The organism is Streptomyces sp. CB02056 (assembly GCF_001905545.1).
Lineage (GTDB): Bacteria > Actinomycetota > Actinomycetes > Streptomycetales > Streptomycetaceae > Kitasatospora.
This window is the reverse complement of sequence record NZ_LIPD01000001.1, coordinates 339,582-519,537: the sequence shown is the minus strand read 5'-3', so window position 1 is coordinate 519,537 and position 179,956 is coordinate 339,582. Positions and strand designations below refer to the sequence as shown.

Genomic DNA, 179,956 nt, shown 5'->3' with positions numbered 1-179,956 from the left:
CCCGGGGCCCTTCGGCGTACCCGCGTCAGCCGGCCAGCAGCGAGGTCAGCCGCCCGGCCAGCAGGTCCCAGCGCCAGGAGCGCTCCACCCAGCGCCGCCCGGCCTCGCCCATCCGCCGCCGCAGCTCCTCGTCGCGCAGCAGCCGTACGATCCGCTCGGCCGCCGCCGGGGCCGAGCCGCCGGGTACCACGTACCCGGTCTCGCCCTCCAGCACCGCGTCCGGCGCGCCGCCGGAGTCCCCCGCGACCACCGGCAGGCCGGTCGCCGAGGCCTCCAGGTAGACGATGCCCAGGCCCTCGACGTCCAGCCCCCCGCGCCGGGTGCGGCACGGCATCGCGAAGACGTCCCCGGCCCCGTAGTGGGCGGGCAGCTCCTCCCACGGCACCGAGCCGGTGAACCGCACCGAGTCCCGTACGCCCGTGGCGTCCGCGAGCTTCTCCAGGTCCGCCCGGTACGGGCCGCCGCCGACGATCAGCAGCACCGCGTCCGGCACGTCGGCGAGGATCTGCGGCATCGCCTCGATCAGGGTGTCCTGGCCCTTGCGGGGCACCAGCCGGGAGACGCAGACCACCACCGGCCGGTCCGCCAGCCCGAGCCGGCGGCGCACCTCGGCGCCCCCGGAGCCCGGGTGGAAGGTCGTCTCGTCCACGCCCGGCGGCAGCTGGACCATCCGGGCCGCGGCCTGCGGCCCGACCGCGGCGGCGATCCGGGAGCGGGTGTACTCGCCCAGGTAGGTCAGCACGTCGGTGCCCGCGCCGATCCGGCGCAGCAGCTGCCGGGAGACCGGCAGCTGGGCCCAGGCGGCCTCGTGCCCGTGGGTCATGCCGAGCAGCCGCCCGGCGCCGGCCCGGCGCAGCGCGGGCGCCATCAGCCCGAGCGGGGCGGCGGCGCCGAACCAGACCGAGTCGCACTTCTCCGCGCGCAGGATCTCGGCGGCCCGCCGGGTGACCCGCGGTGTGGGAACCATCACCTTCGTCCGGTCCCGGATCACCGGGAACGGCTGCTCGGCGTCGAACCGGGCCACCTCGGTGCCGTCCCGCCAGGTCGAGGCGTAGACCACGACACTGCCTGCGGGCTGACGCACGGCCATGTTGTGCACGAAGGCCTGGATGCCACCGGGGCGGGGCGGGAAGTCGTTGGTGACGATCAAGGTTCTGTGCATCAGGCCACGGCTCGCTCGGTCGGGGGGTGCGCGGTGTACCGCTGGGTGATCCGTACGATAGGTCAACACCATGACCCACCGGGAACGGAACCGCGCACGGCAACCGTTTGACCCCCGGGTCAGTCCTAGTACCTAGGCCGTCGTCCAGCACGCGGCCCGGGCGTCCGTCGGTACGACGCCTCCGGTGGGGACGTCCGAGACGAACGAGGGAGCGCAGTGGAATTGGCCCCGGCCACCGAGCCCGGTTCTTCGCGCGGCCGCCTCGGCCGCCCGCTCGGGGCGCTCGCCGCGCTCGGCGCGACCTGGGTCGCCACCCGCGCCCTGCTGGTGCTGCTGGCGACGGGTGTGCTGAAGGCGCCCGGCGGCGACGTCACGGCGGACGTCTGGATGATCTACCACGCCTGGTACGGCGTGCTCCAGACCGGCACCTTCCCGTTCGACGACGTGACCTGGCAGTACCCGCCGGGCGCCGCCCTGGTGATCCTGCTGCCGGGCCTGCTGCCCTGGTCGTACCTGGTCTCGTTCTGGGTGATCTGCGGGATCGCCGACGCCGCCGCGGCCGCGCTGCTGGTGCGCACCGGCCTGCGCCGGGGCCGGGCGCTGACCGGCGCCTGGATGTGGGTGGTGGGTGTCCCGCTGCTCGGCCCGATGATCTACAACCGCTTCGACGTCATCGTCACCGCGGTCGCCCTGGCCGGCCTGCTGGCGCTGATCCGCCGCCCGGCGGTCGGCGGGCTGCTGCTGGGCCTGGGCGGCATCGTCAAGATCTGGCCGCTGATCGGCCTGATCGGCACCCCTTCCGGCCGCCGCACCCGCCGCTCCTGGACGCTGGCGGCGGCCACCGCCGTCTCGATCGGCTTCCTGCTGACGGCCGGGATGAACGGCGCCTTCGAGTTCCTGGCGTTCCAGAAGGACCGCGGCATCGAGGTGGAGTCGCTCGGCGCGCTGCCGCTGCACTTCGCCCGGATCGCCGACGCCTGGGACGGCAAGGTCACCATGAACTACGGCTCCCCTGAGATGCTCGGGCCGTGGGTCGACGTGATCAGCAAGGTCATGCTGGCCGGCACCCTGCTGGGCTTCGCCTGGCTGCTGCTGTGGCGCTACACCTCCAAGCGCCGCAGCGCGGCCACCATGTACGACGCCGCGCTGTGCGCGCTGCTGATCTTCGTGGTGACCAGCCGGGTGATCAGCCCGCAGTACCTGGTCTGGCTGGTCGGCGTCGCGGCGGTCTGCCTGACCGTGCGCAACAGCAGCCAGCGGCCGGTGGCGGTGCTGATCCTGCTCGCCTGCCCACTGACCCTGGTCGAGTTCCCGACCATGTTCACCCAGGTCCTGGCCAGCGAGCCGGCGGCGGTCGCCGTCCTGGCCGCGCGCAACCTGCTGCTGCTGGCCGCCGCCGTGCTCTCCTGCGTGCGGCTCTGGCGCTCCACCCGCGGCGAGGCGCCGCTGCCGCCGACCGTGGTGCTGGACCGCGAGCCCGCCGCGCTGCCGTCCGCCGGCTACCCGGTGCGCCCGGGCATCGCCTACGAGCAGGACCTGCTGGACGGCATCGACCACCCGGGCACCCCGGCCGAACAGCGCCGCTGACCGGCCCTCCGCGGCCGGTCAACCCTTCAGTGCCGCCACCTGCTCCAGCCAGAGCCGGGTGAACTCCGCCAGGCCGACGCCCAGTTCGCGGCGCATCAGCCGGTCGGTGCGGCGCTCCCGGTCCTCGCCCTGCCCGTCGGCCGCGCCGATCGCCCGGTAGAAGGCGACCAGCCGCTGCGGCCCGTGGGTGCGGCCGATCAGCTCGCAGGCCAGCCAGGACTGCTCGTAGGCCTGGGCGATGCCGGTGGCCCCGGCGGCGAAGTCCCGGTCGGCGGGCAGCGCGGCGGGCAGCTTCCCGGCGGCCACGTCCCGGGCCAGCTCGGGCGCGATCTGCTGCGGGCCGCGGCCCGAGTCCCGGTACGCCGTCCAGTCGGCGACGCCCTCGGAGAGCCACAGCGGGGTCCAGGCCCGGGTGTCGTCCCTGGTCGCGACGTGGGTGGCCTCGTGGGTGACCACCACCTGGCGGCCGAAGCCGCTGAGCCGCCCGTACGCCTCCGGGTTGACCAGCACCCGGTCCGCCGGGGTGTGCCAGGGCGCGCCGGGGGCGGCCACGGTGACCGCCGCCATGCCCGTCCAGCCGGCCGGGTCACCCTCCAGCAGCCGGGCGAACTGCTCCTCGGTGGCCGGCCGCTCCAGCAGCAGCCGCTCCGGCCAGGCACCGCCCCAGACCTCGGTGACGGCTGGCACCGCCCGGTCCCCCACCGCGACCAGCTCGGCCTGGTCGGGTCCCGCGGCCGGCCCGACCACCAGGCAGTGGGCGCCCGGCGAGGACCGGAGCGGCCCGAAGTCCCACGGCGCGGGCGGCCCGGACGCGCTCTCCTCGCGCTCGACCCGCCAGCCGTCCCCGGCCCGTACCAGCCCGATCCGGCGCGGGTACACCACCGGGTGCTCGTCGTACCCGGCGATCCGCACCGCCAGGTCGGCGGCGGCGGTCACCCGCTCCCCGCCGGCGGCGCCGAGCACCAGGTTGCGGTACCCGGCCTCGGCCACCGGCAGCCCGGCCCAGGGCGGGGCCGAGCGCGCCCGCTCCGCCAGCGCGGCGGCCACCTCGGCGCGCCGGTCCACCGGCCGCGCCGCGGGCGCCGGCGGGGCGGCCGGCGGCAGCGACAGCTGGGCCAGCCCGCCGGCCGCGAGCAGCAGCGCGCCCCGCCGGGACAGCACGCGGCGGGGGCGACGTATGGCGGCGGGTCCGGCGGGGCCGGACGGCGGGGCGCTCAGAGCCGGACCACCCCGGAGACCGGCATGGCGGTGACGCTCTCGTAGCGGACCCTGGCGCCCGGGCGTGGGGCGTGCACGATCACGCCGCCGCCGGCGTACATGCCGACGTGGTGCATGTCCCGGTAGAAGATCACCAGGTCTCCCGGTCGCGCTTCGGACAGGCTGATCCGCTGCCCAGCGTACGCCTGGGCCTGCGAGGTGCGCGGCAGGGTCACTCCGGCCTGCCGCCAGCTGTAGTACATCAGACCGGAGCAGTCGAACGCGTGCGGGCCGGTGGCCCCGTAGACGTACGGGGAGCCGATCATCCGCACCGCGGCGGCCAGCGCGGCCGCCCCGCGCTCGGAGGCGGGCGGGGCGGTGCCGAGGTCCAGCCGGTCGGTGCCCCGGGTGGCGCGCTGCTCGGCGTCCCGGGCGTCCTGGACCGCCAGCCGGGCCCGCTCGACGGCGCCCAGGCCGTTCAGCAGCTTCTGCGCCCCGGCCAGCCGCTGCTGGACCTGCTGTTTGCTGTCGGCGAGCGAACGCCGGGTCCGGTCCAGCTCGGCGAGCTTGTCGGCCGCCTCGGTGCGGCGCTGGTCGAGCCGGCGCTGGCGGGTGATCAGCTCGTGCAGGGTCTCCTGCTTGCGCACGGCGGCCTGGCCCTGGGTGCGGGCGCGGGCCAGGTAGCCCTCCGGGTCGGGCGAGAGGATGAGCTGGGCGGTCTGGGTCATCCCGCCGCCGCGGTACTCGGCCCCGGCCACCATCGCCAGGTCGCCGCGCAGCCCGTTGAGCTGGTCCTGGGCGAGGGCGATCTCGCCCTGGAGGATCGTGGTCTCGCCCTGGAGCCGCCGCTGGGCCTCCTGCGCGGCGTTGAACCTCTCGGACGCCTGCTCGGCCTCGTCGTACAGCTGCTCGACCTGCGTCTTGACGTCCTGATGGTCGCCCGGGTCGGGGCTGGCGGGGGCCGCCTGGGCGCTGCCTCCGGTGGCCGCGCCCAACGCGGTGGCGGCGGCCGCGGTCAGCACCAGCGCCCGGGTGAGCAGTTGGGAACGGCGGTGCACGGGCATGGCGGCAGCGGCTCCAATCCTGCGGCGCGGCCCCCGCCGCCGCACCGGGACGGGCGGCCGTCGAGCGGGAGTCCGGTGGCAGACGTTAGCGAGTCCGGGCAAGCGAGTCCAAACCCCTCCCAACCCGAATATTCACTCCCTAATCGGACATCAGATCGAGCCGCCGGAAAAGCCGCAGGCCCGGCCTCCCCTGGGGGAGACCGGGCCTGGAGACGTCCGAGCGGGGATCAGACCCGCACGATGCCGGTCAGCGGCATGTTGGTGACCGCCTCGTAGCGCACCGACGCGCCCGGCTTGGGAGCGTGCAGCACCTGGCCGTTGCCGGCGTAGATGCCGACGTGGTGGGCGTCGGTGTAGAAGATCAGCAGGTCGCCGGGCTGGGCCTTGGAGAGGTCCGTCCCGAGCCGGGTGCCGGCCGAGGCCTGCGCCTGCGAGGTGCGCGGCAGCGACACGCCGGCCTGGTTGTACGCCCAGACCATCAGACCGGAGCAGTCGAAGGAGCCCGGGCCGGTGGCGCCCCAGACGTACGGGCTGCCGATCTTGGAGGCGGCGGCGGACAGCGCGGCGGCACCGCGCGAACTGCCGGGGGCCACGTTCACCGGAGCGGTGGTCGTGGGGGCCGAGAGGCTGCTGCGGCTGTTGTCGCGGGAGGCGCGGTCGGCCTGCTGCTGCTGGGCCTGGGCGGCGTCGGCCTTGGCCTTGGCCTCGGCGGCGGCCTTCTCCTCGGCCTGGCGCAGCGCCTGGCGGTCCTGCTCGGTCAGCGTGTTGAGCAGGTCCTGGGCCGCCTTCAGCTTGCCCTGGACCTCGTCCTTGGAGGCCTTCAGCTGCTGGGTGGTCGACTCCAGCTCGGCGAGCTTGCCCTGGGCCTCGTTGCGGTCCTGGTCGAGCTTGCGCTGCTGCTCCTGGAGCTCCTTCAGCTGACCCTTCTGGGTGCTGCCGGCCTGGTTCAGCGCGTCGGCCTGGCTGAGGAAGCTGTCCGGGCTGGAGGAGAACATCAGCTGGACGGTGGGGGATATCCCCCCGTTGCGGTACTGCTCGCCGGCGATCTCGGCGAGGCCGCCCTGGAGCTCGGTGACCTGGGCCTGCTGACGGGCCACCTGGTCCTGCAGGCCGGAGACCTGCTTCTCCAGGTCCTGCTGCTTGGCCTGGGCGGCGTTGTAGTTCTCGGTCGCGACCTCGGCCTGCTCGTTGAGCTGGTCGACCTGCCCCTTGACCTGTTCCTTGGTCGGCTGCGGGTCCGCGTGGGCACCCTGCGCGGAGAGGACGACGGCTGCGGCGGCGACGCCGGTCAGGATCGAGACCCGGGCGCGGCCGGCGGGCTTGGGACGACGATGGGACGCCACGAAGGCGGACTCCTTCTTCCTACGGCCGCCTACCGGGTGAGCTGACGGGTTCGGGCCGGAAGCATGCCCTACGACGCCTCACGGCCGTTCCACCGGCCGACCTGGCGCCGATTCACCCCGGAGGAACGTGGTTCCCCGGCTCCGCTCCGCAGCGCCCCCTACCACTGGGCTCCCCTGTCGGACAGTCGCTTCGACCTGTCCCGCTGCCTTGCGAACTCGACGGTAACCACCGCCGCCACCCTGGCTGGGCGATCGACAGTGCGGTGGTTCGGAGCATGACCCTAGTAACTGAACCGTGATCGGTTCAAATCCTTGTCAGAAAAAAGACAGAAGATTACCCAAGTTCCTTTGTGAAAATGACCGATGGTGACCATTGACGCACACAAGGCTGATCGGTTCTCACCATGTGGTCGTCGAAGGGCCGGAAACCCGAAACGCCACCCCGAACGGGGGTGGCGCTTTTCACAGGCCCCCGCGGGAGCCCCCGGGCGTGTCGGTCCGTCAGACCCGGCGGATGGTGTTGATCGACATCGCGTCGGCCTTCATCACCTTCACCACGTCGCCGGTGTGCGGCGCGTGGACCACCATGCCGTTGCCGATGTACATCCCGACGTGGTGCATGTCGGGGCCGTAGATCACCAGGTCGCCCGGCTGGGCCTGGTCCAGCGAGGGGATCCGGGTGCCGTAGTGGCCCTGCTCCTGCGAGGTGCGCGGCAGCGAGACGCCCGCCTGCCCGTACGCCCAGACCATCAGGCCCGAGCAGTCGAAGGTGGTCGACCCGGTGGCGCCCCACACGTACGGCGAGCCCTGCTTGCTCATCGCCTTGGCCAGCGCCGTGGCCGCGTAGCCGCTGGCCGGCGGCAGGCTGCCGAGGTCGACCCGGTCGCTGCCGCGCGAGGCGCGGTCGTCCTGCGCCTGCTGGGCCCGCAGCGCCGCGCGGTCGGCGGAGCTCAGCGAGTTCAGCAGGTCCTGGGCGGCCTTCAGCTTGGTGTTGACGTCCGACTTGGCCTGGTTCAGGTCCTTGGTGGTGGTGTCCAGCGAGGCGAGCACGGCGGCCGCCTCGGTCTTCTCCTGGTCCAGCCGGCGCTGCTGGTCCAGCAGCCCCTTGAGCGCCTCGGCCTGACTGGTGCTGGCCTGCTGGACGGTGGAGGCCTTGTCCAGGTAGCCGGACGGGTCCGAGGAGAGCATCAGCTGGACGGACGGGTCGATGCCGCCGCTGCGGTACTGCTCGCCCGCCACCTCGGCGAGGCCGCCCTGGAGCTGGGTCATCTGCTCCTGGCCGCGGGCCACCTGGTCCTGCAGCTGGTCGGCCTGCTTGCGCAGCTGGTCGGCCCGCTCCTTGGCGCCGTTGTACTTCTCGGCCGCCTGCTCCTGCTCCTCCTGGAGCTGGTCGATCTGCGCCTTGACGTCCGTCTTGTTCGGCTGCGGCGCGGCGTGCGCGGCCACCTGGGCGGAGAGGGCGACCGCGGTCGCAGCGGCCGCGGTGAGCACGGAGATCCGTGCGCGGCTCGGCTGCTTGGGACGGCGGTGGGAGGCCAAGGGACCGGCTCCTTCTTCCAACGGGCTCACCTGATGGGATGAGATTCCGGAAAATAGGTTTGACGCCAGACCCTAGTGAAGATCTATCCGTTTTGCCACTCCCCCGAAGGCGTGAACTCCGGTCCCCACACTGACTTCACCGGACTCGCACAATGCTCCGAAACAGGCCCTGACCAGGCATCATGCGAACCTCCCCGGGTTCAGGGCCGGGCCAGCCGGTTCAGCAGCAGCACCGACGCCACGGGGCGCGCGCCCGCCTTCCGCACGCCCTCCGCGACCTCCCGGTCGGTGGACACCACCACCACCGGACGGCCCTGCGGCTCGGCCCGCACCAGACGGCGGATCAGCTCGTCGGCCGTCTCCCCGGTCCGGCTGAACCGCACCCGGACCCCGCGCGGCGGCGCCATGATCACCGGGACGTCCAGGTCCTGCCCGTCGAACACGCAGGTGACCTCGGCCTGGGTCCGCTGGGCCAGCATCGCCAGCCCGCCCAGCAGCCGGATCCGCTGCTGCTCCAGCGGCAGCGTCGGATAACCGGTCTTGGTCACGTTGTAGCCGTCCACCACCAGGTGCACCTGGGGGATCGCCAGCAGCTGGTCCAGCAGCGCCGGATCGTCCTCGGCCAGCCCGCGCCGGGCCACGTCGTGCGGCGAGGCCGCCCCCGGCACCACCGCCTCCACCAGGTCCGCCGGGCGGATCTGGGCGACCGGCAGCGCCAGCTCCCGCTGGAGCCCCTGGGCCGACTGCAGCACGGTGTCCAGCAGCAGCCGCAGCCGCATGTCCTCGACGCTGCGCCCCTCGCGGGCCGAACGGCGGCCCTGCTCGGCCGCGTTCTCCAGCTCCAGGACCCGGTGCCGGAGCCGGCGCGCCTCGCTCTCGGCCGCGCCGCGCTCGGCCGCGGCCTGCGCCTTCAGCGCGTCCAGCTCGCCGGCCACCCGGCGGGTCTCGGCCTGCGCCCGGCGGGTGTCGCTCTCCAGCGACCGCACCCTCTTGCGCAGCGACTCGGCCTCTCTGCGGACGCCGTCGGACTCGGCCCGCTGCCGGTCCGCGTCCGCCCGCGCGGAGGCCCGCACCTCGGCCAGCTCGGCCTGCAGCTTCTCCACCAGCCGGACCGCCTCCGCGGCCGCGTCCTCGGCACCGGCCCGCTCGGCCTCCTCGCCGGCCTCGGCCACCAGCCGGCTCCAGCCCGTCGAACGCACCAGGTAGGCGGCGGCCGCGACGTCCATCGGATCGGCCGCGCTCGGGACGGTGCCCGACTCCAGCGCCTTCACCAGGTCCGGCTGCCCGAGGCGCAGCCGCTCCGCTATCCGCACCCGGAAGGCCGGCTCCGCCTCCAGCGCCGCCGCCAGCGCGGTGGCCGCGTACTTGGCCCGCCGCGCCGGGGTGAACTTGACGTACTGACGCAGGCTCTGCGGGAGCTCGGCCGGCGGCACCCCGCCGAGCGCGTCCGAGGCCAGGCCGACCACCCGACGGCGCACGCCCTCGGGCAGCGGCCGGTCGAGCTTCTCGACGGCACGCTCCGCCGCGGACCCGGAGGCGCCGTCCGCCGTCCCGGCAGCCTCGGCCGGGGCCTCGGCCGCAGCGGGCTGAAGCCCCTGGGCTGCGCCGGGCTCCTTCGCTGCGTCCACCACGTCCTCGGCTCCGATCCTGGTCCAGCGGGGCACGGCCGCGGCCGCCCCCGTCGGCACGCTCCGTGCGTCCTGTTCTGTATTGTCCCGTGCGGCGCGGGCGGGTGCGCCGCGCACCCACCCCGCCGCCGCGGCGGGGATCAGCCCTGGTCGGCGGGGGCCTGCGTCTCCTCGGCGCCCGGACGGGCCACCAGCTCGACCTGGTCCACCGCGTTGCACCAGCGGCAGCGCACCGACTCGACGGTCTCGCTCAGCACCTCGGTCTCCTCGACCTTGGACTCGCCGGCCAGGTCGAAGTGCAGGAACTCGGTCACCCGCGCGGTGCGGGTCACGTCGAAGCGGGTGAGGTTGCCGCACAGGGTGCAGCGCCAGCGCGTCTCGGCGGTCAGAGCGGGGACGGTCATCGGGGGTCCTCTCGGGTGGTCCCTGGGTGGGGCAGGCGCTCCCCCCGGAGCCCCGGCGTCGGCGGCGGGAGGCGGGAATGCCCGCCCCAAGCCTATTGCCTGGGGCAACCGTCGCGACCACCGGTTGCCTGAACACCCGGGCTAGTCCACCTGCCGTAAACCGCCGTGTCACCTGCGGCGCCCGGAGGGATGCTTGGCCGCATGGCGCTCGCGGTCCCCGACCACACCGCCGCCCGGGGCGGCCGCCCGGCGGCGACCGCCCCCGTGGTCAGCTACGCCCTGATCGCCCTCAACACCCTGGTCTTCCTGCTCGGCCCGGCCGCGGGGCTCAACCCGCTGTACGGCACGGGCCAGGCCCGGGTCTGCGCGGAGCAGCGGTACGAGCAGCGCTGGGGCGCCGTCCCGGCCGAGGTGCTGGCCGGACGGCCGCTGACCGCCGGACAGCTCGCCGAGGCCCCCGACCCGGTCCCCGGCTGCCCGGCCGCCCCGACCCCGGGCAAGCGCCCGGCGCTGTCCGTCCTCACCGGGCTCTTCCTGCACGCCGGCTGGCTGCACCTGCTCGGGAACCTGCTCTTCCTCCAGGTCTTCGGCCCCACCGTCGAACGGCGGCTGGGCCGGGCCCGGTACGCCGTCTTCTACCTGGCCGCCGGCAGCCTGACCACGTACGGCTTCGCGCTCGCCGAGGCGCACTCGCCGAACTCCACCCGGGTGCTCATCGGGGCCTCCGGGGCGATCGCCGCCGCCCTCGGGGCCTACCTGCGCCTCCACCCCCGGGCCCGGGTGACCACCCTCGTCCCGCTGCTGTTCTTCCTGCCGCTGCGCTTCCCGGCCTGGCTGGTGCTCGGCCTCTGGTTCGTCCTGCAGTGGTGGTCGGTGCACGCGGCCGGCCCCGGGGTGGCGTACCTGGTCCACGTGATCGGCTTCTCGGCCGGGTTCCTCTACGCCTGCACCGTGGTCCGCCACCCCCCGCGACGACCGGGCTGACGCCCGATACGCTGGCGGCACCCCACAAAGGAGCCCGAACTGTGATCACCGCCATCGTCCTGATCAAGACCAGTGTCGACCGCATCCCGGAGATCGCCGAATCCATCGCCGCCATCGACGGCGTGAGCGAGGTCTACTCGGTGACGGGGGGCTACAACCTGGTGGCGATGGTGCGGGTGCGCCGGCACGACGACCTGGCCGAGGTCATCCCGGGCCGGCTCAACAAGGTCCCGGGCGTGGCCCACACCGAGACCCAGATCGCCTTCCGCACCTACTCCCAGCACGACCTGGAGGCCGCCTTCGCCCTCGGCCTGGACGAGTAGCGGTCAGCCCTCGGCGCGCCGGCCCCGCTCGACCTGCACGGTGGCGACGCAGCGCCCGCCCTCGTTGCGGTAGTTCCACGCCGCGCCCTCCGTGACCAGCTCCCGGACGGCGGTCAGGAAGCGGTCGACGTGCTCGTCCGGCGTCCCGGCGCCGAAGCTCACCCGGATCGCGTTCAGGCTGCGCTCGCCCGGCAGCGACGGCTCGGGCGCACCACACTCGGACGGTGCCTCGTCCTCGTCGCCCAGCAGCGTGCGCACCAGCGGGTGGGCGCAGAACAGGCCGTCGCGCACCCCGATGCCGTACTCGGCGGACAGCGCGGCGGAGAAGTGCGAGCTGTTCCAGTCCCGGACGACGAAGGACAGCACGCCCACCCGGGCGGAGCCCTCGCCGAACAGGTTCAGCACCTTGACCTGCGGGATCTCGGCCAGCCCGGCCGTCAGCCGGGCGATCAGCTGCTGCTCGCGGGCCTCCAGCCCGTCGAAGCCGGCCTCGGTCAGCGCCCGGCAGGCCGAGGCGATCGCGTAGGCGCCGATGACGTTCGGCGAGCCGGCCTCGTGCCGGGCCGGGCCGGTGTGCCACTGCACGGCCACCGAGCCGTCGGCCTCCCGGGCCACCGTCCGGGTCGCCCCGCCGCCGGCCAGGTACGGCTCGGCCGCGTCCAGCCAGTCCGCCCGGCCGGCCAGCACCCCGGCGCCGAACGGCGCGTAGATCTTGTGGCCGGAGAAGGCGATCCAGTCGACGTCCAGCTCGCGCACCGAGACCCGGTGGTGCGGCGCCAGCTGGGCGGCGTCCAGCACCACCCGGGCGCCGTGCCGGTGCGCGGTCGCGGTCAGCTCGGCGACCGGCCACAGCTCGCCGGTCACGTTGGAGGCGCCGGTGACGCAGAGCAGCTTGGGGCCCTCGGGCGCCTCGGCGAGCGCGGCGTCCAGCGCGGCCACCGCCTCGGCCCGCGAGCGCGGCGCCCGCAGGTAGGTGACGTCCAGTCCGGCGTGCGCCCAGGGCAGCAGCGAGGCGTGGTGCTCGGTCTCGAAGGCGAACACCCGGGTGCCGGCCGGGACGGCGGAGGCCAGCAGGTTGAGCGAGTCGGTGGTGGCCCGGGTGAAGACCACCTGGTCGCCCTCGCGCAGGTCGAGGAACTCGCCGACGGTGCGGCGGCTCTGCTCGAACAGGTCGGTGGACAGCTGGGAGAGGTACCCGGCCCCGCGGTGGACGCTGCCGTAGTACGGCGCGTAGGCGGCGACGTCGTCCCACACCCGCTGGAGCGCCGGCGAGCTCGCCGCGTAGTCGAGCGCCGCGTAGCCGACCTTCTCACCGCTGGCGAGCGGGACCTGGACGTCGGCGCCGAGGACGGCGAGCGGGGTGCGGATTTCGGTGGCCAGAGACATGGGGATGCACTCCTTCTGGGGCAAGGGACCCCGGGAGTGCTAGTCGTCGGGCGTCCGCGCTTGTCGCACGGACGGCTTGCCGTGACGACCCGGTCCTCACCCAGGGCACCCCGCCACGGACGGAGGGTTGCCGGACAGCCAGCTGGGGCTTCGCGCTGTCACTCATGACCTGGCGAAGACTCTAGGCCGGGTCCACCGGGTGGTCAAACGGGCATCCAGCATCCGGACAGCACGGGAGCCCGCACCGGCGTACCGGCACGGGCTCCCCAACTACCGCCTCAGGCCCGGCTGGTGGCCTCCGACCAGCGCCGCAGCAGGTCCTGCGCGGCACCGGAGTCGATCGCCTTCGCGGCCCGCTCCATGCCGGCCGCCAGCTGCTCGGTGAGCGGCGCGTCGCCCAGTTCCAGCGCGACCAGCGCCGCCGCCGTGTTCAGCAGGACGGCGTCCCGCACCGGCCCGTGCTCGCCGGCCAGCAGCCGCCGCGCGACCTCGGCGTTGTACGAGGCGTCCGCCCCGCGCAACGCCTCGATGCCGACCAGCTCGATGCCCACGTCCCGCGGGTCGAAGGTGGACTCGGTGACGACCCCGTCGCGCACCAGCCAGACCTGCGAGGTGGTGGTGATGGTCAGCTCGTCCAGCCCGTCGTCGCCGCGGAAGACCAGCGCGGTGGCGCCCCGCCGGGCCAGCACCCCGGCGATCAGCCCGGACAGCCGGGTGTCGAAGCAGCCGATGGCGTGCGCGGTGACCTTGGCCGGGTTGGTCAGCGGACCGAGGATGTTGAAGGCGGTCGGCACCCCGAGGTCGCGCCGCGCGGTGGCGGCGTGCCGCATCGAGGGGTGGAACTTCGCCGCGAAGCAGAAGGTCAGCCCGACCTCCTCGGCCACCTCGGCGACCCGCCGGGGGGAGAGGTCCAGCGCCACCCCGAGCTTCTCCAGCACGTCCGAGGAGCCGCTGGTCGAGGAGGCCGACCGGTTGCCGTGCTTGACCACCTTGGCGCCGGCGGCCGCCGCGACGATCGCCGACATGGTGGAGATGTTGACGGTCTTCGCCCGGTCCCCGCCGGTGCCGACGATGTCCACCGCCGGGCCGGGGATCTCCAGCGGCTCGGCGTGCGCGTACATCGCGTCGACCAGGCCGGCGATCTCCTCGACCGACTCGCCCTTGGCCCGCAGCGCGATCATGAACCCGGCCACCTGGACGGGGGACGCCTCGCCGCTCATGATCCGGTCCATCGCCCACGCGGTGGACGAGCGGTCGAGGTCCTCCCCCTGCAACAGTGCCGCCAGGAGGTCCGGCCAGGTGCGGACCACCTGCGCGGGGTCGCTACCGCCGTTCGCAGGGTTCACGTTCACCATGGCTGACTCCAGCTGTTGTCGGTTCCCCGCTCCGGGGACGTCCGTACGGATGGAGCCAGCCTATCGAGCGGAGCGCCCGCTTCTACCCCTGTCTTTCCTACTCCTGGCGCGGATTTCAGCGGACTGCCGGAGTCCGCTTCGCCAGCCGGTCCCGCAGCAGGGTGGCGACCGCCCCGGCCAGCGCCACCGGCTCCACCGGACGGGAGATCGCGGCGTCGGCCCGGCTCCAGGCGGCCAGCCAGGAGTCCTGCGGCCGGCCGATCAGCACCAGGACCGGCGGGCAGCCGTAGATCTCGTCCTTGAGCTGGCGCCCGAGGCCCAGCCCGCCGGCCGGAACGGCCTCGCCGTCCAGCACGCAGAGGTCCACTCCCCCCTTCTCCAGTGCCTTGAGCACCGCGGGGGTGGTCGCGCACTCCAGGTAGGACAGTTCCGGAAGGTCCTCGGCAGGGCGGCGGCCGAGCGCCGTCAGCACCTGCTCGCGGGTGTTGCGGTCGTCGCTGTAGACGAGGACGGTGAGCGTCTCATCGGTCGTGTACGCCATGGGCCCTGCTCCCTCAAGTGTGATCCGGACCACGTTCGCCTGATCCGGATGCTACTCCCGATCACCCTCCGCCGAGTCCCCCTCGCGCACGTTCCTCCTCAAGCCGCCGCGCCCTGGACTCACCCGCCTGGAGGACGGCCCGTCACCCGACCCCGCCCGGTCCACCCGTACGGCTCACCCGGGCGCCTTCCCCCCTACCTCCCTCGGCTACTCCGACCGTGCACCGGCGCGCCGGGCAACGGGGTCCAAGCTCCTCCGAGGAACCATCAGAAAAGGGACACGCCGCTGCTCACCCCCCGTACGGGCACCCCGTCGCCCCCCAAGCGGGCATACCGCACGCACCGGACACTCCGAGGGACACCCCCCGACGTGAAGACGGAATAAGGGACCGACATAATGTCCGTCGTGGCGACAGCAACAGCAGTAGAAACCGGGCACGCGCACGGATCGGTCAACCGGCCGAACATGGTCAGCGTCGGAACGATCGTCTGGCTCAGTTCCGAGTTGATGTTCTTCGCGGCCCTCTTCGCGATGTACTTCACGCTCCGCTCCGTCAAGGGGCCGGAGTTCTGGACCGAGAAGGCCCACGCCCTCAACGTGCCCTTCTCCTCGGTCAACACCACGATCCTGGTGCTCTCCTCGCTGACCTGTCAGCTCGGCGTGTTCGCCGCCGAGCGCGGAGACGTGAAGAAGCTCCGGGCGTGGTTCATCCTCACGTTCGCCATGGGCGCGGTCTTCATCGGCGGCCAGGTCTTCGAGTACACCGAGCTGGTCAAGAAGGACGGCCTGTCGCTGTCCTCCGACCCGTACGGCACGGTGTTCTACCTGACCACCGGCTTCCACGGGCTGCACGTGACGGGTGGTCTGATCGCCTTCCTGCTGGTCCTGGGACGGACGTACGCAGCCAAGCGCTTCACGCACGAGCAGGCCACCGCCGCGATCGTCGTGTCGTACTACTGGCACTTCGTCGACGTCGTGTGGATCGGCCTGTTCGCGACCATCTACCTGATCAAGTAACCAGCTGATCAGGTCGCTGGCCACCGGCTGCGGCCCCCGCCCTCACCGGCGACGGGCCGCTTCTGCCGGTGCCGACGCTCCCACCGACCGACCGCGCGCGCAGCCCTAGACAGGCAGCCTCGTGCCGGCCAGACCGGCCGCCGGGTGCACCCACCAGTCGACCAGATCCTGACACCGGGGTTATTCCGTGAAAAAGCTCTCCGCACGACGGCGCCACCCATTGGCGGCGCTGGTCGTCCTACTTCTCGCCCTGGCGGCAACCGGGGGGCTGTACGCCGCGTTCGCGCCCGCCGACAAGGCGCAGGCCGACGTCGCCGCGCAGTCGCTCGCGATCGATGAGGGCAAGAAGCTCTTCGCCGTGGGCTGCTCCTCCTGCCACGGCCTGAACGGCCAGGGCAGCAGTGACGGTCCGAGCCTGGTCGGCGTCGGCTCCGCCGCTGTCGACTTCCAGGTCGGCACCGGCCGCATGCCGGCCCAGCAGCCCGGCGCCCAGGTCCCGCGCAAGAAGAACATCTACTCGCAGGCGGAGATCGACCAGCTCGCCGCCTTCGTCGCCTCCCTCGGTCCCGGCCCGGTGACCCCGACGGAGGAGCAGTTCACCTCGACCAACCCCGAGGACGTCTCCAAGGGTGGCGAGCTGTTCCGCACCAACTGCGCCCAGTGCCACAACTTCGCCGGCCAGGGTGGTGCCCTGACCAAGGGCAAGTACGCCCCCTCGCTGGAGGGCGTGGACGCCAAGCACATCTACGAGGCCATGCAGACCGGCCCGCAGAACATGCCGTCGTTCCCGGACACCACCATGCCCGAGGAGCAGAAGAAGCAGATCGTGGCCTTCGTCCGCCACACCACCAACGATGAGCCCAACCCCGGCGGTCTCACCCTGGGCAGCCTCGGTCCGGTGACCGAGGGTCTGTTCGGCTGGATCTTCGGCCTCGGCACGCTCATCGCGGTCGCGATCTGGGTCGCCGCCCACACCACCAAGGCCAAGAAGTCATGAGCCACGACATGTCAGAAGAGAAGCTCCCGGAGCCGCACGGCTCCGCCGGCGAGGTGGCCGACCACGGCAGCCCGTTCGCCGACCCGGGCCTGCCGGCCCACGAGCCCCGTCGCACCGACATCGACGAGAAGGCCGCGTCGCGTGCCGAGCGCCAGGTCTCGCTGATGTTCGTGGTCTCGATGCTCGCCACCGTCGGGTTCATCGCCTCGTACGTGGCCATCGACCCGGACAAGATCGTCTACATCTTCCCGCTCGGTCACGTCAGCGCGCTGAACTTCGCGCTCGGCCTGACCCTGGGCGTCGCGCTGTTCATGATCGGCGCGGGTGCGGTCCACTGGGCCCGCACGCTGATGTCGGACGTCGAGCTGCCCGCCGAGCGTCACCCGATCGAGGCCTCCGACGAGGTCCGCAACGACGTCATCGAGCAGTTCAAGACCGGTGCCGCCGAGTCCGGCTTCGGCCGCCGCAAGATGATCCGCAACACCCTGATCGGCTCCATGGCGCTGGTCCCGCTCTCCGGCGTGGTCCTGCTCCGTGACCTTGGCCCGCTTCCCGAGAAGAAGCTCAAGGAGACCGGTTGGAAGGAGGCGACCGAGACCAAGCCGCTGCAGCTCATCAACATGAACACCATGCAGCCGATGAAGCCCGAGGACATCATCGTCGGCTCGCTCACGTTCGCCATGCCGGAGGGCCTGTCCACGCACAGCGAGGACTTCCAGCAGCGGATCGCCAAGGACGCCCTGATGCTGGTCCGCATCGCGCCCGAGGACATCAAGGACGACAAGTCCAAGGAGCTGGGTTTCGAGGGCATCCTCGCCTACTCCAAGATCTGCACCCACGTCGGCTGCCCGATCAGCCTGTACGAGCAGCAGACCCACCACGCGCTCTGCCCCTGCCACCAGTCGACCTTCGACCTGGCGGACGGCGCCCGCGTGATCTTCGGCCCGGCCGGCCACCCGCTGCCGCAGCTGAAGATCATCACTGACGAGAAGGGCAACCTGGTCGCCACCGGCGACTTCGCGGAGCCCGTCGGCCCGAGCTACTGGGAGCGTGCTCGATGAGTAGCGCGAGCAGCACCACGACCGGTGCCGCCAAGCCCTCCAGCACGCGTGAAAAGCCCGCCAACAAGTGGGAAGCCGCGGCTGACTGGACTGACGGCCGGCTGGGGATCTACTCCCTCGCCAAGGCCAACCTGCGGAAGATCTTCCCGGACCACTGGTCCTTCATGCTGGGCGAGATCTGCCTCTACACCTTCGTCATCATCATCCTGACCGGTGTCTACCTGACGCTGTTCTTCAAGCCCTCGATGGCCGAGGTCGTCTACGACGGCTCGTACGTGCCGCTCAAGGGCATCCCGATGTCGGAGGCCTACGCCTCCACGGTGGACATCAGCTTCGAGGTCCGCGGCGGTCTGCTGATCCGGCAGATCCACCACTGGGCCGCCCTGGTCTTCGTGGCCGCGATGCTCGTCCACATGATGCGCGTGTTCTTCACCGGCGCGTTCCGCAAGCCGCGTGAGATCAACTGGGTCTTCGGCTTCCTGCTGCTGATCCTGGGCATGTTCGACGGCTTCTTCGGCTACTCCCTGCCGGACGACCTGCTGTCGGGCACCGGTATCCGCTTCATGGAAGGCGCGATCCTCGCCGTCCCGCTGATCGGCACCTACGTCCAGATGTTCCTGTTCGGGGGCGAGTTCCCCGGCCACGACATCGTGCCGCGGTTCTTCACCATCCACGTGCTGCTGATCCCGGGCATCATGCTCGGCCTGCTGGTGGCCCACCTGATCCTGGTCTTCTACCACAAGCACACCCAGTGGGCGGGCCCGGGCAAGACCGAGAAGAACGTCGTCGGCATGCCGCTGATGCCGGTCTACATGGCCAAGGCCGGTGGCTTCTTCTTCCTGGTGTTCGGCCTCATCGCCGTCATCTCGGCGATCGCCACGATCAACCCGATCTGGGCGTACGGCCCGTACCGTCCCGACCAGGTGTCCACGGACGCCCAGCCCGACTGGTACATGGGCTTCTCCGAGGGCCTGATCCGGATCATGCCCGGCTGGGAGATCAGCGTCTGGGGCGGCCACACCCTCAACCTGGGTGTCATGGTCCCGCTGGCGATCTTCCCGCTGGTCCTGGTCTCGATCGCGGCCTACCCGTTCATCGAGGGCTGGATCACCGGCGACAAGCGCGAGCACCACATCCTGGACCGCCCGCGCAACGCCCCGGTCCGCACCGCCCTGGGCGCCGCCTGGATCAGCCTCTACCTGATCCTGCTGATGGCCGGTGGCAACGACCTGTTCGCCACCCACCTGCACCTGTCGATCAACTCGGTCACCTACTTCGTCCGCGTCGGCTTCTTCGTCGTCCCGGTCGTCGTCTTCATCATCACCAAGCGCTGGTGCCTCGGCCTCCAGCGCCGTGACAAGGAGAAGGTGCTGCACGGCCGCGAGTCGGGCGTCATCAAGCGCCTGCCGCACGGCGAGTTCGTCGAGGTGCACACCCAGCTGCCGCAGAAGGACCTGTACAAGCTCACCGCGCACGACCAGAACCAGCCGGTCGAGCTGCCGGCCCAGACGGACGAGAACGGCGTGGCCCGCAAGGCCGGCGTCGTCACCCGCACCCGGGCCAAGCTCTCCCGCGGCTTCTACGGCGAGGGCAGCCAGATCCCCAAGCCGACCGCCGAGGAGCACCACGAGATCACCAGCGGCCACGGCCACCACTGATCCCGTAGGCACCACCGCGTCACCCCGAGGGCCGCTGACCAGAGTTCTGGTCGGCGGCCCTCGGGCTTTCCCGTACCCGCCGCCCGCGTCCTCAGGAGCCCCCGTGCAGCTGTCCGTCGACCCCGCCTCGGCCACTCCCCCGTACGAGCAGATCCGCGCCCAGATCGCCGACCGGGCCCGCTCCGGCGAGCTGCCGACCGGGCTGCGGCTGCCCACCGTCCGCGCCCTGGCCGAGGAGCTGGGGCTGGCGGCCGGCACCGTCGCCCGGGCCTACCGCGAGCTGGAGGCGGACGGCGTGGTGGAGACCCACGGCCGGCGCGGCACGCTGATCGCCGCCACCGGGGACGCCGCGCACCGGCTGGCCGCCGAGGCCGCCGCCGAGTACGCCGCCCGGGCGAGCCGCCTGGGCGTCTCTCGCGCGGAGGCCCTGGCCGCCGTGGACACCGCCCTGCGGCTGGCCTACCCGCAGGGCTGAGCGCCCCCCGGAGGGGGCCTCAGGGGGTCTCAGAGCTCGGGGCGGACCATCCCGGCGGCGGGGGCCTGGGAGGCCGGTGCGGTGGTGCTGACGGGCTGTCCGGAGGCGCTGTGCTTGACCCAGTCCGTCCAGGCGATGTTCCAGTCCCCGAAGCCGTTGCCGAAGGGCTCCATCCGGCCGCCGCGGCTGTTCACCACCGTCACCAGGTCCCCCACCCGGGTGTGCTGGAAGAACCACTCGGCGTTGCCGGTGCTCATGCCGGTACAGCCGTGGCTGACGTTCTCGACGCCCTGCGAGCCGACCGACCAGGGCGCCGCGTGGACGTACTCGCCGCTCCAGGTCACCCGGGTGGCCCAGAGCACGTCGAGGTCGTAGGACTCCGTGCTGCCCGGCGCTATCCCGATCGTCTCGCCGTTCATCCGGACCGACCGCTCCTGGCCGAGCACCACCTTGACGCCGTTGCGGGTGTCGAAGCCGGGCTTGCCGGTGGTGACCGGGATGGTCCGCAGCGCCTCGCCGTCACGCTTCAGGGTGAGCTCGTGGGCGGCCGCGTCGATCACCGACTCCACCCGCTCGCCGATCCGCAGCTTCAGCGAGCTGCGGTCACCGCCGTACAGGCCGTCGGCGATCCGGCTGCCGGTGCCGTCGAAGGCCAGTGAGACGGTCGTCCCGGCCGGCCAGTAGTCCTCCGGACGGAAGTGCAGGTTCTTGTCGTCCACCCAGTACCAGGCGCCGGTGACGGCGGGCTGGGAGCCGACGGTCAGGGCGCGCTCGACCTCCTGGCGGGCCTGGGGGTCCTTCACCGCCTCGGAGAGCTCCACGGTGAGCGGCTGGCCCACCCCGTAGACGCCGCTGCCGGAGGAGTCCGGGCCGAGCTTGGCGGTGAGCAGGCGTTCGGCGGCGAGGGTGCTGAAGCTCGCGGTGGTGTCGCCGCGGCCGCCCTTGCCGTCGTCGGCGGAGATCCGCACCGTGTACGCGGTGGCGGCCTTCAGCCGGCCGGTGGTCTGCCAGCTGCGCTGGTCCTCGGCGAGCTTCCCGGCGACCACCCGGCCGTCCGGGCCGACCACGGTGACGTCGGTGAGCCGGCTGTCCTGGACGGCCGTCACGGTGACCGGCTGGGAGGGGTCGGCCTTGGCGTCCGCCGAGAGGTGGACCAGCGGGGCCGCGTCGACCCGGTGCGGTCCGACCGGCTCCTCGTCCCGGGCCGTGCAGCCGGCCAGCGGGGCCAGCACGGCGAGGGCCAGCGAGATGCCGCCGAGAGCTGCGATTCCGCGCCTGTCGGCCATGGCCGCCTCCGAAGGTTTCGCACGATTGATCAGATCGTAGGAACGCCCCCGGTGAAGCGACATCCGAGGGACATCCGGTTCACCCAGCTGAGTGAGGCCGTCATCCCGGGGACGCAGCGGCGTCCGGGAACGCGGCAGGGCCGGTCCCCCCGTACGGGAGGACCGGCCCTGGTGCACGAGCGCGAACCCTACTGGTTCTGGTTCTCGCCGCGGTAGAACTCGAAGACCCATCCGAAGATGCCGATCATGATGATCGGGGCGGCCCAGAACATCAGCCACCAGCCGAAGATCACGCCCAGGAAGGCGAGCGCGCCACCGAGCGCCAGCGAGAGCGGCTGCCAGCTGTGCGGGGCGAAGAAGCCCAGCTCGCCGGAGTCGTCCGCGACCTCGGCCTCGGGGTTGTCACCCGCGCCGCTGTCCACCCGGCGGGCGGTGAAGGCGAGGTAGTACCCGATGAAGGCGCACAGCGCGAAGGCCAGGAACAGCGCCGTGGTACCGGCGGCCTCCAGACCCGGGCCGTTGGTGTCGGAGTTGGTCCACAGGCCGTAGGTGATGGCCATGGCCAGCACGAAGACCGACAGGCCCAGGAAGATCTTTCCCTGTTCCTTCATCAGGCGTCGCCCTCCTTGTTGCCCTTGCCCAGCTTCGGGGCGTCGTACTTCGCCGGGGTCACGCCGGCGAGGTGCTTGGCCGGCTCACCGTGGTTCTCCAGGTAGTCCAGCGCGGCGATCTCCGGGTGGTGGAGGTCGAAGGCCGGGGATTCGGAGCGGATCCGCGGGAGGGTGAGGAAGTTGTGCCGCGGCGGCGGGCAGGAGGTCGCCCACTCCAGCGAGCGGCCGAAGCCCCACGGGTCGTCCACGGTGACCTTCTCGCCGTACTTGGCGGTCTTCCAGACGTTGTAGAGGAACGGCAGGATCGACAGGCCGAGCACGAAGGAGCCGATGGTCGAGACGGTGTTCAGGGTGGTGAAGCCGTCCGAGGCCAGGTAGTCGGCGTAGCGGCGGGGCATGCCCTCCGCGCCGAGCCAGTGCTGCACCAGGAAGGTGGTGTGGAAGCCGAAGAACAGCGTCCAGAAGGTGATCTTGCCGAGGCGCTCGTCCAGCATCTTGCCGGTCATCTTCGGCCACCAGAAGTGGAAGCCGGCGAACATCGCGAACACGACGGTGCCGAAGACCACGTAGTGGAAGTGGGCGACGACGAAGTACGAGTCCGAGACGTGGAAGTCGATCGGCGGGGAGGCCAGCAGGACACCGGTCAGACCACCGAAGAGGAAGGTGACCAGGAAGCCGACCGTCCAGAGCATCGGGGTCTCGAAGCTCAGCGAGCCCTTCCACATGGTGCCGACCCAGTTGAAGAACTTCACACCGGTCGGGACCGCGATCAGGAAGGTCATGAACGAGAAGAACGGCAGCAGTACCTGTCCGGTGACGTACATGTGGTGCGCCCACACCGTCACGGACAGACCGGCGATCGCGATGGTGGCCGCGATCAGGCCGGAGTAGCCGAACATCGGCTTGCGGCTGAAGACCGGGATGATCTCCGACACGATGCCGAAGAACGGCAGCGCGATGATGTACACCTCGGGGTGGCCGAAGAACCAGAACAGGTGCTGCCAGAGCATCGCCCCGCCGTTGGCCGGGTCGAAGACGTGGGCACCGAACTTGCGGTCCGCCTCCAGGGCGAACAGCGCGGCGGCCAGCACCGGGAAGGCCAGCAGGACCAGCACCGAGGTCAGCAGGACGTTCCAGACGAAGATCGACATCCGGAACATCGTCATGCCCGGAGCGCGCATGCAGATGATCGTGGTGATGAAGTTGACCGCACCGAGGATCGTGCCGAAGCCGGAGAAGGCCAGACCCATGATCCACATGTCGCCGCCGACGCCGGGCGAGTGCACCGCGTCGGACAGCGGGGAGTAGGCGAACCAACCGAAGTCGGCGGCGCCGTTCGGGGTCACGAAGCCGGCCACCGCGATGGTCGAGCCGAAGAGGTACAGCCAGTACGCGAACATGTTCAGACGCGGGAACGCCACGTCCGGTGCGCCGATCTGGAGCGGCATGATCCAGTTCGCGAAGCCGGCGAAGAGCGGCGTCGCGAACATCAGCAGCATGATCGTGCCGTGCATCGTGAACGCCTGGTTGAACTGCTCGTTCGACAGGATCTGGGTCCCGGGACGAGCCAGCTCGGCACGCATGACCAGGGCGAGGATGCCACCGATCAGGAAGAAGGCGAACGACGTGCCCAGGTACAGGGTGCCGATCGTCTTGTGGTCGGTGGTGGTCAGCCACTTGATGATGGTGGAACCCGGCTTCCGGGTCCGCTGCGCCCCGACCGTGACGGCATCGGCGCCCCCGCCGGCCGCGGCGGGCTCGTTGAGGATGGTCACTTCTCTTCACTTCCCATGCCGATGAGGCCGGAGGGCACCCAGCCGTTCTGGCCCTTGGCGCGAAGCTCGGCCAGGTGCTTGTCGTAGTCGGCGCGGTCGACGACCTTGACGTTGAACAGCATGCGCGAGTGGTCGACGCCGCAGAGCTCGGCGCACTTGCCCATGTACTCGCCCTTGACGGTCGGCGTGACCTCGAACTTGTTCACCACGCCCGGCACGACGTCCATCTTCATCATGAAGTTGACGGGCCAGAAGTCGTGGATGACGTCACGCGAGGTGAGGCGGAACTGCACCGACTCGTTGACCGGCAGCCACAGCGTCGGAACCTCCTTGGGGGTTCCGACGTCGTACGCGGCGTCCTTGTTGGCCGGGTCGGGGGTCTCGGTGTTCTCGTAGTTGAACGCCCAGCTCCACTGGAAGCCCACCACGTTGACGTAGTGCTGCGGCTTCTCGGAGGTGGCCGTCAGCTTCGACTCGTCGCGGGCGACGAAGTAGAAGAGGACCGAGACGATGATGATGGGGACCGCGGTGTAGAGCGCCTCGATGGGCACGTTGTACCGGGTCTGCGGGGGGACCTCCACACCGGTGCGCTTGCGCCGGTGGAAGATCACGCTCCAGATGATCAGACCCCACATCAGTACGCCGACCACCAGCGCCGCGATCCAGGAGCCCTGCCACATCTGGAGGACCATGGGCCCTTCCTTGGTGACGGGGCTCGGGAGGCCAAGCCTGGGGAGGTCGTTGGCCGAGCAGCCGGTGGCGGTCGCGATGACGAGGCCCAGTGCCAGCGCCTGAGGCAGCTTCCGCCGCATCGTGCGCCGCGGCGAGCGGTCGGAGCCGTTGGGACTCACGTAGCGCCTTCCCGAAGTCTCGCCCGCCTTCGCGTCGCCCCGGGGAGGAGTGTGAGCCTCCCCGGCGACCCGTCCACGGGCACGGTTTGAATGCTTATGCGGGCCAAACCCTACTCCAGCCTTATGCGCTCCTGACGGGCAGCCCCCGGTAACGCGCCGCCCGCTAGCCCGATCAGGCCCGGTGGGGGCTGCGCCGCAGGTCATCGTAGGCATTCGAGGTCCGTACGCCCGATCGGGGGATGACCTCGGGCGACGCCCGTGACGGCCCGTCGGGCGCGGACGAAGCGGACATTCGGGATGATCGACTGACGGCGGGTGAGCCGCGCGACCGACCGGGGACGCGGCCGGGTGTGTCGTTAAATGTGACCGTGTACTTCGACGCGGCCTCGACGGCCCCTCTGCACCCCGTCGCCCGGCAGGCGCTGACCGCCGCCCTGGACGAGGGCTGGGCCGATCCGGCCCGGCTGTACCGCTCCGGCCGGCAGGCCCGGATGCTGCTGGACGCCGCCCGCGAGACGGTGGCCGCGGTGCTGGGCACCCGGGCGGACGAGATCTCCTTCACCGCGAGCGGCACCCAGGCCGTCCAGCTCGGCCTGCTGGGCGCGCTGGCCGGGAACCGGCGGCGCGGCGGCCACTTCGTGCACTCCTCGGTGGAGCACTCCAGCGTGCTGCACGTCGCCGAACGCCACGAAAGCGCCGGGGGCGAGGTGTCGGTGGCGCCGGTCGACCGGGGCGGCCGGGCCGACCCGGCGGCCTTCGCCGCGCTGCTGCGACCGGACACCGCGCTGGCCGCGCTGCAGAGCGCCAACCACGAGGTCGGGACGGTGCAGCCGGTCGGCGAGGTCGCCGCGCTGTGCGCCGGGGCCGGCGTCCCGCTGCTGGTGGACGCGGCGCAGAGCGCCGGTCGGGCGGACGTCCCGGCGGGCTGGTCGCTGCTGACCGCGAGCGCCCACAAGTGGGGCGGCCCGCCCGGGGTCGGGGTGCTGGCGGTCCGCAAGGGCGTCCGGTACGCCTCGCCGCTGCCGGCCGACGAGCGCGAGGGCGGCCGGGTGCCCGGCTACGTCAACGTCCCGGCGATCGTGGCCGCGGCCGCCTCGCTGCGCGCCGTACGGGCCGAGGCCGAGCGGGAGAACGCCCGGCTGCACGCGCTGGTGGAGCGGATCCGCACCCGGGTGCCGAGGCTGGTGCCCGAGGTCGAGGTGGTCGGCGACCCGGTGCGGCGGCTGCCGCACATCGTCACCTTCTCCTGTCTGTACGTCGACGGGGAGGTGCTGCTGACCGAGCTGGACCGGGCCGGCTTCGCGGTCTCCTCCGGCTCCTCCTGCACCTCGTCCACGCTGACGCCCAGCCATGTGCTGGCGGCGATGGGGGTGCTCACCGAGGGGAACGTCCGGGTCTCGCTGCCGTACGGGACGGCCGAGGCCGACGTGGAGCGCTTCCTCGCGGTGCTGCCGGACCTGGTGGCCGGCGTCCGGGCGCCGCTCGGGCTGGACCTGCCGGCTCCCGGGCCGGCGCCCGCCGCGATCGGGGCTGCGCCCCGAGCCGAAGGGCGCGCCGGTGCCGAAAGCGAGGAGCGACAAGCGGCCGACGAAGGAGGGAGTGCCGGAGCGAGGAGCGTCGGCGCCGGGTCAGAGCGCCCGGAGGCGAGCGGGCGGGTCACAGTGATCGACGCGCTGGGCAAGCGCTGCCCGCTGCCGGTGATCGAGCTGGCGAAGCGGATCGGCGAGGTGCCGCCGGGTGGCACGGTCGTCGTGCTGGCGGACGACGAGGCGGCCCGGCTGGACATCCCGGCCTGGTGCGGGATGCGCGGACAGGAGTACGCGGGCGAGGCCCCGGCCGCCGAGTACGGCGGCGACCGGGGCTCGGCCTACCTCGTCGTCCGGCGGACTACTTGACCAGGCGGGCGCTGATCTCGGTGGCCGCCTCGGCGCCGTAGGCCTCCTCGAAGCGCTTCAGGAAGGCGGCCGGGCGCAGCTCGTACTCCTGGGTGCCGACGGTCTCGATCACCAGGGTGGCGAGCATGCAGCCGATCTGGGCGGAGCGCTCCAGGTCGAGGTCCCAGGACAGGCCGGCCAGGAAGCCCGCGCGGAAGGCGTCGCCGACGCCGGTCGGGTCGACCTTGGCCTCCTCCTTGGCGCAGCCGACCACGATCGGCGCCTCGCCCTTGCGCTCGATCCGGACGCCCTTGCTGCCCAGGGTGGTGATCCGGGTGCCGACGCGGGTGAGCAGCTCCTCGGCGCCCCAGCCGGTCTTGGTCTCGATCAGCGCGGCCTCGTACTCGTTGGTGAAGAGGTACGCGGCGCCGTCCACGATCTCGCGGATGTCCTCGCCCTCCAGGCGGGCCAGCTGCTGGGAGGGGTCGGCGGCGAAGGCGTAGCCGCGGGTGCGGCACTCCTGGGTGTGGCGGACCATGCCCTGCGGGTCGTCGGCGCCGACCAGGACGAGGTCCAGGCCGCCGACGCGGTCGGCGATCGGCTTCAGCTCGATGTTGCGGGCCTCGGCCATGGCACCGGTGTAGAACGAGGCGATCTGGTTGTGGTCCTCGTCCGTGGTGCACATGAAGCGCGCGGTGTGCCGGGTCTCGGAGATGTGGACGGAGTCGCAGTCCACGTTGTTGCGCTCCAGCCAGCTGCGGTACTCGGCGAAGTCCGCACCGGCGGCGCCGACCAGGACCGGGCGCAGGCCGAGCACACCCATGCCGAAGGCGATGTTCGGCGCGACGCCGCCGCGGCGGATGTCCAGGGTGTCGACCAGGAAGGACAGCGACACGGTGTGCAGCTGCTCGGCGACGAGCTGGTCGGCGAACCGGCCGGGGAACGTCATCAGGTGGTCGGTGGCGATCGAGCCGGCGACGGCGATACGCACGGGGGGTCTCCTCAGGGTGGCTGCGGGGCCAGCGGGCAGGCGGGGACGAACCCGCCTACGGTACCCGGCCCCGGGGAGCGCCCGGCAAGAGTGCCGCAAGTTGCCGCCCCACGGCCATGGTGGCACCCGTCGCCCTCCTCCGTGTACTACCTCCCGGTAGCACTGGTGGGCGGCCGGGCCCCTGCCTAGGGTCGGCCGTGGGGGGCCCGTCGTGCGGGCCCCGTCGTCGACCGCGGCAGCGTGGCCGCGGCCCTGGATCGGAGCGATACCGGATGATGACCGACCACTGTGCCCTGCCCGTCCTGCGGACCGAGGACGGCGAGACGCTCGACGCCCTGCTGGACTCCTCCCGGCGGCTGCGCCGGTTCTGGCCGCAGCTCGCGGCCGGCCCGGAGCCCGTCGCCCCCGCCTCGACCGGCTTCCGGGTGTCCTCCGGGGCCCAGCGGGTGGTCGCCGGGATGGCCGAGTACGGCTTCTGAGCCCGCGCCGGACCGGATCGGCCCCGCGTGGAACCGCCGCGGAACCGGTGCGGAACCGGATCCGACCGGAGCACGTCACATCCGCGCGGAGCGGCGAGGAGGCGGCACCGCTGAACCCTCGGGAGGATGTGCAGATGGATCTGGAGACGATGCCCCGGCGCGGTCGGCGAGCGGTGGCCCTGACGGGTCTGGTGCTGGCGGCGGTGGTGACGGTGGCCGGCTGCGGCAGCGGCGGCGGCAAGCCCGCCTCGGACGCGGCGACGAGCGGCTCGGCCGCCGCGTCCGCCTCGGCCAGTGCCTCGCCGCCGGCCCCGGCGGACTCCGCGAGCCCGTCCTCGGCGGCTCCGACCGGGAGTTCCTCCGGGGCCGCGCAGCCGGCCCAGCCGCCGACCGGCTTCACACCCAGCCCGGCCTCGCCCCCGCCCGGGCAGCCGGCCCCGGCCACTCCCCCGGGCAACGGGATCGCGGTGGGCGAGCCGAACCCGAACGGTTCGGACGCGCCCGTCCGTCCGCCGGTCGCCTACCGGGTGGACGGCACCACCAAGCTGACCGTCTACTTCTTCGGCGGGGTCTGCACCACGTACGCGCTGAAGGCGGACGAGTCGCAGCCGGGCCGGGTGGACGTGCTGGTCGTGCCGGGCCCGCCCACCGTCCAGCCGGGGCAGGTCTGCAACGCGCTGGCCAAGCGGCAGTCGGTCGCGGCCGACCTGCGCTCGCCGCTGGCCGGGCGGACGGTGGTCGACAGGACGAGCGGTCAGGAGCTGCCGCTGGAGGGCGACCCGCACATGGGGCCGGACCCGGTCACCCCGGACGTCGCGGGGCGGTAGGCGCCGCGGCGCCCGCGGGCGGAAACGGAAAGGCGGCCCCGGGGATCACCCCGGGGCCGCCTTCCGCAGCGGGCTTAGCTGAACGAGTCGCCGCAGGCGCAGGAGCCGGTGGCGTTCGGGTTGTCGATGGTGAAGCCCTGCTTCTCGATGGTGTCGACGAAGTCGACGGTGGCGCCGCCCAGGTACGGGGCGCTCATCCGGTCGGTGACGACCTTGACGCCGTCGAAGTCCTTGATCACGTCACCGTCGAGCGAGCGCTCGTCGAAGAACAGCTGGTAACGCAGGCCGGAGCAGCCACCGGGCTGGACGGCGACGCGCAGCGCGAGGTCCTCGCGGCCTTCCTGCTCCAGCAGGGCCTTGACCTTGGCCGCGGCGGCATCGGTGAGGAGGATGCCACTCTCGACGGTGGTCTCGTCCTGGACGGTCATCTGCTTTCTCCCGGTCTTGACGACGGTCTGCCGCCAGTGCCAACCAACGGCCGTCCGGTTTCATTTCCCGGGCGGCGATCGATTTCTGCGGCCTGTTCGCGGCTGGTTGTCCGTAGGCCGGGTGTGCCACCCGCGTCCCCTACGCTCCCCATGCTCGCACACCCCCGGAGGGCCGGTCACCGCCCGAGGCACGGATCCGGGTGAACGGGCCCCACGGCCGCCCGTCGGACGCCAGGATGGTCGGCATGATCCTTCGCCAGGTCAGGGACACCGCAGCGGACGCGGAGGTCGTCCGGGAACTGTCCTTCGCCGCGTTCGCCGCACCGTCCGACGACCCCGCGCGGCCACCGCGGCCGACGCCGCTGCAGCTGGCCCGGACCAGGCACCTGGCGCGCACCGATCCCGGGGGCTGCTGGCTGGCGGAGAGCGGCGGGCAGGCGGTCGGGGTGGTGCTGTCGATGCGCCGCGAGGGCCTGTGGACGCCCTCGCTGTTCGCCGTCCGGCCGTCCGCGCAGGGCCGGGGGGTGGGGCGGCTGCTGTTCGAACGGGCGATGGCGCACGCCCGGGGCTGCCTGCGCGGGATGGTCTGCGCCTCCGGCTCCCCGGCGGCGGCCCGCCGCTACCGGCTGGCCGGGTTCACCCTGCACCCGGCGATGCGGCTGACCGGGACGGTGGACCGGCAGGGGCTGATCGATCCGGGCGACATACCGGTGCACCGCGGCAACGCCACCCACCTGCACCTGCTGGACTCGGTGGACCGCCGGCTGCGCGGGTCCGCGCACGGGCCGGACCACGAGCTGATGCTCGGGCACTTCGAGGAGCTGCTGGTCGCGGACGCGCTGGCCGGCAGCGGCTACTGCTACCGGGACGGCGGCACGGTGCGGCTGCTGGCGGCCACCAGCAAGCGGATCGGGGCCCGGCTGCTGCGCGAGGCGCTGGCCCGGGTGCCGGACGGGGCCGAGGCGCGGGTGGAGTACCTGACCGCCGAGCAGGAGTGGGCGCTGGACGTCGGGCTGGAGGTCGGGCTGACGCCGGAGACCGGCGGCTTCGTCGGGGTGCGCGGGATGCGGCCGCCGGCGCCGTACCTGCCGAACGGGGCGTTCCTGTAGGCGGGCACGCGTACGGCCCCCTCCGGAGCGCTCCGGAGGGGGCCGTACGGACGTCAGGGTGCTCAGACCATGGTGTCCAGGATCTCCTTGACCATCTCCATGGTGGTGCCCGGGTGCAGGAAGGCGAAGCGGGCGACCGTCTCGCCGTCCCAGCCGGTGGGGGTGACGAAGCCGATCTGGTCCGCGAGCAGCTGCTGCGACCAGCGGTAGTAGTCGTCGTTGGTCCAGCCCCTGCGCTTGAAGCAGACCGCCGAGAGCTGCGGGTCGAACAGCAGCTCCAGGTGCTCGCTCTCGCGGATCAGCTGGGCCGTCTCCCGGGCCAGGGTGAGGCCGGCCTCGATGGCGTCGGTGTAGGCCTGGACGCCGTGGACGGCCAGCGAGAACCAGAGCGGCAGGCCGCGGGCGCGCCGGGTCAGGTGGTAGGCGTAGTCGGTGGGGTTCCACTCGTCGCCCTCGGTGTGCAGGACGTCCAGGTAGGAGGCGTCCTGGGTGTGCACGGCGCGGGCGAGCTGGGGGTTGCGGTAGATCAGCGCGGCGCAGTCGAAGGGGGCGAACAGCCACTTGTGCGGGTCGACCACGAAGGAGTCGGCGTGCTCGATGCCGCTGTAGCGCTCACGCACCGAGGGGGCGAACAGGCCCGCGCCGCCGTAGGCGCCGTCCACGTGGAACCAGAGGTCGCGCTCGCGGGCGACCTCGGCCAGGCCGGCCAGGTCGTCGACGATGCCCTCGTTGGTGGTGCCGGCGGTGCCGACGACGGCGATCACCGTCTCCGGGTTCGGGTCGGCGGCCAGGGCGGCGCGCAGCGCCTCGCCGGTGAAGCGCCGGTTGACGGTCGGGACCTTGAAGGCCTCGACGCCGATGATGTTGAAGGTGTTCTTGACCGAGGAGTGCACCTGGTCGGCGACGGCTATCCGCAGCCGGGCCTCCGGGCCGACACCCAGCTTGCGGCGGGCGGTGTCGCGGGCGACCACCAGGGCGGAGAGGTTGCCCGCCGAGCCGCCGGACACGAAGCAGCCGCCGGCCGACTGGGGCAGGCCCGCGCGGTCGGCGATCAGGCGCAGCACCTGGTTCTCGGCGGCGATCGCGCCGGCCGCCTCCAGCCAGGAGATGCCCTGGAGGGAGGCGCAGGAGACGACCATGTCGAACAGCAGCGCGGCCTTGGTCGGGGCGCACGGGATGAAGGACAGGTAGCGGGGGCTGTCGGCGGAGATGACCGCCCGGGACAGCTCGTGGTCGTAGAGCTTGAGCACGTCGACCGGGTTGTTGCCGTCCTGGTTCAGCAGGCCGGCCAGCTGGGTGCGCAGGTGCTCGCCGTCACCGGGGTGGTCGAGCGGGACGGGGTCGTACTGCAGCCGCTCCCGCATGTAGTCGAAAACCAGGTCGACCAGCTCGTTGTCGGGCCGGTGCATGCGGTCGGGTGCTGCGGACACGGCGGTCCCTCTCGGCGTGGGGGTGTCGGGGGGCGTCCGGTCGGCGGGACGCTTCACCGCGACGACCGGACGTGATCAGCGTAGGCAGCACCGGGCCCTCCCCGCGCGTCGGAACGCGGCTGGTCAGGCAGGTTTCGGGCGTCTTCGGGCGGGTCCGCGCAGGATTCCTGCGTACGGTCCGGGGGCGGCCGGCGGGCGGTCAGCCGATGAGCTGGGAGAGGACCACCGAGGAGCGGCTGCGCTGCACTCCGGGCTCGCGCCGGATGCGCTCGATGACGGCCTCCAGGTGGCGCATGTCGGCGGCCCGCAGGTGCACCAGGGCGTCCGGGTCGCCGGTGACCGTCCAGGCGGCGACCACCTCGGGGAACTGCCGCAGGCTGGCGAGGATCTCCTCGGGGGCGGTGCGCTCGCGGCAGTAGACCTCGACGAAGGCCTCGGTCTGCCAGCCCAGCACGGACGGGTCGAGCACCACGGTGAAGCCCCGCACCACGCCGCGCGCCCGCAGCCGGTCGATCCGCCGGCGCACGGCGGTGGCGGAGAGGTTCACCTGCAGCCCGATCTCGGCGTACGAGGCGCGGCCGTCGCTGCCGAGCCGGGCGAGCAGGAGCCGGTCGGTCTCGTCCAGGTCGGCCCCGACCACCTCGTGCGCTCGGCTGCTGGTCATGGGTGAGGGGCTCCACGGGTCGTACGGGGGGTTCGGCGGGGCGCTCCGGCGGTGGGCTGCCACTGCCGAAACGGTTCGCCACCATTCTGGCGGATGACCTGGACGAGTTCACCGCCGTCGGATGACGGGCGGGCGGCCGTCACGGGACGAGCAGCACGATCTTCCCCCGGGTACGGCCCTCGGCGCTGAGCGCCTGGGCGGAGGCGGCCTGGGCCAACGGGAAGGTGGAGGCGACGGTGACGGTCAGCCGGCCGTCGTCGGCGAGCGCGGCCAGCTCGGCGAGGTCGTCGGCGTCCGGACGGACCCAGACGTACCGGCCGCCGAGCGCCTTGACCCCGTAGTCGGTGATCGAGGCGATCCGGCCCGGGTCCGCCACCAGGCCGGCCGAGAGCTGGACGGCGCCGTGGCCGACCAGGTCGAGGGCGGCGTCCACCCCGTCGGGGGCGAGCGCGCGGACCCGGTCGGCCAGGCCCTCGCCGTACACCACCGGCTCGGCGCCGAGGCCGCGCAGGAAGTCGTGGTTGCGCTCGGCCGCGGTGCCGATCACCCGGGCACCGCGGGCCCGGGCCACCTGCACCGCCAGGTGGCCGACCCCGCCCGCGGCGGCGTGCACCAGGACGGTCTCCCCCTCGGCGAGGCGCAGCGCCCGCAGGCCCTGCAGGGCGGTGAGCCCGGCCAGCGGCAGGCCGCCGGCCTGCGCCCAGTCCAGCGCGGCCGGCTTGCGGGCCAGGGTGCGGACCGGGGCGGAGACCAGTTCGGCGTAGGTGCCGTGCTCGACGGCGTCCTTGCGGACGTAGCCGTACACCTCGTCGCCCGGGGCGAACTCGGTGATCCCGCCGCCGACCGCGCGGACCACGCCGGCCACGTCCCAGCCCATGACCAGCGGGAAGTGCGCGTCGAGGATGCCGTCCAGGGCGCCGTCCCGGACCTTCCAGTCCACCGGGTTCACCCCGGCTGCCCGGACCTCGACCAGTACGGAGTCGGGCCCGACCTTGGGGTCGGGCAGGTCGGTGTACTCGACCACCTCGGGGCCGCCGTAGCGGTTGATCGCGATTGCTTTCATGGGCTCAGCCATACCCGTCGGCTTCGAAGTATCGATTCGGCCACGCCCGGAAGCATCCGATTCGACGAGCGGTTCTCGTCACATCGACAGGATGGCCATCGTCACTCTGACGCTAAGCGGTTAGAATAGATAGCGTCAGTTAGACGAAAAGGCCCCACCGCTAGCTCGGCCGCACAGAAGGGCACCCGCCCGTGACCACCACCATCACCGAGACCCACGGCGTCGACCCCACTCCGACGCCGCTCGCTCTGCTGCTGCTCGGCCGCGAGGCCGACCCGAACAGCGAGCGCGGCGTCGAATGCCCCGGTGACCTCCCCCCGGCCTCCGACCCCCACCTCGTCGAGCGCGCCCGCGCGGCCAAGACCGCGCTCGGCGACCGCGTCTTCATCCTCGGCCACCACTACCAGCGCGACGAGGTGATCGAGTTCGCCGACGTCACCGGCGACTCCTTCAAGCTCGCCCGCGACGCGGCCGCCCGCCCCGAGGCCGAGTACATCGTCTTCTGCGGCGTGCACTTCATGGCCGAGTCCGCGGACATCCTCACCAGCGACCGCCAGCAGGTCGTCCTGCCGGACCTCGCGGCCGGCTGCTCGATGGCCGACATGGCCACCGCCGAGCAGGTCGCCGAGTGCTGGGACGCGCTGACGGACGCCGGCATAGCCGACGTCACCGTCCCGGTCTCGTACATGAACTCCTCCGCCGACATCAAGGCCTTCACCGGCCGGCACGGCGGCCTCATCTGCACCTCCTCCAACGCCAAGCGCGCCCTGGAGTGGGCCTTCGAGCAGGGGCAGAAGGTGCTCTTCCTGCCCGACCAGCACCTCGGCCGCAACACCGCCGTACGGGACATGGGCTTCTCGCTGGACGACTGCGTCGTCTACAACCCGCACCGGCCGAACGGCGGCCTGACCGCCGAGCAGCTGCGGGACGCCAAGATGATCCTCTGGCGCGGCCACTGCTCGGTGCACGGCCGGTTCAGCCTGGACTCGGTGAACGACGTCCGCGAGCGGATCCCCGGCGTGAACGTCCTGGTGCACCCCGAGTGCAAGCACGAGGTCGTCGCGGCCGCCGACATGGTGGGCTCGACCGAGTACATCATCAAGGCGCTGGACGCCGCCGAGCCCGGCTCCAAGTGGGCCATCGGCACCGAGCTGAACCTGGTCCGCCGCCTGGCCAAGGCGCACCCGGACAAGGAGATCGTCTTCCTGGACCGGGCGGTCTGCTTCTGCTCGACCATGAACCGGATCGACCTGCCGCACCTGGTCTGGGCGCTGGAGTCGCTGGTCGAGGGCCGGGTGCCGAACGTGATCACCGTCGACCCGGAGACCGAGACGTACGCCAAGGCGGCGCTGGACCGGATGCTGGCCCTGCCGTAGCCGTCCGCGGACAACAGCCGAAGGGCGGGCCCCCTCCGTGGTGGAGGGGGCCCGCCCTTTCGTCTGGCAGCGGCCGCGGCCCTACTCCGGGAAGCCCGGGATCACGCCCTCGCCGTCGGCCATCAGCAGCTCGCGGACCTCGTCGATCGTCGCGTCGGCGCTCGGCAGGATCAGCTCGGACGGCTCCAGCGAATCCAGCGGCACCGGGGTGCCGTACTGCTTCACCGCCTCGATGAGCTTGCCGTAGGCCTCACGGAAGAGCGCCTCGTCCCCCGACTCCACTGCGGTGACGAGCTCGGCGTCGAGCTCGTTGAGCAGGTTCAGGTGGTCGTCGCCCACCTCGTACTGCCCCTCACCCATGACCCTCATGATCATGCCGTGCGTCTCCCTGGTTCGTGGGGTCGAGCTCAGATCACTTGTTGTAGTTGATGCGCGGGGTGTCCTGCTGCGGCTGCGGCTGGACGTCCTGCTTGCCCTGCTCGATCGCGGCGGGGCCGGCCGAGGAGGGACCGGAGAGCTCGGCCTTCATCCGGGCCAGCTCCAGCTCGACGTCGGAACCGCCGGCCACCCGCTCCAGCTCGGCCTCGATGTCGTCCTTGCGGCCGAGACCGCTCGCGTCGTCGAGCGCACCGGAGGCCAGCAGCTCGTCGATCGCGCCCGCCCGGGCCTGCATCTGGGCGGTCTTGTCCTCGGCACGCTGGATCGCCAGGCCGACGTCGCCCATCTCCTCCGAGATCCCGGAGAAGGACTCGGCGATGCGGGTCTGCGCCTGGGCGGCGGTGTACGTCGCCTTGATGGTCTCCTTCTTGGTGCGGAAGGCGTCCACCTTGGCCTGAAGTCGCTGGGAGGCGAGGGTGAGCTTCTCCTCCTCGGCCTGGAGCTGCTGGTACTGCGTCTCCAGGTCGTTGATCTGCGACTGCATGTTGGCCTTGCGGGTCAGCGCCTCGCGGGCGAGGTCCTCCCGGCCGAGCGACAGCGCCTTGCGGCCCTGGTCCTCGTACTTCGCCGACTGCTGCTGGAGCTGCGTCAGCTGGAGTTCGAGCCGCTTGCGCGAGGTCGCGACATCCGCGACACCACGCCGTACCTTCTGGAGCAGCTCAAGCTGCTTCTGGTAGGAGTAGTCAAGCGTCTCACGCGGATCCTCCGCCCGATCCAAGGCCTTGTTCGCCTTGGAGCGGAAGATCAGCCCCATACGCTTCATGATTCCGTCGCTCATGGGCCTCGGGTGCCCCCTTCTCCGGCCTGCGGTCTCTATCTCGTTACCAGACACGACGAGTGTATGTGCAGCGAGCCCTTCGCCGCAGTGCACCTGCCTGCAACAAGACTGCTACAGCGACCAGTGGCGTTTCCTCCTCCCCCGGGTGGATCCGCCCCTCATCCCCCCCATCGTCCATCCGACTGATCCCCTACGGGAAGGGCCCGGGAAACCCGCTTCGGACGGCGACCTGGCGGTATCGATATGTGTTCGGTTCCGAGGGCGCCCGTGGAAGCCGCGTCGCACCCCGTACGCTGGTGGTGTGTTCCGACGCCGTTCAGATGATGCCGCCGCCTCCGCCACCGTGCTGGAGAAGCAGGACGAGACGACCCAGGCCCGCGATCCGCAGGCCAAGAAGGGCCGCCCCACCCCCAAGCGCAGTGAGGCCGAGGCCAACCGGCGTACCCGGGTGACCGTGCCCAAGGACCGCAAGGAGGCCGCCCGCCAGGGGCGCGAGCGGATGCGCGCCGAGCGCGAGAAGCAGCGCCAGGCGCTGATGAACGGCGACGAGCGCCACCTGCCGGCCCGTGACAAGGGCCCGGTGCGCAAGTTCGCCCGCGACTACGTGGACTCCCGCTGGTCGCTGGCCGAGTTCTTCCTGCCGGCCGCCGTGGTCATCCTGGTGCTCAGCATCGTCAAGGTGCCGGCGCTCCAGCTGCTCTCCACGCTGCTGTTCCTGCTGTTCTTCGTGCTGGTGATCCTGGACTTCGTCCGCCTCGGCTTCGGCCTGCGCAAGCAGCTGGCCGAGCGCTTCGCCGACCAGAACACCCGCGGCGCCGTCGCGTACGGCATCATGCGCACCCTCCAGATGCGCCGGCTGCGCCTGCCCAAGCCGCAGGTGCGGCGCGGGGAGAAGCCCTGACCGCCGAACCGGTCGGCTCCGGCTGGGCCCCGCCCTCCTGGGAGGGGCCCGGCCTCTACGCACTCCCCGGGCAGGGCGGCGCGCTTCCGGGGCAGGGCGACGGCGGCCACGACCGCCTCGCCCAGGAGCGCCGGCTGCCCTCGCGCAGCGGCTCCTTCGCGGGCGGCACCGGCGCCTGGCTGGACCGGCTCGGCGGGCTGCGCAACTTCGTCCGCCAGGAGCTCGTCGCCCGCCAGCTCGCCGAACAGCTGGCCGGCCGCAGCGGGCAGCGCGTCCTCGACATCGGCTGCGGCCAGGGCACCCAGGCCCTGCGGCTGGCCCGGGCCGGCCACTACGTCACCGGGATCGACTCGGACCCGGTCGCGCTCGGCGTCGCCCAGGGGGCGCTCGCCGAGGAGCCGCCGGAGGTCCGCGGCCGGATGCAGCTGCTCAGCGGCGACGGCCACCAGTGCGGGCGCTGGTTCGGCCCGCGCAGCTTCGACGTGGTGCTCTGCCACGGCGTCCTGATGTACCTGCCCGACCCGGACCCGATGATCGCCTCGCTGGCCCGGCTGCTGGCGCCCGGGGGGCTGCTCTCGCTGCTGGTCCGCAACCGCGACGCGCTCGCCCTGCGGCCGGCCGCCGCCGGGGACTGGCGGGCCGCCCTGCACGCCTTCGAGAGCGACCGGTACTACAACCGGCTCGGACTGGCCGCACGGGCCGACCGGCTCGCCGACCTCACCGTCACCCTCTCCGAGGTGTCCGTCCCGCTGCGGCACTGGTACGGCGTGCGGGTCTTCACCGACAGCGCCCCGGACGACGCGGCCCCGCCGGTGGACGGGCGGCAGCTGGCCCAGCTCCTGGAAGCCGAGGACCGGGCCGGCCGCACCGACCCGTACCGGCAGGTCGCCGCGCTCCTGCACGTGATCGGGGCGAAGTAGCCGCGCCGCGGCCGCTCCACCCCGTCCGCGCTACTCCTCGCCCAGGCTCATCGAGTAGACGACCCGGTCGTCCTCCAGCAGCACCGCGGTGTCCACACCGTCCTCCGCGAGCTGCTTCCAGGTCTCCCCGATCCAGGTCTCGGCGTCCCCCTGGCCGGCGAACTCCTCCTGGCCGGCGCCCGGCGTCACCGCACTGCCGTCCGCCTTCTCGTACCGCCACGTCCAGACCATGCCGGCTCCTCCCACTGACCACGCTGCCTGTGTTGCTGCGCACCATAGCCTGCCCGGCCCGATCTTCCGTATGCCTGCTCCGGCAGGATGGACGGCATGGCGACCCGATCCGAGCCCACCCGTCCCCCGCTGCCCCGCACCCTGCTGCTCGGCGGCGCCCGCTCCGGCAAGTCCACCCGCGCCGAGCAGCTGCTCGCCGACCGTCCGGACGTCCTGTACGTGGCCACCGGCGGCACCCGCGACGGCGACGCCGAGTGGGCCCAGCGGGTCGCGCTGCACCGGGAGCGCCGGCCGGCGAGCTGGCGCACCGCCGAGACCTGCGACCTGGAGGCCGTGCTGGCCGACCCGGCCGACCCGGCACCGGTGCTGGTCGACTGCCTCGCCCTGTGGCTGACCGCCGTGATGGACGAGTGCGGCGCCTGGGACGACGAGGTCTGGGCGGCCGGCGGCGAGGCCGCCGTGCAGCGCCGCTGCGAGGCGCTGGCGCGGGCCTGGGCGGCCACCGGACGGACCGCCGTCGCGGTGAGCAACGAGGTCGGCATGGGCGTCGTCCCGGCCACCGCCGCGGGCCGCCGCTTCCGCGACACCCTGGGCCGGCTCAACATGGCCGTGGCGGACGCCTCCGAGCGGGTCCTGCTGGTGGTGGCCGGTCAGGTGCTGACCGTCAAGCCAGCCGTTGGCTGAACACCCGCGCCGTGTAGCCTTCCGGACGATGGACACGACCGTGGATCTCGATACGTTCTCCTCGCTCGTCGAGCGCCCCGACGAGAGCGCCCGGCGGGCCGCCGAGGAGCGCTGGCAGGCGGCCGACCGGCCGCGCGGCGGGCTCGGCCGGCTCGAGGAGCTGGGCAGCTGGCTGGCCTCCGTACAGGGGCGCTCGCCGGTGCTGCCCGTCTCCGCCCCCAAGGTGCTGCTGTTCGCCGCCGACCACGGCGTGGCGGCGCTCGGGGTCTCCCGGATGCCCGCCCGGGGCGGCACCGCGGCCCGGGTGCGGGCCGTGCTCGACGGCAGCGCGCCGGTGTCCCGGCTGGCCGCGCGCTACGGCGCCCAGGTGCGGGTCGTCGACGTCGCCGTGGACGCCGACCCGACCGACTTCCCGGACGAGGTGGTCGCCCACCGGATCCGGCGCGGCTCCGGGCGGATCGACGTCGAGGACGCGCTCACCGCCCAGGAGACCGTCCGGGCGTTCCGGGCCGGCATGGCCGTCGCCGACGAGGAGGCCGACGCCGGCACCGACCTGGTGCTGCTCGGCGACCTCGGGGTCGGCGCCACCACGGTGGCCGGCGTGCTGGTCGGCGCGCTCTGCGGGACCGACGCGGCGGCGGTGACCGGGCGCGGCTCCGGGATCGACGACCGGGTGTGGATGGTCAAGTGCGCCACCATCCGGGACTCGCTGCGGCGGGCCCGGCCGGTGCTCGGCGACCAGCTGGCCCTGCTCGGCGCCACCGGCGGCGCCGACTTCGCCGCGATCACCGGCTTCCTGCTCCAGGCGGCCGTCCGACGACTGCCGGTGGTGCTGGACGGCGTGGTCTCGGCGGCCTGCGCGCTGGTCGCACAGCGGATCGCCTTCCGGGCGCCGGAGTGGTGGCGCGCCGGGCAGTCCAGCGGCGAGCCGGCCCAGGCGAAGGCGTACGACCGGCTGACCCTGACGCCGCTGCAGGACCAGGGCATCACCATGGGCGAGGGCGTCGGCGCGCTGCTGGCGCTGCCGCTGCTCCAGGCCGCGGGGGACGTGCTCGCGGACGAGGCGCCGAAGCCCTTCGTGCCGGCGGCGCCGGGCGCGCCGAAGGAGCAGCCGAGGCTGCCCTCGGCGGCGGATCTGCTGCGGAAGCTGTAGCGGCGGCCCCGGCCGTCCGGAGAACGCCCCTTCGCCGGGGCGTTCTTGCTTTCCCGCCCTCTCCTACTGTCCTGCTGTCTGACTGTCCTGCTGTCTGACCCTTCGAGAGGAACACGCACATGACGGACCGCGGCGACCGGGCCGGCTGGGCCGAGGGCCTGCGGTTCGGGTTCGGGACGCTGTCCGTGCTGCGGGTGCGGGTGGAGCGCTGGGACCGGGCCGCGGCGGCCCGGGCGATGGTGACGGCCCCGGTGGTCGGGCTGGTGCTGGGCACCCTGGCGGCCGTGGTCGGGGCCCTGGTGGCCTGGCGGGCGGGCGGGCCGCTCGGCGCGGTGGCCGCGGTGGGGGTGCTCGCCGGGCTGACCCGGGGTCTGCACCTGGACGGCCTGGCGGACGTCGCCGACGGGCTGGGCAGCGGGAAGCCGGCCGAGGACGCGCTGCGCATCATGAAGCAGTCCGACATCGGTCCGTTCGGCGTCCTGACCCTGGTCCTCGTCCTGCTCGCCCAGGTGGCCGCGCTGGCCGGACAGTTCGGCCACTCCCCGCTGCGCGGCGCGCTCGCGGTGCTCGCCTCGGCGACGGCCGCCCGCTGCGCGCTCGCCTGGGGCTGTCTGCGCTCGGTGCCGGCCGCCCGGCCGGGCGGGCTGGGGGCGATGGTCGCGGGCACCGTGCCGCCCGCCGGGGCCGCCGCCGCGACGGCCGCCGCCGCGCTCGCCCTGGCCGCGGCCGGACTGCTCGACGGATGGTCAGTTCTCCGCCTCCCGCTGGCCGTTGCGGTCGGCACGGGCTGCTCCTGGCTGCTGCTCCGGCGGTGCGTGCGCAGGTTCGGCGGGATCACCGGGGACGTGCTCGGCGCGATGGCCGAAACCGCCGCGACCGCCTCGCTGTTCGCCCTGGCGTTGCTCGGCTGACACCGGGCGGCGCGTGATCCCACCATGCGGACTACCATGCGTGGAGCACCGCAGCCCTGCACCGTGGCAGGTCCTGCCCGCCCGGCGCGTACCGAGGAGCCGGGGCCTCTGGTGTACGCGGCCACCCCGGCGGACGCGCGCAGCCAGGGGGCCCGGACCCGGAGGCCCGCCGGCGGACGGCCTGCGACGGCGCGGGCTGCGCCGGTGCGGCAGCCTCGCCGTGGCCGGCCGTGGACCGCGAAAGAACAGGACGCATTACGTGACTGCATTGTCTGTGAGCACCTCCTCCGCCGCCTCGCTGCGCGCGGACGCCCTGGTGGTCGGTGTCGCGAAGGGCCCGAAGGGCATCGTGCTGGCCCCCGGTGCCGAGGCCGTGAACGAGGCGTTCGAGGGCAAGCTGACCGAGGTCCTCAGCACCCTGGGCGCGACCGGCGCCGAGGGCGAGGCCGTCAAGGTCCCCTCCCCCGCCGGCCTGAAGGCCGCGCTCGTGCTCGCGGTCGGCCTGGGCGAGGCCGCCGAGGACGGTTACGCGCTGGAGACGCTGCGCCGCGCCGCCGGTGTCGCCGCCCGCACCCTGGCCGGTGCCAAGAAGGCCGCGCTGGCCCTGCCGGCCGAGTCCGCTGCGGACATCGAGGCGGTCGCGCTGGGCGGCCTGCTCGGCTCGTACGCCTTCGGCACCTACAAGGGCGACGGCAACGGCAAGGAGCCGGTCGGCGAGCTGGTCGTGCTGGCCGCCCGCAAGGGCAGCAAGGACGCCAAGGCCGCCGTGGAGCGCGCCACCGCGATCGGCGAGGAGATGAACCGGGCCCGCGACCTGGTCAACACCGCGCCGAACGACCTGAACCCGAAGAGCTTCGCCGCGCTCGCCCAGGCGGCCGGCAAGGAGCACGGCCTCAAGGTCGAGGTGCTGGACGAGAAGGCGCTGACCAAGGGCGGCTTCGGCGGCCTGATCGGCGTCGGCATCGGCTCGGCGAACCCGCCCCGCCTGGTGAAGGTGTCCTACACCCACCCGAAGGCCAAGGCCACCCTGGCGTTCGTCGGCAAGGGCATCACCTACGACTCGGGCGGCATCTCGCTGAAGCCGGCCGGCCACAACGAGACCATGAAGTGCGACATGGCCGGCGCCGCCGCCGTGTTCGCCGCCGTGGTGGCCGCCAAGCGCCTGGGCCTGGCCGTCAACGTGACCGGCTGGCTGGCGCTGGCCGAGAACATGCCGTCCGGCTCCGCCACCCGCCCCGGCGACGTGCTGCGGATGTACGGCGGCAAGACCGTCGAGGTGCTGAACACCGACGCCGAGGGCCGCCTGGTGCTGGCCGACGCGATCGTGCGGGCCGGCGAGGAGAACCCGGACGTCATCGTCGACGTGGCCACCCTGACCGGCGCCATGGTGCTGGCCCTGGGCAACCGCACCTTCGGTGTGATGTCGAACAACGACGAGCTGCGCGACGGCCTGCACGCCCTGGCCGGCGAGGTGGGCGAGCAGTCCTGGCCGATGCCGCTGCCGGCCGACCTGCGCAAGGGCATGACCGAGTCGACCATCGCCGACCTGGCCAACATGGGCGAGCGGATGGGCGGCGGCCTGGTGGCCGGCCTGTTCCTGAAGGAGTTCGTGGCCGAGGGCACCGACTGGGCGCACCTGGACATCGCCGGTCCCGCGTTCCACGAGAGCGCGCCGTACGGCTACACCCCGAAGGGCGGCACCGCGAGCGCGGTGCGCACCCTGGTCCGCTTCGCCGAGCAGCGGGCGAACGGCAAGGCCTGACCCGGACACCCCTGACCCGGGGCGTCCCCCGGTCCAGGACCCGCTGCGACGGGGCCCGGCGCACACGCGCCGGGCCCCGTCGGCGTTCCGGCCCGGTTACCCGCGAGTAGGCCGGAGCGCCGCGACGCACGCCTGTTCGCTGCGGGCGAAACTTTGTTCCACAGTGCGGAAGAAGCCGTGGCGGATGGCGCGGAAGACGCCCGTCCGGCGGCTGTCAACACCGCTCTGAGCTGCGATGATGCCCTTCCGTCGGGGGCGTTCCCGCCCCGGTGACCACTCCGCGGGACACCCCTGGGGCGGACCCGGACATCAGCCACCGTGAACAAGTGCGAAGATGTATTTCCGGCACGACTGGGCGCCCCACAAAGGCTTCCGACCCACCGGACCGCGACCGGCCCGGCGACCCACCCCATGCATGGAGGACGTGACGTGGCGAACGACGCCAGCACCGTTTTCGACGTAGTCATTCTCGGAGGCGGAAGCGGCGGTTACGCCGCGGCGCTCCGCGCCGCTCAGCTGGGCCTGAGTGTTGCCCTGGTCGAGAAGGGTGAGCTGGGCGGCACCTGCCTGCACCGCGGCTGCATCCCGACCAAGGCGCTGCTGCACGCCGCGGAGATCGCGGACGAGACGAAGGAGGCCGCCGAGTTCGGCGTCCTGGCCACCTTCCAGGGCATCGACATCAACGGCGTCCACAAGTACAAGGACGACGTGATCGCCGGCCTGTACAAGGGCCTCCAGGGCCTGGTGGCCTCCCGCAAGGTCACCTTCATCCAGGGCGAGGGCAAGCTCTCCTCGCAGACCTCGGTGGACGTCAACGGCCAGCGCATCGAAGGCCGCCACATCGTCCTGGCCACCGGCTCCGTGCCGCGCTCGATCCCGGGCCTGGAGATCGACGGCAACCGCGTGATCTCCTCGGACCACGCCCTCAAGCTCGACCGCATCCCGAAGTCGGTCGTCATCCTCGGCGGCGGCGTGATCGGCGTCGAGTTCGCCTCGGTCTGGAAGTCCTTCGGCGTCGAGGTCACCATCGTCGAGGCGCTGCCGCACCTCGTCCCGCTGGAGGACGAGAACTCCTCCAAGCTGCTGGAGCGCGCGTTCCGCAAGCGCGGCATCAAGTTCGAGCTGAAGGCCCGCTTCTCGGGCGTGGAGTACACCGAGACCGGTGTCCGCGTCTCCACCGAGAACGGCAAGCAGATCGACGCCGACCTGCTGCTCGTCGCCATCGGCCGCGGCCCCGTCTCGGCCGGCCTCGGCTACGAGGAGAACGGCGTCGCGATGGACCGCGGCTACGTCCTCGTCGACGAGTACATGCGCACCAACGTGCCCACCATCTCCGCCGTCGGCGACCTCGCCCCGACCCTCCAGCTGGCCCACGTCGGCTTCGCCGAGGGCATCCTGGTCGCCGAGCGCCTGGCCGGCCTCAAGCCGGTGCCGATCGACTACGACGGCGTTCCGCGGGTGACCTACTCCAACCCCGAGGTGGCCTCCGTCGGCATCTCCGAGGCCAAGGCCGTCGAGCTGTACGGCAAGGACAAGGTCGTCACCCTGAAGTACAACCTGGCCGGCAACGGCAAGAGCAAGATCCTGAAGACCGCCGGCGAGATCAAGCTCGTCCAGGTCAAGGACGGCGCCGTGGTCGGCGTCCACATGGTCGGCGCCCGCATGGGCGAGCAGGTCGGTGAAGCCCAGCTGATCTACAACTGGGAGGCGCTCCCGGCCGAGGTCGCGCAGCTCATCCACGCGCACCCGACCCAGTCCGAGGCCCTGGGCGAGGCGCACCTGGCGCTGGCCGGCAAGCCGCTGCACGCGCACGACTGATCACGCCCCACCCCCTTTCCCGGTACTTCCCGTACGCAAGTACTTCCCGTACGCAAGACTTGATAGGAGTCGCTGAAACCATGGCGGTCTCAGTAACACTGCCCGCGCTGGGCGAGAGCGTTTCCGAGGGCACCGTCACCCGCTGGCTGAAGGCCGAGGGTGAGCGTGTCGAGGTCGACGAGCCGCTGCTGGAGGTGTCGACCGACAAGGTCGACACCGAGATCCCGGCCCCGGCCTCCGGCATCCTGGCCTCGATCAAGGTCGCCGAGGACGAGACCGTCGAGGTGGGCGCCGAGCTGGCGATCATCGACGACGGCTCGGGCGCCCCGGTCGCCGCCGCGGCCCCGGCCGTCGAGGCCGCGCCGGCCCCGGTCGCCGCCCCCGCTCCGGTCGCTGCCCCGGCTCCGGTCGCCGCTCCGGCCCCCGTTGCCGCCCCGGCCCCGGCCGCCGCTCCGGCCGCCGACGCCACCCCGGTGCTGCTGCCCGCGCTGGGCGAGTCGGTCACCGAGGGCACCGTCACCCGCTGGCTGAAGGCCGAGGGCGACACCGTCGAGGTCGACGAGCCGCTGCTGGAGGTGTCGACCGACAAGGTCGACACCGAGATCCCGTCGCCGGTCGCCGGCACCGTGGTGAAGATCCTGGTCGCCGAGGACGAGACCGCCGAGGTCGGCGCCCAGCTCGCGCTGATCGGTGCCGCCGGTGCCGTCGCCGCCGCTCCGGCTCCGGTCGCCGCTCCGGTCCCGGCCCCGGTCGCCGCTCCGGCTCCGGTTGCCGCTCCGGTCCCGGCCCCGGTTGCCGCCCCGGCTCCGGTTGCCGCTCCGGCCCCCGTCGCTCCGGCCGCTCCGGTCGCCGCCCCGGCTCCGGTTGCCGCCCCCGCCCCGGTTGCCGCTCCGGCCCCCGTTGCCGCCCCGGCTCCGGTCGCCCCGGCCGCTCCGGTGGCCGACAGCGGTGACGCCTACGTCACCCCGCTGGTGCGCAAGCTCGCCGCCGAGCACGGCGTCGCGCTGTCCTCCGTCGCCGGCACCGGCGTCGGCGGCCGCATCCGCAAGCAGGACGTCATCGCCGCCGCGGAGGCCGCCAAGGCCGCTCCGGCCCCGGTCGCCGCCGCCGCCCCGGCCGCCGCGCCGAAGGCCGCCGCCGCGCCGTCCGCCCTGCGCGGTCAGACCGTCAAGATGACCCGCATGCGCAAGGTCATCGGCGACAACATGCTGAAGGCGCTGCACGAGCAGGCCCAGCTGACCAGCGTGGTCGAGGTGGACGTCACCAAGATCATGTCGCTGCGCGCCAAGGCGAAGGAGGGCTTCCTGGCCCGCGAGGGCGTCAAGCTCTCCCCGATGCCGTTCTTCGTCAAGGCCGCCGCCCAGGCGCTGAAGGTCCACGCGGTCGTCAACGCCCGGATCAACGACGCCGAGGGCACGGTCACCTACTTCGACACCGAGAACATCGGTATCGCGGTGGACTCCGAGAAGGGCCTGATGACCCCGGTCATCAAGGGCGCGGGCGACCTCAACATCGCCGGCATCTCGAAGAAGACCGCCGAGCTGGCCAGCAAGGTCCGCGACAGCAAGATCACCCCGGACGAGCTGTCCGGCGCCACCTTCACCATCAGCAACACCGGCTCGCGCGGTGCGCTGTTCGACACCGTGATCGTGCCGCCGAACCAGGTCGCCATCCTGGGCATCGGCGCCACCGTCAAGCGCCCGGTCGTCATCGAGGCCGACGGCGGCACCGCCATCGGCATCCGCGACATGACCTACCTGTCGCTCTCCTACGACCACCGCCTGGTGGACGGCGCCGACGCCGCCCGCTACCTGGTCGCGGTCAAGGAGATCCTGGAGGCCGGCGAGTTCGAGGTCGAGCTCGGCCTCTGACCCCACCGGGTCCCCGCGGCACCCCGCGTACGGAACCCCGCGTCGTCCCCGGACGGCGCGGGGTTCCGCCGTTCCCGGCCCCCGGGCGCACCGGGTTCCGGGGCCCCGGGCACACCGGGCACGGGCCCGTGTCGAGTCGTGGCATGCGCGGAGGCGGCCGAACGGGGATGCTTGAGCGGTGATGGACGAGACGGACTTCTGGCAGATCATCGACGACACCCGGGACGCCGCCGACGGCGACCCCGACGAACAGGCCGACCTCCTGGTGGAACGGCTCCTCCAGCTGACCCCGGACGACGTGATCGACTTCGCCCGGCTGTTCCAGGCGCGGTTCCGGCGCGCCTACCGCAACGACCTGTGGGGCGCGGCCTACCTGCTGCTCGACGGCGCCTCGGACGACTCCTTCGACTACTTCCGCTTCTGGCTGATCGGCCAGGGCCGCGAGGTCTTCGAGGGCGGACTGGCCGAACCGGACGACCTGGCGGACCTGTTGCCGGAGTTCGACGAGGAGGAGGACGGCGACGCCGAGGACCTCGGCTACGCCGCCGACGAGGCGTACGAGCGGCTGACCGGGCTGCCGCTGCCCGAGGTGGGCGGGCGGCAGGCCGAGCAGCCGTCCGGGCCGGCGCTGGACTTCGACGACCCGGACGTGATGGCCAAGCGCTACCCCAAGCTCTGGGAGCGGTACGGGGATTAGGGCGTACCGGCCGGGCCGGCGGGCCGGCCCTCGCGGTTTCGTCAGGTGCTGCTGCCGGAGGAGCTGTCCTGCTGGATGCCGTTGAGGATCTGGTCCAGCGCCGAGAAGTCCGGCGCGGCCGGGCTGTCGTCCACGCCGCCCTCCATGACCACGTAGCCGCCGCCCTTGGCCGGGAGGGCAGCCAGCAGGACGTAGCCCTGGGTGCCGTCCGTGGTGCGGATGTGCCAGCGGGTGGCGTAGCCGAGCACCCCGGCCACCCTGACGTACCCGGATCCGGCGTCGGTGTGCGAGCTGACCCCGGAGAAGATCTGCCCGGCGTAGACGGGGATCTGGGCGTCGGCGGCCGCCTTGGGGGTGGTGCCCTGGACGGTGTCCTTCTCGACCGAGAACTGGCCGCGGATGCAGGAGCTGCCGTCCGGGCAGCTGTAGCGGCCGGTGCCGAGGTAGACCGTCGAGTGCGGCGGGTTGGTGGACACGTCCCAGCCGTCGAAGACCGGCACGGTGATCGCGTGCTGGGGGTCGGGGACGGTGCTCTTGACCACCGGCAGGGGCTTGGGCTTGGGGGTGGGCGTGGGCACGGTGGGGCTGGGGCTCGACGTGGGGCTGCCGCTCTGGGTCACGGTGACCGTGGGGTCCGGGGTCGGGTCCGCCCTCCGGTCGCCGCCGCCGCTGAACACGATGCCGGCGACGATCCCGCCCACGGCCAGCACGGCGACCGCGATGCCGATGACCAGGCCGGTCTGCGGCCCGGCCTTGGCCGCCGGGGGCGGCGGGTAGCCCGGGCCCGGGTACCCGTAGCCGGGGCCCTGGCCGGGGTAGGCGCCCTGGGCCGGGTAGCCGCCTTGGGCCTGGGCCTGGTAGGCGTCCTGGCCCGGGTAGCCGTAGGCCGGGGCCTGGTGGGCGTCCTGGCCCGGGTGGCCGTAGGGCGCCGCCGGGCCGCCGGGGTAGCCGTAGCCGGGCCGCTGGTCGGACGGCGGCCGGGTCTGGGTGGGGGCGTCGGCGAGCCCGCCCGCGACGCCGTCCTGGAGCGGTCGGACCTCGCTGCTCCAGGCGTTGCCGTCCCACCAGCGCTCGTGACCGGGGGTGCCGTCCGCACCCGGGACCGGGTACCACCCGGGAGGCGTCGAGTTGCTCACGGGCGTACGGTACCCGGCGCGGCGGCGGTCCAGACAGCGCGGAACCGTCACGACTCGGCACCGGCCCGGAACGCCGAACATCCGCCCGCGGCAAGCCTGTTCGGATCTTCGGCGCGGGCCCGGGCGGGCTCGGCGGGGTGCCGTCCGGGGCTCAGTCGGCCAGGCGGCGGGCCATCCAGACGTCGTCCACGTACCGGCCGTCGATGAGGAACTCCTCGGCCAGCGAGCCCTCGACGACGAAGCCGCAGCTCTCGTAGAGCCGACGGGCCGGGGCGTTCCAGCCGAGCACCCGCAGGGTCAGCTTGCGGGCGCCTTCGGCCCGGGCCGCCGCGCAGGCCGCCTCGACCAGCCGGCGGCCGATGCCCCGGCCGCGGACGGTGTCGTCGACGGCCAGGCCCTGGATCTGCCGGACGTGCCGGTTGCTCGCCAGCGGGGTGGCCGGGACCTGACGGACGTAGCCGACGATCCGGCCGTCCAGCACGGCCAGCAGGTACTGCTCGGCCGGGTGCCGCTCGTCGAAGACCGGGTCCTCGACGGGCGGTCGCGGGGAGACGTCGGACAGGACGGACCAGGCGGCATGGTTGAGGACGGCGAGTTCGCGCTCGTCCTCGCTCCGAGCCGTACGGATGATCAGATCGTCGTCAGGCATGCGCGTCATGCTAACGGGACGCATGCGAAGGTGACGGGCGGTCGGGAACACCGCGGGAGCGGGCGGGAGCTGCGAGGATGGGCGCATGCGCATCGCTGTCACGGGTTCCACGGGTTTGATCGGTTCGGCGCTCGTCCGCTCCCTGCTGGCGGACGGCCACGAGGTGGTCCGGCTGGTCCGGCACCGCTCGAAGACCGGCCCCCGGCCGGACGGCAGCACGGCGATCGGCTGGAACCCGCTGCTCGGCGAGGTCGAGCGGGACGGGCTGACCGGGGTCCAGGCCGTGGTGCACCTGGCCGGCGCCGGGGTCGGCGACCGCCGCTGGACGGACTCCTACAAGCGGGAGATCCGGGAGAGCCGGGCGTACGGCACCGAGACGCTGGCCGTCGCCCTGGCCGCGCTCAAGGAGCCGCCGCAGGTCCTGGTGAGCGCCTCCGCGGTCGGCTGGTACGGACAGACCGGCGACCGGGTGATCGACGAGGACTCCCCCGCCGGGGACGACTTCCTGGCCGAGGTCTGCCGGGAGTGGGAGGACGCCGCCAGGCCGGCCGAACGGGCCGGGATCCGGGTCGTCCACCCCCGCACCGGGATGGTGCTGTCCGCGGCCGGCGGGGCGGGCGGACGGCTCTTCCCGCTGTTCAAGCTGGGCCTCGGCGGGCGGCTCGGCAACGGGCGGCAGTACTGGAGCTTCATCTCGCTGCACGACGAGGTGGCCGCGCTGCGGTTCCTGATCGACCACGACGGCCTCTCCGGCGCCTTCAACCTCACCGCGCCGAACCCGGCGACCAACGCCGAGCTGACCACCGCGCTCGGGCGGGCGCTGCGGCGGCCGACGCCGTTCCCGGTGCCGGAGGCGGTGCTCAAGGCGGTGCTGGGCGAGCTGGCGGTCGAGGTGGTCGGCAGCCACCGGGTGGTGCCGCGGCGGCTGCTGGACGCGGGCTTCCGCTTCACCCACCCGGACGTGTACTCGGCGGTGCTCGCGGCGATGTGACGGGCCGGCGTGCGTGTGGCGGTGCTCGCGGCGATGTGACGGGCCGGCGTGCGTGCGGCGGTGCTCGCGGCGATGTGATCGGTGGGCGTGCGCGCGGGGGCGCGACGCCTGGGCGTGCGCGCGGCGGTGTGACGGATGGGTGCGCGCGCGGGCATGTGACGCGTGGGTGTGCGCGCGGGGCGTGCGGAGCCGTGCGTACTCCGACTGCGGCATCCACCCTGGCCAGCGGCATATGCCGGGCCCGGCCCGAGGGGGCCCGAGGAGGGGGCGCACGGGAGCACATGGTGGGCGCGTCGCACGCCCCCGGTGACCGTACGCTCCCGCCGACCCCCGAACCCGGCCACCACGGCGCACTGTCCGTGACCGCGCCCCCGCCCGGTGCCGCACAACCCTCCCCGGCCCTCGGATCCGGCCCGATGCGCTTGTCTGATGCTCGTACTGACTGGGCATCACCCTCCACGGACCGTGTCCCGGCACCCCGCTGCCTGCGTCGGCCGGAGCCCCGGGACCAGGGAGGGAGCACCCCAGTGCCCACGTACGACTTCACCCGCCGCGCCCGCCGGCCGTCCGACCCGGACGTCGTCGTGGTCGGCGCCGGACTCGCGGGCCTGGCCGCCGCCCGCGCGCTCACCGGCCACGGCCTCGACGTCCAGGTCCTGGAGACCACCGACCGGATCGGCGGCCGGATGGCCACCCGCGAACAGGACGGATTCCGGCTCGACGACGGCAGTCACCTGCTGAACACCGCCTTCCCCGAGCTGCGCCGCACGCTCGACCTCGACCGCCTCGACCTGCGCCCGCTCGCGCCCGGCGTGCTGGTGCACAGCGCCGGCCGCCGGTACCGCGCCGGGGACCCCCAGCTCGCCGTCGCCCGGCAGGCCGCCGCCCGGGCCCCGCTCGGCAGCCCGCTGGACAAGGCCCGGCTGGCCGGCCGGCTCGGCCGGCTCGCCACCACCCCGGTCGGCCGGCTCCAGGCCCGCCCGGAGACCACCGCCGCCCGCGCACTGGCCGGCCACGGCCTCGCCCAGCGCACCGTGGACGGCTTCCTGCGCCCGCTGCTCAGCGCGCTGCTCTCCGATCCGGCCCTCGGCACCAGCAGCCGGATCGCCGACCTGGTGCTGCGCTCGTACGCGCGCGGGCGGCTCTGTCTGCCCGCCGGCGGGATCGCGGCGGTACCGGCCCAGCTGGCCGCCGCCCTGCCCGCCGGAACCGTCCGCACCCGGGTGCAGGTCACCTCGATCGCCGCGGACGGCGTCGAGACCCTCGCGCACGGGCGGATCGGCGCCCAGGCCGTCATCGTCGCCACCGACGCCCGCTCCGCCACCGGACTGCTGCCCGGGCTGCGGCTGCCGGACTTCCACCCCGTCACGACCTTCTACCACGCGGCCGACACCGCCCCGCTGGGCGAGGCCGTCCTGCTGCTCGACGGCGACCGGCCGAACGGGCACCCGCCACTGGTCTCGCACTCGCTGGTGCTCAGCGAGCTGCACCCGTCCTACGCCCCGGCCGGCCAGGCGCTGATCGCCACCACCGTGCTCGGGCGGCGCGCCTTCGACGTGGGCGGCCCGGCCGGGCTGGAGCCGGCCGTCCGGGCCCGGCTGACCGAGCTGTACGACGTCCCGACCTCGGGCTGGCAGTTCCTCGGCGTACGGCACGTCCCGGACGCGCTGCCCGCGATGCCGCCGCCGCACAACCCCCGCCGCCCGGTGCGGCTGCTGGCCGGGCTGTACGTCGCCGGGGACCACCGGGACACCAGCACCGTGCAGGGCGCGCTGGTCTCCGGGCGGCGGGCGGCGCAGGCGGTCCTGGGCGACCTCGGCGTCCCGGCGGACGCCCGGGAGGCGGAGGCGGCGGCCTGACGGCGGCACGGGTGGCCGTCGGGGCGGTCCGAGCGGCGGGGCGGCAGGGGCGGCCGTTGCCACCGCCGGAGCGCATCGGGGCACCGGGACACACCAGCGGTCTGCCGGGGTGACAGACCGACGGCGTGCCAGGATGCCGGGGTGCCTGCTCTGACCGTTCATCGGATGGTTTCGACCGTTCGGCCGGTTGCGCGGTGAGCGCCGCCGCCCAGCCGCTGACCCTGATCCTGATCCCCGCCGCAGCCGTGGCCGCCCCGCTGCTCGCCGACCGGCTGCTGCGGTGGATCGCCGTCCCGACCGTCGTGTTCGAGATCGTGCTCGGCGTCCTGATCGGCCCGGACGTCCTGGGCTGGGCGCACGTCGACGGCCTGGTCGACGCGCTCTCCCAGTTCGGCCTGGCCATGCTGATGTTCCTGGCCGGCTACGAGATCGACTTCGCCAAGCTGCGCGGCGGCCCGCTGAAACGGGCGGGCACCGCGTGGCTGGTCTCGGTGGCCGTCGGGCTCGGCGTGGGCGCGCTGGTCAACCGGGACCCGCTGGACGGCGCCTTCGCCGGGCTGGTGCTCACCACCACGGCGCTCGGCACCATCCTGCCGATCCTCCGCGACTCCGGTGAACTGCCCACGCCCTTCGGCTCCCTGGTGATGGCCACCGGGGCGGTCGGCGAGTTCGGACCGATCATCGCGATCGCCGCCCTGCTCAGCGGCAACTCCCCGGCCCGCACGGCGGTCATCCTCGGGGCCTTCGCGGTGATCACCGCGCTCGCCGTGTTCGGCGCGCGCCGGCCTCGCCCGACCTGGGCCACCCGGCTGATCGAACGGACCCTGCGCACCTCCGGTCAGTTCGCGATCCGCGCGGTGATCCTGGTGCTGGCCGCCATGGTCGCCGCCGCGCTCTGGCTGGACCTCGACATGCTGCTCGGGGCCTTCGTCGCCGGGATCGTCTCCCGGCTGCTGCTGGCCGGCGTCCGGCAGGCCGAGGAGGAGGTGATCGAGGCCAAGCTGGAGGGCATCGGCTTCGGCTTCCTGGTGCCGGTGTTCTTCGTGGTCAGCGGGATGAACTTCGACCTGGACGCCCTGCTGGACGACCCGGGCACGCTGCTGCTGGTCCCGGTGTTCCTGCTGCTCTTCCTGGCCGTGCGCGGGCTGCCCGCCGCGCTGCTCGCCCCGGCCGGGCTCGGCCTGCGCGACCGCGCGGCGCTCGCGCTGTACGGGGCGACGGCGCTGCCGCTGGTCGTGGTGATCACCACCATCGAGGTGGACGCCGGGCACCTGCCGTCCTCCACCGCGGCGGCGCTGGTCGGCGCCGGGATGCTGTCGGTGCTGGTGTTCCCGCTGGCGGCGCATCGGGTGCGCGGCGGCGCGCGGCCGCCGGTGGCGGCCGACGCGGATCAGCCGAGGGTCCGGGCCGAGAGCTGGTAGGCCCGGGCCTCCGTACGCCGGGTGCGTGAGGCCCGTCCCCACGCACTCCGCCGGTCAGTTCACCTCCGCGCTCAGATCACTCCCGCCTGCCGGGCCGTTTCCTCGAAGGCGCGGGCCACCGGGCTGCCGCGGTAGGGGGTGAGGCGGCGGTGGAAGTCCCGGACGTACTCCAGCGAGCGGGCCGAGCGCATCTCCCCCGCCGCCCGCAGCGCGTCGGTGGCCATGGTGCACGCCTCGTCGAGGTCCCCCATGCCGAGCCGGGCCGTGGCCAGCACCAGGCGGCAGAAGATCCGGCTGCGGGCGTAGGCGGGCGAGCGCAGCCGCAGCGACTTCTCGGCGTGCTGCGCGGCCGTCCGCCACTGCTGGAGGTCGCGGTAGCAGTGGGCGAACTCGTCGGAGAGCTGGGCCTCGTCGAAGTACCGCGCCCAGGAGGGCAGTTCGTCGCCCGTCCGGGCCGCCGCCAGGGCGCGCTCGGCGCGCACCAGGGCGGTGGTGCAGGACCGGACGTCGCCCAGCAGGCCGTGCCCGCGCGCCTCGGCGGCGTGCATCAGCGACTGGACGACCGGCGGCACGGCGGTGCCCACGCCCTGTTGGGCGACCCTGGCGAGCTGGACCGCCTCCCGGCCGTGGCCGAGGTGGACGGCCTGCTGGCTCATCGTCACCAGCACGTAGCCGCCGAGCGCGCGGTCCCCGGCGGCCTGGGAGAGGCGCAGCGCCTGGACGAAGTAGCGCTGGGCGAGGCCGTGCGCGGCGATGTCGAAGGACGTCCAGCCGGCCAGCCTGGTGAGGTCGGCGACGGCGCCGAACAGGGCCCGGCCGATCTGCTCGCCGTAGCGGCCGCGCAGCATCGGCTCGGCCTCGCTCTCCAGGTAGCGGACCAGCGCCTGGCGGGCGTGGCCGCCGCCGTAGGCGTGGTCGAGCGCGCGGAAGAGGTCGCCGACGGCGCGGATGGCGGCGATGTCGCCGCGGCCGACCCGCAGGGTGGGGCGGGACTCGCGGGCCGGGTCGGTGTACGGCGGCTCGACGGCGACCGGCGGCCGGCGGCTCTGGATCGGCACCCGGCCGATGGTGGGGGCGGTGCCGGTCGTCCCGGCGGTGCTGCGCGCGGTGGGGGCCCCGGGGACGCCGGGGGCCGGGCCGCGCAACGGGCTCCCGGGGGACGCGCCGGGCGCACCCGGCGCCGGGGCGCCGGTGATGGCCGCGGAGGTGGCGCTGCCGGAGGGTGGACCGGTGGCGGTGTCCGGCCGGGCCAGGGTGGAGCCGTCCCGGGCGACCCGCTCGTCGGTGCGGCCGATCAGCCAGTCCCGGCTGGGGACGACCAGGCCGGCCGGGGTGAAGGCGATCCGGCGCAGCTCGGACTGCGGGCCGTTGTCCTTGCGCCACATGCTCGCCACGATGTCCACCGCCTCCTGCGGCGTCTCGGCGAACTCCAGGCCCGCGTAGACCGGGGCGCAGGCGTCCAGGCCGAGGTCCTGGGCGGTGAGGCGGCGGCCGAGCCGGCGGGTGAAGACCTCGGCGATCAGCGCCGGGGTGGCCCCGCGCGGCTGCTGGCCGCGCAGCCAGCGGGTGACCGAGGTCTTGTCGTAGCGCAGGTCGAGGCCGTGCTCCAGGCCGAGCTGGTCGACCCGGCGGGCCAGGCCCGCGTGCGAGAAGCCGGCCTCCTCGATCAGCGCCGCGAGCTGGCCGTTCTGCGGGGCCGGGCCGGAGTGGCCGGCGCCGCGGGCCGGGGCGGGCGCGACGGGGTTCTCGTGCCGGTCGGGTGTGGCCTGCACCGGCAGCCGCAGGTCGTCGGCGTCCGGGGCGTCGGCGGTCAACGTGTCGGTGGTCGACGCGTCGGCGGTCAGGGCGTCGGCCGTCAGCGTGTCGGCGGTCATGGCGTCGGCGGTCAGGGCGTCGGGGGCGTCCGGAAGGGTCCGGCCGACCGGACCTCGGTGCTGGCCGAGCGGGTCGAGCGGTCCGTACGCCGGGCTGTCGGTTGCAGGCCGTTGGGGCATGTCTGTCAACACCTCTCGGACGTCGCACCGGGCCTCACCAGCACTTCGGCGGCCTGGGGCGGCGCCCCCTGTCGGGAATCGGCGTGAATGTAGCGAGCATTCGGGCGCTATGGGTGGATCTGACCGAGCAATCCACCGAACGGGTGAAGCAACCGCGCCCATTGTGGGGAAGCGGAGCCGGGAGGGGTTTGGTCTTCCGTAGCCGAACCGTCGGTGGTTCCGGGGGCCTCTCCGAGGGCCTCTCCGAGGGTCGATCCGCCGTTCGGGCCGCGGGTCGCCGTCATGGCGGACGACGCCACAACCTGGCGGGATGCTGTGGCGGTCCGCCACATGGGAGCGGGGCCGCCGGATTCCTACCGTTCTGGGCCATGGACACCTCTACTGCCCGCCCGCTCGCCGGGCGCACGGCCATGGTCACCGGGGCCGCCTCGGGCATCGGCCGGGCCTGCGCCGAGGCCTTCGCCGGGGCCGGCGCCCGGGTCTACGTCGTCGACCTCGCGGCCGGCCCGGCCGAGGAGCTCGCCGAGCGGATCGGCGGCCGCGCGATCGTCACCGACCTCGCCGACCCCGGGGCCGTGGACGCCCTCCCGGACGACGCCGACATCGTCGTCAACAACGCGGGCCTCCAGCACGTCGCCCCCGTGCACGAGTTCCCGCCCGACCGCTTCACCCTCATCCAGCGCGTCATGGTCGAGGCCCCTTTCCGCATCCTGCGCCGCACCCTGCCGCACATGTACGAGCAGGGGTGGGGCCGGGTCGTCAACATCTCCTCCGTCCACGGCCTGCGCGCCAGCGCGTTCAAGTCCGCGTACGTCACCGCGAAGCACGCGCTGGAGGGCCTGAGCAAGACCGTCGCCCTGGAGGGCGCGCCGTACGGCGTCACCAGCAACTGCGTCAACCCGGGCTACGTCCGGACCCCCCTGGTGGAGAAGCAGATCGCCGCCCAGGCGCTCGCCCACGGCATCCCCGAGGACGAGGTGGTCGAGCGGATCATGCTCGACCGCACCGCCGTGAAGCGCCTCATCGAACCCGACGAGGTCGCCCAGCTCGCCCTCTGGCTCTGCTCCCCCGCCTCCTCCTACATCACCGGCGCCAGCCTCCCCGTCGACGGTGGCTGGACGGCGCACTGAGCGGCGGGCGCTCCGTGGTCCGGCCATCCCTCTCATAGGGAGAGCGGGCACATTCGACCCCGGGACTGTGTGGGCCGCCCACATAGTCCCGGGGTCGGCCGCTTCCTACCTTGTGGCGACATCGTCTCCCCCCTGGTTCTGGAAGTGGTGGCCATGAGCACCTCCGCACGAGGTACGGCGGCGAGCAGTTCACTCCCGAGAGTGGTGGCTGCGAGCCTGATCGGCACGACGATCGAGTGGTACGACTACTTCCTGTACGGAACGGCGGCGGCCCTGGTGTTCGGGAAGCTGTTCTTCCCGCACAGCGATCCGCTGACCGGGACGCTGCTCTCCTTCCTGACCTACGCGATCGGCTTCGCGGCGCGGCCGCTCGGGGCGCTGGTGTTCGGGCACTTCGGGGACCGGGTGGGGCGGAAGAAACTGCTGGTGGTGAGCCTGCTGCTGATGGGCGGGTCGACCACGGCGATCGGACTGCTGCCGACGTACGACTCGATCGGGGTCGCGGCGCCGGTGCTGCTGACGGTGCTGCGGCTGGTGCAGGGCTTCGCGCTCGGCGGCGAGTGGGGCGGCGCGGTGCTGCTGGTGTCGGAGCACGGGGACCAGCGGCGGCGGGGCTTCTGGGCGTCCTGGCCGCAGGGCGGGGCGCCGGCCGGGAACCTGCTGGCGGCCGGGGTGCTGTCGCTGATGACGGCGGTGCAGTCGGACGCGGCGTTCCTGGCCTGGGGCTGGCGGGTGCCGTTCCTGCTGTCGGCGGTGCTGGTCGCGGTCGGGATGTGGATCCGGCTCGCGGTGGACGAGTCGCCGCTGTTCAAGCAGGCGCTGGCGGCGCAGCAGTCCCGGAAGGCTCCCGAACGGCCGCCGCTGGTCGAGGTGTTGCGGAACCACTGGCGGGAGGTGCTGGTGGCCATGGGCGCGCGGATGGCGGAGAACATCTCCTATTACGTGATGACGACGTTCGTGCTCGTGTACGCCGTCAACCACGCCCACTTCTCCAAGCAGACCGCGCTGAACGCCGTGCTGGTCGCCTCCGCGATCCAGTTCGCGCTGATCCCGCTGTTCGGCGCGCTGTCCGACCGGGTCGGGCGCAGGCCGGTCTACCTGGTGGGCGCGGTCGGGGTGGGCGCCTGGGCCTTCGTCTTCTTCGGCCTGGTCGACACGAGGTCCTTCGGCTCACTGCTCGCCGCCGTGACCGTCGGACTGGTCTTCCACAGCGCCATGTACGCGCCCCAGGCCGCCTTCTTCTCCGAGCTGTTCGCGACCCGGATGCGGTACTCGGGCGCCTCGATCGGGGCCCAGTTCTCCTCCGTGGCGGCCGGCGCCCCGGCGCCGCTGATCGCCACCGCACTGCTCAAGGACTACGGCAGCGCCACCCCCATCGCGGTGTACGTCGCCATCGCGGCGGCGGTCACCGTCCTGGCGGTGCTCTGCGGCCGGGAGACCAGGGGCCTGGACCTCGCGGAGGTCGAGGGGCAGGCCGGCCAGGACGGCCCGGAGCCGGACGCCGCCGCGGCCGGAAGGCCCGCCGTCGTCTGAGGGCCGAGCCGGTACGATCGCGCTTTCTCGGAACCGACGGAACCGACGCCGATTGGCAGCACGCACCATGAACCACCCTCAGGAAAGCGCCGCGCCCGCGCTGCGGCGACTGCTCGACCTGCTCGCCTCCGGCGCCGCCACCGAGGACTTCGCCGACGTGCTGGCCGACGCCCGCCGCCGCGGGGCGTCGGCCGCCGTCCTCGCCGAGATCGACGACGCCACCTGGCAGGCCCTGCGGGTCCACCGCACCCTGCGTCAACACCGGCGCCGCGAAGCCGAGTTGACCGCCCTGTTCGACACCGCCGGGGACCTCGCCGCCTCCCGGGACCTGGACACCGTGCTCCAGGCGATCGTCCGCCGGGCCCGGATGCTGCTCGGCACCGACACCGCCTACCTGACCCTGCCGGACGAGGCCGCCGGGGACACCTACATGCGGGTCACCGACGGCTCGGTCTCCGTCCTGTTCCAGACCCTGCGGCTCAGCCTCGGCCACGGCCTGGGCGGGCTGGTCGCCCAGACCGCCCGCCCGTACGCCACCCCCGACTACCGCACCGACGAGCGCTTCCACCACACCGGCACGATCGACGCGGGCGTGCTGGACGAGGGCCTGGTGGCGATCATCGGGGTGCCGCTGCTGCTCGGCGGGCAGGTCATCGGCGTCCTGTTCGCCGCCGACCGCTCGCCGCGCGCCTTCTCCCCCGACGAGGTCGCGCTGCTCTGCTCGCTGGCCGCGCACGCCGCGATCGCCCTGGACACCGCCAAGTCGCTGGCCGACACCCGGGCCGCGCTCGCCGAGCTGAACGCCGCCAACGAGCTGGTCCGGGCCCACTCCGCCGCTGTCCAGCGCGCCGAGCAGGCCCACGACCGGCTCACCGACCTGGTGCTGCGCGGCGCCGAGGTACCGGACGTCGCCGCCGCCGTCGCCGCCCTGCTGGGCGGGGAGATAGCGGTCCTGGACGCCGAGGGCGAGCCGCTGGCCGGACGCTCCGCCCCCGCCGCCGAACTGGCCGAGGCGGTCGCCGCCTCCCGCGCCGAGGGCCGGTCCGTACGGCACCGCGAGCAGTGGGTCTGCGCGGTGCTGGCCGGGCACGACGCGCTCGGCACCATGGTGCTGCGCGGCCGCCCCGACCTCGACGACGCCGACCGGCGGCTGTTCGAGCGGGCCAGCGTGGTCACCGCCCTGCTCCTGCTGCTGCGCCGCTCCGTCGCCGAGACCGAGAACCGGATCCGCGGCGACCTGCTCACCGACCTGCTGACCGCCCCCGAGCGCGACCCGGCCGGGCTCACCGCCCGCGGCCGCCGGCTCGGCGTCGACCTCGCCCGGCCGCACCTGGTGCTGGTCGCGGAGCCGGCCGACGGGAAGACCGACGAGCGCGGACGGCTGGCCGGGGCGGCCCGGCGCTACCTGTTCGGCTCCCGGGGCGTCAGCGCCGAGCACGCTGAGACGGTGGTGCTGCTGACGCCCGTCGAGAGCGGCAGCGGCGGCAGTGGCAGCGGCAGCGCGGTCGGCGCCGGCGATCCCGAGGAGACCGCCCGACAGGCCGCCGAACGGCTGGCCCGGCTGGCCGGGTTCCCGGTCACCGTCGGCGCGGGCCGCCCGGCCGCCGGGCCGTCCGCGCTGGCCGCCTCCTACGGCGAGGGTCTGCGCTGCCTCCGGGCCCTGCGGGTGCTCGGCCGGGCCGGGGAGGGCGCCTCCGCCCGGGCGCTCGGCTTCCTCGGCGTGCTGCTCGGCGACGGCCACGACGTGGACGGCTTCGTCGGCGCGACGCTCGGCCCGCTGCTGGCCTACGACGCCCGGCGCGGCACCGAGCTGGTCCGCACCCTGCGCGCCTACTTCGACTGCGGCGGCAGCCTGACCAGGGCCAAGGACGAGCTGCACGTCCACGTGAACACGGTGGTCCAGCGGCTGGACCGGGTCGAGGCGCTGCTCGGGCGGGACTGGAACCAGCCGGAGCGGTCGCTGGAGCTCCAGCTCGCGCTGCGGCTGCAGCTGCTCGCGGGGGGCTGAGCGGGGCGAGCGGCTGGGCGAGCGGCTGGGCGGGGCCGCTGCCCGCAGGCGGCTGAAGGGGTTCGGACGGGCTGGGCGTACAGTGGCGAGGTTGGTCTCGAACGCCTGGCAAGGAGCGGCAGCGGTGAGCGAGAACGTGCGTTTTGTTCGCATGGGCATAGGTGAGCGGACCGTGCCCTACCAGGAGGCCTGGGAGGAGCAGCAGCGGCTGCACGCGCTGCGGGTCGCGGACGAGATCCCCGACACCGTCCTGCTCCTGGAGCACCAGTCGGTGTACACCATGGGCAAGCGCACCAACCCCGCCGACCTGCCGCTGGACGGCACCCCGGTGGTCGAGGTCAACCGCGGCGGGGAGATCACCTGGCACGGCCCCGGCCAGCTGGTCGGCTACCCGATCGTCAAGCTGCCCGACCCGATCGACGTCATCGCCTACGTCCGCCGGCTGGAGGAGGCGCTGATCCGCACCGCCGGCGAGTTCGGCATCGACTCCACCCGGGTCGAGGGCCGCAGCGGGGTCTGGGTGCTGGGCGAGTCCATCCCGGACGCCGTGGTGGACCCGGCGCAGGTCGTGGACATCGGCAAGCTGACCCTGCGGATGGGCCTGCCGCTCGGCATCGACCCGCGCCTGGCCGGCCCCGAGTACGCCCCCTCCAACGCCGGCCAGCGCGGGGACGACCGCAAGCTCGCCGCGATCGGCGTGCGGGTCGCCCGCGGGGTCACCATGCACGGCTTCGCGCTCAACTGCGACCCGGACATGACCTGGTTCGACAAGATCGTGCCGTGCGGCATCCGGGACGCGGGCGTCGCCTCGCTCACCGGCGAGCTGCGGCGCGGACTGTCCGCCGCCGAGGCGGCACCGGTGGTCGAGCGGCACCTGGCGGCCGTCCTCGCCGAGCTGCCGGAGCCGGCGCTCAGCCGCTGAGCCCCACCGCCCGGCTCCGGCGCACCGCCGGACACCTGCCCTGATGCGTCCTGACGGCCGTCCGCCCCGATGACCGTCCGCCCCGCTGTCCTGACGGCCGTCGGAAATCCCGGCGGCCGCTGGGAATCTACCGACCGGTAGCCATGTTGCCCTGCGATTGCAGGGCAACAGGCCCGACGAAGGCCGTACAACCACAGGCGTACCCTGGGGGTACCCCGTCTAGTTCTAGGAGTCGCACGTGTCCGCTGTCGCGCCCGACGGCAGGAAGCTGCTCCGCCTGGAGGTCCGCAACAGCGAGACCCCCATCGAGCGGAAGCCCGAGTGGATCAAGACCCGCGCGAAGATGGGCCCGGAGTACAACGCCCTCCAGTCGCTGGTGAAGAAGGAGGGGCTGCACACGGTCTGCCAGGAGGCCGGCTGCCCCAACATCTTCGAGTGCTGGGAGGACCGCGAGGCGACCTTCCTCATCGGCGGTGACCAGTGCACCCGCCGCTGCGACTTCTGTCAGATCGACACCGGCAAGCCCGCCGAGTTCGACCGCGACGAGCCGCGCCGGGTCGCCGAGTCCATCGTCACCATGGACCTCAACTACGCCACCATCACCGGCGTCGCCCGCGACGACCTGGAGGACGGCGGCGCCTGGCTGTACGCCGAGACCGTGCGCCAGGTGCACGCGATGACCGCCGACCGCGCGGCCGGCCGCACCGGCGTCGAGCTGCTCATCCCCGACTTCAACGCGGTGCCCGAGCAGCTGGCCGAGGTCTTCTCCTCCCGCCCCGAGGTGCTCGCGCACAACGTCGAGACGGTGCCGCGGATCTTCAAGCGGATCCGCCCGGCCTTCCGCTACGAGCGCTCGCTGGACGTCATCACCCAGGCCCGCGCGGCCGGGCTGGTGACCAAGTCCAACCTGATCCTCGGCATGGGCGAGACCCGCGAGGAGGTCAGCCAGGCGCTGGCCGACCTGGTCGGCGCCGGCTGCGAGCTGATCACCATCACCCAGTATCTGCGCCCCTCGCTGCGCCACCACCCGGTGGAGCGCTGGGTGAAGCCGCAGGAGTTCGTCGAGCTCCAGCAGGAGGCCGAGGAGCTGGGCTTCGCGGGCGTCATGTCGGGCCCGCTGGTGCGGTCCTCGTACCGGGCCGGCCGGCTGTACCGGCAGGCGCTGGAGCGGCGCGAGCAGGCCGCGGTCTGACGGTCTCCTGACCGGTACGGTCCGATCGGTCCGATCGGGCCGGTCGGACCGTTCGGTCCGACCGTGTTGTTCGAGCCAGGGAAAGGGCGGAGCTTCGGCTCCGCCCTTTCGGTTTCACCACGCTTTGACGGCCTGGTCACGGGCTGGTAACACGGGGTGGGGACGCTGGACGCCTGGTGAGCGTTCGATTCTTCTCGGCCACCACGGCCGGCTCGGTCACCACGGCCACCACGGCCGTCTCACCCGGCTCGGCCGGCTCGGCCCCCATCAGCCCGGAGAGGAGCTGTTCGGCATGCGGATGCGGATCCGATCGGTCGGAGTGGCACTGCGGTACGCCGAGAGCGTCCTGCTGGCCCCCGGCCAGCAGCACGCGCGCCGCAACGCGTGGGCGGCGGTGTGCGAGAACCGCCGGTACGCGGCGGACCGCCGGCACGACGACGCGGAGGCCGCCCGGACCACGCCGCAGCCCCTCTCCACGCCCCCGGGCCGTCCCGCGCCGCGGACCCGTTCCACGCCACGGAAGTGAGCCCCCGGCGTCGCTGTGCGCGACGGCGCACCGGCGCACGGGTCACGGTTGGGGCGAACGGGTACCCGGGCTTGGATATCCCGTACCCGTGCCACGTACCATGAGCGTTATGGCGAGGGAAACATCCGAGAACCCCGGACGGCTGAAGCAGATCCGTCTGGCGTACACCATGACCAAGAAGGTCGACACCAAGATCGGCCTGATCATCGCCGGCGTCGGCCTGCTGACCTTCGGCGTGTTCCTCGCCATCGGCTTCGCGATCGAGCATCCCGTCTACCTGGGCATCCTGGGCTTCATCGTGGCCGTGCTGGCCATGGCGATCGTCTTCGGGCGCCGGGCCGAGCGCGCCGCGTTCGGGCAGATGGAGGGGCAGCCGGGCGCCGTCGCGGCGGTGCTGAACAACATCCGGCGCGGCTGGAGCTCCAACAGCACCCCGGTCGCGGTCACCCGTAGCCAGGACGCGGTCTACCGCGCCGTGGGCCGGGCCGGCATCGCGCTGATCGGCGAGGGCAACCCGAACCGGGTCCGCCAGCTGCTGGCCTCCGAGAAGAAGAAGATGGCCCGTGTGGTCGGCGACGTGCCGGTGCACGACATCGTGGTGGGCAACGGCGAGGGCGAGATCCCGCTGAAGAAGCTCCAGATCCACCTGATGCGCCTGCCCCGCGCCATCACCGCCGCCCAGGTCACCGAGACCAACGACCGCCTGCGCGCGCTGGGCGACCTGCTCTCCAAGGCGCCGATCCCCAAGGGTCCGATGCCGAAGGGCGCCCGGATGCCCAAGGGCGGCCAGGCCCGCTGACCCCTCCCCCGCCCCTCACGACACGAGAACGGCCCCGCTGAATCCTCAGCGGGGCCGTTTCGGCGTCGTCCGGCATCTGCTGCCGGGCTTGTCCGGACCGTGCTAGATGCGGACCTCGACGGTGCCGACCGCCTTGTCGTGCAGGCCCCGGGTGTCGCGGTCCCAGACCAGCGGCGGCACCACCAGGCAGAGCAGCAGGGTGCGCAGCAGGACCTGCGGGATGGTCGCGCGGCGGCCGTCCAGCCGGACCACCCGGAGGCCGAACAGCCGCTTGCCGACCGTCGTGCCGGTGGTGGACAGCATCAGGGCCGCGACGAGGAAGTACAGCGGGCTGGTCCACAGGTTGGCCTCGGCCTGGTCGCCGCGGGCGATCAGCCCGTACGAGATCAGGGCGACGAGCCAGCCGTCCACGAACAGCGCGCCGATCCGGCGGCCGGGGCCGGCGATCGAGCCGGGGCCCTCCTTGGGCAGCCCGAGGCGCTCGCCGCGGTGGCCGAAGTCGGCGCCCATCTTCTCGGCGGCCGCCCGGGGGCCGTCGATCCACGATCCCAACGCTTCTCTGGTGTCCACGAATCCACACTAACCGGGCTGACGGGTCGCACCGCCACCGGCTCCCCTCCGGCCGGGGCATCACCCCCGACCGGGTGAATCGTCATCCCGGCCCCCTTCCAAGTGGTCCAGACCACTTGCGGAAGGGTGCGCAGCTGGGCGGGGCGATTTGTACCGTCCCGTACATCTTTGCCGCCCGCGAGGCGACCGTGGTTAACATCTAGGAAACGAGCGGGTCACCGGCTGGAAACGACCCATTCCTATGGTGAGCCCAATTCGCACGCCGAGGAGGATGGATGTTCAACAACGCCGCCGAAGTGAAGCAGTACATCCAGGACAACGACGTGAAGTTCGTCGACGTCCGGTTCTGCGACCTGCCGGGCGTCTTGCAGCACTTCTCCGTACCTGCGGCGACCTTCGACCCGTCCGAGATCCTGATGTTCGACGGCTCGTCGATCCGCGGCTTCCAGGCCATCCACGAGTCCGACATGGCCCTGGTGCCGGACCTCGCCACCGCCCGCCTCGACCCCTTCCGGGCCGAGAAGCACCTCAACATCAACTTCTTCATCCAGGACCCGGTCACCGGCGAGGCCTACAGCCGCGACCCGCGCAACGTCGCCAGGAAGGCCGAGGCCTACCTGGCCTCCTCCGGCATCGCCGACACCGCGTACTTCGGGCCCGAGGCCGAGTTCTACGTCTTCGACTCGGTCCGCTTCGAGACCAGCGCCAACGCGTCCTTCTACCACATCGACTCGGAGGCCGGCGCCTGGAACAGCGGCGCCGCCGAGGGCGACGTGCGCGGCTACAAGGTCAAGTACAAGGGCGGCTACTTCCCCGTCCCGCCGGTCGACCACTTCGCCGACCTGCGCGCCGAGATGTCGCTGGAGCTCGCCAAGGCCGGACTGGAGGTCGAGCGCCAGCACCACGAGGTCGGCACCGCCGGCCAGGCCGAGATCAACTACAAGTTCAACACCCTGCTGCACGCCGCCGACGACCTGATGCTGTTCAAGTACATCATCAAGAACGTCGCCTGGCGGAACGGCAAGACCGCCACCTTCATGCCGAAGCCGATCTTCGGCGACAACGGCTCCGGCATGCACGTCCACCAGTCCCTGTGGACCGAGGGCTCGCCGCTCTTCTACGACGAGCAGGGCTACGCCGGACTCTCCGACACCGCCCGCTACTACATCGGCGGCCTGCTGCGGCACGCCCCCTCGCTGCTGGCCTTCACCAACCCCTCGGTGAACTCCTACCACCGCCTGGTGCCGGGCTTCGAGGCGCCGGTCAACCTGGTCTACTCGCAGCGCAACCGCTCCGCCGCGATCCGCATCCCGATCACCGGCTCCAACGCCAAGGCCAAGCGCATCGAGTTCCGCGCCCCGGACCCGGCCTCCAACCCCTACCTGGCCTTCGCCGCCATGCTGATGGCCGGCCTCGACGGCATCCGCAACAAGATCGAGCCGCTGGAGCCCGTCGACAAGGACCTCTACGAGCTGGCCCCCGAGGAGCACGCCAACGTCCCCCAGGTCCCCTCCTCCCTCCCCGCCGTCCTGGAGGCCCTGGAAGCCGACCACGAGTACCTCCTCGCCGGCAACGTCTTCACCCCGGACCTCATCGAGACCTGGATCGACTACAAGCGCACCAACGAGATCGCCCCGATCGCCCTCCGCCCCCACCCCCACGAGTTCGAGCTCTACTACGACCTGTAGGACCCTCGTCGGCCCTCGGGTGCGGAACAGGGACCGGTGCCGGGCGGCGCCGGTCCCTTTCGGTTGTGAGGGGGCGGCCGGTGGGGTGGGAAACGGGGTTGCGGGGGTGGGTTGGATGGGGGGATGGGACGCAGGGTGAAGGTGACGCCGACGGTGTACGTGTCGGTGGACGTGGAGGCGGACGGGCCGATCCCGGGGCCGTACTCGATGGTGAGCTTCGGGGCGGTGGTGGCCGGGTGGCACGACGGGGAGGGGTTCCGGCGGGCGGGGGCGGGCGGGGCGGCGTTCTACCGGGAGCTGCGGCCGATCAGTGCGGAGTACGTCCCGGAGACGCTGGCGGTGTCGGGGCTGGACCGGGCGGCGCTGGAGGCTGACGGGGCCGATCCGGCGGCGGCGATGCGGGAGTTCGGCCGCTGGGTGGAGGGGGTGCGGGGCGGGCCGGGCGGGCAGCGGTACCAGCCGGTGATGGTGGGCTACCCCGCCGTGTACGACTGGCAGTTCCTCTACTGGTACCTGGTGCGGTTCACCGGCTCCAGCCCGTTCGGGCACTCCGGCTGCCTGGACCTGAAGACGCTGTACGCGGCGCGGGCCGGGGTGCCGTTCGCCGGGATCGGGAAGCGGTCGATGCCGCCGGAGCTGCTGCCGGACCTGCCCCATACGCACCACGCCCTGGACGACGCCCGGGAGCAGGCGGAGCTGTTCGCGAACCTCTGGGAGTGGGACGGGGCTACGGGGTGTCCGGGGTGAGGGCGAGGACGGCGAGGTCGTCGGCGAGGAGGCCGGCGTAGCGGTGGACGTCCTGGGCCAGGAAGGAGACCACGCGGTCGGGGGCGGTGGTGCCGAGGGCGGCGAGGCGGGGGGCCAGCGGGTAGAAGGCGCCGGTGGTGTCGCGGGCCTCGCTGACGCCGTCGGTGTAGAGCAGGACGGTGTGGCCCGGGGGCAGCGCGACGGCGATCGCCTTGCTGCGCTCGTCGGCGGGGCCGAGGTGGCCGAGGCCGAGCGGGAGCTCGTCGGCGCAGGACACCGGGGATATGCCCCCGCCGCCGAGGAGCAGCGGGGTGGTGTGGCCGCGGTTGACGATCTCCACGCAGTCCGAGCCGGGCCGGTACTGGAGCAGGACGGCGGTGGCGAACAGTTCGTCGTCGCCGCGGTCGGCGGCGTCGCGCAGCACCGCGCGGTCCAGCTGGTCGGCGAGGTCGACCAGCCCGGGGGTGTCGTACGCGGCCGCCCGGAACGCGCCGAGGACGTCGGCGACGGTGCGGACCGCGGCCAGGCCCTTGCCCCGGACGTCGCCGAGCAGCACCCGCACGCCGAAGCGGGTGTCGCACACCTCGTACAGGTCGCCGCCGACCAGGACGTCGGCCTGGGCCGGGCGGTAGAGGCCGGCCACCCGCAGCCCGCCGGCCCGTTCGGGCACCGGGCGCAGCACGGTGCGCTGCAGGGTCTCGGCGACCGTACGGGCCTGGAGCAGGTTGCGGTTCTGCCGGGTGCGCTGCCAGGACAGGGCGGTGCCCATGACGCCGGAGAGCAGGGTGGCGATGTAGACCCAGACGTGGTGCTGCTCGTCGACGTGGTCCGCGCGCAGCGCCAGGACGAGCTGGAGGCCCAGGGAGCCGGCCGTGGTGACGGCGGTCAGCACCGGCCCGTAGCTGAACGCGGCCACCACGGGCAGCGCGGTCAGCAGGAAGCCGGCGGCGACGGCGTCCGGGACGACGGCCTCGGCGACCAGGTCCAGCACCAGCAGGAGCACCGGCAGCCAGGGCACCCACCACGGCGCCTTGGGCTCCAGCGCCGCGGGACACGGCGGGCGGGGTGCTGTGCGCACGGCGGGACCTCCTGGCAGGCGGCCACTCCGGGCGATCCGCCCGGATTGGCCGGTTTGGTCCCTCCATGCTCTCCCACGGACGGCCCTGCCACGAATGGCCGAACGTCCCGGTCCCCGGGGCCGGAGGAGCCAAATCCCCGGCCCCCGGGAGCGGAGCGTCAGCGGACGGTCACCGGCAGCGTCTCGTAGCCGCGCAGCACCAGGCGGTCGCGCCGGGTCGGCACGCCGCCCGGGGCGAGCCGGGGGAGGCGGTCGAGCAGGGCGGGCACCGCGACCTCGGCCTCCAGCCGGGCCAGCTGGGAGCCCAGGCAGAAGTGGGTGCCGCCGCCGAAGCTGAGCGGCTGGCTGTCGGTGCGGGTCGGGTCGAACACCTCGGGGCGCTCGTACCGGGCCGGGTCGTGGTTGGCCGAGCCGATCAGCAGGGTCAGCCCGCTGCCGGGCGGGATCGGCAGGCCCTCGACGACCAGGCCCGGCTCCAGCGCGACCCGCCCGGTGGCCTGGACCGGGGCGTCGAACCGCAGCACCTCGTCGGTGAACCCGGCCGGGGTGATCGTGCCGCGGCGCAGCCCGGCGGCCGCCTCGGGGTGGCGGAACAGCAGGGCCAGGCCGTTGCCGAGCAGGTTGGTGGTGGTCTCGAAGCCGGCCACCAGCAGCAGCACCAGGTTGGCCAGCAGCTCCCGGGCGGAGAGCCGCTCGTCGTCGGCGGCGGCGATCCGGGCCAGGTCGGTGACCAGGTCGTCCTGCGGACGGGCCAGACGCTCGGCGGCCAGCTCGGTGAAGTAGCCGGCCAGCTCGTCGGCGGCCTCGTCGGCGGCGGCCAGCCCGTCCAGGTCCTGCATGATCTCCAGCGCGACGGTCAGGTCGGAGGTGAGGCCGCGGAAGCGGTAGCGGTCCTGCTCGGGGACGCCGAGCAGCTCGCAGATCACCCCGACCGGCAGCCGGAAGGCGAAGGCGTCCATGAAGTCCACCGACGAGCCGTCGGCGCCCTGCTCGGCCATCCCGTCCAGCAGCCGGCCGACCGCCGCCTCCACGGCCGGGCGCAGCGCGGCCACCCGGCGGGCGGTGAACACCGAGGCGATCAGCGAGCGGACCCGCGGCTGGTCGGGGGCGTTGCGCTGGAGGATCGAGCGGCCGAGCAGGGCGAGCGAGGAGTGCGCGGCGTACTCGGTCATCTCGGCGGTCGCGACGCCGAAGGCGGGCGTGCGCAGCACCTTCTTGACCGCCGCGTAGCCGCTCACCACGAACATGCCGTCCCCGGCCGGGGCCACCGGGCCCAGCTCGCGGGCCTTCGCGTACAACGGGTACGGATCGGTCCTGACCTCCGTGGTCATCAGCTGTTCGATGATCGCCGCGCCGTCCATCCGCTGCTCCCCTCCCGAGCTCACGCTTCCTGACCGGTCAACTGCCGGTGGGCGGGGCGGAGTTCCCGTACGGAACGGATCGCGCGCGGCGGGACGGGAGGACAGCGCGCGGCCGGCCGGGAGGACAGCGCGCGCCGGGCCCGGGGCGACATCGCGCGCGGCGGCTGTCGGGGCCGGCGCGGGCGGCTCGGTAGGGTGGCCGGCATGGAGATCTGGATCAACCCCCGGTGCGGCAAGTGCCGGACCGCGCTCGGCGAGCTGGACGGCGCCGGGGTCGAGTACACCGTACGGCGCTACCTGGAGGATCCGCCGACCGCGGCCGAGCTGGTGCGGGTGCTGGAGCGCCTGGGCCTGGAGCCGTGGGACATCACCCGCACCGACGAGCAGGCCGCGAAGGACCTGGGGATGAAGGGCTGGCCCCGGGAGGAGGGTTCGCGCGACCGCTGGATCGCGGCGATGGCCGAGCACCCGATCCTGATCCAGCGCCCGATCATCACCGCGGACGACGGGCACGCCGTCGTGGCCCGCACCCCGGACGCCCTCAAGTCCGTTCTGCCGTAGGGCGGTTGCGGCCCACCCGGCCCGCCCGGCCGACTCATCCGGGTCAGCCGGGTCGGCCGGTCAGTGGATCTGGATCCGCTCCACCGGCCGGCCGGGGTGCCAGTTGAAGACGAGCAGGTGGTCGCCCTCCAGGGCGGTGTGCACCACCTGGTCGAGCTCCAGCCGGAAGGCGTGGAAGGGGGTGGGCGGCGGCTCGGGCAGATCGGCGGCGAAGGCGGCGAGTTCGGTCTCGTCGGTGACCTCCACCGCCCGGCCCGAGACCTTGGAGTCCCCGCCGGCCATGGTCTCGTCCCCCGGGTGCGCGTGCAGCGCGAAGCGGGCGTCGCGCTGGAGCTCACGCGCCTTGACCGCGCCGTACATCGACCCGATCCACAGGTCGGCGCCGACGAATTCGACCTCCGTCCCGCTCACCCGGGGCGATCCGTCCTTGCGCAGCGTCGCCAGGACGTGGTGCTTGTTCGCCTCGAACCGGGCCCGGACCAGGGGCGCCAGGTCGGGGGCCTCGTGCTCGAAATCCTGCCAGGTAGCCATGGCGCCAGTCTGGCACCCGGCACCGACAACCGCCGGGCACGGACGACCGGACGGGCAGGGGCGGTCGGGCGGATGCGGGGCAGGGGCGGCGGGCCGGTCGGGGGCGGCCGGCCGGGAGCGCCGGGCCGCTGTCGGTGGCCGGTGCCAGACTGGCCGGGTGACCACCACGACCACGTACATCGCCTTCCTGCGGGCCATCAACGTCGGCGGCCGGACGGTGCGGATGGAGCGGCTGCGGGCGCTCTTCGCCGAGCTCGGGTTGGGGAACGTCCGCTCCTACATCCAGAGCGGCAACGTCTTCTTCACCACCGCCGAGCCGGACCGCGCCGCGCTGACCGGGCGGATCGAGGAGCACCTGGAGCAGGCGCTCGGGTACCCGGTGCCGGTGCTGCTGCGGACGGTGGACGAGGTGGCCGACCTGCTGGCCGCCGAGCCGTTCCGGGGCGTCGAGGTGACGCCGGACGTCCGGCTGGTCGTCGCCTTCCTCTCCGAGCCGCTGCCCGCCGAACTCGCCCTCCCCCACCGCTCGCCGAAGGGCGACGTCGAGGTGATCGGCGCCGGTCCGGGGGCCGCCTACGTGGTGGTCCACCTCCGGGACGGCAAGTGGGTCACCAAGGAGATGTTCGGCAAGGCCTACCGGGGCGCGGTCACCTCCCGGTTCCTGCACACCACGGAGAAGATCCTGGCCGCCGCCCGCAAGGCCTGACGGCCCGTACGGCAGCCGGGGACGGCCCGGACGGCAGCCGGGGGCCGTCGGTACGGCGACCCGGAACGGCCCGTACGGCACCCCGGAAACGCGCGGAACCGCCCGGCCGGAAAGGGCGTCTGGACTGCCGTGACGTACGAACCCCGCGCCCGCGCCCGGCGTGATCTGGACAGCCGGAATCGGCCGCGCGGACAATGTGGCCATGACGCCTCCTGAGCTCCCCGCCGGCACGGCCGGGCCGACCGGCGTGGTCCGGCCCTCCGACGCCGAGCGGGAGGAGGCGCTCGGGGTGCTGCGGGACGGCGCGGGCAGCGGGCGGCTCTCGCACGACACCTTCCTCGGCCGGATGGACATCGTCCTCCGGGCCACCAGCCGCGGCGAGTTGGACGCGGCGGTGGCCGGACTGCCGACCGGCGGGCCGGTCGAGCGGTTCGTGCTGCGGACGGTCGGGCGGATCTCCGCCTTCGGCGACCGACTGGGCAGGGCCTGGCGCACCGAGCGGCTGCCGGGGCTGAGCCTGCCGCAGTCCGGGGCCGGGAAGTTGACGATCGGCCGGCTCCCCGGCTCGGGGCTGCGGCTGCACGACCCCTCGGTGTCCCGGAACCACGCCGAACTGCGGCACGAGCGGGACGGCTGGATGCTGTACGACCTCGGCTCGACCAACGGCACCCATGTGAACGGGCGCCGGATAGCGGGCGGCGTCCGGGTCCGGCCCGGCGACCAGGTGCGGTTCGGGAACCTGGAGTTCCGGCTCGCCCCGCTCTGACCGGCCCCCCGGCACGGCCCACCCAGGCGCCCCGGGTCAGTGCGGGAACTGCCGGGGCGGCCGCTGACGCGGCAGCTCGTCCTGGAACTCCGCGATGACGGTGGCGATCTGGCGGGTCACCACGGTGTTCTCCAGCCGGTCCAGGTACCGGTGCTCGGCGGCCAGCGCCTCGACCGTGACGCCGAAGTAGAGCGTCATCAGCGGATTGATGAAGAGCTGCTCGCCCTTGGTCCGCTCGGTGAAGCGGACGTCGCCGAACTCGCCGCGCAGCGCCGCCGCCACCGAGCCGTTGACGATGCTGGGGTGTTCCGGGAAGGCGGCCCGGGCGTGCTCGACGGCGTCCAGGTAGAGCACCCCCTCCCGGCTGTCGCGCGGGACGGAGAACGCGCCGAGGTAGCCGCCGGCCCGGTCGATCGCGGCGAGGTTCTCCAGCACCAGGGAGTGGTTGACGCCGTGGTGGGCGTCGATGCCGAAGCCGAGGCAGGCGACCAGCCGCTCGGGCACCTCGTCCAGGCCGGCCACCGCGCCCAGGCTCGCCATGTCCTCCTCCGGGGTGCCGAGTCCGGCCTCGTCGCCGCGCATCAGGATGTCGGTGCCGCCGTCCACCAGCAGGACCGCGTCCACACCCAGGCGGCCGACCAGCGCGCGGTAGGCCTCGCGCAGCGGCTGCACACCCACTGACGGGAAGGCCCACACGGTGTCGGGCATGCCGTGCCGGTTCAGCCAGCGGGCCAGGGTGCGCTCCGGGAAGTAGCCCTCGGGGGCGGCGGTGTCCGGTCCGATCCGGGCCACGTCGGACTCCGCCCAGACGTCGAGCGGCAGGCCGTAGAGGTGGGAGAAGGAGAGGTTGGCCAGGTGCACCTCCTTCCCCGCGGCCCGCAGGGCGAGGGCGATCGGCAGCCCGGCGTACACGTCGAATCCGCCGCCGGCTCCGGCGATCAGGATGCGCTCGGCGGCCAGCAGCCGGGTGAGCAGCGGTGGTTGCAGCAGGGAGGTCACCGGCGGGACGGTAGCAGGACGGCGGCCCGCGGCGAAGCGCCGGTCCCCGCCCCCGCGCCCGGCCGTCGGTGTCAGTGGCGGGTGCGAGGATGCGGGCATGACCGAGGAGACGGTTCTCACCCCCGACGTGCTGCGCGAAGTCCAGGAGCGGGCAAGCGAGTTGATCCGGTGCGGCTTCCAGGAGCCGGACGAGATAGCCGAGTCCCTGGTCGAGGACCTCGACGACCAGGGGCTGACGCAGGAGGAGGCGGAGCGGATCGTCGCTCCGCTGTGGGCCGCGCGGCTGGCCGAGCAGGCGGCCTGGCCGGAGACCACCGACGTGGACCGGCTGGCGGACGCCTTCGACGCGCTGGAGGACCAGGGCATCGTCGCGGCGATGGACTTCACCTGCTGCGCGGGCTGCGGCTACGCGGAGATCGGCGGCGAGGCCGGGGAGGGCTCGGTCGGCTTCGTCTTCTTCCACCAGCAGGACACCGAGGCGGCGGCCGCCGGCCGGGGGCTGATGCTGCGCTACGGCGGGTTCCGCGCCGGGGAGGAGACGACCGAGGTCTCGGAGCGCCGGACGGCGGAGGTCGGGCGGACGGTGGTCGCCGCGCTGGAGGCCGTCGGGCTGACGGCGGAGTGGGACGGCTCGCCGCACACGGCGATCCGGGTCGCACCGCTGGAGTGGCTCAACCGCCTGCCGGAGTAAGCGGCCGGAGCGGCGGGCAGGACGGCCGGCACCCGATGCCGGTGGGCCCAATACCCCTGGAAATACGGAGAGTTGGAATATCAGCCAGCCCCCGAGAGCCGTCAGGCATATGCCGGAGGCCCGTACCGGAGGCCCATGCCACGCGCGTAGATCAACGGCCCGAGAAGAGGCCCCGGGGTCAGTCGGCGACGCTCCCCAGACCGCCGAAGCCGGTGCCGAGGCCAAAGCCAGCGCCCGTGCCGGCACCGCCGACCGGACCGTCCACCGGCCCCCACAGCGGCGAGGTGCAGCGCTGGTAGGTCGCGTGCCAGTGCGGCCAGTTGCGGGCCACGTCGTCGTCGCACTCGGCCAGCAGCCGCTCGACCAGCGCGGGCTCCACACCCTCCAGCAGCCAGGCCAGCGCGTCCGCGACGCCCGGGCCGTCGGCCAGCCGCAGCAGGTCCAGCAGCTCGCCCAGCCCGCCGAGCCGGGAGCCGTCGGCGATCACCCGCTCCATCCGGGGCAGCAGCTGCCGCTCCTCGATCCGCAGGTGGGTCTCCAGCCGGGCCGCCAGGTCCTCCATCGCGTACGCGACCGGCCAGGCGCTGCCGGTGTCCCGGCTCGCTATCCGCACCAGCGTGGTGACCCGGGTGAAGGAGTGGTCCAGGTTGTGGTGGTCGTCCTCCAGCCAGTTGAGCAGCAGCCGCAGCTCGGGCGCGAAGCGGCGCACGATCGGCCAGAGCCGGGTGTCCTGCTGCTCGTGGTGGCAGGTGAGCATGGCGGTGATGAAGTTCCAGTGCCGCAGCAGCGCCTCGCCCTTGTCGTCCTCGTCGGGCTGGAGCAGCCGCAGCGCGTTGGGCAGCCGGGCGAGGTCCCGGCGCAGCGCGGCGTGCACCAGGCGCAGGCCGGCGAACCGCGGGGTGGCCGGCTCGTCGTCCACGACCTGCCCGTACGCGTACGCGTCCCCGCCCAGCGAGTCGGCTCCGGACTGGCCCTGGGCGGGCACGGTGTGGACGGGCTGGGGCACCAGGTGGATCGGCATGGGACTCTCTTCACTGCTTGGGGCACGACGGGTGGTGGCGGCCGGTGAGGACCGCCCCAGCCAAGGTGCTCGCAGTCGATCAGAAGCGAATCAATGTCCGATTGACGCGCAGGTCACGGGGCTGCCGACGGGCGGCGGACCCGCACCGGAACCCCCCGGCGAGCCCCACCGGGGAAGCCGCTGGAAGACCCGCGGAAGAACCGCGGGAAGGCCCGCGCGCAGACCCTCCGGAAGCAGAACCGCCGGTGCCGGGAGCGCGAACGCGTCCCGGCACCGGCGGCAGCGGTGGGAGCAGGTGGGAAACAGGTCGGAGCAGGGGCCTCAGTCGGCCGCCGGCCCCGCCAGGTGGGCGGTGAGCCACACCAGGGTGTCCGGGATCATCTTCTTGAAGTCCGAGGTCAGGTGCTTGCCGCCGGGCTGCTCGTGGTACTGGAGGTTCACCGGCGGCACCGCCTTCTCCACCCAGCTCTTGACCACCTTGGTCTCGTACGGGTTGGCGCCGCCCGCGGTGACCAGCATGCTCACGTCCGCCTTGCCCTGGGTGACCAGCACGTCCGGGTTGTTGGCGGCCTTCTCCGCGTCGTGGCCCTTCCACAGCCCCGAGTCCGGTATGAAGTAGCCGTCGATCGGCACCGCGGCCTTGTAGACCTGCGGGTACTGGAGGGCGAGCTTGGCGCTGCAGAAGCCGCCGGTGGAGGCGCCCATCACGCCCCAGCCGTCACGGCCCTTCACGGTGCGGAAGTTGGCGCGGACGAAGTCCGGGAGGTCCTCGGCCATCCAGGTGGCCATCTTGGCCTGGCCCGGGATGTCGGAGCAGTCCAGCGCGTTCTTCTCGTCGCCGTTGAAGTTCTGCACCGGCATGATCATGATGAACGGGTGGGACTTGCCCTCCTTGACCAGCCGCTCGTTCTCCTCCTGGATCGGCAGCTGGTTGTCGGTCCAGGTGTTGTAGCCGTTGCTCTGGCCGCCCGCGAACAGGGTGAGCACCGGGAAGCCGGTCTTGGCGAACTTGGGGTCGTTGTACTCGGGCGGCAGCCAGACCCAGACCTGGCCGGTGACGCCGGACTTCGCGCCGGTCACCTTGGTCATCATGATCGGGCCGGCGCCGGTGTCCCGGGACTTGCTGAGGGCGGCGGCGGGCCCGGTGGGCATCAGCACCTTGCCGGAGGCGGCGGCCGGGGTCGCGCTGCCGGTCGCGGGCTGGCCGGTGCCGGTGGTGCTCGGGCTGCCCGACGAGCTGCCGCCGGTCGCGCCGGCGCTCGCCGTGGCGCTGTCCCCCTTCCCACCGCCGGAACTCCCGCAGGCCGCGAGCGAGGCGGCCAGGGCGAGCACGGCGGCGCCGGACAGGACGGCGCGGGAACGGGACGACTGCCTAAGCACGGTGAGGACTCTCCGACCGATGTCGCGCCCGGTCCGTGACCGGGCGGCGGCCCCCCGGTGGGGCCGGACATGCCCGAGGGCACAGCGCTGGCGCGTCCCCCGGAGTGATGGCGCGCCGCCCCTTCGCGGGGGTGCGCCTTCCTGCGATCTTATGACGTAGGCCGGGGTGGCCCGGTTGCGCGGTGGCCACCGGAAATCCAATGTTTGTTCGCGATCAGGTAAAAGCCTTCACCCGTCCCCCCGGTCGGCGGGGGCCGGTCGGCGGGGGTGACCGTCGGAGCCCCGTCGAATCGTCCGGATTCTGGTGATTCGACCAGCCTCTCGGCGGCTTCGACCAGTGACGGCGGCCCCCGGATCCGCGAAGATCTCCGGGGCACGCCCAGGCCTTGCCCAGGCTGTGCCCAGGCCATGCCCAGGGCACGCCCAGGCCGGGGCCGACCGGGAACAGTCATCGAGGAGGGTGCCATGAACCAGCGGATCGCCGTCGTCACCGGAGCCGGGAGCGGCGTCGGCCGGGCCGTGGCGGTGGAACTGGCCGCGGACGGCTGGCGGACGATGCTGGCCGGCCGCCGGTCCGGACCGCTGCGGGAGACCGCCGCGCTCTGCGCCGGCCCGGCCGACGTGGTGCCGACCGACGTCACCGACCCGGCCGCGGTGGACGCGCTGTTCGCCGCGGCCGCCGAGCGCCACGGCCGGGTGGACCTGCTGTTCAACAACGCCGGCGCCTTCGGCCCGGCCGTCCCGGTGGACGAGCTGGCGGTCGAGGACTGGCGGGCCGTGGTCGACCTCAACCTGACCGGCGCCTTCCTCTGTGCCCGGGCCGCGTTCCGGCGGATGAAGGAGCAGGACCCGCGGGGTGGCCGGATCATCAACAACGGCTCGATCTCCGCGCACGTCCCGCGCCCGCACTCGATCGCCTACACCGCGACCAAGCACGCCGTGACCGGCCTGACCAGGTCGCTGTCGCTGGACGGCCGCCCGTACCGGATCGCCTGCGGGCAGATCGACATCGGCAACGCGGCGACCGACATGACGGCGGCGATGGGCGCGGGCGTGCGGCAGGCGGACGGCCGGATCGCCCCCGAGCCGACCATGGACGTGGCCGACGTGGCGCGCACCGTACGGCACATGGCCGGGCTGCCGCTGGAGGCCAACGTGCAGTTCGCCACCGTGATGGCGACGGCCATGCCCTACATCGGGCGGGGCTGAACCCCGGCCCGGAGGGCCGCGGGAGGGGCCCCGTCGGTCGATGCCGACGGGGCCCCGGTCCGCTCCGGCCTCACGGCCGCCAGGTGTCGTTCAGCGTGACCGTCCCGCCCGAGGGCACCGTCGCCGTCCGGTTGGCGCCGGACTCCCAGGTCACCGCGCCGCTCGCGTCCTTGCGGACGTACTTGTACTGGAAGGACGTGCCGGCCGGCAGCGACAGCGCAAGCGACCAGACCGGGTAGCCCGCCGAGGAGAGCGGCAGCGCCTTCGCCGGGTCCCAGCCGCCGAGCGCCGCGGCGTCGCCGACCAGGTAGATGTTCTGCCCGGGCGTGGTGGTCGCGTTGACGTTGAACGAGGCGCCGGAGACGCTCGCGCCGGGCTGGACGTACAGCGCGACGGCGTCGCCCGCGCCGACCGTGGCGGTGAACTGCCCGTCGGCGCCCACCTGGTAGGTCGGGCCGGTGCAGCCGCCGCCGGCCTGCGGGTCGCCGTGCTGGACGTCGCAGTAGGTGCCGGCCGGCAGCCCGGTCTGGAAAGTCCGGGTGATCGCGGCGCCCTCGTGGTTGATCGCGACGTAGCCCTTGCCGCCGCGGCCGAAGGCGATCGCGTTGCCGCCGTTGGACCACCAGTTGCTCACCCCGGTGCCCGCCACCGCGTTGCGGAAGCCGACCATGTTGGCGATCTGCCGCCAGGCGTGGGTGCAGTTCCAGCCGTCCTGGTAGCAGGCGTTGACGGTGCCGCCGTTCGGCGGGCCGTCGTCCTTGTTGGTGAAGGAGTAGCCGGAGTAGACGTTGGGGGCGCCGTACGGCGAGGCCAGCAGGAAGACGTTGGCGAGCGTGTAGGTGTTGCCGTAGGTGGAGTTGAGGGTGGAGCCGTTGCGCTCGGTGTCCCAGTTGTCGACGAAGGTGCGCGCCTGGCCGCTCGGCAGGTAGCCCCAGGAGGCGCCCCAGCCGCTGAGGTTGGCGAGCTTGTCGGTGGTGAACATCCGCTTGAGGTCGGTGCCGGCCCGGAACTCGTCCAGGTCGCCGGTGCCGGTGTACTCGGTGGGCTGGACCGGCTCGCCGGCGCCGTAGATGACCTCCTGGACCCAGTACGCCTTGGGGTTGGCCATCCTGGCCTTGATCGCGGCGAGGTCGGCGGCGGCGATGTGCTTGGCGGCGTCGATCCGGTAGCCGTCGACGCCGAGCGAGGCCAGGTCGTCCAGGTAGTGCGCGATGGTGGTCTGGACGTACGCGCTGCCGGTGTCCAGGTCGGAGAGGTTCTCCAGTTCGCAGTTCTGGACGTTGCCGCGGTCCTGGTAGTTGGTGATCGGCTGGCGGCAGCCGTGGAAGTCCTGGTCCTGGTACGTGCCGGGGTAGTTGTACTTGGTGTACGCGGTGCCGCCGGTGCCGGTGCCGGAGCCCGCCGACATGTGGTTGACCACCGCGTCGGCTATCACCTTGACCCCGGCCGCGTGGCAGGTGGCGACCATGTTCTTGAAGGACGTGCGGTCGCCGAGCCGTCCGGCGATCCTGTAGCTGACCGGCTGGTAGGAGGTCCACCACTGCGCGCCCTGGATGTGCTCCTGCGGCGGGGAGACCTCGACGAAGCCGTAGCCCTTGGGCCCGAGGGTGGAGGTGCAGGCCTGGGCGACGGAGTCGAAGCGCCACTCGAAGAGGGTGGCGGTGACGTCCTTGCCGTTGTTGGCGGGCGGGGCGGCCTGGGCGGCGGGGGCACCGAGGGAGGTGCCGAGCGAGAGGGCGAGCGCCGCCGAGGCGGCGAGCGCACCGGCCGCGCGGGCGGGCCGGCGGGCGGGGGCGGTGGTGACCACGTCGTCTCCTGGGGGTGGCTGGGGTGGGGCAGCCGGAGGGGGAGCCTGCGGAAGGGCCGCAGGGGAACTGCAGGAAGTTTCTGCAACTTGCCGGAAACTTGCAGCGCCGAACCTAGAGGCACCCGCGGGGGCCGTCAAGACCTTGGTCGAAAGCCCGGGAGAAGCCGAGGAGGAGCCGGGGCCGGGCCAGGGGGAGCGGGCACGACAAGGGCCCGGCAGCCGTAGCCGCCGGGCCCCTCACCTGTCCTGGTTCACCGGCCCGTCAGGAGCCGGCCCGGGCTCAGCCGGTCTGGACGGAGGTGTCGTCGATCACGAAGCTGGTCTGGAGCGAGGCGTCCTCGGTCCCGGCGAACTTCACGGTGACCGTCTGGCCCGCGTAGGCCGACAGGTCGAAGGTGCGCTGCTGGTAGCCGGCCGCGGCGTCCACGTTGGAGTAGGTCTTCAGCGCGGTGCCGTTCACCGAGACGGTCAGCTTGTCGTACGCGGTGGTGCCCGACTCGGCGGTGTCGATGTGCAGCCAGAAGCTCAGCGTCGCCTTGCAGCCGGCCGGGATGCTCACCGTCTGCGACAGCGAGTCCGAGTGGGTGGAGCCGTAGCCGTTCAGCCACGCCTTCCAGGAGCCGCTGTGGGCCGCCTGCGAGGCGCTGCTGTCCACCACGCCGCTCGACGCGGTCCACGGCGTGGCCGTGCCCGACTCGAAGCCCTCGTTGCCCAGCAGCTGGGCCGGGGTGCAGCCGCCGCCACCGGTGGAGACGGTCCAGGTGAAGCTGGTCGTACCGGTCTTGCCGGCCGAGTCCTTCGCCGTGACGGTCACGTTGTAGGTGCCCGCAGTGGAGGCGGTGCCGGTGATCGCGCCGGTGGAGGCGTTGATCGACAGGCCGGTGGGCAGGCCGGTGGCCGAGTAGGTCAGCGGGGCGGTGCCACCGGTGGCCTTGATCGCCAGGTTGACCGCGCCGCCGACGGCGGTGGACTGGTTGCCCGGGTTGGTGACGGTGACGCCGCCCGGGTTGGGCGCCGTGCCGACGTTGACGCCCGCCCAGGCGGTGCCGACCGCGGCCAGCTCGGCGCTGCCGGCCCCGTACAGGTCGGTGGCCGCCTTCTCCGTCGCGGTGCGCGCCGCGGCGTAGTTGGTGCTGGAGGTCATGTAGGTGGTCAGCGCGCGGTACCAGACGGCCGCCGCCTTGTCCCGGCCGATGCCGGTGACCGCGATGTTGCCCTGGGTCGGCGAGTCGTAGTTGACGCCGTTGACGGTCTTCGCGCCGCTGCCCTCGGACAGCAGGTAGAAGAAGTGGTTGGCGACACCGGACGAGTAGTGGACGTCCTTGTTGCCGACGGTGGAGGACCAGTAGTCGGCCGAGGCACCGTCCTTGGACGGCTTGTCCATGTAGCGCAGCGGGGTGCCGTCCCCGTTGATGTTGATCAACTCACCGATCAGGTAGTCGGGGTTGTCGGTCGGGATGTTGGCGTAGAACTCGACCATCGTGCCGAAGATGTCCGAGGTGGCCTCGTTGAGGCCGCCGGACTCGCCGGAGTAGGTCAGGTTGGCGGTGGCCGCGGTGACGCCGTGGCTCATCTCGTGGCCCGCGACGTCCAGCTCGGTCAGCGGCGCGGTGTTGTTGCTGCCGTCGCCGTACGTCATGCAGAAGCAGGAGTCGTCCCAGAACGCGTTCACGTAGTTGTTGCCGTAGTGGACGCGGCTGTAGGCGCCGACACCGTCGTTGCGGATGCCGTTGCGGCCGAAGGTGTTCTTGTAGTAGTCCCAGGTGGCCGCGACGCCGTAGTGGGCGTCGACCGCGGCGGACTCGCCGTTGTTGACGGTGCCGTCGCCCCAGGTGTCGGTGGACTTGCTGTACAGCGTGCCGGTGCCCGAGGTCCCGTGGTTCAGGTTGGTGGTGTACATCCCACCGCGGGTGCCGTCCTTCAGCTGGTACGACGAACCCGACTGGGTGGTGCCGATGGTGACGTTGCCGACGAAGACGCCCTTGCCGGAGCCGGTCTCGATGCCGTCCCACTGCTGGATGACCTGGCCGCTGGTGGCGTCGGTGACGACGTGCATCTTGCTCGGGGTGCCGTCGGACTTGGTCGAGGAGACGACGGTCTCCCAGGCCAGCCGGGGGCTGTTGTCCGCGGCCCAGACCACCAGGCGCGGCGCGGTGTCGACCGCGGTGCCCTGCTCGGCGGCGAGCGCGGCGGTCTGCGCGGCCGGGGCGGCCAGCTTCGGCGTGGTGCTGACACCGCTCAGCGGGGCGGTGCTGGCCCGGTCAACGCTCTTGGTCGCACCGGTGGGCGCCTGGTGCACCACCAGGTCCCCACCCAGGACGGGCAGTCCGTTGAGGGTGCGCTCGTACCGCAGGTGGCGGGTGCCGTCCGCGTCCTGGAAGACGTCCTTGGTGACCAGCTTCTCCTCACCGCTCAGCCCGAGGCTCTGGGCGAGGCTGGTGGTCTGCTGGTTCGCGGCAGAGATCAGCTGGGCGCGGTTCGCCTGCTGGGCCGCGACGGCGGCCGGCGCGTCCGGCGTGGCCGCCTGGGCGATCACCGGTATGCCGGTGACCAGCAGCGCGGTGGAGGCGGCCATGACAACCGCCGCCTTCCGTGCGTGAGCGTAACGGGACATGCGGACTCCTTTTCCGACCGGCGCTGGGTCGCGCACGGTGGAGAGAAACCTGGGCCGCGGGGTCGCGGCGCAGTGGGGGCCCCCGCCGGGTGCGACGGGAGTGCGGATGCGGTGCTCACAACTCGTTGCAGGGTCGGACGCGCTGCACCTGAACTGGAACAGCTGCACCGGGGGGTGGGGTCCCCTCGTCTACAGCCGGGGGAATCGTGGCAGCAAACGAGCCGTTAATGACAGATGCATGCCACGGATTGGCCGATTCATTACCGAAACCGTATGGAGGGCGCTCCGTCAGTTGTGTTACCCCACGACGAACTCGTGAACACGGTTTTCATGGCCCCGGACAAAGTTCGATCACCACCGGCAGTCGGTGACCAGCACTCAGGGCCGGTTCCGGCCCCGGCGGGTGGCCGACAGCGCCCGGCAGACCCGGCACGTCACAGTTCCGGCCGTGCCATCAACGGTTTCCGGCCATCGCGCGTCCGGAACGCAACCGTGCCCCCGCCGACCGCGACCGGGCCCCGCACCACCTGAACAGTGGTACGGGGCCCGGGAGTTGTCGGGGTGTACGAATCAGTGTCGGACGGGTCGGCACCGGAACGAACCGGTGCCGACCGGTCGGCGACGGCGGGTCAGCGCTGGACGAACACCGCCACGGTGCGGCCCGGCACGGTGAAGGTGCCGGTCGCGGCGTCGAAGCCGGACCGCTGAACCACCCGGTCCGCCCCGCCCGCCTGGACGGGGTGCAGCGCCTGGCCGGTGCCCTTCAGCGCCGGCACGGTCTGCGCCTGCGCCGTGGGCGTGGCGTTGAAGACCACCGTGACGCCCTTCTCCGCCCCCGGCAGCCCGGTGCCGTCCAGGTGCAGGGTGATCACCCCGGGCGTCTCGCCGGCGGTGCCGGAGAGCGGGTAGGAGAGCCGCTGCTGGACGGCGGCCAGGCTCGGCAGCGAGAACAGCGGCGAGGACTGCTTGATCCGCAGGAACTCCTGGTACTGCGCCGAGGCCGACCGGATGTCGGCCGCGCCGACGGTCAGCTCCGGGTTCGCCAGCAGGGACCGGGCGGCCGGCCACTGCTCCTGGTTGTCCTTCGCCATCGGCAGGCCGCGGCCCCAGCCGTTGCCCTGGGCCGGGTCCCAGTGGATCGCGTTGAACCAGTCCCCCGAGTCGTAGGAGTTGGAGTCGAGCGACTTGGAGCGCAGCAGGTCGCTGCCGGCCTGGGCGAAGCCCGCGCCCTGGGTGAGCGCGGTCAGCGAGAGCCCGAGCGCCTGCATCCGGGCCCGGTCGGCGGGCGCGGTGCCGGTCGGCAGCTTGTACGCGAGCGCGTCGAAGAGGTCGGTGTTGTCGTGGGCGTCCACGTACTCCACCGCCTCGCCGGGCTTGGCCGCGTACCCGGTCGGGGCGCCGTTGTAGTCGACCTGGACGCCGGTGACGGGCTTTCCGGAGCTGTCGGTGAAGGAGTAGCCGGCCAGGTTGCCGGTCAGCCCGACCTTCAGCTGGTCCATCTGGTGCAGCAGCCGGGCCTTCTGCTCCTCCGGGGTGCCGTTCGCGGCCGAGCCGTTCGGGTCGGTGTACAGGCCCGAGGCGAAGCCCTGCTGCGGGGCGGAGTTCAGCATGAAGTTGCCGCCGCGGGCGGCGTCCCGGATCCGGTCGTCGAAGGTGGCGATGCCGGTGCCGGCCATGTTCTGCTGGGTGGCCTGCTCGAACCGGGCGTTGTTCGCGACGGCGCCGAAGTTCCAGCCCTCGCCGTAGAGGAACACGTTCTTCCCGTCCACGCCGTCCGAGTCCGGCGTCATCTTCCGCAGCGCGGCCTGCACGTCCAGCATGGTGGACTTCGGGTCCAGGCCCATCAGGTCGAAGCGGAAGCCGTCCACCTTGTACTCGCGGGCCCACAGCGTCACCGAGTCGACCACCAGCCGGTTCATCATGGCGTGCTCGGGCGCGGTGTCGGCGCAGCAGCTGTCCGCCGTCACCTTGCCGTCGGCGTCCAGCCGCTGGTAGTAGCCGGGGACCACCTTGTCCAGCACCGAGTGCTCGGCCTGGCCGCTCGCGGCGGTGTGGTTGTAGACCACGTCGAGCACCACCCGCAGCCCGGCCGCGTGCATCGCCTGCACCATCTGCCGGAACTGCACCGTGCGGGCGACCCCGTTCGGGTCGGTGGCGTACGAGCCCTCCGGCACGTTGTAGTGCAGCGGGTCGTAGCCCCAGTTGTACGCGTCGTCGGCGGCCACGGCCGCCACGCACTCCTGCTGCTTCGGGCCGTCCGGGGGAAGGGACTCGAGGTCGCAGGCCGGCAGCTTCTGGTCGGCCCGGTTCTCCCGGACGGTGGCGATGTCGAAGGTCGGCAGCAGGTGGACCGTGGTCACCCCGGCCTTGGCCAGGTCCCGCAGGTGCCGCATGCCGGCCGAGTCCGACTCGGTGAACGCCAGGTAGGTGCCGCGCTCGGCGGCCGGGACGGTGGGGTCCTCCACCGAGAAGTCCCGGACGTGCAGTTCCTGGATCTGCTGCTGGGCGGGCGGGACGGCCTGCGGGCGAGCGTGGTCGTCCCAGCCCGCGGGCTTGAGCGCCTTGGCGTCGAGGTCGGCGACCAGGCTGCGCCGGGAGTCGGTGGACAGCGCCACCGAGTACGGGTCGGTGACGGTGTTGACCACCAGCTGCTGGGTGGACGGCGCCCAGACCTTCACCTGGTACAGGTAGTACCTGCCGTCCAACTCGCCCTTGTCGCGGACGACTTCCCAGACGCCGGTCTCGTCGTCGAGCTTCAGCGGCAGCGTCTTCGGGGTGCCCCCGGTGGCGCTGTCGAAGACCTGGACGGAGACCTCCTGCGCGGTCGGCGCCCAGAGCGACAGCGCCACCTTGCCGTTGTAGTAGGCCGGGCCGAAGTCGACCTTGCCGGTCCGCCCGGCGTACAGGTCGTCCAGCACGCCCGGGGTCTGCACCCCGGTGCCGGCCAGGACGGCGCCGCTGGGCAGGTGTTCGGTGAACAGCAGCTGGCCGCGGAGCGCGGCCGGGACGCGGGCGGCGTCCCGGGGGTCCACGGTGAAGGCCCGGTAGCCCGCCAGGTGCGGGTACTCGGCCTTCTGGGCGTCGGTCATCCCGCCCTTGGCCGGGGTGAGCCGCAGCCACTTGCCGGGCTTGGTCAGCGCGCCCTTGTCGGCCCGGATGCCGCCCTCGGGGTCGTAGACCAGCTGGGCGCTGGTGCCGCTGGCCAGGGCGTCGTCGCCCGCGCCGTAGTTCGCCGGGACGACGACGGTCCTCGCGTCGATCCACTGGGCCTTGGCGCCGGTGAGGTCGATCTGCGAGGAGGCGGCCGGGTTCTGCGGCAGCAGGTAGCCCTCGCGGCCGCCGAGCACCCAGACCTCCTTGCCGTTGACGGCGAGGTCCAGCGACTGGTCGGCGGGCAGGTCCTTGTCGTTGCCCTTGTGCAGGATGTAGCTGAGGCTGGTCGCCCCGGGGGCGAGCGGCACCTCGAAGACGGCGCCGAAGGCGTCGCGGCGGGCCGGGGTCAGCGGCTTGCCCCAGTCGGTCGGGGTGGCGGCGCCGGTCCAGTCGTGCAGGCCCCAGCCGTCGTAGTCGCCGTCGGCCCGGTTGTAGTGGATGACGGCGGTGTTCGCCGGCTGGCCAGGACCGGTCGACCCAGCCGGCGGTCCCGGGTTCGCCGTGCGGACGGTCGCGTCCCCCTGCTTCAGCCACACCTCGCCGGTGCTGCCGACGTCGAGGTGCCGGTCGGCGTCGACGTCCTTGACGCCGTCCTTCTCCACGATGAAGCCGACGTCCGAGGCGCCGGGCTTGAGCTTCACGTACGCGAAGGCGCCGTAGGCGTCCCGCCCGGTGAAGGCGTGCCCGGCCGGCCACGGGGTGGCCTCGCCGTCGGCGAGGTCGCCCCAGGCGTAGAGGTTCCAGCCGTCGTAGTCGCCGTCCGGCCGGTTGTAGTGGACGACGGCGTACGGGCGGGAGCCGGCGGTGGGCGCGGGCTTGGGCGCGGGGGTGCCGGTGGTGAAGCTCGCGGTGGCGGAGCGCAGGTGGCCGCTGGAGTCCCGGACGACGGCCTTGTAGCGGACCACCGTGCCGGGGGCGACGGCGGCCAGGTCCTGGGTGACCTTGTACCCGCCGTTGTCGGCGGTGCCCAGGGTCTGCCAGGGCCCGTTGCCGATCTGGGCGGCGAAGCTCACCCGGTTGAAGCCGCCGTCCGTGGTGGCGCCGACCGTGACGAGCCCGGTCGAGCCGTCCGCGGGCGGCTGCACCGAGAGCTGCGGCGCGGCGGCCACCGGCGCGAGCCGGCCGCCCGCCTTGAGGACGAGCGAGGACAGCGCGGGCACGGTGACCGTCACCTTGCGGTCGGCGCCGCTGGTGACGCGGGCGCCCGCCGCCGGGTAGACCGGGTCGAAGCCCATCCCCGCCGAGAAGGTGTCCAGGGTGACGGTCTTCGCCTCGGCGGCGTTGTTGACCGCGACCACGTACTCGACCTGCTGCCCGGCGTCGATCCGGGAGAAGGCGTACACGCCGGCGCCGTCGGCGGCGTACCGCTCGATCTGGGCGCCGTCGGCCAGGGCCGGGTTGTCGCGGCGCAGCTTGGCCAGTCCGGCGATGCCCTGGTAGAGCTCGCCGCCCTGCCCGTACCGGTCGGCCGGGCCGGAGGGGCCGCCGAGCACCCGGTCGCCGTTGTAGGAGGCCGTCTTCGAGGCGAACAGGTCCTGCCGGGCGTCCTTGTCGCCGCCCGCGCCGGTGAAGCCCTGCTCGTCGCCGTAGTAGACGACGGGCTGGCCGCGGGTGAGGAACTGCAGCTCGTTGCCGAGCCGGTCCTTCCTGAGCAGGGTGGCGTCGTCGGCGCCCGGGTTGTCGGCGAGCAGGAAGGAGCCGAAGCGGCCCATGTCGTGGTTGCCGAGGAAGGTGGGCAGCTCGTACGCGTCGGTGTCGGCGCTGGTGTAGCGGTAGTCCTGGGCGTAGACGTCGGCGAGGCCGCGCGCCGAGCCGCCCTGCGAGACGTAGGAGCGGGCCGCGCCCTGGAACGGGAAGTCCAGGGTGGCCTGGAGCCTGCCCTTGGTGACGTACGGCGAGGTGACCGCCGGGTCGCCGGAGTAGACCTCGCCGAACATGAAGAACTTCTTGTTGCCCTGCTTGGCGGCGAAGTCCTTGAGCGCGGGGGCCCACTGCTGCCAGAACGCCATGTTGACGTGCTTGACGGTGTCGATCCGGAAGCCGTCCACGCCGGCGTCCTTGACCCACTGCTGGTAGACCTTCTCGAAGCCCTTCACCACCTTGGGGTTCTGGGTGTCGAGGTCGTCCAGGCCGCTGAAGTCGCCCTCGGTGGCGGACTCGCCGACGAAGGTCGAGTCGCCCCGGTTGTGGTAGAGCGCCGGGTCGTTGAGCCAGGACGGGGTCTTGGCCGCGGCGTCGGCCGGGGTGCGGAAGACCGGGGTGTAGGGGAAGGAGTCCTTGGTGGTCCGCGGCCAGGGGGCGCCCGCGTCGGCGACGGCGGTCTCGTCCACCGGGTTCCCGTCCGCGTCGAGCGTCGGGTAGGCGCCGGCGGAGCGGTAGCCGTACTGCTTCTCGGCGTAGTCGATGACGTCGGCGGTGTGGTTGGTGATGACGTCGAAGAAGACCTTGATGCCGCGGGCGTGCGCCTTGGCTATCAGCTCCTTGAGCTGCTCGTTGGTGCCGAAGTGCGGGTCGACCTGGGTGAAGTCGGTGATCCAGTAGCCGTGGTAGCCGGCCGAGGCGTCGGCCCCGCTGCCCTGCACCGGCTTGTTCTTGAAGATCGGGGCCAGCCAGATCGCGGTGGTGCCGAGGTCCTGGACGTAGTCGAGCCGCTGGATCAGCCCGGCCAGGTCGCCGCCGTGGTAGAAGCCCTTGTCCGCGGGGTCGAAGCCGTTCTCCAGCCGCCCCCCGGTGATGCCTCCGGTGTCGTTGGCGGTGTCGCCGTTGGCGAAGCGGTCGGGCAGGACGAAGTAGAACTGCTCCCGGGTGAGGTCGTGCCGCCCGGCGGTGGCCGCCAGCGCGGCGTCCGAGGGCGGGGCAGGCGGGGCGGCGGCGAGGGCCGCGGGGGCGCTGCCGAGGGTGGCGGCGGTCAGGGCCGCGGCCAGCAGGACGGCCGTGCGGCCCGGAGGTCTGCGGCGGCCAGGGGTTCGTCGGGCAGTGCTCCGTCGGGGGCGGAGCGGGGCATCGGCCACTGAGGGCTCCCTTAGGGGGAAGGGGCGATCGATTTCCCAGGAAGCTAGCGGCCTGCAATATGTTTCAGCAAGATGCAGAAATCGTTTCGTCGCCGGAAGTTCCAGGTGGAGGACCGTCTCCGACCACCCCGATTACTCCCCTGGAGCGACGCGCGTGACAATGGGACGTATGTCCGTCCCACCGGTATGCACCCAACCCCCGAGCACCCCCTACCCCGGTGGGCGCCGGCCCCTACCCCTCAAGGGGGACAGCCGGTGAAGAATCCACTTCCAGAGGATGAGCAGACGGCTACGAGCGGTCTGGCAGACTTGCCGTCCATGGGGGAACCGACCGAGATCCAGCGAGGCGACGCCCGGCGCGCCGACGCGGCCAGCGGTGGCGGTTCCGAAGCAGCGAAGGCCGTCCCCGGCCGCCTGCCCGATGGAGCCACCCGTGCCGCCCAGTCCCGTACCGCCGCCCTGCGCAGCCGCATCAGCGCCCAGCGCCGCTCACCGGCCAGGCCGCGGATCTGGTTCGAGCTGGCGCTGATCGGGATCAGCTACTGGGTCTACTCGATCGTGCGCAACGCGGTTCCCGAACAGGAAGCGATAGCCCAGAAGCACGCGAGCTGGATCTGGGACCTGGAGAACCACCTCGGCATCGCCGTCGAGCGCTCGATCAACCACGCCGTGGACAGCGTCGGGTGGCTCATCACGGGGATGAACTACTACTACGCGACCCTGCACTTCGTGATCACGATAGGCGTGCTGGTCTGGCTCTACCGCAGCCACCCCGGGCGCTACGTCGCGGCCCGCACGGTGCTGTTCGTGACCACCGGGATCGCCCTGGTCGGCTTCTACTTCTTCCCGCTGGCCCCGCCCCGGCTGATGACCGACGGCGGCTTCATCGACACCGTGAAGGTCCACGGCACCTGGGGCTCGATGGCCTCCGGGCCCGCCGCGCACGTCTCCAACCAGTACGCGGCCATGCCCTCGATGCACATCGGCTGGTCGATGTGGTGCGGCCTGGCGATCTTCTTCCTGGCCCGCCGCACCTGGGTCAGGGTGCTCGGCCTGATGTACCCGGCCGCCACCCTGCTGGTGATCGTCTCCACCGCCAACCACTTCTGGATGGACGCCGTCGGCGGCGAGCTCTGCCTGATGGTGGGCTTCCTCACCGCCCGCTGGATGTACCACGAGTGGGTCTACCGGCTGCCGAAGGTGCCCGCCCGGGAGACGGTGGCCGACCGGCCGATCACCGTCCCGGAGCAGTGGAGCGAGCCCGCGGTCAGCAGCGCGCGCCGCTAGCGCCTGTCTTCGAAGGGGCCCCGACCGGGGCCCCTTTCGCGTACCCGGGGCGGGCCGTCCCCGTGCGCGGCCCCGGTCAGTCGGCGCCGTAGAACAGCCGGTCCACCACCGCCCGGGCCCGCCGGGTGGTCCGCCGGTAGTCGTCCAGCAGCTCGCCGCTGTGCCCGGAGCCGTACCCGAGGTAGCGGGCCACCCCCGCCAGCTCCCGGGCCTCCCCCGGGAAGCTGTCCCCGGGCCGCCCGCGCACCAGCATCACCGCCGCCCGCACCCGGGAGGCCAGCACCCAGGCCGTGTCCAGCACCTCGGCGTCCTCCGGCTCGACCAGCCCGGCCTCCGCGGCCGCGGCCAGCGCCGCCCTGGTCCGGGTGGTGCGCAGGGCCGGCAGCTCGTACCCGTGCCGGAGCTGCAGCAGCTGCACCGTCCACTCGACGTCCGCCAGCCCGCCCCGGCCGATCTTGGTGTGGGTGGTCGGGTCGGCCCCGCGCGGCAGCCGCTCGGCCTCGATCCGCGCCTTGATCCGGCGGATCTCCACCAGGTCCCGCTCCGGCACCCCGCCGCCGGGGTAGCGCAGCGGGTCGATCAGCTGCCGGAACCGCGCGCCCAGCTCCTCGTCCCCGGCCACCGGTTCGGCCCGCAGCAGCGCCTGGCTCTCCCAGGCGTGCGACCAGCGCCGGTAGTACGCCGCGTACGAGGCCAGGGTGCGCACCAGCGGGCCGCTGCGGCCCTCCGGCCGCAGGTCGGCGTCGACCAGCAGCGGCGGCTCGGTGGACGGCGCGCCCAGCTGGGCGCGCAGCTCGTGGCAGACCGCCTGGGCGGCCCGGGCGGCCGCCTCCTCCAGCGAGCCGAGCAGCGGCTCGTGGACGAAGAGCACGTCCGCGTCCGAGCCGTAGCCCAGCTCGTGGCCGCCGAAGCGGCCCATCGCGATCACCGCGATCCGGGTCGGCAGGTCCCCGTGCTCGGCCTCCCAGCCGGCCACGCAGGCACGCAGCGCGCCGCCCAGGGTGGCGGCGTTGAGCGCGGTGAGCGCCTCCCCGGCGGTGTCCAGCGCCTCGGCCGGGTCCTCCCCGAGCCGCCCGAGCACGTCCGCCGCGGCGGTGCGGAACAGCTCGCGGCGGCGCACCGAGCGGGCGGCGGCCACCGCGGCGTGGGTGGACCCGGCCCGGCCGACGGCGGCCAGTATCTCCGACTGCAGCGCCGCCCGGCCGCGCGGTTCCAGGCCGTGCGGGTCGCCCAGCATGGCCACCGCCTCGGGGGCGCGCAGCAGCAGGTCGGGGGCGAGCCGGCCGGCCGACAGCACCCGGGCCAGCTGTTCGGCGGCGGCGCTCTCGTCGCGCAGCAGCCTCAGGTACCAGGGGGTGCGGCCGAGCGCGTCGGAGACCTGGCGGAAGTTGAGCAGCCCGGCGTCCGGGTCCGCGGACTCGGCGAACCAGCCGAGCAGCACCGGCAGCAGGGTGCGCTGGATCGCCGCCTTGCGGCTCACCCCGGAGGCGAGCGCGCTGAGGTGCCGCAGCGCGGCGGCCGGGTCCGCGTAGCCCAGCGCCTCCAGCCGGGCCCGGGCCGCCTCCGGGCTGAGCCCGGTGGCGCCCGGCGGCAGTTCGGCGACGGCGTCGAGCAGCGGCCGGTAGAACAGCTTCTCGTGCAGCCGCCGGACCTCCATCGCGTGCCGCTTCCACTCGCGCTGCAGCGCGGCCACCGGGTCGGCGCGGGTGTCGTCGTTGATCAGCGCCGCCAGTGAGCGGGCCAGCCGGCGCAGGTCCTCGGCCCCGGTAGGCATCAGGTGGGTGCGGCGCAGCCGGTACAGCTGGATGCGGTGCTCCAGTGAGCGCAGGAAGCGGTACGCGGCGTCCAGCGAGGCGGCGTCCGCCCGGCCGACGTAGCCGCCCCGGGAGAGCGCGGCCAGCGCCTCCAGGGTGTTGCCGCTGCGCAGCGCCGGGTCGGTGCGGCCGTGCACCAGTTGGAGCAGCTGGACGGAGAACTCGACGTCGCGCAGCCCGCCCGGGCCGAGCTTGAGCTGGCGGTCCAGCTCGGTGGCCGGGATGGAGTCGATCACCCGGCGGCGCATCTGCTGCACGTCGGCGACGAAGTTCTCCCGGGCGGCGGCCTGCCAGACCATCGGGGCGAGCGCCGCCACGTACGCGGCGCCGAGCTCGGCGTCCCCGGCGACCGGGCGGGCCTTGAGCAGCGCCTGGAACTCCCAGGTCTTGGCCCAGCGCTGGTAGTAGGCGAGGTGGCTGGCCAGGGTGCGCACCAGTGGGCCGTTGCGGCCCTCGGGGCGCAGGTTGGCGTCCACCGGCCAGATGGTGCCCTCGCCGGTGGTGTCCGCGCACAGCCGGGTGAGGGCGGCGGCCAGCCGGGTGGCGGCCTTGAGCGCCTCGTGCTCGTCCACGCCCTCGCGCGGCTCGGCGACGAAGACCACGTCCACGTCCGAGACGTAGTTGAGCTCGCGGCCGCCGCACTTGCCCATGCCGATCACGGCGAGCCGGCAGGCCGCGGCCGCCTCCGGGTCCTGCTCGGCGGCGAGGTCCAGGGCGGTCTGGAGGGTGGCGCCGGCCAGGTCGGCGAGTTCGGCGGCGGTCTGCGCGAGGTCGGTGGTGCCGGTGAGGTCGCGGGCGGCGATGGCGAGCAGGCAGCGGCGGTAGGCGACGCGCAGCGCGTTCGCGGGGCCGAGGGTGTCGTCCCGGACGCCCTCGGCGAGGGAGCGGCGGAAGTCCTCCGGGCCGGGGTGCATGTCGCGCAGTTCGAAGGTGACCAGCACGTGCCAGTCGTGCGGGTGCCGGGCCAGGTGGTCGCCGAGCGCGGTGGAGACGCCGAGCACGCCGAGCAGCCGGTCGCGCAGCGGCTTGGAGGTGGTGAGGGTGTCGCGCAGGGTGTGCCGGTCGGCCGCGTCGGCGGCCTCCAGCAGCCGGGACAGGCCGAGCAGCGCGAGGTCGGGGTCGGCGGTGGCGCCGAGCGCGTCCAGCAGCACGGGGTCGTCGGCCAGGCCCTCCAGCCCGGGGCCCTCCAACAGCCGCACCGCCCGCGCCGGGTCGGTGAACCCGCGCCGGACCAGCCGGTTCTCCGGCCGGCTGACCCGGCTCCCGGCCCGCTGCTCCTCCACCGCCATCGGCCCCTCCATCCGTCCGCCCAGGGGCCCGTCCGGGCCTGGCAGGTCCGTCCGGGCCCTAGCAGGTTACGCGCCCCGGCACCCCGTCGCCGGACGCGACCGCCCACCGCCGCCGGCGTGACCTCGGCCCCGCCGTGCTCGTTCACCCGGGCGCCGCCCCCGTCCCCCGCCCCCGGAGCGCCGATGCCCACGACCGGCCCCAGCCGCCTGCCCTCGCTCACCGGGCTGCGCTTCTGGGCCGCCCTGCTGGTGGTGCTGTACCACCTCTCCCGCAAGGTGGGCGAGCTGCCGCTGCTCAGCCCGCTCGCCTGGTACGGCCGTTCGGGCGTGACGTTCTTCTTCGTGCTCTCCGGTTTCGTGCTGGCCTGGACGTACGGGGCCTCGCCCGCCCGGCCGTGGGTCTTCGCCCGCCGCCGGTTCGCCCGGATCTGGCCGCTGCACGTGCTGACCACCGCGCTGTCCCTGGGCGCGGACGCGGCGATCGGCGCGGTGCTGCCGGTGGCGGCGGCGCTCTGGTCGCTGGCGCTGGTGCACCCGTGGGCGCTGCCCACCCTGTACGGCGGCAACCCGGCCTCCTGGTCGCTGGGCGCCGAGGCCTGGTTCTACCTGCTGTTCCCGCCGCTGCTGCGCCTGCTGGCCGCGCGCCGGCGCGCCTGGCTGCCGCTCGCGGCCCTGTGCGCCGTGCTCGGCCCGGTGCTGTGGGCGGCCGGTGCCCTGCTGCCCGCCGACCCGACGGTGCGCGGCTGGCTGCTGGACTACCTGCCGCCGGCCCGGACCCCGCAGTTCGTCCTCGGCGTGGTCACCGGCCTGGCCGTGCGGCACGGCGTGCTCCCCCGGGTGCGCCTCCTGCGGCCGGGGCTCCTCCCGGCGGCCGCCGCCGTGCTGCTCTTCCACGTCCTGCTGGTCCCCTGGCACGCCGCCGTCCCGGACTCCTCCTGGTACGGCCCGTACAGCGCCTCCCAGTTGCTGTCCGCACCGCTGTTCGCCGCCCTGCTGGCGGCCGCCGCCCGGCGCGACACCGCCGGGGCCCCGCCCCGGCTGCTGGCGGGCCGGACGGCCGTGCGGCTCGGCGAGTGGTCGTACGCCTGGTACCTGGTGCACGAGATCGGCGTCCGCTGCTGGCTGGCCGTCCAGGGCCGCCCGGCGCCGGGGGCCGCGACGCTCGGCGTCTGGCTGCTGCTGGCGGGCGGCTCGCTGGTGGTCGCGGGGGCCCTGTACCGCTGGGTGGAGCGGCCCTGCGAGCGGCTGCTGCGCGGCGCCCCGCGGGGCCGGGACGCGGCGGCGCCGCTGCCGCCCCGCGCGGTGCGGGTGGTGCGGCAGCGGCGCCGTGGCCGGACGGTGGATCAGCCCTCGGCGGATCAGCCCTCGGTGGAGCCGTCCAGGTTGACGTAGGCGTAGAAGACGCCCAGGTCGTAGCCGTCCTTGTCGGTGTCGAACAGCACCTTGATGTCGGTGTCGCCGTTGCGCAGGAACGGCGAGATGTCCCAACGGTTGGAGTCGTAGCCGAAGTTGTTGCGGTTGTACGGAGTGCGGATGAACTGGTCGGCCGGGGTCAGCTCCTCGATGGTGGAGTTGAACGCGTCGTTGGAGGCGTGGTTGAGGTCCGAGAAGAGCGCCTGCGGGCCGTTGGTGGACTTGATGGCGAGGGTGTCGCCGGTCCACTTGAGGTCGCCGTCGTAGACGACGAAGCCGAGCTTGCCCGCGACCGGGCCGGCGGCGGGGGTCTGCAGCCCGGTGAGGTCGAACTCGCGCGGCGGGCTGTCCGGCAGCTCGACCCGGAAGCCGTCCCACAGGTGGATGTGCCGGTACGGCTTGCAGTCGTTCTCGTACGCGACCACGATCGTCCAGCCGCCCCAGCTGTGCGGCTTCACCACCGAGTCCATGTTGGCGACGGTGTAGGTGCCGTTGCCGGCCTGCCGGACCAGGTCGGTGATGTCGGCGGAGGCCTGGTAGCTGCTCTCCACGTCGGTGGTGATGTAGCCGATCGAGGGCTGGTCGTTGGCGATGTTGCGGTACTGGCCCTCGCCCGGGACCTTCAGGTACACCTCGTCGATCTGGTTCTCCGGCAGCACGACGTCGTCGATGCCGCGGGTGCCGCCCCAGTACAGCCGGGCGTACTTGACCCGGGAGCCGTCGATCAGGCCCAGGTCGGCGGAGCTGGCGGAGTAGATCCCGTCGCCGAGCGGGCCGACCGAGCCCGGGTCGATGTTGATGTACTTCATCTCGTACTTGTTGTTGATCGGCCGGGAGCCGAGGCCCTTGCGGGCGTCCTCGCAGGACGGCTGCTCCGGGTCGAGCGGCGCCTTCGTCTCGTCGCAGGTCATCAGCGAGTTGCTGATCCGGGTGATGGAGCCGTGGAAGTCGCCCTCGAAGCGGGTGGTGAACGGCAGCTGGTTCTCGGCGATCGTGGTGGCCCGCTGCTGCGGGCGGTGCGGCTGCGGCGACTGCAGCGCCTGGAACGACTGGAGCGGGTTCTTCGACTGCAACGACTGCAGCAGCTCCAGCGGGTTCTTCGGGTGCAGCGGGAGCTGCGGGAGCTGCGGGAGCTGCGAGCTCTGCGAGTTCTGCGGGCTCTGCGCGCCCTGTGGGGCCTGCGAGTTCTGCGAGCTCTGCGGGTACTGCGCACCCGCGTTCGCACCGGTGCCCGTACCCGAACCGCGGGCGTCGGCGACGGTCGGGACGGCCAGCAGCTGGCCCGCGACGGCGGCCACGGCGGCACCCACGACGCAGGTCCGGCGGACGAGCAGTCGGGTGGCGGCGGCGCGACTGACGGAGGAGGTCATGTGATCCTCTTTCAGGATGAAACGGACATTCAGACCCCATCGGACCATGACACCCGGTCATACAAGCTTCACATTCCGCCACCGCGACCGGCGATCCGTCGCAGATCCACTCCATAGGACGGCCCGCCGTCGTCCCTTCGGGCGACAGCGGGCCGGAAACGGTTTGAGCGGCCGTCAGCCGCTCACAGCACCTGGAGGTTCTTCCGCAGCTCGAACGGGGTGACCTCGGAGCGGTACTCCTCCCACTCCTTGTGCTTGTTCCTGAGGAAGAAGTCGAAGACGTGCTCGCCGAGGGTCTCGGCGACGAGCTCGCTGCGCTGCATCAGGTCGATGGCCTCGCCGAGGTTCTGCGGCATCGGCTGGATGCCGAGGGCGCGGCGCTCGGAGTCGGTCAGCGCCCACACGTCGTCGTCGGCGCCGGGCGGGAGCTCGTAGCCCTCCTCGATGCCCTTCAGGCCGGCCGCGAGGGTGACGGCGTAGGCGAGGTACGGGTTGCAGCCGGTGTCCAGGGAGCGGACCTCGATCCGGGTGGAGCCCTGCTTGCCCGGCTTGTACATCGGCACCCGGATCAGCGCCGAGCGGTTGTTGTGGCCCCAGCAGATGTACGAGGGCGCCTCGCCGCCGGCCCCGGCTGTGCGCTGGGAGCCGCCCCAGATCCGCTTGTAGGAGTTCACCCACTGGTTGGTGACGGCGGCCGTCTCGGCGGCGTGCTTCAGCAGCCCGGCGATGAAGGACCGGCCGACCTTGGAGAGCTGGTACTCGGCACCGGACTCGTGGAAGGCGTTGCGGTCGCCCTCGAACAGCGAGACGTGGGTGTGCATGCCGCTGCCGGGGTGCTCGGAGAACGGCTTGGGCATGAAGCTCGCGTGCACGCCCTGCTCCAGCGCGACCTCCTTCATGACCAGCCGGAAGGTCATGATGTTGTCGGCGGTGGAGAGCGCGTCGGCGTAGCGCAGGTCGATCTCCTGCTGGCCGGGGGCGCCCTCGTGGTGCGAGAACTCGACCGAGATGCCCATCGACTCCAGCATGGTGATCGCCTGGCGGCGGAAGTCGTGGCCCACCCCGCGCGGGGTGTGGTCGAAGTAGCCGGACTGGTCGGCGGGGATCGGCGGGGTGCCGTCGCCGGGCAGGTTCTTCAGCAGGAAGAACTCGATCTCCGGGTGTGTGTAGAAGGTGAAGCCCTGCTCGGAGGCCTTCTCCAGGGTGCGCTTGAGCACGAACCGGGGGTCGGCGAAGGAGGGCGAGCCGTCCGGCATCAGGATGTCGCAGAACATCCGGGCGGTGCCCGGGGTCTCCGAGCGCCACGGCAGGATCTGGAAGGTGGTCGGATCCGGCTTGGCGATCATGTCGGACTCGTACACCCGGGCGAACCCCTCGATCGCCGAGCCGTCGAACCCGATGCCCTCCTCGAAGGCCTGCTCCAGCTCGGCCGGCGCCACCGCGACCGACTTCAGGAAGCCGAGCACGTCGGTGAACCACAGCCGGACGAACCGGATGTCACGCTCTTCGAGCGTCCGAAGCACGAACTGCTGCTGCTTGCCCATGGGGACAGTCTCACCTCTGCTCTTTACGCTCGTGTTACGCCCCGGAGGCCGTGGAAAGACCTCGTAAAGCGGTTGCCCCCATCATGGCCGATCCCCGCCCGGCCCGGCAGTGCCGACCCCCGCCGCCGGCTCCCGCCCAGGACATCGCGTCAGTTAGACGATTACACTCGGGGCATGCCCAATCTCCGTCTCGCCCTGTGCCAGACCGACCCCTGGGTCGGCGACCTCGCCCGCAACGGCGACGAGGTGGTGCGCCGGACCAAGCAGGCCACGGAGGCCGGCGCGCAGCTGGTCGCCTTCCCCGAGATGGCCCTCACCGGGTACCCGGTGGAGGACCTCGCCCTGCGCCACTCCTTCGTCGAGGCCTCCCGCGCCGCGCTGGTCGCCCTAGCCGCCCGGCTGGCGGCGGAGGGGCTGGGCGGGGTCCCGGTGGTGGTCGGCTACCTCGGGCGCTCCGAGCACGCCTCGCCGCGCTTCAACCGCCCGGCCGGCTCCCCGCAGAACTGCGCCGCCGTGCTGCACCGGGGCGAGGTGGTGACCCGCTTCGCCAAGCACCACCTGCCCAACTACGGCGTGTTCGACGAGTTCCGCTGGTTCGTCCCGGGCGACCAGCTGCCGGTGCTGCGGCTGCACGGGGTGGACGTCGCGCTGGCGATCTGCGAGGACATCTGGCAGGACGGCGGCCGGGTCACCGCCGCCCGCGAGGCCGGCGCCGGGCTGCTCCTGGTGGTCAACGGCTCCCCGTACGAGCGGAACAAGGACGACCAGCGGCTGGAGCTGGTGCGGCGCCGGGCCGCCGAGGCGGGCTGCGCCCTGGCGTACGTCAACATGGTCGGCGGCCAGGACGAGCTGGTCTTCGACGGCGACTCGATCGTGGTCGGCGCGGACGGTGAAGTCCTGGCCCGCGCCCCGCAGTTCGAGGAGCACCTGCTGGTGCTGGACCTCGACCTGCCGGCCGCCGCCGGCGACGACACCGACGGCCTGCTGCTCAGCGACGGGCTGCACCTGGTCCGTACCGAGCTGGGCGGCGAGCCGCAGGCCGCGCCCGCCGGACCGCTCACCGCCGGGGTGGCGCCGCGGCTGTCCGACGAGGCCGAGATCTGGGCCGCGCTGGTCTCCGGCACCCGGGCGTACGTGGCCAAGAACGGCTTCGACTCCGTGCTGATCGGCCTGTCCGGCGGCATCGACTCGGCACTGGTGGCCGCGATCGCGGTGGACGCCGTCGGCGCGCCGAACGTGCACTGCGTCTCGATGCCCAGCCGCTACTCCTCCCAGCACTCCCGGGACGACGCGGCCGAGCTGGCCCGCCGGACCGGGCTGCGCTTCCGGACCGTCTCCATCGCCCCGATGTTCGACGCCTACCTGGGCGCCGTCGAGCTGACCGGCCTGGCCGAGGAGAACCTCCAGTCCCGGCTGCGCGGCACCCTGCTGATGGCGATCTCCAACCAGGAGGGGCACCTGGTGCTCGCGCCCGGCAACAAGAGCGAGCTGGCGGTCGGCTACTCGACCCTGTACGGCGACTCGGTGGGCGCCTACGGGCCCGTCAAGGACGTCTACAAGTCGCTGGTCTTCCGGCTGGCGCGCTGGCGCAACGAGGAGGCCGGGCGGCGCGGCGAGGTGCCGCCGATCCCGGAGCACACCATCACCAAGCCGCCGTCCGCCGAGCTGCGGCCGGACCAGGTGGACACCGACTCGCTGCCCGACTACGACCTGCTGGACAGCCTGCTGACCCGCTACATCGAGGGCGACGAGGGCCGGGACGCGATCGTGGCGGCCGGCTTCGACCCGGCCCTGGTGGACCGGGTGGTCCGGCTGGTCGACACCGCCGAGTACAAGCGGCGCCAGTACCCGCCGGGCCCGAAGATCTCGGCCAAGAACTTCGGCCGGGACCGCCGCCTGCCGATCACCAACCGCTGGCGGCGCGGCTGATCCTCATGCGGCCGGTCCCCACGCCGCCGGCCCTCAGGAGGAGTAGCGGTACGTGGCGGCCACCGGGAGGTGGTCGCTGCCGTCCCGGGGCAGGGTGCGGGAGTCCACCGGCTTCAGCCCGCCCTTGCTCATGATCTGGTCGATCCGGGCCATCGGGAAGGCGGCCGGCCAGCTGAAGCCGAAGCCGTCCCCGGCGGCGCCCTGGGCCGAGCGCATCTGCGAGGTGACCGGCGCCAAGCTGCGGTCGTTCATGGTGCCGTTGAGGTCGCCGAGCAGCAGGACCTTCTTCAGCGGCTCGGCCTGGATCGCGTCGCCGAGCGCCTGCGCGCTGACGTCCCGCTGATTGACGGTGAAGCCGCCCTCGGCCTTCAGCCGCACCGAGGGCAGGTGCGCGACGTACACCGCGACCGGGCCCTGCGGGGTGGTGACCTCGGCCCGGAAGGCCCTGGTCCAGCCGATCTTCAGGTCCACCGGGGTGACGTCGCCGATCGGGTACTTCGACCAGAGCCCGACGGTGCCCTCCACGGTGTGGTGCGGGTAGGCGGCGGCGAGCCCGGTCTCGTACGAGCGCAGCTGCTTGCCGGCCAGCTCCTGCAGGGCGACGATCTGGGCGCCGGAGTCCACCAGGGTGCGGACGGTGCCCGGCACGTCGGTGTTGGCGGCGGCGACGTTGTGGCTGACCACCGTCCAGTCGCCCTTGCCGCCGCTCTTGTCGCTCAGCAGGCCGCCGAACAGGTTGGCCCAGAGCACGACGGGCAGCAGCAGGGCGATCAGCGCGGTGGCGGAGCGGCGCAGCAGCGCGGGCACCAGCAGCACCGGGACGGCCAGGCCCAGCCAGGGCAGGAAGGTCTCCAGCAGGCTGCCGAGGTTGCCGGCGCTGTTGGGGACCTCGGCGTGCAGGGCGATCAGCGCGGCGGTGAGCACGGCCAGCGCGGCGACCACCAGGCCGCGCCGCCAGGTGGTGCTGCCGCGGGCGTCCCGGCCCCAGTGGCGCAGCCCGAGGAAGCCGCCTCGACGCGACGCGGGGGCCGGGCCGTCGGCGCCGCCCCCTGGGGCCGCGATCCGTTCGGTCCTGTCCGCCTGCGCCATGAAGTGGCTCCCGTTCGCTCGTGCCGCCGCCGTTCCGGTACCCGGACCGTCGAAGGTGCGGGCACGACCGGACCGGTGCCGGTTTGATCGGATACCCGGCTCAGCCTATGCCGGGACAGACGTCGGGCCCGCTGAGCGGGTTCCGGCGTGGCCCGGTTTGGTGAGCGAGGCCACGTCCGGTCCGGCGGGCGCGGCCGCGTCCGGGGCGCCGTCCGGCCGGGTCAGCGGGGTGCGAGGCCTTCGAGCATGGAGTCGACCAGCTTGCGGGCCAGGTCCGGGTCCTCCAGGTCGGAGTCGTCCCACAGGATGCTGCGGTAGAGGATCGGCCCCATCAGCAGGTCGTTGAGCAGTTCCAGGTCGAGGTCGTCGCGGATCACGCCCTCGGCGACGGCCCGGCGGATCAGGCCGAGCCCGACCTCCCGGCGGGGCTTGATCACCCGGTCCCGGTAGGCGGTGTACAGCTCGGGCAGGGTCTGCATCTGGCCGAGGGCGGCCTTGAGCACCCAGCGGGTGCGCTTGGCCAGGCCGCGCCGGCGGACGTGGTCCACCAGGGCGATCAGGTCGGCCCGGGCGCCGGCGCCGGTGGGCTCCGGCAGCGGCTCCTCCAGTCGGCTGACCACGTCGACCAGCAGGGCCTCCTTGTTGGGCCAGCGCCGGTAGATGGTGGCCTTGCCGACGCCGGCGGCGGCGGCGATGCCCTCGATGGTGAGCTCGGACAGCGCGGTGCCGCCGGCCATCAGGTCCTCGACGGCCCCGAAGATGGCCTGCTCGGCGGCCTCGCTGCGGGGCCGGCCACGGCGTACCTCCGCGCAGTGCTGCCCGGTGCCGGCGGTCGGCGTGTCCGTCTTCATCCCCGCTGTCTCTCCCTCGTCCTCCCCGGTCGCCCTGGCGCCGTGGGGTGTCCTCCGGTGGGCCCTCGGCAGGGGGCCTGCCGGGACCGAGGCCCCGCCACCCGGGCGTACCCGGGTGACAGGGCCATTGTCACTCAGTCGCGGTACGGCCGGCCGCCGGTCAGGCGTCCGCGGCCGCGGACTCCCGCTCCTGGCCGCGCTGCTCGGGGGCCGGCCCGGCCGGTCCCGCGGGGGCGGCCGAGCGGCCCGGCAGCAGGAACCAGGCGACGACGGCGCCGATCACCGAGACGCCCACCGAGAGCGAGGCGACCACGTGCATGGCGTGGATGAAGGAGTCGTTCGCCGGGGCGATCAGCGCCTCGCCGCCGGGGATGCGGCCGGCGATGGCCAGGGTGGCCTCCAGCGACTCGCCGGCCTTGTCGCGCAGTCCCTCGGGCAGGTGGGTCAGGGTGTCGGCCATCCCGTCGCGGTAGACGGTGGAGAGCACCGCGCCGAGCACGGCGACCCCGAGCGAGCCGCCGACCTGGCGGAAGGTGTTGTTGACGGCCGAGCCGGCGCCGGCCTTCTCGCGGGGCAGCGAGGCCATGATCGCGACGGTGACCGGCGGCATGACGTGCGCCATGCCGGCGCCCATCACCAGGCCGAGCAGGACCAGCACCCAGATCGGGGTGGTGGCGGTCAGCACGACGTAGCCGACGAAGCCGAGCGCGACCAGCAGCATGCCGCCGGCGGCGGTGGCGGCGACGCCGAGGCGGTCGACCACCAGCCGGGCCCGCGGCGCGAACACCAGCTGGGCGGCGGCCAGCGGCAGCATCAGCACACCGGCCTGGAGGGCGCTGTAGCCGCGCACGCTCTGGATGTAGAAGACGCCGAAGAAGGAGACGCCCATCAGCGCGAAGAAGATCACGCCGACGACCACCACGGAGGCGCTGAACACCCGGTTGCGGAACCAGGTGACGTCCAGCGCGGGGAACGCGGTGCGGCGCTCGTACCAGACGAAGGCGACCAGCGCGACGACGCCGACCAGGGTCGGCACCCAGGCCCCGGCCGCGGTGAAGTCGGCCAGCTCGCCGCCCTTGATGATGCCGTAGATCAGCGCGACCAGGCCGATGATCGACAACAGCACGCCGATCGGGTCCATCCGGCCCGGGTTGGGGTCCTTGGACTCGGGGACCAGGATCACCATCGCTATCACCGCGACGACCACGATCGGGACGTTGACCAGGAAGACCGAGCCCCACCAGAAGTGCTCGATCAGCAGGCCGCCGGTGATCGGGCCGATGGCGATGGCCAGGCCGACCGCGCCGGCCCAGATCCCGATCGCCTTGGGCTGCTCGGAGCGCTCGAAGACGTTCATGATGATCGCCAGTGTGGCGGGCATCGCGAGCGCGCCGCCGACGCCCATCAGGGCGCGGTAGCCGATGAGTTCACCGGGCGAGGCGGCCAGCGCGGACAGCAGCGAGGCGATCCCGAAGACCACCATGCCGGCCAGCAGCGCGCGCTTGCGGCCGAACCGGTCGCCGAGCAGGCCGGAGGTGAACAGCAGCCCGGCGAAGACCAGGGTGTAGGAGTTGATCGACCATTCCAGGTCGCTCTGGGTGGCCCCGAGGCCGACCGGCGCGGGGGTCGCGATGGTCTTCATCGCGACGTTGAGGATCGAGTTGTCGAGCACGACGACGAGCAGGGCGAGCAGCAGGGTGCCGAGGATCGCCCAGCGCCGACGGTGGATGGCTTCCGGCACGCGGGGTGGCGCGGCTGCGGTGGTCATGGGTGTTCCCGTCCGTGGTGGTGTGGCACTGGCGGGCAATTCCGAGCCGAATGCGTCTCGTAACCCCCTGCACCAGACTAGCGGCCGATACGATACGAGACGAACCCGTTTCGTAAAGAGCAGGCAAATTCGGGGGCCTCCCGCGCACCCCGGCGCGGGGCGCCCGCGCACCCGGTGCGGCGCGGATCGCGCCCGGTGTGGCGTGGATCGCACCGGGACGAACGCACCCCTCTTTGCGCCGGAGCCGGGGCGTGCAAGCATGGAGGTGATCCGGGGACGCCGTACGGCGCCACGAGACGACAACCCTTCAGGAGTCCGTTCGATGAACGCTTCTACGCCTTCGCCTGCCCAGAACCAGGCGTCGACCACCACCCTCTACGGCGGGGTCACCAACCGCCGGGTCACCGTCCGCGACCTCGCCGCCGCCAAGCAGCGCGGCGAGAAGTGGTCGATGCTGACCGCCTACGACGCCCTCACCGCGGGCGTGTTCGACGAGGCCGGCATCCCGGTGCTGCTGGTCGGCGACTCGGCGGGCAACTGCCACCTCGGCTACGAGACCACCGTCCCGGTGACCATGGATCAGATGGTGATGCTCTCCGCCGCCGTCGTCCGCGGCACCAAGCGGTCCATGATCGTCGCCGACCTGCCGTTCGGCTCCTACCAGGAGTCCCCCGCCCAGGCCATGCACAACGCGGCCCGGCTGATGAAGGAGGCCGGGGTCGGCGCGGTCAAGCTGGAGGGCGGGGAGCGCAGCGCCCGCTCGATCGAGCTGCTGGTCGAGGCCGGCGTCCCGGTGATGGCCCACATCGGCCTCACCCCGCAGTCCGTGCACGCCCTCGGCGGCTACCCGGTCCAGGGCCGCGGCGACGAGGCGGCCCACCAGCTGCTCCGCGACGCCAAGGCCGTCCAGCAGTCCGGCGCCTTCGCGGTCGTGCTGGAGGCCGTCCCGGCCGAGCTGGCCGCCCAGGTCACCGAGCAGCTGGCGATCCCGACCGTCGGCATCGGCGGCGGCCCGGACACCGACGCCCAGGTGCTGGTCTGGACCGACATGGCCGGCATGACGGCCGGCCGGGTGCCCAAGTTCGTCAAGCAGTACGCCGACCTGCGCACCGTCCTCGGCGACGCCGCCCGCGCCTACGCCCAGGACGTCCGCACCGGCGCCTTCCCCGCGGCCGAGCACAGCTTCACGTAAGGACCGCCGCCGGCGGCCCCGCTCCCCCGCCGGGAGCGGGGCCGCCGCCGTTCCCGGCCCCTCCGCGGCCGCTGACAGCGGCGTGACAGCGAACCGACAGCGCACCGCCCCGGCCGACAGGGAGCTGACAGCCGGGGCGGACAGCCTGGGGGCATGACACGAATCGCGACAGCCCCGAACGACCGGGGAACCACTTCCGGGAACGCCGTGGAGGTGCGGGGCATCGTCAAGCACTACGGCGAGACGAAGGCCCTCGACGGGGTCGACCTGACCGTCCGGGAGGGCACCGTGCTCGCCCTGCTCGGCCCCAACGGCGCGGGCAAGACCACCCTGGTGCGCGTCCTCTCCACCCTGATCAAGCCGGACGCCGGCACCGCGTACGTCGGCGGCTACGACGTGCTGCGCCAGCCCAAGCAGCTGCGCCGCACGATCGGCCTCACCGGCCAGTACGCCTCCGTGGACGAGCTGCTCTCCGGGTACGAGAACCTCTACCTCATCGGCCGGCTGCTGGACCTCCCGCGCCGGGAGGCCAGGGCCCGGGCCGCCGAGCTGCTGGAGCGCTTCTCGCTCACCGAGGCCGCCAAGCGGACCGCCAAGACCTACTCCGGCGGCATGCGCCGCCGCCTCGACCTGGCCGCCAGCATGATGGGCCGCCCCCGGGTGCTCTACCTGGACGAGCCCACCACCGGCCTGGACCCGCGCACCCGCAACGAGGTCTGGGACGAGGTGCAGCGGATGGTCGCCGAGGGCAGCACCGTGCTGCTGACCACCCAGTACATGGAGGAGGCGGAGCAGCTCGCGAACGAGCTGACCGTCATCGACCGCGGCCGGGTGATCGCCAACGGCGCCGTCTCCGAGCTCAAGGCCAAGGTCGGCGGCCAGACCCTCCAGGTCCGCCCGGCCCACCCGGCCGAGCTGCCCGAGATGGCCCGCTGCCTGCACGAGAGCGGCGTCCTCAACGCCACCGTCTCCACCGACACCGGGCTGCTCGCGGTGCCGATCACCGGCGAGGAGCAGCTGACCGCGGTGATCGGCGTGCTCGGCACCCGCGGCTTCGCCATCGCCGGCATCGACACCAAGGTGCCCAGCCTGGACGAGGTCTTCCTCGCCATCACCGGCAAGCCCGCGTCCGCCGCCGTGCCCGCCCCCAGCCTCGCCAAGGAGCCCGTCGCATGACCACCGCCACGCTCACCCCCTCCCGGGCCCGGGACACCCGGCCCCCGGCGGAGGACTCCCGGATCGGCCTGACCGGCACCCTGCGCCACGTCGGCGCGCTGACCCGGCGCAACCTGATGCGGATCAAGGCCGACCCGGAGTCGATGTTCGACGCCGTGCTGATGCCCGTCATCTTCACCGTGCTGTTCGTCTACGTCTTCGGCGGCGCGATGGCCGGCGACCAGGACACCTACAAGCAGTACCTGATCCCCGGCCTGCTCGGGCAGACCGGCCTCACCCTCGCGATGGCCGTCGGCACCGGCCTCAACAGCGACTTCCAGAGCGGCGTGATGGACCGCTTCCGCACGCTGCCGATCGGCCGGGCCTCCGTCCTGCTGTCCAAGATCGTCGCCGAGACCCTCCGCGGGCTGCTCTCCTTCGCGATCCTGATCGGCTTCGCGATGTGCATCGGCTTCGAGGTGAAGACCGGACCGCTGGAGGTGCTGGCCACGATCGGCCTGGCCCTGCTGTTCGGCATGTCGATCGTCTGGATCTCGATGCTGCTGGGCATGGCCCTGCGCAGCGCCCAGGCCGTCCAGGGCGTGGCCATGCTGGTCCTGATGCCGATGCAGTTCGGCAGCTCGATCTTCGCCCGGACCGACACCATGCCGGGCTGGCTGCAGTCCTTCACCAAGGTCAACCCGCTCTCGGCGCTGGCCGACGCCTCCCGCTCCCTGCTCAACGGCACGGGTCCGGTGGCCCACCCGGTGATGATCGTGCTGATCTGGTCGGCCGCCGTGACCGCCGTCTTCGCCCCGCTGGCGGTCGCCCGGTTCCGCAAGCGGACCTGACCCCCATGACCACCGTCGGCTCCCCCGGCCCTCGCCGGGGAAGGCCGCCGGGCAGGACGGCCGGCCGCCCCGGACAGGCGCCGGCCGCCGTACGGGCCCGTGCGGCCGGTGACCAGGGGACGGGCACCGGCCGTACGGGCACCGGCTGTACGGGATCCGACCGCCCGGGCCCGACCGCGCCGTGGCTAGCCGAGCAGCCCCTCCAGCAGCTCGAAGACCTGCTCCTGGGTCATCCCGACCCCGCCGGCCCGGGCCTCCTCGTACCCCGCGTCCCCCAGCGACTCCCGCAGGGCCGCCTCCGAACGCGCCCGCTCGACCCGGTCCAGGTAGCCGCCCTTCGGGCCGTTCAGCCCGCCGTGGGCGCCGGCCAGCACGGCCGCCGCCCGGGCCCGCCCGAGGTCCCCGTCGCGCTGGGCGAAGCTGCCCAGCACCGCCGTCACCGCGGGCACCACCATGACCGTCATGTGCTCGGCGAAGCCGCTCGCGGCCGTCACCGCCCGCAGCTGCCGCCAGCCGGCGCGCAGCAGGTCGAGCCCCGCCTCCGGGTCCCCGGCCCGGGCGGTGATCCAGCCGCGGGCGCTCATCAGCATCCCGGTCACCAGGCTCGGCGCGAAGCCGCCGACCCGGACTATGTCCAGCTCGTCCAGCTCGGCCAGCGCCTGCGCGAACTCGCCGCGGTGGGCGTGGATGCCGCAGAGCGTCAGGTGGCCGAACATCAGCGCCCCGGTGGTGGCCTGGTTGAGGCCCGGGGTGTCGATGGAGGCCAGCGCCTCGCGGACGACCCGCTCGCCGTGCTCCATGTCCTGCTCCAGCAGGGCGGTGCCCAGGTTCACCCGCAGGATCGGCACCTCCTGCGGCGCCCCCAGCTCCTCGATCAGCTCGATCGCCCGCGCGTACGCCTCGGCGGCGGCCGCGGCCTCGCCCCGGTTGGCCAGCGACTCGCCGTGCGCGGACAGCGCCTGGGAGATCCCCCAGAGGTCGCCCGACTGCTCGTACAGCTCCAGCGAGCGGGCGCCGTCCTCGATGCTCTGCTCGGCGCCGCTCGGCCAGTCGTTCATCATCCTGGCCCGGACCTGCAGGATGAACGCCAGGTCGCTCGGCCCGCCGTACTGCTCGCAGCCCTGGACGGCGTCGTCCATCAGGTCCTTCATCATGTCCAGGCGGCCGGCCAGGAAGGCGCCGAACACCCGCATCAGCGCCGGGAAGCGGTAGGACTGCGGCAGGTCCGGGGTGTAGGCGTCCATCAGCCGCTGGGCGACCTCGATCGCCTCCGGGTCCCCGAGGACGTCCAGGTTGCCCTCGAACAGCCCGATCAGCCGGAACATCGCGAGCAGCCGGCGGGCCTCCTCGACCACCGCCGTCGGCAGCGGCAGGTCGTACGCCAGCACGCCGTGCTCCAGCGGCACCGCCCGCGGGGCGTCCGGGCCGAACGGGTCCGGGCCGAGCGCGGCGATCGCGGTGTACCAGGTGCGCGCCTCCATGCTGTAGCCGCGCAGCGACCAGTACCAGCTCATGCCGATGGCGAGGAGCAGCGCCTGCTCCTCGTCCCGCAGGTCGATCGCGCGGCGCAGCGCCGTCCGGATGTTGTCCTGCTCGCGCTCCAGCACCGTCAGCCAGTGCAGCTGCCGGGGGCCGTGGATCTCCGCGTCGGCGGCGGCGAGCAGGGTGCGGAAGTGCGCCAGGTGGCGGGCCTCGGTGGCGGCGCGCTCGGCGGCGGACCCGGCGAGGCGCTCGGTCGCGTACTCGTGGATGGTCTCCAGCATCCGGTAGCGCGGCAGGCTGGCCCCGTCCAGGTCGGCCACCAGCAGGGACTTGTCGACCAGCGACAGCAGCAGGTCGGCGACCTCGCCGGGGGCCACCTCGACGCCGTCGGCGCAGACCGCCTCGGCGTCCTCCAGCTGCCAGCCGCCCGCGAACACCGAGAGCCGGCGCAGCACCGCCCGCTCCCGCTTGCCCAGCAGGTCCCAGCTCCAGTCGACCACCGCGCGCAGCGTCTGCTGGCGCGGCAGCAGGGTGCGGCTGCCCGCGGTGAGCAGCGCGAACCGGCCGTCCAGCCGGTCGGCTATCTGGCGCGCCGTCATCACCCGCAGCCGGGCCGCGGCCAGTTCGATGGCCAGCGGCAGCCCGTCCAGCCGGCGGCAGATCTCGGCGCAGGCCTCCGGGTCGCCCTGCGGGTCGAAGCCGGGACGGGCGGCGGCGGCGCGCTCGACGAACAGCCGCAGCGCGACCGGGTCGGGCAGCGGCTCGACCGGCAGCACCGTCTCCCCGGGCACGCCCAGCGGCTCGCGGCTGGTGGCGAGCACCGTCAGCCCGGGGCACTCGGCGAGCAGGACGTCGGCGAGGTCGGCGGCGGCCTGGATCAGGTGCTCGCAGTTGTCCAGGACGAGCAGCATCCGGCGGTGGCCGCAGTGCTCGACCAGCCGGCGCACCGGGTCCTCGGCCCGCTTCTCGATCACCTCGGCGACCATGCTGGTGCTGTGCAGCACGATCTCGCGCAGGCCGAGCGCCGAGACCACGGCGGCGGGCACCGCGTCCGGGCTCTCCAGCGGGGCGAGTTCGGCCACCCAGACGCCGCCCGGCCAGCCCCCGGCGGCCTGTTCGGCGCGCCCGGCCTCGGTCGAGAGGCTGGTCTTGCCGGAGCCGCCGGGGCCGGTCAGCGTCACCAGCCGACGGTCCGTCAGCATCCCGCGCAGCGCGGCGAGATCGTCCTCGCGGCCGACGAAGCTGGTCAGTCGGCCGCGCAGGTTGCCGACGGCGCGCGGGAGTTGGGGAGCGGCGGCGGCGGGTGCGGGCGCGGGCGCGGCGTGGAGCGGCTCCGGCGTCTCCGGGGCGAGCAACTCGGCGTACAGGGACTGGAGTCCGCGACCCGGGTCGGCGCCGAGCTCCTCGGCCAGGGCCCGCCTGGTCCGCTCGTAGTGGCGCAGCGCCTCGGCCGTCCGTCCGCTCTCGTGCAGCGCCCGGATCATCAGCAGCTGCAACGACTCGTCCAGCGGCTGCCGTTCGCACAGCTCGGCCAGCTCGGCGACCAGGTCGGCCGCGCGGCCGAGGCCGAGGTCGGCGGTGATCCGGTGGCGGCGGGCCTCCTCGCGCTGGGCCTCCAGCCGGACGGCCGGGCCGGTGCGGTCCGGCAGGTCGGCCAGCGCGGGGCCGCGCCACAGCGCCAGGGCGGCGCCCAGCCGCTCGGCGGCGAGCGCGTGGTCCCCGGTGTCCAGGGCGCGGCGGCCCTCGCCGGTCAGCCGCTGGAAGTCGGCGAGGTCGGTGGCCGGACCGGTCAGCCAGTACCCGGCCGGGCCGGAGCCGACCTCGTCCCGGCCGATGGTGCGGCGCAGCCGGCCGACCAGGGTCTGGAGCGCGGCGGAGGAGTCCTGGGGCGGCTCGGCCTCCCACACCTCGTCCACCAGCAGGTCGGCCGGCACCGGCCGGCCCTGCCGGAGGGCCAGGGCCGCGAGCAGGGCCCGTAGCCGGGCGCCGCCGATCGGTACCGGGGTGCCGTCGTCGTGGTGGGCCGTCGTGGTTCCGAGGATGCCGTAGTGCACCGGACCATTCTGGTCGATCGGCGGGGGAAGGGCCGCACAATTGTGCAGGGCCCGGCGCCCCGGCGGAACCGACCCCGGGCCCTCGGACGTTCACCGGAGGCGGCTTGTCCGGCCACCGGCCCGCCCGGCATGATCGGTCCCTGCCGGTCCTTCCCGTTCCCTCTGCCCACGGAGCACCCACACCATGACCTTCGCCGCCACGCCGCGCTCCCGCAGCGAGGACCGCCGGATCAGCCCGGTGTTCTGGGTGCTCCTGGCCGTCCTCGGCACCTCCGGCTGGGCGGTGTACCAGGGCTACGGCAACGCCTCGTTCGGGGTGTTCCTGTTCGTGGTCGCGGGCTGGATGGTCTCGCTCTGCCTGCACGAGTACGCCCACGCGCGCACCGCGCTGCACGGCGGCGACATCTCCGTCGGCGCCAAGGGCTACCTCACGCTCAACCCGCTGAAGTACGCCAACGTGCTGCTCAGCTTCGTGCTGCCGATCGTCTTCGTGATCCTCGGCGGCATCGGCCTGCCCGGCGGCTCGGTCTGGATCGAGCGGCACCGCATCCAGGGCCGGCTCAAGCACAGCCTGATCTCGGCGGCCGGCCCGCTGGTCAACCTGCTCATCGCGGCGGCGCTGCTGGTCCCGATCGGCGCGGGCTGGCTGGACGACCCGACCGTGCACGCGTTCTGGGAGGGCCACGAGCTGATCATCTCGCCGTTCTCCGGCGCGCTGGGCTTCCTCGGCTTCCTCCAGCTGAGCGCGGCGGTGCTGAACCTGCTGCCGGTGCCCGGGCTGGACGGCTACGGCATCGTCGAGCCCTGGCTGTCGTACCAGACCCGGCGCGCGATCGAGCCGTTCGCGCCGTACGGGATGCTCGCGGTGTTCGCGCTGCTGTGGCAGCCCCAGGTGAACGAGTTCTTCTTCGGGATCGTCCACGGCCTGATGAACCTGTTCGGCGTGGACCAGGACTACGCGACGCTCGGCCGGTACCTGTTCAGCTTCTGGAAGAACTAGCCCTGCTCGGCGGCCGGCGCTACTCGGCGGCGGCCGCGGTCGCGGCGGCGATCCTGGCCCGGCGGCGGTCCATCCACAGCACGTTGCTGGCCACGCCGGCCAGCGGCAGCCAGATCAGGCCCAGCCAGAAGCCCTGGACCAGCGAGACCACCAGGGCCACGAGCGCGAGGACGACGGCGGCCAGGGCGAAGCGGGACGTGCGAGGCATGGCGGAGGGCTCCTAGAACGGGTGCGGGCGGCCGGGTCACGGCCGCCACCCATTGTCGCCGACCTCACCTCCGGACCGGGTCCAGGGGTGAGGTCGACACGCCTCTGCCCGGATCCGCTCAGACGTCGGTGATCCGCAGGCCCGCGTGGGCCTTGTAGCGGCGGTTGACCGAGATCAGGTTGGCGACCAGCGCCTCGACCTGGTGGGCGTTGCGCAGCCGGCCCGCGAAGATGCCGCGCATCCCGGGGATGCGCGCGGCCAGGCCCCGGACGACGTCGGTGGCCTCCCGGTCGTCGCCGAGCACCATGACGTCGGTGTCGATGCTCTCCACCGACTCGTCCTGCAGCAGCACCGCCGAGAGGTGGTGGAACGCGGCGGTGACCCGGGAGTCCGGCAGCAGCGCGGCGGCCTGCTCGGCGGCGCTGCCCTCCTCCGGCTTCAGCGCGTACGCGCCCTGCTTGTCGAAGCCCAGCGGGTTGACGCAGTCGACGACGATCTTGCCCGCGAGCTCCTCGCGCAGCGCGGTCAGGGTGGCGGCGTGGCCGTCCCACGGGACCGCGATGATCACCACGTCGCTCTCCCGGGCGACGGTGGCGTTGTCGGCGCCGCGCACGCCGAGGCCCAGCGCGGCCGCCGAGGCCTCGGCCCGGGCGGCGTCGCGGGAGCCGATGATCACCTGCTGGCCGGCCTTGGCCAGCCGCAGGGCGAGTCCTCGCCCCTGGTCGCCGGTGCCACCGAGGACACCGACCACCAGCTGGGAGACGTCCGGGACCTCGTGGGCCGGGTTTGTCGCTGAATCGAGGGAAGTCATGGGCCGATCCTGCCAAATCCCCGGCCCGGCGGGACATCCTGGCCCGCATGGACGCGGTGAGAGTTTCGGCACTCCGGGAACGGCTGACGGGAACGGGCTGGCTGGAGGAGGTCGGCGGCTTCGCCGGCGCGCTGCGCCGCTCCGTGGAACGGCGCAGCGCGAGCGGGCTGCTGCTGGTCGGCACCGAGGCGTACGAACCCTGGCACCTGGCCGCCCACCTGGACGACGAGGCCGCCTGGTCGGACGTCCCCCGGCTGGCGCCCACCCTGCTGCGGCACAGCCCGCCGGCCGACGCCCCGGCCCACCTGACCCACGACCTGCGGCGGCTCACCGAGGCCGGGCGCGGCGACACCGTGCTGGTGGTGGTCCCCCGGGCGGCCGGCGCCGCGCTGCTGGAGCGGGTGCACGACGCCCGGCGGCGCGGCGCGACCGTGCTCGCGCTGGACGGGGGCTCCGCTGACGCCGACGAGTCGGACGGGCCGGACGGGCTCGCCGCACCCGACGGGACCGGTGCGTCCGGCGGGACCGGTGGTTCCAGTGGCCGTGGCGAACCCCACGGCCTCGACGAACTCCGCCGGCTCGCGCACGAGCGGCTGACCGTCGGCACCGCCGCCGAGGGGCCGTTCGACCTCGCCCAGCACCTGGTCAGCGTCGCCGCCGGGCAGCGGACCGGCCGCCGCTCCGTCCGGGACCGGCTCGCCGACCTCGCCGGGCGGCTGGCCTCGGGGCCCGCGATCACCCGCTGGTGACCCTGTTCACCACCCGGCCGAAAAGTTCACGCCCCGGTCGAAAACCCTTTGCGGAAGCGGTGGCCGCCACCCGAGGATGACGGTTCGTGAACGTCGACGAACCCCCGCATCCCCCCGTGCCCGGGCGCGCCCGGAGGCTGCTGCGCTCGCTGACGCCCGACCTGTCGCCCTGGCGCGCCTCGCGCGACTTCCGCTACCTGTGGACCTCCGGCTGCGTCACCAGTTTCGGCGGCTTCCTGACCCTCGTCGCCGTGCCGATGCAGATCAAGGAACTCACCGGGTCCTCCTTCGCGGTCGGCCTGATCGGCGCCGTCGAACTGGTGCCGCTGATCGTCTTCGGCCTGTGGGGCGGCGCCCTCGCCGACGCCCTGGACCGCCGGAAGCTGGTGCTGCGGGCGGAGGTCGCGCTCGGCCTGCTGGCCGGGCTGCTGCTGGTCAACGCCCTGCTGCCGCACCCGCTGCTCTGGCCGATCTACCTGGTCGCCGCGCTGGTCGCGGCCGCCGACGGCATCCAGCGCCCGGCGCTGGACTCGCTCCTCCCCCGGCTCGTCCCGCACCAGCACCTGACCGCGGCGTTCGCCCTCAGGTCGCTGTACCACAACGCCGCTTCGGTGGCCGGCCCGGCGCTGGCCGGTGTCGTGGTGGCCTTCGCCGGGGTGCAGACCGCGTACGCGCTGGACGTCCTCTCCTTCGCCCTCTCGCTGCTGCTGCTCGTCCGGATCAAGGCGGTGCCGCCGCCCACCGGCGCCGAACGGCCGTCCGTCCGGGCGGTGCTCACCGGGGTCCGCTACGCGTGGAGCCGCAAGGACCTGCTCGGCACCTACGCGATCGACGTCTGCGCCATGCTGTTCGCCTACCCGGTGGCCGTCTTCCCGTTCCTGGCCTCGGAGTTGGGGGCGGACTGGGCGCTCGGCCCGATGTACGCGGCCTCCGCCCTCGGCGCCCTGCTGGTCGGCGCGACCAGCGGCTGGACCTCCCGCGTCCACCGGCACGGGCGGCTGCTGGTGGTCGCCGCCGTCGGCTGGGGCGCGGCGATGGCGCTCGCCGGGCTCACCGCGCACATCGGGCTGGTGCTGCTCGGCCTGGCGCTGGCCGGCGGCGCCGACGAGATCAGCGGGCTCGCCCGCTCGACCATGTGGAACCAGTCCATCCCCGACGAGCTGCGCGGCCGGATGGCCGGCGTGGAACTGCTCAGCTACTCCGTCGGCCCGCAGCTCGGCCAGGTCCGGGCCGGCACCATGGCCGGGCTGGTCGGCGTGCGCGCCGCCGTCTGGGCGGGCGGTGCCGCCTGCGTCGTCGCCGTGCTCGCGGTCGCCGCCGCCCTCCCGAAGCTGCTCGCCTACGACGACCGCACCGACCCGAACGCCGCGGCCGTGCGCGCCGAGCACGAGCGCGCCGCACGGGAGGCCGCGCCGACCGCCTGACCGGGGTCGGGATCGGGGTCCCGCCGTGGTTACTCGGCGTCGTCCTTGGGCCGGTCGCTCCAGCGCGGGTCGTTCCGCCACTCGCGGTTGCGCTCGTCCGCGATCCGCAGCGCCTGGGCGGCCTCCTCGGGGCTGCCGTACGGGCCCAGGCGGTCCTTCGCCGGGCACTCCGGGCCCTCTTCGACCTTGTTGTGCTTGATGCAGTAGAACCACTCGCCGGGTTTGCCGGTCGGCTTGCGGTTGAATCCGAGGGGCATGACGCTCTCCCGTTCAGAAGGCCAGAAGGATGGGTCGGTACCGATCATTCCCCGCCCCGGGCCCGGCCGCACACCACCCGGGGTCGGCCGCACACCACCCGGGGCCGCGGAGCCCGACGACTAGACTCGCGGCATGGCTCTCGTACCCGGCATCCAGTCCCCCACCCGCAAGGTCCCGGCGCACATCGCGCGCCCCGAGTACGTCGGCAAGCCCGCGCCGACGCCGTACACCGGGCCCGAGGTGCAGACCGCCGAGACGATCGAGAAGATGCGGATCGCGAGCGGGATCGCCGCCCGGGCGATGGCGGAGGCGGCCAAGCTGATCGCCCCCGGCGTCACCACCGACGCGCTGGACGCCGTCGCCCACGCCTACATGTGCGACCACGGCGCCTACCCGTCCGACCTCGGCTACCGGGGCTTCCCCAAGTCCGTCTGCACCTCGATCAACGAGGTGATCTGCCACGGCATCCCGGACTCGACCGTGCTCCAGGACGGCGACATCGTCAACATCGACGCCACCGCCTACATCCACGGGGTGCACGGCGACCTCAACGCCACCTACCTGGTCGGCGACGTGGACGAGGAGTCCCGGCTGCTGGTCGAGCGCACCCGGGAATCCCTCGACCGGGCGATCAAGGCGGTCAAGCCGGGTCGTCAGATCAACGTCATCGGGCGGGTCATCGAGTCCTACGCCAAGCGCTTCGGCTACGGCGTGGTGCGGGACTTCACCGGACACGGCATCAACACGTCGTTCCACTCCGGCCTGATCATCCCGCACTACGACAGCGAGCGGGCCACCGAGGTGATCAAGCCGGGCATGACCTTCACCATCGAGCCGATGCTGACCCTGGGCACCTACGACTACGAGATCTGGCCGGACGGCTGGACGGTCGTCACCAAGGACCGCAAGCGCACCGCCCAGTTCGAGCACACCCTGGTGGTCACGCCGACCGGCGCGGAGGTCCTCACCCTGCCGTGACCCACCCGGCCCGGTGGGCGCCCTAGCCGATCAGCCACTGCTCCTCGGCGACGGCGCCCACCTCGGTGCAGGCGTCGGTGAGCACGTCCAGGACGCGCAGCGGGTCCGGCAGCGGCTGCTCGGGCCCGCGCAGCCACCGCACGTGGGAGCCGTCCGGCAGCGCGGCCGGCGGCAGCAGGGTGTACGAGCCGCGGCAGTGCCAGCGCAGGCCGGGGTGCTCGGACATGGTGTCCGGGGTGGAGTCGAGCGCGCTCGGCCACCACTCGTCCTCGTCCTGCGGGGTGCCGCGGGTGGCGGTGAAGAAGAGGTAGCGGTCCTCGCCGACGGCGGCGACGGGGCCCTCGACGCCCAGCGCCGTCAGCCGCTCCAGCGCCAGCCGTCCGGCCTCCGCCGGGACGTCCAGCACGTCGTGCACCCGGCCGGTGGCGGTGATGAAGTTCGCCTCCGGATCACGGGAGAGCCAGCGGGAGAGCTGCTCCGGGTCGGTGGTGGCCTGGGTCTGCCAGGCGAAGGAGACCGGGTGCTGCGCCGGGGCCGGACAGGCCACCCGGTCACAGGAGCACCGGTAGCCGGCCGGGTGGGCGGCGGGCGCGAGCGGGAATCCGGCGCGGGCCGCGCCGAGCAGCTGATCGAGGTCGGCGGCCGGCCCGTCCGGGCCCCCCGCCCGCTGACGATCACGCTTCTGCCACCAGGTCGTCCACCTGCTGCCGGCTTCCATCGGGCCCCTTCCGCGCAACTGCCGTGCCTGGTGCGACACAGCGTTCGACGTACCACTCCGACGCAACGCACGGCGCCCCCGTCTGCTTCCCGGGGTGCTCGGCCCTGACGTCGGCGCCCTGCCGGCCGCGGCCCGGGGTCACCGGACGGCCGACGCCCGGGTCACGGTACGCAGTCGCGGCAGCACGCTGTCCGCGCCAAATCGGCCGGAGGGCGCGCGGATTCGCGCCTCGCCCGGCCCGTACGGGCCCGCTGACCCGGGTGGACCCCGAGGGCGTAACAGGAAGGATAAGGGTGCGGAGGGCCTCCGGATGACCGGGGGCGGTGCCTCTCCGGTCACACTCCCGGCGACGGCCGCGGGTGCGGCCCACGGGTGCGCCCCGGGCTCGTCCGCGGAGGTGAGACCCTGGAGGGATGAAGAGCGCGGACACCGCATTCGTCGGCGGCCCCCTGGACGGGAAGATCCTCCCCATCCCGCTGGGGCCGATGCTCGGCGTGCCCAAGAAGTACAAGGTCCCGGTCCCCGCGCACGGCGGGACTCCCGCGCGCACACTGGTGTACGTCCGGAGCAAGCAGGTTCGGGGCCTGAGCTGGTTCTGGCGCTACGAGTACGACGAGGCGGCCTCCGGCTGACGGCCGCCCCCTCCCTCCGCGGCCCCCCGGAGGTCGGCCGCAGTCTCCCCCGGAGGTCGGCATGGCGAGGACGGTACGGCACCCGCGGGACCGCTCCCGGGCGGTCCGGCACCACAACCGGGAGGTCGCCGGCGTCACCGGGGTGCTGCTCCTGGCGGTGTGCCTCTACAGCGTGGTCATCGAGCCGAACCCCTGGCTCTGGTTCGGCTGGGCGGTGCTGCTGCTGGTGTGCGTGGCCCTGTTCACGGTCCGGCCGTGAGGCCCTCCCCCCGGCCGCCCGGACCGCTCGGGCCACCCGGGCAGCAGCACCGCCCGCCCCGCTCCCCCCGGTCGGTCAGTCATCCTCGGCGAGGATGAGGTACAGCTTCTTGCGGGCCTCGGTCAGCACCGTCAGGCCCTTGGCGCGCTGCGCCTCGGTGCCCGTGGCCATGACCTGGCGGATCGCCTGGTCGACGGCGGCGAGCGCCTGGCCGACCTCCTGGACGGCCTCCCAGTCGACCTCCCGGCCGGCCTCCGCCCACGGCTCGGCCGGCCCGGCGTCGGCCTCGGCCCGGCCCGCCTCGGTGAGCGAGACCAGCCGCTTGCCGCCGACCTCCTCCGCGGTGATCAGGCCCTCCTCCTCCAGCAGCTGGAGGTTGGGGTAGATCGACCCCGGGCTGGGCCGCCAGGCCCCGCCGGTCCGCTCGGCGATCTCGGCGATCATCTCGTAGCCGTGCATCGGCCGCTCCTTGAGCAGCGCCAGCAGCGAGGCCCGGACGTCACCGCGCCGGGCCCGCCCGCCGCGCCGCCCGTGCGGACCACCGCGCCGGCCGCCGTGCCCGCCGAAGCCGTGCCCGTACGGGCCGCCCATCGGCCGGCCGGGACCGCCGCCACCGAACGGCGGGCCGAACCCGCCGAACGCCTCCCGGCCCTCGAAGCCCTCCCCGGGCATCCCCCGGAACTCCGGCCCCGGGCCCGGCCCGCGGCGCCGACCGCCGCCGCCGAGGCCACCGGGGCCGCCACTGTCACCGCCGCGCGGGCCCTCCCAGCGGAATCGCCTTCCTTGACGTTCTGAGCGCATCGCGCCCACCTCCTCGAATCTCTGAGGTTCAACGAGGCAGTCGAGTCACTGTCTCGATAGTTCGACGATATATCGGTGACTGTCGCTCGTCAACGGATTCCGACACGCCCACGGAGCACCGCGCAGCCCCCGCCCAGCCGCTACGGTGGCGGGCATGGCCGCAGAACGAGACCTCGCGACGCTGCTGCGCGGCATGAGCCCGCAGCTCAACCCCGGGCGGTACGTCTACTGCACGCTCCCCGCCCGGGTGCCCGCCGGCATGCGGCCGGTGGTGACCGTCGCCGAACCCGAGGGGGTGACGATGGTGATCGCCCAGGAGGAGGCGGACGCGCTCGGGCTGCGCTACGAGTACGTGGCGGCCTGGATCACCCTGCGGATCCACTCGGCGCTGGAGGCCGTCGGACTGACCGCCGCCGTGTCCGGCCGGCTCGCCGAGGAGGGCATCAGCTGCAACGTGGTGGCCGGCTTCCACCACGACCACCTGTTCGTCGCCGCCGCCGACGCCGACCGCGCCGTCCGCGCCCTGGAGGACCTCGCCGCCGGCTCCGCCTGAGCCCCCGCCCGCCCCCTCCGGGTGGCCGCCGCCGACCGGGCCTTCGACACTGGGAGACGAGCCGCCCCACCGGGGTCGGCCCCACCGGAAGGAGACGGCCGCCATGGCCATCTGCGTCACCTGCGGCAACGACTACTGGCTGGCCTTCGAGATCAGGACGGTCACCGGCGACACCTACACCTTCGACAGCTTCGAGTGCGCGATGGAGAAACTCGCCCCACGCTGCGAGCAGTGCGACGTCCGCATCGTCGGCCACGGCGTCGAAGTCGCCGGCATGTTCTTCTGCTGCGCCAACTGCGCCCGCGTCAACGGCGGCCTCGGCGACCAGATCCGCGACGCGGTCGGCGCCCGCCCCGCCTGACCGGCGGGCGGGAAAGGGGGCGGAAGAGTCGGCCTGTACGCCGGGTCCTCCCGACGGTCCACCCTCCAGCCGTGTCCCGCCTGGCCGCAACAGGAGGGCCCGCGATGCGCGAAGGCCCCCGACCGCCGCTTCCCGCACCGGCCGAGGGGCCTTTGGCCGCTCAAGGACGTAGGAGTCGGTCTGTACGCCCGGTTCCGACTCCCAAGGTCGTCCCAGCGCCGGTCAGCGGAGAGCGAACGCCTCTCGGGGCCGACGGCCGGGCAGGATGACGCTGCGGATCAGGCCTCCTCCGGCCCGAGCTTCCGCAGGTACTCGTCGATCGCCTTGCCGATCGCCGATCCGAGCCCGACCGGCACGGCGTTGCCGATCTGACGGGCGATCTGAATCTTGGAACCGTGCCAGACGAAATCCCTGGGGAAGCCCTGGATCAACGCCGCCTCGTAGTGGGTGATCGGTCGGTCCGCCACCGGGTGCAGGTAGCGCCCCTTCTCCGGCTTGTAGAACTCGGTGCGGATGGTCACCGAGGGCCGGTCGGCGTGCAGCCGTCCCATCACATCGCCCGAACCGTTGTTGTGCCGGTCCCAGCTCTCCGTCGAGAGCGGGATCTCCTCTCCGTCGATGACGGCGGTCTTGTTCCGCAGGTTCTTACGGTTGCCTCCGGCCGGAATAGCGGCGTACCGCGCGATCGAGAGCGGGCGCGGTTCCCGGCCGATGTGCAGTTCGGTGGTCCGGTACGGCCCCGGCACACCGCCGTCCGCCGCCGCTCGATCGGGCAGGTCGATCCCGTCCACGGTCTTGGCGACGTGGTCGAAAACGGCTTCCTGAACCGTGCGCCAGAGCGGGCGGCCCGTGAGGTCCGGCTCCCGGACGTGGGTGGCCGGCGGATGGCTCAGAGGCCGCTTGCCGGGGTGTCGTCGGATCACGTCCTTGCGGGTGCCGATCACGATGGTCCGGCGGCGCGCCTGGGGCACCCCGTAGTCGGCCGCGTTGAGCACGGCGGGGACGATCTCGTAGTCCCCCAGCCGATCGTCGTCGAGCGCCCTCTGCAGGTCGGCGAACTGGGGCGAGCGCATGAAGCGGTCGACGTTCTCGATGATGAAGATCTTCGGTCGGACCAGCCCGACAACGCGCACGTACTCCTTCCACAGAAGGTTGCGCGGATCGTCCGGGTCCTCCTTTCCCAGGCCCGAGAAACCCTGGCAGGGCGGACCCCCCACGATCACGTCGGCGCTCAGTACCTCCTGGGGAGGCAACCAACCGGTGATGTCGACGTTGTCGACGTGCCCACCGAAGTTCGCCGCGTAGGTCGCCGCGGCCGCGGGATCGTGCTCGACCGCCGCAATGCTGCGGAACGGGCTGTGCTCCGCGCCTTCCGGCCGGTAGCTCTTCGTGAGTCCTGCGGTGAACCCTCCCGCACCTGCGAAAAGATCCACCACCGTGAGCTCACGGGCGGAGCCGTCGTGGTCGGCGAGGTCAGAGTCACAGATGGGCATGGTGTCGGATTCTACTTTGCGATCAAGGCGGTCGGCCCGCCGTACGGGTGTTCCCGCGTCTGCTGGGACGGTCACGCTCGCGGTCCGAGTACCGCGAGCAGGCTGCGGCCCAACGCCTCGGCCACCACCGGCGGAACCGCCTGGCTGATCTGCCGGTAGACGGACGTCTTCCCGCCCTGAACCTTCCAGCTGGCCGGAAGCCCTTGCAGGAGTGCCACCTGCTCCAGGGTAAGTCGCAGCAGTCCACCGCGCGGAGGGGCCTCCCGATCCAGAACGAAGTCGGCGGCGGGTGGCTCGTCCCCCAGACTCCCCCCGTACACGCCCAAACGGGCCCACATGGCCTTGGACCGCGACGGGCCGAGATCGGCGCCCCCGCGCCCCGTCGCGCCCCCCACGATCAGCGGCGCGGGAACATTCGCCCCGGCGGCCCACTCCGCGGCGTGGGGCCACCCACCGGCGGCCATGGACGGCAGCAGTGTTTCGCCCAGCGTGGGCCGATGACCGGGAAGCGGGGCGGGCCAGGTGAAGCGCGCCATGTCGTTTGCACTCATGGCCACCGCGAAGCCGTGCCCCCTGAGCTGTGGCACGCCGAAGTCCACCGCCTGGAGCTCACCCTTCTCGACCACGTAGCCGAGCTCCTCCGCAGCGGCGAGAACCTTGGCCCGGGCCTCCTCGAACTTGGGCTTCTCCACGAAGTCGGGGATGTTCTCCAACACCAGAATGCGCGGGCGGACGGCTACGGCCACGGCCAACGCACCCACGAGCACGTCGCGGGGGTCGCTGGTCGCCTGCTGTCGACCGGCCGACGTGTACGGGGAGCGGGGCAACCCGCACACCATGACATCGACGTTGCCGCGGAAAACGGAGTGTTCCGGTCCAAGGTGTTGGAGATCGCCTGTCAACACCTGCCAGCCCGGTCGATTGGTCCTGAGCGTGTCACAGCTGTCCGCGTCGATCTCGACCGCCGCGGCGATCTCGAACCCGGCCCGTTCCAGCCCGAGCGCCATGCCTCCGGCTCCGGCACAGAGATCGATCACCGTCAACGGGGCGTCCTCCGCCACGGTGCCGCCCACGGCCGAACCCGTAGGTCCCGCCCCGCCCGTGTCGGGGCCCTCGATCGCGCGCACCGCGTCCAGCGACGGACGCTGGGCCGGAATCGGGACCGGAGGCTCCGGCTCACGCCCCATGTCCCGGCCCGTGACCGTCGCCAGCGACTCCTGGACGAGGGTTCGCAGCTCCTCGTCGAGCTCCTTCTCGTCGAGGGCGTCGAAGGAAACGAACGCGCGCAGTCGCAGGATGCGCTTCAGAAAGTCTCGGAAGACCTGTCGATCGGCGACCTCCTCGTCCGGGATGTCGAACTCCTGCCACACCCGAAGGATCCCGCAGACGAGGTGCGAGCTGGCGCCGATAGATGTCCGCCGGGCGAAGACCTGGTCGAAGGCCTCCTCCCCGAGCACCGAGAGCGCGTCGTAGAGGTCGTCCGGGTCGAGCCGCTCGCCACCCACCAGATGGGCCCGCCACCAGAGGCGCCCAAAAACGTGACGGGTGATGTCGCGGCCGGTGACGCGTCTCGGGTTGAACCCGGGGAAACGCCACGCGGCCACGTCCGGCATCACGACAAGGGAGAGGAACGCCCACAGCTGCGGGGACAGGGCCTCGGCGGGGATGATCCCCGCGTCCTTGTAGAGAAGTCGCGCCACCTCCGTGTCGAAGCGCGCCGCCGCCCGCCGGGCCGGCGGCCTGTCGGACTGCGCCGGGAAACCGTTCTCGGCGGCCACGGCGACGACCGCCTCCCGCAGTGCCGCCAGCCGGTCCGCGGGGAGGCGCCGTCCTCCGGTCGCGGCGTAGTACATGGCGGGGTGGGACACGGCGGCGCGGGTCCGGAGCTCTTCGACCGTCCGGTCCTTGAGTTCCACGCACAACCCGTCGACGGCGGCTGGCAGCAGCTGCGGCATCAGGAAGGCCATCAGGACTCCTTCGCGAAAAGCCGGACGGCGCTCTGGACGCGTGCGGAGAACAGGGAGGGGTCGTTCTCATACACCTTGCGGAGGCCCTCCAAGGAGGTGTCGGGGAAATAGGTGTGGACGATCCCGAGCAACAGGTGCCCGAGCGTGTCCGGTTCGTATCGCCAGTCCTCACGGAGCTCCGGGTTCCGGACCGCGTGCTCGACAAGAAGACGGACCACATCCGCCCTCAATGCCGAGTGGACAGGGCGGTCGGCCGGTGTCGGCTGATCGGCCCTCCTCATGGCTTCGAGCACCGACGGCGTCCCGCTGTTGACCAGCAGGACCATCGCGCCCATGGCGGCCGCCCTGGGGTCCGGCCCGATCGACAGCAGCCACGGGGCGTCCTCCGGATAACCCGCATGCTTGAAGTCGACCACCGACATGGGGAACTGGGAGTCGTCCCCCTGCAACCTGACCTGGGCCTCGTCCCGCCAGAGGATCGACCCGGCGCGGCCGGCGGTCCAGAGGGACGTCGTGTTCACCCGCGAAGTCAGGACGAGTTGGGTGTCCAACACCAGCACCCCACCGCTCTCCCGGCCGTACACGGTGAAGGAGACGGGTACCACCGTCGTCCCCACGGCCGGCAGCGTGACGCGATGTGCCCGCACTCTCAGCCCGGAGCCGGAGGAACTCCAGACGGCCACCAACGTCAGCTCCGCCTCGACGGGGAGTCCGGTGGACCGGCGAACCGCGTCGACGTCGATGCGCACCTCGCGTTCGAGGCGGAGGTCGTACTGGTAGTCCCAGTCCGGGATGAACGACGGGAGCGGCCCGCGTCCCTCCCCGTCCAAGCGGACCGACCAGTCGTCCGCGGACACCTCGCCGTTCTGCGGCCGCCGGTAGGGGAACACCTGACGGCTCATGCGGACACCTCCCTGAACCCGGCTTCGAGTGTCACCTGCGTCACGGTGTCGGGCGCCGGCCTGACCAGGAGGGACCAGACCTTCCCGTCCCCGCCTTCCGCTTGCAGGGTTCTCGTGGTCGCGAAGTCACCCGCGTCGGACGTCCAGCCCATCACCTCGGGTACCGCCGCACCCTCCGGTGGCGAGTCCTCCCGGCCGCCTCCCCCCAGGGTGACGCCGAGAACCGCCTTCACCTCATACGGTCCGGAGTCCGGCAGCTGGAAACGCTGGACCACCACCGGACGCCCTTCGAAGATGTCAGGGAACGGGTCGTCCAGGTGCCGGACCCGGGCACCACGCCTACCGGACCGATTCACCGTCGTGTCCGATGGGCCTTTCGCCATCGAGCCGGCCGGCGCCGTACCGGACCGCTCCCCCGGCTGGCGAATCCCATCGGGCGAGCCGAACACGGCCGCGCCCCCTTGTCCTGCGGCGCCGACCATGAGGCCCGACATCAACCGGCTCATGCGGGCGAGCGAGACGCCGTCGCCGGACTCCACGCCCTGCGCTCGCGGGGCGGCCGCGTCCTTCATTTCGCGCTTGATCTCGCGCATGGCCCATCCGGCCAGACGGTACTCGTCCCCGCTCAGCTTCTCGACCAGCCAGTCGTCGTGGGTGGCCGGCTCGCTGGCCGCGAAGACGCGGTCCATTGCGGAGTCCGCTCGGAAGACCGCCGCGTACCCCATCGCCTCGTCCGTGGGCGCGGGCCCTTCGAGGTACTTCACGACCAGATCGACGGGCCGCATCAGACATGCGTGGTGCACCCGCCCGACGATGCCGGCCTCCCTCGCCGGTTCAGGCGGCTCACCGAACGGTGAGATCAACGGCTTGAGTCCGAAGGTGCCCAGGACCCGGCCGAGGCTTCGGTGCTCGATCGTCCTGTCCATCGAGCGGAACGCGTGCACGAAGGGCCCCAGGTGCGGGACCGCGGCCGGATCGGACACCGGCACCGTGGTGCCGTCGTGCACCACGGAGAGACGAAGCGGCGGCTTGCCGTCGGCACCGGGAAGCATCTTGGGCCACAGGTTCCAGACCATGGCATCGGCGATCCACCGCATCGCCTCGGCCGCGGTGCGGCTTCCGAAATCGGGGTCGACGATCGCGACCGTCGTCCCGGTCGCGTCATCGGGGAACGGGTGCAGGCCGAGTTCCCGGGCTACGGTGTCGGCCGCTTCCCCGGTCAGCGGCTCGACGTACGACACGCCTGTCTGGTCTCCTCGGTCCCGAACCTCGCCCCAGTAGTGGCGCCCGGTGAAGGATCGGGGACCGAGAACGGTCTCCGTGGTGTACCGCTCGTGCAGCGCCCACCCGATGAGGCGGGTCTCGATCCGCTTCCCGATCCGACAGCGGGTGTGAACGAGCACGGTGTGTGCGGCGGACGCGAGGTGGAAGACCACCCGGCCCGCGCCGTACGTACCGCCCCGGCCCTCCGCGTCCTGGGAGTCGCCGACGTTCCTCACGAACGCGACGAAGTCCGAGGCCTCCTCCGACACCTCGTCGGCCCGGGTCGGGCCGCCGAGGCCCTTGGTGCCGAGATCCGTGACCATGAGCATCCTCGGTGCCGAACGGTGGAGGGACGCCCGCAGCGGGAGATGAGCGGGCGTCGGCGCGTCGCGTTCGAGCAACGCGCGCCACGCCGGCGCCTCGGCCGGGCCGAGCGTCCGCAGTTCGATCCTGAAGTCGACCGGCCCGTCCCCGATCCGGGCGTCCCAGCTGTTCTGGGCCGACTCCCGCACCAGCAGGGTCAGGTGATCGAGTTCCGTCGCATCGAGCCGACGCAGCAGCAGGGACCCGCCGTTCCCACCGCCCGGTCCGTGCTGTTCCGAGAACCATCGCGGCACCGTCGTCACGCGTCCCGCCCCATTCGTGTCAGCAGCTCGTCGACGACGCCGGGCTCCAGCGGCTCCGCACGCACCCCGACCAGGTCGACCATGTATCCGACATCCGACACGCCTTCGGGTACGCCGTCGACGAGCGAGCCCACCGTCAACCGCGGGAACGTTTCATCGACCGTGTACCACCGACTCTCCACCAACCGAAGACGGCGGTCGGCTTGCGGGTCGCCCAAGCCCGACCGGTAACCCGCGCTCAGCAGCCTGGTCATGAACCCGGACTCGTCGTCACAGAGGTCGCGCACCCGCTGGACCCGTTCCTTCAGGGTCTCTCCGTCGACACGCTCCTCGAACCTGTGCCAGCCCAGCAGAAGATCGCCGCCGTCTGGCTCCTCGAGCTGGTCCAGTCCGTGCACATGGACGGTTCTCCGCTCCGAGGCGTCGATCGTGCTCTTCACCTCGACGGCGTGGCGTCCGTCGGTGAAGTCGTGGCGTTGCCCGTCGGGGCCCGCCCAGAGCCGAACGGCCCCCGGATCGATCGTGAGAAGTCGCTCCAGGACTGTCAGTTCACCATGCAACCCGACGAGCTGTTCGCGGCTGAGCATCCTCGGGACCCCGGCGAACAACCGGCGCCAGCGGTCCACGACCGCGAGGGCCGTCCGGTACGGGCGTGAACCATCCGCTTCCAGAGCGAGCAGGACGTCCTTGCACAGACCGGTGAAGACGTCGTCAAGCTCCCGGAGCGCACAGGTGATGTCGGCGTACCGCCCGTACGCGTCATCGTCCTGCAGCGGCCGTTCGAATATGCGCAGAGCCGCTCCGGCCCCACTGCCGGCCACGCTCTGACGGCGCTGCAGAGGCACCAGGAGGTGTCGGAATCCGTGACCGTCCACCGCCGCCAACAGACGCCCCTGTTCCGTGTCGACCGGCAACTCCGAGGTCCGGACGACATCGACACCACCGGCGGGACCGGCACCGAGGGCCGCCCAGTGTTCCTCGAGAATCCTCTGAAGGCCTCCGTCCGTCATCAGCCCTGCTCCTCGTAGAGCACGGCCGAGAGGTCCTCCTCCGGCAGCGCGTCCAGGTCGTCGTCCTGCACGACACCGGAGAGGTCCGCGCTGTACCAGTCCACCCTGGTGTCCTCGCCACGCGGCACGGGGAACACCATGCCCACACCGATCACATGGTCGACGGCGTCCAGCGGGAGACGCTTCTTGCGCCTGGTCGGCGAAACCCGGTCTATCGGGTAGAGGACGAGCAGCCCGGTGTCCGGCAGCTGGGTCTGCCTGAGCTGCTTGAGCACGTCCTCGGTGACCTTCCCGCCGGACCAGCCCTCGAGGTCCAGGTCGATACCGGCGTCGATCGGATTCATCAGGGTCTTGATGTCCGCGGTCGCCGGATCGGCCGTGATCTGCCGCGCGCGAACGATCCGGTCGACGGCGATGCCCTCGACGAACTCGTAGAGCATGTCCGACGAACCGCTCGGGGCGTTGCCCACCACCGCGACGTTCCAGCGGCGCAGACCTCCTCCGTTACTGGCCCGGGTGCGCTTCTCGATGTACTCCCGCAGCAGCTTCGTGTCGCAGTCCATCGACTTCTCATGGAATCGGTACTCGTTCAGGAACCTGAGGACCAGGCCGTGCGAGACGTCCCTCAGCACGTGCCTACCGGGCCGGCCGTGAACCGTGTGGTCCTCGTGCCGCGCACCGTCAAGCTGCAACGCGTCACGGAGCAGCCCGCCAGCGGCCTCCTGGTTGGCCCGTAGCCAGGCCGCGTCGTGCGTGTGGAAGTACCGGGTCTGAATGCGCTGACCGCCGTACGACGAACTCGCCTTGATCGCGTCGCGCATCTTCGCGGCTGCGGTGATCCTCAGCGAAGGGTGACTGCGCAGGCGGACCGCGAAGGTCTCCGGCGTCTTGTCCTCGACGAGGAAGCGGTCGATGTCACGCCGCATCTCCGCCTCGACCATCGCGATGTGCCGGAACGAGTCGCGCAGGTCGTCCGTCATCCACACGCGCGGCAGGTCCGCATAGCCGTTGCGGAAACCGAACCAACGCCCCATCTGGAGGAGCGTGTCGTACGTGGACGCACCACGCACGAAGTAGCTGACGATCAGGCCCTCCAGAGTCAGGCCGCGGGAGAGGGTGTTCCCTCCGACCGCGATCGCCGTGACCGGACCGTTCTCGTAGTCGAGGCGCTCAAGGCTCGTGGAGTTGTCCAGAATGATCCGGCACTCCGCGAGAACCGCGGGCAGGTGTTCCAGGAGCTCGTCGAACGAGGTCTCCGTTTCGTCGAACTCGCCCGCGTCCACACGGCAGGTCTCGCTCCCCCACAGGCTGCGCAGCTCGCCGAGTGCGGCCGTGTCCCGGTGCTCGACCAGCGCGGCGACCTCCTCCCGGAAGTCCTCCAGCGGAGCCTTGAAGCTCTCGTGCACAGCGGTGCCGACACTGGTGTGGACGAGCATCGTGGAATGGCGGTTCCCCGTGCCGCGGAAGCGGCGGGCGGCGGTCGCGAGCCAGAAGTAGAGAACGGAATCGCGCAGGGCCCCCTCGATCTCGGGAACGAATCCGTCGATCTCGTCGCGTCCCGGCCGAACCAGGGGGATCTCCTCGTACGGGACCGTACGAATCATGTCGTAGCCGTCCGGAACGTCCTCCGGGTCCTCCCCGTCGATCGGCTGCCGGCCGAACAGCACCTCGGTCCCGAAGTGCCCCTTCGGCTTCGGCAGGTTGACGATGAAATCCTTGGGATAGAGGTCCCCGGCGGCCGGGTCGATCAGCAGGTTCGCGAACGGGGTGGCCGTGTAGCCCACATAGCCGCCACGAGGGAAGAGGTCGATGATCTCCCGGATCAACGGGTTCGTCGTCTTGGAGGCGACACTGGCCTGGTCCGCCTCGTCGTCGATGATGAGCGTGGGGCACGTCTTCAGATAGTCGGGCGCCTGCTCAAGCCAGCTCCTGAGCTTCTTCAGTCGGGGGACGTTCTTCTTCACCACGCAGAGCACGTGCTGCCCGTTGCTCTGGGCGAAGAAGGCAGCCGGATTGCCGTGCGGTTCGAAGTCGCCTTCCGCCTTGGTCAGCGTGTGCCACTGATCCAGCACCGGATCCACCAGCTGGTCCTGAAGCCTCAGCTGGGTCTGCCTGCGCAGTCCGTTGTGCATGCCGGCCAGAACGATGAAGAACTTGTATCCGACGTCTGCCGCCTTGGCGATCAGCGCCGTGAAGTTGGTGGTCTTCCCGGACTGGACGTATCCAACGACCAGTCCGCGAGTGGAGAACGACTTCTCCAGGGGGTGGTCGAGCATCGAGACCACCTTGGTGGAGGCCTCGTCCAGACTCTGAACGGACTCCTCGTCCCACGCGGTCCGCCCGAGCAGGTTCTGGAGCGCGGGCCAGCAACGGTCACCCTCCTGTGGACCGACGTACCAGGTCTCACGGTTGTTGCGGACCACGGAGCCGGGCTGACGCATGTCCCGCACCTTGATGGTCTCCTGCTGGTGCCGTTCGGCGATGCGCCTGACCAGTTCCTCACTCATCCCGAAGAGCCTGATCGTGCTCAGGGCCTGCTCGGGCGTCTTCTGCTTGATCAGCTGTTTAAACGCCTCGTACTGCAGATCGAACTCGTTCATTGCGCCGCCCGGCTCCCCTGTACAGCTGATTCGTCCACGCCCCACCCAAGGCACGACGGCGATGCGAGCGCCCCGGCCATGGATCGATCGCGAAAACAGTACAGGCAATCACCGTTTCGACCGCCTCCTGTTCACCACTCGGCCCTCACGATGGGACCGAGTGTCCGTGGCAGGTCCTAGGCTGGCCCTTGCAGCCGGGCCTTCAAAGGCCACACACGTGCCCGGCAGGCGGAGAACGGGACTGATCAGGATGAACGCCACGGATTCGCGGACCGACCCCGCACGGTCACTGAGCCGGGCCGAGCGATCACGCGAGCAGGATCGTGCAGCCGGGGGCTCGGAAGCCCGATTGGTGGACATCGGAGGTGGCCGGCTACGGCCTGCGAGTGTCGTCCTCACCACATCGCCCCGGACGGGCACCACCCGCGCGGGTCTGCGCTGGTCCGTCGACGGCCGCACGCGCAGCGTCCGGCTCGGCGTCGTCGACCGTCGTACCCGTGGCGCCAACCTGCGCGAGGGATGGCGTCTTGCCCGGGAGGCCGGACTCCTGGTCGACGTCGCCAAGCAGGGTGTCGCCTCCTGGGCGTCCTCGCCCGGGACCCGGCGTTCCATGCGCTCGAACAAGGGCAGGGACACGACCCCGGAGCTTCGGCTTCGCTCGCTGCTGCACGCCGAGGGACTCCGTTACCGCGTGTCGGCGCGGCCCCTGCCCGACCTTAGACGAACAGCCGACCTGGTCTTCCCGAAGACGAAGGTCGCCGTGTTCGTCGACGGCTGCTTCTGGCACGGCTGCCCGGACCACGGCACCCGGCCCTCGGCCAACAGCTCGTTCTGGGAGAAGAAGCTCAACCGCACCCGGGAACGCGATGCGGAGACCAACGAGGCACTGAAGGCTGCCGGGTGGACGGTGGTCCGGATCTGGGAGCACGTCCCGCCGGACACGGCCGCCGAAGCGGTCAGGACCGCGGTCGGCGCCCGCCCCGCCTGACCGGCGGGCGGGGAAGGGGGCGGAAGAGTCGGCCTGTACGCCGGGTTCTGTCTCCCGGGTTGCTTGCGCGGCCCGGGGAGGCGGCCATCCATCTAGGGCTGCCGTTGCCGACAGCCTCGTGCGGTCCACCCGCGGACTCGGGCGAGCAGCCTTCAATCGTCCGCGCACGGCGCCCGAGGGCGCCGATCTTGACCTTGCTCCAGGTGGGGTTTACCTAGCCGGCCGGGTCACCCCGGTCGCTGGTGGTCTCTTACACCACCGTTTCACCCTTACCCACCACGAAAAGCGGTGGGCGGTCTGTTTTCTGTGGCACTGTCCCGCGGGTCACCCCGGGTGGGCGTTACCCACCACCCTGCTCTGTGGAGCCCGGACGTTCCTCGGCGGGTCTGGGACCCGTCGCGACCGCCCGGCCGGCTCTTCCGCCGTAGTGGTCATCGTAGCCGCTCGGGCGGCGCCTCCCGTACACCGGACCGGACGGCCGGCGCCTCGGCGCCGAGGCGGGCGGCCACCCGGGCCGCCGTCACGCTCGCCCGGGCGGTGGTGGTGGCCAGGCCGAGGGCGAGGACGGCGCCGCCGAGGCCGACCAGGATCCACCAGCCGGCGTGGCTGGCCGGGGCGAAACCGGTCGCGACCGGTCCGACCACGGCCGCGGTGACGACCGTACCGATCACCGCCACGCCCAGCGACTGGCCGACCTGACGGCTGGTCGAGGCGACCGCCGCCGCCACGCCCGCCTGGGCCCGCGGCATCCCCGCGACGGCGGCGTTGGTGATCGGCGCGTTCACCATGCCGAAGCCGAAGCCGAACAGCGCGTACGCGACCAGCAGCAGGGCCGGCGGGGAGTCGGCGGCGAGCCGGGTGAGCAGCAGCCCGCTCGCGGCGAGGCCGATCCCGGCCGCGACCAGCGGCAGGCGCGGGCCCCGGCCGGCGACGATCCGTCCGGACAGCGGCGCGCAGACCAGCATCATCCCGGCCATCGGCAGCGTCCACAGGCCGGCCTCGACCGGGCTGTAGTGCCGGACGTCCTGGAGGTAGAGGGTGCTGAGGAAGAGGAAGCCGCCGAGCGCGGCGAACGCGCAGACCGCGGTGACGGCGGCGCCGGTGAACGGCACGCTGGCGAAGAACCGGGGGTCCACCAGCGGCTCGGCCACCCGCCGCTCCCAGAGCGGGAAGGCGACCAGCGCGGCCAGCGCGGTCGCGGCCAGGGTGAGGATCAGCGGGGAGGTCCAGCCGTTGGCCGGGCCCTCGATGATCGCGGCGGTGCCGCAGCCGAGCAGCACGATCATCAGCAACTGCCCCACCGGGTCCAGCCGGCGCGGCCGGGGGGCGCGGGACTCCGGGACATAGCGGGCGGTCAGCGCGATGGCGGCGAGCGCCACCGGGACGTTGATCAGGAAGATCGACGGCCAGCCCGCGCCGTCCACCAGGAAGCCGCCGAGCAGCGGGCCGAGCGCCATCGAGATGCCGACCACGCCGCCCCAGACGCCGATCGCCCGGGCCCGCTCCTTCGGGTCGGTGAAGGTGTTGGTGATGATCGACATCGCCACCGGGTTGAGCATCGAGCCGCCCACCGCCTGGAGCGCCCGGAACGCCACCAGCCAGCCCAGGCTCGGTGCCTGGCTGCACAGCAGCGAGCCGAGCGCGAAGCAGACCAGGCCGGTCTGGAACACCCGGCGGCGGCCGAAGCGGTCGGCCACCGAGCCGAACAGCATCAGCAGCGAGGCCAGCACCAGGGTGTAGGCGTCGATGATCCACTGCAGCCCGGACGCCGGGGCGTCCAGGTCCCGCTGGATCACCGGCAGGGCGATGTTCACCACGGTGTTGTCGAGGCCGACGATGAACAGGCTCAGGCAGCAGATCGCCAGGACGAGCAGACGGCGGCGGCGCCCGAGCGCGGGCCCGGGGGCGGGCGCGGCTGCGGCGGCGCGGGGCTGGGGGGCGGGCACGGGACCGATCCTCCCACCGCGGGGCGGGCCGGGGCGGGTGAGCCGCGCGTCCGGGTGGCGGGTGGCGTAATCCAGGTGGCACGGGGACGCGGCCCGCTAGACCGCCGTGAAGCGGACGGTCCGGGTGGCCGGGTCGGCCGTCGTCAGCCGGACGTCGATCACCCGGCCGAGCGGCAGCCCGTCCGCGGCCGTGTCGCAGCGGGCCCGGACGGCCGGGTCGCGCAGCTGGACGGTGCCGGAGCCGGGCCGCCGCTCGTCCACGTCGATGACCACGGCGGCGAAGTCCTCGCCCTCCCGGCCCGCGAGCAGCTCCGCCTCCACCAGGTCCACGCAGGCCCGTTCGACCTCCGCGGCGCGGCGGTCCCCGCCCGCCATCAGCGCCGGGACGGCCGGCAGCGCCTCGCGCACCCACTCCGGCACGTCCTCGCCCGCCGCCACCGCCGCGCACACCTCCTGGGCGAAGCGGTCGCCGAGGCGGCGCAGCGGCGCGGTGCAGTGCGCGTACGGGGCGGCGAGCGCGGCGTGCTCCGGCTCGGCGGGGGCGGGCAGGCCGCGGGACTCGTCGAAGGCGTGGTAGCCGGCGCCGCGCAGCAGGCCCGTACAGGCGTTGAGGAAGGCGGCGTTGAGCGGGACGTCCGGGTCGAGGGAGCGGATCAGCTCGGGGTACGGGACGGCCCGCGGCCAGTCCACGTCGAGGGCGGCGGCGATCCGGCGCAGCCGCTCGTACCCGGTGGCGGGCGCGGCGGGCAGGGTGCGCAGCAGGCCGACGCCGGCGTCGAGCATCAGGTCGGCCGCGGCCATGCCGGTGAGCAGGGAGATCTGGGCGTTCCAGCCGTCGGCGGGGCCGGGGGCGCGGTAGCCGAGGACGTAGCCGTGCAGGGTCTCCTCGACCTCCTGCTCGGGCACCGGCAGGCTGATCCCGCCGCGGGCGCGCTCCTGCTCCTCGCGCAGCCGTCCGACGGTCGCGAACAGGGCGAGCTGCTCGTCGGCGCCGCCGAGGTCCACCGCGCGCTCGACGGCGGCGTAGTCCAGCCGGCGGTGCGAGCGGACCAGGGCGCGGCGCAGGTCGGCGAGGACGACGGCGCCGTCGGCGTCCAGGTCCAGTTGCCAGAGCAGGGCCGGGCGGGGCTCGCCGGGCAGCAGGCTGGCGGCGTCCTCGGAGATCCGGGTGGGGTGCAGCGGGACGCGGTGGTCGGGGAAGTAGAGGGTCTCGACCCGGCGGCGGGCCTCGGTGTCGATCGCGCCGCCGGGGTGGACGAAGGCGGCGACGTCGGCGATCGCGTAGTGCACCCGGTAGCCGCCGCCGGGCCGGTGGGCGAGGTGCACGGCCTGGTCGAGGTCGCGGGAGCCGGGCGGGTCGACCGTGAACAGCGGCAGGTCGGTGGCGTCGTACTCCGGCAGCCGGGGGCGCTCGGCCGCCTCCTCCGCCTCGGCGAGCACGGCCCGCGGCCACTCGGTGTGGACCTCCAGGCGGGTGCGGAGCTCGGTCAGCTCGGTGTTGATCCGGGCGGAGTCGGCGGCCTTGACGCGCAGTTTTCGGCGAGGCATGCACGCCAGGGTAGAGCGGGGCCAGCCGGTTCCGGGCCAGGCTCTGCCCGGGGGCGGCGTAAGCACTCGTACGGTGGGGGCAAGTGGCCGTGCACGAAGGGGGTTTGGGCGATGGGTGCGGTGAAGGTGGCCGGGGGTGTGGTGGCTGCGGTGCTGGGGGCGACGGGGGCGCTGCACGCGGTGTGGGCGGTGACGCCGTGGCCGCTGGGGTCGGCGGAGGAGTTCGCGGACGTCGTGGTGGGGCAGGGTGAGGGGGTGCCGCCGGTGGGCGCGTGCCTGGCGGTGGCGGGGGCGCTGGGGGCGGGGGCGTACCTGGTGGGGGCGGAGGCCGGGGTGCTGCCGCAGGTGGGGCCGCGGCGGCTGCGGCGGGCCGGGGTGCGGGTGGTGGCGGGGGTGCTGCTGGCGCGCGGGGTGGCCGGGCCGGTGGTGTTCGGCCGGGTGAGTGAGCGTTCGGAGCGGTTCCGGCGGCTGAACGTGCGGTACTACTCGCCGCTCTGTGTGGCGCTGGGGGCCGGGGCGGCCGCAGTAGGGTTGCGGGGTTCGTCCGCCACAGATTGTTGAGGAGTCCGCTGTGCTGGTGCTGTTGCCGCCCTCGGAGGGCAAGGCCGGGTCCGGGGACGGCGGGCCGGTGGCGCTGGAGCGGCTGTCGCTGCCGGGGCTGACGGCGGCGCGCGGCGCGGTGCTGGACGCGCTGGTGGGCCTGTGCCGGGGTGACGAGGACGCCGCCTCCGAGGTGCTCGGCCTCTCCCCCGGTCTGCGCGGCGAGGTCGCCAAGAACGCCGGGCTGCCGACGGCGGGTGCCCGTCCGGCGGGCGAGGTGTACACCGGGGTGCTGTTCGACAACCTCGGCCTGGCCACCCTGGACGCGGCCGCGTACGACCGGGCCGAGCGCTCGCTGCTGGTCTTCTCCGGTCTCTGGGGCGCCGTGCGGATCTCCGACCGGATTCCGTCCTACCGCTGCTCGATGGGCGTCAAGCTCCCGCAGCTGGGGGCGCTCGGGGCGCACTGGCGGAGCGCGATGGCCCCCGTGCTCCCCGAGGTCGCGGACGGGCTGGTGCTGGACCTGCGCAGTTCCGCGTACGCGGCGGCCTGGAAGCCGGCCGGCGAGGTGGCCGCCCGGACCGCGACCGTCCGGGTGCTCCAGGAGCGGAACGGCAAGCGCAGCGTGGTCAGCCACTTCAACAAGGCGACCAAGGGGCGGATCGTCCGGGACCTGCTGGCGGCCGGGGCGGAGCCGAAGACCCCCGGCGAGCTGATGGACGCGCTGCTGGAGCTGGGCCACCACGTCGAGCTGGCGGCGGAGGGCACCGCGCGCAAGCCGTGGCAGCTGGACGTGGTGGTCACCGAGGTGCACTGAGCACCCCGGTGACGACGGGCCCTAGCGCAGGTGCGAGGTGTCGTTGAGCAGCCGCACCGAGGCGTTGCCGTCCGCGTAGTACTGGACGGCGCAGATCGAGGCGGCGGACAGCTCCATCCGGTACATCGAGTCCGGCGGGGCGCCGAGCGCCAGCCGGACCAGGGTCTTGATCGGGCTGACGTGCGAGACCACCAGCACGGTCTTCCCCGCGTACCGGGCGAGGATCTTGTCCCGGGCGACGCCGGCCCGGTGGGTGAGCGTGGTGAAGCTCTCGCCGCTGCCGGTCGGCTTGGCCTTGGCGGAACCGAGCCAGGCGGTCAGGTCGTCGGGGTAGCGCTCCCGCACCTCGGCGAAGGTCAGGCCCTCCCAGGCGCCGAAGTCGACCTCGCGCAGCCCGTCCTCGTACCGGACCTCCAGGCCGAGCCGGGCGGCGACGGTCTCGGCGGTCTGCCGGGTGCGGAGCATCGGGGAGGCGACGACCGCCTGGACGCTGCCGCGCGCGGCCAGTGCCTCGGCGGCCCGCTCGGCCTGCCAGCGGCCCTTGTCGGAGAGCTCCGGGTCGCTGCCGCCGCTGCCGGAGAAACGCTTCTCCGGGGTGAGCGGGGTCTCGCCGTGGCGCAGCAGGACGAAGGTGGTGGGGGTGCCGAGGTCGGCGGGGGCGGCCCAGCCGGCCTTGGGGGCGGCGGTCTCCAGCGGCGGCTCGTCGACGGCCGCGACCGCGACCGCGGCCTTGGGCTTCGGCTCCCACTGGCGGCCGTCGCGGCCCGCGTCCATCGCCTCGTTGGCCAGCCGGTCGGCGTCCTTGTTCCGCTCGCGCGGGATCCAGGTGTACGTGACCCGGGCGCGCGGGAGGACGGTGCGCGCCTCGGCGGCGAGCGGCTGCATGTCGGGGTGCTTGATCTTCCAGCGCCCGGACATCTGCTCGACGACCAGCTTGGAGTCCATCCGGACGTCCACCGAGGCGTCCGGGTCCAGGTCGCGGGCCGCCCTGAGCCCGGCGATCAGGCCCTTGTACTCGGCCACGTTGTTGGTGGCGTGGCCGATGAACTCGGCGGCTTCGGCGATGATCTGCCCGGTGTCCCCGTCACGGACCACCGCGCCGTAGCCGGCCGGCCCCGGGTTGCCCCGGGACCCGCCGTCGGCCTCGACGATGAAGCGCGCCGCCACCGGATCAGACGCCCGAGTCGGAGGTGCGGACCAGGATCCGCGAGCAGTTCTCGCAGCGGACGACCTTGTCGGCCGGCTCGGCCTTGATGGCGTTCAGCTCGGTGATCGAGAACTCGGTGCGGCAGCCCTCGCAGCGGCGCTGGTAGAGGCGGGCCGCGCCGACGCCGCCCTGGGTCTCGCGCAGCTTGGTGTAGACCTTCAGCAGGTCGGCCGGGATGACGGCGGCGACGGTCTCGCGGTCGCGCTTGACCTTCTCGGCCTCCCCGTCGATCTCGGCGAAGGCGGCGTCGCGGCGGCCCTCGGCCTCGGTGAGGACGACGGTGGAGTGCTCCAGGCGGGCGGACAGCTCCTCGACCCGGCTCTTGGCGCTCTCCTGGCGCTCCATGATCTCCAGCACGACGTCCTCCAGGTCGCCCTGGCGCTTGGCGAGCGAGCCGATCTCGTGCTGGAGGTTCTCCAGGTCCTTCGGCGAGGTGATCGCGCCGGAGTCCAGGCGCTGCTGGTTGCGGGCGGCACGGGAGCGGACCTGCTCGACGTCCTGCTCGGCCTTGGTCAGCTCGCGGGCGGTGTCGCCCTTCTGGGCCTCGGCGGCGACGACGAGGTCCTTGAGCGCGGTGTGGTCGGCGGTGACCTTCTCGATCTCGGCGTGCTCGGGCAGGCTCCGGCGCCGGTGGGCCAGCTGGTCGAGCTTCGAGTCGATGGCCTGGAGGTCGAGCAGGCGGTTCTGGTCGGCGGGCGCGGCGTTCAAGCGGAGAGCTCCTGTGAATCGGGTCAGGCGGTGAAGGACATGGGGGCGTGCGCGGTCCACGGGTCGGTGACCCGGTGGGAGACCTTGGTCTCCACGGCCCAGCCGCGCTTGTCGGCGGCGGCCAGCAGGGCCCGCTCGGCCAGGGTGAGCCAGGGCCACTCGGTGGCCCAGTGGGCGGCGTCGAGCAGCGCGACGGGCGACGCCTCCGCGGCCTCGGAGGCCGGGTGGTGACGCAGGTCGGCGGTCAGGTAGGCGTCCACGCCGGCCGACCGGACGTCGGCGAGGAAGCTGTCGCCCGAGCCGCCGCACACCGCGACCCGGCTGACCAGCCGGTCCGGGTCGCCGGAGACGCGGACGCCGGCGGCGGTGGCGGGCAGGCCCGCCGCCACCTGCGCGGCGAAGGCGGAGAGGGTCAGCGGGGGCTCCAGCAGGCCGATCCGGCCGGTGCCACGGCGGCCCAGCGGGTCGGTCGGGTCCGGCACCAGCGGGCCGGTCACCCGCAGGCCCACCGCCTCCGCGAGCGCGTCCGAGACGCCGGGGTCGGCGTGGTCGGCGTTGGTGTGGGCGACGTGCAGGGCGATGCCGTTGGTGATCAGCGTGTGCACCACCCGGCCCTTGAAGGTGGTCGCGGCGACGCTGGTGGTGCCGCGCAGGTAGAGGGGGTGGTGGGTGACCACGAGGTCGGCGCCCCACTCCACGGCCTCGTCGACGACCGCCTGGACGGGGTCGACGGCGAAGAGCACGCGGTTGACCTCGGTCTGAGGGTCTCCGCAGACCAGGCCGACGGCGTCCCAGGACTCCGCCCACTGCGGGGGGTAGACCTCTTCGAGCGCGGTGATGACGTCGGACAGTTTCGGCACCTGTCGAGACTACCGTGCGCGCGGGGGCGGTCGGGCCTCGGCCGTACGGCCGGGCGCCGGGGGAACGGTCTCGGCCGGGTCGCGTCGCGCCTGCGGCGCCGGGCCGCCGCCGGTCCGTCCTCGGTCCGTCGTCGGTCCGTCCTCGGTCCGTCCTCGACGCGTCGCGGCCGCGTCGGCCGGTGCCTCGTGGCCGTTCGGACAGGGGAGCTGGGGGCGTACGGGTGCACGTCAATCTGCGACGAGAGGCGCCCGGCGGGCCCAGCGCGCTCCGTACGCGGCCGCGCGCCGGTCGTCCGTTACTCACAGCAGGGTTCCCGTACGGGTTCGAAACCAGGCCTTTGCACCCTTACGAGTGAAGTGACCGGCTCTGCGTTGAGGCTTCGGTTGGCTCGAAAGTAACTTCACTTCTGCGAACAGGAGTTGCCCCGGCGGCGGCCACGACCAGGAGTCGGGCGGTGCCGTGCCGGGCCGGACGGGATCCGGGTGAGCACTCCCGTACCGGGGCGGTACCGCCGCCCCTTCCGGAAGAACCGATCAGGCCGGGCCGCCGCCCGGGTGCCGCGAGCAGTGGGCACCGGGGGCGGCGGCCGCGACGAAGGGATGTGGTGGCGAATGGGGGCGGGCACATCGCTGCGTACGGCCGGGGACAGGGGATCGGTGGACCGCGGACCGGGTGCGGCGGGTTCGTGGCCGGAGGCGACGCGGGCGGCACCGGCCGGTGCCGGAGGCCGGGGAGGCGGCGGTGACCGAGAGGTCACCGTCGGCGGCTTCCGGCACACGGCCCGGCCCGCCGGGCGAGGGCCGGTGCCGCCCGCCGTCGGTCCGATCGGGCAGGAGGACCCCGCCGTCCTGGTGCAGGAACGAATCGCCGGGCCTCCGTCGTGCCGCGGCCGGGTCGCCGCCCGGCCGGGGCAGGCCGGCGGCCCGGCCCGCCCCGGCGCCGTGGACCCGTCCGGCAACGCGGGCCCGTCCGGCACCACAGGCCCCTCCGACCCGGCGGGCCCGTCCAGCACCACCGGGGTGAGCGGAGCATGAACGTGGCCACCCGAACCATGACCCAGACGCTGCGCCGGCTGAGCTTCACCTTCGCCGCCGACGGCAGCCACGCCGCCTGCCTCGCCTCCTCCGCCGACAGCGGCTGGTACGTGGAGAGTTGGCGGCTGCCGCAGGACGGCGGACCGGCCGCGCCGACCGCGCTGCCGCTGCCCGGCAACCGCGCGGAGAGCCTGCGCTCACAGCTGGTCGCACTGCCGGACGGCTCGGTGCTGACCTGCCGGCACGACGGCGAGCGGCACGACCTGGTCCGCCTCTCGTACGGCGGGAACGGCGCCCTGGAACAGCAGTTGGGCTCGCTGCGGATGACCGGCCTGCGGGTCCTGCCGCTCCCCGCCCAGGCCGGGGCCGACCCGCGGACGCCGGTGGCGGTCGCGCTCGGCAGCGACACCCGTCCGGCGACCACCGCCTGGCTGGTGCGCACCGACGGCAGCGAGCCCGAACAGGTCGCCGAGATCCCGGGGTTGCACGGCGGCGGCACCTGGCTGGACCGTACCGGCACGCTGCTCGCGCTGGACCGGGTGAACGCGGGCCTGGTCCGCAGCGTGGTGCTCGACCTGCGCGCCGGCCGCACCTCCCCCCTGCTGGAGATCGGCCCGCAGAGCAACGACCGCCTGGTGCTGTTCGACCCGGACAGCCGGTTCGCGATGGTGCGCAGCGACGCGCCCGGCACCGACCGGCTCGGCTGGGGCGTCCTCGGCGCCGGGGAGCCGCTGCGCTTCCCCGAGTGCCTGCACGTCGCGGGCATGTTCCTGCGGCCGGTCGCCCTGCGGGTCGCGGCGGACGGCCCCCGGGTCGCGGTGCAGATCGACCACGGCGCGGGCTCGGCGCTCGCGCTGTGGCGGCCCTCGGCCGGGCGGCTGGACCCGCTGCCGGTCCCGCCCGGGCGGCTCGGCGCGGTCGGCCACTGGGGCGGGGCGGGGCTGCGCGTGCCGTACTCCTCGCCCGACCACCCGACGGCGCTGGCCACCCTCGACGTCGACACGCTGCTGACGCACGGACCGCTCCCGCCCGTCTCCGGCCCGACGCCGCTCCCGCTCCAACTCGCGCCGCTGGCCTCGGGGTTGCCAGGGCCGTGGCGGGACACCATCCTGCCCTGGCAGCCCGGCGGGGTGCGCCCGGTGCGGACCGAGCCGCCCGGCTGGCGGCTCGACGGCAGCACCCCGCCCGGGGACGGCGGCCGCTGGCATCCCGCGCAGAGCCTCGAACTCGCGGGCCCGGCAGGCCCGTTGGAGGCCGTGGTGTACGGCGGGGACGCCTGGCTGAGCAGCCCGCACCTGGTGCTGGCGCTGCACGGCGGCCCGGCGGACGCCTGGCGGCTGGAGTTCGACCCGACACTGCAGCGGATGGCCGCCGAGGGCCTGGCGGTGGTCGCGCCGAACCAGCGCGGCTCCACCGGCTACGGCGTGGCGCACGCGCTGGCCATCCGGGGCGCCTGGGGCGGTCCCGACCTGGACGACGTCCTGTACCTGCTGGACGGCATCGCGGGCCAGCGCGCCGCCCTCGGCCTGGAGCCGCCGGCCCTCTTCGGGGTCAGCTACGGCGCCTTCCTGGCACTGCTGGCGGCCTCGCACGCGCCGGCCGAGCAGGTCGCCCGCTGCGCGGTGGTCGCGCCGTTCCTGTCCGGCGCCCGGCTGCTGGCCGAAGCCGCGCCCCCCGTACGGGCGTTGACCACCCGGCTGGGCGGCGGCGAGCAGGTCGCCGACGCCCGCGGACCGCGCGACGTGCTGCAACTGGCGCACCGGCTGAGCGCGCCGCTGCTGGTCGTGCACGGCAACCGGGACGAGGTCGTGCCGGTGAGCCAGTCCCGCTCGCTGCGGCACGAGTTGCTGCGGATCGGCCGGGTCGAGGGCGAGGACTTCCGGTACGTCGAGGCGGCCGGCTCCGGGCACGAGGTGCTCGCCGACGAGGGCGCCGCCGTCCTGCACGAGCTGCTGGCCACGTTCCTGCGGACCGGCCGCCCGGGCTGACCCGCCGCCCGGTGCCGTCCCGGACACCAAGCTCGGGCACCGAGCCCAGGCGCCAGGCCCAGACGCCAGCCCCGGGCGGCCTCGACGCCGCGCTAGGCGATCCGAGTGAACTCTCCTCAGGTGGGCGCCACTTGTCGGCCTTGGCACGGACCTGCCCGTCCCCCGCCCCGGCCGTGCTGCCGGACCGGGCGGCCCGCCGTCCGGACGCCGACGCCGAGGAGCGGGTCGAACGGGCCTCCGCCGCGCACGCGGGGACACTGATGATCGCCGATGATCGTTGCGCGCCGCATCAGTTCCGCACCGCGGGCGGACCCGGCTGCCGCCGCCGGACGGCGGGCGCGGGCCGCCGGCCCGGCCCGGCGGTCTCCGGGCGCCGTCCCCGCGCCGCCGCGAGCCGGTCGGCCGCAGGCCCGCTTCCGGGCCCGGGACCAGCGCGGGACTCGCGTCATGATCTCGATAGGATCTCGTCCGTCCCGGCCGTTATGGTGACCGGGGCACGGGCCGCGATCACCGGCTACGGGCGCGTACCGGGCGCCCGATCGGGGACCAGACCGTGCGCCACCGGCGCCGGCCGGGCGCCGATGACCTGCACCCTCCGCACGGAAAAGACGATTCTCATGTCCGACACCCTCACCGACACCACCGGACCCGCGGTTACCGGGACCGACGCCGACGAGAAGACGGCCAAGGACACCGCGTCGCACGGCCGCCACCGCGGTGGCTCCGCCGCCGACGACAGCCCGGAGTCCGACCCGCACGGCCGCCACCGCGCGGCCGGGGCGCTGGGCTGACCGCACCACCACCAGGGCACCGCGTACGAGGGCCCGCCGGGAGGGCACGGACTCCCCCGGCGGGCCCTCGGCTTTCCCGAGGTCTCCGCCCGAAGTCTCCGTGCGAAGCCTCCGCCCGAAGTCTCTGTGCGAAGCCCCGAGCAGCGCCCCGGCCGCGGCCCGCCCTCAGCCCAGCGTCACGACCGTCCGCAGCGCCTCGCCGCTCCGCATCTGCGCGATCGCCTCGTTGACGTCCGCGAGCCCCACCCGGTGGGTGACCATGCCGTCGAGGTCGATCCGCCCGGCCCGCCAGAGGTCCACGACCAGCCCGATGGTGCGCGCCACCGTCGCCCCGCCGTAGAGCGAGGGCAGCAGGCGCTTCTCGTTGAAGAACAGCTCGCCCATGGTGAACTGCGCGAGGTCGTCCTGCGCGCCCGCGCCGATGACGACCACCGCGCCGCCGCGCCGGGCGGCCTCGTAGCCGGCCCGGACGGTGGCCGCGCGGCCGACCGCCTCGAAGACGTAGTCGAAGCCGCCGCCGGGCAGCTTCTTGGCCGTCGCCTTCAGTTCCTCGGGGGCGATCGCCTCGGTGGCGCCGAACGCCAGGGCGCGCTCGCGGCGCGAGGCCACCGGGTCGACGACGGTGATCCGGCCGGCGCCGCAGACCCGGGCGCCCTGCACGGTGGCCACGCCGACCCCGCCCGCGCCGATCACCGCGACGGAGGCGCCGGGCTCGACCCGGGCGGTGTTCACCGCGGCGCCGATGCCCGTGGTCACGCCGCAGCCGATCAGCGCGGCGGCCTCGTACGGGAGGTCGTCGGGGACCTTGATGACGGCGTTCGCCGCGACCACGACCTCCTCGGCGAAGGCCCCGGTGCCGTAGAAGCCGGAGGCGCTCAGCCCGCCCTCGGCGATCCGGAAGCCCGGGGCGCCGAGGTTGCGCAGGCTGGCGATGCAGAGGTGGCCGCGGTCCCGGCGGCAGTGGTCGCAGCGGCCGCAGGGGGCCATCCAGCAGAGCACCACGCGGTCGCCGGCGGCGAGGCCGGTGACGCCCTCGCCGACCTCCAGCACGTCCCCGGCGCCCTCGTGCCCGGGGACGAACGGCGCGGGCTGCGGCAGGACGCCGCTCATCGCGGAGAGGTCCGAGTGGCAGAGGCTGGCGGCGCGCATCCGGACCCGTACGGTGCCCGGCCCGAAGCCCACGGCCGTCACGTCCTCGCGGACGTCGAGGGTCTCCTGGCCGGTCTTGTGCAGGACGGCTGCGCGCATGGGTGCTGCTCCCGGGGTGCCTGGTGTTCCTCGGATCGGCGGTCGGGCCGATTCTGGCACGGGCGGCGCGACGCGACTAGAACGCGTTCCACAACAACCGGCCGGCGGAACTGTACGAATTCACTGTCCTTCCACCACTGCGACACGCCATGATCACCACCGTGTCGACACCCCTTCCGACGTCCGCGCCGACGTCCCCACCGGCGCCCTCGCCGACCTCCCCCGAGCAGCCCGCCCACGGCGCGGCCTGCCCCCGCTGCGCCGCCGCGCTGACCGCCGACCCGCGCTTCACCGCCTGGTGCCCGGCCTGCGACTGGAACCTGTCCCCCGGTCAGGACGGCGCTCCCGCGCCCACCCGGCGCGAGCGGGCGGCGGCCGACCGCACCGACCGGCTGTTCGAGGAGCAGGCCGCCGGCGGCGACTCCCCGACCGCCCGCCGCGACTGGCTGCTGGCCTCCGCCGCCGCCGGCCTGGTCCACCTGGTCACCGTCGGCCTGCTCTGCCTGGCGGTCTGGCTGCTCGTCACCGGGAGCACGGTGCAGCGCTGCGCGGGCGTGGTGGCGCTGGTGGTCGCGGTCGCGCTGCGGCCCCGGCTCGGCCGGGTGCCGCGCGACCAGAACGTCCTCGACCGCGCCTCGGCCCCGGCCCTGTACGGGCTGGCGGACCAGGTGGCCGCCGAGCTGGGTGCCGCGCCGGTGGCCGTCATCCGGGTCACCGACGAGTTCAACGCCTCCTACGGGCTGGTCGGGCTGCGCCGCCGTCCCGTCCTCGAACTGGGCCTGCCGTTCTGGGAGGTGCTGGACGACCGGCAGCGGATCGCCCTGCTCGGCCACGAGTTCGGCCACCACGTCAACGGCGACCACCGCCGCTCGCTCTGGCTGCACAGCGCGGTCTCGGCGCTCGCGGCCTGGTACGGCATGGTCCGGCCCGACCGGCCGGGCCGCGCGCACGGCGACGAGCTCTCGCTGCTGATCCGGATCGGCGCGCTGGTCGGCGCGGTCGTCCTGCGGGCCGTCGCCTGGCTGCTGCTCCAGGGCCTCTACCTGTTCGACCGGCTCACCTCCCGCGCCGGGCAGCAGGCCGAGTACCGCGCGGACGCCCTCGCCGTCCGGGTCGGCGGCAGCGAGGCGGTCGGCGGGATGCTCGCGACGCTCCTGCTGTTCGGCCCGGTGTGCACCGCCGTGGGCCGGATCCGCGCCGAGGAGCGCCGGCGCCCCCGGACGGTCCGCCGCGGCCGGGGCCGGGGCCCGGAGCGGCCCGAACAGCCCGAACAGTCCGAGCGGCCGAAGCCGCCCGCCCCGGAACTGCTCTGGGAGCGGCTGCGCGAGCACGTCGGCTCCGTCCCCGCCACCGAGCACGAGCGCCTGCTGCGGCTCAGCGCCCGTGACCACGCCGCCGTGGACTCCACCCACCCTCCGACCCATCTGCGGATCGCCCTGGTCGAGCGCGCCGAGGCCCGGCCGGCCGCCGTCACCGCCACCCCCGCCGAGGTCGGGGCGATCGCCGCCGAGCTGGCCCCGCACCGCGCCCGGATCGCCGCCGACCTGCTCGCGGGCTGACCGCGGCCCGATCGACGTACGGCACCGGTCGGCGCCGGCCGCCCCGGCGGCGCCGCTACCGCTACCGTCGAGTAGGGTCCGTGCACGTCCGCCCGCGTCCCGACCCCCCGAGGAGCACCGCATGTCCGACCTGCTGCTGAGCGCCGAGCCGGCACCCGAGGTGCTGGCGGCGTTCGAGGAGGCCACCGGGTTCATGCCGGTGGACGAGGGGCTCGCGCTGTACGCGGCGGCGGTGGAGGCGGCCCGGACCACCGGGCTGCCGGTGCTGGAGATCGGCACCTACTGCGGCCGCTCGGCGATCCTGCTCGCGGCGGCGGCGGTGGAGGCGGGGACGGTCGCGCTGACCGTCGACCACCACCGCGGCTCGGAGGAGCAGCAGCCCGGCTGGGAGTACCACGACCCGACCCTGGTCGACCCCGAGGTCGGGCTGATGGACACCCTGCCGCGGTTCCGCCGCGCCCTGCACGCCGCCGGGCTGGAGGAGCACGTGGTGGCGCTGGTCGGCCGCTCGCCGCGGATCGCCGCGCTGTGGGGGCGCCCGCTGGGCCTGGTGTTCATCGACGGCGGGCACACCGACGAGCACGCGACCGGCGACTACGAGGGCTGGGTGCCGCACCTGGCGCCGGAGGGCCTGCTGGTGGTGCACGACGTGTTCCCCGACCCGGCGGACGGCGGCCAGGCCCCGTACCGGGTGTACCTGCGGGCGCTGGCCGAGGGCTTCGAGGAGGTCTCGGTGACCGGCTCCCTGCGCGTCCTGCGCCGCTCCGCGCGGTAGGAGACGCCCGTTCGTTCCCGGGGCCCCGCGCCGATGCTCTAACGTCGTGCCGGGGCTGCCGGGCAGGGGTTCGAACGGTACGGTGGCCGCGCAGCACCAGGCAGAGCATCGGCGGACGGTGGGGGCCAGCAGCGACATGACGGACCAGCAGAACAGCGCTCCGGCGGTCTGGGACCCGACCGCGCGCGGCGGCGCCGGCGGCTGGGTGCGCGGCCCGCAGCGCCCGGCCGACGCGCAGCCCGTCCCCGAGGCGCCCGCCACCCCCCAGCCTCCCGCGGCTCCGCAGTCCACGGCCCCGCAGTCCGCCGCCCAGCCCGGTCCGATGGCCCCGCCGCCCTCGCCCGGCGCCGTCGGCGACCAGGGCCCGCCGCTGGGCGCCCGCCCGTACCTGGCCGCCTCGCCCGGCTACGACCCGCCGACCGCCCGGCTGTTCCCCGGCGCCGCCCCGCCGCCCCCGGCCGCCCCGCCGGCGTCCGCGCCGTTCCCCTCCCACGCGGGTCCGCCGTCCCACGCCCCGCAGCAGGAGACGCGGCAGACCCCCGGCTACGACTACCTCCTGCAGCCGCCCGCCGCCCCGCCGCAGTCCCCGTACGGCGCCCAGCCCCCGTACGGGACCCCGCTCCCCTACGGCGCCCAGCCCGACTACCCGACCGGGACCGCCCACGGGGACGACGAGGACCGGCCGACCAACCGCAGGGCCCCGCTGCTGATCGGCTTCGCGCTGCTCCTGGTGCTGGCGGTCGGCGGCGGCCTGCTGTTCGCCCTGCGGGGCGGCGGCGACAAGGACGGCCAGGCCGCGCCCGCCCCGGCCTCGGCCCCGGCGACCGGCGCGGAGAACCCGCCGCCCGCGACCGCGCCCACGGGTGCGGACGGTGCGCCGAGCGCCGCCGCGAGCGCGTCCGGCTCGCCCGCCGGTACGCCGTCGCCGAGCTCGACCGCTCCCGGTCCGGGCGCCAAGGCGCAGGCCCAGGCGCTGGACGGCCTGCTCAGCGAGGGCGAGAGCGCCAAGGCCCCGATCGGCAGCGCCGTCGCCAAGGTGACCAGCTGCCCGCCGAAGGCCGACATCGAGAGCGCCGCGCAGGACTTCGACAACGGCGCGAGCCAGCGGACCGCCCTGCTGGCCAAGCTCTCCCAACTGAGTGTCACGGACGTGCCGGGCGGCGCGGACGCGGTGAACTCCCTGAAGTCCGCCTGGCAGTTGTCCGCCGACATAGACAAGGCGTACGCGAGCTGGGCGCGCGCCGTCGCCGCCCAGGGCTGCACCGGCCGGGCCCCGGCCACCGCCGACAAGAAGCACGCGGACGAGCTCAACCCGCAGGCCACGCAGGCGAAGACGGACTTCATGACCAAGTGGAACGCGATCGCGAAGAGCTACGGCCTGACTCCGCGCACCCAGGACAGGATCTGACCGACCAGTGACCGGCACCGCCCCCCGACCGCCCCGCCGCTCCGCCCTGCTGCGCGCCACCACCGCCGCGGCCGTGGCCGTTCCGCTCTGCACGGCGGGCTGGTTCGGCTGGCGGGCCCTCGACCACTCAGGCCCGGCGGGCGCCACGGCGGCCCCGGCCGCGTCGGCCCCGGCCGCCTCGTCCCCGACTGCCGACCCGGCTTCGGCGCCGCCCGCCCCGACGGCCACGGACCAGCCGGGCGCCGCCGACCCCGGCGCCCCGGCCGACGGCACCGCCGCGCCCCTCACCCCGCCGGTCGCACCGCCGCCGTCCACCACCCCGGCGGCCGAGGCCCCGCCCGAGCCCGCCGACGCCGCGGTCCTGACCGGCCGCACCGTCCTGCTCGACCCCGGCCACAACCCCGGGAACTCCGCCCACACCGCCGAGATCAACCGCCAGGTGGACATCGGCAACGCCCGCAAGGAGTGCGACACCACCGGCACCGAGACCAACGCCGGCTACACCGAGGCCGAGTACACCCTGGACGTCTCCCGCCGGGCCCGCGCCCTGCTGGCCGCCCGGGGCGCCACGGTGGTCCTGGTGCAGGACGGCGACCGGCCCTGGGGCCCGTGCGTCGACGAGCGGGCCCGCGCGGGCGCCGACGCCCACGCCGACGTCGCGGTCTCGGTGCACGGGGACGGCGGCCCGGCGAGCGGCAGCGGGTTCCACGTGATCATGCCCGCCCGGGTGGTGGCGGGGAAGGCGGACAACGCGGCGATCGTCGCCCCCTCGCGCCGGCTCGGCCTCCTGCTGCGCGACCGGTTCCACGCCGCGACCGGCGAGCCGTACGCGGACTACATCGCCAAGGACGGCCTGGACACCCGCTCCGACCTGGGCGGCCTCAACCTCTCGACGGTCCCCAAGGTGTTCATCGAGTGCGGTAACATGCGCAACTCGACGGACGCGAAGCGGATGACGGACCCTCAGTGGCGCCAGCAGGCGGCCCGGGGGATCGCCGACGCGCTGACCGCTTTCCTGACGACCCAAGAGAAGACCGAAGAGCGGTAAGGGAGTTGGGCCGCGACCGGCGGAGGACGACGCTCCGCCCGGACCGCACGGTTTGCAACGAGTTCACCCCATTCCCGGTCCCGCCGTGCACCGGCAGGACGGTTGGGCCTAGGCTTCTGGTCCGTTCGGGAGTTTCGGCCGGTCGGCCCGACCGCGCGAACCACCGTCCACGACACGTCAACGAGGGGAACGTTAGTGAATCTGCGCGCTCTCACCAGGGGAGACGCCGCCGTCGCAGGCGCGGCCGTCCTGCTCTTCATCGCCTCCTTCCTGCCTTACTGGACCGTGGACTGCGGCAACAGCCGGTACTGCCCGCCGTCGCAGAACGCGTGGAGCACGGACCTGTTCCCCATCCTGCCGTCGATCTACCTCCTCGGCATCGCCGCCGCGGTGCTGATCCTGGTGCAGCGCTTCCAGGGTGCGGCCGCGGCCAACCGCCAGGTGCTCGGCCTGCGGCTGGACCAGTGGGGCATCGCCCTCTCCGTCGCGGCGCTGTGGACCTCGGTCTGGGCGCTCGGCGGCGGCACCTCCAGCTCCGTCGTCAGCCACGGCTTCGGCGCCTGGCTCGGCTTCATCGCGCTGCTCGCGCTGGCCGGCGCGGCCGCCGCGGGCCCCCTGGTGCCCGCACTGAAGGCCCCGCTGGCCGCCGACCGCCCGGCGGCCGTCCCCGGCCAGTACGGCTACCCGGGCCAGCCCGGTCAGCCGGGTGCCCCCGGCCAGCCCGGCCAGTACGGCTACCCGGCCCAGGGCCACGACCCGGCGTTCGGCGGCCAGGGCGGCTACGGCTACCCGGGCGCCGGCCAGCCGCAGCCCGGCCAGCCGGTCCAGGCCGCCCAGCCGCACGACGCCGGCGCCCCGGCCCCGCAGCCGGTCCCGGCCGCGCAGCAGGCGCCCGCCCCGGCGGCGGACTTCCAGCCGTTCTGGTTCGCCGTCCCGGCCCCGCGCCAGCTGGCCCCGAAGGACAACCCGGCCGGCGCCCCGGTCGGCGAGGTCGTGCCGGGCACTTGGTACCTGGCCGTCGAGCAGCGCGGCGCCGCGCTGGTCGCGCAGCTGCCGGACGGCAGCCAGGGCGTGCTGGCCGACACCACGGGCATCCAGCGCGGCTGAGACAGCACGGCTGACGCCCGCGGACGCACACCGCGAAGGGGCGGGACCGGTTCTCCGGTCCCGCCCCTTCCGCGTGTACGCGCCGTGTCCGCGCCGTGTCCGCGCCCTGTGCGCCCGTCCCCCGCGCGCCGTTCCGCGCGCAGTGCGCCGGGCTCAGCAGCAGTCCGCGACCACCAGCCCGGCCGGCAGCTGCTCCCCGCCGAAGACCGCGACCGTCGCCGGGTCCCCGCCGAGCGCGGCGACCGCGAGCAGCAGCGCCCCGGCCGTCCAGGTGGTGCGCTCCTCCGGCCAGATCGCGTCGTCCTCGAAGACGTACCCGGTCCAGTACGAGCCGTCCTCGTGCCGCAGGTGCTTCTGGATCCAGCGCAGGATGTCCACCGCGCGGTCGGACTGGCCGATGGCCCAGAGCGCGAGCGCCAGCTCGGCGCTCTCGCCGCCGGTCACCCACGGGCGGTCGCTGACGCAGCGCACGCCGAGGCCGGGGACGACGAAGCGCTCCCAGTCCCGCTCGATCCGGGCCACCGCCGCCTCGCCGCGCAGGCCGGTGCCGAGCACCGGGTAGTACCAGTCCATCGAGTAGCGGCCCTTGTCCAGGAACCGCTCGGGGTGGTGGGAGACGGCGTGCCCCAGCCGGCCGGCCGCGAGCTCCCAGTCGGGCTGCGGCTCCTCCAGGTACTCGGCGACGGCCAGGCCGCAGCGCAGCGCGTGCAGGATGCTGGACGAGCCGGTGAGCAGCGCCTCGTCGGTGGCGGTGCCGTCCCCGTCGACCCGCCAGGCGATCGGGCCGCCGGGCAGCCGCAGCCCGACGATGAAGTCCAGGGCGCGCCGGACGACCGGCCAGATCCACTCCAGGAAGGCGTCGTCGCCGGTGCTGAGGTGGTGGTGCCAGACCCCGACCGCGATGTACGCGCAGAAGTTGCTCTCCTTGGCCCGGTCGGTGACCGCGCCGTCGGTGTACGCGGCGTACCAGGAGCCGTCCGGGTTCTGGGCGGCGGCGAGCCAGCGGTAGGCGGCCTCGGCGGCGGCGTGCTCGCCGGCCGTGTCGAGGGCCATCGCCGCCTCGGTGTGGTCCCAGGGGTCGAGGTGGTGGCCGGCGAACCAGGGTATGGCGCCGTCGGGGCGCTGCTCGGCCAGGATGCTGCGCACGGTGTCGGCGGCCTGCTCGGCGTCGAGCACCCCGTCGAGCAGCAGCACCTCGGGGACGGCGGCCGTCACGCCGTCCCGCCCGGCGCGCGGTTGGGCTTGGAGGCGTACGCGACGAAGCTCTTGCCGATCACCGGGTTGAGGGCCCGCTCGGCGGCCCTGGTGAGGCTGCTGATCACCGGGGTGCCGACGATGTCCCAGACCAGCAGCTGGTGGTAGGCCTTGACCGGCAGCGCCTTGTCGTTGTCGACGCCGACCGCGCACTTGATCCACCAGTACGGGGAGTGCAGCGCGTGCGCGTGGTGGGTGCCGTACGGCTCCAGGCCGGCGTCCTTGAGCTTCTCGAGCAGTTCGTCGCCCCGGTAGATCCGGATGTGGCCGCCCTCGTTGGCGTGGTACTCGTCGGACAGCGCCCAGCAGATCTTCTCCGGGAGCCAGCGGGGCACGGTGACGGCGAGCAGGCCGCCCGGCTTGAGGACCCGGAACATCTCGTTGAGCACGCCCTTGTCGTCCGGGATGTGCTCCATCACCTCGGAGATGATGATCTTGTCGAAGTACTCGTCCTCGAACGGCAGCGCCAGCGCGTTGCCCTCCATCGCGACCGCCGACGCGCCCTCGGGGGCCTCACCGGCCTGCTCCATCGCCGCGAACCACTTCCTGACCTCGGCGATCTCCTCGGTGTTCTGGTCGAGGGCGATCACGTTGGCGCCACGGCGGTAGCACTCGAACGCGTGCCGGCCCCCGCCGCAGCCCAGGTCGAGCACCCGGTCGCCGGGGGCGAGCGGGAAGCGCGAGAAATCGACGGTCAGCACTGCAGGACTCCCATTCCTATTGCTACCAAGCGTTCTTGACGCTTCGTCACGCCACTCCCGGCACGTCACGCTTCGTCGGGCAGGCTCGCCCTGCCGCCACCGCTCCGCCTCCGCCGACCGGCCGTCACCGACCTGCCGCGGGCGGGCGGCTAGGCCACGTACCGCCAGCCCGGCCCCGAGCGGGCCCGGGCGCCGACGCCGGTGGCGAGCGCCGCGCGGTAGGCCTCGGCGGTCAGCTCGGCGGCCCGCTCCCAGGTGAACCGGGCCAGCACCCGCTCCCGCCCGGCCGCGCCGAGCCCGGCCCGCAGCTCCGGGTCGTCCAGCAGCCGGCCGAGCGCGGCGGCCAGCGCGTCCGCCTCCCCCGGCGGCACCGCCAGGCAGGACTCCCCGTCCGGCCCGGCCACCTCGGGGATCGCCCCGCCGGTGGTCGCGACCAGCGGGGTGCCGGTGGCCATCGCCTCGGCGGCGGGCAGCGAGAAGCCCTCGTAGAGCGAGGGGACGCAGGCCACCTCGGCCGAGCGGTAGAGGTCGACCAGCTCCTGGTCGGTCAGCCCGCTGCGGAACTCGATGTGCCCGGCCAGCCCGAAGCGGCGCACCGCCTCGGCCACCGGCCCGTCCTCCTTCTGCGGCTTGCCGACCACCACCAGGTGGGCGTCCCGCTCGGTGCGGACCTTGGCGAGCGCCTCGACCAGGAAGACCAGGCCCTTCAGCGGGACGTCCGCGCTGGAGGTGGTGACGATCCGGCCGGGGACGCGCTCGATCTCCGCCGAGGGCGACCAGAGCCGGGTGTCGGCGCCGATCGGCACCACCGAGATCGCGCCGGGCGCGACGCCCAGGTGCTCGGCGATCTCGCGCTGCGAGGTGCCGGAGACGGTGATCACGTGGTCCAGCCGCGCGGCGACCCTCCGCTGCATCCGGGTGAAGGCGTACCAGCGGCGCAGCGAGAGCCGCTTGCCGCGGGTGGTGGCGGCGTCCAGCTCCAGCTGCCGGTCCACGGTGATCGGGTGGTGGATCGTGGTGACCAGCGGGAAGCCGTGCCGGGCCAGGCCGAGCAGGCCGTAGCCGAGGGTCTGGTTGTCGTGCACCACGTCGTAGCGGCCCTTGTGGGCGGCCAGGTAGCGGCGGGCGCGCAGCGAGAAGGTGAGCGGCTCGGGGAAGCCGCCGGTGCGCATGGTGGCGAACTCCAGCACGTCCACCGGGCCGCGGAACTCGTCGCGGGCCGGGGTGCGGAACGGGTCGTCGGCGCGGTAGAGGTCCAGGCTGGGCAGCTCGACCAGGCGCACCGAGCCGGGGCCGTCGACCTCGTCGAGCACCGGGAAGGGCTGGGCGCCGATCACGTCCACGTGGTGGCCGAGCCTGGCCAGCTCCCGGGAGAGGTGCCGTACGTACACGCCCTGACCGCCGCAGAAGGGGTCCCCTCGGTACGACAGCAGGGCAATCCGCAGCGGCTGCGCGGTCATCCTGGGCCCTCTTCTCTAGCTGCTTACGGTGCTGCCGGTCGTGCTTCCGGTCGCTAAAGTAGATCAGGTTTCAGTGGCTGGGGAACTCGTCGTCGACCACGTGAACAATGAGAGACCTCGAAGATACCGGCCCGTAGCTTTCCCTCAGGAGCCAGGGCTGGTGATTCCCGCCACGCCGGATCCTGCCGACCATGTGGAGCACGCCGCCACTCTCGCCCGCCCGGGAGCACCCTTGCCGCCACCCCCTCCTTCCACCTCTCCGCAGCTCTCGCCCCCGGGCGAGCCGCCGCTGACCGCGCGCCAGGCCGAACGGCGCCGGCGTATCCTGCGGGCCGCCACCGCGCTGGCGGTGCGGGGCGGGTACGAGGCGGTGCAGATGCGGGAGGTCGCGGAGGGCGCCCAGGTCGCCCTCGGCACGCTCTACCGGTACTTCCCGTCCAAGGTCCACCTGCTGGTGGCGGTGATGCTGGAGCAGCTCCAGGGCCTCCAGGAGCACATCCGGCGGCACCCGCCGACCGACCGCGAACCGGCGCCGCGGGTCGCCGACGCCCTCACCCGGGCCTTCCACGCGCTGCAGCGCGAGCCGCTGCTGGCCGAGGCCATGGTCCGGGCGCTGTCCTTCGCGGACCGCTCGGTGGGGGCCGAGGTGGACCAGGTCAGCACGGCCACCGGGCAGCTCATCCTGGACGCGATCGGCCAGTCCGGACCGCCCACCGAGAGCCAGCGCGCGGCGGTGCGGGTGATCGAGCACACCTGGCACTCGGCGCTGGTCGCCTGGCTCTCCGGGCGCGCCTCGATCGCCGAGGTCCGGGCCGACCTGCACACCGCGGCCCGGCTGCTCGCCCTGCCGTGAGCGCTCCCTCTTCCTCCGCCGACTGGAACCTGTTCCTGCCCGCTGCGGGGCGCCCGTGGCGCTCCGGCGGCTAGAGTCGACAGTCGGCACAACTCCATCCCGCTCCTCCCCCGGGGAAAGCCGGTGCGAATCCGGCGCTGACCCCGCAGCCGTGAGACCGGCGCCGCCATCGGCCGCCCGGACGAGTCGGAGCACCCGGGGAGGGGCGAGCGGCCAGTCCGGACGCACGCGCCCGGCACCGTCGAGGACTACGGAACGGCCCCGCCCGGGCCACCACCGCTCACCGAAAGGCACACCCGCACCATGCTGACCGCCGCCCGCCTGGGCGCCGCCGCCCTGTCCGCCGCGCTGCTCACCGGCCTGACCGCAGGACCGGCCCTCGCCGACAGCCCCGCGCCGACCCCCGCCGCCGTTCCCGACGGGCTGTACGGCAAGAGCGACCCGACGTACGACGGCGTCTGGCGGCAGTCGCTGGCGCTCACCGCGCTGACGGCGGCCAAGGTCACCCCGGCCGACTCGGCCGTCGGCTGGCTCACCGGGCAGCAGTGCGAGGACGGCGGCTGGCCCTCCTACCGGGCCGCCGGCGCGGCCTGCGACCCCAAGACCGAGGACAGCAACGCCACCGCCGTCGCCGTCCAGGCCCTGGTCGCCCTCGGCGGGCACCAGGAGGCCGTCGACAAGGGCGTCGGCTGGCTCAAGGCCAACCAGAACGCCGACGGCAGCTGGGCGTACAACCCGGGCAGCCCCGGCGACGCCGACTCCACCGGCCTCGCCGTCAACGCGCTGTTCGCCGCCAAGACCGACCCGGCGGGCGTCGCCAAGGCCGGCAGGTCCGCCTTCGACGGGCTCGCCCTCTTCCAGCTCGGCTGCGCCGCCCCCGCCGACCAGCGCGGCGCCTTCGCCTACCAGACCGACCCGGCCGGCGGCGCCCTCACCCCGAACGCCCTGGCCAGCGCCCAGGCCGCGCTCGCCGCGAGCGGCGGCCACCTGCCGGTCGCCGGCACGGTGCACGCCGACGCCGCGCCCAAGGCCCTGGCCTGCGCCGACGCCCCGGCCGCCACGGCCGCACAGGGCTCCTCGGCCTCCTCGGCCCCGGTCTCGCACGCGGAGTCCGGCGAGGCCGTCGGCGCCTACCTGACCGCCCAGCTCGCGGCCGGCGGCGACCACCTCACCCTCACCACCCCGGGTGCCGCCCCCACCCCCGACTACACCGCCACCGCCTGGGCCGCCCTCGCCCTCAGCCAGAGCGGCCACCCCCAGCAGGCCGCCGGCGCCGTCGACTGGCTCGGCAAGGAGGGCGCCACCTGGAGCAAGGGCGGCACCGACGCCGGCGCCACCGCCACCCTCCTGCTGGTCGCCCAGGCCGCCCACCGCGACACCGCCGCCCTGACCGGCCAGCTCACCGCCCTCGGCCCGGCGACCGCCCCGGCGAAGAAGAAGGACGGCGGCATCGGCCAGTACTGGCTGATCGGCGTCGGCCTGCTCATCGGCGTCGGCGGCGGCCTCCTCCTCAGCCTCCAGCGCAAGCGCAACACCCACCTCTGATGCGTCCCGCCTCCCATGCCGCTCCCGGCGGGCCGGGCCCCGGCCTGCCGGGCGGGGGTGCCCGCGCGCGCCACCGCACCGCCCTCGCCGCGCTGCTCCTCCCCCTCCTCGGGGCGGTGCTGCTGCTCGCCTCCGCCGCTCCGGCGCAGGCCGCCGGGTACCGGTACTGGTCGTTCTGGCGCGGCGCCGAGGGCGGCAGCTGGACGTACCAGCAGCAGGGGCCCTCCGTCGCGGTGCCGCCGGACGGGGCCGTGGACGGCTGGCGGTTCGCGCTGAGCCCGGACGGCGGGCAGGACGCCGCGAAGCCCCGGACGGCCGGGAGCTTCGCGGAGATCTGCGCGGACACACCCGCGCAGGAGGGCCGCAAGCGGGTGGCCGTCGTGCTGGACTTCGGCACCGCCGAGGACGCCGGCTCCGCTGCCGGTTCGTCCGCTTCCGGCTCGTCCACCTCCGGTTCGTCCGCCGTCGGTTCGTCCGCCGTCGGTTCGTCCGCCGCCTCGGTGCCCGAGCAGCGCACGGCCTGCGCCGCCGTCGCGCCCCGCGCCACCTCGGCCGAGGTGCTGGCCACCGTCGCCCCGCCGCTGCGCTACGACACCAACGGGCTGCTGTGCGCCATCGCCGGGTACCCGAAGGCGGGCTGCGGCGACCAGGTCGGCGCGGCCGGTGCCGCCCAGCCGGCCGCCGGATCCGCCGACCAGAGCACCGGCAGCGGCCCGGACGTCGGCCTGATCGCCGGTGGCGCGCTGGTGGCCGTCCTCGCCGGTGGCGCCGTCTGGCAGGCGCGCCGCCGCCGTCACCCCTAACGTCCCCCACCCAGGAATCACCGTGAGCAGCACCGCCGTCCGTACCACCCGGCCGCCCACCGGCCCCCGTCAACTGCACCCCGGGGCCTGGTGGTTGTGGGCGCTGGGGCTGGGCGCGGCGGCCACCCGCACCACCAACCCGGCGATCCTGCTGCTGCTCGTCGCCGTCGCCGGGTACGTGGTCGCGGCCCGGCGCGGCGATGCGCCGTGGTCGCGCTCGTACGGGGCGTTCCTGCGGCTGGGCCTGCTGGTGCTCGGCATCCGACTGGTCTTCGCGGTCTTCCTCGGCTCGCCGGTCCCGGGCACCCATGTGCTGTTCACGCTGCCCGAACTCCCGCTGCCCGTCTGGGCGCAGGGCGTGCGGATCGGCGGCCGGGTCACCGTCGAGGGGCTGCTCGCGGCGCTGTACGACGGGCTGCGGCTGGCCACCCTGCTGGTCTGCGTCGGCGCCGCCAACTCGCTGGCCAGCCCGGCCCGGCTGCTGCGCGCCCTGCCCGGCGCGCTCTACGAGGCGGGCGTCGCCGTCGTCGTGGCGATGACCTTCGCGCCGAACCTGATCGCGGACGTCCGCCGGCTGCGTGCCGCGCGGCGCCTGCGGGGCCGCTCCGACAAGGGCGTCGCGGCCGTGCTGAGCGTCGGACTCCCGGTGCTGGAGGGCGCGTTGGAGCGGTCCATCGCACTGGCCGCCGCCATGGACACCCGGGGGTTCGGCCGCACCGCCGACGTCCCGCGCCGGCTCGCCCGGGCAACGGCCGCGCTCACCCTGGCCGGACTGCTCGGGATCTGCCTGGCCGCGTACGGGCTGCTGACGGCCGGCGGCGCGGGCTGGGCGCTGCCCGTCCTGCTGCTCGGCCTGGCCGCCGCCTTCGCCGGCCTGCTGCTGGGTGGCCGACGGTCCGTCAGAAGCCGCTACCGGCCCGACCCTTGGGCCGTCCCCGAGTGGCTGACGGCCGGTTCCGGTGCGGCCGTGGCGGCCCTCACCACCTACCTGGCCGCGCGGGACCCGGCCGCCTTCGCCCCCACCGTCGTCCCGCCGACCGTCCCCGCGCTGCCACTGGCCGCCGTGCTGACCGTGCTGCTCGGCCTGGTACCGGCGTTCGCCGCCCCGACCCCGCCCCGGAGGGCATCGTGATCACCTTCGAGCAGGTCTCCGTCCGGTACGCGGACTCGGCCGCACCCGCCCTCGACGGCGTCGACCTGACCGTCCCCGAGGGCGAACTCTGCCTGCTGGTGGGCCCGTCCGGCTCCGGCAAGTCCACCCTGCTGGGAACGGTCAGCGGCCTGGTGCCGCACTTCACCGGCGGGGTGCTGCACGGCCGGGTCACCGTCGGCGGCCGGGACACCCGCGAGCACCGTCCGCGCGAACTCGCCGACCTGGTCGGCACGGTGGGGCAGGACCCGCTGGCGCACTTCGTCACCGACACCGTGGAGGACGAACTCGCCTACGGCATGGAGTCCCTGGGCCTGCCGGGCGACGTGATGCGCCGCCGGGTCGAGGAGACCCTCGACCTGCTCGGCCTCGCCGACCTGCGCGACCGCGCGCTGAACTCCCTCTCCGGCGGCCAGCAGCAGCGCGTCGCGATCGGATCGGTGCTCACCGTGCACCCGCGCGTGCTGGTCCTGGACGAGCCCACCTCGGCGCTCGACCCGGGCGCGGCCGAGGAGGTGCTGTCCGTCCTCCAGCGGCTGGTGCACGACCTCGGCACCACCGTGCTGATGGCCGAGCACCGGCTGGAGCGGGTCGTCCAGTACGCCGACCAGGTGCTGCTGCTCACCCCCGACGCCCCGCCCGTCCTCGGCGAGCCCGCCGAGGTGATGGCGCACTCCCCGGTGCACCCGCCGGTGGTCGGCCTCGGCCAGCTCGCGGGCTGGCGGCCGCTGCCGCTCTCGGTCCGCGACGCGCGCCGCAAGGCCGCGCCGCTGCGCGCCCGGCTGGACGGCCGGACGCCCGCTCCCGCCGACCGCCGTGCCGGCGCCGCGCCCCTCGCCGTCACCGACCGCCTCGCCGTCCGGCGCGGCCCCGTCCCGGCCCTGCGCGGCGTGGACCTCTCCCTCCACCCCGGCGAGATCACCGCCCTGATGGGCCGCAACGGCGCCGGCAAGTCCACCCTGCTGGGCAGCCTGGTCGGCCTGCACGCCCCCTCCTCCGGCAGCGTCAGGGTCGGCGGCCGCACCCCGCACCGCACCCGCCCCGCCGAACTGATCCGCGAGGTCGGCCTCGTCCCGCAGGACCCGCGCGACCTGCTGTACGGCGAATCGGTCGCCGCCGAGTGCGCCGCGGCCGACACCGACGCCGGAGCCGCCGCCGGCACCTGCCGCGCCCTGGTCGAGCGCCTGCTGCCCGGCATCGACGACGACACCCACCCGCGCGACCTCTCCGAGGGCCAGCGGCTCACCCTCGCGCTCGCCGTCGTGCTCACCGCCCGGCCGCCGCTGCTGCTCCTCGACGAGCCGACCCGCGGCCTCGACTACGCCGCCAAGGCCCGGCTGGTGGAGATCCTGCGCGGCCTGGCCGCCGAGGGCCACGCCGTGCTCCTCGCCACCCACGACGTCGAGCTGGCCGCCGAACTCGCCCACCGCACGGTGATCCTCGCCGAGGGCGAGATCGTCGCGGACGGCCCGACGGCGGAGGTCGTGGTCTCCTCCCCCGCCTTCGCCCCGCAGGTCGCCAAGGTGCTCGCCCCCGGGCCGTGGCTCACCGTGCGGCAGGTCGCGGAGGCGCTGGACGCATGAGCACTCGTCCCGTCCCGCTGGGACGCCGGTCCGTCGCGGCGCTGCTGTCCGTCTCCTTCGTCGGCGTCGCCGCCTTCGGCTGGCCGCTGCTCGCCTCCACCAAGTCGGCGCTGGTCGGCCACTCCACCGACGCGCCGTGGCTGTTCGCCCTGCTGCTCCCCCTCCTCCTCGCCGTCGTCATCGCCCAGATCTCCGAGGGCCGCTCGGCGGGCGGCGGCGCCCCCGGCCTGGACGCCAAGTCCGTGGCCCTGCTGGGCGTCCTGGCCGCCGCCGGCGCCGCCCTCCGCCCCCTCGGCGCGGGCACGGCGGGGCTGGAGCCGATGTTCTTCCTGATGGTGCTGTCCGGGCGGGTGCTCGGCCCGGGCTTCGGCTTCGTCCTCGGCTCGCTGTCGATGTTCGCCTCCGCGCTGCTCACCGGCGGGGTCGGGCCGTGGCTGCCGTTCCAGATGCTGGCGATGGGCTGGGTCTGCCTGGGTGCGGGCCTGCTCCCGGGGGCCTCCTCGCTGCGCGGCCGCCGCGAACTCGTGGTGCTGGCGTCCTATGGCGCCATCGCGTCCCTGCTGTACGGCACGATCATGAACCTCCAGGGCTGGCCGTACATCGGCGGCCTGGCCGGCTCCATCTCCTTCGTCCCCGGCGACCCGCTGCCCGCCAACCTGGTCCGCTTCGCCGCCTACTGCCTGACCACGTCACTGGGCTGGGACCTGCCGCGTGCCGCACTCACCGTGGTGCTCTGCCTCACCCTCGGCACCCCCGTCCTGCGCGCCCTGCGCCGCACCACCCGCCGCGCCGCCTTCGACGCCCCGGTCACCTTCCGCCCGCCGGAGCGCTAAGCGCCGCCCGCCCGGCACGCCCCGCACACCTGCCCGGCTCCCGCCACGGGCCGCCCGCACATCCCGCCCCGGCCGGGGCACTCGTGCCGGCGGGGCCCTGTACCTCCCGCCGCTTCGGGGACAGCGGGCACCCTCGCCAACCGCCCCGCCAGGACCGCCCCCACGCTGTGGGTGACCTTCTCCGGCAGCGGCGCCGCCAGGATGCCCAGCAAGGCGCTCCGGGACCAGCCCTGTTCCAGCAGCCGCTCCACCCTCGCGGCCTGATCACGGAGCGGCTTCCCCGCCAGGGCCATCTTCGGCTCCCGGCACCCGAGTTCGAGCAGCAGCGCCATGCCCGCCGTCCACTTCTCCGGGGGACGGACGGAAGGTTCTTCCACGTCCTTGGTTTCCCGTTCCTTGGAAGGGCTTCCCACCTTCCCGACGCCTGGCCCACCTGGAGCTGGACCACCGGCGGCCGGGGGCACGGGAAGCGGCGGCACCGTGTGCACCGCCTTGCCCGTCGTCACCGGCACCTCGTGCACCGAGACGACCGTCCGCACCTGCCCGGTCAGCGGGTCCCGCTGGGTGCGCCGGACGTAGTGCCCGGCCGCCTCCAACTCCCTGAGCGCCCGCGCCACGCTCGTCCGGCCCTCCACGCTCTTGGCGGCCAGCGTGCGGACGTCTTCGCGCGCCCCGTCCGGCAGGCTGAGCAGGTAGCCGAGGAGCCCCCGCGCGGCCCAACTCAGCGAGTGCTTACGGACGACATGCCCGTTGTCCAGGATCGTGTACCCGGGAGCGTGCTGAGGGATACGATGAATCTGCATCTGGAGTTGCTTTCTCCTGGTGCCAAACCCCGGGGTGTTGGAGCACCGCCGGGGTTACTTGTGCCCATGCACCGGGCGCTTCTCCGAGCACCCGACACCGCAATTTTCACCGCAACGCCGTAACACCTCGTCAAACCCCCACCCACATCACCCTTTCGGGCGGCGCGAGCGCACTCACCCCAGCGCGCCCCGGAACCTCCGCTCCCTGGACGCTCCAGCCTCGTCCGCGAGTTGATACCGTCGGTGGACATGACTGACTACGAGACCGCATTTCGGTCGCTGGACGGCACCGCACTGTCCGGCACGGTCACTCCCTCGCCAACTCCCCCAACTGCTCTGGCCGTTCTCGCACACGGCGCCGGCGTCACCCGTGAAGAAGGCGGATTCTTCGGCCGCCTGGCGGCCGGTCTCGCCGCCACCGGCATCACCTGCCTCCGCTTCGACCTGCGGGCCCACGGCAGGAGCGCCGGGCGCTTCTCCGACATCACGATCGCCTCCATCGCCAACGACATCCGGGCCGCGTCCGGACACCTGGCAGAGATCGCCGATCGCCCCGGCCGGGTCCACGTCGTTGCCGCCTCGTTCTCCGGCGGTGCGGCAGCCCTACATGCCGGAAGCCGACCCGATGAGGTCGACAAGCTGGTCCTGCTGAACCCACGTATGGACTACCGGAACCGCTTCATCACCGAAGCAGCCGGATGGGTCGAGGACCGCCTCTCCACAGAGCACGCCGTGAAGCTGGACGAGCGTGGCTTCTCCGTCCGTCAACCGTTCGAGACGGGCCGCGGTCTCCTGAACGAGGTCTTCCACCTCGACCCCGTGCAGCTCTGCACCGGCGTGCGGTCACCCGTACTCATCATCCACGGTACGAAGGACACCTTCGTCGACATCGAACTGTCCCGTCGATTCGCGCCGCTCTTCGGCGCCGGGGCCGAACTGTACGAACTCGACGGCGCGCAACACGGGTTCGCCGTCCACGACGACCCGTCCTACGCCCACCCGCAGTCCAAGGCCTGGCAGAGCGAGGTGATCGCCAAGGTGGCGGAATTCGTCTCGTCCTAACATGACACGGTCACCATCAGACGTTCGTGGAACTCCCGCACCGCCGGACGGTCGCGGTGCGGGAACAGGATCTCTGCCGTGCGGTGGAGTTCGGTGATCACCTGCCCATAACGCGGAGGCGCGGCCACGGCCAGGGCACGGAGAGCCGCGTCAGCCGCCTCGTCAGGCTCACCTGCCTCGGCGAGAGCCCCCGCCAGGAACGCGCTGTAGTGGGCATGGTCGCGAGGTCCGAGGACGCTCCCCGAGAGATGCGCCCGAAACACCGCAACTGCTTTGTCCGGCCGCTTGGCCTCACGCCAGCAGATCCCGGACTGCACCATCAGCCGATCGCGGGTGTAGCCGTCCCCGAGAGGCCCGGTGCAGGTCGCCGCCCCGCACGGCTCGGCCGCCTGGTCCAACGAACCATGCGCCTCGTCCAGGACTCGCTCGATCTGCTTCTCGGCGGCCCCGGTCATCGCAAGTCCGCGCGCCTTCTGCTGAAGTGCCTCAGCACGTGGACGTGGCGGAAGGACCCACGGCCCACTGGTGGCCGCATCTGCCAAGGCGAGTATCCGAGCCGGGTCGTGGCGTCCCATGGCCTGCGCCTGACGCAGGAGAACGTAGGCGTGCATGGCACCGTCGCTGGTGAAGGTGGCCCATTCCTTCGACTGGTTGTGCCAGTAGGTGATCGTCCGGTGAGGCGATCCGGCATCCCGGTGAAGCCACGCTGCCAGTTCGGCCGCACGCGCCCCCAGGCCGAGTAGCTGTTGACGAATGCCGGGCTTGGCATCTCGTGCAGCACCGTTGATCGCGGAGAGGATTCCAAGCGCGGCGGGCATTGCCCGATGCGGCCCGTCGAGAAGATCAATCCGAGCCGTCTCGTCCAGCGCGTTGCGCAGATGATCGACAAGATCCTGGTCGGCGTATCGGTAGGCGTCCCGGGCTGCGGCTGCGAAATGGTCCAGTGCCGCAAGATCGAGCAAGGGTGCGACAAGAGCACCGCCTACGAATGTTCGGCGAAGCACATGATCCTCCATGCCGGGTTCGTCATCGGCCGCAGTGTCCCGCGCCATCGCCTTGCCGGCGGGCGGAACGAAGCCCAGGTGCCCCAAGGGCATACCGAACATCCGGATCAAGACCTGACGCGCGTCCCGGTTCGGCCACAGGGTCTGTCCCGATTCCCACCGTCTGACCTGACGCACCGAGATCCTGGCCTTCGAGCCCGAGGTGCCAGCCGTGGCGTTGTACGCCTCGGCGAAGTCCTCCTGAGTGCGCCACCCACGCTTGATCCGCGCAGTGACGAACGTTCCATTCGGTGTGTGTCCGGGCATCTCTGCACCCCCGCAGATCCAGGCTAAGCCGCCGACATCGGCCAGCGACAGGAGATACGGCGTACCGATCGAAGTGTCCGGTGATGTGTCCTCCAGTCTGACCTCGTCTCATCCGCAGAAGCACTGTTGACTGATGATCAGCCGCTCTGGAACTGGAAATCGCCATCGGGTTCGGGAGTTCCTGGGCGGCCGAACGATCCGGCATCCCAGCGGGAGGCCTGCGTGACCTCCCGATCGCCACGGAGCTGGTCAGCAAATCCTGCAAGACCGTGCACGCAGACCTCCGCTTCCAGTGATCGTCCCTACGCTTGAGAGGACCACCGTGGCCCGCACACCTCCACTCACCTCCCGCGAGCGCTACCGCCGGCGGATCTCCCCCCGACCGCGGTCGGTCGTCGTGCAACCGGACGGCTTCTGCAATGTGGCGTGCAGCTACTGCTACCTCCCCGGAAAGGACCGTCGGACGCCGATGACGTCCGATGTCGCCGAGGCCATTGCCCGGTCGATCCGCGAGATCGCAACCGTCGATGCCCCGATGGACCTTGTGTGGCACGCGGGTGAACCGCTGGCGCTCGGGACGTCGCGTCTCTCCGAGTTGACCGATCCGTTCGAGAGCCTTCGGCATGAAGGCCTGCTGCACCACTATGTCCAGACCAACGGCACCTTGGTCAGTGACCGCTGGTGCGAGTTCTTCGCGGAGCGCGAGGTACGTGTGGGGGTGAGCATCGACGGTCCCGCCGAGTTCAACACGGAGCGCGTCGACCGCCGAGGAAAGCCTGTCTTCGATCGCACCCTCCGAGGCATTGCGCATCTTCGCCGACACGGAATCGGCTTCTCCACGATCGCCGTGGTCACAGTGGACAGCATCGGCCGGCCGGAGGACCTGCTGGACTTCTTCGCCGAACTGGGCTGCCACACCGTAGGAATCAACATCGAAGAGCGCGAGGGAGCCAATGCCCACCGCCCCGTCCCCATGTTCGAAGCCGCAGCCGAGTTCTGGAACCGCGCGATCGCCTGGACTCGTTCGAACCCCGGCCTGACCGTCCGCGAAATCGATCGCCTTGGCGCCTACCTGCGCTCCCTGCGAGGCGGAGACGGCTGGCAAAGCGTTCGGATCGACCCCATCCCGACCGTCTCTTCAATCGGGGACGTCGTTCTTCTCTCCCCTGAGCTGGCGGGCGTCCAATCCCCCGAGTACCACGACTTCCAGGCCGGGAACGTCCTGCAGCTCACCATCCGCGACATGCTGGCCAACGCCCATCGGCTCCGCTACGTGGACGAGTTCCTGACCGGCCTGGACGCCTGCGAGGCCACCTGCGAGTACTTCGGCTTCTGTCGGGGTGCTCAGGCCGGAAACAGGTTCTTCGAGAACGGCCGCTTCGACTCCACCGAGACGAACCACTGCCGCGTGTCGCGGCAGGCCCTTCTCACCGCCCTGTCCGATACCGTCCGAGCGGAGACCGCGTCATGACCTTGCTCGAACTGCTGAAGACCATCGAAACCGACGTGATCAGCGACCTGGTGGATGCCGGCACGACCGGCCCCGCGGTGGCGAAGTTCGACAACCGCCCCACCTGGGACAACGCCGGCCCCAAGTTCGACAACCGTCCGACCTGGGACAACTGGAACAAGAAGTGAGCGTCGCCGGGCCAGTGCCGACCGGCGCTGGCCCGGCGCAACGGAAAGCGAGCATTCACCATGCCCAGCCGTTCCTTCGGCCGTATCAGCATCACCTTGCCCGATCTCACCGGTGGCTACCTCTCCAGCACCTCGACCTTGGAGAGCGGCCGGGGCATCGTCCAGGAGTTCGCCTATGCCGACGCCGATCTACGCGACCTCGACCTGGCCAACACCCGTCTCCTCACCGGCCGCGTCACCAACCTTCGTGCTTCCCGTGTTCGCATGGACGAGGTACGCGTGGACTCGGTCGAATTCACCGACTGCGACCTGGGAAATCTCCAGTGGGTCGACAGCAGGCTGTCGCGCGTCGTCTTCAGGAACTGCAAGATCATGGGCGGGAACTACAACGGCCTCACCCTCGACAACGTGCTGTTCGACCACTGCAAGCTGAACTACTCCACCTTCGAGAAGCTCCGCACCACCGGCCCGCTCGCTTTCACCGACTGCGTGCTCACCGAGTCGGCCTTCAACGGGTGCGACCTCACTGCTGCGGTCTTCGACGGCTGCTCGCTACGAGACACCGAGTTCGGCCGCGGCACCTATCGAGCGACCGACCTGCGCGGCAACGACCTGTCCATGCTTCGGGGTATCGGCAACCTCACGAAGGTCATCATCGACCGCCCCCAGCAGATCGAGCTCGCCCAAGCGCTCATGGCCGAGCTGGAGGTCACTTTCGGGGATGACCTCGACGGGCCCGGGTCCAGGAGGACTCCATGAGTCTCAAGGTCGCCCACGCCTCACCTGCCGCCCTCGCAGCCCGCACCCAGGTCGCCAGTGTCGGCACGACCCGCGGCGACGCCCGGTTCGAAGAGGGTGCTGTCATTCCCATCGGCCCTTGGCGTTCCCTCGATCACGACGTGATCGACCGGCTCCGACCCGGTCGGTCCACGGCCGACGACATCGTCGTCGAGGTGGTCGGGGCCGAGAGCATCGGCCCCGACCACCTCAACAGTCCTGGAACCCACATGCTTGGCAAGGCTCTCAGCGTCGCCAAGTCACCGACCACGACACCCAACTACCAAGATGGTCGGCTGATCGGCCTGCACGTCGACAACTGGGACAAGCTGAGCCACGCACGCAAGCACACCGGTCGGCGACGACTGTGCATCAACCTCGGGCCTGGCACCCGCTACATCCTGCTCGGTGACGTCGACATCCAGAACGTCTGCCGGACGGTCCGCGAGGATCACGCCGCCTGTTACCCGCACACCGATGACCTCCGGTCCTACGTCGCACGCGGATTCCCCCTCCACTGCTTGCGCATTCGGCTCGATCCCGGCGAGGGCTACATCGCACCCACCGAGTTCCTGCCTCATGACGGCTCCACGGAAGACCAACAGGAATCCACTGCCGCCTTCTGGCTCGGCCGCTGGGCATGCGGCGCCATGGGATCGCTGGTCTGACACTGTCCGACAACGTCCCCGAAGGCATCCGAGAGTGTGTCGAGCACCTTCGGGTGCTCCTTGATCACCCGTTCAGGCGGCGCACGCGCGCACAGTCCGGCGCGCCCCGGACCCGCGAGCCCAGGGCGCGCTTCATGCCACCCATCACCCGACGACGCGATCCGGCTCATCCAGCCACACCCGGTGCTCGCCCGCGACGGTGACGGTCAGGCCGAACCGGTCGAGGCTCGGCTCGCCCTGGCGCTGCCACCAGGCATGGGCGGCGGTCACCTCGTCCCACAGGTCGCGGGGGCCGGACTGCGAGACGGCGTGCTTCCCGTCCCGGTCGGCGAGGCGGCAGTGGGCGTACGAGACGCCGTCCCACACCTCGAACCGCCCCGTACCGAAACGGTCGTAGCCCGCCCACACCTCCCGCCGGAACAGGCCCGGCAGCCGCAGCCCGATCGCGAACGCGGCGTCGGTGCACTCGGCCACGGCGGCGGGGTCGAGGGCGGACGGGCCGTGCCGGACGTCCTCGATCTCGAACTCGCCGCTCCCGGGGCGCTGGTCCCGCACCCACATGAACGCCACATCCTCGACGAACGGCCCGCTCGCGGACCGGCCGTCGTCGGCGACGGTGAGCCTCAGCAACCCCCCGTTGCAGAACGCCGTGCCGTACGGGACGACGATCACGCCGCCGGGCACCGTCTGCTCGATCAGCGCCCCGGGGACGCGTTGCACGGCCGCGGTGACATGGATCCGGTCGTACGGCGCGCCCGCCGGATGGCCGAGCATGCCGTCGCCGACAACGGCCGTGACCGGCAGGCCGTTCGCCGCCAGGCGCCGCCGCGCGGCACCGGACAGTTCGGGATCCAGCTCCACGGTGGTCACGTTCTCCACCCCGAGCCGACGCGCCAGCAACGCGGCCGTCCACCCCGCACCGGTGCCGATGTCCAGCACCCGCATGCCGTCGGTGACCCGGAGGTGCCAGAGCATCCGGGCCACGACGGTGGGCATCGAACTGGACGAGGCCGGCGTGCGGCCGTCCTCGTCCAGCATCGTCACGAGCGGGACGTCCGAGGCGACCAACTCCCCCCACTCGCCCGGCCGTTCCGTCCGGTCGAGCCACTCACCCCCGTGGTGGACCCGGTCCGGAACGAACAGCCGTCGGGGCACAGCCCTGAACACCGGCTCCCAGTCGACCGACAGCGCCCCGGACTCCCGGAGCGCGTCGGTGAGCGCGTTCCACTTCACGCGATCATCCCCTTCGTGGAGGAACTCGGTCGGTGCGAGTCGAGTACAGCCCAACTCGCCCTCACCGGAAAGCCATTGCCTGTGGTCCCGGGGTTGTCCCGCCCGCACCGGCGGTAGGCTCGCGGTCACTGTCGATGATGGGATTGACCCCGTGGACGACCCGATCCGGCATCCCCTCGCCTACGCGCGCGAACTGCGTCACTGGTCGCAGGGCGACCTCGTCGCTGAGCTGAACAAGGCCGCCCGGCGTCACGGGCTCCGCTCCGGCGCCGACAAGGCGGCCGTCAGCCGGTGGGAGCACTGGCGCAAGACGCCGAACACCGACTCCCAGCTCCTCATCGCCGAGGCCTTCGACGTCCCGCTGTCGGAGCTGGAGGCGTACGGCTGGCCGTACTGGCTGCCCGGGCGGGACGAGCCGCTGCCCCTGGGCGCCGCCCACACCGTCCGAGCACTCCACGACGCCCAGAGAGCCGCCATGGACCGCCGCAGCTTCATGACCTTCAGCGCGATCTCGCTGGGCGGCCTGGCCGCCCAGCGGGCCACGACCGAGCCCGGGCGCCTCGTCTCGGCCTTGGACGGCAAGCACGTGGACCGCGAACTCGTGGACTGGCTGGAGGAGACCAGCAGGAAGCTGACGGCCCTGCCCACCGAGCAGCGCCAGCACACCGTCCGTCTGATGGACGCCCACCTGGCCACCGTCACGGAGCTGATCGAGGAGGGCCGCTACGGCGAGGCGACCGGTCGACGCCTCCACCGGCTGGCCGCCTCGCTCGCCACCACCTGCGGCTGGTACCGCTTCGACCAGGGCCGGCACTGGGCGGCCGGAAAGCTGTGGGAGGCCGCGCTGCAGTCCGCGAACGCCGCGGGCGACCGCGACCACGGCGCCGGCGTGCTGTCCGACTTCGCCTACCAGGCCACCTGGCTCGGCAAGGCAAGGGTCTCCGTCGGCCAGCTCGGGCACGCCCTGTCCGGCGTCTCGCACCCGACCGCCCGCTCCCTGCTCCTCCTCCGCCGCGCCAGGGCCCACGCGGCGCTCGGCGACCGCGCCGCCTGCTACCGGGACCTGTCCGACGCCGAGTCCGCCCTCGCCGTCGACGCCGTCGATCCCGCACCCGGGTGGTGCGCGTGGATGGGCCCCGCCGACCTGGCCGTGGACTCCGGCCAGTGCCTCCTGGACCTCGGCCGGACTGGCGAGGCCCGGGCCCGGATCGCGGAGGGGATGGCGCTGCTGCCCCGTGCCAGGGACAAGACGCGCGGCGTCTTCCTGACGTACCAGGCCCGGGGCTACCTGGAGGCCAAGGAGGTCGAGCAGGCCGTGTCCGTCACCGGCGAGTCGCTCGACCTGGCCACCCGGATCGGCGCGCCCCGCTGCGTCGCCCTGGTCCGCGAGCTCGCACCGGCCTTCGAGCCGTACCGCCGGGTCGACGGCGTCCCGGAGTTCCTGGAGCGGCTGCGGGCCTGCTGACCACTGGCCCGTTCCTTCGTCCCCGCACGCCCTGGCGCCGATCCATCCGATCAAGCGATCATGGTCTTGACGTTCTGTCATATCCCCATGCCGAAAGGTGTCCACGATGCTGGTCGACTGGCCCACCGAGACGTTCGTCCTACGCCTCCACCGCATTCCTGAGCTGGTGGCCGGAGCCGCGCCGGGAAGCCCCGAGGGCACCCCGGTGGTGCTCGCGCCCGAGACCGGTGGCGACGGCGAGCAGTGGGTGGCCGAGCGGTTCCGGGTGATCAACCACCGGATCCGCCACGTGGCCACCGGCCTCTACCTGACCGCCGAGGAATCGAGCCGGGGCGCCAAGGTCACCCTGCGGCCCAAGTTCTCCGACACCGGCAGCGACTCCTCGTACTGGCGGCAGGCCTGGCGGGCCTTCGTCCAGCGCGACACCGGCCGGCTGATGGCCCTCCACGACTCCTCCAACTGCCTCCTCGGCCTGGCCGAACCGGCGGCCGAACGGCCGGGCGGGCCCCTGATCCTGGAGAAGGGCGCCGGGGCCCAGGACCTGAACTGCACCGCCTGGGCGCCCGCGCCCCTCCCGGCACCGGAGCCCGCCCCCGCCCCGGCGCCGAAGGCCACCGACCTGCCGGTGGGGACGGGACGGGTCCGGGTGCCGGCCCGCCGCTTCGAGAAGCGCGTGCGGACCGTCGAGCAGTTCTTCGAGGAGACCAGCTTCCGGGAGGTCCCCGGCGAGCTCCTCACCCCGGGCACCCGCATCGAGGCCTTCGACTTCGACCATCACTCCCAGGGCGACTGGTACCAGGAGGGGCGGGAGGGAGATCTCGTGACCTTCATCGACAGCTACGACACGGCGGGCGCCGCGCGCAGGGCCTTCCACCGGCTGAAGGGGGAACCCGCCCGCTACGTGGACTCCGGCGAGGTCGACGTCCACTACGTCCCGCCGAAGCTCGTCGCCCGCACCAACTTCCCGGCCGCGCTGTTCGACCGCATCGGCGGCCACGACGCCATCTTCCGGACGCCGTACCGGCTGCCCAACGGACACGGCTTCTACAACCAGCCCGAACGCCGCGAGGGCCTCTACTTCCCCAAGCGCGACGGCGCCGGCACCGTCATCCAGTGGAACAAGACCTGGATCGCGGACAACGACACCACGTCCAAGGTCTTCCTCTGCTTCGACGGCCGCTACTTCATCGACGAGATGGACATCACCTGGGCCGACGACCAGAAGAGCTGACCCCGGCACCCGCGAAGTCGTCCTGCCCGGCCCCGTAGCGTTGCCCCCCTTACCCAGGAGGCGTGTTGAGCGAGATCATCCTCATGTCCGACCCGAAGGTCGCCGCGGTCCCCGTCCAGGACTGCGGCGAGCGGCTGTCGGACGTACGGCTGTCGGACGTACGGAGCGGCGGCGGGCTGCCCGTCGACGGGCGCAAGCAGGACGGCACCGGGGCCTTCGCGCAGCTGCGGGCCGGCGTGCTCGACCGGCTGCTCGACGCGCAGGAGGCCCTGCCGGACGGCCTGCGGCTGCTGTTCGTCGAGGGCTACCGGCCGCCGGCCCTCCAGAGCCGCTACTTCGACGAGTACGCCGCCGAGTTGCGGGCCGCGAACCCCGACTGGCCGGACGACCGGGTCAGGTCGTCGGCCAGCCGCTACGTCTCCCCGCCGGAGATCGCACCGCACAGTGCCGGGGCCGCCGTCGACCTCACCCTCGTCGACGCCGACGGCCGTGAACTCGACCTCGGCACCCGGGTCAACGCCAACCCGGAGGAGAGCGCCGGGGCCTGCTACACCCACGCCGACAACATCGGTACGGAGGCCCGCGCCAACCGGCGACTGCTCGGCAGCGTCCTGACCGGCGCCGGACTCGTCAACTACCCCACCGAGTGGTGGCACTGGTCGTACGGGGACCGCTACTGGGCACTGGCCACCGGTGCGCCGTCGGCGCTCTACGGGCCGGCGCACCGGTAGCCGACACCTCGCACAGCCGACACGACACGCGGCCCGCTGCCTGCTGTCGGCCGCGGCCCCGGGTCAGGATGGCGTCGACACCGACGCCGTCCTGACCCGAGGAGCAGAGCGATGACCGAGCAGAACCCCGAGCACGCACCCCCCGCCGTCGCCGTCGCGATCGTCGTCGAGGACGGCCGGGTGCTGATGGTGCGGCGGCGGGTCGCCGAGGGCGAACTGTCCTGGCAGTTCCCGGCCGGGGAGGTCGAGCCGGGCGAGTCCGCCGGGGCGGCGGCCGTGCGCGAGACCGCCGAGGAGACCGGCCTGCGCGTCACCGCCGCCCGGCTGCTCGGCGAGCGGGAGCATCCGCAGAACGGGCGGCGGATGGCGTACACGGCCTGCGAGGTGGTCGGCGGCACCGCCACCGTGGTGGACTCCGACGAGCTGGACCGGGTGGTGTGGGCGTCCCGCGCCGAGCTGGCCGAGTACGTGCCGTTCCCGCTGTTCCCACCGGTGCGGGAGTACCTCGACGGCGCGCTCGCCGAGTAGGGGCACGCGGTCTCCGGAACTCCTCCCCGCCGGAAGGACGTTCGGACGGGAGACCCCTCTCCCCCGCCCCGGAAGGAAACGCGTGACACCCGCGCACGGAGCCCCGTCCGACCACCCCGCACCGCGAGCCCGCCGGTCGGGGCGGGAACCCGTCACCGACGAGACGGTCGCCCGGCTCCGGGCCCAGGCCCGCACCGACCCCGCCTCGGGCCTGCCCGCGCTGGCCGAGGCGCTGCGGGGCCGGGCCTACGGCCGGCCCGAGCCCCGGCCCGAGGACGCCGTCCCGTTCCTGGAGGAGTCCGCCGGCATCTACCGCGCCCTGGTCGCCGACGGCTGCACCGAGCACCTGGCCGCCGCCGCCCGCGCGCTGGCCTCCCTCGCCCTGCAACTCTCCCTGGCGCACGCCGACGGCCCCGCCCTCGCCGCCCGGCGGGAGGCGGCCGACCTGGCCCGGCGCGCCGAAGCGGACCAGCCGGTGGAAGGCCTCGGCCAGGCCGCCGTCCTGCACGCCGACCTCGCCCACGGCCTCGCCGAGGCAGGACGGTTCGACGAGGCCGTGGACGCCGCCCGCACGGTGGCCGACCGCTCCCGGGCGGTGACCGAGCCCGGCGGGAGCGACCTGGCGTGGCGGCTGCTCGACCTCACCGTGCTGCTCCGCCTCGCGGACCGCACCGAGGAGGCCGTGGCCGTCGAACATGAGGCCCTCGCCCGGCTGCGCGAGGGCCGCACGGAACCGGCCCGCAGCCCCGTCCCGGCCCTGCGGACGGCCGGCGCCGCCCTGTGGTTCGCCGATCTGGGCCGCGCCGAACAGTCCCACCGGCTGCTCGCGGACGCCGCCCGCTCCTGCGAACTCCTGCCCGCCCGCGGCGACGCCGGCGACTTCGGCTTCAACGAGGGCCTGCGGAGCGCCCTGTTCGCCCGCTCCGGCGTACGGGACGAACAGGCCGCGGCCGACGCCCCGGACCCGCTCGCACTCGGCGTCGACCCGGGCCGACCCCTCCAACCGGTGCTGGGCCTGAGCCTCCACCACTGGTCCTTCAGCCTGCGCGAGTCCTTCGAGGACGGCCTGGCCACCCTCGCGCGGGCCGTCGAAGCCGTCACCGGCAGGCCCGAGCCCACCGACCACCTGCCCGACGAGGACGACCCGTCCGAGCACCCCGACAGCCCCCCCCTGCCGGAGGACCGCGCCCTGCTCGCCACCCTCGGCACCCTCACCCGGCGGCTCGACCTGCGCCGGGCGGTCCGCGGAGACCACCCCACCTACTATGCCCACCTCACACTCCCCCGGCTACGGCGGAGCGCCCGGATCGAACGCCGCCTCCACGCGACCGGCCCCGCCGACGACACCCACCGCCTCGTCCGGGCACTCACCGACCTCGCCATGGCCCAACTCGTCCACGGCGCCCACGCCGAAGCGACCGCCACCCTCCACGAGGTCCACACCCTCGCCGCACGGCCGGAGGCCCCGCGCAGCCACTGACCTCCGGCACCCCATCCACCCCGTCCACCCCCGTACCCTGTCCCGCAGCACTCACACGGGCACCGTACGGACCTTCGGGGGAACCGGGGAAACCAGTGGAACTACGTCAGTTGCGCGTCTTCGAGGCCCTCGTCGCCCACCACACCGTCACCGGCGCGGCCATGGCCCTCGGACTCGCCCCGGCCTCCGTCTCCGAACAGGTCCGCACCCTCGAACACAGCCTCGGCACCGACCTGTTCGACCGGGCCGGGCACGACCTGACCCTCACTCCGGCCGGGGAACGCCTCCTGCCCTGGTCCCGCCGACTCCTCGATCAGGCCGACCAGGCCCGCCGCGAAGTCGCCGTCACCCGGCCCCGCCTGCGCCTCGGCGTCCTGGCCGCCGTCTCCGCCACCCACCTCCCGGCCGTCCTGGCCCGCCTCACCGACCACCGCCCCGACCTGGACATCTCCCTCCACACCGACGCCACCCGGGACGTCCTGGTCGACGGCGTCGCCGCCGGAGCCCTGGAAGCGGCCCTCGTCCTCGACGCCCCCGGCCCGCTCGGCGCCCTCGGCTTCCCCCTGCCGCCCGCCCCGCTCGATCACCTCGACCTCCAGGCCGTCCCCCTCACCCTGGTCGCCGCCCCCACCCACCCGCTCGCCCGCGCCACCGCCCTCACCCCCGAACTCCTCCGCGGCCACCGCCTCCTCGTCGACACCCCCGCCTGCTCCTACCACCTCGCCGGCGAACGCCTCCTCGGCCACCACATCCGACGCCTCCACACCGGCACCGTCCCCACCACCCGCGCCTGCGCCGAACAGGGCCTCGGCATCGCCCTCCTCCCCACCCACGCCGTCCACACCCACCTCACCGCCGGCACCCTCACCCGCCTCCCCCTCAACCCCCCACCCCTCCACCTCCGCCTCCTCTGGCCCACCCACCACACCCCCTTCCCCACCCTCCACTACCCCCTCTCCGTCGCAGCCCCCTGAACGCTGCCCACCCCACCGGCCAGCGCCGTCGGACCAGTACGCGACCTCCGACTCAACGACAAGCCGGTGCAGGTTGCCGCCCACAACGCCCTTCCCCCTTGCCATCCCGGCCCGGCGGGCCAATCATCTTGCGGCCGAAGGTCGAAGCGAGTTCTCACAGGGCACTGGCCGCCCACTTGAACGGATTAATATGCAAGGCATTTCCCCAACTGCTAATACATCAAGCTCTGCCATTCATGATCAAGATCGATCCTCCATTTGACCAAGATGATCATATTGGAAATATTTCCAGCATCGCCTTGCGCTTGCCCAAGATTTCCATGTTCAATGATTTTCACGCTAGGAGAACTGCTTACGAGGTTGCAATGGCAATTCCGGAAGAAATGAACACCCTTCGACTTCGTCGACTCAAAATCCTGGATGAACACCACCAAGCCCAGGAGGAGTTGCGCATGCAAATGGCGACCAAACTGCGGGAGGTCGACCATGAGGCCAGGCGTCTCGGCGGTCGAAGCGCAAGCCTCCCATGCCTGGTGCGCATCACTCCAGGCCCCATCCTGACCATCTACCACTCGGCCGATGCCCCCTGCGGGCGTGTGCAATATACAAGCAACTTCCGAAGGGTGACTGAGGCTAAAGCAAAAGACTCGTCACCCTACTTTCGCCTGGAGCGATGCACAGCCTGCCACTGGGGAAACGCCGCGAAGATCCACGGTCAACGGCTGCTGAACGACTCGTAGACCTGCCGCTCCGCAGACGAGCAGACACGGCTTTCGAGGAGCATCCGTCAGATGGACTTTCGAAGGCATGAGCAAGGCATCCACAGCCAGCGCGATTCCCTCCCCGACTCCAATACGGCGGCCGCATCCAGCCCGCACACAGCAGCGCGCCCCGGGGTTCAAGGAACCCCGGGGCGCGCAACTTCCGTACATACGTCAGGCCTTGGGGCCCGCCGACTGGACGACCTCGAAGGACCAGAGGGTGGAGCCGGAGGCGGCGGGGCGCTTGGGGGCCTCGCCGGCGGGGCCGTTCTGGTGGGCGGCCTTCATGGGGCCCTCCATCCAGGCCTTGAAGTCCTCCTCGCTGCGCCAGCGGGTGTAGACGAGGTACTGGTCGGTGCCCTCGACGGGGCGGAGGAGCTCGAACCACTCGAAGCCGTCCGAGTTCTCCACCGCGCCGGCCCGGGAGGCGAAGCGCTGCTCCAGCACCTCGCGCTGCTCGGCCGGCACCGTCAGGACGTTGATCTTGACGACGGACATGGCGCACTCCTTCTGCTCCGGTGACTGCTTACGGGGAGCAGTCTGCTACACCTCACGGCGGGACCGTTCGGAGGCACCGGCGGTCACGGCGGGTGGTGGGGCGTCGACATGCAGGGACCGGGCCCGGGTGGAAGCCTGGAGGTAGAGCCCAGAACCCGAGGGACAGGGGAACGGTCATGGGTATCGGCGACAAGTTCCGGGACAAGGCCCAGCAGGCCGAGGAAGAGGCCAAGCAGCGCATCGGAAGCGGGCAACCGCAACAGGACGAGGCCCAGCAGAAGGCCTCGCAGGCCCAGCAACAGGCCCAACAGCAGGGTCAGCAGAACGTGGACGACCAGGGGAACGACATCGAGGGCCAGCGGTAGCGGCGGCTGTCGAGCGGGGACGGCCGGGGCGAGTCCTCGGCCGCCCCTGTCCCCATCCCCGTCGGCATCGGACTCAGGCGATCCACGGCGGGAGGACGCGCTGGTCGTCGCGCGGGGCGAGGGCGCAGGCGTCGGGCGGGGTGACGGCGTCGGGGTTGTAGGCGTGGGCGGGGGACGGGGAGGCGACGACGGCGGTGAAGCCGGTGTCGGTGGCGATCTGCCGGACGGTGTCGGCGGGGAGGGCGGCGGTGTCTCCGGCGGCGAGGGTGAAGGCCTCCCCCGCCAGGTCGACCCGGGCGGTGCCGGTGAGGAGTGTCCAGACCTGCTCGGTGTCCATGGCGTGCAGCGGGCCCCGGGCGCCGGCGGTCATGTCGACGTGCCAGACGGCGAGGGAGGTGGCGCCCTGGGTGGGCGAGGCGTAGGTGGTCATGACGGCGTTCGGGGTCTCGGTGCGGCGGGCGTCGGTCCGGCGGATGACGGGCATGGCGAGGGAACCCCCTAAGATGGACAATGAAGTTGTCTATATGGTCAATGAGGTTGTCTATCGTGTCAAGTGAACCGTCCCCGCCGGGATTTGAGCTACCGCTGCGCCTGCTGCTGGCCTTCCGGACGATCATCGACGAGCTGCACGAGCGCATCGCCCGCGAAGGCCACCCCGACCTGCGCCCGATGCACGGCTTCGTCTTCCAGGCGATCGGCCCGCACGGCACCACCGCCACCGAGCTCGGCCGCCGCCTCGGCGTCACCAAGCAGGCCGCGGGCAAGACCATCGACGGCCTGGAGCAGCTCGGCTACGTCGAACGGGCCGCCGACCCGGCCGACACCCGGCGCAAGCTGGTCCGGCTCACCGCACGCGGGGTGGACTGCCTGCTCCGCTCGGCCCGGATCTTCGACGAGCTGCGCGAGGAGTGGTCGGCGGCCCTGGGCGAGGAGCAGCTGCGCCAACTGGAGGACGGCCTGCGCCTACTCGCCCCCGGCGACCCGTTCCGCCTCGACACCCCGCGCTGGTTCGGGGCACCGTAACCCCGTTACCGGTCTCAGGAGTTGGGCAGACCGCCGGTCGCCAGGGTCTGGTTCTTGTACGCCTTCACGCCGGTGATCTCGGCGCCGAACCACTCCGGCGCCGAGAACGCCGCCGCCTCGGCCTCCGAGCCGAACTCGACCTCGACGGTGCGCAGTCCGGCCAACTCCCCCTGGTAGACGTCCGCGTAGACCGTGACGCCGGACGCGTCGAAGGTGTAGCGCTCCTTGACCAGCCGCGCGCCCTCGGTGGCCGGCCAGAGTTCGGTGAACTCCTGTTCCCCCAGCTCGCGTTCCACCTCGATCCGCACCGGGGAACCGGCGCCGGACGCCTTGCGCTTGACGCCGAGGACGCAGCTGCCGCCGATCCGCCGCAGCCGCACCTCCGTCCCGTCGTCCTTGATCGCGATGTACCCCTGCTCGATGTGCTGCCGCACCGCCGTCTCCGGCGGCTCGAAGGCCTCCAGCAGGAACTTGCGCTCGATCTCGAGCGGCACGCCGCACCACCCCTTCCCCGGTCACGCCCCACGGGCCGACGGACGAACGGACGGTCAGAACGACCGTCCCTCCCCACGGTACGGCCCCTGCGGCCCCGACGGGTCCGGACGGTCGCGCCGGTCCGCGCAGAGCGAGGAGCTGAGCCGGTTCAGGACCCCGGCGAGCTCGGCGTACCGCTGCTCGTCCCAGTCCCCCAGCAGTTCGGCGAGCTGGGTGCGCCGGGCGGCGACCAGCCGCAGCGCCGCCTCCTCCCCCGGTTCGGTGAGCCGCAGCGGCAGCCCGCCGGCCCTCGCCGCCAGCCCCCGGCCCTCCACCTCCCGGACGGCCTCCTCGATCACCGAGACCGGGACGATCCGCCGCTCGGCCAGTTCGGCCGGCTCGACCGAGCCGTGCTGGTGCATCTGGAGGAGCAGCCAGCTGGAGGCGGGCCGCAGGTCCAGCCCGGCGGTCTCGGTGATCCGCCGGAAGAGGTCGCGCCGGGCCTCGCGGCTGTTCAGCACCGAGAGGGCGCGGGCGATCTCGTCCAGCGAGGTGCGCTCGACCGGGTTGAACCCGATGGACTCGCTGAGGTCCGGAGCGGTGACGGTGGAGCGCAGCTTCTGTTCGCGCAGGAACAGCGACAGCACGAAGGCGACCACCGCGACCGGCACCGCGTACAGGAACACCCGGGTGATCGACTCGGCGTACGCGTGGTAGACGCCCGGCTGGACGGCGGTCGGCAGCCGGGGGATGACCCGCGGGTCGGAGGTGATGACCTCCGGTCGGAAGCCGGGCGGCAGCGGCACCCCCGCCAGGGCGTCGGCGAGCCGGCTGCGCAGTCCGCTCGCGAAGACCGTCCCGAAGATGGAGACGCCGAAGGAGGCCCCGATGGAGCGGAAGAAGGTGGCGCCCGCGGTGGCCACGCCGAGGTCCTCGTAGCCGACCGAGTTCTGCACGATCAGCACCAGCACCTGCATGACCAGTCCCAGCCCGAGGCCGAAGACCAGGAAGTAGAAGCTCATCTCGGCGGTGCTGCTGTGCTCGTCCAGCCGGGAGAGCAGCAGCAGCCCGACGGTCGTCACGGCCGTCCCGGCGATCGGGAAGATCCGGTAGTGGCCGGTGCGGGCGACGATCTGGCCGGAGCCGATCGAGGTGAGCAGCATGCCGAGCACCATCGGCAGCATGTGGATACCGGACATGGTGGGCGAGACCTGCTGGACCACCTGGAGGAAGGTCGGCAGGTAGGTCAGCGCGCCGAACATCGCGAAGCCGACCACGAAGGAGATCACCGCGACCAGGCTGAACGTCCGCGAGCGGAACAGCCGCAGCGGCAGCACCGGCTCCACGGCCGTCCGCTCGACCTGGACGAAGGCGAGCAGCAGCACCAGCCCGAGCACGCCGAGGCCGACGACCTGCCAGGACGTCCAGGCCCAGGTGGTCCCGCCGAGCGAGGTCATCAGCACCAGGCAGGTGGCGACGGCGGCGATCAGGACGGTGCCCAGGTAGTCGATCCGGTGCTCGCGCCGGACCTCCAGCCCGTGCAGCACCGCCGCGATCACCACCAGGGCGACGATGCCGATCGGCAGGTTGATGTAGAACACCCAGCGCCAGCTGAGGTGGTCGACGAACACCCCGCCGAGCAGCGGACCGAGCACGCTGGTGACGCCGAAGACGGCGCCGAAGAGGCCCTGGTAGCGGCCGCGGTCCCGGGGCGCGACGAGGTCGCCGACGATCGCCTGGGAGAGCACCATCAGCCCGCCGCCGCCCAGGCCCTGGAGGGCGCGGAAGGCGATCAGCTCGCCCATGTTCTGGGCGATCCCGCACAGCACCGAGCCGAGCAGGAAGATCACGATGGAGGCCTGGAAGAAGCGCTTCCGGCCGTACATGTCGCCGAGCTTGCCCCACAGCGGGGTCGCGGCGGTGGAGGCCAGCAGGTAGGCGGTGACCACCCAGGAGAGGTGGTCGAGGCCGCCGAGGTCGCTGACGATGGTCGGCAGCGCGGTGGAGACGATGGTCTGGTCGAGGGCCGCGAGCAGCATCGCCAGCAGGAGGGCGCCGATCGGCACCCAGAGGTTGGGGACGGTGACCGCCGGCGGGCCGGGCTCGCCCGCCGGGCTCCGGCCGGACGCGGTGCGCGGCTCCGTCATCGGGTCCCCGCGGGCGTCACGGCGTCCGCGCGGGGCGTCACGGCGTCTCCCCGGGCATCACGGCGTCTCCGTGGGCATGGCGTCTCCATGGGGTCCCGGGCCCGTCGGCCGGGCCGTGCGGATGATCACTCCCAGCTCACCGCGCTGGTCGGTTTCGTCCCGGTATGTTCCACCGGGTTGAGCCGAGCGTAAGCGCCGGGGACAACCGCCGCGCTCCGGGCGTTCTCGGAGGAGCCAACCCGCACCAACCGGCACAACACCCCCGCCGGGGGACGGACGCCCCTGTCCCCCCTTCGGACGGTCCTGCATAATCAGGCCCGATCGTGCGCCCGGATCCGCCGGGAACACGCGCCGAACGCGCACCGGACGATCGACCGACTGAACGAACGAACGACGACTGACCGACGACCGACCGACCGCGAAGTCGACGCGAAACCGAGGAGGACCGGCCGATGCCGGACCAGCACTGCCCGACGTGCGGCACCGCACGCTCCACCGGGTGCGGCTGCGTCCCGGACCCGAGCCTCACCGAGACCGCCGTCCTGCCGCACGTCGAGGGCCCGCCGCTGGTCCGCCCGTACGTTCCGCAGACCGCCGACCAGGTGGCCGACGAGAGCCACCCGAACGCGCCGGTGGTGGACCCGTTCGCGACCACGGTGCTGCCGCCGGTCCCCCCGGGGCAGCCCGCCCCCGGGCAGCCGGCCGCTCCCCCGCTCGGACCGGACGCGGACGCGTACGCCACCACGGTGCTGCCGCCCGTCGCCCCGGGACAGGACCCCTTCGGGTCGGCGCAGGCCCCCTTCGGGTCGGGACAGGCCCCGGCCGGCCCCGGGCAGGACCCGTTCGGCCCCGCCGCCGACGGCTACCCCGGCGCCCACCCCAGCGCCCACCCCGGCGGCCACGGGGACGCGTACGCCACCACCGTGCTGCCGCCGGTCCCGCCCGCCGGGCCGGGCGGGAACGAGATCGGCCTCTTCGCCTTCGGGCAGGCACCCGGCGCCGGGCAGGGCCCGGACGTCGCGCGGGCCCCGGACACGCCCGGGCCCGAGGGCGGCGGCCGGGCCGCCAGACGGGCGGCCGAGCAGGCCGAGCGGCGCCCGCTCGCCCAGCGCAAGGGGCTGCTCGCCGGGATCGGCGCCGCCCTGGTCGCGCTCACCATCGGCGTCGCGTACGCGGTGACGCCCTCCGCCGAACCGCCGGCCAAGCAGGCGCAGCCGCTGCCGACGAGCACCCTGGCGCCCGCCCCGGTGGACCCGCCCACCCTGGCGACGCCCGTTCCGACCACGGCGGCGCCGACCAGCGAGGCGCCCAGCCCGACGCCCACCGCCACCCGCAAGCCGAGCCCGACGAAGACGGTCACCCCGCCGCCGACGGCCGCACCGACCACCGAGGCCCCGGCCGCTCCCCCCGCCCCGGCCCCCACGCCGACCGTTCCCCCGGCCCCCTCCCCGACCCCGACGCCCACCACCGCCCCGACCCCGCGCGTGCTGCAGTCCGGGATGAGCGGGCCCGACGTGACCGCCCTCCAGCAGAAGCTCGCCGTCGTCGTCTGCTGGGCGAGCGTGCCGGTGACCGGGGTGTACGACGACACCACCGTGAACACCGTCGGCTACGTCCAGTGGATGTGGGCCGTCAAGGGGGACAAGCGGGGCGTCTTCGGCCCCAACACCCGTGCCGCCCTGGACGCCCACAACAGCTGCTGAGGCCGACAGGCGGCGGACGGCGAACGACGGACGACGGACGGATCAGCCGGTGATCGCCCCGAAGATGCTGATGCCCGCCAGCACCACCATGATCGCCGCCGCCACCCGGATGATCAGCTTCATCGGCACGTACTTGAGCAGCTTCTGGCCGCCCACGATGGCGATCCCGCCGACCGCGCACAGCGCCAGCCAGGAGCCGAGGCCGACGGCCAGCGGGTCGGCGTACTTGGCGGCCAGGTTGGCGGTCATGATCTGGGTCAGGTCGCCGAACTCGGCGATCGCGACCACCACGAAGCTGGCCCCGGCCACCTTCCAGAAGCTGTTCGAGGACGGCTCCTTGGCCGCGTGCTCGTCCTCGTCCTCGCCGCCATGGAACAGCAGCATCGCCGCGCCGACCAGGAACAGCAGGCCGGTGACGCCCTCCACCCAGCGGTGCGGCAACAGCGAGAGCAGGTGCCCGGCGGCGAGCGCGAGGCCCACCTGGAGGGCGAAGGCGGCGGCGATGCCCGCGAAGACGTAGCTCGCGCGGTACTTGGTGCCGAGCACCAGGCTGGCCAGCGCGGTCTTGTCCGGCAGTTCGGCCAGGAAGATGATGCCGAAGGTCAACGCGGCAACGGTGAGACTCATCAGGGGTTTTCCTCGGTCGGAGGCTGCCCGGCCGCCGCGGCTCCGTCAGGGGACGCTTCGGCCCGACAGCACTGGTCATGGTCACAGCACTGCGGCCGAAGGTCTCGCCGGCACCGTTCATCGAGCGGTGCCCCGGGCGCCGGGCCCCTGGGGGCCAGTATGTCGACGGTCCGGTGGAGGGCTACTCCCCTTCAACGGCCCCAAGCGTACCCGACGGCGTCAACCGACCCCTCTCGGAAGACCGACGAGGGCCGACGGGCACCGCCCCGCCTACCGGCCGCCCCCGTCCGGCTCGACCGCGACCAGCCCGCGCCCGACCAGTTCCAGCACCACCACGATCGCCACCGATTCCACCGCCAGCAACCCGATCAGCACGAACAGCTGCACCGCCCCCGCCTGGACCGGCGAGGACCCGCCCAGCAGCATCCCGACGAACGCCCCGGGCAGGGTCACCAGGCCGACCGTCCGGGTCTGGTCCAGCGCCGGGACGAGCGAGGTCGCCGCCGCCGTCCGGCAGATCTCCAGCCGGGCGTCGCGCTCCTCGAAGCCGAGCGCCAGCGCGGCCTCCACCTCGCCGCGCCGCAGCCGCAGCTCGTCCAGGGCCCGCCGCCCGGCCAGCGAGGTCGCGCTGAGCGCGCCGCCGATCAGGATGCCCGCGACCGGGATGACGGACAGGCCCTCGGCCGGCAGCAGTCCGACGCCCAGCAGCAGGGCGAGCACCGGCAGCACCCCGGCACCGATCGGGGCGGCCGCCCAGACCCAGCCCGGGCCCGGGGTCATCCGCCGGCCGGCGGTGCGCACCGCGACCGAGAACATCACCAGCACAAACAGCGCCGACCACCAGAGCGAACCGACCACCCAGCTGATCACCGCGGCGACGGCCGCCAGCTGCACCACCGCGCGCAGCCCGGCCCGCAGGACGGCGTGCCCGTGGCCGAGCAGGCCCCGCCCGGCCACCGCGACGGCGGCCAGCAGCAGCACGGCGGTGACCACCCCGAGCACCGGGGTGACCGGCAGCAGCTGGCCGCCCGACGCCGCCAGCGGCACCGGCATCAGATCCAGCTGGTGAACCACATCCGGTCCTGCCAGGACGACATCGGGATCACCTCCGCCGTGTACAGCGGGTAGAAGAAGGCGAAGCAGCCGACGATCGCGAGCACGACCGCCCCGGCCCCGATCGCCCCGATCCGGCGGCGCTCGGGGCTGCACCCGGCCGGGCCGAGGATCGCCCCGAGCATCTGGGCGACGGCCAGGCAGAGGAAGGGCACCAGCACGACCATGTAGAAGGAGAAGATCGTCCGCTCCTGGTAGCGGAACCAGGGCAGGTAGACGGCGGCGACCGCGCACAGCACCGCGCCCGAGCGCCAGTCCCGCCGGAAGAACCAGCGCCACAGCAGGTAGACCAGCGCGAAGCAGGCCGCCCACCACAGGAACGGCGTGCCGAGGCCGAGGATCTGCGCCGCGCAGCCGCCCGAGGAGGTGCAGCCGTGCTGCCCGTACGGGATCTGCTCCCAGTACATCGAGACCGGGCGCCCGTCGACCAGCCAGGCGAAGGGGTTGGACTGGTAGGTGTGCGGGGTGCTCAGGCCGGTGTTGAAGTCGTACATCTGCGCGTGGTAGTGCCACAGGCTGCGCAGCGGCGCGGGCACCCAGCCCATCGGGACCTGCGGCAGCGGGATGCCGAGGACGCTGTCCGGGGAGAGCCCGGCGCGCCCGTCGGCCCAGTGCCGGTCGTAGCCGCCCCCGCCGTTGGCGCCGCCGCCTCCGGTGGCCAGCCAGCCGCTCCAGGCGCCGACGTACACCACCACGGCGGAGCCGACCATGGCGAGGAAGGCGGGGACGGCGTCCAGGCGCAGCATGGAGCGCCAGGGGCGGCGGGCGCCGGCCCCGCGGCGGCCGGACTGGTCCCACAGGACGGTCAGGATGCCGAAGGCGGCGAGGATCGGGGCGCCGTTCCACTTGACCGCGCAGGCGGCGCCGACGAACACCCCGGCGGCGATCCGCCAGGGGCGCCAGCCGAGCCGGACGGCATCGGCGTCGGCCGCCCCGGCGAGCCTGGCGCGGACGTGGTCGCGGTCGACCAGCAGGCTGCCGAAGGAGGCGAGCACGAAGAACATCTGGATGCCGTCGAGCAGGCCGACCCGGCTCATCACCAGCTGGAGGCCGTCCACCGCCATCAGCAGCGCGGCGGTGCAGCCGACCAGGGTGGAGCCGAAGAGGCGGCGGCCGATCCGGGCGAGCATCAGCACGGCGAGGGTGCCGAGCAGGGCGGTCATGAACCGCCAGCCGAAGGGGTTGAG

Annotated in this window: 155 protein-coding genes, 1 other RNA gene, 1 pseudogene and 3 riboswitches (1 of these 160 running past the window's edge); of the genes and pseudogenes, 84 read left to right on the top strand and 73 right to left on the bottom strand. The window is 73.2% G+C overall.

All coding sequences use genetic code 11. The features are described 5' to 3' along the window. Positions 1 to 25 precede the first annotated feature (25 nt). Positions 26 to 1,162 carry a glycosyltransferase family 4 protein gene (locus AMK13_RS02265; protein WP_049657557.1) on the bottom strand — a complete coding sequence of 379 codons (1,137 nt, stop codon included), beginning with the start codon at positions 1,160 to 1,162 and terminating at the stop codon, positions 26 to 28. Positions 1,163 to 1,378: 216 nt separating this feature from the next. Here AMK13_RS02265 and AMK13_RS02260 point away from each other — a divergent pair, with 216 nt between their 5' ends. Further along, on the top strand, positions 1,379 to 2,749 hold the full coding sequence (locus tag AMK13_RS02260) for a glycosyltransferase 87 family protein (RefSeq protein WP_079271759.1): 1,371 nt from the start codon (positions 1,379 to 1,381) through the stop codon (positions 2,747 to 2,749). 18 nt (positions 2,750 to 2,767) lie between these two features. On the opposite strand, the gene AMK13_RS02255 is transcribed toward AMK13_RS02260, so the two are convergent. The 6 genes from AMK13_RS02255 to AMK13_RS02230 all read right to left on the bottom strand — a co-directional run bounded on the left by AMK13_RS02255 (position 2,768) and on the right by AMK13_RS02230 (position 9,924). Beyond that, the gene (locus tag AMK13_RS02255) at positions 2,768 to 3,910 is read right to left on the bottom strand and encodes a hypothetical protein (RefSeq protein ID WP_079271758.1); all 1,143 of its coding nucleotides are present in this window, start codon (positions 3,908 to 3,910) and stop codon (positions 2,768 to 2,770) included. 53 nt (positions 3,911 to 3,963) lie between these two features. Further along, positions 3,964 to 5,010, bottom strand: a complete 1,047-nt coding sequence (locus tag AMK13_RS02250) for a C40 family peptidase (RefSeq protein WP_074000894.1) — start codon at positions 5,008 to 5,010, stop codon at positions 3,964 to 3,966. Positions 5,011 to 5,237: 227 nt separating this feature from the next. Then, the gene (locus tag AMK13_RS02245) at positions 5,238 to 6,353 is read right to left on the bottom strand and encodes a C40 family peptidase (protein WP_074000893.1); all 1,116 of its coding nucleotides are present in this window, start codon (positions 6,351 to 6,353) and stop codon (positions 5,238 to 5,240) included. A gap of 10 nt (positions 6,354 to 6,363) precedes the next feature. Then, a riboswitch (cyclic di-AMP (ydaO/yuaA leader) is annotated at positions 6,364 to 6,517 on the bottom strand. A 337-nt stretch (positions 6,518 to 6,854) separates the two neighbouring features. Then, positions 6,855 to 7,892 (bottom strand): C40 family peptidase, encoded by a 1,038-nt coding sequence (locus AMK13_RS02240; protein WP_049651829.1) that lies wholly within the window; start codon positions 7,890 to 7,892, stop codon positions 6,855 to 6,857. Positions 7,893 to 8,092: 200 nt separating this feature from the next. Next, positions 8,093 to 9,520 carry an NYN domain-containing protein gene (locus tag AMK13_RS02235; RefSeq protein ID WP_074001186.1) on the bottom strand — a complete coding sequence of 476 codons (1,428 nt, stop codon included), beginning with the start codon at positions 9,518 to 9,520 and terminating at the stop codon, positions 8,093 to 8,095. A 140-nt stretch (positions 9,521 to 9,660) separates the two neighbouring features. After that, complete coding sequence (locus tag AMK13_RS02230; RefSeq protein ID WP_049651830.1) at positions 9,661 to 9,924, bottom strand: hypothetical protein; 264 nt, start codon at positions 9,922 to 9,924, stop codon at positions 9,661 to 9,663. Between the two features lie 201 nt (positions 9,925 to 10,125). Here AMK13_RS02230 and AMK13_RS02225 point away from each other — a divergent pair, with 201 nt between their 5' ends. Both AMK13_RS02225 and AMK13_RS02220 read left to right on the top strand, forming a co-directional pair. Next, positions 10,126 to 10,908, top strand: coding sequence for a rhomboid family intramembrane serine protease (locus tag AMK13_RS02225; RefSeq protein WP_074000892.1), 783 nt, complete (start codon positions 10,126 to 10,128; stop codon positions 10,906 to 10,908). A gap of 41 nt (positions 10,909 to 10,949) precedes the next feature. Further along, positions 10,950 to 11,231, top strand: a complete 282-nt coding sequence (locus AMK13_RS02220; RefSeq protein WP_049651832.1) for an Lrp/AsnC family transcriptional regulator — start codon at positions 10,950 to 10,952, stop codon at positions 11,229 to 11,231. Between the two features lie 3 nt (positions 11,232 to 11,234). Here AMK13_RS02220 and AMK13_RS02215 read toward each other — a convergent pair whose 3' ends face one another. The 3 genes from AMK13_RS02215 to AMK13_RS02205 form a co-directional block, all read right to left on the bottom strand. After that, on the bottom strand, positions 11,235 to 12,617 hold the full coding sequence (locus AMK13_RS02215; RefSeq protein ID WP_049651833.1) for an aminotransferase class V-fold PLP-dependent enzyme: 1,383 nt from the start codon (positions 12,615 to 12,617) through the stop codon (positions 11,235 to 11,237). Positions 12,618 to 12,668: 51 nt separating this feature from the next. Then, positions 12,669 to 12,787, bottom strand: a riboswitch (SAM riboswitch). 108 nt (positions 12,788 to 12,895) lie between these two features. After that, positions 12,896 to 13,972, bottom strand: coding sequence for an anthranilate phosphoribosyltransferase (gene trpD, locus AMK13_RS02210; protein WP_107086441.1), 1,077 nt, complete (start codon positions 13,970 to 13,972; stop codon positions 12,896 to 12,898). Between the two features lie 115 nt (positions 13,973 to 14,087). Continuing rightward, a complete protein-coding gene (locus tag AMK13_RS02205; protein WP_049651834.1) occupies positions 14,088 to 14,513 on the bottom strand; it encodes a hypothetical protein in 426 nt (141 codons plus the stop codon). 396 nt (positions 14,514 to 14,909) lie between these two features. Between AMK13_RS02205 and ctaE the strand changes: the two genes are divergently transcribed. The 5 genes from ctaE (at position 14,910) to AMK13_RS02180 (ending at position 19,721) form a co-directional block, all read left to right on the top strand. After that, the gene (gene ctaE / locus AMK13_RS02200; protein WP_049651835.1) at positions 14,910 to 15,530 is read left to right on the top strand and encodes an aa3-type cytochrome oxidase subunit III; all 621 of its coding nucleotides are present in this window, start codon (positions 14,910 to 14,912) and stop codon (positions 15,528 to 15,530) included. A gap of 187 nt (positions 15,531 to 15,717) precedes the next feature. After that, positions 15,718 to 16,527, top strand: coding sequence for a cytochrome bc1 complex diheme cytochrome c subunit (gene qcrC / locus AMK13_RS02195; protein ID WP_049651836.1), 810 nt, complete (start codon positions 15,718 to 15,720; stop codon positions 16,525 to 16,527). Positions 16,528 to 16,535: 8 nt separating this feature from the next. Then, the gene (gene qcrA / locus AMK13_RS02190; RefSeq protein WP_049651837.1) at positions 16,536 to 17,588 is read left to right on the top strand and encodes a cytochrome bc1 complex Rieske iron-sulfur subunit; all 1,053 of its coding nucleotides are present in this window, start codon (positions 16,536 to 16,538) and stop codon (positions 17,586 to 17,588) included. Then, complete coding sequence (gene qcrB / locus AMK13_RS02185; protein ID WP_074000891.1) at positions 17,585 to 19,246, top strand: cytochrome bc1 complex cytochrome b subunit; 1,662 nt, start codon at positions 17,585 to 17,587, stop codon at positions 19,244 to 19,246. The genes qcrA and qcrB overlap by 4 nt, the downstream gene beginning before the upstream one ends. A 103-nt stretch (positions 19,247 to 19,349) precedes the next feature. After that, positions 19,350 to 19,721, top strand: coding sequence for a GntR family transcriptional regulator (locus AMK13_RS02180; RefSeq protein WP_074000890.1), 372 nt, complete (start codon positions 19,350 to 19,352; stop codon positions 19,719 to 19,721). Positions 19,722 to 19,750: 29 nt separating this feature from the next. On the opposite strand, the gene AMK13_RS02175 is transcribed toward AMK13_RS02180, so the two are convergent. The 4 genes from AMK13_RS02175 to ctaC all read right to left on the bottom strand — a co-directional run bounded on the left by AMK13_RS02175 (position 19,751) and on the right by ctaC (position 24,244). Next, positions 19,751 to 21,007 (bottom strand): L,D-transpeptidase, encoded by a 1,257-nt coding sequence (locus AMK13_RS02175; protein WP_074000889.1) that lies wholly within the window; start codon positions 21,005 to 21,007, stop codon positions 19,751 to 19,753. Positions 21,008 to 21,195: 188 nt separating this feature from the next. Beyond that, positions 21,196 to 21,618 (bottom strand): cytochrome c oxidase subunit 4, encoded by a 423-nt coding sequence (locus tag AMK13_RS02170; protein WP_049651840.1) that lies wholly within the window; start codon positions 21,616 to 21,618, stop codon positions 21,196 to 21,198. Further along, on the bottom strand, positions 21,618 to 23,393 hold the full coding sequence (gene ctaD / locus AMK13_RS02165) for an aa3-type cytochrome oxidase subunit I (RefSeq protein WP_074000888.1): 1,776 nt from the start codon (positions 23,391 to 23,393) through the stop codon (positions 21,618 to 21,620). Before ctaD ends, AMK13_RS02170 begins: the two co-directional genes overlap by 1 nt. Further along, the gene (gene ctaC / locus AMK13_RS02160; RefSeq protein ID WP_049651842.1) at positions 23,390 to 24,244 is read right to left on the bottom strand and encodes an aa3-type cytochrome oxidase subunit II; all 855 of its coding nucleotides are present in this window, start codon (positions 24,242 to 24,244) and stop codon (positions 23,390 to 23,392) included. The genes ctaD and ctaC overlap by 4 nt, the downstream gene beginning before the upstream one ends. 368 nt (positions 24,245 to 24,612) lie before the next feature. Between ctaC and AMK13_RS02155 the strand changes: the two genes are divergently transcribed. Continuing rightward, complete coding sequence (locus AMK13_RS02155; protein ID WP_074001185.1) at positions 24,613 to 26,139, top strand: cysteine desulfurase/sulfurtransferase TusA family protein; 1,527 nt, start codon at positions 24,613 to 24,615, stop codon at positions 26,137 to 26,139. On the opposite strand, the gene AMK13_RS02150 is transcribed toward AMK13_RS02155, so the two are convergent. Next, positions 26,132 to 27,109 (bottom strand): carbohydrate kinase family protein, encoded by a 978-nt coding sequence (locus AMK13_RS02150; protein ID WP_049651843.1) that lies wholly within the window; start codon positions 27,107 to 27,109, stop codon positions 26,132 to 26,134. The genes AMK13_RS02155 and AMK13_RS02150 overlap by 8 nt on opposite strands. 272 nt (positions 27,110 to 27,381) lie before the next feature. Here AMK13_RS02150 and AMK13_RS02145 point away from each other — a divergent pair, with 272 nt between their 5' ends. Continuing rightward, positions 27,382 to 27,588, top strand: coding sequence for a hypothetical protein (locus AMK13_RS02145; protein ID WP_049651844.1), 207 nt, complete (start codon positions 27,382 to 27,384; stop codon positions 27,586 to 27,588). A gap of 134 nt (positions 27,589 to 27,722) precedes the next feature. Further along, the gene (locus AMK13_RS02140; protein ID WP_074000887.1) at positions 27,723 to 28,415 is read left to right on the top strand and encodes a hypothetical protein; all 693 of its coding nucleotides are present in this window, start codon (positions 27,723 to 27,725) and stop codon (positions 28,413 to 28,415) included. A gap of 74 nt (positions 28,416 to 28,489) precedes the next feature. Here AMK13_RS02140 and erpA read toward each other — a convergent pair whose 3' ends face one another. Beyond that, positions 28,490 to 28,843 (bottom strand): iron-sulfur cluster insertion protein ErpA, encoded by a 354-nt coding sequence (gene erpA, locus AMK13_RS02135; protein ID WP_049651846.1) that lies wholly within the window; start codon positions 28,841 to 28,843, stop codon positions 28,490 to 28,492. 245 nt (positions 28,844 to 29,088) lie between these two features. Here erpA and AMK13_RS02130 point away from each other — a divergent pair, with 245 nt between their 5' ends. Continuing rightward, positions 29,089 to 29,952, top strand: a complete 864-nt coding sequence (locus AMK13_RS02130; RefSeq protein ID WP_074001184.1) for a GNAT family N-acetyltransferase — start codon at positions 29,089 to 29,091, stop codon at positions 29,950 to 29,952. 62 nt (positions 29,953 to 30,014) lie between these two features. On the opposite strand, the gene AMK13_RS02125 is transcribed toward AMK13_RS02130, so the two are convergent. The 3 genes from AMK13_RS02125 to AMK13_RS02115 form a co-directional block, all read right to left on the bottom strand. Continuing rightward, positions 30,015 to 31,382 (bottom strand): pyridoxal phosphate-dependent decarboxylase family protein, encoded by a 1,368-nt coding sequence (locus AMK13_RS02125; protein ID WP_107418643.1) that lies wholly within the window; start codon positions 31,380 to 31,382, stop codon positions 30,015 to 30,017. Between the two features lie 199 nt (positions 31,383 to 31,581). Next, positions 31,582 to 32,046: an Lrp/AsnC family transcriptional regulator gene (locus AMK13_RS02120; RefSeq protein WP_049651848.1), complete on the bottom strand. Its 465-nt coding sequence runs from the start codon at positions 32,044 to 32,046 to the stop codon at positions 31,582 to 31,584. Positions 32,047 to 32,185: 139 nt separating this feature from the next. Next, positions 32,186 to 33,109, bottom strand: a complete 924-nt coding sequence (locus AMK13_RS02115) for an NADP-dependent oxidoreductase (protein ID WP_074000885.1) — start codon at positions 33,107 to 33,109, stop codon at positions 32,186 to 32,188. A gap of 191 nt (positions 33,110 to 33,300) precedes the next feature. On the opposite strand from AMK13_RS02115, the gene nadA reads away from it, so the two are divergent. Next, the gene (gene nadA, locus AMK13_RS02110; RefSeq protein WP_241852716.1) at positions 33,301 to 34,485 is read left to right on the top strand and encodes a quinolinate synthase NadA; all 1,185 of its coding nucleotides are present in this window, start codon (positions 33,301 to 33,303) and stop codon (positions 34,483 to 34,485) included. An 81-nt stretch (positions 34,486 to 34,566) separates the two neighbouring features. Here nadA and pspAA read toward each other — a convergent pair whose 3' ends face one another. Beyond that, entirely contained in the window at positions 34,567 to 34,860 is a 294-nt protein-coding gene (gene pspAA / locus AMK13_RS02105; RefSeq protein WP_049651850.1) for a PspA-associated protein PspAA, read from the bottom strand. 37 nt (positions 34,861 to 34,897) lie between these two features. Further along, positions 34,898 to 35,686 carry a PspA/IM30 family protein gene (locus tag AMK13_RS02100; RefSeq protein ID WP_049651861.1) on the bottom strand — a complete coding sequence of 263 codons (789 nt, stop codon included), beginning with the start codon at positions 35,684 to 35,686 and terminating at the stop codon, positions 34,898 to 34,900. Between the two features lie 316 nt (positions 35,687 to 36,002). Between AMK13_RS02100 and AMK13_RS40790 the strand changes: the two genes are divergently transcribed. Both AMK13_RS40790 and AMK13_RS02090 read left to right on the top strand, forming a co-directional pair. Then, positions 36,003 to 36,602 (top strand): DUF3043 domain-containing protein, encoded by a 600-nt coding sequence (locus AMK13_RS40790; RefSeq protein WP_241852715.1) that lies wholly within the window; start codon positions 36,003 to 36,005, stop codon positions 36,600 to 36,602. Between the two features lie 179 nt (positions 36,603 to 36,781). After that, on the top strand, positions 36,782 to 37,522 hold the full coding sequence (locus tag AMK13_RS02090; RefSeq protein ID WP_181970803.1) for a class I SAM-dependent methyltransferase: 741 nt from the start codon (positions 36,782 to 36,784) through the stop codon (positions 37,520 to 37,522). 30 nt (positions 37,523 to 37,552) lie between these two features. Here the strand turns inward: AMK13_RS02090 and AMK13_RS02085 are convergent, their stop codons facing one another. After that, on the bottom strand, positions 37,553 to 37,753 hold the full coding sequence (locus AMK13_RS02085; RefSeq protein WP_049651853.1) for a hypothetical protein: 201 nt from the start codon (positions 37,751 to 37,753) through the stop codon (positions 37,553 to 37,555). Between the two features lie 123 nt (positions 37,754 to 37,876). Here AMK13_RS02085 and cobU point away from each other — a divergent pair. The 7 genes and pseudogenes from cobU to AMK13_RS02050 form a co-directional block, all read left to right on the top strand. After that, a pseudogene (gene cobU / locus AMK13_RS02080) lies at positions 37,877 to 38,437 on the top strand (bifunctional adenosylcobinamide kinase/adenosylcobinamide-phosphate guanylyltransferase); the annotation flags it as partial. Between the two features lie 28 nt (positions 38,438 to 38,465). Next, a complete protein-coding gene (locus tag AMK13_RS02075) occupies positions 38,466 to 39,590 on the top strand; it encodes a nicotinate-nucleotide--dimethylbenzimidazole phosphoribosyltransferase (protein WP_049651854.1) in 1,125 nt (374 codons plus the stop codon). 119 nt (positions 39,591 to 39,709) lie between these two features. Continuing rightward, positions 39,710 to 40,501: an adenosylcobinamide-GDP ribazoletransferase gene (locus AMK13_RS02070; protein ID WP_074000883.1), complete on the top strand. Its 792-nt coding sequence runs from the start codon at positions 39,710 to 39,712 to the stop codon at positions 40,499 to 40,501. 259 nt (positions 40,502 to 40,760) lie between these two features. Next, on the top strand, positions 40,761 to 42,263 hold the full coding sequence (locus tag AMK13_RS02065) for a leucyl aminopeptidase (protein ID WP_074000882.1): 1,503 nt from the start codon (positions 40,761 to 40,763) through the stop codon (positions 42,261 to 42,263). A 411-nt stretch (positions 42,264 to 42,674) separates the two neighbouring features. Beyond that, positions 42,675 to 44,081, top strand: coding sequence for a dihydrolipoyl dehydrogenase (gene lpdA / locus AMK13_RS02060; protein WP_107086631.1), 1,407 nt, complete (start codon positions 42,675 to 42,677; stop codon positions 44,079 to 44,081). Between the two features lie 80 nt (positions 44,082 to 44,161). Further along, positions 44,162 to 45,952: a 2-oxoglutarate dehydrogenase, E2 component, dihydrolipoamide succinyltransferase gene (gene sucB / locus AMK13_RS02055; RefSeq protein ID WP_074000881.1), complete on the top strand. Its 1,791-nt coding sequence runs from the start codon at positions 44,162 to 44,164 to the stop codon at positions 45,950 to 45,952. Positions 45,953 to 46,133: 181 nt separating this feature from the next. Then, positions 46,134 to 46,649: a DUF4240 domain-containing protein gene (locus AMK13_RS02050; RefSeq protein ID WP_049658975.1), complete on the top strand. Its 516-nt coding sequence runs from the start codon at positions 46,134 to 46,136 to the stop codon at positions 46,647 to 46,649. 41 nt (positions 46,650 to 46,690) lie between these two features. Here AMK13_RS02050 and AMK13_RS43305 read toward each other — a convergent pair whose 3' ends face one another. Both AMK13_RS43305 and AMK13_RS02040 read right to left on the bottom strand, forming a co-directional pair. Further along, the gene (locus tag AMK13_RS43305) at positions 46,691 to 47,785 is read right to left on the bottom strand and encodes a DUF2510 domain-containing protein (RefSeq protein ID WP_074000880.1); all 1,095 of its coding nucleotides are present in this window, start codon (positions 47,783 to 47,785) and stop codon (positions 46,691 to 46,693) included. A gap of 151 nt (positions 47,786 to 47,936) precedes the next feature. Beyond that, entirely contained in the window at positions 47,937 to 48,443 is a 507-nt protein-coding gene (locus tag AMK13_RS02040) for a GNAT family N-acetyltransferase (protein ID WP_049658978.1), read from the bottom strand. Between the two features lie 76 nt (positions 48,444 to 48,519). Between AMK13_RS02040 and AMK13_RS02035 the strand changes: the two genes are divergently transcribed. The 3 genes from AMK13_RS02035 to AMK13_RS02025 all read left to right on the top strand — a co-directional run bounded on the left by AMK13_RS02035 (position 48,520) and on the right by AMK13_RS02025 (position 52,705). Beyond that, positions 48,520 to 49,425: a TIGR01777 family oxidoreductase gene (locus AMK13_RS02035; RefSeq protein ID WP_074000879.1), complete on the top strand. Its 906-nt coding sequence runs from the start codon at positions 48,520 to 48,522 to the stop codon at positions 49,423 to 49,425. A gap of 527 nt (positions 49,426 to 49,952) precedes the next feature. Next, entirely contained in the window at positions 49,953 to 51,284 is a 1,332-nt protein-coding gene (locus AMK13_RS02030; protein WP_074000878.1) for an FAD-dependent oxidoreductase, read from the top strand. Between the two features lie 194 nt (positions 51,285 to 51,478). Continuing rightward, the gene (locus AMK13_RS02025) at positions 51,479 to 52,705 is read left to right on the top strand and encodes a cation:proton antiporter (protein ID WP_074000877.1); all 1,227 of its coding nucleotides are present in this window, start codon (positions 51,479 to 51,481) and stop codon (positions 52,703 to 52,705) included. A 71-nt stretch (positions 52,706 to 52,776) separates the two neighbouring features. On the opposite strand, the gene AMK13_RS02020 is transcribed toward AMK13_RS02025, so the two are convergent. Beyond that, positions 52,777 to 54,699, bottom strand: a complete 1,923-nt coding sequence (locus AMK13_RS02020; protein ID WP_241852714.1) for a regulator — start codon at positions 54,697 to 54,699, stop codon at positions 52,777 to 52,779. A 368-nt stretch (positions 54,700 to 55,067) separates the two neighbouring features. On the opposite strand from AMK13_RS02020, the gene AMK13_RS02015 reads away from it, so the two are divergent. From AMK13_RS02015 to AMK13_RS01985, 7 genes are all read left to right on the top strand, one after another. After that, the gene (locus AMK13_RS02015; protein WP_049659106.1) at positions 55,068 to 55,829 is read left to right on the top strand and encodes a 3-hydroxybutyrate dehydrogenase; all 762 of its coding nucleotides are present in this window, start codon (positions 55,068 to 55,070) and stop codon (positions 55,827 to 55,829) included. 153 nt (positions 55,830 to 55,982) lie between these two features. Then, positions 55,983 to 57,362, top strand: a complete 1,380-nt coding sequence (locus tag AMK13_RS02010; protein ID WP_049659105.1) for an MFS transporter — start codon at positions 55,983 to 55,985, stop codon at positions 57,360 to 57,362. A gap of 67 nt (positions 57,363 to 57,429) precedes the next feature. After that, the gene (locus tag AMK13_RS02005; protein WP_074000876.1) at positions 57,430 to 59,370 is read left to right on the top strand and encodes a helix-turn-helix domain-containing protein; all 1,941 of its coding nucleotides are present in this window, start codon (positions 57,430 to 57,432) and stop codon (positions 59,368 to 59,370) included. Between the two features lie 151 nt (positions 59,371 to 59,521). Then, positions 59,522 to 60,292 (top strand): lipoyl(octanoyl) transferase LipB, encoded by a 771-nt coding sequence (gene lipB, locus AMK13_RS02000; protein WP_049656811.1) that lies wholly within the window; start codon positions 59,522 to 59,524, stop codon positions 60,290 to 60,292. Between the two features lie 238 nt (positions 60,293 to 60,530). Then, on the top strand, positions 60,531 to 61,484 hold the full coding sequence (gene lipA, locus AMK13_RS01995; RefSeq protein ID WP_049656812.1) for a lipoyl synthase: 954 nt from the start codon (positions 60,531 to 60,533) through the stop codon (positions 61,482 to 61,484). Positions 61,485 to 61,776: 292 nt separating this feature from the next. After that, positions 61,777 to 62,010, top strand: coding sequence for a hypothetical protein (locus AMK13_RS01990; protein ID WP_074000875.1), 234 nt, complete (start codon positions 61,777 to 61,779; stop codon positions 62,008 to 62,010). A 109-nt stretch (positions 62,011 to 62,119) separates the two neighbouring features. Then, positions 62,120 to 62,809 (top strand): DUF4191 domain-containing protein, encoded by a 690-nt coding sequence (locus AMK13_RS01985; RefSeq protein WP_049656816.1) that lies wholly within the window; start codon positions 62,120 to 62,122, stop codon positions 62,807 to 62,809. A 102-nt stretch (positions 62,810 to 62,911) separates the two neighbouring features. Here the strand turns inward: AMK13_RS01985 and AMK13_RS01980 are convergent, their stop codons facing one another. Next, positions 62,912 to 63,379 (bottom strand): RDD family protein, encoded by a 468-nt coding sequence (locus tag AMK13_RS01980; protein ID WP_074000874.1) that lies wholly within the window; start codon positions 63,377 to 63,379, stop codon positions 62,912 to 62,914. Positions 63,380 to 63,654: 275 nt separating this feature from the next. On the opposite strand from AMK13_RS01980, the gene glnA (AMK13_RS01975) reads away from it, so the two are divergent. Together glnA (AMK13_RS01975) and AMK13_RS01970 are read left to right on the top strand one after the other, a co-directional pair. After that, positions 63,655 to 65,067, top strand: a complete 1,413-nt coding sequence (glnA, locus tag AMK13_RS01975; RefSeq protein WP_049656821.1) for a type I glutamate--ammonia ligase — start codon at positions 63,655 to 63,657, stop codon at positions 65,065 to 65,067. A 123-nt stretch (positions 65,068 to 65,190) separates the two neighbouring features. Beyond that, on the top strand, positions 65,191 to 65,814 hold the full coding sequence (locus AMK13_RS01970) for a 3'-5' exonuclease (protein WP_074000873.1): 624 nt from the start codon (positions 65,191 to 65,193) through the stop codon (positions 65,812 to 65,814). On the opposite strand, the gene AMK13_RS01965 is transcribed toward AMK13_RS01970, so the two are convergent. Both AMK13_RS01965 and AMK13_RS01960 read right to left on the bottom strand, forming a co-directional pair. Further along, positions 65,795 to 66,892 (bottom strand): PP2C family protein-serine/threonine phosphatase, encoded by a 1,098-nt coding sequence (locus AMK13_RS01965; protein ID WP_143204461.1) that lies wholly within the window; start codon positions 66,890 to 66,892, stop codon positions 65,795 to 65,797. The genes AMK13_RS01970 and AMK13_RS01965 overlap by 20 nt on opposite strands. A gap of 158 nt (positions 66,893 to 67,050) precedes the next feature. Continuing rightward, a complete protein-coding gene (locus AMK13_RS01960; RefSeq protein WP_241852713.1) occupies positions 67,051 to 68,277 on the bottom strand; it encodes a cytochrome P450 in 1,227 nt (408 codons plus the stop codon). Between the two features lie 180 nt (positions 68,278 to 68,457). Here AMK13_RS01960 and AMK13_RS01955 point away from each other — a divergent pair, with 180 nt between their 5' ends. Beyond that, positions 68,458 to 68,814 (top strand): arsenate reductase family protein, encoded by a 357-nt coding sequence (locus AMK13_RS01955; protein WP_049650761.1) that lies wholly within the window; start codon positions 68,458 to 68,460, stop codon positions 68,812 to 68,814. Between the two features lie 60 nt (positions 68,815 to 68,874). Here the strand turns inward: AMK13_RS01955 and AMK13_RS01950 are convergent, their stop codons facing one another. Then, entirely contained in the window at positions 68,875 to 69,345 is a 471-nt protein-coding gene (locus AMK13_RS01950) for a pyridoxamine 5'-phosphate oxidase family protein (RefSeq protein ID WP_074000870.1), read from the bottom strand. A 157-nt stretch (positions 69,346 to 69,502) separates the two neighbouring features. On the opposite strand from AMK13_RS01950, the gene AMK13_RS01945 reads away from it, so the two are divergent. Continuing rightward, positions 69,503 to 70,051, top strand: coding sequence for a DUF1697 domain-containing protein (locus AMK13_RS01945; RefSeq protein WP_074000869.1), 549 nt, complete (start codon positions 69,503 to 69,505; stop codon positions 70,049 to 70,051). Between the two features lie 202 nt (positions 70,052 to 70,253). Then, entirely contained in the window at positions 70,254 to 70,817 is a 564-nt protein-coding gene (locus AMK13_RS01940) for a DUF1707 and FHA domain-containing protein (protein WP_074000868.1), read from the top strand. A 36-nt stretch (positions 70,818 to 70,853) separates the two neighbouring features. Here AMK13_RS01940 and AMK13_RS01935 read toward each other — a convergent pair whose 3' ends face one another. Continuing rightward, the gene (locus AMK13_RS01935) at positions 70,854 to 71,816 is read right to left on the bottom strand and encodes a DUF1152 domain-containing protein (RefSeq protein WP_074000867.1); all 963 of its coding nucleotides are present in this window, start codon (positions 71,814 to 71,816) and stop codon (positions 70,854 to 70,856) included. Positions 71,817 to 71,913: 97 nt separating this feature from the next. On the opposite strand from AMK13_RS01935, the gene AMK13_RS01930 reads away from it, so the two are divergent. Beyond that, complete coding sequence (locus AMK13_RS01930; RefSeq protein WP_074000866.1) at positions 71,914 to 72,507, top strand: DUF6891 domain-containing protein; 594 nt, start codon at positions 71,914 to 71,916, stop codon at positions 72,505 to 72,507. Positions 72,508 to 72,685: 178 nt separating this feature from the next. Here the strand turns inward: AMK13_RS01930 and AMK13_RS01925 are convergent, their stop codons facing one another. Next, positions 72,686 to 73,528: a hemerythrin domain-containing protein gene (locus AMK13_RS01925; RefSeq protein ID WP_074000865.1), complete on the bottom strand. Its 843-nt coding sequence runs from the start codon at positions 73,526 to 73,528 to the stop codon at positions 72,686 to 72,688. A 321-nt stretch (positions 73,529 to 73,849) separates the two neighbouring features. After that, complete coding sequence (locus AMK13_RS01920; RefSeq protein ID WP_079271752.1) at positions 73,850 to 74,908, bottom strand: alpha/beta hydrolase; 1,059 nt, start codon at positions 74,906 to 74,908, stop codon at positions 73,850 to 73,852. Positions 74,909 to 75,373: 465 nt separating this feature from the next. Here AMK13_RS01920 and AMK13_RS01915 point away from each other — a divergent pair, with 465 nt between their 5' ends. Continuing rightward, positions 75,374 to 76,117 carry an SDR family oxidoreductase gene (locus tag AMK13_RS01915; protein ID WP_074000864.1) on the top strand — a complete coding sequence of 248 codons (744 nt, stop codon included), beginning with the start codon at positions 75,374 to 75,376 and terminating at the stop codon, positions 76,115 to 76,117. Positions 76,118 to 76,187: 70 nt separating this feature from the next. Here the strand turns inward: AMK13_RS01915 and AMK13_RS01910 are convergent, their stop codons facing one another. The 3 genes from AMK13_RS01910 to pulA all read right to left on the bottom strand — a co-directional run bounded on the left by AMK13_RS01910 (position 76,188) and on the right by pulA (position 86,702). Then, entirely contained in the window at positions 76,188 to 77,924 is a 1,737-nt protein-coding gene (locus tag AMK13_RS01910) for a carbohydrate-binding module family 20 domain-containing protein (RefSeq protein WP_074000863.1), read from the bottom strand. A 280-nt stretch (positions 77,925 to 78,204) separates the two neighbouring features. After that, on the bottom strand, positions 78,205 to 80,538 hold the full coding sequence (locus tag AMK13_RS01905) for a M4 family metallopeptidase (RefSeq protein WP_074000862.1): 2,334 nt from the start codon (positions 80,536 to 80,538) through the stop codon (positions 78,205 to 78,207). Between the two features lie 629 nt (positions 80,539 to 81,167). Further along, the gene (gene pulA / locus AMK13_RS01900) at positions 81,168 to 86,702 is read right to left on the bottom strand and encodes a pullulanase-type alpha-1,6-glucosidase (RefSeq protein WP_074000861.1); all 5,535 of its coding nucleotides are present in this window, start codon (positions 86,700 to 86,702) and stop codon (positions 81,168 to 81,170) included. Between the two features lie 318 nt (positions 86,703 to 87,020). On the opposite strand from pulA, the gene AMK13_RS01895 reads away from it, so the two are divergent. Beyond that, positions 87,021 to 87,989 (top strand): phosphatase PAP2 family protein, encoded by a 969-nt coding sequence (locus AMK13_RS01895; protein WP_074000860.1) that lies wholly within the window; start codon positions 87,021 to 87,023, stop codon positions 87,987 to 87,989. Positions 87,990 to 88,065: 76 nt separating this feature from the next. Here the strand turns inward: AMK13_RS01895 and AMK13_RS01890 are convergent, their stop codons facing one another. Beyond that, the gene (locus tag AMK13_RS01890; protein ID WP_074000859.1) at positions 88,066 to 91,092 is read right to left on the bottom strand and encodes a bifunctional [glutamine synthetase] adenylyltransferase/[glutamine synthetase]-adenylyl-L-tyrosine phosphorylase; all 3,027 of its coding nucleotides are present in this window, start codon (positions 91,090 to 91,092) and stop codon (positions 88,066 to 88,068) included. 183 nt (positions 91,093 to 91,275) lie between these two features. Here AMK13_RS01890 and AMK13_RS01885 point away from each other — a divergent pair, with 183 nt between their 5' ends. Next, positions 91,276 to 92,484, top strand: a complete 1,209-nt coding sequence (locus tag AMK13_RS01885; RefSeq protein WP_074000858.1) for an acyltransferase family protein — start codon at positions 91,276 to 91,278, stop codon at positions 92,482 to 92,484. On the opposite strand, the gene AMK13_RS01880 is transcribed toward AMK13_RS01885, so the two are convergent. Beyond that, positions 92,451 to 93,875 (bottom strand): hypothetical protein, encoded by a 1,425-nt coding sequence (locus AMK13_RS01880; RefSeq protein WP_198959298.1) that lies wholly within the window; start codon positions 93,873 to 93,875, stop codon positions 92,451 to 92,453. The genes AMK13_RS01885 and AMK13_RS01880 overlap by 34 nt on opposite strands. A gap of 182 nt (positions 93,876 to 94,057) precedes the next feature. After that, the gene (glnA, locus tag AMK13_RS01875) at positions 94,058 to 95,419 is read right to left on the bottom strand and encodes a type I glutamate--ammonia ligase (protein WP_049652796.1); all 1,362 of its coding nucleotides are present in this window, start codon (positions 95,417 to 95,419) and stop codon (positions 94,058 to 94,060) included. Between the two features lie 174 nt (positions 95,420 to 95,593). On the opposite strand from glnA (AMK13_RS01875), the gene AMK13_RS01870 reads away from it, so the two are divergent. Next, the gene (locus AMK13_RS01870) at positions 95,594 to 97,348 is read left to right on the top strand and encodes an NAD+ synthase (RefSeq protein ID WP_074000857.1); all 1,755 of its coding nucleotides are present in this window, start codon (positions 95,594 to 95,596) and stop codon (positions 97,346 to 97,348) included. A gap of 33 nt (positions 97,349 to 97,381) precedes the next feature. On the opposite strand, the gene AMK13_RS01865 is transcribed toward AMK13_RS01870, so the two are convergent. From AMK13_RS01865 to AMK13_RS01855, 3 genes are all read right to left on the bottom strand, one after another. Next, entirely contained in the window at positions 97,382 to 98,437 is a 1,056-nt protein-coding gene (locus tag AMK13_RS01865; protein ID WP_075983689.1) for an endonuclease/exonuclease/phosphatase family protein, read from the bottom strand. A gap of 221 nt (positions 98,438 to 98,658) precedes the next feature. Further along, positions 98,659 to 99,288 (bottom strand): TetR/AcrR family transcriptional regulator, encoded by a 630-nt coding sequence (locus tag AMK13_RS01860; protein ID WP_074000856.1) that lies wholly within the window; start codon positions 99,286 to 99,288, stop codon positions 98,659 to 98,661. 160 nt (positions 99,289 to 99,448) lie between these two features. Continuing rightward, a complete protein-coding gene (locus AMK13_RS01855) occupies positions 99,449 to 101,056 on the bottom strand; it encodes an MFS transporter (protein ID WP_074000855.1) in 1,608 nt (535 codons plus the stop codon). A 322-nt stretch (positions 101,057 to 101,378) separates the two neighbouring features. Here AMK13_RS01855 and panB point away from each other — a divergent pair, with 322 nt between their 5' ends. From panB to AMK13_RS01840, 3 genes are all read left to right on the top strand, one after another. Then, positions 101,379 to 102,248, top strand: coding sequence for a 3-methyl-2-oxobutanoate hydroxymethyltransferase (gene panB / locus AMK13_RS01850; protein WP_049652786.1), 870 nt, complete (start codon positions 101,379 to 101,381; stop codon positions 102,246 to 102,248). A gap of 153 nt (positions 102,249 to 102,401) precedes the next feature. After that, a complete protein-coding gene (locus tag AMK13_RS01845) occupies positions 102,402 to 103,424 on the top strand; it encodes an ATP-binding cassette domain-containing protein (protein ID WP_049652785.1) in 1,023 nt (340 codons plus the stop codon). Further along, positions 103,421 to 104,254 carry an ABC transporter permease gene (locus AMK13_RS01840; protein WP_074000854.1) on the top strand — a complete coding sequence of 278 codons (834 nt, stop codon included), beginning with the start codon at positions 103,421 to 103,423 and terminating at the stop codon, positions 104,252 to 104,254. The genes AMK13_RS01845 and AMK13_RS01840 overlap by 4 nt, the downstream gene beginning before the upstream one ends. A 185-nt stretch (positions 104,255 to 104,439) precedes the next feature. Here AMK13_RS01840 and AMK13_RS01835 read toward each other — a convergent pair whose 3' ends face one another. After that, on the bottom strand, positions 104,440 to 107,790 hold the full coding sequence (locus AMK13_RS01835) for an ATP-binding protein (protein ID WP_074000853.1): 3,351 nt from the start codon (positions 107,788 to 107,790) through the stop codon (positions 104,440 to 104,442). 184 nt (positions 107,791 to 107,974) lie between these two features. On the opposite strand from AMK13_RS01835, the gene AMK13_RS01830 reads away from it, so the two are divergent. After that, positions 107,975 to 108,790: a site-2 protease family protein gene (locus AMK13_RS01830; RefSeq protein WP_049660242.1), complete on the top strand. Its 816-nt coding sequence runs from the start codon at positions 107,975 to 107,977 to the stop codon at positions 108,788 to 108,790. Positions 108,791 to 108,809: 19 nt separating this feature from the next. On the opposite strand, the gene AMK13_RS01825 is transcribed toward AMK13_RS01830, so the two are convergent. Both AMK13_RS01825 and npdG read right to left on the bottom strand, forming a co-directional pair. Further along, positions 108,810 to 108,998, bottom strand: coding sequence for a hypothetical protein (locus AMK13_RS01825; protein WP_074000852.1), 189 nt, complete (start codon positions 108,996 to 108,998; stop codon positions 108,810 to 108,812). 118 nt (positions 108,999 to 109,116) lie between these two features. Then, positions 109,117 to 109,809, bottom strand: coding sequence for an NADPH-dependent F420 reductase (gene npdG / locus AMK13_RS01820; protein ID WP_049660247.1), 693 nt, complete (start codon positions 109,807 to 109,809; stop codon positions 109,117 to 109,119). 47 nt (positions 109,810 to 109,856) lie between these two features. On the opposite strand from npdG, the gene AMK13_RS01815 reads away from it, so the two are divergent. Together AMK13_RS01815 and AMK13_RS01810 are read left to right on the top strand one after the other, a co-directional pair. Next, positions 109,857 to 110,558 carry a hypothetical protein gene (locus AMK13_RS01815; RefSeq protein ID WP_074000851.1) on the top strand — a complete coding sequence of 234 codons (702 nt, stop codon included), beginning with the start codon at positions 109,857 to 109,859 and terminating at the stop codon, positions 110,556 to 110,558. A gap of 86 nt (positions 110,559 to 110,644) precedes the next feature. Further along, positions 110,645 to 111,982 (top strand): MFS transporter, encoded by a 1,338-nt coding sequence (locus AMK13_RS01810; RefSeq protein ID WP_074000850.1) that lies wholly within the window; start codon positions 110,645 to 110,647, stop codon positions 111,980 to 111,982. A gap of 29 nt (positions 111,983 to 112,011) precedes the next feature. On the opposite strand, the gene AMK13_RS01805 is transcribed toward AMK13_RS01810, so the two are convergent. Continuing rightward, complete coding sequence (locus AMK13_RS01805; RefSeq protein WP_074000849.1) at positions 112,012 to 112,239, bottom strand: hypothetical protein; 228 nt, start codon at positions 112,237 to 112,239, stop codon at positions 112,012 to 112,014. A 133-nt stretch (positions 112,240 to 112,372) separates the two neighbouring features. Between AMK13_RS01805 and map the strand changes: the two genes are divergently transcribed. Continuing rightward, positions 112,373 to 113,218: a type I methionyl aminopeptidase gene (gene map / locus AMK13_RS01800; protein ID WP_049659897.1), complete on the top strand. Its 846-nt coding sequence runs from the start codon at positions 112,373 to 112,375 to the stop codon at positions 113,216 to 113,218. A 22-nt stretch (positions 113,219 to 113,240) separates the two neighbouring features. On the opposite strand, the gene AMK13_RS01795 is transcribed toward map, so the two are convergent. Further along, positions 113,241 to 113,936 carry a bifunctional DNA primase/polymerase gene (locus tag AMK13_RS01795; protein ID WP_074000848.1) on the bottom strand — a complete coding sequence of 232 codons (696 nt, stop codon included), beginning with the start codon at positions 113,934 to 113,936 and terminating at the stop codon, positions 113,241 to 113,243. Between the two features lie 413 nt (positions 113,937 to 114,349). Between AMK13_RS01795 and AMK13_RS01790 the strand changes: the two genes are divergently transcribed. After that, positions 114,350 to 114,568, top strand: coding sequence for a hypothetical protein (locus AMK13_RS01790; RefSeq protein ID WP_053112518.1), 219 nt, complete (start codon positions 114,350 to 114,352; stop codon positions 114,566 to 114,568). Positions 114,569 to 114,629: 61 nt separating this feature from the next. Continuing rightward, positions 114,630 to 114,827 (top strand): hypothetical protein, encoded by a 198-nt coding sequence (locus AMK13_RS01785; RefSeq protein ID WP_074000847.1) that lies wholly within the window; start codon positions 114,630 to 114,632, stop codon positions 114,825 to 114,827. Positions 114,828 to 114,902: 75 nt separating this feature from the next. Here the strand turns inward: AMK13_RS01785 and AMK13_RS01780 are convergent, their stop codons facing one another. Beyond that, entirely contained in the window at positions 114,903 to 115,499 is a 597-nt protein-coding gene (locus AMK13_RS01780) for a PadR family transcriptional regulator (RefSeq protein WP_107418642.1), read from the bottom strand. A 283-nt stretch (positions 115,500 to 115,782) separates the two neighbouring features. On the opposite strand from AMK13_RS01780, the gene AMK13_RS01775 reads away from it, so the two are divergent. Beyond that, a complete protein-coding gene (locus AMK13_RS01775) occupies positions 115,783 to 116,181 on the top strand; it encodes an ACT domain-containing protein (RefSeq protein WP_074000845.1) in 399 nt (132 codons plus the stop codon). 103 nt (positions 116,182 to 116,284) lie between these two features. After that, complete coding sequence (locus AMK13_RS01770; RefSeq protein WP_049658025.1) at positions 116,285 to 116,542, top strand: hypothetical protein; 258 nt, start codon at positions 116,285 to 116,287, stop codon at positions 116,540 to 116,542. Positions 116,543 to 116,820: 278 nt separating this feature from the next. Here the strand turns inward: AMK13_RS01770 and AMK13_RS01765 are convergent, their stop codons facing one another. From AMK13_RS01765 to AMK13_RS01740, 6 genes are all read right to left on the bottom strand, one after another. Further along, complete coding sequence (locus AMK13_RS01765; protein ID WP_074000844.1) at positions 116,821 to 118,035, bottom strand: DNA cytosine methyltransferase; 1,215 nt, start codon at positions 118,033 to 118,035, stop codon at positions 116,821 to 116,823. 71 nt (positions 118,036 to 118,106) lie between these two features. Next, positions 118,107 to 120,002, bottom strand: a complete 1,896-nt coding sequence (locus AMK13_RS44430) for a DNA cytosine methyltransferase (RefSeq protein WP_241852712.1) — start codon at positions 120,000 to 120,002, stop codon at positions 118,107 to 118,109. Continuing rightward, on the bottom strand, positions 120,002 to 120,904 hold the full coding sequence (locus AMK13_RS40785; RefSeq protein ID WP_079271750.1) for a hypothetical protein: 903 nt from the start codon (positions 120,902 to 120,904) through the stop codon (positions 120,002 to 120,004). The genes AMK13_RS44430 and AMK13_RS40785 overlap by 1 nt, the downstream gene beginning before the upstream one ends. Beyond that, positions 120,901 to 122,793 (bottom strand): hypothetical protein, encoded by a 1,893-nt coding sequence (locus tag AMK13_RS01750; protein ID WP_074000843.1) that lies wholly within the window; start codon positions 122,791 to 122,793, stop codon positions 120,901 to 120,903. Before AMK13_RS01750 ends, AMK13_RS40785 begins: the two co-directional genes overlap by 4 nt. Beyond that, complete coding sequence (locus AMK13_RS01745) at positions 122,790 to 123,803, bottom strand: PD-(D/E)XK motif protein (RefSeq protein WP_074000842.1); 1,014 nt, start codon at positions 123,801 to 123,803, stop codon at positions 122,790 to 122,792. The genes AMK13_RS01750 and AMK13_RS01745 overlap by 4 nt, the downstream gene beginning before the upstream one ends. Beyond that, positions 123,803 to 126,403 (bottom strand): Z1 domain-containing protein, encoded by a 2,601-nt coding sequence (locus tag AMK13_RS01740; RefSeq protein ID WP_074000841.1) that lies wholly within the window; start codon positions 126,401 to 126,403, stop codon positions 123,803 to 123,805. Before AMK13_RS01740 ends, AMK13_RS01745 begins: the two co-directional genes overlap by 1 nt. 352 nt (positions 126,404 to 126,755) lie before the next feature. Between AMK13_RS01740 and AMK13_RS44425 the strand changes: the two genes are divergently transcribed. Then, the gene (locus AMK13_RS44425) at positions 126,756 to 127,391 is read left to right on the top strand and encodes a very short patch repair endonuclease (protein ID WP_241852711.1); all 636 of its coding nucleotides are present in this window, start codon (positions 126,756 to 126,758) and stop codon (positions 127,389 to 127,391) included. Between the two features lie 20 nt (positions 127,392 to 127,411). Here the strand turns inward: AMK13_RS44425 and rnpB are convergent. From rnpB to AMK13_RS01720, 3 genes are all read right to left on the bottom strand, one after another. Further along, positions 127,412 to 127,809: RNase P RNA component class A (rnpB, locus tag AMK13_RS01730), an RNA gene on the bottom strand. A gap of 13 nt (positions 127,810 to 127,822) precedes the next feature. Further along, positions 127,823 to 129,337, bottom strand: coding sequence for a DHA2 family efflux MFS transporter permease subunit (locus AMK13_RS01725; RefSeq protein ID WP_079271748.1), 1,515 nt, complete (start codon positions 129,335 to 129,337; stop codon positions 127,823 to 127,825). 96 nt (positions 129,338 to 129,433) lie between these two features. After that, positions 129,434 to 130,885: an RNB domain-containing ribonuclease gene (locus tag AMK13_RS01720; RefSeq protein ID WP_074000840.1), complete on the bottom strand. Its 1,452-nt coding sequence runs from the start codon at positions 130,883 to 130,885 to the stop codon at positions 129,434 to 129,436. 111 nt (positions 130,886 to 130,996) lie between these two features. On the opposite strand from AMK13_RS01720, the gene AMK13_RS01715 reads away from it, so the two are divergent. Together AMK13_RS01715 and yaaA are read left to right on the top strand one after the other, a co-directional pair. After that, positions 130,997 to 131,446 (top strand): DUF3995 domain-containing protein, encoded by a 450-nt coding sequence (locus AMK13_RS01715; RefSeq protein ID WP_079271747.1) that lies wholly within the window; start codon positions 130,997 to 130,999, stop codon positions 131,444 to 131,446. A gap of 10 nt (positions 131,447 to 131,456) precedes the next feature. After that, positions 131,457 to 132,242, top strand: a complete 786-nt coding sequence (yaaA, locus tag AMK13_RS01710; RefSeq protein ID WP_074000839.1) for a peroxide stress protein YaaA — start codon at positions 131,457 to 131,459, stop codon at positions 132,240 to 132,242. Between the two features lie 21 nt (positions 132,243 to 132,263). Here the strand turns inward: yaaA and AMK13_RS01705 are convergent, their stop codons facing one another. Genes AMK13_RS01705 through AMK13_RS01695 form a run of 3 tightly spaced genes read right to left on the bottom strand, consistent with a single transcriptional unit; the run spans position 132,264 to position 135,017 of the window. Then, entirely contained in the window at positions 132,264 to 133,409 is a 1,146-nt protein-coding gene (locus AMK13_RS01705) for a bifunctional RNase H/acid phosphatase (protein WP_074000838.1), read from the bottom strand. A gap of 4 nt (positions 133,410 to 133,413) precedes the next feature. After that, on the bottom strand, positions 133,414 to 134,157 hold the full coding sequence (locus AMK13_RS01700) for a zinc ribbon domain-containing protein (protein ID WP_049659174.1): 744 nt from the start codon (positions 134,155 to 134,157) through the stop codon (positions 133,414 to 133,416). 23 nt (positions 134,158 to 134,180) lie between these two features. Beyond that, positions 134,181 to 135,017, bottom strand: coding sequence for a Nif3-like dinuclear metal center hexameric protein (locus AMK13_RS01695; protein WP_049659175.1), 837 nt, complete (start codon positions 135,015 to 135,017; stop codon positions 134,181 to 134,183). A 1,037-nt stretch (positions 135,018 to 136,054) separates the two neighbouring features. Here AMK13_RS01695 and AMK13_RS01685 point away from each other — a divergent pair. Both AMK13_RS01685 and AMK13_RS43300 read left to right on the top strand, forming a co-directional pair. Beyond that, positions 136,055 to 138,040 (top strand): alpha/beta hydrolase family protein, encoded by a 1,986-nt coding sequence (locus AMK13_RS01685; RefSeq protein ID WP_074000836.1) that lies wholly within the window; start codon positions 136,055 to 136,057, stop codon positions 138,038 to 138,040. 617 nt (positions 138,041 to 138,657) lie between these two features. Further along, positions 138,658 to 138,831: a hypothetical protein gene (locus AMK13_RS43300; protein ID WP_158077660.1), complete on the top strand. Its 174-nt coding sequence runs from the start codon at positions 138,658 to 138,660 to the stop codon at positions 138,829 to 138,831. 165 nt (positions 138,832 to 138,996) lie between these two features. Here AMK13_RS43300 and AMK13_RS01680 read toward each other — a convergent pair whose 3' ends face one another. Continuing rightward, entirely contained in the window at positions 138,997 to 140,079 is a 1,083-nt protein-coding gene (locus AMK13_RS01680; RefSeq protein ID WP_074000835.1) for an alcohol dehydrogenase catalytic domain-containing protein, read from the bottom strand. A gap of 161 nt (positions 140,080 to 140,240) precedes the next feature. Here AMK13_RS01680 and AMK13_RS01675 point away from each other — a divergent pair, with 161 nt between their 5' ends. The 5 genes from AMK13_RS01675 to AMK13_RS01655 all read left to right on the top strand — a co-directional run bounded on the left by AMK13_RS01675 (position 140,241) and on the right by AMK13_RS01655 (position 145,976). Continuing rightward, entirely contained in the window at positions 140,241 to 141,638 is a 1,398-nt protein-coding gene (locus AMK13_RS01675) for a M48 family metallopeptidase (RefSeq protein WP_143204460.1), read from the top strand. A gap of 121 nt (positions 141,639 to 141,759) precedes the next feature. Beyond that, positions 141,760 to 142,413, top strand: coding sequence for a class I SAM-dependent methyltransferase (locus tag AMK13_RS01670; protein WP_074000834.1), 654 nt, complete (start codon positions 141,760 to 141,762; stop codon positions 142,411 to 142,413). 136 nt (positions 142,414 to 142,549) lie between these two features. Next, the gene (locus AMK13_RS01665) at positions 142,550 to 143,821 is read left to right on the top strand and encodes a hypothetical protein (RefSeq protein WP_074000833.1); all 1,272 of its coding nucleotides are present in this window, start codon (positions 142,550 to 142,552) and stop codon (positions 143,819 to 143,821) included. Between the two features lie 7 nt (positions 143,822 to 143,828). After that, entirely contained in the window at positions 143,829 to 144,869 is a 1,041-nt protein-coding gene (locus AMK13_RS01660; protein WP_074000832.1) for an N-acetylmuramoyl-L-alanine amidase, read from the top strand. A gap of 195 nt (positions 144,870 to 145,064) precedes the next feature. After that, entirely contained in the window at positions 145,065 to 145,976 is a 912-nt protein-coding gene (locus AMK13_RS01655; protein WP_074000831.1) for a hypothetical protein, read from the top strand. 153 nt (positions 145,977 to 146,129) lie between these two features. Here AMK13_RS01655 and AMK13_RS01650 read toward each other — a convergent pair whose 3' ends face one another. From AMK13_RS01650 to AMK13_RS01640, 3 genes are all read right to left on the bottom strand, one after another. Further along, the gene (locus tag AMK13_RS01650) at positions 146,130 to 147,191 is read right to left on the bottom strand and encodes a prenyltransferase (protein WP_234348709.1); all 1,062 of its coding nucleotides are present in this window, start codon (positions 147,189 to 147,191) and stop codon (positions 146,130 to 146,132) included. After that, complete coding sequence (locus tag AMK13_RS01645; protein ID WP_049660417.1) at positions 147,188 to 147,931, bottom strand: class I SAM-dependent methyltransferase; 744 nt, start codon at positions 147,929 to 147,931, stop codon at positions 147,188 to 147,190. The genes AMK13_RS01650 and AMK13_RS01645 overlap by 4 nt, the downstream gene beginning before the upstream one ends. 149 nt (positions 147,932 to 148,080) lie before the next feature. Beyond that, entirely contained in the window at positions 148,081 to 149,391 is a 1,311-nt protein-coding gene (locus tag AMK13_RS01640; protein ID WP_074000830.1) for a glycosyltransferase family 4 protein, read from the bottom strand. A gap of 232 nt (positions 149,392 to 149,623) precedes the next feature. Here AMK13_RS01640 and AMK13_RS01635 point away from each other — a divergent pair, with 232 nt between their 5' ends. From AMK13_RS01635 to AMK13_RS01610, 6 genes are all read left to right on the top strand, one after another. Further along, positions 149,624 to 150,244 carry a TetR family transcriptional regulator gene (locus AMK13_RS01635; RefSeq protein WP_049660100.1) on the top strand — a complete coding sequence of 207 codons (621 nt, stop codon included), beginning with the start codon at positions 149,624 to 149,626 and terminating at the stop codon, positions 150,242 to 150,244. Between the two features lie 114 nt (positions 150,245 to 150,358). Further along, a riboswitch (cobalamin riboswitch) is annotated at positions 150,359 to 150,440 on the top strand. 107 nt (positions 150,441 to 150,547) lie between these two features. After that, a complete protein-coding gene (locus tag AMK13_RS01630; protein WP_074000829.1) occupies positions 150,548 to 151,789 on the top strand; it encodes a prenyltransferase/squalene oxidase repeat-containing protein in 1,242 nt (413 codons plus the stop codon). Next, on the top strand, positions 151,789 to 152,592 hold the full coding sequence (locus AMK13_RS01625; protein ID WP_241852710.1) for an SCO2322 family protein: 804 nt from the start codon (positions 151,789 to 151,791) through the stop codon (positions 152,590 to 152,592). The genes AMK13_RS01630 and AMK13_RS01625 overlap by 1 nt, the downstream gene beginning before the upstream one ends. A 16-nt stretch (positions 152,593 to 152,608) precedes the next feature. Continuing rightward, positions 152,609 to 153,724 (top strand): CbiQ family ECF transporter T component, encoded by a 1,116-nt coding sequence (locus AMK13_RS01620; RefSeq protein WP_074001171.1) that lies wholly within the window; start codon positions 152,609 to 152,611, stop codon positions 153,722 to 153,724. Beyond that, the gene (locus AMK13_RS01615) at positions 153,721 to 155,325 is read left to right on the top strand and encodes an ABC transporter ATP-binding protein (RefSeq protein WP_074000828.1); all 1,605 of its coding nucleotides are present in this window, start codon (positions 153,721 to 153,723) and stop codon (positions 155,323 to 155,325) included. Before AMK13_RS01620 ends, AMK13_RS01615 begins: the two co-directional genes overlap by 4 nt. Next, entirely contained in the window at positions 155,322 to 156,158 is an 837-nt protein-coding gene (locus AMK13_RS01610) for an ECF transporter S component (protein ID WP_074000827.1), read from the top strand. Before AMK13_RS01615 ends, AMK13_RS01610 begins: the two co-directional genes overlap by 4 nt. Here the strand turns inward: AMK13_RS01610 and AMK13_RS01605 are convergent. Then, a complete protein-coding gene (locus tag AMK13_RS01605; RefSeq protein ID WP_074000826.1) occupies positions 156,155 to 156,961 on the bottom strand; it encodes a helix-turn-helix domain-containing protein in 807 nt (268 codons plus the stop codon). The two genes, AMK13_RS01610 and AMK13_RS01605, sit on opposite strands and share 4 nt — an antisense overlap. A gap of 249 nt (positions 156,962 to 157,210) precedes the next feature. Between AMK13_RS01605 and AMK13_RS01600 the strand changes: the two genes are divergently transcribed. Next, on the top strand, positions 157,211 to 158,023 hold the full coding sequence (locus AMK13_RS01600) for an alpha/beta hydrolase (RefSeq protein ID WP_053112003.1): 813 nt from the start codon (positions 157,211 to 157,213) through the stop codon (positions 158,021 to 158,023). Here the strand turns inward: AMK13_RS01600 and AMK13_RS01595 are convergent. Then, positions 158,020 to 159,333, bottom strand: a complete 1,314-nt coding sequence (locus AMK13_RS01595) for a helix-turn-helix domain-containing protein (RefSeq protein ID WP_074000825.1) — start codon at positions 159,331 to 159,333, stop codon at positions 158,020 to 158,022. The two genes, AMK13_RS01600 and AMK13_RS01595, sit on opposite strands and share 4 nt — an antisense overlap. Before the next feature lie 292 nt (positions 159,334 to 159,625). Between AMK13_RS01595 and amcB the strand changes: the two genes are divergently transcribed. The 4 genes from amcB to AMK13_RS01580 are packed head-to-tail and all read left to right on the top strand — an operon-like array spanning position 159,626 to position 162,416. Beyond that, complete coding sequence (gene amcB, locus AMK13_RS01590; RefSeq protein WP_338016241.1) at positions 159,626 to 160,804, top strand: cyclophane-forming radical SAM peptide maturase AmcB; 1,179 nt, start codon at positions 159,626 to 159,628, stop codon at positions 160,802 to 160,804. Continuing rightward, positions 160,801 to 160,971: a multiple cyclophane-containing RiPP AmcA gene (amcA, locus tag AMK13_RS43955; RefSeq protein WP_198959297.1), complete on the top strand. Its 171-nt coding sequence runs from the start codon at positions 160,801 to 160,803 to the stop codon at positions 160,969 to 160,971. The genes amcB and amcA overlap by 4 nt, the downstream gene beginning before the upstream one ends. Before the next feature lie 60 nt (positions 160,972 to 161,031). Continuing rightward, the gene (locus tag AMK13_RS01585) at positions 161,032 to 161,730 is read left to right on the top strand and encodes a pentapeptide repeat-containing protein (protein ID WP_049650506.1); all 699 of its coding nucleotides are present in this window, start codon (positions 161,032 to 161,034) and stop codon (positions 161,728 to 161,730) included. After that, the gene (locus tag AMK13_RS01580; RefSeq protein ID WP_074000823.1) at positions 161,727 to 162,416 is read left to right on the top strand and encodes a hypothetical protein; all 690 of its coding nucleotides are present in this window, start codon (positions 161,727 to 161,729) and stop codon (positions 162,414 to 162,416) included. The genes AMK13_RS01585 and AMK13_RS01580 overlap by 4 nt, the downstream gene beginning before the upstream one ends. A gap of 144 nt (positions 162,417 to 162,560) precedes the next feature. On the opposite strand, the gene AMK13_RS01575 is transcribed toward AMK13_RS01580, so the two are convergent. Next, positions 162,561 to 163,649, bottom strand: coding sequence for a methyltransferase domain-containing protein (locus AMK13_RS01575; protein WP_074000822.1), 1,089 nt, complete (start codon positions 163,647 to 163,649; stop codon positions 162,561 to 162,563). A 151-nt stretch (positions 163,650 to 163,800) separates the two neighbouring features. Here AMK13_RS01575 and AMK13_RS01570 point away from each other — a divergent pair, with 151 nt between their 5' ends. The 7 genes from AMK13_RS01570 (at position 163,801) to AMK13_RS42725 (ending at position 170,798) form a co-directional block, all read left to right on the top strand. Next, positions 163,801 to 165,114, top strand: coding sequence for a helix-turn-helix domain-containing protein (locus tag AMK13_RS01570; RefSeq protein WP_074000821.1), 1,314 nt, complete (start codon positions 163,801 to 163,803; stop codon positions 165,112 to 165,114). Positions 165,115 to 165,220: 106 nt separating this feature from the next. Continuing rightward, positions 165,221 to 166,345, top strand: a complete 1,125-nt coding sequence (locus AMK13_RS01565; RefSeq protein WP_074000820.1) for an RICIN domain-containing protein — start codon at positions 165,221 to 165,223, stop codon at positions 166,343 to 166,345. Between the two features lie 65 nt (positions 166,346 to 166,410). Then, a complete protein-coding gene (locus AMK13_RS01560; RefSeq protein WP_074000819.1) occupies positions 166,411 to 167,076 on the top strand; it encodes a M15 family metallopeptidase in 666 nt (221 codons plus the stop codon). Positions 167,077 to 167,187: 111 nt separating this feature from the next. After that, a complete protein-coding gene (locus AMK13_RS01555) occupies positions 167,188 to 167,604 on the top strand; it encodes an NUDIX hydrolase (RefSeq protein ID WP_074000818.1) in 417 nt (138 codons plus the stop codon). Between the two features lie 82 nt (positions 167,605 to 167,686). Further along, complete coding sequence (locus tag AMK13_RS01550) at positions 167,687 to 169,084, top strand: hypothetical protein (RefSeq protein WP_074000817.1); 1,398 nt, start codon at positions 167,687 to 167,689, stop codon at positions 169,082 to 169,084. Positions 169,085 to 169,194: 110 nt separating this feature from the next. Continuing rightward, on the top strand, positions 169,195 to 170,058 hold the full coding sequence (locus AMK13_RS01545) for a LysR family transcriptional regulator (protein ID WP_198959296.1): 864 nt from the start codon (positions 169,195 to 169,197) through the stop codon (positions 170,056 to 170,058). Between the two features lie 236 nt (positions 170,059 to 170,294). Further along, the gene (locus AMK13_RS42725; RefSeq protein WP_143204459.1) at positions 170,295 to 170,798 is read left to right on the top strand and encodes a hypothetical protein; all 504 of its coding nucleotides are present in this window, start codon (positions 170,295 to 170,297) and stop codon (positions 170,796 to 170,798) included. Positions 170,799 to 170,993: 195 nt separating this feature from the next. Here the strand turns inward: AMK13_RS42725 and AMK13_RS01540 are convergent, their stop codons facing one another. After that, complete coding sequence (locus tag AMK13_RS01540; protein ID WP_074000815.1) at positions 170,994 to 171,317, bottom strand: antibiotic biosynthesis monooxygenase family protein; 324 nt, start codon at positions 171,315 to 171,317, stop codon at positions 170,994 to 170,996. 176 nt (positions 171,318 to 171,493) lie between these two features. Here AMK13_RS01540 and AMK13_RS01535 point away from each other — a divergent pair, with 176 nt between their 5' ends. After that, positions 171,494 to 171,682, top strand: a complete 189-nt coding sequence (locus tag AMK13_RS01535) for a hypothetical protein (protein ID WP_074000814.1) — start codon at positions 171,494 to 171,496, stop codon at positions 171,680 to 171,682. A 73-nt stretch (positions 171,683 to 171,755) separates the two neighbouring features. On the opposite strand, the gene AMK13_RS01530 is transcribed toward AMK13_RS01535, so the two are convergent. Next, positions 171,756 to 172,166 (bottom strand): cupin domain-containing protein, encoded by a 411-nt coding sequence (locus tag AMK13_RS01530; protein ID WP_074000813.1) that lies wholly within the window; start codon positions 172,164 to 172,166, stop codon positions 171,756 to 171,758. A gap of 62 nt (positions 172,167 to 172,228) precedes the next feature. Between AMK13_RS01530 and AMK13_RS01525 the strand changes: the two genes are divergently transcribed. Next, positions 172,229 to 172,705, top strand: a complete 477-nt coding sequence (locus tag AMK13_RS01525; protein WP_234348289.1) for a MarR family winged helix-turn-helix transcriptional regulator — start codon at positions 172,229 to 172,231, stop codon at positions 172,703 to 172,705. A 14-nt stretch (positions 172,706 to 172,719) separates the two neighbouring features. On the opposite strand, the gene AMK13_RS01520 is transcribed toward AMK13_RS01525, so the two are convergent. Further along, positions 172,720 to 173,199 (bottom strand): CYTH domain-containing protein, encoded by a 480-nt coding sequence (locus AMK13_RS01520; protein WP_049650521.1) that lies wholly within the window; start codon positions 173,197 to 173,199, stop codon positions 172,720 to 172,722. Positions 173,200 to 173,253: 54 nt separating this feature from the next. After that, positions 173,254 to 175,326 (bottom strand): MFS transporter, encoded by a 2,073-nt coding sequence (locus AMK13_RS01515; RefSeq protein ID WP_074000812.1) that lies wholly within the window; start codon positions 175,324 to 175,326, stop codon positions 173,254 to 173,256. 452 nt (positions 175,327 to 175,778) lie between these two features. On the opposite strand from AMK13_RS01515, the gene AMK13_RS43295 reads away from it, so the two are divergent. Continuing rightward, entirely contained in the window at positions 175,779 to 177,029 is a 1,251-nt protein-coding gene (locus tag AMK13_RS43295; protein WP_074000811.1) for a hypothetical protein, read from the top strand. 42 nt (positions 177,030 to 177,071) lie between these two features. On the opposite strand, the gene AMK13_RS01505 is transcribed toward AMK13_RS43295, so the two are convergent. From AMK13_RS01505 to AMK13_RS01495, 3 genes are all read right to left on the bottom strand, one after another. Beyond that, positions 177,072 to 177,659, bottom strand: a complete 588-nt coding sequence (locus tag AMK13_RS01505) for a TMEM165/GDT1 family protein (RefSeq protein WP_049656026.1) — start codon at positions 177,657 to 177,659, stop codon at positions 177,072 to 177,074. A gap of 267 nt (positions 177,660 to 177,926) precedes the next feature. Beyond that, entirely contained in the window at positions 177,927 to 178,709 is a 783-nt protein-coding gene (locus AMK13_RS01500; RefSeq protein ID WP_074000810.1) for an ABC transporter permease, read from the bottom strand. Continuing rightward, positions 178,709 to 179,956 carry the 3' portion of a dolichyl-phosphate-mannose--protein mannosyltransferase gene (locus tag AMK13_RS01495; protein WP_079271743.1) on the bottom strand. Its footprint extends 375 nt past the window's final position, so the window shows 1,248 of its 1,623 coding nt (coding positions 376-1,623); its start codon lies off the right edge, out of view — the gene reads right to left on this strand; the stop codon is at positions 178,709 to 178,711. The genes AMK13_RS01500 and AMK13_RS01495 overlap by 1 nt, the downstream gene beginning before the upstream one ends.

What these genes read in the sequence shown, in the direction of transcription:
- AMK13_RS02265 (WP_049657557.1), bottom strand. Translation starts at nt 1,162, where the DNA reads ATGCACAGAACCTTGATCGTCACCAACGACTTCCCGCCCCGCCCCGGT.
- AMK13_RS02250 (WP_074000894.1), bottom strand. Translation starts at nt 5,010, where the DNA reads ATGCCCGTGCACCGCCGTTCCCAACTGCTCACCCGGGCGCTGGTGCTG.
- AMK13_RS02230 (WP_049651830.1), bottom strand. Translation starts at nt 9,924, where the DNA reads ATGACCGTCCCCGCTCTGACCGCCGAGACGCGCTGGCGCTGCACCCTG.
- AMK13_RS02225 (WP_074000892.1), top strand. Translation starts at nt 10,126, where the DNA reads ATGGCGCTCGCGGTCCCCGACCACACCGCCGCCCGGGGCGGCCGCCCG.
- AMK13_RS02215 (WP_049651833.1), bottom strand. Translation starts at nt 12,617, where the DNA reads ATGTCTCTGGCCACCGAAATCCGCACCCCGCTCGCCGTCCTCGGCGCC.
- trpD (WP_107086441.1), bottom strand. Translation starts at nt 13,972, where the DNA reads ATGGTGAACGTGAACCCTGCGAACGGCGGTAGCGACCCCGCGCAGGTG.
- AMK13_RS02205 (WP_049651834.1), bottom strand. Translation starts at nt 14,513, where the DNA reads ATGGCGTACACGACCGATGAGACGCTCACCGTCCTCGTCTACAGCGAC.
- ctaE (WP_049651835.1), top strand. Translation starts at nt 14,910, where the DNA reads ATGTCCGTCGTGGCGACAGCAACAGCAGTAGAAACCGGGCACGCGCAC.
- qcrA (WP_049651837.1), top strand. Translation starts at nt 16,536, where the DNA reads ATGTCAGAAGAGAAGCTCCCGGAGCCGCACGGCTCCGCCGGCGAGGTG.
- qcrB (WP_074000891.1), top strand. Translation starts at nt 17,585, where the DNA reads ATGAGTAGCGCGAGCAGCACCACGACCGGTGCCGCCAAGCCCTCCAGC.
- AMK13_RS02175 (WP_074000889.1), bottom strand. Translation starts at nt 21,007, where the DNA reads ATGGCCGACAGGCGCGGAATCGCAGCTCTCGGCGGCATCTCGCTGGCC.
- AMK13_RS02170 (WP_049651840.1), bottom strand. Translation starts at nt 21,618, where the DNA reads ATGAAGGAACAGGGAAAGATCTTCCTGGGCCTGTCGGTCTTCGTGCTG.
- AMK13_RS02145 (WP_049651844.1), top strand. Translation starts at nt 27,382, where the DNA reads ATGATGACCGACCACTGTGCCCTGCCCGTCCTGCGGACCGAGGACGGC.
- AMK13_RS02140 (WP_074000887.1), top strand. Translation starts at nt 27,723, where the DNA reads ATGGATCTGGAGACGATGCCCCGGCGCGGTCGGCGAGCGGTGGCCCTG.
- erpA (WP_049651846.1), bottom strand. Translation starts at nt 28,843, where the DNA reads ATGACCGTCCAGGACGAGACCACCGTCGAGAGTGGCATCCTCCTCACC.
- AMK13_RS02130 (WP_074001184.1), top strand. Translation starts at nt 29,089, where the DNA reads ATGATCCTTCGCCAGGTCAGGGACACCGCAGCGGACGCGGAGGTCGTC.
- AMK13_RS02120 (WP_049651848.1), bottom strand. Translation starts at nt 32,046, where the DNA reads ATGACCAGCAGCCGAGCGCACGAGGTGGTCGGGGCCGACCTGGACGAG.
- AMK13_RS02115 (WP_074000885.1), bottom strand. Translation starts at nt 33,109, where the DNA reads ATGAAAGCAATCGCGATCAACCGCTACGGCGGCCCCGAGGTGGTCGAG.
- pspAA (WP_049651850.1), bottom strand. Translation starts at nt 34,860, where the DNA reads ATGATCATGAGGGTCATGGGTGAGGGGCAGTACGAGGTGGGCGACGAC.
- AMK13_RS02100 (WP_049651861.1), bottom strand. Translation starts at nt 35,686, where the DNA reads ATGAAGCGTATGGGGCTGATCTTCCGCTCCAAGGCGAACAAGGCCTTG.
- AMK13_RS02085 (WP_049651853.1), bottom strand. Translation starts at nt 37,753, where the DNA reads ATGGTCTGGACGTGGCGGTACGAGAAGGCGGACGGCAGTGCGGTGACG.
- AMK13_RS02075 (WP_049651854.1), top strand. Translation starts at nt 38,466, where the DNA reads ATGGACACGACCGTGGATCTCGATACGTTCTCCTCGCTCGTCGAGCGC.
- AMK13_RS02070 (WP_074000883.1), top strand. Translation starts at nt 39,710, where the DNA reads ATGACGGACCGCGGCGACCGGGCCGGCTGGGCCGAGGGCCTGCGGTTC.
- lpdA (WP_107086631.1), top strand. Translation starts at nt 42,675, where the DNA reads ATGCATGGAGGACGTGACGTGGCGAACGACGCCAGCACCGTTTTCGAC.
- sucB (WP_074000881.1), top strand. Translation starts at nt 44,162, where the DNA reads ATGGCGGTCTCAGTAACACTGCCCGCGCTGGGCGAGAGCGTTTCCGAG.
- AMK13_RS02050 (WP_049658975.1), top strand. Translation starts at nt 46,134, where the DNA reads ATGGACGAGACGGACTTCTGGCAGATCATCGACGACACCCGGGACGCC.
- AMK13_RS02040 (WP_049658978.1), bottom strand. Translation starts at nt 48,443, where the DNA reads ATGACGCGCATGCCTGACGACGATCTGATCATCCGTACGGCTCGGAGC.
- AMK13_RS02035 (WP_074000879.1), top strand. Translation starts at nt 48,520, where the DNA reads ATGCGCATCGCTGTCACGGGTTCCACGGGTTTGATCGGTTCGGCGCTC.
- AMK13_RS02020 (WP_241852714.1), bottom strand. Translation starts at nt 54,699, where the DNA reads ATGCCCCAACGGCCTGCAACCGACAGCCCGGCGTACGGACCGCTCGAC.
- AMK13_RS02015 (WP_049659106.1), top strand. Translation starts at nt 55,068, where the DNA reads ATGGACACCTCTACTGCCCGCCCGCTCGCCGGGCGCACGGCCATGGTC.
- AMK13_RS02010 (WP_049659105.1), top strand. Translation starts at nt 55,983, where the DNA reads ATGAGCACCTCCGCACGAGGTACGGCGGCGAGCAGTTCACTCCCGAGA.
- AMK13_RS02005 (WP_074000876.1), top strand. Translation starts at nt 57,430, where the DNA reads ATGAACCACCCTCAGGAAAGCGCCGCGCCCGCGCTGCGGCGACTGCTC.
- lipB (WP_049656811.1), top strand. Translation starts at nt 59,522, where the DNA reads ATGGGCATAGGTGAGCGGACCGTGCCCTACCAGGAGGCCTGGGAGGAG.
- AMK13_RS01990 (WP_074000875.1), top strand. Translation starts at nt 61,777, where the DNA reads ATGCGGATGCGGATCCGATCGGTCGGAGTGGCACTGCGGTACGCCGAG.
- AMK13_RS01985 (WP_049656816.1), top strand. Translation starts at nt 62,120, where the DNA reads ATGGCGAGGGAAACATCCGAGAACCCCGGACGGCTGAAGCAGATCCGT.
- glnA (WP_049656821.1), top strand. Translation starts at nt 63,655, where the DNA reads ATGTTCAACAACGCCGCCGAAGTGAAGCAGTACATCCAGGACAACGAC.
- AMK13_RS01970 (WP_074000873.1), top strand. Translation starts at nt 65,191, where the DNA reads ATGGGACGCAGGGTGAAGGTGACGCCGACGGTGTACGTGTCGGTGGAC.
- AMK13_RS01955 (WP_049650761.1), top strand. Translation starts at nt 68,458, where the DNA reads ATGGAGATCTGGATCAACCCCCGGTGCGGCAAGTGCCGGACCGCGCTC.
- AMK13_RS01950 (WP_074000870.1), bottom strand. Translation starts at nt 69,345, where the DNA reads ATGGCTACCTGGCAGGATTTCGAGCACGAGGCCCCCGACCTGGCGCCC.
- AMK13_RS01940 (WP_074000868.1), top strand. Translation starts at nt 70,254, where the DNA reads ATGACGCCTCCTGAGCTCCCCGCCGGCACGGCCGGGCCGACCGGCGTG.
- AMK13_RS01930 (WP_074000866.1), top strand. Translation starts at nt 71,914, where the DNA reads ATGACCGAGGAGACGGTTCTCACCCCCGACGTGCTGCGCGAAGTCCAG.
- AMK13_RS01925 (WP_074000865.1), bottom strand. Translation starts at nt 73,528, where the DNA reads ATGCCGATCCACCTGGTGCCCCAGCCCGTCCACACCGTGCCCGCCCAG.
- AMK13_RS01915 (WP_074000864.1), top strand. Translation starts at nt 75,374, where the DNA reads ATGAACCAGCGGATCGCCGTCGTCACCGGAGCCGGGAGCGGCGTCGGC.
- AMK13_RS01905 (WP_074000862.1), bottom strand. Translation starts at nt 80,538, where the DNA reads ATGTCCCGTTACGCTCACGCACGGAAGGCGGCGGTTGTCATGGCCGCC.
- AMK13_RS01895 (WP_074000860.1), top strand. Translation starts at nt 87,021, where the DNA reads ATGGGGGAACCGACCGAGATCCAGCGAGGCGACGCCCGGCGCGCCGAC.
- AMK13_RS01890 (WP_074000859.1), bottom strand. Translation starts at nt 91,092, where the DNA reads ATGGCGGTGGAGGAGCAGCGGGCCGGGAGCCGGGTCAGCCGGCCGGAG.
- AMK13_RS01885 (WP_074000858.1), top strand. Translation starts at nt 91,276, where the DNA reads ATGCCCACGACCGGCCCCAGCCGCCTGCCCTCGCTCACCGGGCTGCGC.
- AMK13_RS01880 (WP_198959298.1), bottom strand. Translation starts at nt 93,875, where the DNA reads ATGACCTCCTCCGTCAGTCGCGCCGCCGCCACCCGACTGCTCGTCCGC.
- glnA (WP_049652796.1), bottom strand. Translation starts at nt 95,419, where the DNA reads ATGGGCAAGCAGCAGCAGTTCGTGCTTCGGACGCTCGAAGAGCGTGAC.
- AMK13_RS01870 (WP_074000857.1), top strand. Translation starts at nt 95,594, where the DNA reads ATGCCCAATCTCCGTCTCGCCCTGTGCCAGACCGACCCCTGGGTCGGC.
- AMK13_RS01865 (WP_075983689.1), bottom strand. Translation starts at nt 98,437, where the DNA reads ATGGCGCAGGCGGACAGGACCGAACGGATCGCGGCCCCAGGGGGCGGC.
- AMK13_RS01860 (WP_074000856.1), bottom strand. Translation starts at nt 99,288, where the DNA reads ATGAAGACGGACACGCCGACCGCCGGCACCGGGCAGCACTGCGCGGAG.
- AMK13_RS01855 (WP_074000855.1), bottom strand. Translation starts at nt 101,056, where the DNA reads ATGACCACCGCAGCCGCGCCACCCCGCGTGCCGGAAGCCATCCACCGT.
- panB (WP_049652786.1), top strand. Translation starts at nt 101,379, where the DNA reads ATGAACGCTTCTACGCCTTCGCCTGCCCAGAACCAGGCGTCGACCACC.
- AMK13_RS01845 (WP_049652785.1), top strand. Translation starts at nt 102,402, where the DNA reads ATGACACGAATCGCGACAGCCCCGAACGACCGGGGAACCACTTCCGGG.
- AMK13_RS01840 (WP_074000854.1), top strand. Translation starts at nt 103,421, where the DNA reads ATGACCACCGCCACGCTCACCCCCTCCCGGGCCCGGGACACCCGGCCC.
- AMK13_RS01830 (WP_049660242.1), top strand. Translation starts at nt 107,975, where the DNA reads ATGACCTTCGCCGCCACGCCGCGCTCCCGCAGCGAGGACCGCCGGATC.
- AMK13_RS01825 (WP_074000852.1), bottom strand. Translation starts at nt 108,998, where the DNA reads ATGCCTCGCACGTCCCGCTTCGCCCTGGCCGCCGTCGTCCTCGCGCTC.
- npdG (WP_049660247.1), bottom strand. Translation starts at nt 109,809, where the DNA reads ATGACTTCCCTCGATTCAGCGACAAACCCGGCCCACGAGGTCCCGGAC.
- AMK13_RS01815 (WP_074000851.1), top strand. Translation starts at nt 109,857, where the DNA reads ATGGACGCGGTGAGAGTTTCGGCACTCCGGGAACGGCTGACGGGAACG.
- AMK13_RS01805 (WP_074000849.1), bottom strand. Translation starts at nt 112,239, where the DNA reads ATGCCCCTCGGATTCAACCGCAAGCCGACCGGCAAACCCGGCGAGTGG.
- map (WP_049659897.1), top strand. Translation starts at nt 112,373, where the DNA reads ATGGCTCTCGTACCCGGCATCCAGTCCCCCACCCGCAAGGTCCCGGCG.
- AMK13_RS01795 (WP_074000848.1), bottom strand. Translation starts at nt 113,936, where the DNA reads ATGGAAGCCGGCAGCAGGTGGACGACCTGGTGGCAGAAGCGTGATCGT.
- AMK13_RS01790 (WP_053112518.1), top strand. Translation starts at nt 114,350, where the DNA reads ATGAAGAGCGCGGACACCGCATTCGTCGGCGGCCCCCTGGACGGGAAG.
- AMK13_RS01785 (WP_074000847.1), top strand. Translation starts at nt 114,630, where the DNA reads ATGGCGAGGACGGTACGGCACCCGCGGGACCGCTCCCGGGCGGTCCGG.
- AMK13_RS01780 (WP_107418642.1), bottom strand. Translation starts at nt 115,499, where the DNA reads ATGCCCGGGGAGGGCTTCGAGGGCCGGGAGGCGTTCGGCGGGTTCGGC.
- AMK13_RS01775 (WP_074000845.1), top strand. Translation starts at nt 115,783, where the DNA reads ATGGCCGCAGAACGAGACCTCGCGACGCTGCTGCGCGGCATGAGCCCG.
- AMK13_RS01770 (WP_049658025.1), top strand. Translation starts at nt 116,285, where the DNA reads ATGGCCATCTGCGTCACCTGCGGCAACGACTACTGGCTGGCCTTCGAG.
- AMK13_RS01765 (WP_074000844.1), bottom strand. Translation starts at nt 118,035, where the DNA reads ATGCCCATCTGTGACTCTGACCTCGCCGACCACGACGGCTCCGCCCGT.
- AMK13_RS44430 (WP_241852712.1), bottom strand. Translation starts at nt 120,002, where the DNA reads ATGGCCTTCCTGATGCCGCAGCTGCTGCCAGCCGCCGTCGACGGGTTG.
- AMK13_RS40785 (WP_079271750.1), bottom strand. Translation starts at nt 120,904, where the DNA reads ATGAGCCGTCAGGTGTTCCCCTACCGGCGGCCGCAGAACGGCGAGGTG.
- AMK13_RS01745 (WP_074000842.1), bottom strand. Translation starts at nt 123,803, where the DNA reads ATGACGGACGGAGGCCTTCAGAGGATTCTCGAGGAACACTGGGCGGCC.
- AMK13_RS01740 (WP_074000841.1), bottom strand. Translation starts at nt 126,403, where the DNA reads ATGAACGAGTTCGATCTGCAGTACGAGGCGTTTAAACAGCTGATCAAG.
- AMK13_RS01720 (WP_074000840.1), bottom strand. Translation starts at nt 130,885, where the DNA reads ATGCCTCGCCGAAAACTGCGCGTCAAGGCCGCCGACTCCGCCCGGATC.
- AMK13_RS01715 (WP_079271747.1), top strand. Translation starts at nt 130,997, where the DNA reads ATGGGTGCGGTGAAGGTGGCCGGGGGTGTGGTGGCTGCGGTGCTGGGG.
- AMK13_RS43300 (WP_158077660.1), top strand. Translation starts at nt 138,658, where the DNA reads ATGTCCGACACCCTCACCGACACCACCGGACCCGCGGTTACCGGGACC.
- AMK13_RS01680 (WP_074000835.1), bottom strand. Translation starts at nt 140,079, where the DNA reads ATGCGCGCAGCCGTCCTGCACAAGACCGGCCAGGAGACCCTCGACGTC.
- AMK13_RS01670 (WP_074000834.1), top strand. Translation starts at nt 141,760, where the DNA reads ATGTCCGACCTGCTGCTGAGCGCCGAGCCGGCACCCGAGGTGCTGGCG.
- AMK13_RS01665 (WP_074000833.1), top strand. Translation starts at nt 142,550, where the DNA reads ATGACGGACCAGCAGAACAGCGCTCCGGCGGTCTGGGACCCGACCGCG.
- AMK13_RS01640 (WP_074000830.1), bottom strand. Translation starts at nt 149,391, where the DNA reads ATGACCGCGCAGCCGCTGCGGATTGCCCTGCTGTCGTACCGAGGGGAC.
- AMK13_RS01630 (WP_074000829.1), top strand. Translation starts at nt 150,548, where the DNA reads ATGCTGACCGCCGCCCGCCTGGGCGCCGCCGCCCTGTCCGCCGCGCTG.
- AMK13_RS01625 (WP_241852710.1), top strand. Translation starts at nt 151,789, where the DNA reads ATGCGTCCCGCCTCCCATGCCGCTCCCGGCGGGCCGGGCCCCGGCCTG.
- AMK13_RS01610 (WP_074000827.1), top strand. Translation starts at nt 155,322, where the DNA reads ATGAGCACTCGTCCCGTCCCGCTGGGACGCCGGTCCGTCGCGGCGCTG.
- AMK13_RS01605 (WP_074000826.1), bottom strand. Translation starts at nt 156,961, where the DNA reads ATGCAGATTCATCGTATCCCTCAGCACGCTCCCGGGTACACGATCCTG.
- AMK13_RS01600 (WP_053112003.1), top strand. Translation starts at nt 157,211, where the DNA reads ATGACTGACTACGAGACCGCATTTCGGTCGCTGGACGGCACCGCACTG.
- AMK13_RS01595 (WP_074000825.1), bottom strand. Translation starts at nt 159,333, where the DNA reads ATGCCCGGACACACACCGAATGGAACGTTCGTCACTGCGCGGATCAAG.
- amcA (WP_198959297.1), top strand. Translation starts at nt 160,801, where the DNA reads ATGACCTTGCTCGAACTGCTGAAGACCATCGAAACCGACGTGATCAGC.
- AMK13_RS01585 (WP_049650506.1), top strand. Translation starts at nt 161,032, where the DNA reads ATGCCCAGCCGTTCCTTCGGCCGTATCAGCATCACCTTGCCCGATCTC.
- AMK13_RS01580 (WP_074000823.1), top strand. Translation starts at nt 161,727, where the DNA reads ATGAGTCTCAAGGTCGCCCACGCCTCACCTGCCGCCCTCGCAGCCCGC.
- AMK13_RS01565 (WP_074000820.1), top strand. Translation starts at nt 165,221, where the DNA reads ATGCTGGTCGACTGGCCCACCGAGACGTTCGTCCTACGCCTCCACCGC.
- AMK13_RS01555 (WP_074000818.1), top strand. Translation starts at nt 167,188, where the DNA reads ATGACCGAGCAGAACCCCGAGCACGCACCCCCCGCCGTCGCCGTCGCG.
- AMK13_RS42725 (WP_143204459.1), top strand. Translation starts at nt 170,295, where the DNA reads ATGATCAAGATCGATCCTCCATTTGACCAAGATGATCATATTGGAAAT.
- AMK13_RS01540 (WP_074000815.1), bottom strand. Translation starts at nt 171,317, where the DNA reads ATGTCCGTCGTCAAGATCAACGTCCTGACGGTGCCGGCCGAGCAGCGC.
- AMK13_RS01535 (WP_074000814.1), top strand. Translation starts at nt 171,494, where the DNA reads ATGGGTATCGGCGACAAGTTCCGGGACAAGGCCCAGCAGGCCGAGGAA.
- AMK13_RS01530 (WP_074000813.1), bottom strand. Translation starts at nt 172,166, where the DNA reads ATGCCCGTCATCCGCCGGACCGACGCCCGCCGCACCGAGACCCCGAAC.
- AMK13_RS01515 (WP_074000812.1), bottom strand. Translation starts at nt 175,326, where the DNA reads ATGACGGAGCCGCGCACCGCGTCCGGCCGGAGCCCGGCGGGCGAGCCC.
- AMK13_RS43295 (WP_074000811.1), top strand. Translation starts at nt 175,779, where the DNA reads ATGCCGGACCAGCACTGCCCGACGTGCGGCACCGCACGCTCCACCGGG.
- AMK13_RS01500 (WP_074000810.1), bottom strand. Translation starts at nt 178,709, where the DNA reads ATGCCGGTGCCGCTGGCGGCGTCGGGCGGCCAGCTGCTGCCGGTCACC.